The organism is Pseudoduganella sp. GCM10020061 (assembly GCF_042683405.1).
GTDB lineage: Bacteria > Pseudomonadota > Gammaproteobacteria > Burkholderiales > Burkholderiaceae_D > Telluria.
The window spans coordinates 55,663-285,754 of sequence record NZ_JBHUJS010000001.1 but is presented as its reverse complement, the minus strand read 5'-3'; the positions used below and the strand labels follow the sequence as shown (position 1 = coordinate 285,754).

Annotated in this window: 200 protein-coding genes and 3 tRNA genes (2 of these 203 running past the window's edge); 113 read left to right on the top strand and 90 right to left on the bottom strand. The window is 64.9% G+C overall.

Annotated elements, in window-relative coordinates:
* Positions 1-89 carry the beginning of an Ig-like domain-containing protein gene (locus tag ACFSQR_RS01275; RefSeq protein ID WP_377727203.1) on the bottom strand. The gene continues 5,353 nt to the left of window position 1, outside the view, so only the first 89 of its 5,442 coding nucleotides appear in the window; it begins with the start codon at positions 87-89; its stop codon lies beyond the left edge, outside the window.
* Between the two features lie 244 nt (positions 90-333).
* On the opposite strand from ACFSQR_RS01275, the gene ACFSQR_RS01270 reads away from it, so the two are divergent.
* The 6 genes from ACFSQR_RS01270 (at position 334) to pabB (ending at position 5,122) form a co-directional block, all read left to right on the top strand.
* Positions 334-804 carry a phage tail protein gene (locus ACFSQR_RS01270; protein ID WP_377727201.1) on the top strand — a complete coding sequence of 157 codons (471 nt, stop codon included), beginning with the start codon at positions 334-336 and terminating at the stop codon, positions 802-804.
* A gap of 12 nt (positions 805-816) precedes the next feature.
* Entirely contained in the window at positions 817-1,317 is a 501-nt protein-coding gene (locus tag ACFSQR_RS01265) for a phage tail protein (protein WP_377727198.1), read from the top strand.
* Between the two features lie 9 nt (positions 1,318-1,326).
* On the top strand, positions 1,327-1,866 hold the full coding sequence (locus tag ACFSQR_RS01260) for a phage tail protein (protein ID WP_377727196.1): 540 nt from the start codon (positions 1,327-1,329) through the stop codon (positions 1,864-1,866).
* 120 nt (positions 1,867-1,986) lie between these two features.
* Positions 1,987-2,715: an HAD-IA family hydrolase gene (locus ACFSQR_RS01255; protein ID WP_377727194.1), complete on the top strand. Its 729-nt coding sequence runs from the start codon at positions 1,987-1,989 to the stop codon at positions 2,713-2,715.
* A 27-nt stretch (positions 2,716-2,742) separates the two neighbouring features.
* A complete protein-coding gene (gene slmA, locus ACFSQR_RS01250) occupies positions 2,743-3,318 on the top strand; it encodes a nucleoid occlusion factor SlmA (RefSeq protein ID WP_377727192.1) in 576 nt (191 codons plus the stop codon).
* A gap of 10 nt (positions 3,319-3,328) precedes the next feature.
* Positions 3,329-5,122: an aminodeoxychorismate synthase component I gene (pabB, locus tag ACFSQR_RS01245; RefSeq protein WP_377727191.1), complete on the top strand. Its 1,794-nt coding sequence runs from the start codon at positions 3,329-3,331 to the stop codon at positions 5,120-5,122.
* A gap of 35 nt (positions 5,123-5,157) precedes the next feature.
* On the opposite strand, the gene sodC is transcribed toward pabB, so the two are convergent.
* Positions 5,158-5,679: a superoxide dismutase [Cu-Zn] SodC gene (gene sodC, locus ACFSQR_RS01240; RefSeq protein WP_377727189.1), complete on the bottom strand. Its 522-nt coding sequence runs from the start codon at positions 5,677-5,679 to the stop codon at positions 5,158-5,160.
* 49 nt (positions 5,680-5,728) lie between these two features.
* Positions 5,729-6,316, bottom strand: a complete 588-nt coding sequence (locus ACFSQR_RS01235) for a glutathione peroxidase (RefSeq protein ID WP_377727186.1) — start codon at positions 6,314-6,316, stop codon at positions 5,729-5,731.
* 36 nt (positions 6,317-6,352) lie between these two features.
* Here ACFSQR_RS01235 and ACFSQR_RS01230 point away from each other — a divergent pair, with 36 nt between their 5' ends.
* Entirely contained in the window at positions 6,353-7,378 is a 1,026-nt protein-coding gene (locus ACFSQR_RS01230) for a poly(3-hydroxybutyrate) depolymerase (RefSeq protein ID WP_377727184.1), read from the top strand.
* 3 nt (positions 7,379-7,381) lie between these two features.
* Here ACFSQR_RS01230 and ACFSQR_RS01225 read toward each other — a convergent pair whose 3' ends face one another.
* From ACFSQR_RS01225 to ACFSQR_RS01140, 18 genes are all read right to left on the bottom strand, one after another.
* Positions 7,382-7,804 carry a CoA-binding protein gene (locus ACFSQR_RS01225; RefSeq protein WP_377727181.1) on the bottom strand — a complete coding sequence of 141 codons (423 nt, stop codon included), beginning with the start codon at positions 7,802-7,804 and terminating at the stop codon, positions 7,382-7,384.
* 61 nt (positions 7,805-7,865) lie between these two features.
* Positions 7,866-8,282: a hypothetical protein gene (locus ACFSQR_RS01220; RefSeq protein WP_377727179.1), complete on the bottom strand. Its 417-nt coding sequence runs from the start codon at positions 8,280-8,282 to the stop codon at positions 7,866-7,868.
* Between the two features lie 27 nt (positions 8,283-8,309).
* Entirely contained in the window at positions 8,310-9,701 is a 1,392-nt protein-coding gene (locus ACFSQR_RS01215) for a serine hydrolase (protein ID WP_377727177.1), read from the bottom strand.
* Between the two features lie 236 nt (positions 9,702-9,937).
* Complete coding sequence (locus ACFSQR_RS01210; RefSeq protein WP_377727174.1) at positions 9,938-10,360, bottom strand: F0F1 ATP synthase subunit epsilon; 423 nt, start codon at positions 10,358-10,360, stop codon at positions 9,938-9,940.
* Between the two features lie 50 nt (positions 10,361-10,410).
* The gene (atpD, locus tag ACFSQR_RS01205) at positions 10,411-11,811 is read right to left on the bottom strand and encodes a F0F1 ATP synthase subunit beta (protein ID WP_377727171.1); all 1,401 of its coding nucleotides are present in this window, start codon (positions 11,809-11,811) and stop codon (positions 10,411-10,413) included.
* 33 nt (positions 11,812-11,844) lie between these two features.
* On the bottom strand, positions 11,845-12,720 hold the full coding sequence (atpG, locus tag ACFSQR_RS01200) for a F0F1 ATP synthase subunit gamma (protein WP_377727168.1): 876 nt from the start codon (positions 12,718-12,720) through the stop codon (positions 11,845-11,847).
* Between the two features lie 54 nt (positions 12,721-12,774).
* Positions 12,775-14,316, bottom strand: coding sequence for a F0F1 ATP synthase subunit alpha (atpA, locus tag ACFSQR_RS01195; RefSeq protein WP_377727165.1), 1,542 nt, complete (start codon positions 14,314-14,316; stop codon positions 12,775-12,777).
* Between the two features lie 82 nt (positions 14,317-14,398).
* On the bottom strand, positions 14,399-14,932 hold the full coding sequence (locus ACFSQR_RS01190; protein WP_377727162.1) for a F0F1 ATP synthase subunit delta: 534 nt from the start codon (positions 14,930-14,932) through the stop codon (positions 14,399-14,401).
* Positions 14,933-14,934: 2 nt separating this feature from the next.
* Positions 14,935-15,405: a F0F1 ATP synthase subunit B gene (locus tag ACFSQR_RS01185; protein ID WP_377727159.1), complete on the bottom strand. Its 471-nt coding sequence runs from the start codon at positions 15,403-15,405 to the stop codon at positions 14,935-14,937.
* A 78-nt stretch (positions 15,406-15,483) separates the two neighbouring features.
* Positions 15,484-15,738, bottom strand: a complete 255-nt coding sequence (gene atpE, locus ACFSQR_RS01180) for a F0F1 ATP synthase subunit C (protein WP_377727157.1) — start codon at positions 15,736-15,738, stop codon at positions 15,484-15,486.
* 82 nt (positions 15,739-15,820) lie between these two features.
* Positions 15,821-16,657 carry a F0F1 ATP synthase subunit A gene (gene atpB / locus ACFSQR_RS01175; RefSeq protein ID WP_377727154.1) on the bottom strand — a complete coding sequence of 279 codons (837 nt, stop codon included), beginning with the start codon at positions 16,655-16,657 and terminating at the stop codon, positions 15,821-15,823.
* A 4-nt stretch (positions 16,658-16,661) separates the two neighbouring features.
* Complete coding sequence (locus ACFSQR_RS01170; protein WP_377727152.1) at positions 16,662-17,000, bottom strand: ATP synthase subunit I; 339 nt, start codon at positions 16,998-17,000, stop codon at positions 16,662-16,664.
* 303 nt (positions 17,001-17,303) lie between these two features.
* A complete protein-coding gene (locus tag ACFSQR_RS01165) occupies positions 17,304-18,173 on the bottom strand; it encodes a ParB/RepB/Spo0J family partition protein (protein ID WP_377727149.1) in 870 nt (289 codons plus the stop codon).
* Positions 18,174-18,197: 24 nt separating this feature from the next.
* On the bottom strand, positions 18,198-18,965 hold the full coding sequence (locus ACFSQR_RS01160; protein WP_377727146.1) for a ParA family protein: 768 nt from the start codon (positions 18,963-18,965) through the stop codon (positions 18,198-18,200).
* A gap of 171 nt (positions 18,966-19,136) precedes the next feature.
* Positions 19,137-19,781, bottom strand: coding sequence for a 16S rRNA (guanine(527)-N(7))-methyltransferase RsmG (gene rsmG, locus ACFSQR_RS01155; protein ID WP_377727143.1), 645 nt, complete (start codon positions 19,779-19,781; stop codon positions 19,137-19,139).
* The gene (mnmG, locus tag ACFSQR_RS01150) at positions 19,781-21,712 is read right to left on the bottom strand and encodes a tRNA uridine-5-carboxymethylaminomethyl(34) synthesis enzyme MnmG (RefSeq protein ID WP_377727140.1); all 1,932 of its coding nucleotides are present in this window, start codon (positions 21,710-21,712) and stop codon (positions 19,781-19,783) included. Before mnmG ends, rsmG begins: the two co-directional genes overlap by 1 nt.
* A gap of 121 nt (positions 21,713-21,833) precedes the next feature.
* A complete protein-coding gene (locus tag ACFSQR_RS01145; RefSeq protein ID WP_377727137.1) occupies positions 21,834-22,610 on the bottom strand; it encodes a sulfite exporter TauE/SafE family protein in 777 nt (258 codons plus the stop codon).
* Positions 22,611-22,729: 119 nt separating this feature from the next.
* Positions 22,730-23,764 carry an NAD(P)H-dependent flavin oxidoreductase gene (locus ACFSQR_RS01140; RefSeq protein ID WP_377727135.1) on the bottom strand — a complete coding sequence of 345 codons (1,035 nt, stop codon included), beginning with the start codon at positions 23,762-23,764 and terminating at the stop codon, positions 22,730-22,732.
* 770 nt (positions 23,765-24,534) lie between these two features.
* Here ACFSQR_RS01140 and ACFSQR_RS01135 point away from each other — a divergent pair.
* Positions 24,535-25,284, top strand: coding sequence for a 5'-methylthioadenosine/adenosylhomocysteine nucleosidase (locus tag ACFSQR_RS01135; protein WP_377727132.1), 750 nt, complete (start codon positions 24,535-24,537; stop codon positions 25,282-25,284).
* On the opposite strand, the gene ald is transcribed toward ACFSQR_RS01135, so the two are convergent.
* Both ald and putA read right to left on the bottom strand, forming a co-directional pair.
* On the bottom strand, positions 25,271-26,386 hold the full coding sequence (gene ald, locus ACFSQR_RS01130) for an alanine dehydrogenase (protein WP_377727129.1): 1,116 nt from the start codon (positions 26,384-26,386) through the stop codon (positions 25,271-25,273). The genes ACFSQR_RS01135 and ald overlap by 14 nt on opposite strands.
* A gap of 103 nt (positions 26,387-26,489) precedes the next feature.
* Positions 26,490-30,131, bottom strand: a complete 3,642-nt coding sequence (gene putA / locus ACFSQR_RS01125; protein ID WP_377727126.1) for a trifunctional transcriptional regulator/proline dehydrogenase/L-glutamate gamma-semialdehyde dehydrogenase — start codon at positions 30,129-30,131, stop codon at positions 26,490-26,492.
* A 258-nt stretch (positions 30,132-30,389) separates the two neighbouring features.
* Between putA and ACFSQR_RS01120 the strand changes: the two genes are divergently transcribed.
* On the top strand, positions 30,390-30,845 hold the full coding sequence (locus tag ACFSQR_RS01120; RefSeq protein ID WP_377727124.1) for an Lrp/AsnC ligand binding domain-containing protein: 456 nt from the start codon (positions 30,390-30,392) through the stop codon (positions 30,843-30,845).
* Positions 30,846-30,881: 36 nt separating this feature from the next.
* On the opposite strand, the gene ACFSQR_RS01115 is transcribed toward ACFSQR_RS01120, so the two are convergent.
* The gene (locus ACFSQR_RS01115) at positions 30,882-31,835 is read right to left on the bottom strand and encodes a LysR family transcriptional regulator (RefSeq protein WP_377727122.1); all 954 of its coding nucleotides are present in this window, start codon (positions 31,833-31,835) and stop codon (positions 30,882-30,884) included.
* A 120-nt stretch (positions 31,836-31,955) separates the two neighbouring features.
* Between ACFSQR_RS01115 and ACFSQR_RS01110 the strand changes: the two genes are divergently transcribed.
* Entirely contained in the window at positions 31,956-32,123 is a 168-nt protein-coding gene (locus tag ACFSQR_RS01110) for a hypothetical protein (protein WP_377727119.1), read from the top strand.
* A 96-nt stretch (positions 32,124-32,219) separates the two neighbouring features.
* Here the strand turns inward: ACFSQR_RS01110 and ACFSQR_RS01105 are convergent, their stop codons facing one another.
* The 6 genes from ACFSQR_RS01105 to ACFSQR_RS01080 all read right to left on the bottom strand — a co-directional run bounded on the left by ACFSQR_RS01105 (position 32,220) and on the right by ACFSQR_RS01080 (position 35,993).
* Positions 32,220-32,804 carry a chalcone isomerase family protein gene (locus ACFSQR_RS01105; protein ID WP_377727117.1) on the bottom strand — a complete coding sequence of 195 codons (585 nt, stop codon included), beginning with the start codon at positions 32,802-32,804 and terminating at the stop codon, positions 32,220-32,222.
* Positions 32,805-32,952: 148 nt separating this feature from the next.
* Positions 32,953-33,483 carry a DUF1003 domain-containing protein gene (locus ACFSQR_RS01100; protein ID WP_377727116.1) on the bottom strand — a complete coding sequence of 177 codons (531 nt, stop codon included), beginning with the start codon at positions 33,481-33,483 and terminating at the stop codon, positions 32,953-32,955.
* 97 nt (positions 33,484-33,580) lie between these two features.
* Complete coding sequence (locus ACFSQR_RS01095) at positions 33,581-33,835, bottom strand: YfhL family 4Fe-4S dicluster ferredoxin (protein WP_377727113.1); 255 nt, start codon at positions 33,833-33,835, stop codon at positions 33,581-33,583.
* A gap of 12 nt (positions 33,836-33,847) precedes the next feature.
* On the bottom strand, positions 33,848-34,348 hold the full coding sequence (gene coaD, locus ACFSQR_RS01090) for a pantetheine-phosphate adenylyltransferase (protein ID WP_377727111.1): 501 nt from the start codon (positions 34,346-34,348) through the stop codon (positions 33,848-33,850).
* Between the two features lie 61 nt (positions 34,349-34,409).
* On the bottom strand, positions 34,410-35,060 hold the full coding sequence (gene rsmD, locus ACFSQR_RS01085) for a 16S rRNA (guanine(966)-N(2))-methyltransferase RsmD (protein ID WP_377727109.1): 651 nt from the start codon (positions 35,058-35,060) through the stop codon (positions 34,410-34,412).
* A 45-nt stretch (positions 35,061-35,105) separates the two neighbouring features.
* The gene (locus ACFSQR_RS01080) at positions 35,106-35,993 is read right to left on the bottom strand and encodes a DUF6279 family lipoprotein (RefSeq protein ID WP_377727106.1); all 888 of its coding nucleotides are present in this window, start codon (positions 35,991-35,993) and stop codon (positions 35,106-35,108) included.
* 26 nt (positions 35,994-36,019) lie between these two features.
* Between ACFSQR_RS01080 and glmU the strand changes: the two genes are divergently transcribed.
* Positions 36,020-37,396 (top strand): bifunctional UDP-N-acetylglucosamine diphosphorylase/glucosamine-1-phosphate N-acetyltransferase GlmU, encoded by a 1,377-nt coding sequence (gene glmU / locus ACFSQR_RS01075; RefSeq protein ID WP_377727103.1) that lies wholly within the window; start codon positions 36,020-36,022, stop codon positions 37,394-37,396.
* Between the two features lie 117 nt (positions 37,397-37,513).
* On the opposite strand, the gene ACFSQR_RS01070 is transcribed toward glmU, so the two are convergent.
* Positions 37,514-37,984, bottom strand: a complete 471-nt coding sequence (locus ACFSQR_RS01070) for an Lrp/AsnC family transcriptional regulator (RefSeq protein WP_377727101.1) — start codon at positions 37,982-37,984, stop codon at positions 37,514-37,516.
* Between the two features lie 311 nt (positions 37,985-38,295).
* On the opposite strand from ACFSQR_RS01070, the gene ACFSQR_RS01065 reads away from it, so the two are divergent.
* Positions 38,296-40,971, top strand: coding sequence for an ATP-binding protein (locus ACFSQR_RS01065; protein WP_377727098.1), 2,676 nt, complete (start codon positions 38,296-38,298; stop codon positions 40,969-40,971).
* Positions 40,972-41,036: 65 nt separating this feature from the next.
* Here the strand turns inward: ACFSQR_RS01065 and ACFSQR_RS01060 are convergent, their stop codons facing one another.
* Positions 41,037-42,278: a hypothetical protein gene (locus ACFSQR_RS01060; RefSeq protein ID WP_377727095.1), complete on the bottom strand. Its 1,242-nt coding sequence runs from the start codon at positions 42,276-42,278 to the stop codon at positions 41,037-41,039.
* A 208-nt stretch (positions 42,279-42,486) separates the two neighbouring features.
* On the opposite strand from ACFSQR_RS01060, the gene ACFSQR_RS01055 reads away from it, so the two are divergent.
* On the top strand, positions 42,487-44,715 hold the full coding sequence (locus ACFSQR_RS01055) for an NADP-dependent isocitrate dehydrogenase (RefSeq protein WP_377727092.1): 2,229 nt from the start codon (positions 42,487-42,489) through the stop codon (positions 44,713-44,715).
* Between the two features lie 359 nt (positions 44,716-45,074).
* Positions 45,075-46,904: a glutamine--fructose-6-phosphate transaminase (isomerizing) gene (gene glmS / locus ACFSQR_RS01050; protein ID WP_377727089.1), complete on the top strand. Its 1,830-nt coding sequence runs from the start codon at positions 45,075-45,077 to the stop codon at positions 46,902-46,904.
* A gap of 407 nt (positions 46,905-47,311) precedes the next feature.
* On the opposite strand, the gene ACFSQR_RS01045 is transcribed toward glmS, so the two are convergent.
* From ACFSQR_RS01045 to ACFSQR_RS01015, 7 genes are all read right to left on the bottom strand, one after another.
* A complete protein-coding gene (locus tag ACFSQR_RS01045) occupies positions 47,312-48,430 on the bottom strand; it encodes an SEC-C metal-binding domain-containing protein (RefSeq protein ID WP_377727086.1) in 1,119 nt (372 codons plus the stop codon).
* A gap of 174 nt (positions 48,431-48,604) precedes the next feature.
* Positions 48,605-50,206 carry a hypothetical protein gene (locus ACFSQR_RS01040; protein ID WP_377727084.1) on the bottom strand — a complete coding sequence of 534 codons (1,602 nt, stop codon included), beginning with the start codon at positions 50,204-50,206 and terminating at the stop codon, positions 48,605-48,607.
* A 194-nt stretch (positions 50,207-50,400) separates the two neighbouring features.
* Positions 50,401-51,135: a hypothetical protein gene (locus ACFSQR_RS01035; RefSeq protein ID WP_377727082.1), complete on the bottom strand. Its 735-nt coding sequence runs from the start codon at positions 51,133-51,135 to the stop codon at positions 50,401-50,403.
* Positions 51,136-51,469: 334 nt separating this feature from the next.
* Complete coding sequence (locus ACFSQR_RS01030) at positions 51,470-53,146, bottom strand: response regulator (protein WP_377727080.1); 1,677 nt, start codon at positions 53,144-53,146, stop codon at positions 51,470-51,472.
* Positions 53,136-54,578 carry an ATPase domain-containing protein gene (locus ACFSQR_RS01025; RefSeq protein WP_377727077.1) on the bottom strand — a complete coding sequence of 481 codons (1,443 nt, stop codon included), beginning with the start codon at positions 54,576-54,578 and terminating at the stop codon, positions 53,136-53,138. Before ACFSQR_RS01025 ends, ACFSQR_RS01030 begins: the two co-directional genes overlap by 11 nt.
* A gap of 141 nt (positions 54,579-54,719) precedes the next feature.
* A complete protein-coding gene (locus tag ACFSQR_RS01020; protein ID WP_377727075.1) occupies positions 54,720-56,288 on the bottom strand; it encodes an ATP-binding protein in 1,569 nt (522 codons plus the stop codon).
* Positions 56,289-56,447: 159 nt separating this feature from the next.
* The gene (locus tag ACFSQR_RS01015) at positions 56,448-56,942 is read right to left on the bottom strand and encodes a hypothetical protein (protein ID WP_377727072.1); all 495 of its coding nucleotides are present in this window, start codon (positions 56,940-56,942) and stop codon (positions 56,448-56,450) included.
* Positions 56,943-57,226: 284 nt separating this feature from the next.
* On the opposite strand from ACFSQR_RS01015, the gene ACFSQR_RS01010 reads away from it, so the two are divergent.
* The 8 genes from ACFSQR_RS01010 to ACFSQR_RS00975 all read left to right on the top strand — a co-directional run bounded on the left by ACFSQR_RS01010 (position 57,227) and on the right by ACFSQR_RS00975 (position 70,709).
* The gene (locus ACFSQR_RS01010; RefSeq protein WP_377727069.1) at positions 57,227-57,601 is read left to right on the top strand and encodes a nuclear transport factor 2 family protein; all 375 of its coding nucleotides are present in this window, start codon (positions 57,227-57,229) and stop codon (positions 57,599-57,601) included.
* 211 nt (positions 57,602-57,812) lie between these two features.
* Entirely contained in the window at positions 57,813-60,209 is a 2,397-nt protein-coding gene (locus tag ACFSQR_RS01005) for a DUF4214 domain-containing protein (RefSeq protein WP_377727066.1), read from the top strand.
* Between the two features lie 51 nt (positions 60,210-60,260).
* The gene (locus ACFSQR_RS01000) at positions 60,261-61,199 is read left to right on the top strand and encodes a pirin family protein (protein WP_377727063.1); all 939 of its coding nucleotides are present in this window, start codon (positions 60,261-60,263) and stop codon (positions 61,197-61,199) included.
* A 154-nt stretch (positions 61,200-61,353) separates the two neighbouring features.
* A complete protein-coding gene (locus tag ACFSQR_RS00995; protein WP_377727060.1) occupies positions 61,354-64,812 on the top strand; it encodes a DUF4214 domain-containing protein in 3,459 nt (1,152 codons plus the stop codon).
* Positions 64,813-65,754: 942 nt separating this feature from the next.
* Positions 65,755-68,163, top strand: coding sequence for a DUF4214 domain-containing protein (locus tag ACFSQR_RS00990; RefSeq protein ID WP_377727057.1), 2,409 nt, complete (start codon positions 65,755-65,757; stop codon positions 68,161-68,163).
* A gap of 102 nt (positions 68,164-68,265) precedes the next feature.
* On the top strand, positions 68,266-68,988 hold the full coding sequence (locus tag ACFSQR_RS00985; RefSeq protein WP_377727054.1) for a winged helix-turn-helix domain-containing protein: 723 nt from the start codon (positions 68,266-68,268) through the stop codon (positions 68,986-68,988).
* On the top strand, positions 68,981-70,243 hold the full coding sequence (locus tag ACFSQR_RS00980; protein WP_377727051.1) for a sensor histidine kinase: 1,263 nt from the start codon (positions 68,981-68,983) through the stop codon (positions 70,241-70,243). The genes ACFSQR_RS00985 and ACFSQR_RS00980 overlap by 8 nt, the downstream gene beginning before the upstream one ends.
* A 127-nt stretch (positions 70,244-70,370) precedes the next feature.
* Positions 70,371-70,709: a TfoX/Sxy family protein gene (locus tag ACFSQR_RS00975; RefSeq protein WP_377727048.1), complete on the top strand. Its 339-nt coding sequence runs from the start codon at positions 70,371-70,373 to the stop codon at positions 70,707-70,709.
* 6 nt (positions 70,710-70,715) lie between these two features.
* On the opposite strand, the gene ACFSQR_RS00970 is transcribed toward ACFSQR_RS00975, so the two are convergent.
* Complete coding sequence (locus ACFSQR_RS00970; RefSeq protein ID WP_377727046.1) at positions 70,716-71,639, bottom strand: DUF808 domain-containing protein; 924 nt, start codon at positions 71,637-71,639, stop codon at positions 70,716-70,718.
* 322 nt (positions 71,640-71,961) lie between these two features.
* Between ACFSQR_RS00970 and ACFSQR_RS00965 the strand changes: the two genes are divergently transcribed.
* From ACFSQR_RS00965 to lipA, 7 genes are all read left to right on the top strand, one after another.
* A complete protein-coding gene (locus ACFSQR_RS00965) occupies positions 71,962-72,177 on the top strand; it encodes a BrnA antitoxin family protein (RefSeq protein WP_377727043.1) in 216 nt (71 codons plus the stop codon).
* A 130-nt stretch (positions 72,178-72,307) separates the two neighbouring features.
* On the top strand, positions 72,308-72,634 hold the full coding sequence (locus ACFSQR_RS00960) for an HU family DNA-binding protein (RefSeq protein WP_377728288.1): 327 nt from the start codon (positions 72,308-72,310) through the stop codon (positions 72,632-72,634).
* A gap of 94 nt (positions 72,635-72,728) precedes the next feature.
* Positions 72,729-73,361: a LysE family transporter gene (locus tag ACFSQR_RS00955; RefSeq protein ID WP_377727040.1), complete on the top strand. Its 633-nt coding sequence runs from the start codon at positions 72,729-72,731 to the stop codon at positions 73,359-73,361.
* Between the two features lie 112 nt (positions 73,362-73,473).
* Complete coding sequence (locus ACFSQR_RS00950) at positions 73,474-75,372, top strand: DUF6600 domain-containing protein (RefSeq protein WP_377727037.1); 1,899 nt, start codon at positions 73,474-73,476, stop codon at positions 75,370-75,372.
* A 333-nt stretch (positions 75,373-75,705) separates the two neighbouring features.
* Entirely contained in the window at positions 75,706-75,975 is a 270-nt protein-coding gene (locus ACFSQR_RS00945; protein ID WP_377727035.1) for a DUF493 family protein, read from the top strand.
* 134 nt (positions 75,976-76,109) lie between these two features.
* Positions 76,110-76,787: a lipoyl(octanoyl) transferase LipB gene (gene lipB / locus ACFSQR_RS00940; protein WP_377727033.1), complete on the top strand. Its 678-nt coding sequence runs from the start codon at positions 76,110-76,112 to the stop codon at positions 76,785-76,787.
* A gap of 8 nt (positions 76,788-76,795) precedes the next feature.
* A complete protein-coding gene (gene lipA, locus ACFSQR_RS00935) occupies positions 76,796-77,782 on the top strand; it encodes a lipoyl synthase (RefSeq protein WP_377727031.1) in 987 nt (328 codons plus the stop codon).
* Between the two features lie 57 nt (positions 77,783-77,839).
* Here lipA and ACFSQR_RS00930 read toward each other — a convergent pair whose 3' ends face one another.
* Positions 77,840-78,742 (bottom strand): LysR family transcriptional regulator, encoded by a 903-nt coding sequence (locus tag ACFSQR_RS00930; RefSeq protein ID WP_377727029.1) that lies wholly within the window; start codon positions 78,740-78,742, stop codon positions 77,840-77,842.
* Positions 78,743-78,839: 97 nt separating this feature from the next.
* Between ACFSQR_RS00930 and ACFSQR_RS00925 the strand changes: the two genes are divergently transcribed.
* On the top strand, positions 78,840-79,961 hold the full coding sequence (locus tag ACFSQR_RS00925; RefSeq protein WP_377727026.1) for a zinc-binding alcohol dehydrogenase family protein: 1,122 nt from the start codon (positions 78,840-78,842) through the stop codon (positions 79,959-79,961).
* 45 nt (positions 79,962-80,006) lie between these two features.
* Complete coding sequence (locus ACFSQR_RS00920) at positions 80,007-80,858, top strand: hypothetical protein (protein ID WP_377727025.1); 852 nt, start codon at positions 80,007-80,009, stop codon at positions 80,856-80,858.
* Positions 80,859-80,870: 12 nt separating this feature from the next.
* Here the strand turns inward: ACFSQR_RS00920 and ACFSQR_RS00915 are convergent, their stop codons facing one another.
* Genes ACFSQR_RS00915 through ACFSQR_RS00905 form a run of 3 tightly spaced genes read right to left on the bottom strand, consistent with a single transcriptional unit; the run spans position 80,871 to position 82,632 of the window.
* A complete protein-coding gene (locus ACFSQR_RS00915; protein WP_377727023.1) occupies positions 80,871-81,389 on the bottom strand; it encodes a TlpA family protein disulfide reductase in 519 nt (172 codons plus the stop codon).
* A 15-nt stretch (positions 81,390-81,404) separates the two neighbouring features.
* Positions 81,405-82,043: a BON domain-containing protein gene (locus ACFSQR_RS00910; protein WP_377727020.1), complete on the bottom strand. Its 639-nt coding sequence runs from the start codon at positions 82,041-82,043 to the stop codon at positions 81,405-81,407.
* Complete coding sequence (locus tag ACFSQR_RS00905; protein WP_377727017.1) at positions 82,036-82,632, bottom strand: phosphoheptose isomerase; 597 nt, start codon at positions 82,630-82,632, stop codon at positions 82,036-82,038. The genes ACFSQR_RS00910 and ACFSQR_RS00905 overlap by 8 nt, the downstream gene beginning before the upstream one ends.
* Before the next feature lie 212 nt (positions 82,633-82,844).
* Here ACFSQR_RS00905 and ACFSQR_RS00900 point away from each other — a divergent pair, with 212 nt between their 5' ends.
* Positions 82,845-83,369, top strand: a complete 525-nt coding sequence (locus tag ACFSQR_RS00900) for a hypothetical protein (RefSeq protein WP_377727015.1) — start codon at positions 82,845-82,847, stop codon at positions 83,367-83,369.
* Positions 83,370-83,420: 51 nt separating this feature from the next.
* Here the strand turns inward: ACFSQR_RS00900 and ACFSQR_RS00895 are convergent, their stop codons facing one another.
* Positions 83,421-83,783, bottom strand: a complete 363-nt coding sequence (locus ACFSQR_RS00895) for a YraN family protein (protein WP_377727012.1) — start codon at positions 83,781-83,783, stop codon at positions 83,421-83,423.
* Between the two features lie 199 nt (positions 83,784-83,982).
* Between ACFSQR_RS00895 and rsmI the strand changes: the two genes are divergently transcribed.
* Complete coding sequence (rsmI, locus tag ACFSQR_RS00890) at positions 83,983-84,894, top strand: 16S rRNA (cytidine(1402)-2'-O)-methyltransferase (RefSeq protein WP_377727009.1); 912 nt, start codon at positions 83,983-83,985, stop codon at positions 84,892-84,894.
* Between the two features lie 102 nt (positions 84,895-84,996).
* Here the strand turns inward: rsmI and ACFSQR_RS00885 are convergent, their stop codons facing one another.
* Positions 84,997-85,623 (bottom strand): hypothetical protein, encoded by a 627-nt coding sequence (locus ACFSQR_RS00885; protein WP_377727007.1) that lies wholly within the window; start codon positions 85,621-85,623, stop codon positions 84,997-84,999.
* Between the two features lie 166 nt (positions 85,624-85,789).
* Between ACFSQR_RS00885 and ACFSQR_RS00880 the strand changes: the two genes are divergently transcribed.
* Positions 85,790-85,866, top strand: a tRNA-Pro gene (locus ACFSQR_RS00880).
* A 71-nt stretch (positions 85,867-85,937) separates the two neighbouring features.
* Here the strand turns inward: ACFSQR_RS00880 and ACFSQR_RS00875 are convergent.
* The 12 genes from ACFSQR_RS00875 to ACFSQR_RS00820 all read right to left on the bottom strand — a co-directional run bounded on the left by ACFSQR_RS00875 (position 85,938) and on the right by ACFSQR_RS00820 (position 99,855).
* Positions 85,938-86,849, bottom strand: a complete 912-nt coding sequence (locus ACFSQR_RS00875; protein ID WP_377727005.1) for a hydroxymethylglutaryl-CoA lyase — start codon at positions 86,847-86,849, stop codon at positions 85,938-85,940.
* 1 nt (position 86,850) lies between these two features.
* On the bottom strand, positions 86,851-87,780 hold the full coding sequence (locus ACFSQR_RS00870; RefSeq protein ID WP_377727002.1) for a 2-hydroxyacid dehydrogenase: 930 nt from the start codon (positions 87,778-87,780) through the stop codon (positions 86,851-86,853).
* A gap of 3 nt (positions 87,781-87,783) precedes the next feature.
* On the bottom strand, positions 87,784-89,808 hold the full coding sequence (locus tag ACFSQR_RS00865; protein WP_377726999.1) for an acetyl/propionyl/methylcrotonyl-CoA carboxylase subunit alpha: 2,025 nt from the start codon (positions 89,806-89,808) through the stop codon (positions 87,784-87,786).
* A gap of 52 nt (positions 89,809-89,860) precedes the next feature.
* Positions 89,861-90,889: a biotin synthase BioB gene (bioB, locus tag ACFSQR_RS00860; RefSeq protein ID WP_377726997.1), complete on the bottom strand. Its 1,029-nt coding sequence runs from the start codon at positions 90,887-90,889 to the stop codon at positions 89,861-89,863.
* Between the two features lie 17 nt (positions 90,890-90,906).
* A complete protein-coding gene (gene bioD / locus ACFSQR_RS00855) occupies positions 90,907-91,677 on the bottom strand; it encodes a dethiobiotin synthase (RefSeq protein WP_377726994.1) in 771 nt (256 codons plus the stop codon).
* Entirely contained in the window at positions 91,674-92,861 is a 1,188-nt protein-coding gene (gene bioF / locus ACFSQR_RS00850; RefSeq protein WP_377726991.1) for an 8-amino-7-oxononanoate synthase, read from the bottom strand. The genes bioD and bioF overlap by 4 nt, the downstream gene beginning before the upstream one ends.
* A 1-nt stretch (position 92,862) precedes the next feature.
* Entirely contained in the window at positions 92,863-94,206 is a 1,344-nt protein-coding gene (bioA, locus tag ACFSQR_RS00845) for an adenosylmethionine--8-amino-7-oxononanoate transaminase (RefSeq protein WP_377726988.1), read from the bottom strand.
* Positions 94,194-94,979 (bottom strand): enoyl-CoA hydratase/isomerase family protein, encoded by a 786-nt coding sequence (locus ACFSQR_RS00840; RefSeq protein WP_377726986.1) that lies wholly within the window; start codon positions 94,977-94,979, stop codon positions 94,194-94,196. The genes bioA and ACFSQR_RS00840 overlap by 13 nt, the downstream gene beginning before the upstream one ends.
* A 9-nt stretch (positions 94,980-94,988) precedes the next feature.
* Positions 94,989-96,596, bottom strand: a complete 1,608-nt coding sequence (locus ACFSQR_RS00835) for a carboxyl transferase domain-containing protein (protein WP_377726983.1) — start codon at positions 96,594-96,596, stop codon at positions 94,989-94,991.
* Positions 96,597-96,607: 11 nt separating this feature from the next.
* Positions 96,608-97,027, bottom strand: a complete 420-nt coding sequence (locus tag ACFSQR_RS00830) for a YchJ family protein (protein ID WP_377726980.1) — start codon at positions 97,025-97,027, stop codon at positions 96,608-96,610.
* A 112-nt stretch (positions 97,028-97,139) separates the two neighbouring features.
* Entirely contained in the window at positions 97,140-98,381 is a 1,242-nt protein-coding gene (locus ACFSQR_RS00825; protein WP_377726977.1) for a D-amino acid dehydrogenase, read from the bottom strand.
* A 115-nt stretch (positions 98,382-98,496) separates the two neighbouring features.
* On the bottom strand, positions 98,497-99,855 hold the full coding sequence (locus tag ACFSQR_RS00820; RefSeq protein ID WP_377726974.1) for a serine hydrolase domain-containing protein: 1,359 nt from the start codon (positions 99,853-99,855) through the stop codon (positions 98,497-98,499).
* Between the two features lie 222 nt (positions 99,856-100,077).
* Here ACFSQR_RS00820 and ACFSQR_RS00815 point away from each other — a divergent pair, with 222 nt between their 5' ends.
* From ACFSQR_RS00815 to ACFSQR_RS00775, 9 genes are all read left to right on the top strand, one after another.
* Positions 100,078-100,812 carry a GntR family transcriptional regulator gene (locus ACFSQR_RS00815; protein ID WP_377726970.1) on the top strand — a complete coding sequence of 245 codons (735 nt, stop codon included), beginning with the start codon at positions 100,078-100,080 and terminating at the stop codon, positions 100,810-100,812.
* A gap of 67 nt (positions 100,813-100,879) precedes the next feature.
* Positions 100,880-101,761, top strand: a complete 882-nt coding sequence (murQ, locus tag ACFSQR_RS00810) for an N-acetylmuramic acid 6-phosphate etherase (protein ID WP_377726967.1) — start codon at positions 100,880-100,882, stop codon at positions 101,759-101,761.
* Positions 101,762-101,802: 41 nt separating this feature from the next.
* Positions 101,803-103,068: an MFS transporter gene (locus tag ACFSQR_RS00805; protein ID WP_377726964.1), complete on the top strand. Its 1,266-nt coding sequence runs from the start codon at positions 101,803-101,805 to the stop codon at positions 103,066-103,068.
* Positions 103,068-104,204, top strand: a complete 1,137-nt coding sequence (locus ACFSQR_RS00800; RefSeq protein WP_377726961.1) for an acyltransferase family protein — start codon at positions 103,068-103,070, stop codon at positions 104,202-104,204. Before ACFSQR_RS00805 ends, ACFSQR_RS00800 begins: the two co-directional genes overlap by 1 nt.
* A 14-nt stretch (positions 104,205-104,218) precedes the next feature.
* On the top strand, positions 104,219-105,790 hold the full coding sequence (locus tag ACFSQR_RS00795) for a glycoside hydrolase family 10 protein (RefSeq protein ID WP_377726958.1): 1,572 nt from the start codon (positions 104,219-104,221) through the stop codon (positions 105,788-105,790).
* Between the two features lie 80 nt (positions 105,791-105,870).
* On the top strand, positions 105,871-106,779 hold the full coding sequence (locus ACFSQR_RS00790) for an N-acetylglucosamine kinase (protein WP_377726955.1): 909 nt from the start codon (positions 105,871-105,873) through the stop codon (positions 106,777-106,779).
* 31 nt (positions 106,780-106,810) lie between these two features.
* Entirely contained in the window at positions 106,811-107,851 is a 1,041-nt protein-coding gene (locus tag ACFSQR_RS00785; protein ID WP_377726953.1) for an N-acetylmuramoyl-L-alanine amidase, read from the top strand.
* An 86-nt stretch (positions 107,852-107,937) separates the two neighbouring features.
* Positions 107,938-108,843: a LysR family transcriptional regulator gene (locus ACFSQR_RS00780; protein ID WP_377726952.1), complete on the top strand. Its 906-nt coding sequence runs from the start codon at positions 107,938-107,940 to the stop codon at positions 108,841-108,843.
* The gene (locus ACFSQR_RS00775; RefSeq protein ID WP_377726950.1) at positions 108,840-109,451 is read left to right on the top strand and encodes a M15 family metallopeptidase; all 612 of its coding nucleotides are present in this window, start codon (positions 108,840-108,842) and stop codon (positions 109,449-109,451) included. The genes ACFSQR_RS00780 and ACFSQR_RS00775 overlap by 4 nt, the downstream gene beginning before the upstream one ends.
* Before the next feature lie 15 nt (positions 109,452-109,466).
* Here ACFSQR_RS00775 and dacB read toward each other — a convergent pair whose 3' ends face one another.
* On the bottom strand, positions 109,467-110,948 hold the full coding sequence (gene dacB / locus ACFSQR_RS00770; protein ID WP_377726947.1) for a D-alanyl-D-alanine carboxypeptidase/D-alanyl-D-alanine-endopeptidase: 1,482 nt from the start codon (positions 110,946-110,948) through the stop codon (positions 109,467-109,469).
* Between the two features lie 12 nt (positions 110,949-110,960).
* Positions 110,961-112,199, bottom strand: a complete 1,239-nt coding sequence (locus tag ACFSQR_RS00765) for a nucleoside recognition domain-containing protein (protein WP_377726945.1) — start codon at positions 112,197-112,199, stop codon at positions 110,961-110,963.
* A 180-nt stretch (positions 112,200-112,379) separates the two neighbouring features.
* Between ACFSQR_RS00765 and ACFSQR_RS00760 the strand changes: the two genes are divergently transcribed.
* From ACFSQR_RS00760 to ACFSQR_RS00735, 6 genes are all read left to right on the top strand, one after another.
* A complete protein-coding gene (locus tag ACFSQR_RS00760) occupies positions 112,380-114,161 on the top strand; it encodes an ABC transporter substrate-binding protein (RefSeq protein ID WP_377726942.1) in 1,782 nt (593 codons plus the stop codon).
* A gap of 173 nt (positions 114,162-114,334) precedes the next feature.
* The gene (locus ACFSQR_RS00755) at positions 114,335-117,184 is read left to right on the top strand and encodes a TonB-dependent receptor domain-containing protein (protein ID WP_377726939.1); all 2,850 of its coding nucleotides are present in this window, start codon (positions 114,335-114,337) and stop codon (positions 117,182-117,184) included.
* Positions 117,185-117,271: 87 nt separating this feature from the next.
* Positions 117,272-118,339, top strand: coding sequence for an LD-carboxypeptidase (locus ACFSQR_RS00750; protein ID WP_377726936.1), 1,068 nt, complete (start codon positions 117,272-117,274; stop codon positions 118,337-118,339).
* A gap of 8 nt (positions 118,340-118,347) precedes the next feature.
* Positions 118,348-118,737 (top strand): NUDIX domain-containing protein, encoded by a 390-nt coding sequence (locus ACFSQR_RS00745; protein WP_377726933.1) that lies wholly within the window; start codon positions 118,348-118,350, stop codon positions 118,735-118,737.
* A gap of 1 nt (position 118,738) precedes the next feature.
* Positions 118,739-119,179, top strand: coding sequence for a nuclear transport factor 2 family protein (locus tag ACFSQR_RS00740; RefSeq protein ID WP_377726931.1), 441 nt, complete (start codon positions 118,739-118,741; stop codon positions 119,177-119,179).
* A gap of 60 nt (positions 119,180-119,239) precedes the next feature.
* Positions 119,240-119,530, top strand: coding sequence for a hypothetical protein (locus tag ACFSQR_RS00735; RefSeq protein WP_377726929.1), 291 nt, complete (start codon positions 119,240-119,242; stop codon positions 119,528-119,530).
* Between the two features lie 34 nt (positions 119,531-119,564).
* Here the strand turns inward: ACFSQR_RS00735 and ACFSQR_RS00730 are convergent, their stop codons facing one another.
* The 9 genes from ACFSQR_RS00730 to ACFSQR_RS00690 form a co-directional block, all read right to left on the bottom strand.
* Positions 119,565-120,545, bottom strand: a complete 981-nt coding sequence (locus ACFSQR_RS00730) for an MORN repeat-containing protein (RefSeq protein ID WP_377726927.1) — start codon at positions 120,543-120,545, stop codon at positions 119,565-119,567.
* Positions 120,546-120,705: 160 nt separating this feature from the next.
* Positions 120,706-121,701 (bottom strand): hypothetical protein, encoded by a 996-nt coding sequence (locus tag ACFSQR_RS00725; RefSeq protein ID WP_377726924.1) that lies wholly within the window; start codon positions 121,699-121,701, stop codon positions 120,706-120,708.
* A gap of 115 nt (positions 121,702-121,816) precedes the next feature.
* Entirely contained in the window at positions 121,817-122,356 is a 540-nt protein-coding gene (locus ACFSQR_RS00720) for a GNAT family N-acetyltransferase (RefSeq protein ID WP_377726921.1), read from the bottom strand.
* The gene (locus tag ACFSQR_RS00715) at positions 122,353-123,480 is read right to left on the bottom strand and encodes an acyl-CoA dehydrogenase family protein (RefSeq protein ID WP_377726919.1); all 1,128 of its coding nucleotides are present in this window, start codon (positions 123,478-123,480) and stop codon (positions 122,353-122,355) included. Before ACFSQR_RS00715 ends, ACFSQR_RS00720 begins: the two co-directional genes overlap by 4 nt.
* A 36-nt stretch (positions 123,481-123,516) precedes the next feature.
* The gene (locus tag ACFSQR_RS00710) at positions 123,517-124,185 is read right to left on the bottom strand and encodes an SDR family oxidoreductase (protein ID WP_377726916.1); all 669 of its coding nucleotides are present in this window, start codon (positions 124,183-124,185) and stop codon (positions 123,517-123,519) included.
* Positions 124,186-124,301: 116 nt separating this feature from the next.
* On the bottom strand, positions 124,302-125,501 hold the full coding sequence (locus ACFSQR_RS00705; RefSeq protein ID WP_377726913.1) for an acetyl-CoA C-acyltransferase: 1,200 nt from the start codon (positions 125,499-125,501) through the stop codon (positions 124,302-124,304).
* Positions 125,494-127,335 carry a bifunctional isocitrate dehydrogenase kinase/phosphatase gene (gene aceK / locus ACFSQR_RS00700; protein WP_377726910.1) on the bottom strand — a complete coding sequence of 614 codons (1,842 nt, stop codon included), beginning with the start codon at positions 127,333-127,335 and terminating at the stop codon, positions 125,494-125,496. Before aceK ends, ACFSQR_RS00705 begins: the two co-directional genes overlap by 8 nt.
* Positions 127,336-127,376: 41 nt before the next feature.
* Entirely contained in the window at positions 127,377-128,561 is a 1,185-nt protein-coding gene (locus tag ACFSQR_RS00695; RefSeq protein WP_377726907.1) for an isovaleryl-CoA dehydrogenase, read from the bottom strand.
* A 69-nt stretch (positions 128,562-128,630) separates the two neighbouring features.
* A complete protein-coding gene (locus ACFSQR_RS00690) occupies positions 128,631-129,044 on the bottom strand; it encodes a MerR family DNA-binding transcriptional regulator (RefSeq protein WP_377726905.1) in 414 nt (137 codons plus the stop codon).
* A gap of 72 nt (positions 129,045-129,116) precedes the next feature.
* Between ACFSQR_RS00690 and ACFSQR_RS00685 the strand changes: the two genes are divergently transcribed.
* The 3 genes from ACFSQR_RS00685 (at position 129,117) to ACFSQR_RS00675 (ending at position 131,101) form a co-directional block, all read left to right on the top strand.
* On the top strand, positions 129,117-130,157 hold the full coding sequence (locus tag ACFSQR_RS00685) for an MBL fold metallo-hydrolase (RefSeq protein ID WP_377726903.1): 1,041 nt from the start codon (positions 129,117-129,119) through the stop codon (positions 130,155-130,157).
* 211 nt (positions 130,158-130,368) lie between these two features.
* The gene (locus ACFSQR_RS00680) at positions 130,369-130,773 is read left to right on the top strand and encodes a hypothetical protein (protein WP_377726901.1); all 405 of its coding nucleotides are present in this window, start codon (positions 130,369-130,371) and stop codon (positions 130,771-130,773) included.
* 157 nt (positions 130,774-130,930) lie between these two features.
* Positions 130,931-131,101 (top strand): hypothetical protein, encoded by a 171-nt coding sequence (locus tag ACFSQR_RS00675; RefSeq protein WP_377726899.1) that lies wholly within the window; start codon positions 130,931-130,933, stop codon positions 131,099-131,101.
* Between the two features lie 140 nt (positions 131,102-131,241).
* Here the strand turns inward: ACFSQR_RS00675 and ACFSQR_RS00670 are convergent, their stop codons facing one another.
* The 3 genes from ACFSQR_RS00670 to ACFSQR_RS00660 form a co-directional block, all read right to left on the bottom strand.
* Complete coding sequence (locus ACFSQR_RS00670; RefSeq protein ID WP_377726897.1) at positions 131,242-131,835, bottom strand: UbiX family flavin prenyltransferase; 594 nt, start codon at positions 131,833-131,835, stop codon at positions 131,242-131,244.
* On the bottom strand, positions 131,828-132,142 hold the full coding sequence (grxD, locus tag ACFSQR_RS00665; protein ID WP_377726895.1) for a Grx4 family monothiol glutaredoxin: 315 nt from the start codon (positions 132,140-132,142) through the stop codon (positions 131,828-131,830). Before grxD ends, ACFSQR_RS00670 begins: the two co-directional genes overlap by 8 nt.
* 143 nt (positions 132,143-132,285) lie before the next feature.
* Entirely contained in the window at positions 132,286-134,634 is a 2,349-nt protein-coding gene (locus tag ACFSQR_RS00660) for a Tex family protein (protein WP_377726893.1), read from the bottom strand.
* A 186-nt stretch (positions 134,635-134,820) separates the two neighbouring features.
* Between ACFSQR_RS00660 and ACFSQR_RS00655 the strand changes: the two genes are divergently transcribed.
* The 31 genes from ACFSQR_RS00655 to tatC all read left to right on the top strand — a co-directional run bounded on the left by ACFSQR_RS00655 (position 134,821) and on the right by tatC (position 164,306).
* Positions 134,821-137,937, top strand: coding sequence for a DEAD/DEAH box helicase (locus ACFSQR_RS00655; protein ID WP_377728287.1), 3,117 nt, complete (start codon positions 134,821-134,823; stop codon positions 137,935-137,937).
* Positions 137,938-137,941: 4 nt separating this feature from the next.
* Positions 137,942-139,015: an ATP-binding protein gene (locus ACFSQR_RS00650; protein WP_377726891.1), complete on the top strand. Its 1,074-nt coding sequence runs from the start codon at positions 137,942-137,944 to the stop codon at positions 139,013-139,015.
* Between the two features lie 92 nt (positions 139,016-139,107).
* Positions 139,108-139,791, top strand: a complete 684-nt coding sequence (locus tag ACFSQR_RS00645; protein WP_377726889.1) for a response regulator transcription factor — start codon at positions 139,108-139,110, stop codon at positions 139,789-139,791.
* Between the two features lie 131 nt (positions 139,792-139,922).
* The gene (locus tag ACFSQR_RS00640; RefSeq protein WP_377726887.1) at positions 139,923-140,624 is read left to right on the top strand and encodes a transposase; all 702 of its coding nucleotides are present in this window, start codon (positions 139,923-139,925) and stop codon (positions 140,622-140,624) included.
* A 182-nt stretch (positions 140,625-140,806) separates the two neighbouring features.
* A complete protein-coding gene (locus ACFSQR_RS00635; RefSeq protein ID WP_377726885.1) occupies positions 140,807-145,516 on the top strand; it encodes a glutamate synthase-related protein in 4,710 nt (1,569 codons plus the stop codon).
* Between the two features lie 25 nt (positions 145,517-145,541).
* Positions 145,542-147,005 carry a glutamate synthase subunit beta gene (locus tag ACFSQR_RS00630; RefSeq protein ID WP_377726883.1) on the top strand — a complete coding sequence of 488 codons (1,464 nt, stop codon included), beginning with the start codon at positions 145,542-145,544 and terminating at the stop codon, positions 147,003-147,005.
* A gap of 77 nt (positions 147,006-147,082) precedes the next feature.
* Complete coding sequence (locus tag ACFSQR_RS00625; protein WP_377726881.1) at positions 147,083-147,352, top strand: hypothetical protein; 270 nt, start codon at positions 147,083-147,085, stop codon at positions 147,350-147,352.
* Between the two features lie 255 nt (positions 147,353-147,607).
* A complete protein-coding gene (locus ACFSQR_RS00620) occupies positions 147,608-148,411 on the top strand; it encodes an ABC transporter ATP-binding protein (protein ID WP_377726879.1) in 804 nt (267 codons plus the stop codon).
* Positions 148,408-149,190, top strand: a complete 783-nt coding sequence (gene mlaE, locus ACFSQR_RS00615; RefSeq protein ID WP_377726877.1) for a lipid asymmetry maintenance ABC transporter permease subunit MlaE — start codon at positions 148,408-148,410, stop codon at positions 149,188-149,190. The genes ACFSQR_RS00620 and mlaE overlap by 4 nt, the downstream gene beginning before the upstream one ends.
* 16 nt (positions 149,191-149,206) lie before the next feature.
* Positions 149,207-149,683 carry an outer membrane lipid asymmetry maintenance protein MlaD gene (gene mlaD, locus ACFSQR_RS00610; protein ID WP_377726875.1) on the top strand — a complete coding sequence of 159 codons (477 nt, stop codon included), beginning with the start codon at positions 149,207-149,209 and terminating at the stop codon, positions 149,681-149,683.
* Entirely contained in the window at positions 149,680-150,567 is an 888-nt protein-coding gene (locus tag ACFSQR_RS00605; RefSeq protein ID WP_377726873.1) for a VacJ family lipoprotein, read from the top strand. The genes mlaD and ACFSQR_RS00605 overlap by 4 nt, the downstream gene beginning before the upstream one ends.
* The gene (locus ACFSQR_RS00600; RefSeq protein ID WP_377726870.1) at positions 150,564-151,196 is read left to right on the top strand and encodes a phospholipid-binding protein MlaC; all 633 of its coding nucleotides are present in this window, start codon (positions 150,564-150,566) and stop codon (positions 151,194-151,196) included. Before ACFSQR_RS00605 ends, ACFSQR_RS00600 begins: the two co-directional genes overlap by 4 nt.
* A gap of 1 nt (position 151,197) precedes the next feature.
* Positions 151,198-151,476 (top strand): lipid asymmetry maintenance protein MlaB, encoded by a 279-nt coding sequence (locus ACFSQR_RS00595; RefSeq protein ID WP_377726868.1) that lies wholly within the window; start codon positions 151,198-151,200, stop codon positions 151,474-151,476.
* A gap of 164 nt (positions 151,477-151,640) precedes the next feature.
* Positions 151,641-152,555 (top strand): ABC transporter ATP-binding protein, encoded by a 915-nt coding sequence (locus tag ACFSQR_RS00590; RefSeq protein WP_377726865.1) that lies wholly within the window; start codon positions 151,641-151,643, stop codon positions 152,553-152,555.
* Positions 152,552-153,319: an ABC transporter permease gene (locus tag ACFSQR_RS00585; RefSeq protein ID WP_377726862.1), complete on the top strand. Its 768-nt coding sequence runs from the start codon at positions 152,552-152,554 to the stop codon at positions 153,317-153,319. Before ACFSQR_RS00590 ends, ACFSQR_RS00585 begins: the two co-directional genes overlap by 4 nt.
* Before the next feature lie 16 nt (positions 153,320-153,335).
* The gene (locus ACFSQR_RS00580; protein WP_377726859.1) at positions 153,336-153,572 is read left to right on the top strand and encodes a BolA family protein; all 237 of its coding nucleotides are present in this window, start codon (positions 153,336-153,338) and stop codon (positions 153,570-153,572) included.
* Between the two features lie 11 nt (positions 153,573-153,583).
* Positions 153,584-154,837 (top strand): UDP-N-acetylglucosamine 1-carboxyvinyltransferase, encoded by a 1,254-nt coding sequence (murA, locus tag ACFSQR_RS00575; protein WP_377726856.1) that lies wholly within the window; start codon positions 153,584-153,586, stop codon positions 154,835-154,837.
* On the top strand, positions 154,834-155,484 hold the full coding sequence (gene hisG, locus ACFSQR_RS00570) for an ATP phosphoribosyltransferase (protein ID WP_377726853.1): 651 nt from the start codon (positions 154,834-154,836) through the stop codon (positions 155,482-155,484). Before murA ends, hisG begins: the two co-directional genes overlap by 4 nt.
* Before the next feature lie 7 nt (positions 155,485-155,491).
* The gene (gene hisD / locus ACFSQR_RS00565) at positions 155,492-156,808 is read left to right on the top strand and encodes a histidinol dehydrogenase (protein ID WP_377726850.1); all 1,317 of its coding nucleotides are present in this window, start codon (positions 155,492-155,494) and stop codon (positions 156,806-156,808) included.
* Positions 156,805-157,677, top strand: coding sequence for a DNA-methyltransferase (locus ACFSQR_RS00560; protein ID WP_377726848.1), 873 nt, complete (start codon positions 156,805-156,807; stop codon positions 157,675-157,677). Before hisD ends, ACFSQR_RS00560 begins: the two co-directional genes overlap by 4 nt.
* Positions 157,674-158,771, top strand: coding sequence for a histidinol-phosphate transaminase (gene hisC / locus ACFSQR_RS00555; RefSeq protein WP_377726845.1), 1,098 nt, complete (start codon positions 157,674-157,676; stop codon positions 158,769-158,771). The genes ACFSQR_RS00560 and hisC overlap by 4 nt, the downstream gene beginning before the upstream one ends.
* Positions 158,768-159,358, top strand: coding sequence for an imidazoleglycerol-phosphate dehydratase HisB (gene hisB / locus ACFSQR_RS00550; RefSeq protein ID WP_377726842.1), 591 nt, complete (start codon positions 158,768-158,770; stop codon positions 159,356-159,358). Before hisC ends, hisB begins: the two co-directional genes overlap by 4 nt.
* 13 nt (positions 159,359-159,371) lie before the next feature.
* Complete coding sequence (hisH, locus tag ACFSQR_RS00545) at positions 159,372-160,013, top strand: imidazole glycerol phosphate synthase subunit HisH (protein ID WP_377726839.1); 642 nt, start codon at positions 159,372-159,374, stop codon at positions 160,011-160,013.
* A gap of 25 nt (positions 160,014-160,038) precedes the next feature.
* Positions 160,039-160,815: a 1-(5-phosphoribosyl)-5-[(5-phosphoribosylamino)methylideneamino]imidazole-4-carboxamide isomerase gene (hisA, locus tag ACFSQR_RS00540; protein ID WP_377726837.1), complete on the top strand. Its 777-nt coding sequence runs from the start codon at positions 160,039-160,041 to the stop codon at positions 160,813-160,815.
* A 1-nt stretch (position 160,816) separates the two neighbouring features.
* Complete coding sequence (gene hisF / locus ACFSQR_RS00535) at positions 160,817-161,584, top strand: imidazole glycerol phosphate synthase subunit HisF (RefSeq protein ID WP_377726834.1); 768 nt, start codon at positions 160,817-160,819, stop codon at positions 161,582-161,584.
* A complete protein-coding gene (gene hisI / locus ACFSQR_RS00530) occupies positions 161,581-161,994 on the top strand; it encodes a phosphoribosyl-AMP cyclohydrolase (protein WP_377726831.1) in 414 nt (137 codons plus the stop codon). Before hisF ends, hisI begins: the two co-directional genes overlap by 4 nt.
* Positions 161,991-162,362, top strand: a complete 372-nt coding sequence (locus ACFSQR_RS00525) for a phosphoribosyl-ATP diphosphatase (RefSeq protein WP_377726829.1) — start codon at positions 161,991-161,993, stop codon at positions 162,360-162,362. The genes hisI and ACFSQR_RS00525 overlap by 4 nt, the downstream gene beginning before the upstream one ends.
* 13 nt (positions 162,363-162,375) lie before the next feature.
* Positions 162,376-162,747: a histidine triad nucleotide-binding protein gene (locus tag ACFSQR_RS00520; RefSeq protein WP_377726826.1), complete on the top strand. Its 372-nt coding sequence runs from the start codon at positions 162,376-162,378 to the stop codon at positions 162,745-162,747.
* Between the two features lie 60 nt (positions 162,748-162,807).
* A complete protein-coding gene (tatA, locus tag ACFSQR_RS00515; RefSeq protein WP_377728286.1) occupies positions 162,808-163,038 on the top strand; it encodes a Sec-independent protein translocase subunit TatA in 231 nt (76 codons plus the stop codon).
* A 33-nt stretch (positions 163,039-163,071) separates the two neighbouring features.
* On the top strand, positions 163,072-163,557 hold the full coding sequence (gene tatB, locus ACFSQR_RS00510; RefSeq protein WP_377726823.1) for a Sec-independent protein translocase protein TatB: 486 nt from the start codon (positions 163,072-163,074) through the stop codon (positions 163,555-163,557).
* Positions 163,557-164,306 (top strand): twin-arginine translocase subunit TatC, encoded by a 750-nt coding sequence (tatC, locus tag ACFSQR_RS00505; protein ID WP_377726821.1) that lies wholly within the window; start codon positions 163,557-163,559, stop codon positions 164,304-164,306. The genes tatB and tatC overlap by 1 nt, the downstream gene beginning before the upstream one ends.
* 239 nt (positions 164,307-164,545) lie before the next feature.
* On the opposite strand, the gene ACFSQR_RS00500 is transcribed toward tatC, so the two are convergent.
* The 3 genes from ACFSQR_RS00500 to ACFSQR_RS00490 form a co-directional block, all read right to left on the bottom strand.
* Positions 164,546-166,393 carry a DUF885 domain-containing protein gene (locus ACFSQR_RS00500; RefSeq protein ID WP_377726818.1) on the bottom strand — a complete coding sequence of 616 codons (1,848 nt, stop codon included), beginning with the start codon at positions 166,391-166,393 and terminating at the stop codon, positions 164,546-164,548.
* 137 nt (positions 166,394-166,530) lie between these two features.
* Positions 166,531-170,607, bottom strand: coding sequence for a DEAD/DEAH box helicase (locus ACFSQR_RS00495; protein WP_377726815.1), 4,077 nt, complete (start codon positions 170,605-170,607; stop codon positions 166,531-166,533).
* 2 nt (positions 170,608-170,609) lie between these two features.
* Positions 170,610-172,520 (bottom strand): prolyl oligopeptidase family serine peptidase, encoded by a 1,911-nt coding sequence (locus ACFSQR_RS00490; RefSeq protein ID WP_377726813.1) that lies wholly within the window; start codon positions 172,518-172,520, stop codon positions 170,610-170,612.
* 94 nt (positions 172,521-172,614) lie between these two features.
* Here ACFSQR_RS00490 and hemE point away from each other — a divergent pair, with 94 nt between their 5' ends.
* From hemE to ACFSQR_RS00475, 3 genes are all read left to right on the top strand, one after another.
* The gene (gene hemE / locus ACFSQR_RS00485; RefSeq protein ID WP_377726811.1) at positions 172,615-173,697 is read left to right on the top strand and encodes a uroporphyrinogen decarboxylase; all 1,083 of its coding nucleotides are present in this window, start codon (positions 172,615-172,617) and stop codon (positions 173,695-173,697) included.
* Between the two features lie 724 nt (positions 173,698-174,421).
* The gene (locus ACFSQR_RS00480; protein WP_377726809.1) at positions 174,422-176,431 is read left to right on the top strand and encodes a primosomal protein N'; all 2,010 of its coding nucleotides are present in this window, start codon (positions 174,422-174,424) and stop codon (positions 176,429-176,431) included.
* Between the two features lie 64 nt (positions 176,432-176,495).
* Positions 176,496-177,611 (top strand): 6-phosphofructokinase, encoded by a 1,116-nt coding sequence (locus tag ACFSQR_RS00475; protein WP_377726806.1) that lies wholly within the window; start codon positions 176,496-176,498, stop codon positions 177,609-177,611.
* A gap of 8 nt (positions 177,612-177,619) precedes the next feature.
* Here the strand turns inward: ACFSQR_RS00475 and ACFSQR_RS00470 are convergent, their stop codons facing one another.
* Complete coding sequence (locus tag ACFSQR_RS00470; RefSeq protein ID WP_377726804.1) at positions 177,620-178,036, bottom strand: TraR/DksA family transcriptional regulator; 417 nt, start codon at positions 178,034-178,036, stop codon at positions 177,620-177,622.
* A gap of 241 nt (positions 178,037-178,277) precedes the next feature.
* Here ACFSQR_RS00470 and ACFSQR_RS00465 point away from each other — a divergent pair, with 241 nt between their 5' ends.
* Both ACFSQR_RS00465 and ACFSQR_RS00460 read left to right on the top strand, forming a co-directional pair.
* Complete coding sequence (locus ACFSQR_RS00465) at positions 178,278-179,075, top strand: helix-turn-helix domain-containing protein (RefSeq protein ID WP_377726802.1); 798 nt, start codon at positions 178,278-178,280, stop codon at positions 179,073-179,075.
* A gap of 224 nt (positions 179,076-179,299) precedes the next feature.
* Positions 179,300-179,746, top strand: a complete 447-nt coding sequence (locus ACFSQR_RS00460) for an Hsp20/alpha crystallin family protein (RefSeq protein ID WP_377726800.1) — start codon at positions 179,300-179,302, stop codon at positions 179,744-179,746.
* Positions 179,747-179,833: 87 nt separating this feature from the next.
* Here the strand turns inward: ACFSQR_RS00460 and ACFSQR_RS00455 are convergent, their stop codons facing one another.
* Both ACFSQR_RS00455 and ACFSQR_RS00450 read right to left on the bottom strand, forming a co-directional pair.
* Positions 179,834-180,283 (bottom strand): universal stress protein, encoded by a 450-nt coding sequence (locus ACFSQR_RS00455; RefSeq protein ID WP_377726798.1) that lies wholly within the window; start codon positions 180,281-180,283, stop codon positions 179,834-179,836.
* A gap of 59 nt (positions 180,284-180,342) precedes the next feature.
* Positions 180,343-182,169, bottom strand: coding sequence for a PHA/PHB synthase family protein (locus ACFSQR_RS00450; RefSeq protein WP_377726796.1), 1,827 nt, complete (start codon positions 182,167-182,169; stop codon positions 180,343-180,345).
* Between the two features lie 206 nt (positions 182,170-182,375).
* Here ACFSQR_RS00450 and ACFSQR_RS00445 point away from each other — a divergent pair, with 206 nt between their 5' ends.
* Positions 182,376-183,818 carry a dihydrolipoyl dehydrogenase gene (locus ACFSQR_RS00445; RefSeq protein ID WP_377726792.1) on the top strand — a complete coding sequence of 481 codons (1,443 nt, stop codon included), beginning with the start codon at positions 182,376-182,378 and terminating at the stop codon, positions 183,816-183,818.
* Between the two features lie 48 nt (positions 183,819-183,866).
* On the opposite strand, the gene ACFSQR_RS00440 is transcribed toward ACFSQR_RS00445, so the two are convergent.
* The 3 genes from ACFSQR_RS00440 to modA form a co-directional block, all read right to left on the bottom strand.
* Complete coding sequence (locus ACFSQR_RS00440; RefSeq protein ID WP_377726789.1) at positions 183,867-184,352, bottom strand: SRPBCC family protein; 486 nt, start codon at positions 184,350-184,352, stop codon at positions 183,867-183,869.
* Between the two features lie 84 nt (positions 184,353-184,436).
* Positions 184,437-185,132, bottom strand: coding sequence for a molybdate ABC transporter permease subunit (gene modB, locus ACFSQR_RS00435; RefSeq protein ID WP_377726787.1), 696 nt, complete (start codon positions 185,130-185,132; stop codon positions 184,437-184,439).
* Positions 185,129-185,881 carry a molybdate ABC transporter substrate-binding protein gene (gene modA / locus ACFSQR_RS00430; RefSeq protein ID WP_377726784.1) on the bottom strand — a complete coding sequence of 251 codons (753 nt, stop codon included), beginning with the start codon at positions 185,879-185,881 and terminating at the stop codon, positions 185,129-185,131. Before modA ends, modB begins: the two co-directional genes overlap by 4 nt.
* Before the next feature lie 73 nt (positions 185,882-185,954).
* Here modA and ACFSQR_RS00425 point away from each other — a divergent pair, with 73 nt between their 5' ends.
* The 8 genes from ACFSQR_RS00425 (at position 185,955) to ACFSQR_RS00390 (ending at position 198,534) form a co-directional block, all read left to right on the top strand.
* Entirely contained in the window at positions 185,955-188,012 is a 2,058-nt protein-coding gene (locus ACFSQR_RS00425; protein WP_377726782.1) for a UvrD-helicase domain-containing protein, read from the top strand.
* A 7-nt stretch (positions 188,013-188,019) separates the two neighbouring features.
* Positions 188,020-190,155 (top strand): DUF4214 domain-containing protein, encoded by a 2,136-nt coding sequence (locus ACFSQR_RS00420; RefSeq protein WP_377726780.1) that lies wholly within the window; start codon positions 188,020-188,022, stop codon positions 190,153-190,155.
* 99 nt (positions 190,156-190,254) lie between these two features.
* Entirely contained in the window at positions 190,255-191,589 is a 1,335-nt protein-coding gene (locus ACFSQR_RS00415; protein WP_377726778.1) for a DUF4214 domain-containing protein, read from the top strand.
* 185 nt (positions 191,590-191,774) lie between these two features.
* A complete protein-coding gene (locus ACFSQR_RS00410) occupies positions 191,775-193,112 on the top strand; it encodes a DUF4214 domain-containing protein (RefSeq protein ID WP_377726776.1) in 1,338 nt (445 codons plus the stop codon).
* Between the two features lie 66 nt (positions 193,113-193,178).
* Complete coding sequence (locus ACFSQR_RS00405; protein WP_377726773.1) at positions 193,179-193,388, top strand: SlyX family protein; 210 nt, start codon at positions 193,179-193,181, stop codon at positions 193,386-193,388.
* A 173-nt stretch (positions 193,389-193,561) separates the two neighbouring features.
* Positions 193,562-195,697, top strand: a complete 2,136-nt coding sequence (locus ACFSQR_RS00400) for a M3 family metallopeptidase (protein WP_377726771.1) — start codon at positions 193,562-193,564, stop codon at positions 195,695-195,697.
* Between the two features lie 165 nt (positions 195,698-195,862).
* Positions 195,863-198,022 (top strand): M3 family metallopeptidase, encoded by a 2,160-nt coding sequence (locus ACFSQR_RS00395; RefSeq protein ID WP_377726770.1) that lies wholly within the window; start codon positions 195,863-195,865, stop codon positions 198,020-198,022.
* A 209-nt stretch (positions 198,023-198,231) separates the two neighbouring features.
* Positions 198,232-198,534 (top strand): DUF4404 family protein, encoded by a 303-nt coding sequence (locus tag ACFSQR_RS00390; protein ID WP_377726768.1) that lies wholly within the window; start codon positions 198,232-198,234, stop codon positions 198,532-198,534.
* Here ACFSQR_RS00390 and ACFSQR_RS00385 read toward each other — a convergent pair.
* Entirely contained in the window at positions 198,531-199,373 is an 843-nt protein-coding gene (locus ACFSQR_RS00385) for a hypothetical protein (protein ID WP_377726766.1), read from the bottom strand. The two genes, ACFSQR_RS00390 and ACFSQR_RS00385, sit on opposite strands and share 4 nt — an antisense overlap.
* A gap of 200 nt (positions 199,374-199,573) precedes the next feature.
* On the opposite strand from ACFSQR_RS00385, the gene ACFSQR_RS00380 reads away from it, so the two are divergent.
* From ACFSQR_RS00380 to ACFSQR_RS00370, 3 genes are all read left to right on the top strand, one after another.
* Positions 199,574-201,859 carry a YgiQ family radical SAM protein gene (locus ACFSQR_RS00380; RefSeq protein ID WP_377726764.1) on the top strand — a complete coding sequence of 762 codons (2,286 nt, stop codon included), beginning with the start codon at positions 199,574-199,576 and terminating at the stop codon, positions 201,857-201,859.
* Between the two features lie 135 nt (positions 201,860-201,994).
* Positions 201,995-204,778 carry an EAL domain-containing protein gene (locus ACFSQR_RS00375; RefSeq protein WP_377726761.1) on the top strand — a complete coding sequence of 928 codons (2,784 nt, stop codon included), beginning with the start codon at positions 201,995-201,997 and terminating at the stop codon, positions 204,776-204,778.
* 229 nt (positions 204,779-205,007) lie between these two features.
* A complete protein-coding gene (locus ACFSQR_RS00370) occupies positions 205,008-206,180 on the top strand; it encodes a GGDEF domain-containing protein (protein ID WP_377726758.1) in 1,173 nt (390 codons plus the stop codon).
* Between the two features lie 85 nt (positions 206,181-206,265).
* On the opposite strand, the gene ACFSQR_RS00365 is transcribed toward ACFSQR_RS00370, so the two are convergent.
* The 3 genes from ACFSQR_RS00365 to ACFSQR_RS00355 form a co-directional block, all read right to left on the bottom strand.
* Positions 206,266-207,024: an SDR family NAD(P)-dependent oxidoreductase gene (locus ACFSQR_RS00365; RefSeq protein ID WP_377726755.1), complete on the bottom strand. Its 759-nt coding sequence runs from the start codon at positions 207,022-207,024 to the stop codon at positions 206,266-206,268.
* Positions 207,025-207,197: 173 nt separating this feature from the next.
* A tRNA-Asp gene (locus tag ACFSQR_RS00360) sits at positions 207,198-207,274 on the bottom strand.
* A gap of 31 nt (positions 207,275-207,305) precedes the next feature.
* Positions 207,306-207,381: transfer RNA gene (locus ACFSQR_RS00355), tRNA-Val, on the bottom strand.
* Positions 207,382-207,566: 185 nt separating this feature from the next.
* On the opposite strand from ACFSQR_RS00355, the gene ACFSQR_RS00350 reads away from it, so the two are divergent.
* Genes ACFSQR_RS00350 through ACFSQR_RS00340 form a run of 3 tightly spaced genes read left to right on the top strand, consistent with a single transcriptional unit; the run spans position 207,567 to position 210,898 of the window.
* On the top strand, positions 207,567-208,832 hold the full coding sequence (locus ACFSQR_RS00350; protein WP_377728285.1) for a glycerate kinase: 1,266 nt from the start codon (positions 207,567-207,569) through the stop codon (positions 208,830-208,832).
* Entirely contained in the window at positions 208,832-209,962 is a 1,131-nt protein-coding gene (gene dinB, locus ACFSQR_RS00345; protein WP_377728284.1) for a DNA polymerase IV, read from the top strand. The genes ACFSQR_RS00350 and dinB overlap by 1 nt, the downstream gene beginning before the upstream one ends.
* A gap of 39 nt (positions 209,963-210,001) precedes the next feature.
* Positions 210,002-210,898, top strand: a complete 897-nt coding sequence (locus ACFSQR_RS00340; RefSeq protein WP_377726752.1) for a recombination-associated protein RdgC — start codon at positions 210,002-210,004, stop codon at positions 210,896-210,898.
* A 43-nt stretch (positions 210,899-210,941) separates the two neighbouring features.
* On the opposite strand, the gene ACFSQR_RS00335 is transcribed toward ACFSQR_RS00340, so the two are convergent.
* Positions 210,942-211,427: an asparaginase domain-containing protein gene (locus ACFSQR_RS00335; protein ID WP_377726750.1), complete on the bottom strand. Its 486-nt coding sequence runs from the start codon at positions 211,425-211,427 to the stop codon at positions 210,942-210,944.
* Between the two features lie 189 nt (positions 211,428-211,616).
* Here ACFSQR_RS00335 and ACFSQR_RS00330 point away from each other — a divergent pair, with 189 nt between their 5' ends.
* The 4 genes from ACFSQR_RS00330 to ACFSQR_RS00315 all read left to right on the top strand — a co-directional run bounded on the left by ACFSQR_RS00330 (position 211,617) and on the right by ACFSQR_RS00315 (position 216,968).
* Positions 211,617-212,393, top strand: coding sequence for an L-asparaginase (locus ACFSQR_RS00330; protein WP_377726748.1), 777 nt, complete (start codon positions 211,617-211,619; stop codon positions 212,391-212,393).
* 178 nt (positions 212,394-212,571) lie between these two features.
* Positions 212,572-213,810 (top strand): hypothetical protein, encoded by a 1,239-nt coding sequence (locus ACFSQR_RS00325; protein ID WP_377726745.1) that lies wholly within the window; start codon positions 212,572-212,574, stop codon positions 213,808-213,810.
* 7 nt (positions 213,811-213,817) lie between these two features.
* On the top strand, positions 213,818-214,243 hold the full coding sequence (locus tag ACFSQR_RS00320) for a phosphate ABC transporter substrate-binding protein (protein WP_377726743.1): 426 nt from the start codon (positions 213,818-213,820) through the stop codon (positions 214,241-214,243).
* Between the two features lie 28 nt (positions 214,244-214,271).
* Positions 214,272-216,968 (top strand): EAL domain-containing protein, encoded by a 2,697-nt coding sequence (locus ACFSQR_RS00315; protein WP_377726740.1) that lies wholly within the window; start codon positions 214,272-214,274, stop codon positions 216,966-216,968.
* Between the two features lie 9 nt (positions 216,969-216,977).
* Here ACFSQR_RS00315 and ACFSQR_RS00310 read toward each other — a convergent pair whose 3' ends face one another.
* Positions 216,978-217,964 (bottom strand): D-2-hydroxyacid dehydrogenase family protein, encoded by a 987-nt coding sequence (locus ACFSQR_RS00310; protein WP_377726737.1) that lies wholly within the window; start codon positions 217,962-217,964, stop codon positions 216,978-216,980.
* Positions 217,965-218,320: 356 nt separating this feature from the next.
* On the opposite strand from ACFSQR_RS00310, the gene ACFSQR_RS00305 reads away from it, so the two are divergent.
* Positions 218,321-220,171 carry a phosphoenolpyruvate carboxykinase (GTP) gene (locus ACFSQR_RS00305; RefSeq protein ID WP_377726735.1) on the top strand — a complete coding sequence of 617 codons (1,851 nt, stop codon included), beginning with the start codon at positions 218,321-218,323 and terminating at the stop codon, positions 220,169-220,171.
* Positions 220,172-220,446: 275 nt separating this feature from the next.
* On the top strand, positions 220,447-220,659 hold the full coding sequence (locus ACFSQR_RS00300) for a hypothetical protein (protein WP_377726733.1): 213 nt from the start codon (positions 220,447-220,449) through the stop codon (positions 220,657-220,659).
* Between the two features lie 186 nt (positions 220,660-220,845).
* Here ACFSQR_RS00300 and ACFSQR_RS00295 read toward each other — a convergent pair whose 3' ends face one another.
* Entirely contained in the window at positions 220,846-222,132 is a 1,287-nt protein-coding gene (locus ACFSQR_RS00295; RefSeq protein WP_377726730.1) for an amidohydrolase family protein, read from the bottom strand.
* Positions 222,133-222,235: 103 nt separating this feature from the next.
* Here ACFSQR_RS00295 and ACFSQR_RS00290 point away from each other — a divergent pair, with 103 nt between their 5' ends.
* Together ACFSQR_RS00290 and ACFSQR_RS00285 are read left to right on the top strand one after the other, a co-directional pair.
* Positions 222,236-222,853 (top strand): TetR/AcrR family transcriptional regulator, encoded by a 618-nt coding sequence (locus ACFSQR_RS00290; protein ID WP_377726728.1) that lies wholly within the window; start codon positions 222,236-222,238, stop codon positions 222,851-222,853.
* A 75-nt stretch (positions 222,854-222,928) separates the two neighbouring features.
* Positions 222,929-223,150 carry a hypothetical protein gene (locus ACFSQR_RS00285; RefSeq protein WP_377726726.1) on the top strand — a complete coding sequence of 74 codons (222 nt, stop codon included), beginning with the start codon at positions 222,929-222,931 and terminating at the stop codon, positions 223,148-223,150.
* On the opposite strand, the gene uvrA is transcribed toward ACFSQR_RS00285, so the two are convergent.
* A complete protein-coding gene (uvrA, locus tag ACFSQR_RS00280; RefSeq protein WP_377726724.1) occupies positions 223,143-225,989 on the bottom strand; it encodes an excinuclease ABC subunit UvrA in 2,847 nt (948 codons plus the stop codon). The two genes, ACFSQR_RS00285 and uvrA, sit on opposite strands and share 8 nt — an antisense overlap.
* 278 nt (positions 225,990-226,267) lie before the next feature.
* Here uvrA and ssb point away from each other — a divergent pair, with 278 nt between their 5' ends.
* Positions 226,268-226,759, top strand: coding sequence for a single-stranded DNA-binding protein (gene ssb / locus ACFSQR_RS00275; RefSeq protein ID WP_377726722.1), 492 nt, complete (start codon positions 226,268-226,270; stop codon positions 226,757-226,759).
* 120 nt (positions 226,760-226,879) lie between these two features.
* On the opposite strand, the gene ACFSQR_RS00270 is transcribed toward ssb, so the two are convergent.
* Positions 226,880-227,557, bottom strand: coding sequence for a hypothetical protein (locus tag ACFSQR_RS00270; protein WP_377726720.1), 678 nt, complete (start codon positions 227,555-227,557; stop codon positions 226,880-226,882).
* A gap of 138 nt (positions 227,558-227,695) precedes the next feature.
* Between ACFSQR_RS00270 and ACFSQR_RS00265 the strand changes: the two genes are divergently transcribed.
* Positions 227,696-230,092, top strand: partial view of a response regulator gene (locus ACFSQR_RS00265; RefSeq protein WP_377726718.1) — the 5' portion only. 696 nt of this gene lie beyond the right edge of the window; 2,397 of the gene's 3,093 nt are visible here — the first part of the coding sequence; its start codon is at positions 227,696-227,698; the stop codon falls past the right edge of the window.

Genomic DNA, 230,092 nt, shown 5'->3' with positions numbered 1-230,092 from the left:
AACGCCGCAACGAGCTCGGCGTAATTTTCGACATTATTGAAGACGAAAGCGACTTGCTGAGCGGGCTGCTGCGAGATCTGGATGTCCATAGGCGCCGTAGGAGAGGATGGAAGGGGAAAGTAAGAATGCACTGACAACCAACAGTCAGCTACGTTAGTCCTGTAGCAGTCGCAAATCAATACCAATAGGAAAAAATTCTTTGGATATAGTTACTTTTGGTGAATATCGGGCTGGGGATGTCTGAAATAATCGATCAGCTCGCCGACCGGCGCGCACCGTCCACGAAAGAGGAGGAACAAGCAAATGTCAGAAGCCTATCTCGGCGAAATTCGAATGTTCGCCGGAAATTTTGCGCCGCAGGGCTGGGCGCTGTGCAATGGCCAGGTACTCTCGATTGCCGATAACGACGCGTTGTTTTCCCTGATTGGCACCACCTATGGCGGGGACGGCATGTCCACGTTCGGCCTGCCCGACCTGCAGGGCCGCGCGCCCTTGCACATGTCGTCCGCGCACCCGATAGGAGAACAGGGTGGGACGGAAACGGTGACGCTGACGCCCAACCAGATGCCGGTCCACACGCACGGCGCGAACGCGAGCCCGAACACTGCGGAGTTCGCCAGCCCGGCCAACAATCTCTGGGCCAAGTCGGCGTACAGCTCCTATTCCAGCAGCGCGCCGGACGTGGCGATGAACACGAACTCGCTCCTGGCAGTCGGCGGAAACCAGCCGCACGAGAACATGATGCCTTCGTTGGCGATCACCTACATCATCTGCCTGAACGGGATCTACCCGTCCTTTAACTGAGGGGAGCGAAGCATGTCGGATCCATTTATCGGTGAAATCAAGATCTACCCGTTCAACAGGGTGCCGCGCGGCTGGGCTCCCTGCCAGGGCCAGCTGCTCCCGATCAACCAGAACCAGGCGCTGTACTCCCTGCTCGGCAACGTGTACGGGGGCGACGGCCGGACCACGTTTGCCCTGCCGGACCTGCGCGGCCGCGTGGCGATCCACGTCAGCAACACGATCCCGCTTGGCGCCATGCAGGGGGAAGAGACCCACACCCTGACCGTCAACGAGATGCCGCAGCACGCGCACCAGGTGTTCGCATCGGAGGCCACCGCTTCCAGCCCGGACACCGCGGGAGGCAGCTGGGCCAGCGCGGAAAGCATGTGCTACAACCCGCCAACCACGGTCGTGCCCATGAACCCGGCCGCGATCGCGACGGCCGGTGGCAGCCAGCCGCACCCGAACATGCAGCCCTACCTCGCGATGGCGTTCTGCATCGCCACCCAGGGCATTTACCCGCCACGGAACTAAGGAGAGAACATGTCTGACGCTTATATCGGCGAAATCCGGATTTTCGCCGGCAATTTCGCACCGAAGGGCTGGGCGTTGTGCGGCGGCCAGCTGATGGCCATCTCGCAAAACACGGCGCTGTTCTCGATCCTCGGCACGCAGTACGGGGGCGACGGCAAGACCAACTTTGCCTTGCCGAACCTGAACGGCCGGGTGCCGATCGGACAGGGCAACGGGGCCGGCCTGACTCCGCGTTCGGTCGGCGAGGATATCGGCAGCGCGACGGTCACGCTGCTGACCACGGAGACGCCGATGCACACCCACGTTCCGATGGGCTCCTCCCAGCTGGGCTCGACCAACGACCCGAACAATGCGGTGTGGGGCGAGTTCGCGGTGGGCGGTCGCGGCGGTTCCACGCCGGTAAACCTGTTCAATCCGACCCCGAATACGCCGATGTCACCGGTCGCCCTCAACGTGAGCGGCAACAGCCAGCCGCACAACAACATGCAGCCCTGTCTGGCGATGAACTACATCATCTGCCTGGATGGCGAGTTCCCTCCGCGCAGCTGATCGCGCGCGTCCCATGGCCTGGTGGCGCCGCGCGCCGCCAGGCCGGTCGGCTGGGGCCGGGCAGCGCACCACCCACGCTCTATAATGTGGTTCGCGCCGCTCCCCCACGTCCCGACCACTATGCTGAAGAAGACCACGAGTTCCCCGGTGTGGCTGTTCGACCTCGACAACACACTGCACGACGCCTCGCACGCGATCTTCCCCGCGATCAGCGCCAACATGAACATCTACATCGGACGGGTGCTGGGCAACGGAACCACGCCCGCCACGCAGGAGGCGATCGACGCCGCGCGCCTGGGCTACTGGAAACGCTACGGCGCCACCCTGCTCGGCATGATCCGCCACCATCAGGTCAAGGCCGCGGACTTCCTGCGCGAGACGCACGACATCGGTGAGCTGCGCGAACTGGTGCGCGCCGAGCGCGGCCTGGCCAAACTGCTGCGGCGCCTCCCCGGCGACAAGATCCTGCTCACCAACGGACCGTCGCGCTACTCCACCGAAGTGGTGCGCTACCTGCGCCTGCACCGCCACTTCACGCACCACATCGCGATCGAGGACATGCACGTGCACCGCCAGTTGCGGCCCAAACCATCGCGGCTGATGCTGCGGCGCCTGTTGCGCCGGCATGGCGTGTCGGCCGACCGCTGCATCCTGGTCGAGGACACGCTGGATAACCTGCGCAGTGCGCGCCAGCTTGGCATGCGCACCGTCTGGGTCACCCAATACCTGCGCATGAGCGACCCGATCGGACGCGCGCGGCTGCCAAAGACGCTAAAACGCCCCGGCTACGTCGATGTCAAAGTAAAATCCGTGCGGCAGCTGCCGGCGTGCCTGCACCGCCTGCGCTAACCTTCAACCATCCGACCACACGAACCCATGCCCAGCACGAAGCAAGGCCAGCGCAAGCTGCAAATCCTCCAGGCACTGGCCACGATGCTCGAGCAGCCGAAGGGCGAGAAGATCACCACGGCCGGACTCGCCGCGCGCCTGTCCGTGTCCGAGGCCGCGCTGTACCGCCACTTCGCCAGCAAGGCGCAGATGTACGAGGGCCTGATCGAATTCATCGAATCGAGCGTGTTCGGCCTGGTCAACCAGATCGCCGAGCGCGAGGAACGCGGGGTCGCGCAGGCGCACGCCATGCTGCAGATGCTGCTCGCCTTCGCGGCCAATAATCCCGGCATGACACGCGTGCTGATCGGCGACGCGCTGGTGGGCGAGGACGAACGCCTGCAGCTGCGCATGAACCAGTTCTACGACAAGGTGGAGCTGGCGTTCAAGCAGTCGCTGCGCACCGCCGCAACGCAAGGCCATGGCACCGAGGCGGAAGTCGCGCACCGCGCCAGCATGCTGGTCAGCTACGTGGTGGGACGCTGGCACCGCTTCGCCAAGAGCGGCTTCAGGCAGGACCCGACGGATGGCGCAGCGCTCCAGCTCACCCTCCTCCTTGCCTGAGCTTTTCTCGATGCACGCTGTCGAATGTTTTGCCCTGCTGGACGACGCCGGAAGCGTGGACGGCTCGCGCCTGTTCACCGGCCACGTGCGCACACTGCGTGCGGACACTGCCGGCGAATGGCCCCTGCTCCTGGCAGAACTGCAGCAGGCGCTCGAGAGCGGCCTGTATGGCGTACCGCTGCTGACCTATGAACTCGGCTGCGCGCTGCACGGTATTCCTGCCCACGCGGCGCAAGGCCCGCTGGCCCGCGTGCTGCTGTTCGAGCGCTGCGACCGGCTCGGCACGGACGAAGTGGGCGCATGGGTCCACGCACGGGCAGGCACGGCGCCGTCTGGTGTCGCGGCGGTGGCGGCCAGCGTCGACGAGGCGCAATTTACCGATGCCATCGAACGGATCCGCGACTACATCCGCGCCGGCGACACGTACCAGGTCAACTACACCTACCGGCTGCGCTTCGATGCCTACGGCAGCCTGTTCGCGCTGTACGCCCGCTTGCGCGAGCGCCAGCCGGTCCCGTATGGCGCCCTGATCGCGCTGCCCGATGGCAGCGGCGTGCTGTCGCTGTCGCCCGAGCTGTTCGTGCGCCACACGGCCGGAGAGCTGATGACGCGCCCGATGAAAGGCACGGCTCCCGCCAGCGGAGACGCCGCCGAGGACCAGCGGCGCGCGCAGGCACTGGCGCAGGATCCCAAGAACCGCGCCGAGAACCTGATGATCGTGGACCTGCTGCGCAACGACCTGGGGCGCGTGTGCGAGACGGGCAGCGTGCAGGTGCCGGCGCTGTTCGATGTGACGCGCTTCGGCAGCGTGCTTCAGATGACGTCCACCGTGCGCGGCAGGCTGCGCGCATCGGCCACGCTGGCCGACATCTTCGATGCGATCTATCCGTGCGGTTCGATCACCGGTGCGCCCAAGCGGCGCACCATGGAGATCATCACGGAAGTGGAAACAGCGCCGCGCGGCATCTACACCGGCGCGATCGGCTGGTTCGACCCGCCCGCAGCATCCGGAAAAACGGGCGACTTCTGCCTGTCCGTGCCGATCCGCACGCTGGCGCTCTCGCCGCCGGAACAAGGCGTGCGGCGCGGTGAGCTGGGTGTCGGCGCCGGCATCGTGTACGACAGCGAACCGGCCAGCGAATACGCGGAATGCCAGCTCAAGGCGCGCTTCCTCACCGGCATGCCGGCCGGATTCGGCCTGTTCGAGACCATGCAGGCGACTGGTGCCGGTTGCCGCAACGTTGAAGAACACCTCGCCCGCATGAGTGCGTCAGCGCGCTATTTCGCCATCCCGTTCGACCGCGATGCGGCGCGCCGCCTGCTCGACGACGCCTGCCAGGCACTAGGCGGCCCGGCGCGCATGAAACTGGCGCTCGCACCCGACGGCACGCTCGATGTACAGGTGGCCCCGCTGGCCCCGCTCGCGCAACCGGTGCGCATCCTGGTCGCGGAGCAGGCCGTTCGCTCGGACGACCTGTTCTTGCGCCACAAATCGACCGTGCGCGAACGCTATGACGCCGCATGGCGCGAAGCGGAGGCGCATGGCGCGTTCGACATGGTGTTCTTCAACGAAAAGGGCGAGCTGGCCGAGGGTGGACGCAGCAACGTGTTCGTCAAGGTCGGCGGGCGTTGGTGCACTCCGCCGCTGTCATGCGGGCTGCTGCCCGGCGTGATGCGTGCCGCGATCCTGCGGGATCCGGCCTTCGATGCGGTCGAACGGGTGATCACGCGGGCGGAGTTCGACGCCGCCACGGAGATCATGGTCTGCAACTCGCTGCGCGGCGCGCTGGCCGCACAGCGCTGAGGGACCGTCCCGCCAGGGGACAGCCCCGGCCTCCTTTAGCGGATGACGCCGCAGGCGATGCGTGCGCCACCCCCGCCCAGCGCTGCCGGGTGGTCTGAGTGGTTGTCGCCGCCGGCGTGAACCATCAGCGCGCGGCCCTTCAGGTCCGCCATCTTCAGGCGCGGCGCCAGCACCGGGTTGGTCGCGCTGCCGTCGGCCGCCACGTACAGGGCCGGCAAGTCGCCCAGGTGGCCATCGCCCCATGGCGTGCCGTGGCGCTTGGTGCCAGCCGGGTCATAGTGCGCGCCGGCCGCTTGCGCCGGCACCATCTTGCCATCCTTCTCCTGCGGATCGCAGCTCGCATTCTCGTGCACGTGGAAGCCATGAACGCCGGCAGGCAGGCCGGTCAGCTGTGGCGTGAACACGAGGCCATGTTTGGTCTCGGACACCGTCACGTGCCCCACGCTTGCGCCTGCGCCCTTCTCGGTCGCGATCTTCATGTCGACGCGGGTGTCGGCTGCGAAGGCGGTGCTGCAGGCCACTGCCAGCAGCGCTGGAACGATCGATTTCAGTTTCATAAGTGATCCTAACGAAGGTTGATGAAGGGCCGGAGACACCCGGCCAGCTTTACAGCGCCTGTTCGATCTTTGCCGCCAGCGCCTTGTCGCCCGGCTCGACCTTGCTCGGGAAGTGAGCGATTACCTTGCCCTCACGGTCGATCAGGTATTTGGTGAAATTCCATTTCGGCTCCTGGCCGGTCGCCTTCGCCAGCTCCGCGTGCAGCGGGTTGGCGGCACTGCCCTTGACCGGCGACTTGGCGAACATCGGGAACTTGACGCCGTAGGTGTTGTAGCAAAGTTCCGCGATCTCCTTGCTGCTGCCCGGCTCCTGCTTGCCGAAGTCGTTGGACGGGAAGCCCAGCACGACCAGTCCGCGCGCCGCGTACTTGGCGTGCAGTTCTTCCAGGCCCTTGTACTGGGGAGTGTAGCCGCAATAGCTGGCGGTGTTTACCACCAGGATGACCTTGCCCGCGTACTGGCACAGGTTCTGCGGCGCGTCGTCCTGCAGGCGGTTGAAGGTCTTGTTCAGGATGGCTGGACAGGCCGCCGGCTGGGCCGCTGCCTGCGCCGGCGCCGCCGCATGCGCACTTCCCTGCGGAGCCGCAAGCCCGGCCAGGGTCAAAACGGTAAAGATTGCTGCTGGGATCCGGATCATCGCGCACCTCTGGTTGCGTTTAAAGAACATGATTCTATGACAAAACGGCTGCTTGTCCACGCCGCGCCTGCCGCACTGGCGTTGTGCCTTGCCGCGCCCGCTGTGCGGGCTGCGGACGCCCTGCCTCGCCTGGGCGCGGACCTGGGCCAGACATCGGTGTCCGGCTTCTCGTCCGGCGCCTTCATGGCCGGCCAGTTCGGCGTGGCCTACTCGTCCATCGTGCGCGGGGTCGGGATGATCGCGGGCGGCCCGTACTACTGCACCGGCGAGCCGGCCAGCGATCCGCCGCTGCGCAACGCGCTGACGCGCTGCATGAACCCCCGGTTCGCCCGGACCGACCCGCCCGATGCGGTGTCCTTGTGGCGCAGCGCCCGCCGGTTCGCGCGCAGGGGACTGATCGACGACACCGCACACCTGGCGCGCCAGCGGGTCTACTTGTTCAACGGCGCGCAGGACCAGATCCTGACCTCCGCCGTGACCGACCAGACCCGCAGGTTCTACGACATGGCCGGCGCGCTGTCGATCACCTACGTGAACCATGAGCGCGCCGGACACGGCATGGTGACCGACCGGCCGGGCGACAACGATTGCGGCGCGTCCTACCAGCCCTTCTTCAACAACTGCGGGATACCGCTGGCGCGGCATATCCTGGCCGCGCTGTACGGCCCGATGCTTCCCGCATCCGCCCAGCCCGGCGGCAGGCTGCTGCACTTCAGCCAGCGCAACTACGCCAAACCCGCCTCGGGAATGGCGCCGACAGGCTACCTGTTCGTCCCCACGGCGTGCGAAGCAGGCGGCTGCCGTGTGCACGTGGCGTTCCACGGCTGCTGGCAGGGTGCGCAGGCGGTGGGCGACCACTTCTACCGGCACGCCGGTTACAACGGCACTGCCGACGCCAACCGCATTATCGTCCTGTATCCCCAGGTGGCGGCCAGCACGGCGCCGTTCAACCCGGCCGGGTGCTGGGATTACTGGGGCTACACCAATCCCGACTACTACACGCGGCGCGGCCTGCAGCTGTCGGCCGTGCGCGCGATGCTCAAACGCCTGAGCGAGCGCTGAGGATCAGGCGGCTGCCATCATCTTGTGGTCCACCTTCAGGCAGCTGTCCTGCACGACGTCGAGGCCGGCCGCCGCGGCCAGGTCCGCCGCCGCCTGGTTGGCGATCCCCAGCTGCATCCACAGGCACCCTGCCCGCACTGCGATCGCATCGCGGGCGATGGGCGGGATATCTTCCGCCTTGCGGAAGCAGTCGACGATATCGATGCGTTCACCCGGCGCCAGTGCGGCCGCCGCGTCCTGCAGGGTGGCATGCACCGTTTCGCCGTGGATCTCGGTGCCGGCATATTGCGGGTTCACCGGGAGGATGCGATAACCCTGCGATTGCAGGTACTGCGCCACTTCGAAGCTGGCGCGCTCGGGTTTCGGGGAAAGGCCGACGACGGCGATGGTTTTGCTTTGCTTGAGGATTTCCGGGACGGTGCGCATGGTGGGGCAATCAGGTTGAGTTGCCACAAGCGTATCAGATTTGCTGGCCGGTGGGACGTCGCTATGGCCGGGGCTGCTGTTGCTGATCATTGCGTTCGCGGGCCAGCTGTTCGATCTGCCCCGAGATTCGCCGGATTTCGGCGAGCTGCTCCTGCTGAGAAGCATGCAGACGCGCGAGTTCTGCCTGCTGAGCGGCCATCAGGTTGGAATGCAAGCCATAGAACGTTAAGAGACAAGTCACCAGCGTGCCCGTCAGCCAGAAGAGCAGGCGATTGCCCATTCTTTCGACATCGGCCTTGGTCGCCAGGTGCGGGAGCGTCGCATCGAGACGCGTGGCGACCTCTGCGAGTGCCTCGCGCGTCGCGAAGTGCTCGTATGGATCATGGTTCGCCGGTGAGCGGGATTGCATCGCAGTGGCCTCCGTTGAACCACCACGATACGCCACTTTTCCCGCCCCCGCTTGAAGCACGTCACGCATGCGGGCTCGCGCCCGCATGACTTCGCTTTACTTTGCGGCGATGCGCGGGCTGGTGTGCGATGAATCGAGCTGGTGGACAGTGACTCCGCTCACCTGGCCCTTGGCATCGCGATTGAACACCATATGGACCAGCGTGTTCGGCACGAAAAACCGGTCCGGGCCATGGGCCACGACCTCCGTCTTGTCGTCCGGCCGTTCTGCGCGCTGCATCATCAATTTGTCGCCTTCACGGGCAAAGGTCACGGTGGACTTCTCGTCCACCTGGTAGCTGCCGGCGACTTCGTTCAGCTTGCCGGCATCGAGGGCGACCGGCTTCAGTTCGGGAAACGGCTTGCCGATCGCGATCGCCGCCGCGCGCGCCGCAATGACCTGCGTGGACACCGGGAAGCGATCGTTGTTCACGAGGACGGCGACGTACACTTTCTCTTGCGGCAGGCGCATCGCATGTGCCGAGAAGCCCGGTATGCCGCCGCCGTGCGCAATGCGCTGCGTGCCCTGGAGCGTGCCCAGGTGCCAACCGTAGCCGTAGTCGGTCTTTTTCCCGGTCGTGAGCGTGTAGGGTGTGAACGCCCGCTGCCAGCTGGCCGCCTTCAGCAGCTTTCCCGACGAGACGGCGGCATCCCAGCGCGCCAGGTCATCCACCGTGGACACGATGGCGCCCGCGGCATACGGCTGCGTCATCGACACGCGCGTGCTCGGGGCGAAACCGGTCGGCCGGACCGTATGCCCTTCGGCGCGCAATGCCTTGCGCTTTTCGTGGCCCTCATGTGCCGTGTCGAGCATGCCCAGCGGCGTGAAGATGCGCTGCTCGACGAACTGCGCATAAGGCATGCCGCTGATCTTCTCGATGATGGCGCCCAGCAGGAAGTAGCCGGAATTGTTATAGCGGTACTCGGAGCCCGGCTCGAACGTCAGCGGGTCGTTCTTGAAGGTGTCGATCATCATCGCGGGCGTCATGTCCTTCTCGATCCCGGCGCGGAAGCTCGGCTTGCTGGTGTAGCTCATGATCCCCGAGGTGTGGGTCAGCAGGTGCTCGATGGTGATGTGCCTGCCGTTGGTCGGATAGTCCGGCAGGTATTTGGTGATGTCGTCGTCCAGCGACAGCTTGCCTTCTTCGGCAAGCATCAGGATCGCGGTGGAGGTGAACTGCTTGGTGACGGAGCCGATGCGGTGCTGCGCGCCTGCATCCATCGGGACGCCCTTCGCCAGGTCGGCCATGCCGTAGCCTTTGCGGAAGACGGTCTTGCCATCCTTGACCACGATGACCGATCCACCCGGCGCATCAGGCTTGAAATAGGGAGCGATGGCCGCGTCGATGCGGGCGGCCAGGTCACTTTCGGGCGCCGCCTTCTGCGCATGCGCGGCAGGAGATGGCAGGAGGATCAGGCTGGCGACGGTCAGGCAGGACAACTTCAACATGGCGTTCCCCTCAGCGTTGTTATTGAGGAGATCACGATAGCGCGCGCGCCGGCAGCCGGGAACTGCCAGCCGACGAATTGACGCTGCCGTAGCGCGAATGGGGCCAAAGCCGGGGCGAATGGCGGGTGGCGCGATCCTGCGGCCACACATGACAAAGGGCAGCCATAGGCTGCCCTTCTTTGATACTTGACGCTAAAAAGCTAGGGACGGTCCCTTTGGGGACGGTCACCAACCTATCAGCGTTTTTGACGCAGTTTCTGGATTGCGGCCAGCTGCGCGATTGCCGCGGCGAGTTCTGCCTGGGCTTTCGCGTAGTCGATCGTTGCTTCCTTGTTGTTCATCGCTTCTTCGGCCAGGCGCTTGGCTTCGGCCGCTTTCGCTTCATCCAGGTCGGCGCCGCGGATTGCGGTGTCGGCCAGGACGGTCACGCCGTTCGGCTGTACTTCCAGGATGCCACCGGCGACGAAAACGAATTCTTCGTCGGCACGGCCGGCCACCTTGATGCGTACCGCACCCGGCTTGATGCGCGTGATCAGCGGCGTGTGCTTCGGGTAGATACCCAGCTCGCCCGCTTCACCCGGCAACGCGACGAATTCGGCTTCGCCGGAGAAGATCTGCTCTTCCGCCGAAACCACGTCCACGTGAATAGTGTTTGCCATATGTGTCCTTCGGGTGAAGGGCCCCGCTTTTCAACAGGGCCCTTGCCTGGTTAGCCGAGCTTCTTGGCCTTTTCGATTGCTTCTTCGATCGTGCCGACCATGTAGAACGCCTGCTCCGGCAGGTGGTCCAGTTCGCCGGAAGCGATCATCTTGAAGCCCTTGATCGTGTCCTTCAGCGAAACGTACTTGCCTGGTGCGCCGGTGAAGACTTCAGCGACGTGGAACGGCTGCGACAGAAAACGCTGCATCTTACGAGCGCGTGCGACGACCAGCTTGTCTTCCGGCGCCAGTTCGTCCATGCCCAGAATCGCGATGATGTCACGCAGTTCCTTGTAGCGCTGCAGGGTGCCCTGTACGGCACGCGCGGTGTCGTAGTGGTCCTGGCCGACGACCAGCGGGTCCAGCTGGCGCGAGGTCGAGTCGAGCGGGTCAACTGCAGGGTAGATACCCAGTGCAGCGATGTCACGCGACAGAACGACGGTCGAGTCCAGGTGGCCGAAGGTGGTTGCCGGCGACGGGTCGGTCAAGTCATCCGCTGGAACGTAGACGGCCTGGATCGAGGTGATCGAGCCGGTCTTGGTCGAGGTGATGCGCTCCTGCAGGCGGCCCATTTCTTCGGCCAGGGTAGGCTGGTAGCCCACTGCGGAAGGCATACGGCCCAGCAGTGCGGACACTTCGGTACCTGCCAGCGTGAAGCGGTAGATGTTATCGACGAAGAACAGAACGTCACGGCCTTCGTCACGGAACGATTCAGCGATCGTCAGGCCGGTCAGCGCCACGCGCAGGCGGTTGCCTGGCGGTTCGTTCATCTGGCCGTAGACCATCGACACTTTCGAGTTGGCCAGGTTGTCCAGGTCGACGACCTTCGCATCTGCCATCTCGTGGTAGAAGTCGTTACCTTCACGGGTACGCTCACCGACGCCTGCGAACACGGACAGACCCGAGTGCGCTTTTGCGATGTTGTTGATCAGTTCCATCATGTTGACGGTCTTGCCCACACCTGCACCGCCGAACAAACCGACCTTACCGCCTTTTGCGAACGGGCAGACCAGGTCGATAACCTTGATGCCGGTTTCCAGCAGGTCGGTCGACGGCGACAGCTCGTCGTACGCAGGAGCGGTACGGTGGATCGACGCGGTCTGCTCTTGCGAGACAGGGCCACGCTCGTCGATCGGGTTGCCCAGCACGTCCATGATGCGGCCCAGGGTGGCTTTGCCAACTGGGACCATGATTGGTTTGCCGGTGTTCTGGATCGACATACCGCGACGCAGACCTTCGGAGGAGCCCAGAGCAATGGTACGGACGATGCCGTCGCCGAGCTGCTGTTGAACTTCCAGGGTCAGCTCGGAGCCTTCCATTTTCAGTGCGTCGAACACCTTAGGCATGGCGTTACGTGGAAACTCCACGTCAACCACTGCGCCGATACACTGAACGATTTTGCCATCAGCCATTTTCGTTCCTTCTATATATGTGAAATTCGTTTGTTAGACTGCTGCCGCGCCAGAGACGATCTCGGACAGTTCTTTAGTAATCGCAGCTTGACGAGTCTTGTTATACACAAGCTTCAGCTCACCGATCACGTTACCTGCGTTGTCGCTTGCCGCCTTCATTGCCACCATGCGAGCCGATTGCTCGGATGCGAGGTTTTCGGCGACTGCCTGGTAAATCAGTGCTTCCAGGTAGCGCACCAGCAGTTCGTCGATCACGACTTGCGCGTCCGGTTCGTACAGGTAGTCCCACGAGTGGGTGCCCTTGTCCGCTTCCAGCTTGCCGGCCGCCAGCGGGAGCAGCTGCTCCACTTGCGATTCCTGGCGCATCGTGTTGATGAACTTGGTGTAGCACAGGTAGACTGCGTCGAGTTTGCCTTCCTGGTACTCGTCGAGCATGACCTTGACCGGTCCGATCAACTTCTCCAGGTGCGGCGTGTCGCCGATCTGCGTGACGCTCGAAACTACCGGCACGCCTACGCGGTTCAGGAAACCCAGTCCTTTGTTGCCGATGGCAACTGCTTTAATCTTGTTACCCGCTTGCTCAAGCTCACGGGCCTTCTGCGTCACCATACGCAGCACGTTGGTGTTCATGCCGCCGCACAGACCCTTGTCGGTCGTGACGACGATGAAGCCAACTGCCTTCGCATCCTGGTCCTTGGCCTGGGCCATGAACGGGTGCGTGTATTCAGGATTCGCAGTCGCAAGATTGGCGGTGATATTACGAATCTTGTCACTGTAGGGACGGGCGGCGCGCATGCGATCCTGCGCTTTGCGCATTTTCGATGCGGCGACCATTTCCATCGCCTTGGTGATCTTCTTCGTATTCTCTACGCTCTTGATCTTGCCACGTATCTCTTTGCCTACTGCCATGAGTCCTTACTCCTTGTCGCATCGTAGCGCCCCGCGAGGAGCGCCACTACAGCATTAGAATGCGCCGGCTTTCTTGAAGTCGCCGATAGCAGCGGCCAGGGCAGCTTCGCCGTCCTTGTCCAGTGCCTTCGTCTCTTCGATCTTCGCCAGCAGCGCGCCGTGCGAGGTCTTCATGTGGGTGTGCAGTGCGGATTCGAATGCCAGCACTTTTTTCACTTCCACGTCGTCGAAGTAGCCTTTGTTGACAGCGAACAGCGACACGGCCATCAGGGAGATCGGCAGTGGCGAGTACTGAGGCTGCTTCAGCAGCTCGGTCACGCGCGCGCCGCGGTCCAGCTGCTTGCGGGTCGATTCGTCCAGGTCCGATGCGAACTGCGCGAACGCAGCCAGTTCACGGTACTGCGCCAGGTCGGTACGGATACCGCCGGACAGGCCCTTGATGACCTTGGTCTGTGCGGCGCCACCGACGCGCGACACCGAGATACCTGCGTTAATCGCAGGACGGATACCGGCGTTGAACAGCGAGGTCTCCAGGAAGATCTGGCCGTCGGTAATCGAAATCACGTTGGTCGGAACGAACGCCGAAACGTCGCCTGCCTGGGTTTCGATGATTGGCAGTGCGGTCAGCGAGCCGGTCTTGCCGGTGACGGCGCCGTTGGTGAACGCTGCCACGTAGTCAGGGTTCACGCGTGCTGCGCGCTCGAGCAGGCGGCTGTGCAGGTAGAACACGTCGCCCGGGTATGCTTCGCGGCCTGGTGGGCGGCGCAGCAGCAGCGAGATCTGGCGGTATGCAACTGCCTGCTTGGACAGGTCGTCATACACGATCAGCGCATCTTCGCCGCGGTCGCGGAAGTATTCGCCCATTGCGCAGCCGGAGTAGGCCGAGATGTACTGCATCGCTGCCGATTCGGAAGCCGATGCTGCGACAACGATCGTGTACTCCATCGCGCCGTGCTGTTCCAGCGAACGCACGATGTTCTTGATGGTCGATGCTTTCTGGCCGATCGCAACGTACACGCAGGTCATGTTCTGACCCTTCTGGTTGATGATCGCGTCGACTGCGACAGCCGATTTACCGGTCTGGCGGTCGCCGATGATCAGCTCACGCTGGCCACGGCCGATCGGCACCATCGCGTCGATCGACTTCAGGCCGGTCTGCATTGGCTGCGACACGGACTGGCGCGCGATCACGCCCGGAGCGATCTTTTCGATTGGCGAGGTCAGCTGGGTGGTGACAGGACCCTTGCCGTCGATCGGCTGGCCCAGCGCGTTGACGACGCGGCCACGCAGTTCCGGACCGACTGGCACTTCCAGGATGCGGCCGGTGGTCTTGACGGTGTCGCCTTCGGAGATGTGCTCGTATGCGCCCAGAATAACGGCGCCCACGGAGTCACGCTCCAGGTTCATTGCCAGGCCAAAGGTGTTGCCTGGGAATTCCAGCATTTCGCCCTGCATCACATCGGACAGGCCGTGGATGCGGCAGATGCCGTCGGCAACGGAGATGACCGTGCCCTGGTTCTTTACTTCAGCGCCGCTTTCGAGACCCTGGATCCGGCTCTTGATCAGTTCGCTGATTTCAGATGGGTTGAGTTGCATACTAACTCCTAATAGTTTCTTGGTGCGTAGGGCAAGTTCCGCCTTGGCGGCGTGTGGCCGGTGTGTGCTGTTCGGGTTTTCTTTACGCGGTCAGCGCGATCTGCATCTGCTGCAGCTTGGCCTTGACCGAGGTATCGAGCACTTCATCACCGACTTCAACGCGCACACCACCGATCAGCGAAGGATCCACTGTTACCGTTGGGTTGAGCTTGCGGCCAAATTTCTTTTCCAGCGTCTGTGCCAGTTCCGCGACTTGCGCAGGCGAGATCTCGAATGCGCTCACGATGGTGGCATCGGCTGCACCCTCGTTAGCGTTCTTCAGCTCGGCGAACTGGGCAGCGATTTCAGGCAGCAGCATGACGCGGTCATTACCGACCAGCATGTCGAGGAAGTTGCGGGCTTCCGGGGTGACTGGCGACTTGACCAGCGACGCAATCGCATCGACGGTCTGGCTGCCGGACACCTTCGGGTTGCGGGCGAAGGCCTGCAGGTCGGCGTTGGCGCCTACCTGGCCCAGTTCCGAGACCAGCTCGGACCAGGCTGCCAAGTTGCCTTGCTGGGCAACGCGGAACAGCGCTTCGGCGTACGGACGGGCGACGGTTGCGAGTTCTGCCATGATTACAGCTCGGTTGCGAGTTTGGACAGCAGGTCGGCGTGCACCTGTGCGTTGACTTCGCGCTTGAGGATCTGCTCGGCGCCCTGCACTGCCAGCGCTGCCACCTGGGCGCGCAGTTCTTCGCGTGCATGGGTCACTTGCTGCTGCGCGTCGGCGTGGGCAGCGGCGACGATGCGTGCGGCTTCGTCGGATGCGGTCTTCTTGGCTTCTTCAATGATCGCCGCGGCGCGCTTTTCGGCGTCGGCAATACGCTTGGTCACTTCGTCGCGCGCGGTCGCCAGCTGGGCTTGTGCGTGCTGTTCGGCCTTGGCCATCTCGGCCTTGCCACGGTCGGCAGCTGCCAGACCGGATGCGATCCTCTCGGCGCGCTCGTCGAGCGCTTTCATCAGTGGAGGCCACACGAACTTCATCGTGAAGCCAGCCAGGATGAGGAAGACCACGAGCTGTGCAAGCATTGTTGCGTTAAGGTTCACGGTATTTTCCTTCTCACAAAAACGGATGCCGAACCGTGACGGTTCGGCCCTTCAGTACCAGCGTGTCGCTAGGCTGGATTAGCCAGCTACAGGAGCGACGAACGGGTTCGTGAATGCGAACAGCATTGCGATACCAACGCCGATCAGGAATGCCGCGTCGATCAGGCCAGCCAGCAGGAACATCTTGGTCTGCAGGGTGTTCATCAGTTCAGGCTGACGAGCCGAGGCTTCCAGGTATTTACCGCCCATGATGGCGATACCGATGCAGGCGCCGATAGCACCCAGGCCAATGATCAGGCCGCAAGCCAGAGCTACGAAAGAGAGGTCAGTCATGAGAGTTCCTTCAAAAGTTAAAAATCAAAAGCTAAATTAAAAACACAACTTCTTTACTACCACTATCTTGCAGATCCCTCGATCAGTGGCCTTCATGCGCCTGACCGAGGTACACCAGCGTCAGCATCATGAAGATGAATGCCTGCAGGAACACGATCAGGATGTGGAAGATCGCCCAGATAGAGCCTGCCAGGACGTGGCCGACAAAGCCCAGGCCGGTAGCGCTGGCACCGAGCAAAGCGATCAATAGGAACAGCAGTTCGCCGGCAAACATGTTGCCGAACAGTCGCATACCGAGCGACACCATTTTTGCTGCGTATTCGATGATGTTCAGGAGCAGGTTGAACGGCGCCATCCAGATGCCGAACGGTGCTGCGAACAGTTCGTGGATCCAGCCGCCCAGGCCCTTGACCTTGATGCCGTAGTAGATCATCAGCAGTAGCACGCCGAACGAGATGCCGATGGTGCCGTTCAGGTCGGCGGTCGGGACCACGCGATGGTACGGGAACAGGTGGGTCAGGCCGAACACTTCGAACATGTACGAGAACATGTCGACTGGCAGGAAGTCCAGCGAGTTCATCAGGGCGACCCAGACGAACACGGTCAGTGCCAGCGGCGCGATGAAGCTGCGGTCGCCGTGCACGATGGCCTTCGACTGGTTCTCGACCATTTCGACCAGCATTTCGACGGCAGCCTGGAAGCGGCCCGGCACGCCGGAGGTGGCCTTGCGTGCAGCGCTCCACAGGATCAGGGAGCCGAGCAGGCCCATGGCGATCGACCAGAACAGGGTATCGAAGTTGACGACGGAGAAGTCGACAACGAAGTCCTGGTGCTTGTTGGACAGGTGCCCGAGGTGGTGCTTGATGTATTCCGAAGCAGTCGGCGCGTGCGTCGCTGCTCCCTCAACCGGTGAACTCATGGTATCAGTGCCTAAATAATAAGATTATGTAACTCTTCAGTGCCACGATGAACCCGCCTACGAAGGCCAGCCAGTTCACATCGGGGTACAGCCATGCGACCGCGCCGAACAGCGCGAACGTCAGTGCAATCTTTATAAATTCCCACACGAAAAACGTCGCGGGAGAAGCCCCGCCAGGCCGCTTGGTGCCGCTGAAGAGGCGCACGGCAAACAGGCCATTGGGTACGACACAACAGATTCCGCCGAGCACCGCCGACAACATCGCAACCTCGCCCCCCAGCATCGCGGCGAGTGCGCCAGCGACGGCTGTTGCTATCAATTGCAGGGAGACTACGCGCCACATTGTTATTGTTTTCGCGCTAGCCATGTTGGTGCCGTGTTACCGGAATCGGGATCGTGAATCGACGGGATTATACGGCCTCAACGCAATCACAGTCAAACGCGATACGCTCGCGAAATGATTGACCTGTGTTAATTTCGCACGGACTGCCCTTTACATTTCCGGTGGTGATAACCGGTATAGATTTGGCGGGGGTTGGGGCTGTCTCCGCGGGGATTGTCCCCTGATCTTTTGCGCGAGCTGAGGAAAGCCGGGCTAAAGATCGGGGGACGGTCCCCTTTGGGAAGAGTCCCCCAGCGAGGGTATTTACGCGCGCAGGCGGGTGAGCACGGAGTCGAGCACGTCGAGGTCGGCGAAGTCGATGATCATCTGGCCTTTGCCCTTGGCGCCCATCTTGAACAGGACCGGCGTGGCCAGCTTGTCCGACAGTTCTTCTTCCAGGCGGATGATGTCGCCCGACTTTTCCTTCTCGCGCTTGGCCGCCGGGTTGCGCGCTTCTTCCAGCGAGCGGGCGACCAGCTTTTCGGTCTCGCGCACCGACAGGCGCTTGGCGATCACCTGGTTGGCCAGCGTGATCTGCGTGGCCGCATCGACCGCCAGCAGCGCGCGCGCGTGGCCCATGTCGATATCGCCCGCCATCAGCATGGTCTGCACCGGTGCCGCCAGGTTAATCAGGCGCAGCAGGTTTGACACCGCGCTGCGCGAACGGCCGACGGAAGCCGCCGCCTGTTCGTGCGTGAAGTGGAAGTCGTTGATCAGGCGCGCGATGCCCTGCGCTTCTTCAAGCGGGTTCAGGTCCTCGCGCTGGATGTTCTCGATCAGCGCCATGGCCGCGGCGGCCTGGTCGTCCACGTCTCGCACCAGCACCGGGATCTCTTCCAGGCCCGCCAGCTGCGCCGCGCGGAAACGGCGCTCGCCCGCGATGATTTCGTAGCGCGCGTCGCCGATCGGGCGCACCAGCACCGGCGACATGATGCCCTGCGAACGGATCGAGGATGCCAGTTCCGCGAGCGCACCTTCGTCCATGCGGGTACGCGGCTGGTACTTGCCGGCCTGGAGCTGCGTCACCGGCAGCGTGGACGGCGTGCCAGGATCGGCCTTGGTAGTGATTTCGCCGTCGCCGCCGAGCAGTGCTTCGAGTCCGCGGCCGAGGCCCTTGAGTTTTTTGGTTGCCATGATGAAGTCGTTCTTTCGTACTGATTACATTGTCTTGATGCGTTCCACCATTTCGGCGCCGAAGGCGATGTACGCCTGCGCGCCCTTGGAGGACGGGTCGAAGGTCACGCCGGGCACGCCGTAGGACGGCGCTTCTGCCAGGCGCACGTTGCGCGGGATGATGGTCTTGAATACCTTGTCGCCGAAGTGCTGCTCCAGCTGCGCCGACACCTGCTGCGACAGCGTCATGCGCGGATCGAACATCACGCGCAGCAGGCCGATGATCTTCAGGTCGTGGTTCAGGTTGGCGTGCACCTTCTTGATCGTGTTGACCAGGTCGGACAGGCCTTCGAGCGCGTAGTACTCGCACTGCATCGGGATGATCACGCCGTGCGCGGAGCACAGGCCGTTCAGCGTAAGCATCGACAGCGCGGGAGGACAGTCGATCAGGACGAAGTCGTATTCCTTGTCGACGGCGTCGAGCGCATCCTTCAGGCGGCGCTCGCGGTTCTCCAGTTCGACCATCTCGACTTCGGCGCCGGCCAGCTCGCGGTTGGAAGGCAGCACGTCGAAGCCGGCCTCGGAACGCTGGCGCGCCGTGGCGACATCGGCCGAGCCGAGCAGCACCTCGTAGGTGGATGCGGTCAGGCCCGCCTTGTTGATGCCGGCGCCCATCGTCGCGTTGCCCTGCGGGTCAAGATCGACCAGCAGCACGCGCTGGCCCAGCTTGGCGAGGCCTGCCGACAGGTTAACGGTGGTGGTGGTCTTGCCTACTCCGCCCTTTTGGTTTGCAACGCAGAAAATTTTGGACATTGGATTTTCTTGTAATGGACGCTAACGACAAACGATGAAAACTATTTATACTGTTTATACGGTATATATTATTAATACCGGATAAATGGTTTGCAAATTTTATTCGGTAAAACTGGATAAACCGTTTATTTCATAAGGGGAAAGTCCCATCGGGATGATCCCCTTTCCCTGCTATGCCCGTTCGATGAAAACCAGGTGGCGCTCTGCATCCAGCCCTGGCACTTTCAGCGGCTGCAGCTGCGTCACTTTCCAGTCTGCCGGCACCCGCTCCTGCTCGTCTTTCGGCGCAGTCCCTTTCAAGGCAATGAACCTGCCGCCTTCCTGCAGGTGGTGCCCCGACCAGTTGACGAAGTCCGAGAGGTCCGCGAACGCCCGCGAGGTAATCACGTCGAATTTGCGTGGCGCCGGCATCTCCTGCACCTTGGCCGTGTACACGGTCACGTTGGAAAGGCCCAGTTGCGCCTTCACCTGCGTGAGGAACGCGGTTTTCTTGTGGACCGTGTCCACCATCGATACCGCCATGTCCGGCCGCGCGATCGCCAGCACGATACCCGGCAGGCCGCCGCCCGCGCCCACGTCCAGCACGTTCTGCGCACCGTCGAAGGCCGGCACCGCTGCCAGCGAATCGAGGATGTGCAGCGTGGCCATTTGCATGGGGTCGCGCACGGAGGTCAGGTTATAGACCGAGTTCCACTTGAACAGCAGCGAAAGGTAGTCGAGCAGCTGTTCGCGCTGCTTCTCGTTGAGGTCGAGTCCGAGCGCCTCGATCCCGCTGGCCAGCGTCGCGGCCAGTGCAGCCCTGTCGAAATGCTTCATCAGGCCGCCGTCTCGGTATTGAGGGTCACGAAGCCGCCGTAACCTTTCTTTTTCAAATGTACCAGCAAAAGCGAGATCGCAGCCGGTGTCACGCCGGAAATTCTTGACGCCTGGCCAAGCGTTTCGGGGCGCTGTTTATCCAGCTTCTGGCGAACCTCGATCGACAGCGCCTGGATGTCCAGGTAGTTCAGTCCTTCCGGCAGTTTGAGGTTCTCGTAGTGTTCGTGGCGCTCCACTTCGCGCGCCTGGCGCTCGATATAGCCCGAATACTTGAGCTGAATCTCCACCTGCTCCTGTACGGCAGGATCGGTCACGCCGGGACCGCCGATGACCTTGCCCTCGGTGTCCTGCATCGTCACCAGCGTGTTGTACTGCACGCCCGGACGGCGCAGCAGGTCCGCAAGGTTGTACTCGCGCTCGATGGCCTGGCCGACGACGCGCTCGGACTCGGCGGCTGCCAGTATCCGCGGGTTCACCCAGGTAGATTTCAGGCGCTCGAGCTCGCGCGCAACCGCCTCGCGCTTGGTTTCGAATGCGTCCCACTGGGCATCTCCCACCACGCCCAGCTTGCGGCCAATCTCGGTCAGGCGCATGTCGGCATTGTCCTCGCGCAGGCTCAGGCGGTATTCCGCACGGCTGGTGAACATGCGGTACGGCTCCATGACGCCCTGGGTGGTGAGGTCGTCGACCAGCACGCCGAGGTAGGCTTCCGCCCTGCCCGGCACCCATGCTTCCTGGCCCTTGGTCTGCAATGCCGCATTGATACCTGCGAGCATTCCCTGCGCCGCCGCTTCCTCGTAGCCGGTCGTGCCGTTGATCTGTCCTGCGAAGAACAGGCCCTGGATCGCCTTGGTTTCCAGCGATGCCTTCAGGCCGCGCGGATCGAAGTAATCGTACTCAATGGCATAGCCAGGACGCAGGATGAAGGCGTTTTCCATGCCTTTCATCGACCGTACCAGTTCGATCTGGACGTCGAATGGCAGACTGGTGGAGATGCCGTTCGGATAGAACTCGTTGGTGGTCAGCCCTTCCGGCTCCAGGAAAATCTGGTGCGATTCCTTGCTGGAGAAGCGGTGAATCTTGTCCTCGATGGACGGGCAATAGCGTGGGCCCACGCCCTCGATGACGCCCGTGTACATCGGGCTGCGGTCAAGGCCGGCCCGGATGATGTCATGGGTACGCTCGTTGGTATGCGTCACCCAGCATGGAACCTGGCGCGGATGCATGGCGGCGGTGCCCATGACCGAGAACACCGGCACCGGATCGAGGTCGCCCGGCTGTTCCGCCATCTGGGTGAAGTCAATGCTGCGGCCATCGATACGGGGTGGCGTACCAGTTTTCAGGCGCCCCTGCGGCAGCTTCAGCTCTTTCAGGCGGGCGGACAGCGACAACGCCGGCGGGTCGCCCGCACGGCCAGCGGAATAATTCTGGAGGCCAACGTGGATCTTTCCGTCGAGGAAAGTGCCGGCAGTCAAGACCACCGCCCTGGCCGTGAAGCGCAAACCGATCTGCGTGACAGCGCCCACCACCCGCTCGCCTTCCACGATCAGGTCGTCCACTGCCTGCTGGAACAGCCACAGGTTTTCCTGGTTCTCGAGGCGCGAACGGATCGCCTGCTTGTACAGGATGCGGTCAGCCTGGGCGCGAGTCGCGCGTACTGCTGGGCCTTTGGACGAATTGAGCGTACGGAACTGGATACCGGATTCATCGGTAGCGATCGCCATTGCCCCACCCATGGCATCGACCTCTTTCACCAGATGGCCTTTGCCAATCCCGCCGATGGACGGGTTGCAGGACATCTGCCCAAGGGTCTCGATGTTATGGGTAAGCAGCAGCGTCTTCTGGCCCATGCGGGCCGAAGCGAGCGCTGCCTCGGTGCCGGCATGGCCGCCGCCGACGACGATCACGTCGAATTCAGTAGGAAAAATCATGGTGGATATCTTGGAAGCGCGAAGCGTAAGGCGAAATTATAGAGCCTTTCCGCGACTGTTTCACGTGAAACAGTCGAGTTACCCGGGCTTTTTGTTCCACGTGAAACATTGAAGAGACGACTTAGAGGCTGATGCTACCTTTGGTAAAGGCATCGTACCCGGTCTTGAGGATGAGGACGGACACGACAACGAGGAACAGTTTGCGAACAAAGCCCGTGCCATGTTTCAGGGCCAGGCGCGTTCCGACCAGGGAACCTGCAATCTGGCACAAAGCCATCAGCAACCCAAGCTGAACCAGCAGCATGCCGCTGTAACCGAACCACATCAGAGCGGCGACGTTGCATGCCACATTGACGACCTTGGCTGCGGCCGACGCCGAAAGAAAGTCAAAGCCGAAGAAGCGGACAAACAAGAAGATCAGGAAGCTGCCGGTGCCTGGTCCGAAGAAGCCGTCGTAGAAGCCGATTGCGCCACCGATGCCGACCGCGAAATATTTCTCGGCCATGCCGCTATGCACGGGCGCATGCACGGATCCCAGGTCTTTTTTTCGGAAGGTGTAGACCGCGACGGCGAACAGCACGATCGGCAGCAGCACGCGGACGAAATCGGCCGACACTTTCGACACGGTGTAGGCGCCGGCGAAGGACAGCGCAAAAGCGGCGCCTGCTGCAGGAGCTACCGTACTCCAATGTACTTTGACGCGCTTGGCGTAATTCAAGGCGGCAGCGGTAGTGCCGAACACGCTGGCCAGCTTGTTGGTTCCCAACAGCGTCGCAGGAATCTCGCGCGGAAAGGCCGAGAATAATGCGGGGAGCTGGATGAGTCCGCCTCCGCCAACCACTGCATCCACCAGACCCGCGAGGAACGCGGCGGCACCAAGGAGAACGAAATCAATCATGGAAGCACGTACTGAAGACAATCCAACATTGTACGTGGGTAAGCTTTGGTTGGGCGGGCTATGGCGTTGGGAAGGTTAAGCCAACCCACGAACGATATTGCAATGCAACATACAATGCTTCAGTCGCGCATCTCGTTTATCAGGGTTTCCATCAGGCGCGCAGCCGGCATTGCCCTTGTTCGGGAAACGCCCGCGCCCGCCCAAAGCGACATCATCTCCGTATCGTTCACAGCAGCGGCCGCCGCACGGATGCTGGTCGTCAGCGCATTTTGTATCGGGTACGGCGGAACCTGCTTCTCGACAGGCGCCATCAGACGCATGAACTCGTTTTCGATTCCCCTTGCGTAACGGCCAGAGATTGCGCGGGTCAGCCGTGTTGGCTGTCCTTCCGCCAGTTTCAACCGCCCCTTGTACGCCGCGCTGATCCCGGACTCGTCGCAAGCAAGGAACGCCGTGCCCAACTGTGCTGCGGCAGCGCCCATCTCGAGGGCACGGCGGATATCCCGCCCATCCATGATGCCGCCCGCGGCGATCACCGGGATGCCGACGGCGCGGATTACTGCTGGCCACAATTCCGCACTCGTCATCACCGCCTCTTCCTGTGGTCCGATGAAAGTACCGCGGTGACCGCCCGCCTCCGTGCCCGAAGCAATCACCGCGTCCGCCCCGGCTTTCTCCCAGGCCAGCGCTTCTTCCACCGTCGTGCTCATGCCGATGACGCTAATCCCGGCCAGGTGGAGGCGTTGCACATCATCGGCACTGATGATGTCGAAAGTGAAGCTGGCTGCGGCAGGGCGCAAGGCGAACAGTAATTCGAACTGGGCAGCAAAATCCTCGCACCATTTGGCCGGCGTGGGCAGGGCGTCCAGGCCCATGCGTTGCCGGACTGGTTCCAGCAAAGCCTTACCGGCTTCGATCAGCTCTCCCGGCGGAGAGGGCATGGGCTGGACAAACAGATTGATCAGGAACGGCTTGTCCGTCAAAGAACGGATCTCCGCAACCTGGGCTGCAATCCCAGATGGAGAGAGCAAAGAGCCGGCAAAAGACCCTAGTCCACCCGCATTCGATACCGCGGCAACAAGCTGCGGGGTGTTAGATCCGCCAGCCATGGCCGCCTGGATGATCGGATAGCGAAAAAGCGATTGCAAGCTCATCGTTACTCCTGTCGGAACTGCACCTGTGGATAAGTCCTTGGATATCCACAGGAACGGAATGTGAACAACGACCGTCTTTCTCCACAGGCCAATTGTTGTCCAAAAGAAGTTCCTGACGGATACAAGGGTAAACAGCCTAGTTCTACAAGCGGCAAGCTTTTGATTCTGTGGAAAAATCCTGACTTATCCACAGTAAACTGCCCGCGTTAACAACTACTACTATCTTTGTATACATACCTTATTAAACTACAGAAGCTGTACGCGAATCGTGGAAAACCCTGAAAAGGCGAAATGATGGCTGTCCTTATTCATCGCAACACTGAAGACCGGCACCTAAGAAAATCGGTCAGCGCTCCTCCAGGACCGAAAACCGTGATCGCATCCAGCATGGATCCTGCTTTCGCAGGAAAGACGGTGGTGTTGCATGCTCTTCCATGCTGAACACGCGGTCTCTAATCTTCATTTTTTGAAGTCGTCTGTGGATAAACCGTTGAATATCCACAGGCAAGGAATGTGCACAAGCACCCTTCTTTTCCACATGACCGATCTTGTCCAGACTTAGTTCCAACGCCATACAGCGTTAAACCACCCGCTTATACTTCCTTCAAGTCCCTGATTCCAGTTGGAAATTTGCGTTTTTCCACAAAAAACTGCCGCGTTAACAACTACTACTATCTTTGTATACATACATTACTTAAATACAGAAAACGCTGGCACAACCGTTCAAACAGCTTGTACCCTCCTGCAATCCGTCTACAGCAGGCAAAAACATGAAGCTAGGAATCATCAGTGCCCTCCATGAAGAACAGGAAGGCCTCGTAGAAGCCATGCAAGGCCCCCAGAAGGCCATCCACGGCATGCGGGACTACTGGACTGGCAAACTGGGCGCTGTCGACGCTGTGTGCGTCCTGTCGCGAATTGGCAAGGTCGCCGCTGCGATGACAGCCACCAGTCTGGTAGAAAGGTTTGGCGTCACGCATATCCTGTTCACAGGTGTTGCCGGTTCTGGGGATAGCGGGGTGAAAGTCGGGGATATCGTGATTGCCGAGTCACTGGTCCAGCATGACATGAACGCTTCTCCCCTGTTTCCGCGCTTTGAAGTGCCCCTGACGGGCCAATCGCACTTCCTGACCGATGTCCAGATGAGCGCCAGGCTGGCGCATGCGGCAGCCGGCTTCCTCGAACATGACCTCGTCAATGCGATTGCCGTCGAAGAAAGAAAAGAATTCGGTTTACAAGCGCCAAGGCTGCACAGGGGGCTGATTGCGAGTGGCGACCAGTTCGTGCATCAGAAAAGCCAGCTGGGGGCCATCAGGGACGTCCTGCCGGGCTTGTTAGCGGTAGAGATGGAGGGAGCCGCGGTCGCGCAGGCGTGTTTCGAGCTGGGCGTGCCCTTCGCGGTCGTGCGCACGATTTCGGACAACGCAAATGAAGACGCGGCGACCGATTTCATGCGTTTCGTGAAATCGGTCGCCGCGCGCTATTCGTACTACATTGTCAGGCGCTTCAGCCAAGCATGACGTCGGCCGGCACGTACTCGTAGTTCAGGTCGCGTGCCACGGCTTCATAGGTCACTTTGCCCAGGCAGACGTTCAGGCCGTTGCGCAGGTGTGGATCCTCGCGCAGCGCCTTCTGCCAGCCTTTGTCCGCCAGCGCGACGGCGTGCCCGATGGTGGCGTTATTCAGCGCGAAGGTCGACGTGCGGGCCACGGCGCCCGGCATGTTGGCCACGCAGTAGTGCACCACGCCGTCCACCACGTAGGTCGGCTCCGCGTGGGTGGTCGCGTGCGAGGTTTCGAAGCAGCCGCCCTGGTCGATTGCTACGTCCACGACTACAGCCCCCTTCTTCATCCGCGAAATCATCGAACGGGTCACCAGCTTCGGAGCAGCCGCGCCGGGAACCAGCACGCCGCCGATCACCAGGTCGGCCGACAGCACCGATTCCTCGATCGAATGCACGTTCGAGTGCAGGGTGGTGATGCGGTTGCCGAACACGAGGTCGAGCTGGCGCAGGCGGTCGATGTTCTTGTCCAGCACCGTGACGCGTGCGCCCGTGCCGACTGCCATCTGCAGGGCGTTGGTGCCGACCACGCCGGCGCCGATGATCACGATGTGGCCGGGAGCCACGCCAGGCACGCCGCCCAGCAGCAGGCCCATGCCGCCCTTCGATTTCTCAAGGTGTGCGGCGCCTGCCTGGATCGACATGCGCCCTGCCACTTCGCTCATTGGCGCCAGCAGGGGCAGGCCGCCGCCGGCACCGGTGATCGTTTCATAGGCAATGCAAATCGCGCCCGACTTGACCAGCGCAGCAGTCTGCTCCGGGTCCGGGGCAAGGTGGAGATAGGTGTAGAGGATCTGGCCGGGGCGCAGCATCGCGCATTCGACCGGCTGCGGTTCCTTGACCTTGACGATCATGTCCGCGCGCCCGAAGATTTCCTGGGCGGTAGCGGCGATGGTGGCGCCAGCGGCCACGTACTGCTCGTCCGACAGGCCGATTTCGCCGCCGGCGTTGGCCTGCACCAGGACGGTGTGGCCGCGTGAAGTCAGCTCCAGGACGCTGGAGGGCGTCAGGCCGACGCGGTATTCGTGGTTCTTGATCTCTTTTGGAACGCCTACAATCATTTGATGCTCCTTGGGTGAGTGACCTGTCAATGCGCCACCGTCATCCCAGCCTTGGCCGGGACGACGTACCGCGTCTAGCGCGCTTTCTTACGTTTTACTCCATTTACAGTCCCAGCGTCATCAGGCTCGCGTTGCCGCCGGCAGCCGTCGTGTTGACGCACAGTGCGCGCTCAGCCACCAGGCGCCACAGCGGGATCGCTTCCGCATCCACCGTCTCGACCACACCGACGATCGAACCGTCGCGCGCAGCCAGTTCGCCGCGCAGGCGCGCCGCCAGCGACGGCTCGACCAGAGCGATCTGGAACTCGCCGTCGAACGACGCGATATCGGTCACGCGCTCGATGCGGCCCTGCACCTCACGCGGCAGGTCCGCCGGAACCACATCGGCAGCAAACTCCGGTACCACGGCGATATTGCCGGTCGCGAGGCTGGCTGCGATCTGGTTCAGCAGCACCGCGCGGCTGGCCGCCGCGCAGACCACCGCGCCGCGCGATGCGAACGACAGCGTATTGCGTTCGCCGGTCGGACCAGGCAAGCCGATCGACTCGCCCAGCAGCGTGTTGCGCGCATACTGCTCGGCCAGCGACGCGATGGCGTCATGGCCGTTGGCGCGGCACCAGCCGGCCAGCGCGTCCAGCCCTGGCGCCGCCTTCTTCTCATGTTCCATCGCCACCGGCGCCTTGCACTGCAGGCGCTTGATGTAGAGCGGACCGCCCGCCTTCGGACCGGTGCCGGACTTGCCTTCACCGCCGAACGGCTGCACGCCGACCACCGCACCAACGATATTGCGGTTGACGTAGATGTTGCCGACGTGGGCGCGCGATGCAACGAAGTCGATCGTCTCGTCGATGCGCGAATGCACGCCGAGCGTCAGGCCATAGCCGGTCTGGTTGATCGACTCGACCACCTTGGCCAGGTCGGCGCGCTTGTAGCGCACCACGTGCAGCACCGGGCCGAAGACTTCATACGTCAGTTCGGCCAGCGAACCGATCTCGATCACGGTCGGTGGCACGAAGGTGCCGTTCAGCGCCGGCAGGTCGAGCTGGTAGAAGGACTTGGCGCTGCCTTTCATGCGCTCGATGTGGCGCAGCAGGTTGGCCTGCGCTTCCGCATCGATGACAGGGCCGATATCGGTGGACAGGCGGTCCGGCACGCCGACGCGCAGTTCCTGCATCGCGCCTTTGAGCATCTTGAGCGTCTTTTCCGCGATGTCTTCCTGCAGGAACAGCACGCGCAGCGCGGAGCAGCGCTGGCCGGCGCTGTCGAATGCCGAGGTCATCACGTCCTGCACCACCTGTTCCGGCAGGGCGGACGAATCGACGATCAGCGCGTTCTGGCCGCCGGTTTCCGCGATCAGGGGAATGTCGCTGCCCTCCTCGACCGAACGCTTGGCCAGCGTGCGGTTGATCATCTGGGCCACTTCGGTCGACCCGGTGAAGATCACGCCGCGCACGCGGGCGTCGCCGGTGAGGGCGGCGCCAACGACTTCGCCGCGGCCGGGCAGGAACTGCAGCGCCGCAGCCGGAACGCCGGCTTCAATGAACATCTGCACCGCGCGGTAGGCGATCAGCGGGGTCTGTTCGGCAGGCTTGGCGAGGACCACGTTACCGGCGACCAGCGCGGCCGCAACCTGGCCGGTAAAGATCGCGAGCGGGAAGTTCCACGGGCTGATGCACACCACAGGACCGAGCGCCGGCGCTTGCGTTGAGTTGGTCGCTTGCACCGCGTAATAGCGCAGGAAGTCGATCGCCTCGCGAACTTCGGCGATGGCGTTCGGCAGCGACTTGCCGGCCTCGCGCACGGCCAGCGCCATCAGTTCCGCGCAGCGTTCTTCGAACAGGTCGCCGACCCGCGATACGATGGCGGCACGGCGGGCCGGTTCCATCGACGCCCACTCGGATGCGTGCGCCGCTGCCGCGGCCAGCGCCGTTTGCACGTCGGCAGCCTGCGCTTCGGTCACATGGCCGACGATGTCGCCATGCTCGGCCGGATTGATGACAGCCTGCGCCGGTACGCCCACGCTGACCGGGCCTGCCACCAGCGGCGCAGCCACATGCGCGCCCTGCCCGGCCAGCGCGGCCGACAGGTTGCCCAGCAGGTGCTCGTTGGTCAGGTCCAGGCCGGCGGAGTTCGCGCGCTCGGCGCCGAACAGGGCGCGCGGCAGCGCGATATGCGGATGCGGATCGCCGCCCAGTGTGCGCGCCGACTCGATCGGATTGGCGATCAGCGCTTCGATCGCGACATTCGCGTCCACGATCTGGTTGACGAACGAGGAGTTGGCGCCGTTTTCCAGCAGGCGTCGCACCAGGTAGGCCAGCAGCGTCTCGTGCGAACCGACCGGGGCGTAGATGCGGCAGGCCTTGCCCAGGTTTTCCGCGCCCACGACCTGGTCGTACAGCGTTTCGCCCATGCCGTGCAGGCACTGGAATTCGTAGTCGTCCACGCCGCGCTCCTGCGCCCAGGTGTAGATGACGGACAGCGAGTGCGCGTTATGTGTCGCGAACTGCGGATAGATCACGTCGGTCAGGCCGAGCAGCTTGCTGGCGCAGGTCAGGTAGGACAGGTCGGTGTACACCTTGCGGGTGTAGACCGGGTAGCCCGGCATGCCATCGACCTGCGCGCGCTTGATTTCCGAGTCCCAGTAGGCGCCCTTCACCAGGCGCACCATGAAGCGCTGGCCACTGCGGCGCGCCAGGTCGGCCAGGTAGTCGATCACGAACGGGCAGCGCTTCTGGTAGGCCTGCACCACGAAACCGATGCCCTGGAAACCCTTGAGCTCAGGGTCGAAGGCCAGCGCCTCCATCAGGTCCAGCGAGATCTCGAGGCGGTCGGCTTCCTCCGCGTCGATGTTCACGCCGATGTTGTACTGGTAGGCCAGCAGCACCAGGCTGCGCACGCGCGGCAGCAGTTCGCCCAGCACGCGGGCATGCTGCGCGCGGCTGTAGCGCGGATGCAGGGCGGACAGCTTGATGGAGATGCCCGGACCGTCCTTGATCCCGCGGCCGTTCGATGCCTTGCCGATCGCATGGATCGCGGTCTCGTAGGCGCCGTAGTAGTACTTGGCGTCCGCCTCGGTCAGCGCGGCTTCGCCCAGCATGTCGTAGGAATAGCGGTAGCCGCGCGCTTCGTTGTTGCGGCTGTTCTTGAGCGCCTCGTCGATGGTCTGGCCTGTGACGAACTGGTTGCCCAGCATGCGCATCGCCAGGTCCACGCCCTTGCGGATCAGCGGCTCGCCGCCCTTGCTGATCAGTTTCGTCAGCGCGGACGTAAGCGAGGTTTCGCTGCTGGTCGTGACCAGCTTGCCCGTGATGAGCAGGCCCCAGGTTGCGGCGTTGACGAACAGCGACGGCGATTCGCCGAGGTGGCGGCGCCAGTCGCCCTTGCTGATCTTGTCCGCGATGAGGCGGTCGGCGGTAGCGGCGTCCGGGATGCGCAGCAGCGCTTCGGCCAGGCACATCAGCGCCACGCCTTCTTCCGAGGACAGCGAGAACTGGTGCATCAGCGCGTCCACGCCGGACGAGCGGGTGCGCTTGGCGCGCACGTCGGCGACCAGGCGTGCGGCCAGCGTCTGCGCTTCCGGGCGCGCGACGGCGCCCTGCGCCAGCAGCCACTGCACGGCCTCGCGTTCGTCGCGGCGGTACGCCGAAGTGATGGCATCGCGCAGCGCGGTCTGGGAAGGGCGGGTCTCGTCGAGCAGGGCCTGGAACGGGGTGAACGCGGTGGCAGGGGAAGCGCCGATATGCATAAGAAACTCTTCAGTAAAATCAGAACAAAAGTACCGCGCACCCGAACCGGGACACCCCGAAATGGGGACAGACCCCATTTCCGAAATGGGGTCTGTCCCCATTTCGGGGGGCTGTCCGCTTGGCGGGGTTGCTGCGCGAAAAGATGATTCGATTGTAGTGGGATTTCTTACGGATTAATTCTGGTAATACCGCAGGCTGGCAATAGATAGTTTTTGGTGAGACAATTTCACCGAATAATATTAAACAGGGAGCGTGGGATGCTGGACAAAATCAGCAAGAAGATCCTGGCCGAGCTGCAAAACGATGGCCGCATCAGCAACGTCGAGCTCGCCGCGCGTGTGAACCTGTCCCCTGCCGCCTGCCTCGAACGCGTGCGCAAGCTGCACGAGGCGGGCTTCATCATGGGCTATACGGCACAGCTCAATCCGCAGCTGCTCGACGTGTCGCTGCTGGTGTTCATCGAGGTGGTGCTGGACCGCACCACGCCGGAGGTCTTCGATGCGTTCAAGGCCAGCGTGCAGGTCATTCCGGAGGTGCTGGAGTGCCACATGGTGGCCGGCGGCTTCGACTACCTGGTCAAGGCGCGGGTGAAGGATATGGCGGCCTACCGCGAGTTCCTCGGCAAGACGCTGCTGCAGAAGGGTGTGCGGGAGACGCACACCTACGCGGTGATGGAGGAAGTGAAGAACACTACCAAGCTGCCGATCAAGTAACGGTCAGGGACTGCCCCGCAGGGACAGTCCCCTTCGTCAGATCTGGCCCATGGCGGCCTGGCCGGGCTCGGACGCGCTCATGTTTTCAAGGTGCGCCCGCAGCCATTTGTGCGCGGGGCTGCGCGCGTCGCGCTCGTGCCACAGCATGTCGAGGTGCACCGCCGGCATCGGGAACGGCAGCTCGCGCGTGACCAGCTGCTCGGCCATGCCGGTGGACGAGATCAGGTGGTGCGGCAGCACGGTGATCAGGTCCGAGTTCGCCACGACACGGCCGGCCGTGAAGAACTGGTTGACGGTCAGGCGGATGCGGCGCTCGCGCCCCAGCTGCGCCAGCGCTTCGTCGACCAGCCCATGCGCGCGCCCCGAGAAGCTCACCAGCAGGTGGTTGGCCGCGCAGTACGCGTCGAGCGTCAGTTCCGCCTGTGCCAGCGGATGGTCCTTGCGCATGACTCCCACGTACTGCCCCGAATACAGCCGCTCGTGGCGGATCGGCGAGCTGACGTCGCCCGCCAGCTGGGCCGCGACGCCCGGGAAGAAGCCGACCGCAAGGTCGATGTCGCCGCGCAGCAGCATCGGGCGCGGCTCGCGCGTGGTCAGCGGCACCATCCGCACGTTGACGTTCGGCGCTTCGTTTTCGATCGAGCGCATCAGCGAGGGCAGCCAGAAGGCGGCGGTCGCGTCGGCCATCGCCATCCTGAAGGTGGCGTGCGCCTTGGCGACATCGAAGGTTTCTGGCGAAACCGCAGCTTCCAGGCTGGCCAGCGCTTGCCGCACGGCGGGCCACAGCGCTTCGGCGCGCGGCGTCGGCTTGACGCCGTACGCGGTGCGGATCAGCAATTCGTCGCCCAGGCTCTCGCGCAGGCGCTTGATGGCGTTGGACACCGCCGGCTGCGTCATCGCGAGGTGGCCGGCGGCACGGGTCAGGTTCTGTTCTGTCATCACTGCGTCGAAAACGCGCAGCAGATTCAGGTCAAGCGTGAGGAAACTCATGTGCTACCCAGGTGATCGTATTCACGAATCATATAACAAACATCGGAAAACGGAATTAGATTTATATGTTGCGCTGCGGTAGGATGCAATGCTTTCCGCAGATTCCTTCGAAAGTTCAAAGTGAGTACGACGTACATTCTAAGCATCTTTGCGATCGCCACCGTGATCGTGTTCCGTCCGCTTCTGGTCGGCGTGGCCAAGGCCCTGGTGCTTGTCGTTAAGCCGCGCCTGACGCTCGAGCAGCGCAAGGCGCGCGCGGCAATGCGCCAGCGCGCAGTCGTCCGCTAACGGACGTCGTCCATTGCCGTCGTCCCAGACGGTGTGAGATTAAAAAAACGCGGCTACCGGTCTGACCGGCGCCGCGTTTTTTGTTGGTCCAGCGAATTACCTGGCGCCCAGCAGGCCCGGCTTCAGGTTCGGATCCGCTGGCTTGTCGCCGATCCAGATGCGCAGCAGCGCGTTATAGAAGGCCACGTCCTGAATCGTGTCGCCAATCTTGCGGCCATTCAGCGAGGTCACGGTGCCGGTGCCCGGAATCCAGTCGAGGAACAGCACGTCGCCCTTCTTCAGGCCTGGCACCATCGCGAACACTTTACCCATCTGCATGGTCTGGTTCATCAGTGCCGAACGTTCCTGCTCGGTGGAGTTGGCGTTCAGGCCGTCCATGAAGGCCTTACCGAAGTCGTCCGAGGACAGTTCGCGCATCATGACCAGCTGCACGCGGCGCGGGCCTTCCATCTTCTGGATCGCGGCCGGGCTGGTGCTCTTTTCCGGCAGGTACAGGCCGGCTGCGTACACCTTGATGAAGAACTTGGTGCGCATGCCCAGGCCGTTCAGCTTGAGTTCCTTGCCGGCCACCGTGGCCGTGTCGGTGAAGCGCACGCCGCTGATTTCGGCAGCGCTGGCGCCGCCGACCGCCATGGCCATGCACAAGCCCGCGAACAGGCTCTTGAAGCTGAATGAAGTCATATTGTCTCCGTTGTCATTGAGGATTCTGGGGCGGTCCGCCCGGTGCGTTGTCTTCCCTGACACGCAAAAATGCGGAAATGGACGACAAACCTTACGTCGCTGAAATATACCACTAAGAAAAAACGCGGGTCAGCTTTTTGCTGGGTTTTCAGGGCCGTTCTTCGTCGATGGCCGACAAGACCGCGCGGGCGTTGGCAGGACGTTGCAGTTCCTCGGCTTCGGCATCGCGGTCGTGGTGCGCGGTCGGCGTTTCCTGGCGTAGCTGTTCCAGCAACTCGATGATCTTGCTGGTTTTCTTTTCGGTCAGCAGGCTGACCTGGAGGTCGAGGTTGGTGTGGTGCTCCGCCAGCTTGGCCGCATGGTTTTGACGGATCAGCACGGTGGTGGAGATGACAAACGCGTTGACCGCGATGATTCCCTGCAGCCAGAAGAACGGCGGTTCGTCGATGACGGAGGCGCCGATTTCCCCGGCCAGCACGTTGTAGGCAACCCACGCCACAATGAAGGCGACGCTGGCCAGGATGTAGCCCGGGCTGCCGACGAGGTAGCTGAAGCGTTCGATCATCGTCTGCGGCGCCGATTTGCGCATCTCGTGGAGCGCACAGAATTCAGCGATGGTTTCGATGTTTTCGCTGACCGCCCGGGGGAGCGGTTCGTCATTGTCTCTGATGGGTGGCATGGGGCTCTCCGTGAGCCGCAGGATACCAGCTGGTATTGACAACGATGCGCGCGTTAGGGATGCCGCGGTCCAGCGGCATTCAGGGACAGTCCCCTGCTTACGCCTTGGCGGCGACGAGGCGCAGGTACTTGGACATCAGCATGTCCTTGTCTTCCGGATGCGCGGGATCTTGCGGAATGCAGGAGACCGGGCACAGGGTCGCGCACTGCGGCTCGTCGAAGTGGCCGACGCACTCGGTGCACTTGGACGGATCGATGACGTAGATTTCCGGACCCATCGAGATCGCGTCGTTCGGGCACTCGGGCTCGCACACGTCGCAGTTGATGCAGTCGTCGGTGATGATTAAGGCCATGGTGCTGCCAGTTTACTCCGGGTTGGCGGCGCGGTTGGCCGCAATCTTCTTTTGCAGCCAGCGGTCGACCGACGGGAACACGAACTTGGAGACGTCGCCGCCCAGCATGGCGATCTCGCGCACGATGGTGCCGGAGATGAACTGGTACTGGTCGGACGGGGTCAGGAACAGGGTCTCGACATCCGGCAGCAGGTAGCGGTTCATGCCCGCCATCTGGAATTCGTATTCGAAGTCGGACACGGCGCGCAGGCCGCGTACGATGACGCGGGCGTCATGCTGGCGCACGAAGTCCTTGAGCAGGCCGGAAAAACTTTCCACTTTCACGTTGGGGTAATGGCCAAGCACTTCGTTGGCGATTTCCAGGCGCTCGTCGAGCGTGAAGAAAGGGCGCTTGTTCTTGCTGTCCGCGACACCGACCACGAGCGTGTCGAACAGGCCCGATGCGCGTCGCACCAGGTCTTCATGACCACGGGTCAGGGGATCGAAAGTTCCCGGATAAACAGCTGTAACCATCGCGGCTCCTAGTGACGCACTATTTCTGAACGCGCATTATGCCTGAAATTTGTGCGGTGCATTATATTGGTGCAACGCCCGTTAGTTTTTTTGCAAGCAGGTGGAAGTACACCATGCCGGCCTTGTCCGAACGGATTTGTTCGAAGCCGGCCAGCCATTCTTGCGCCGGATCGTCGAACGGCAGTGCCGCGCCCGATTCGGCATACACCAGGCCGCCCTCTTTCAGCAGCGCGGCGCACAAGGGCAAGGTCTTCTCCAGCAGCGACTGCTGGTAGGGCGGGTCAAGGAAGATGGCGTCGAAGCGCTGGCCGCGGCCGGCCATCGAGGCAGCTGCGGAAACGGCATCGGCGCGCAGCACCTGGATGTTCTGCGCCTTGAGCTTGTCGCGGTTTTCTTCCAGCTGGCGCACCGCAGGCGCATGGTTGTCGACCAGCGTGACGGCGCGTGCGCCGCGGCTTGCCGCTTCGAAGCCGAGCGCGCCGCTGCCGGCGAACAGGTCGAGGCAGTCCTTGTCGGCCCAATAGCCGTCGAACTGGTGGTTGATCCAGTTGAAGACCGTTTCACGGACACGGTCCGGCGTTGGGCGCAGGCCGAGCGCGTCGAGCACGGGCAGCAGCGAGCGTTTCCACTGGCCGCCGATGATGCGCACCTGGCGCGGCGCAAGCCGTGGCTTGTGTCCGGTAAGGGTGCGTTGAGGCGATTTCTTTTGCATGGCCGCGACTATAGCAGAGCGACACTGGGGTCAGGCCCCTGCGGCTCAGGTCTGTTTCTCGCGCGCGAGCGTATCGAGTTCATCGATCCAGCCCTGCATGCGCTTCTGCGCGTGCGCCCTCTGTTCAGGCGTCGTGAGGCGGATCACCTCTGCATAAAACCTGGTCTGCGCTTCGTACGCCGCGCGCCGGGCCGGCGCGTCCATCTGCGCGAAGCTGGTGTGGATCGCTGTTTCGATGGCTGCGGCGGTCGCCGCCTTGTCCAGTTTTTGCGACTGCACCCGGCGTACCAGCTCGACGATGGTGCGCTGCCGGCGCATGCGCTCCTGTAGCCACGCTTCGTGGTCGAGCGGACGCGCGTCCGACAGCCGCTTGATCGCGTCTTCCTGCTCGTTGCTGAAGCGGCCGAACCACAGGTTCAGCTGTTCCATGGTCTTGCGGTAGCGGATTTTCTTGCGCTTCTCGGTATCGCCGCTCATGAACTTGCGGCGGTAGTCGCGGTTGTTCTTGGCAAACTTCTCCTCGAGGTTGCCGATCTGTTCCGGCTTGAGCGAGCGGGCCAGGTCGGTCAGCTGCGGCACCGCGTGCAGCGCCAGCTTTTCGCCGCGCACGCGCACCTCCCGCACGAAACCGTCCAGCGCCTGCGCCGTGACCGGTCCCGCGATCTGCTGTTTGGCGCGCTGCAGCAGCGCCGCGTAGTCGCGCAGCTGGGTCTGCCGGTGCCAGCTGAACACCTCGTCGATGTCTTCCTTGACGAAGTCGGTCTGGCTCGAATCGAAGTCCACGTAGGCGTTGATCCACCAGTACAGCAGGGTGTCGCCGTTGTTGTACGTGAGCCGGATCGTGCTGCAGGCTGCCACGCAGAGCACAAGCACGAGCGCGAACAGGGTGCGAAGGCGGTGGACGGGAGCCAGCTGCGTGTTAGACTTTGTCATCTTCTCAACTTAATGTCGTCGGTCTTATGAATGTTGTGATTCTCGCTGCCGGAATGGGCAAGCGCATGCAGTCTGCCCTGCCCAAAGTGTTGCATCCGCTAGCGGGAAAACCGCTGTTGCTGCATGTGATTGATACGGCGCGTGAGCTTGCGCCCAGCAAATTATGCGTGATTTATGGGCACGGGGGCGCAGCGGTGCCTGATGTGGTGGCCCGCCAGAACACCGGCGCCTATGCCGAGATCACGACCGCGCTGCAGGAGCCGCAGCTGGGCACCGGGCACGCTGTCATGCAGGGGCTGCCGCACCTGGACGACGACGCGCCGACCCTGGTGCTGTACGGCGACGTGCCGCTCACCAGCGCAGCATCGCTCAAGCGCCTGGCCGAAGTGGCCGGCAAGGACAAGCTCGGCATCCTGACCGTGGAGCAGGACAACCCGCACGGGCTCGGACGCATCGTGCGCCATGGCGGGCACATCGTCCGCATCGTGGAGGAAAAGGATGCCAGCGACGACGAGCGCCGCATCCGCGAAATCAACAGCGGCATCATGATGATCCCGACCCGCCACCTCAAGCAGTGGCTGGGTTCCCTGTCGAACGAGAACGCGCAGGGCGAGTACTACCTGACCGACATCGTGGCGCAGGCCGTGGCCGACGGCGTGCCGGTGGTATCGGCCAGCCCGTCCGCGCAGTGGGAAGTGGCGGGCGTGAACAGCAAGGTGCAGCTGGCCGAGCTGGAGCGCCGCCACCAGCTCAACATCGCCAACGCGCTGCTGGAGCGCGGCGTGACGCTGCTCGATCCGGCGCGCATCGACGTGCGCGGCGAGCTGATTTGCGGGCGCGATGTCGTGATCGACGTGGGTTGCGTGTTCGAAGGCCGGGTCGACCTGGCGGACGGCGTGCACATCGGCGCGAACAGCGTGATCATCAACTCCGCGATCGCGGCCGGCGCGCAGGTCAAGCCGTTCAGCCACATCGAAGAAGCGGTGGTGGGCGCCAAGTCCATCATCGGTCCGTTCGCGCGCCTGCGCCCGGGGACGACGCTGGCGGAGGACGTCCACGTCGGCAACTTTGTCGAAATCAAGAACAGCCAGATCGCCGCGCATTCGAAAGCCAACCACCTTGCCTATGTCGGCGACGCGACGGTGGGTTCGCGCGTGAACATCGGCGCGGGCACCATCACCTGCAACTACGACGGCGCCAACAAATTCCGCACCGTGATCGAGGACGACGCCTTCATCGGCAGCGATTCGCAGCTGGTGGCGCCTGTCACCGTCGGCAAAGGCGCGACGCTGGGCGCCGGCACCACCCTGACCAAAGACGCGCCTGCAGGCAAGCTGACCATCTCCCGTCCCAAGCAGCTCACCATCGAAAGCTGGAAGCGCCCCGTCAAAACCAAGCACTAACCCGAAAATGGGGACAGACCCCATTTCCACGCTACGGGACAGCCCCCAAAAATGGGGACAGACCCCATTTCCACACTGCGGAAATGGGGTCTGTCCCCATTTTTTGGGGCGGTGCGATTAGACTGCGATGCGGGTTTCGAACTTGCTGCGGAAGGTGGAGAAGTACGCTTTCACGTTGCGCACGTTCTTGTGGGTGGCGAACAGGCGGTGCGCCAGCGCGTGGTAGGCCGGCATGTCCGCCACCTGTACGATCAGCACGAAGTCCGGACCGGGCGATACGCGGTAGCACTGCATCACGGCGCCTTCCGCCGCCACGTGGCGCTCGAATTCCTCCATCCGTTCCGCCGCCTGCACGTCCAGTGTGATCTCCACGATCGCCGTCAGGCGCGCGCCGACCTTTTCCGGCGACACCAGCGCGACCTGGCGCTCGATGATGCCTTCTTCCGTCAGTTGTTTCATGCGGCGCAGGCAGGTCGGCGGCGAGACGTGGACAAGCTCCGCCAGCTCCGCGTTGGTGTGCGAGGCGTCGGCCTGCACGACTTCCAGGATGCGGCGGTCAAGGTCGTCGAGCTGTTTTGTGTCGTTCATGGGGCGGAATATGATGAAATAATATTTCAATTGTAGAGCATTTGTGGAAGCATATTTCATCCGCCGCAGGAGTCGAACGGGGGCGGGCGCCATCTGTTCCAGCCTTCGCTGGAACGACGGGCAATCGGACCGGGCGCCGGCGCATGGTCTGCTATGCTCGTCCAACCCTACCTCGACGTTCCGCACTGCGTATGAACCCTCCCACGCCCCGCCTGGAGTCGGCAGACGAACGAAGTAGCGATGAGGCGGTGGCTGGAAGCGCGCAATCGAAGATATTGTTGGAGTATCCAGCCAGCCCAGCCTCCCGACGGTTGGCCCTGCTCCTCATCGCCGCATCGCTCGGAATGTTCCTGGCGCTCATTCCGTTTGCCGATCATGACGTTGGCGTCGCCGACTGGTTCATTCCGCTGTACCAGCCCATCGTTGTCGTCAACGACCTGATCACCGCTGCGCTGCTGTTCGGCTACCTGCGCCTGTACCGCCAATATTCGATCCTGATCCTGGCCTGCGGCTACCTGTACTCGGCCGTGATGGCGATTGTCCACCTGCTGACCTTTCCCGGTGCACTCGCGCCGGCCGGCCTGCTTGGCGGCGGCGCGCAGACCACCGGCTACCTGCACGTGTTCTGGCACATCGGCTTTCCGGTCGCCGTGATCGGCTATTCTTTGTTCAAGGAGCGCGACCGAACCTACAGCCACGCGCGCACCGAAGCGCAGGCCATCCTCATCACCTTCGCCTGCGCGATGGCCCTGAGTGCGCTGGCCGTGCTCGGCAACGACATCCTGCCGCCGATGCTCGATGGCGACCGCTACTCCGCGTGGTTCAACCTGGGACGGTACAGCCCGTGGGTCCTGAGCGCGGTCGCGCTGGTGGTCATGTACCGGCGCCGTTCCCCTTCGGCGCTGGACCTGTGGCTCATGGTGGTGCTGTCGGCGTGGTTCTTCGAGGTGGGCCTGGTCAGCATCTTCAACGCGGGCAGGTGGGATGTCGGGTTCTACGCCGGCCGGGTGTACGCGGTGTTCGCGTCCGTCTTCGTCCTGCTGATGCTGCTGACGGAACACGTCAGCATGTACCGCGACCTGAGCAAAGCCGAAAAGACCGCGCACTCGGCCGCACGGCTGCGCGAACGCCAGGAAACCTTGCGCCTGGCCCTGCAGGCCGGGAGGATGGGTGTATTCAGCCGCGACGTGAAGAGCGCACTCACGTGGTGGAGCCCCGAGGTGGAGCATATGCTGGGACTGGCCCCGCGCAGCCTGCGCCCTGACGCAGAGGCGTTCATGCAATACGTCGATCCAGAGGACCGTGACCCGTTGCGCCGGGCGATCACGGAATGCATTAGGAACAACACGGATTGCGAGATGGAGTTCCGCGTGCGGAATGCCCGCGGCGAGTTGCTATGGGCCCAGCTGCGCGGCAAGGCCGAGTACGACGAGGACGACGGGACGCCGCTGTCGGTGTTCGGCGTCATTGCCGACATTACCGACCGCAAGCGGCGCCAGGAGGCGGATGAAGAGCACGCGGCGCATTTCCGCACGCTCGCCAACGAGCTGCCGCAGCTCGCGTGGATGTCCGAACCGGACGGCTACGTGTCGTGGCTGAACCGCCGCTGGTACGAGTACACCGGGCTGGACGCCGAAGGGTCGGAAGGATGGCGCTGGCAGCAGAGCTGCGCCCCGCAGGACCTGACCGAGTCGCTGGAGCGCTGGCGCCGTTCGAGCAGCACCGGCGAGCCGTACGAAATGGTGACGCACCTGCGTGGCGCGGACGGCGCCTACCGCCCTTTCCTCACCCGTATCGTGCCGCTGAAGGACCGCGAAGGGCGGGTGCTGCAATGGTTCGGCACTCACACCGACATCGCGGCGCAAACGCAGGCGCAGGACGCGCTGCGCCTGGCGGACCAGCGCAAGGACGAGTTCCTGGCCACGCTGGCGCACGAGCTGCGCAACCCCCTTGCGCCGATCCGCAACGCCATCACGCTCATCAACATGATCGGGCAAACGCCACCCCATGTGCAAAGCGCGCTCACGGTCATCGACCGCCAGTCGCGCCATTTATCGCGGCTGGTGGACGACCTGCTGGAAGTCGCGCGCATCACCCAGCGCAAGGTCACGCTGCAGAAGAAGACGGTTTCACTGGTCGACTGCATGGCGGACGCGCTGCATGCGGTGGACGAATCGTTCAAGGCCGCCGGCCACGAAGTGTCCCTGCACCTGCCCGACGACCCGCTGTACGCGGACGCCGATGCCACCCGCATCGTCCAGTGCTTCGTGAACCTGCTGACCAACGCCATCAAGTTCACGCCGCGCGGAGGAAGGATCCGGATCGACGCGGAGCGCGAGGCAGACGAGGTGCGCATCGCGGTGTCGGATACCGGCATCGGCGTGGCGCCGGAAAACCTGGAGCCGATATTCGGCCTGTTCTCCCAGCTCGCGCCATCGCTGGAGCGCAGCCAGGGCGGCCTTGGGATCGGCCTGTCGCTGGTCAAAGGCTTTGTCGAGCTGCACGGCGGCACCGTGGTGGCGAGCAGCGAAGGGCTGGGGCACGGAACCACGTTCACGGTGCGGCTGCCGCTACTGCGACTGGCGCCCCAGGCGGCGCCGGAACAACCCCGCGCCAGCCACGAGGCGCGCACGCGTCCGCGCCGCATCCTGGTGGTGGACGACAACCTTGACGCCGCATCCAGCATGGTCGCGCTGCTGCAGGTGTCCGGCCACCAGGTGCGGGAAGCGCACGATGGACCCGCCGCGCTGGAGATGGCCGCGCAGTTCGCGCCGGACGTGGTGCTGCTCGATATCGGCATGCCCGGCATGAGCGGCCTTGAGGTCGCGCGCGAGCTGCGCAACCGCGAGCACGACCAGCGCTCGCTGATCATCGCGGTGACGGGCTGGGGACAGGAGCGCGACCGCATGCTCACGCGCGAGGCCGGCTTCGACTTCCACCTGACCAAGCCCGTCAACCACACGGAACTCGACGTGCTGCTGGCGTAGCCAGACCCGCGCGATCCGCCGATTAAAAAGCTATAAAGCTGCGCGGGCGATCACCAGTCCGCGGGTCAGAGCGTCAGCATGACGCTGCGCGGGCAATGGTCGCTGGTGTCGATGCGCTGACCCGGCGCCTGGACGACTGCCGTCTTGTATGAGACCAGGTTGGCCGGCTGGCGCGCCGCCAACGGGCCGCTGAGCACAATGTGATCGAGGCCGGAGAAACCCTTGCAGCCCTCTGCGGACGCCAGTGGCACCTGGCGCAGCGGCATGCCGCCGTCGTTCAGCTCCTGCCAGAGGTAGCGCGTAGAGACGCGGCCGTCCGCACCCGGCACCGGCACGCCGGACGGATCGCTGCCGTCCGCGCGCACCTGCGCCGGACCGATGTTGGCGGCCGCCTCTTCGTCGATGCGGCGGTTGAAGTCTCCCAGCAGCACAAAGTCGGGGCTCTGCTTGGCCACGTTGTCGATCCAGCGCTCGAGCGGCGCGACCTGGCGATTCAGTACAGTGCACGCCGCTGCAGGGTCGTCCAGCAGGCGCGCCTGATAAATCGGATGCGGCACGATGTTGGCGCAGCCGGACTTCAGGTGCACATTCAGGAAGCTGATGCGGCGATCGCCCACCTGCACGTCGAGCGCCAGGCCGGGACGGACCCTGCGCGCTTCGGGATCGTTCGGATTATCGACCACCGCCAGGCTGGTCTCCACACTGCACAGCCCATTCTGCGCAACGCTGCGGTCCCACGCGAACGCCACGGTCTGGAAGCCCTCGTGCGGCGCGTGGCACACGCTGAAGCGATCGACATGGCGTCCCAGCACCTCCCTGATGACTTCGCTGGAGCGCACTTCCTGGAACGCGATCACGCGCACGCCCTGGCGCTCGATCAGGTTGTCGACGGTCGCACGCAGGCCCGCCAGTTTGGCGGCATAGTCGGCGCTGGTCAGCTCCACCGGCGTGCCACGGGGCTGGTAGGCGTTGCACGGCGCTATCAGGGCCGCTTGCGCGGGGCCGCCGGCCAGGCGTTCGGTATCGGCGACGCACTGGCGCGCAACCTGCACGGCGGCGTCCGTGGCGAACGATTGTCCCCGCTCGCGGCGTGGGCGTGTGTCGCACCACGACACGGTCTTGCAGACGGCGTTCTGGCGGTTGAAGTCTTCCTGCGACCCGGCCCAGGCCATGTTGAAGGATGCAACACCGATCTGCGCCGGCGCCGGTGGCGAGGCCAATTCGGTGGCGTGGGCGAACGGCGCCGCCAGCACGGCGGCCAGGAGCGCGACGTGTGCAGGGCCGGAGGGGGACATCAGTTTTTTCATGGTTTGCAGGTCCCGCGTGGTGAAAGGAATTGAAAGGAATGCAAGAGCGCCGATTATCGCGAAGTTCCCGGTCCGCAGCAACATAGCTTCTGGCAGTGGCCGCTTCGCCAAAGGTGGTGCATAATATCGGGTTACCGCATGTCCTATGTCTTATATAAGACCTGCGAGCACACCATCCCGCCACTTTCGCGAAGAACAGGAATAGCGTATGAGCAGTGATCAAACCATCATCTACACCCTGACCGACGAGGCGCCGCTGCTGGCGACCCACGCCTTCCTGCCAGTCGTCAGCACCTTCACCAAGCCGGCCGGCATCAACGTCGAGGCAAGCGATATCTCCGTTGCGGCCCGCATCCTGGCCAACTTCAACGACTACCTGACCCCGGAGCAGCGCGTTCCGGACGCCCTCGCGGAACTGGGCAAGAAGACCCTGCAGCCGGACGCGAACATCATCAAGCTGCCGAACATCAGCGCCTCGATGCCGCAGCTGCTGGCAGCGATCAAGGAACTGCAGGGCAAGGGCTACGCACTGCCCGACTACCCTGCCGATCCAAAGACCGACGCAGAAAAGGAAATCAAGGCGCGCTATAACAAGTGCACCGGTTCCGCCGTCAACCCGGTCCTGCGCGAAGGTAACTCGGACCGTCGCGCACCGCGCGCCGTGAAAGAGTACGCACGCAAGAACCCGCACTCGATGGGCGAATGGTCGCCGGCATCGCGCACCCACGTCTCGCACATGACCAAGGGCGACTTCTACGCCGGCGAAAAGTCGATGACGCTGGACCGCGCGCGCAACGTCAAGATGGAACTGATCACCAACAGCTGCAAGACCCTGGTGCTCAAGCCGAAGGTCGCGCTGCAGGATGGCGAGATCATCGACTCCATGTTCATGAGCCGCAAGGCCCTGATCGAGTTCTACGAAAAGCAGATCGAAGACGCGCACAAGACCGGCATGATGTTCTCGCTGCACGTGAAAGCGACCATGATGAAGGTGTCGCACCCGATCGTGTTCGGCCACTGCGTGCGCGTGTTCTACAAGGACGCGTTCGCGAAGCACGGCGCGCTGTTCGACAGCCTGGGCGTGAACGTCAACAACGGCATGGTCGACCTGTACAACAAGATCGCCGACCTGCCTGAGTCGCAGCGCGAAGAAATCATCCGCGACATCCACGCCTGCCAGGAAAGCCGTCCGGAACTGGCCATGGTCGATTCGGCCAAGGGCATCACCAACTTCCATTCGCCGAGCGACGTGATCGTCGACGCGTCGATGCCGGCCATGATCCGCGCCGGCGGCAAGATGTACGGCGCCGATGGCCGCCTGAAGGAAGTCAAGGCAGTGCTGCCGGAATCGACCTTCGCCCGCATCTACCAGGAGATCATCAACTTCTGCAAATGGCACGGCGCATTCGACCCGCGCACCATGGGCACGGTGCCGAACGTCGGCCTGATGGCGCAGCAGGCCGAGGAATACGGCTCGCACGACAAGACATTCGAGATCCCGGAAGACGGCGTGGCCAACATCACCGACCTCGATAGCGGCGAAGTGCTGATGTCGCAGAACGTCGAGACCGGCGACATCTGGCGCATGTGCCAGGTGAAGGACGCTCCGATCCGCGACTGGGTCAAGCTGGCCGTCACCCGCGCGCGCAACTCGGGCATGCCAGCTGTGTTCTGGCTCGACCCGTACCGTCCGCACGAGAATGAGCTGATCAAGAAGGTCACCACCTACCTGAAGGACCACGACACCAATGGCCTGGACATCCAGATCATGTCGCAGGTACGTGCGATGCGCTACACGCTCGAGCGCGTGAAGCGCGGCCTGGACACCATCTCCGTCACCGGCAACATCCTGCGCGACTACCTGACCGACCTGTTCCCGATCCTGGAACTGGGCACCAGCGCCAAGATGCTGTCGATCGTTCCGCTGATGGCGGGCGGCGGCATGTACGAGACCGGCGCCGGCGGCTCCGCGCCGAAGCACGTGCAGCAGCTGGTCGAAGAGAACCACCTGCGCTGGGATTCGCTGGGCGAATTCCTCGCGCTGGCGGTCAGCCTCGAAGACCTCGGCATCAAGACCGGCAACAACAAGGCCAAGATCCTCGCGCGCACGCTGGACGCCGCGACCGGCCGCCTGCTGGACAACCGCAAGTCGCCATCGCCAAAGACCGGTGAGCTCGACAACCGCGGCAGCCAGTTCTACCTGTCGATGTACTGGGCAGAAGAACTCGCGCACCAGACCGAAGACGCCGAGCTGGCAGCAGCCTTCGCTCCGCTGGCCAAGAACCTGGCCGACAACGAGCAAAAGATCGTCGCCGAACTGCTCGAAGTGCAGGGCAAGCCGGTCGACATCGGCGGCTACTACAAGCTGGACGAAGCCAAGGTATCGGCTGTGATGCGTCCGAGCGCGACCTTCAACGCCGCACTCGCCGCAATCTGATGTAGACAGGGGGCGGGTCCGCGCCAGGCATCTGGACGGACCCATTCCCGTATCGTCGTAAAGATCAGGGGACGGTCCCTTGCAGGGGCAGTCCCCTTCCTCCTTTGAAGTAGTTCCTCCAGCAAAGCGCGCCTCTGCGCCACATCAATTGTTCCTGGTTAAAGAGTGAGACGATTCTCGCCTGGCGCCTCGGATATTACCTCTGGAATAAAATTTCATATTTCGCTGAGATGTGAAATCTTTATTCACATGCTCCAGACGATGAAATAATATTTCATCAGATAGTGAATTCTGTACGCATATTTCACGATTACTCCACTAGTATCTCCTCATCAATAATCTATTTGTCGAGGTTCCCTATGTGCGGCATCGTCGGAGCAGTAGCCCAACGCAACATCACCCCCATCCTGATCGAGGGCCTCAAGCGTCTTGAATACCGTGGCTACGACTCTTGCGGCGTCGCGCTGCATGTCGAGGGCAGCCTGCAACGTTCGCGCAGCACCTCGCGCGTCGCCGAACTGGAAGCGCAGGTCGACAACGCCCGCCTGCAAGGCTTTACCGGCATCGCCCACACCCGCTGGGCCACGCACGGCGCCCCTGCCGCCCACAATGCGCACCCGCACTTCTCCCCGAGCGACGAAACCGCCCGCATCGCGCTGGTCCACAACGGCATCATCGAAAACCACGATGAACTGCGCGCCGAACTGATCGCCCTCGGCTACGAATTCCAGAGCCAGACCGACACCGAAGTTATCGCCCACCTGGTCGACCACATGTACAACGGCGACCTGTTCGACACCGTCCAGCAGGCCGTCAAGCGCCTGCACGGCGCCTACGCGATCGCCGTCTTCTGCCGCGAAGAGCCGCACCGCGTGGTCGCTGCGCGCCAGGGTTCCCCGCTGATCGTCGGCCTCGGCAAAGGGGAAAACTTCGTCGCCTCCGACGCGATGGCGCTGGCTGGCACCACCGACCAGATCATCTACCTGGAAGAAGGCGACGTGGTCGATCTGCAGCTCTCGCGCATCTGGGTCGTCGATGCCGAAGGCCGTCCGGTCGAGCGCGAAGTCAAGACCGTGCACGCCCACACCGGCGCCGCGGAACTGGGCCCGTACCGCCACTACATGCAGAAGGAGATCTTCGAGCAGCCACGCGTCATCGGCGACACGCTGGAAGGCGTGACCGGCATCATGCCGGAGCTGTTTGGCGACGGCGCCTACAAGGTGTTCAAGGAAATCGACCGCGTGCTGATCCTCGCCTGCGGCACCAGCTACTACGCGGGCCTGACCGCCAAGTACTGGATCGAATCCGTGGCCAAGGTCCCGGTCAGCGTCGAGATCGCGAGCGAATACCGCTACCGCGACAGCGTGCCGCATCCGTCCACGCTGGTGGTCACCATCTCGCAGTCCGGCGAGACCGCCGACACGCTGGCCGCGCTCAAGCACGCGCGCTCGCTCGGCATGGACAAGACCCTCACCATCTGCAACGTCTCGACCAGCGCGATGGTGCGCGAGTGCATGCTGTCATACATCACGCGCGCCGGCGTCGAAGTGGGCGTCGCGTCCACCAAGGCCTTCACCACGCAGCTGACCGCCCTGTTCCTGCTCACGCTCACGCTGGCGCAAGTGAACGGCCGCCTGACCGACGACGAGGAAGCGGAATACCTCAAGCGCATGCGCCACCTGCCGGTCGCCATTGCCTCCGTGCTCGCGCTGGAGCCGCAGATCATCGCCTGGGCCGAAGAATTCGCGCGCAAGGAAAACGCCCTCTTCCTCGGCCGCGGCATCCACTACCCGATCGCCCTGGAAGGCGCGCTCAAGCTCAAGGAAATCTCGTACATCCACGCCGAAGCGTATCCGGCCGGTGAACTGAAGCACGGCCCGCTCGCGCTGGTGACCAACGAGATGCCGGTTGTGACGATCGCCCCGAACGACCAGCTGCTGGAAAAGCTCAAGTCCAACATGCAGGAAGTGCGCGCACGCGGCGGCGAGCTGTTCGTGTTTGCGGATGTCGACTCGCGCATCAGCTCCGGCGACGGCGTGCACGTCATCCGCCTGCCCGAGCACTACGGCCTGCTGTCGCCGATCCTGCACGTGGCCGCGCTGCAGCTGCTCGCGTACCACACCGCACTGGCTCGCGGCACCGACGTCGACAAGCCGCGCAACTTGGCCAAGTCCGTTACGGTGGAATAGTGAGGTCGGGTTGGCTCAAACTGACGTGGCGCCACAAAAAGGTTGTGACAACACAAAAAGTTTGTGTCAAGCCAAAAAAAATTCGTGACATATGGCGGCGCGGCCAAATAAATGTTATCTAATATTGTTTGATCGCAGACGCCTGCCGAAGGGGCGCGGTGGGTAGGCTCGCAAATAGAGATTGTTAAACCCCGTTATTTACTTGGTATTGGTACGGCAGTTTGGCAGCGAGGAAAGCGAAATCGCGATGACGAACGCGTAACTAAGCCATTTCTTGTCGTGAGCGACCAGTCCAATCGCTCGAGAAGCGACTTCTGAACAATTGGGACGCGTGGACTCGTGCAAGCTCGTTCGTTGGCATGTCTATGACCGACCTCCGCAATTGGGCACGGCTGAGAAAAATCGTACTAGAAGGCAGTGATGCTAGTCACGTTAATCCCAGGGAATAATGTCGTATCGGCGATTGCGGTCGGAGGAGAAATGTCACCCCAAAACGTCCCAGAGAAGCTATTCGCTTCGCACCAGTCTTTCCCTGCGTCTGGAAGGGCATCGTACCAGTCGGGGGAAAAGTGACAGTTTTCCGTAACCTGCAAGATTAGGGCCCCAATAACCGCTGGCAAAACACTCTTCTCGACCAGATGGAACGGGGCGACGAAACGTGAGCCGGAATGATGACTATCTTGCAGCCAACAAATTAGGAAATACGACTTACCGTCTGCGGCGAACGATGACAGATTGATTGTGTCGGGAGTCGCGGTCCTCCAATCAAGGCGTTGAATCGGCAGACCATTTATATCTTTCTCTGGAAAGAGCCCACCCGTGCATTGGATTGGGAAGATCCCGTCGAACTCAATAAGAATTCCGTGAACCTTGCTCCAGTCCTTATCGAGCAGCACTTTGTCATAACGATTTTTATGCCGCTCGAGATCGCGGATAGCCAACGCGACGCCCTTATTAAAAGCCGCGACGGCCGCGTTTTTTTGGCTGGCCGGTCCTGCATAAGCCACGCGTAAATCGTTTTGTTTAGCCGAGTTATTCTTAGCGTGAATCTCTTTAGCGAGGGATCGATAAGCAATCAGAAAGCACTGCTCCTTCGACCCTACGAACGGAGTATCTTCAAGAGCCTCAAACACGCGCTTGTCGTGGTACCCACAAAAACCGGGAAACGTCGAGGCTGTCCTCCAACCGGTTTCAACGGGACGTAGTCGACCACGAGATTTTTGCAGCGCGAGCATGTTTAAATTATAGGAATACACATGACCGCTGCGCTGGATGGCGCCTAGACTGCCTGAGCGGGATACCGTGTGGGCATTGATAATGCCTTTCGAACATTCGTTACGAATGCCTTCCGGGACGTGGCAGGCACTCTTTCGCGTCGTTTCTCGCACCGTTGCCGCAATTTTATAAATGTTGGGATCAGGCGGGCTTGTGTGATGGCCGTGGCAGTTCTTGAATTTTTTCATTGAACCGCAAGGGCAGAGGGTGTTCCTACCGATTTTGTTCCGAAATTCTGGGATTGGTTGCATGAGATCCATCACATTGTCTAGCCACCGCATTGAACTTGAAAAGGCCACTACGTAGCAGTGTTGGCCGCCTATTTTTCGAATGTAAATATGCCCTCAACCTTGCCCCGACGTTCTCGAAATCCCTTGGCAAAGACAGGTTTGCTCTTGAGCGGCGCGGAGATGTTTTAGTCACAGCTATCGACCCGCGGTGTTCCCGCGGGACGGGTGAGGAGGAGCGATGCCATACCAGCGCGACCGCCATCTTCCGCACTTAATTGGAACCTCTTGTATGGCGTAGTCACGCCCGTTAACGGGCAGGTACTCTCGCAACTTAAGCCACCGAACAGCCATTGCCAATGAACCGGTCTCCTTAATTTTCGACACGACGTGCCAGAGCTTTGTAATCGGAATATCTGGAGTCTGGATTCCTGGGCGACCGATAAAGTTAACTGAACCTACCATTGCTTGAAACTCGTAGCCGCCGTCTATACCGAGTAGCGCGAGCAAACGCCCATCACTTTTCGCAAAAAGCGAATTCAGGAGCTTTGCTTGCGCGACGCCTTTTTGCAATTCCTCTGAGCGCATCATCACCTCACGAATTTCGGCTGGTTCGATGAACCACTTGAGCTCGATGCACAGACAAACTTTCGACGCATGATCTATTATTGCGAGATCGACGTCGGTTGAACCGATCTCCCCGTGCTTGAAGTGAAGTCCGAGTAGCTGTAGTGACTGGATTGTTTCAGCACGAATATGCTGCTCTTTTTGGTCCACAAGAGCGGAGTATAACGTCCGGTCTTGAGGAACCTGATTCAACAGGACGCAGAGATTGCGCTCCGCATCAATATTTGTAACAAGAAATGGTGAGATACCGAAATGGCCATTGCCCAGGTCCACAAGCGGTTGAATGGCAGCGTCAGGATTGCGGACCCCAACCTCACCGAAGGTAAGGTAACGAATGATATCTCGGACGGTGCCCAAGGTTAAGCCGGTCTGGCGGGACAGTTGCTTGAACAGCGCTTCTCGTCGCGGCGTCCAGACGGCGCTCTCATACGCGAGGCCAAGCACGCTAGGAGCCACGATCTGGCGTGCCACAAACCAGGCTTGTGCCGAAATTTGCAAGCAAGTAAAGACGGCGCGGTATTGCGCTAGCGAGAAATGACTAAACTGCCAGTCCGCGGGCAAAATGTGACGCGTTTCGAATGCCGGGGCTAAGTGGCGCTCCAATGCATCCCAGAGCCGACGGGTGAATTCAATTGAATACCGTCCCCCGCTAGAACGGATGCATGTTCTGAGCGTAGAGCAAATAGGCCCGGCATCCAACTGATGCTCGCGTTCAGGCTCTCGCTTTGCTACGAAGCGGTCATACGCCTCGTAAGACAAGTCAGTCTTAGACCAATCAGTCGGTTTAAGACTATCTCCGTTTATCGTGAGTTCAATCTCTTTCGCATAGTACAGGGGAAAAATGCTGCAGAAGTGCGAATAGTCTTCCGCAGCGTCGAGCCACTCCTGAGCAAGCGCATAGTGTTCCTCGATATAGCGATGGTCAAGCGTAGCAACCATCCGCGGTGCTCGCCGGTGCAAGGCCCGCAATGGATATGTTAAGGCGTTAACTAGTCCATCCACGTAGATCGCGGCTTCCCGTTTAGGAAGCGGGTGCACGACAGCGATATTGAAATGATGGTCTTCGACAACCGAGAGTAGCGTCCACGCGCTCTGCGTCCATGGAACGTTCGTCAACGCATTACTGTCGAAGGCAGAGTCGATCTCTTGCTCTACAGAATTGATGTCAATCATTGATCGGGTATTAGCAACTCTTATGTATCAAGTACGTGCATTCGCATCCATCGGTAGCGCGAGCGAGTGGATACTCCCGGCCTATTGTCGACCTCGCGACGCGCCCGCGACTCTAGGCGAAATTGATCGAGCTCTATTGGCCAATCTCGACCATTGGCCAAGTCTCGTACGTTTTCTCGAAGCCCCGGAGATCCCTATTGAAGAATCCGCAAAATTTCGGCAAGCAAGACATCTAGGGCAGCTTTAAAGTCGACTTGGGCGGCTGATGGAAGCACTTCAGATTTCCTAACTTGTTGGTGTAGGTGCATATCGGCCACCTTGCGCATTGAGCCATCCAAGTGCTTCATCTGGTCGCTAAAGGATCGCGGCGCTGTATAGTTATTTGCTACCTCAGAAAAAACTCGGCAACCCAATATGGGGGAGACGTGATCGGTTACTGCCCGGACCAACATCGCAGTGGCCATATGCATCTCGTTGACGTGGGCAAGGTTAATTTCATGCAAAAGTCGCACTAGTTTCCTGAGATCCCACTCCGGCGTCTTCAACGCTTGCAGCTGTAGGATTCGTTGAGCGTCCACGTAAACTTGGAGCGTAGATTCGCTAGGTGCTTTTTCTAGCTGAACTCTTTTACGTCGCACTTGGTTGAGCCCGCCCTCTACGAGGGCAACCGCCTCCAGGAGTTCGTCTGGTGTCGGTGGGTTCCACGCGCCGAAACCCCTCAGGTTTTGCAACTGCAGCAACGGGACCGAAAAATCATTTGTCGTCCCCAAACCACCGTCTATTAAACATTTTGATTCAATGACTAAGCGTTTGAATTTAGCGCGGTCCGCTCCGTCAAGGCTAGGAATTGAGGAGTCCGATATCTTACTGAAGCGGTTTTGAAGGGCACGTAACTCCTCTAGAACGTGTTCTATTTGTGACTCGTGCATAAAACTCAAGATCCCCCGTTCTTGGTTGCTTCGAAGCGTCCGCCCTTGGCCGAACCCGTTAGCCAGTATAGCTCAGTGTAGGGTATTGTTACCTCTTACTGCGACGGAGCGCTGAATGCGGATTACGTGGTCGGTTGGGGTGAAACCCCGATTTCCTCGGTATGCCCAACTGACGGCGCGGATTATCAAGAGTCTGGTGTAGCGCAAAGCTATCGTGTTCGATATCACTCGGCAACGGTTTTAAGTGGAAAGTCGCATGTCCAGTCCGCACATCACGATTCCCACATCACAAGAACCGAACCTCAGCGGCCGCGTACTCTCCAACATTTGCTATTTAAGGACTGAATGCGACCGCTCGCCCGATACTGGCGATCAGGTCGGCAATTCGGTAGGGCTTGCGCACGAATTCAGCCTTGAGCGACTGCAGCCGATGCGGGTCTAGCATATATCCGCTGCACAATACCACCGGCAGGGACGGGTGAAATTCGGACAGCCAGCGGGTGAATTCGATCCCGTCCATGCTGCCTGGCATCATGACGTCAGACAGCACCACGTCGAACTGGGACAGGTCCAGTTTCATGGCCGCATCCGCACTGTCCGCGACGACCACGCTGGCTCCGAGGCTGCGCAGCAACTCACCCGTGGTGCTGGCAACAGCGGGGTCGTCCTCCACGCATAACATGCGGATATCCTCGAGGCCTGCAGAAGCCGACGGAACCACGGGCGCGGGTGCAACGGCCACAACGGCAGCGCTCCTGGGCAGCAGCAGCCCGATCGTAGTACCGATCGCTTCGCGCCGGATGAAAGCCAGTCCCCCGCTTTGGATGGCAAAGCCGTACACCTGCGACAGGCCCAATCCGGTTCCCCTGCCCGCTGACTTGGTGGTGAAGAAGGGCTCGAACGCATGGTCGGCAACCTGTTCGGACATGCCTTCTCCACTGTCGCTCATCATCAGGCACACGTAGTCGCCTTTCAGTTGCCTCGCTTCCGGAAGCTCCGGCGCAGGCAGGTTGACGTTGTGTGCCGCCATCGTGAGCGTGCCCCCTTCCGGCATGGCATCGCAAGCGTTGCCAACGATGTTCAGGATGGCGGCATCGAGCTGGGCGGGGTCGGCATCCACAGCCCACAGGTCAGGGGGCAGGCGGAGCTGGAAGTCGATCCGGCACTCCAGGGTCCGCAACAGCAGGTCGGCAGTGGCAGCAAGATGGGAGCTCAGGTCGAGCGTCACGGCCGACAAGGGCTGGCGCCGCGCGTACGCCAACAGCCTTTGCGTGAGTGATGCCCCGTGGTCTGCAGCACGGCGAATACTGTCGAGTGCGCGCTCCATCTGCGGCGCAAGCCGGCCCCCCTGCAGCAGCCGGATCAGGGTCTCGCCCCCGGTGATCACTTGCAGGAGGTTGTTAAAGTCATGCGCGACACCTCCGGTCAGGCGCCCCAGCGATTCCAGGCGCCGCGCCTCATCCAGTTCGGCCTGGATGCGGCTGCGTTCCTGCACTTCGTGCTCGAGCTCCAGCGTGCGTTCCTGCACGGCAGCTTCCAGGCGTCCTGCATGCGATTCCAGTTCATGCCAGTGGTCACGCACTGCATACTGCAGGCGGCGAGCGCGGATTGCCGCCCGCACCGACATCAGGAGGACCTGGCGCGAGGTGGGCGTTTCCAGCAACATGAAGTTGCCAATACTGGCCAGCCGGTCGAAACGACCACTGTCGACCCGCCCTCCTTCACTGTCGACCAACGCGAGCAAGGGCATATCGGACCACTGCGGCTGGCTGCGCAGCACATTTTCCAGTTCCTCTGCACGGCAACTGACGAGGGCCTGTTCGGTGACCACGGCTAGCAGCACATCCTCGCCGATCCGGTCGTAGAATTGCTGCGGGCTGGAGCAGATGACGATCTCCAGCCCTAACTCCGCCAGCAACCTGTCCAGTGCGTGCAAGTCGCCCTGCACGGGTGCAAAAAGCAGCACCAAGCCCGCATTTGACAGGTCCGATTGAATGGACTCAGCATTCAAGTGGCATTTCTCCGGCAAGAGCGTGCGGCACGACCGGCGGGCCAATTTGCACCCCGTCCTCGGTGAGGCTGAGATGCCTGATCTCGAGCGAATGTGGTCCTTGCCGCTTTTTCAGGACGCATATGGCCTTGTGCACCATGCTGCCGCTTTCGAAATAGCGGAGCGAAATGATGTTATCGGTAATGATGCTCAACGCATCGGGTTCCTTGGAAGTGTCCAGGCTGGCCGAGTGAGCGCCGATGATGATGGACATGACGTTCATGTTGGCGAGGTACGAGAACAGCTCGTTCATCTGGAGCAGCAGCGATTTCTCTTCGCGGATCACATCGATATACGAGTTGATGCTGTCGATGATGATCATCCGCGCATTCTGGTCCTCGACGAGGCGGCGGACCTTCCAGATGAACTCCCCCGGCGATATGCGCGACGGATTGATCCGGTTGAGGTGGAAATTGCGCGGCTGCCGGGTCTGTTCATCCAGGCCCATGTGCATCACCAGGCGGGAGCGCAGCGTGCTTTCGTCTTCGTCGAAGGTGAAGTAGCCGACGTGGTGGCCAGCCTGCACCATCGACAGCGCATATTGCAGTGCCAGTGTCGACTTGCCCACGCCGGACGGCCCGATCAGCATGGTGGAGCATCCGGTGCTCATGGGGCCGCCGAACATTTCATCGAGTCCTTCGACATGGCTGAGCGCATGGATTTCCGGCTCATCCCGGTGGTGCTCCTGCGCGATCAGGCTTGGGAAGACGAGCACCTCGCCGGTGAGGATGGCGTAATCGTGCCAGCCACTCTGGAAGTCGCCGCCACGCATTTTCACCACGCGCAGGCGTCGCCGCGCTGCCCCGAAACTGCGTTCGATCTGTTCCAGGGTCAGCACGCCGTGTACCGCGCTCTGGAGTTCAAACTCGCGGGTATCGGAAGTCAGGTCATCGAGCATCAGAACTGTTGCGCCAGTTGCGGACAGGCGTTGGCGTAAATCGATGATCTGGCGGCGGTAGTGGGCGCTATCGCGCGCCAGCAGGCGGATCTCCACCATCGAATCGATCACCACGCGGTCGGCGCCGGCGGAGCTCACCAGATTGGCGATGCGGTCGACCAGCGTCGACAGTTCGGAATCGGTAGGCAGCAGGATGGTCTGCTCGGGATGGCCTTCGGGGGGAAGGGGCATCAGCTCCTCGATCTGTATGCCGTCCAGCGACCACTTGTGGTTGGCTGCGGTGCCTTCCAGCTCGCGGACGGTTTCCGACAAGGTCACATAGAGACATTTCTCACCGCATTTCACCCCATGCATCAGGTAGCGCAAACCGAGTGTCGTTTTTCCGGTGCCAGGACGGCCCTCAATCAGGTGAATGCGTTGGCGCATGACACCTCCCCTCAGGACCGCGTCCAGTTCGGGAATACCTGTAGCTAGGCGTGTGACTTCTGTAGACATACTTTCTCTTTAAAAGGATCCGGGGTTGTGCTCCTTGTCGTACAAAGCATGACTTATTTTATCGAGGGCGCCGCGAGCGGGCGGTTCGATTGGAACGCGACAATACAGCGAGCTGCTCCGCAGGCAGCCACCTGGGACCTGTCAGGGGGTCACCTGGCCCAAAAGACGGCACAGCACGTCCGCATTGACTGGCTTGACCAGGTGATGATCGAACCCGGCAGCTTTGGTCTGATCGCGATCCGCACCCAGGCCATAGCCTGTCAGGGCGATCAACACTGCATCATGGGTTTCCGGCTGGCCGCGCAACTTCCGGGCCAGTTCGTTGCCATCCATGTCGGGCAGGCCGATATCGAGGATGAAGACGTCCGGTGCCGCCTCCCTGCTTCGCTCCAGTGCTTCGCAGCCCCGAATAGCGGTGACCACCTCGTGGCCTGCCGCTTGCAGCAAGGTTGCCAGCATCTCGACAGCATCGACGTTGTCATCCACCACCATGATCCTCAACGCCCGGGCAGGCGACAGGTTCATGCGTGGTGTCCTGCGGCGTTCGACTTGGCTCTCGTCCACCGGCTGCTTGGGGAGCCAGACTGTGAACCTGCTGCCTTTGCCCAAACCAGGACTGGAGCAGAGTACTCTTCCGCCGTGCAGGTCCACCAGGCTTTTTACGAGCGCCAGGCCGAGGCCCAATCCACCGGAAGCCCGGTCCGGCGTACATTCGGCCTGGGCGAACAGATCGAACACATGCGGCACGAAATCGGGCGCCATGCCGACACCGTCGTCTTCGACGGCGATTGCCACCTGGTCCTCGCAATGCTCCAGGCTCAATTCGATGTGACCGTGCTCCGGCGTGTACTTGGCCGAATTCGTCAGCAGGTTCGTAATGATCTGGACCAGGCGTTTCTTGTCTCCCAGCAGGCTGATCGCTTCCGGGAACTCCGCAACAGCCAGCGCATGGTGCCTGGCCTCGATCTGCGGCGTGACTTGCTCGACAGCGTCAGCGATGACCTGGCGAAGGTCCAGCGGCTCCACCTTTAGCTCGATCGCGCCGCGCGTAACGCGCGATACGTCGAGCAAGTCCTCCACCAGCGTGGCCATATGGGTCACCTGCCGGGCGATGATGTTGCTGGCATTGGTGACGACCGTATCGTTGCTTTTGGCCATCTTCAACAATGTCGCTGCGGCGCTGATGGGGGAGAGCGGGTTGCGCAGTTCATGGGCCAGCATGGCCAGGAACTGATCCTTGCGGTTCTTTTCCGCTTCGCCGGCTTCCCGGGTCGCCTTCGCGAAACTGAAGACCGAAGCAGCCAGCAATTGATCGACCGATTCGTTAAAGCGGATGATGTCGCCCATGTCCGTCGCGCTGGGGATTCCTTTTGCTTCGTTCCAAAGGCGGAGCACGCTCGATCGCAGGGCACGGTATTCAGAGGCTAGTTGCTCGATCGTGAACCTGGATTCGAGCCGGGCGAGCCCGTGTTGTTCCCCGGCCTCCGTTTGCGTTGTCCAGGGCCCAAGGCCGTGGGATTTGGCGATCTCCTCCGAAAGTGACTGGGTGGTGCGAAGGTCGTGCGCAATGCTCTTGAGCATTTGCGACGCGTGATTCCTGAGAGCTTTTGTCGTCATGGAAGCAGCGGCCGGCTGCATGGTGCGAGCGAACTCCTCCCACTCTTCCAGGATGGATTCCGTCTGCGAGAGAATGAAATCAGCCAGGCGCATGGAACCTTCCGCTAAGCCGAGACAGCACAGCTCGCTCGAAAGGGTACGATAACAAAAATTCGAATTGGGAGGCATTACTTTCAGTCTCCCAAGTTGGCTCCGAAATGAAAAAGCCCACGGCGGTATGACTACCGCCGTGGGCCTTTCGTTCGTGCAGGATTACTCGTCCGAGCTCATGTCGTCATTGCGGCCCTGACGTCCACTCTGGGATGAGCCGCCCAGGCCGCCCGACTGCTGCGAACCGCTGCGCTGGCCCGATTGCTGCGACCCTTGTTGCTGGCCGGACTGCTGCGAACCGCTCTGCGAGCCGCTGCGCTGGCCGGATTGCTGGGAGCCCGGTTGCTGGCCCGACTGCTGCGAGCCCTGCTGGACGCCCGACTGCTGCGAACCGCTACGCTGGCCGGATTGCTGCGAACCCTGTTGGCCCGATTGCTGCGAGCCCCACTCCTGGCCGGACTGCTGGGAGCCCTGGTTCTTGCCGCCCTGCTGTCCCGGCTGCTGGTTCACGCGGTTTGCCTGGTCGCCCAGACCGCCGCCCGAACGCTGCACATCCGACTGCTGCGAACCCTGGTCCGATGGATTGCCACGCTTGTTTGGGGTGTCCATGTTTTGTTTGTCGTTACCGATATTGCCGCGATTTTCTTTCGAATTCATGATGTTTCCTTTCCGAATTGGATCCCTCGGTCGAGGAATGTGTATAACCATGATGCATGGTTGAGCGACAAGCCAACATCGGCGATGGGGCTACAGTCCGGTAGGACTCGTCCTAGTTTTCCAGAACTAAACTTACAGGCGGCCTGACCAAGGATATCCCTGCGGCCGGCTCATCGCCTACGTTTGAAGGACAGGGGCGGTCGCCGCAGGAGCTCGGCTTTTCATTAAAATGGCGGAATTCGCCTTTTTATGACCGAATCCGCCATCCCTGAAAGCAGCCCGACATGAGCGTTTCTCCCCTCGCACCCGTACAAGCCCAACTCGACGCATTCAACGCCAGGGACGTGGACGCCCTGCTCGCCGCCTATGCCCCCGACGCCGAACAGTTCGCCCTGCATGGGGCCCGCATGGCGAAGGGGCACGACGAGATGCGCGCGCGCTACCTGGTCCGCTTTGCGGAGCCTGACCTGCACGCGCGGCTGCTCTCGCGCACCGTGGTGGGCAACATCGTGACCGACACCGAAATCATCACGCGCAATTTTCCCGAAGGCCTGGGCACGATCGAGATGCTGTGCGTCTACGAAGTCATCGACGGCCGCATCCAGCGCGCGTCGTTTGCAACCGGCGAACAGCGCATGCACGCGGGCAAATCCGCGTAGTGTATTCGCCTTACCACAGGTCATAGTTTTCCCGACAACGGATTCGTTGTTTTCCAACGGCTGGTATTAGCGTTCGGGTAACAACGGGGTAAAAATTTGTTTCGGGAAATTTTTTCGCGGCGATTTTGGCCTAGTATGGAACTCATCGTTCATACCGAAGCCATGCGCAGCGCTCCACGCGGAGAGCGGTGGCGCGGCATCCCCGACCACCATGATTCTTAATGGAACCGAAGGCCCCGACCAGCTCGCGGGCGACACCTCCAATGACACCATCTACGGCGCCGGCGGCAACGACTCGCTCGACGGCCTGTCCGGCGACGACCGCATCGACGGCGGCTTTGGCGCGGACACCCTGACCGGCGGCTTCGGCAACGACTGGCTGGACGGCTCCGACGGCGACGACGAACTGAGCGACCAGTACGGGGACAATACGCTGCTCGGCGGCGAGGGCGACGACCTGCTCGACAGCCTCGGGGTGGGCCGCAACCGGCTCGACGCGGGCCAGGGCAACGACACCCTGCGCGGCGGCGCGGGCAACGACACGCTGCTGGGCGGTATCGGAAACGACCGCATCATCATCACTGGCGACTACCAGTACACCAATCCCGTCACCACCGTGGTTGCCCAGGGCGGCGACGGCGACGATCTGTTCGAACTGTTCCACAAGGGTTCGGGCAACGTGGTCACGGCCACGGGCGGCGAGGGCCGCGACACCTACCAGTTCGACGCAGCCTTCCGTGCCCGCCTGGACATCACCGACTTCCGCACCGGCCCCGGCGGCGACATGCTGAACGTGGTGGGTTTGTCGTGGAGCTGGGCGGCGCAAGGGATCAACCCGTTCGGTGCAAGCGGGTACCTGCGCGCGGTACAGCAGGGCGCCGATACTGTCGTGGAATTCGATGCGGACGGCGCCGCAGGCAGCGCATCCTTCCGTCCCCTCGTCGTGCTGCGCGGCGTGCAGAAGTCCTGGCTGACCGCCGACAACTTCGTCAGCGGCATGACCGTGGGCGGCACCCAGACCGGCATCATCGCCAGCGGCACTGCGCAGGACGACATGCTGGCCGGGTACTTTCTCAATGACCAGCTAAGCGGGCTCGACGGTGCGGACATCCTTGCCGGCGGAAACGGCGACGACCGGCTCGACGGCGGCAGCGGCAACGATTTCCTGCAGGGCGAAGACGGCAACGACACCCTGCTCGGCGGTACCGATGACGACACGCTCGACGGCGGCGCCGGAGGCGACTACCTGGCCGGAGCGGATGGCAACGATATCCTGTACGACGAGGGCGGCAACAACCGTCTGGAAGGCGGCGCGGGGAACGACTCGCTCAGCACCTCCAACTTCGGCGCCAACATCCTCGATGGCGGCAGCGGTGACGATTACCTGACCGCAGGCTTCGGCAGCGACACGCTGATCGGCGGCGCTGGGAACGACCGGATCACCATCATCGCCACCAGCCAGTACGCAGGTGCGCCCGGGGGCGAGGTGCGCGCCCTGGGCGGCGACGGCAACGACGAATTCACCACCTTCCTCACGCCCGGCCGCGACGCGACGGTACAGGCAACGGGCGGCGCGGGCCGCGACGTGTTCCGCCCCGCCGTGGTGGGCACCGACCTGTTCCCGCTGATCGTGACGGACTTTGCCACCGGGGCGCGCGGCGACCTGATCGACCTTTCCCTCACCGGCCCGGACGCGCTCACGACGGGCTTTGCCCGCATCATCCAGCGCGGCGCAGATGCCGTCCTGCAGTTCGACGTCGATGGCGCCGAGGGGCCGGCCGACTTTGCCGACCTGATGGTGATGTTGAATGTCACGGCTTCGCAGATCGGCTCGGCCAATTTCGGCGGTGCGGCGCCTCCGCCCGATCCGGATGAAGGCACCACCCGGACGGGCACGGCATCGCGCGAAGAACTGGGCGGCACCGATTTCGACGACCACCTGATCGGCATCGGCGGCAACGATACCCTCGATGGCGGCGCAGGCCGCGACACACTCGATGGCGGCACCGGCAACGACCAGCTGCGCGGGGGCGACGGCGACGACGAACTGATCGGCGGCGCCGGCACCGACTTCGCCTTCTTCGACGGCCCGCGCAGCGCCTTTGCCATCACCGGCAATGGCGAGAGCGCCACCGTGCGCGGCATCGGCAACGCGGCCGGCACCGACACCCTCAGCTCCGTCGAACGGCTGGTGTTTTCGGATATCGGCATTGCCTACGACGTCGACGGCACCGGCGGGCAGGTGTACCGCCTGTACCAGGCCGCCTTCAACCGCACCCCGGACGCCGGCGGCGTCGGTTTCTGGATGGCGCAGGCCGAAGCCGGCGTCACGCTCGACACCATGGCAGCCGAATTCATGAAGTCGCCCGAGTTCGCATCCCTGTACGGCGCCGCGCCCACCAACGAAGCGCTGGTCACGCTGTTCTACGTGAACGCCCTGCACCGCGAGCCGGACGCGCCGGGCCTGGCCTACTGGACCCGCGTGCTCGACAACGGCTGGGCCGGCGCCGCCGAGGTCCTGGTCGACATGAGCGAGAGTCCGGAAAACATGGGCGCGGTCAACCCGACCATCGTGGGCGGATTTACGTTTCAGCCGTTCTTCTTCTGACGCTGCGGGCGAGTGCGGCTAGAATGGGTCATCCCGTTCAAGGAAGCCGCGATGGACCAGCCGACGACCCACCACGAGTTACCGCCTGACAGCCTGCTCGAGACTATCGTCGTGCCCCGCACGCATGACCTCGGCGAAAACTTCAACGTGCGGCGCGCGCTGCCATCCAAACAGCGGCGCATGGTCGGGCCCTTCGTCTTCCTCGACCAGATGGGGCCGCACGTATTCCACGCGGGCCGTGGCCTGGACGTGCGCCCTCACCCGCACATCGGCCTGGCCACCGTCACCTACCTCTACACCGGCGAGATCATGCACCGCGACAGCCTTGGCGTCGTGCAGGCGATCCGTCCGGGCGAAGTGAACTGGATGACGGCCGGCAGGGGCATCGTCCATTCCGAACGCACCTCGGCCGACATGCGCCAGCAGGCCTCGCCGCTGTTCGGCCTGCAGTGCTGGGTCGCGCTGCCGAAGGCACACGAGGAATGCGATCCAGGCTTCCAGCACATCGGCCGCGATGAGCTGCCGCTGGAAAAGGCCGAAGGGATCACTGCGCGGATCGTCGCCGGCAGCCTGTTCGGGATGCGTTCACCGGCACCGACCCTGTCGGACATGTTCTATGTCGACCTGCACCTGCAGCCGCACGCGCGCGCGCAGGTGCCGGCCGAGTACAGCGAGCGCGCCATCTACATCACCGAAGGGATGCTCGACCTTGGCAGCGACGGCGTATTCCAGGCAGGCCAGCTGCTGGTGCTGAAGCCGGGCCAGCCTGTCACGATCAAGGCCGGCCAGCTGGGCGCGCGCATGATGCTGCTCGGTGGGGAGCCGATGGAGGGGCCGCGCTACCTCACCTGGAACTTCGTCTCCAGTTCCGCGGACCGCATCGAGCAAGCCAAGCAGGACTGGCGCCAGCAGCGCTTCGCGCCCGTGCCTGGCGAGACGGAGTTCATTCCGCTCCCGGACCTGCCGGGCAAGCCTGTCTCCTACCCCTGAAATCCCGTTCTGTTAGCACGCCAGTACCGCACCGGACGTGTTGCGGCATGCATGCGGCCGTTTCCGGCTTCGCAAACGCTACTGATGTATGTTCAAATGCAACCTGTAGTCAACTATGGCGGCGTACGTACAGGCGTCCCTTCAGAAAGCATTTATGGAAATCGTAGGTACGCCGCAGGGCGAAATGTTGCTCGGGACGATGGAAGCGGACACGATCCGCGCAGGCGATGGCGATGACAAACTGATCGCATGGGGTGGAGACGATTTCCTCTACGGCGAAGGCGGCAATGACGAGATTTCCGGCGGCGGCGGCAATGATTACATCGAAGGCGGAGACGGAAGCGACTCACTGAGCGGCAGTGACGCTTCTACGCTCCTTGGTGGCGAAGGGAACGATTATCTCGACACGTTTCTGGGCGCACCGTTACTCGACGGCGGCAATGGGGACGACTCGCTGCAAGTCTATGGAGGAAACGCCACCTTGTATGGCGGCGCCGGCGCTGACTCTATCAATGCAGTCGGGCAGTACCATACTGCGACCACGCACGTCATCTCGGGTGGGGACGGGGATGACGACATCCGGCTGACCGGCGACGTATCCTCGTACGACGCCACCGTCAGCGGCGGAGCCGGCATCGACAAGTACTGGTTCTCCCGCGTGCCGGATAACACCAGGATCACGATCACCGACTTCTCGGTCGCTGACGAGATGCTCTATCTGCTGGCCGATCCGCTGGCGAATCTCACGGAAGGTAATCCGTTTGGATCGTCCGGCTATCTCCGCCTGGTGCAGGACGGCGCGCATACCAGGATCATGATCGACATCGATGGCGCATCCGGAAGCGCACATGATTTCCAGGTGCTGCTCACTTTGGAAAACGTGCTGGCGTCAACTCTGACAGCTGCAAACTTTTACAACGATTTCGATCCTACCGGCACCTCGACGGGCGACAGCGTCACCGGTACCGATGCGGGCGACAGCATCGAGGGCACGCAACGTAACGACACGCTTTCGGGCGGCGGTGGCGTCGACACAATCAATGGTGGGACCGGAGACGACATCATCGATGGCGGGGCCGATACCGACTATGTGAACGGCGGCTACGGCCGTGACGAGATTCGCGGCGGTGCCGGTGAAGACTTCCTCCACGGCGGAGAAGGCAGCGACGTCCTGTATGGCGACGATGGCAGGGACTTTATCGACGGCGATGGCGGCGACGACACCCTCTATGGAGGCATGGGGAACGACAGCCTGTCCGGCTACGGAGGGCGCGACGTCCTGTTCGGTGAAGACGGCGACGACCGGCTGGGCAGCACGAACGGCGCCAACCTGCTCGACGGGGGCGCGGGCAACGACACGCTGACAACGGTCAACGGCAGTGACACATTGCTGGGCGGAGCCGGCAACGACACCCTGGTCAGCAATTCCTGGGCTGCAGGCTACACCGCCCATCTCGATGGCGGCGCGGACGATGATTTGTTCAAGGTGAGCGGCAACAGCGGCACCATTTACGCCACGGGCGGGGAAGGCGTCGACACATACTTCATCGAGCAGTTCCGGGGCGGACTGGTGATCACCGACTTCGCGACCGGCGCTGGCGGCGATGTGCTTGACGTGTACAGCTTTGGCGCGTCGAGCTGGAGCCAGATCAATCCGTTCACATTGGGTTACCTGCGCCTCATCCAGGACGGCGCCAACGTCCTTTTGCAATACGACCCCGACGGCTCGGCCAAGTCGGCCGGGCAATTTTCGACGATGGCGACCCTGGTCGGGATCCGGCTCACCGATCTGGTCGCGCCCAACTTCACCCGCGGGGCAATCCAGACTGGCGCCATCCCGAGCACCCACATCGGCACCGACGCAGCCGACGTCATCAACGGCGACCCATTCCCGGACACGGTCAGCGGCCTGGGCGGCGACGATGTGATCAATACGTTCGGTGGCAGCGACACCATTGATGGCGGAGCCGGCAATGACCGCATCAACGCCGGCACCGATGACGATACGGTCATCGGCGGCCTCGGCAACGACACCATCGATGGTGGCACAGGTGCCGACCTGCTCGAAGGTGGCGAGGGTAACGACGTGATCGTCAACACCGGTTCGGGAGCGAGCATCCTGCGCGGTGGGCGGGATGATGACGTGCTCTCCATCGGCGACAGTAACTCGACGCTATCGGGCGGGACCGGAAACGATATCCTGCGCTATACCAGTGGTGCGCCTACGGGATCCGGCTACACCGTGCACCTGAATGGCGAGAACGACGCCGACCGGTTTGTCGTCAACCTGGCAGCTGGCAGCCTCACGAACGTGCTGGCGACTGGCGGGTTCGGCGCGGATACGTTCCAGGTCAGCGCGGTACCGGTCTCCTATACCGTCACCGATTTTGCAACCGGCGACCGGATCGATGTCAACAGCCTTCTGCGTGCATCGGATGGCTCGAATCCATTTGCAGGAGAGGCGCAACTACGCCTGATCCAACGTGGTACCGATGCGATCCTGCAGTTCAATACCGCCGCTGCCGGTGCGGCCAGTGCATTCGTCGATGTCCTGGTGCTCAAGAACGTCCAGGCAGCCACCCTGACCGCTGCCCATTTCGTCGGCGGCATCTCCCCGACCGGTTCGCCGGAGGGTGTGGTGCAGCATGGAACGGAGGCGGCCGAGACGATTGAAGGCGGGATTCTTCCCGACACCCTTGCAGGTGGCGCGGGTGACGACAAACTGACGGGTTTGAACGGCAACGACCTCCTCGACGGCGGCCTCGGCGACGACGGCCTTGACGGAGGCAGCGGCAACGATCTCCTGCAGGGCGGTCTCGGACACGACCAGCTCGACGGAGGAGCCGGGAACGACACGCTCAAAGGCGGCGACGGTGACGACCTGCTTGTCGACAGCGAAGGAAGTAACGTATTCGATGGTGGGGCAGGCAACGACACCTTGTTCGCGTATCCCGGCAGCGCCGCGCAGGTCATGTCTGGTGGTGAGGGTAACGACAGTATCGAAGGCGGAAGCGGTAACGACAGCCTCACCGGCGGGCTCGGAAATGACGTGATATCGGGTGGGGACGCCGGACGCGACTATGCGTACTTCGAGGGCGCGATTGCCGGCTACACCGTGTCCCGGGAGGCCAACGGTGCCACGACTGTCGCAGCCAAAGCCGGTAACGATTCGGACTCGCTGACCGGGGTGGAACGCATGGTATTCACAGATGCAGCCATCGCGCTCGATATCGCCGGTGTAGCCGGGCAGGTGTACCGGCTTTACCAGGCAGCGTTCAACCGCACGCCCGACCAGGGCGGCGTGGGGTTCTGGATCGGCATCGGAGACCGGGGCATGCCCCTGACCACCATCGCGTCCTCGTTCATGACATCGCCGGAATTTGAATCACTGTATGGCGCTGCGCCCACCAACGAGGCATTGGTTCGCCTGTTCTACGTTAACGCATTGCACCGCGCACCGGATGAAGCGGGCGTTGCCTTCTGGACGGCGGTACTCGATAGCGGACGCGCGACAGCCGCAGACGTGCTCGCCGGCTTCAGCGAAAGTGCCGAGAACGTGGAGGCGCTAGCGGCGGTCATCGGCAACGGCTTTGAATACCAGCCGTATCCATAGCTAGTAGTTAGTGCGGTTTGACTGGGAACGAGAAGCGGGCGCGAGGGGGGCAGTTACTAGCTGACCTTCATTTCTTTATCAAACCCCAAGGGCACTAACGGTCGTGGGCCTGACAACCCAGTTGGCGCGCGTGTGCGCTCTCTCCGCGCTACAGGCGAGCACAGGGGTAGAAGCTCGATTTTGTCGCTTTGCCGGAACTGACCCGGCCCCGTATTGGAGAATGCGAAATGAGGGTGGACGGCGGGATTGAGCAAGTAACGAGGGCTCGCGGTGAAGCGGTCGACGTTCGCTTTTATCAATGACCAACGGCAGGAGACAGATGTGAAGTGCGTCAGATGCGGCGAGATACTGCCCCAATACCGTCTCTTCAGGATATCGTGTAAAACTTGTGGCTTAAGGTATAAGGCGTACCGTACTTTTCACCCCGTTGCGAGCGGCTTCCTTGGTTTTATCTTTTCCTTATCTATCACTTGGGGACTTTTCCTCCCTATCCCTTTCTGGATCCGCGTAGCGATTCCGGCAGGTTTATTTGCGTTTTCATTTTGGTACGCGTTACACACACAACGTTGGACGCCCACGAAAAACTACGTGCGAAAGGCTTCTCAGAAGACAGATGTTTGACATGCCTGCTGTGAAAAAGCATACGGGACGGGGGCAGTTCCGGCATATGGCGACGGGGATCGGTTCCGGCAAAGCTACACTGTGGAACTATCAAGTGCGCTAGTGACCGCGCCATGGAATCGTCGCTGGCCTATGCGCTCGCTCAGCGTTAAAAGGTTCGCTCAAGGCTAGAGCGGAACGGGGCTGGGCGGCAGGGGATGGCGAGTCCCGGTCCATTACAGCCGAGTCTGCCGTGCGTCCCAGATGTGCCTTCTGTGTTGAAATGATAAATATTGTTCAAACGACAAAAATTTATTTCAATTCAGACGATTAAGGCGGACGATGCAGATCGATGGCACAGCAGCAGCGGAACAGCTCTTCGGCACACAGGAACCGGACACCATCCACGGCATGGGTGGAAATGACACCATCACTGGCCTGGAAGGTAATGACCGGCTGTTCGGCGGCGATGGCAACGACGATCTGAGCGGACAGGGAGGTGACGACTACCTCGATGGCGGAGCAGGCAACGACCGCCTGGTGGACGGCATCGGCGAAGACACCCTGCTGGGCGGCGCCGGCGACGATTACCTCGAAACGACAGGCTCGACCAGCCTGCTCGACGGCGGCGACGGAGACGACGCGCTGACCAGCTATTGGGGACCCGCGACGCTGATTGGCGGTATCGGTAACGATGTGATCAGCGTGCATGGCAGCGACCACTTGCGTTCCGCATTCACGATCGACGGCGGGGCCGGTGCGGACCAGCTCTACATCAGCGCCCAGGGCGGCGGCCTCAACGCCAACGTCCGTGGCGGCGCAGGCGTGGATACATTTACCGTCAGCGCGCTTCCCGGCGCCGACAACGCGATCACGATCACCGATTTTTCCCTGACCGAAGGTGAGACGATCGCCATCCACGGCTGGGGCATGGAGGCGACGCTGGGCAATCCGTTCGGCCGCGCCGGCTACCTGCGCGCCGTGCAGTCGGGCGCCAACGTGCAGATCCTTTATGACGCCGATGGCGCGGCAGGGAATGCGCATACGTTCCGTCCCCTGCTCACGCTGACCAACGTGAACCTGGCCGACCTCGGCGCGCAGCACATCAGCGGCGGCTACGATCCGCATGGTTCCATGACCGGCGCGAACCTGACCGGCACCGAGCTCGGCGATGGCATCACGGGCGGAAACAACGACGACACCATCAGGGGCCTCGGCGGCGACGACGTGCTGGTCGGCGGCACCGGCAACGACAGCATGGACGGCGGCGCGGGCTGGGACTACCTGTCCGGCGAATTCGGCGACGATACCCTGTTCGGCGCGGAGGGGGACGATACGCTCGTCGGTGGGGACGGCTATGACAAATTGTACGGTGGCGCCGGCAACGACAGCCTGCAGGGCGGCCTGGGCAACGATACGCTGGACGGTGGAGACGGCAACGACACGCTGACCGATACGGGCGGCGCCAGTGTGCTGCTCGGCGGCCTGGGCAACGACCGCCTGCTATCCGGACTCGGCAGCAAGAGCAGGCTCGAGGGCGGCGACGGGAACGACACGCTGACGTCCGGCAACAGTGCGGATACGATCTTCGGCGGCGCGGGCGACGACACCATCGACCTTTCCACCGGCAGCGGCAGCTACACCCTCACAGCCGACGGCGGCATCGGCAACGACCGCTTCAGCCTGTTTGGTACCGGCAAGACGGTCATCCGCGCGACCGGTGGAGAGGGGCAGGACACCTATTACTTCCTCCAGTTCAGCGGCGGCCTGGTGATCACGGACTTTGCAGCGGGCGCCGGAGGCGACATCCTGGATGTGTTCGGCCTGAACTTTGGCGCCAGCGGCACGAATCCGTTCGGCGCGCCGGGCTATCTGCGGATCGTCCAGCAGGGCGCGGACACGCTGCTGCAGTACGACGCCGATGGCGCCGCCGGTACTGCCCAGCAGTTCAAGACCATTGCCACGCTGGCCGGTGTGACGGCGACCAACCTGGTTCCGGCCAACTTCACCCAGGGCGCCTATCCGGCCGGCTACCAGCCAGCCAATGTCTGGTACGGGACGGACTCCGCCGAGGCCATTAGCGTGACGGATGCGCCCTATTACATCCGCGGACTGGGCGGCAACGACACCCTGACTGGCGGCAGCGGCAACGACACCATCGATGGCGGCGCCGGTTCGGACAAACTCATCGGTGGACTGGGACACGACATCGCGCGCTTCGATGGCGCCATTGCTGCCTACGCCATCACGCATGCCGGCAGCGGCGCGGACACCGTCTCGACGGTCGCTGCGCTGACTGGCGGAGACACCGACACGCTGCAGGGCATCGAGCGCCTGGTGTTCTCCGATCATGCAATCGCACTCGACATGGCTGGCGTCGGCGGCCAGGTCTACCGCCTGTACCAGGCCGCCTTCAACCGCACGCCTGATCTGGTGGGCGTCGGTTTCTGGATCGAGATGGGCGATCGCGGGATCAGCCTGGAAACGATGGCGAACTCCTTCATGACCTCGCCCGAGTTCAAGTCGCTGTACGGCGGCGCCCCGACAAACGAAGCCCTCGTTCGGCTGTTCTACGTCAACGCGCTGCACCGGCAGCCGGACGAAGCCGGCGTGGCATTCTGGACCGCGGCGCTGGACGAGGGACGCACTACGGCGGCATCAGTACTGGCAGGCTTTAGCGAAAGCGCCGAGAACATCGGCGCGGTGGCGGCCGTCATCGGCAGCGGCTTCGAGTACGACCCGTATTCCTGATCCGCTGATGTCGAAAGCCGGATTACAAAACTTTACGAACTGGCTACAGGACGTTAATGCTGGGCTGGTAGCATGGAGGGGTGACTAACGGTAGGGACCACCATGACCCAGCGCATCCTGATGATCGAAGACGACCAGCGCCTCGGCGGAATGGTCGCGTCTTATCTGGGCCAGAATGGGTACGAGGTGGAGCAGGCCCTGACGGCGGCATCCGGCCTGTCCCGGCTGAACGACTCGCAGCCCGGCCACTACGCGCTGGTGCTGCTGGACCTGATGCTCCCCGACGGCAGCGGCCTGGAAGTGTGCAGCCGCATCCGCGCCATCGATTCGCCGCTCTCGTCGGTCCCGATCGTGATGCTGACGGCAAAAGGCGATCCGTTCGACCGCATCGTCGGCCTCGAGATGGGCGCCGACGACTACCTGCCCAAGCCATTCGAACCCCGCGAACTGCTGGCGCGCCTGCGCGCCGTGCTGCGGCGCCCTGCCTTGCCTGAGCCGCTGTCGTCCGACGTGCCCAGGCTTCGCTTCGGCCGGCTGGAGATCGACCCTGCGGCGCGGCTGGTGCGCGTGGACGGGCAGGAGCGCCCGCTTACCGCCTACCAGTTCGACCTGCTGATGGCGATGGCGGAGCGCGCCGGCCGCGTGCTCTCGCGCGAGCAGCTGATGGACGCGGTGCGCGGCGAGGCGGGCGACCCGCTCGACCGCTCGATCGACGTCCACGTGGGCCGGTTGCGCGCCGCCATCGAAGACGACCCCAAACAGCCGCAACGCATCGTGACCGTGCGCGGCGCCGGCTACATGTTCGCAAAGGTACAGGATGCGTAAAGGCCCGCCGCGCCTGTACCTGCGCATCTTCCTCACCCTGCTCGCGTCGCTGCTGGCCGCTGCCGCGGTGTTCACCGGCGTGCAGATGTGGATCAGTCCCGGCGAGCGCCAGGCTGCGGACGCGATGGCGCAAGTGGCGGAACAGGCGCTGCCGCCGCCCGATGCGGCCGTGGCCGACCAGCGCGCCGCGCTGCTGCGCTGGCGCGAGCGCCGGCGTGGGCCGCTGGCGCTGTACAGCGCGGACCGCGAGCTGATCGCATCGGTCGGCCGCGAGCTCCCTGCCCTCCATCCGCGCCAGGAGGAGACCGGGCCGATGAAGGGCAGCCGCAACGTCTACGCGCTCAAGCTCGATGACGGCCGCTGGCTGCTGATCCGCCGGCCGCAGGCACGCCGGATGCCGCACGCCCTGCTGCCGGTCCTGCTGCTGACCGCGGTGATCGTGGCGTTCGCGGCCTACCCGATGGTGCGCCGGATTACGCGCCGCCTCGAACGCCTGCAGGGCAGCGTGCAGTCGTGGGGACAGGGCGACCTGTCCGTACGCGTGCCGGTCGAAGGGCACGACGAGGTGGCGAGCCTCGCGACGAGCTTCAACGAAGCGGCGGACCATATCGAATCGCTGGTCGGTTCGCAGAAGACTCTGCTCGCCAATGCGTCGCACGAGTTGCGCTCGCCGCTGGCGCGCATCCGCATGGCGGTGGAGCTGATGCAGGGCGAAGCATCGCCGGCACTGCGCGAGGAACTGGTGCGCAACATCGGAGAGCTCGACCAGCTGATCGACGAAGTGCTGCTGGCGAGCCGCCTCGATGCGCCGGCCGGGGAAGCGCTGCGCACGGAAAAGCTCGACCTGTCTGCCATTGTGTCGGACGAATGCGAGCGTGCCGGCGCGGCGCTGGAGGCCGTGCCCGCGCTGGTGGATGGCGATGCGCGCCTGCTGCGCCGCATGGTGCGCAACCTGCTGGAGAACGCGAAGCGCTATGGCGGAGGGGCGCCCGTCACGGTGACGCTGGGCGCCGATGCGGGCCGCGTGCAGCTCGATGTGTGCGACCGTGGGCCCGGCGTGCCGGTGGAGGAGCGCGAACGCATCTTCACAGCCTTCTATCGCCTGCCGGGTGCCTCCGAGCGCGAAGGCGGGGTCGGGCTGGGGCTGGCGCTGGTGCGCCAGATCGCGCAGCGGCATGGCGGCGAGGCGCAGTGCCTGCCGCGTGACGGCGGCGGGTCGTGCTTCCGCGTCACCCTCCCGCTTGCCAGGGCCTAGGGGGCACGCTCCCTGGCTGATCACTGTCCCCGGGCTCTCCCTGCAAAGCGATGCAAGGGCCGGCGGCCCGTCCCCATGCGGTATGCTGGCGCTCGCGGCACGTGCCGCAGCCACCGGGGAACTCACAATGGGATCGAGCCAATCCACGGCCGACTTCATGCTGGACCAGCTCTCGCAAGCCGGCCCTGTCACCGCGCGCAAGATGTTTGGCGAATATGGCCTGTATTTCGAAGGGAAGATGGTCGCCGTCGTGTGCGACGACCAGCTGTTCATCAAGCCCACGCCGGGCGGGCGGACCTACATCGGCACGCCGGTCGAAGTCCAGCCCTTTCCGCAGGCGAAGACCTGGTTCCTGATGGATGGGGAGCAGCTGGAAGACCGAGCGTGGCTGGCGCAGCTGGTGCGGATCACGGCGCGCGAGCTGCCGCAGCCCGCGCCCAAAAAACCGAAAAAACCGTCGAAATAGTCGGAGCTAGTGCGCGGCGGCGTCCTTGCGGCCGAACATGCGCTTGCCGATGGTGACGGCGGCCACCACCAGCGCGCCCACGATGATGCCCACGATGGCATCGGCCAGCGTCGTCGCCAGGAACCCCGTCACCGGGCCCGTGCGCTCGCCGATCCAGTCGGTGACCACATGCCCCGCCGGCAGCCCGTGCAGCACGATATTCCCGCCCACCATGAACATCGCCGCCGTGCCCACCACGGTCAGCAGCTTCATCAGCTTCGGTGCGGCGACCAGCAGGCCCCGCCCGACCGCCTGCGCGCCGCTGCCGGCCTTCCTGCTCAGGTAGAGCCCCAGGTCGTCCAGCTTGACGATGCCGGCCACGAAGCCGTACACACCCACCGTCATCAGCAGCGAGATCGCGATCAGCACGCCGAGCTGCTTCATGAACGGCTCGCCCGTCACCGTGCCCAGCGAGATCACGATGATCTCCGCCGACAGGATGAAGTCGGTGCGGATCGCCCCTTTGACCTTTTCCTTTTCCAGCGCGACGATGTCGTGCTCCGTGTCGCGGTTGGCTTCGAGCAGTTCGCGGTGGTGCCGTTCCTCTTCCTCTTTCGAGTGCAGGAATTTGTGCGCGACCTTGTGGAAGCCCTCGTAGCACAGGAAGGAGCCGCCGACCATCAGGAGCGGCGTCACCGCCCATGGCGCGAAGGAACTGATCGCCAGCGCGGCCGGCACCAGGATCGCCTTGTTCAGCAGGGACCCAAGCGCCACCGCCCACACGACCGGCAGTTCGCGGTCGGCCGACACGCCGGACACCTGCTGGGCGTTGAGCGCGAGGTCGTCGCCCAGCACGCCGGCGGTCTTCTTGGCCGCCACCTTGCTCATGACAGCTACGTCGTCAAGGATGGTCGCGATATCGTCGAGTAGTGCCAGCAAGCTGCCTGCCATGTTTTCCGCTCCAAATGATCAAAGTATCCCTGCCGGCCTTCGATGGGACGGCGCGGCAGGGCACGAAAGTATGGCCATCTTAACAAAACCGGTCCCAGCGGTCGGGACTGCTGACCAGGCGCCTTTTTTGCAGTTCAGTCACCGAAATCTGCATCTCGTCGCTTTGCTGCCGTCGAAACGAAAACTTATACGTATAGTCCACCATGTCGTTTCGCTGCCGCCACGGGCGCTTGCGGAACCCTGCAGTGGCGCCGGTGTCCAACCGGTCATGGCCAGTCCCGGCCCGCTCGGCAGACCATCGACGTAGCATGGAGGAAGACTCATGAATACCGAACAAACTTTCGTTGCCGCACCGGTGCGTCCATCGCGTCCGCCCAAGCGCAAGACCCGCATCACCATCTACCTGGACGACGAGGTGCTGGCGCAATTCCGTACCGAGTCCGAGCAAAGCGGCACCGGCTACCAGACCCTGATTAACGCCGCGCTGCGCCATCGCATTGCCATGCAGCGCGCCGAAGCGGTAGCCGGCGCGGATTGATTCCAGCGCCGCCAGCTGGTGCATCGCCTGAAACCGCGGTGTAAATAAACTGATGGAAACCGCGTGACGCCAGTCACAGCGGGGGCTACTTTCGCGGCCACCCCCCACAGAAATTATTACACTCGGCAATATTTATGCTAATCTTCCCGCTCTTTTAACCCCGGAGGAAAGTATGAAAAAAGGCGAACTGGTTGCAGAATTTGCGAAGCGCACCGAAATGTCGGGCGCAGCCGCTAACGGCGCAGTGAACACCCTGATCGACATCATCACCGAGCGCCTGAAGAAGGGCGACACGGTGGGCATCACCGGTTTCGGTACGTTCTCCGTCGCTAAGCGCGCAGCACGCAAGGGCCGCAACCCATCGACCGGCGAAGCGATCAAGATCGCCGCATCGAAGACCCCTAAGTTCTCGGCAGGCGCAACGCTGAAGACCGCGGTCAACCCAAAGAAGAAGTAAGCCTTCCTCCACGCGCGCCGCGCCAGCATTGGCGCGCGGCGCGGGTGGCGTGTCGTTTCCCGCAGTCCCCGCAGTACCTTCCGCATCCCCCCACATGCCTTTCACCACCTGGATCCAGTACACGATCGCCGCGATCGTGATCGCCCTGTCGCCCGGCTCCGGCGCCGTGCTGTCGATGTCGCATGGCCTCGCCTATGGCGTGCGCAAGGCGTCCGGCACCGTGCTGGGCCTGCAGATCGGCCTGGTCCTGGTGCTGCTGGTGGCTGGCGCCGGCGTCGGCTCCCTGCTGGTCGCCTCCGAAACCGCCTTCATGGCCGTCAAGACCATCGGCGCGCTGTACCTGATCTACCTGGGCCTGTCGCAGTGGCGCGCCCGTGTCAGCGCCGGCCCGGTGATGGACGGCGCGGTCCACGCGCAAGTGCCGCCGCTGCGCAAGCGCGTGCTGGCCGGCTTCCTGACCAACGCCACCAACCCCAAGGGCATCCTGTTCATGGTGGCCGTGCTGCCCCAGTTCATCGACAACAGCCGGCCGCTGATGCCGCAACTGGCCATCCTCGGCGTCACCATGGTCGTCATCGACGTCACCGTCATGCACGGCTACGCCTATCTCGCCCAATCGATGCAGCGCTTCTTCCGCGACGCCCGCGCGATGAAGGCGCAGAACCGCTTCTTCGGCGGCATGCTGATGCTGATGGGCGGCGCCCTCTTCTTCGTCAAACGCACGTAAGGGACAGTCCCCTTTCGTGTAGCCGGCGGTTCATATGTGCAACCGTTTGTAATCCCATTTGTCGCCGGCTCGCCCTCGCGCTGTAATCACTCACAACCAACTGGAGGTTTAAATGCGCGCTCCCTTTATGAAGTCCGCTGCGGTCGCTGTCGTACTGGCCCTGTCCACCCTCGCGCAGGCCGCCGAGATCGATGCGCCCGGCATTGCCGGCCGCGTCTCGCTGGCGCAGGGCGATGTCACGCTGGAGTCGGCGGAAGGCGGCCGTGGGGCCGCTACGCTGAACTGGCCGGTCACCGGCGGCGACGTGCTGCGCACCGCGCCTGGCGCGCGCACCGAAATCCGGGTCGGCTCCACCGCGGTGCGCCTGGACGGCGACTCGTCGATGGAAGTCGTGCGGCTGGACGACGAGACCGTGCGACTGCGCCTGTTCTACGGCAGCGTCAACGTGCGCGTGATGAACCGCGAGCTGCTGGACGGCTTCGAGCTGTTCACGCCGCACGGCAGCGTGCGCATGCAGCAGCCGGGCCGCATCCGCGTCGATGCCGAGCGCGCGCCCCAGACTACCGCCGTCCATGTCTTCGAGGGTGTCGCCATGCTGTCGGTGCCCGGATCTTCGCTGACCGTGCGTGAAGGCCGCAGCGCCCAGTCGCAGGCGGATGACGTGTTCACCGGTCCGGCAGTGCGCGAAGGGTTCGACGACTGGGCCTACCTGCGCGACCAGCGCGACGACCGCTCCCAGGCGGCGCGCTACGTGCCGCGCGAGATGACCGGCTACGAAGAGCTGGACCAGTACGGCAGCTGGCGCGAGAGCGCAGAGTACGGGCCGCTGTGGATTCCGCGCGCCGTGCCGGTCGGCTGGGTGCCTTACCGCGACGGCCGCTGGACCTGGGTGTCGCCGTGGGGCTGGACCTGGGTCGACAATGCGCCATGGGGCTACGCCCCCTCGCACTACGGCCGCTGGGTGATGGTGGGCAGCCGCTGGTGCTGGGCGCCTGGCCGCGCCATTGCGCGCCCCGTCTGGGCGCCTGCGCTGGTGGGTTGGGTCGGCGGCTCCAACTGGTCGCTCACCTTCGGCAGCGCAGGCCACCGCCACATGCCCGCCCAGGGCTGGTATCCGCTCTCCCCGCACGACGCGTTCGTGCCGCACTATCGCGCCCGCCGCGATCACGTCAACCGCATCAACTTCGACGTGCGGCCGCCGCGCGTGCGGCGCGAGGGGCGCCATCCGCATGGCCTGACCGTGGTCCCGCAGGAGCACTTCGGCATCCGCAACGTGATCGAAGTGAGCAAGATGCCGAAGGCGTCGGTGCCTGTCGCCGCGCTGCCCTCGGCGCGCGTCGCGCCTCCGCCGACGCCGCGCCACATGCCGGGCCGCGAAGGCGTGGAGCGCAACTACGAGGACGGCCGCCCCGGACGCTACGCACAGGGACCGGGTCCGGTGCTGCAGAACCCGCAGCCGCAGCATGGTGGACGTGACGGGCGCCGCGGCGACGATGATGCGCGCATCCCGCAGGCCGTGCGCATGCCGCCGCCTGTGATGGAGCAGCGTCCGGTGGCCGCGCCCCTGGTACAGCATCCTGCGCCGTCGGTGCAGGCGGGCGAGCCTGAGCGCCGCTTCGGCCGCCGCTTCGAGGACGACAACCGCTTCGGCGGCCGCGACGACAACCGTTTCGACCGCGACCAGCGCCGCGAACGCGATGACCGCGATGGTCCTCGCCGCGGACGTGAGGTGGCAGCGCCACAGGCGGCGGCACCGCAGGCCCCGCCGGCGCAGCCGGTCGTGCGCCAGCGCGAGCAGCCGATGCCGCCGCCGGTGATGCATACGCCTGCGCCGGTCGCAGTCGCCGCGCCTGCGCCGGCCGTGTATCGCCCGCAGCCAGCGCCGCCGGTCGTGCACCAGGCGCCGCCGCCCGCGCCGCCAGCAGCCGCGCCAGTGCGCAGCGAGCCGGCGACGGTGCAGGGACGGCGCGGACCGGGCAAGGCCGACGGCGACGAGCGCGCGGAGCGATAAGTCGTCTGTCGCAGCAAATTGCGTCCTGTCCTGCAAATCCGGCAATTCGTCTCACATCGATGGCAGCGGGGATGTCATTTGCATACAGTGTCAACGTCGCATGAATGAATTTGCGTTGATGCGGCGGGTTTCCTTACCCCTGCTATCTTTCTCCCCAATCGGATAGCTTCAGGCCAGCCTTCGTCGCTGGCCTTTTTTTTTCGGCAGCGGAAAAGCCACCGCCCTCGTCCCGGCCAGCGAGCCGCTGCCGTGATGGCAGGGCCTTGTCCTGTCCGATTTCCCGCAATTGGCTACAATGTGGGCTTGCCGCACTTCTCAGGATTGGAACCCAGCATGCACTCGCCAGCAGACTCCCTCATCGAATACCCGAGCGACTTCCCGATCAAGGTGATGGGCGCCACGCATGAAGATTTCGCGGCGACCATCGTGGACGTCGTGCTCGAACACGATCCCACCTTCCACATCGGCCGCATGGAAGTGCGCCCCTCGTCCAAGGGCAACTTCACCGGCCTGACCGTCACCGTGACCGCCACCAGCCGCGCCCAGCTCGACGACCTGTACCGCGCCCTGTCCGGCCACCCCATGGTCAAGATCGTCATCTAAAAATGGGGACAGACCCCGAAATGGGGACAGACCCCATTTTCGAAATGGGGTCTGTCCCCATTTCGGTTCCCCATTTCGAGCCGGCCGCATAGGGCTGGCTTATAATGGCGGGGCTCGAATTACCGCCACCACCCATGCAAACCCGCCACGGCCCCGCGATCATCCGCGACCTGGGCTTCGCCGACTACGACAGCACCTTCGCCGCGATGCGCGCCTTTACCGACGCGCGCGGCGCCGACACGCCGGACGAACTGTGGATCGTCGAGCATCCGCCGGTCTATACGCTCGGCCTGGGGGCCGACCGCGCGCATGTGTTGGCGCCGCACGACATCCCGGTGGTGCAGACCGACCGCGGCGGCGAGGTGACCTATCACGGCCCCGGCCAGGTGGTGATCTACTGCCTGATGGACCTGCGCCGCTCGCGCCCGGCCGGGAAGTTGTTCGCCCGACAATTCGTCCACAAGATCGAGCAGGCCATCATCAACGTGCTGGCGGCGTATAATCTCGCAGGTGAGCGCATCGACGGCGCGCCCGGCATCTACATCGCGGGCGGACCGAAAAAAGGCGCCAAGATCGCCGCGCTGGGCCTCAAGGTGCGCGGCAACGGCTGTACCTATCACGGCGTATCGCTGAACGTGGCCATGGACCTGGCGCCGTTCACCTGGATCAATCCCTGCGGTTACGAAGGCCTCGAGACCGTCGACATGCGCACCATGGGCGTCGAGGCCGCGCTGCCGGACGTGCAGCGCAAGCTGGCCGGCGAGCTGCAGGACCTGCTCGCGGTGGCCGAACCGAATACCGTATTAACCTGAAACCGAAGATGACTTCCGAGACCACGCCAGCAGCCGCACCAGCATACGACGCCACCGCCAAGCAGAAGGGTGCCGACAAGACCTCGCGCATCCCGATCAAGATCGTGCCGATCGAGCAGGTCGAGCGCCTGAAGAAGCCGGACTGGATCCGCGTGAAGGCCGCCACGGCATCGTCGCGCTTCTATGAAATCAAGGACATCCTGCGCGCCAACAAGCTGGTGACCGTGTGCGAGGAAGCCAGCTGCCCGAACATCGGCGAATGCTTCGGCAAGGGCACCGCGACCTTCATGATCATGGGCGACAAGTGCACCCGCCGCTGCCCGTTCTGCGACGTCGGCCACGGCCGCCCGGACCCGCTGGACGTGAACGAGCCGCACAACCTGGCCAAGACCATCGCCGACCTGCGCCTGTCCTATGTGGTGATCACCTCGGTGGACCGCGACGACCTGCGCGACGGCGGCGCCGGCCACTTCGTCGAGTGCATCCAGAAGACCCGCGCCATGTCCCCGAATACCAAGATCGAAGTGCTGGTGCCGGACTTCCGCGGCCGCCTGGAAAAGGCGCTGAACATCTTCGCCGACGGCCTGCCGGACGTGATGAACCACAACCTCGAAACCGTGCCGCGCCTGTACAAGGAAGCGCGCCCGGGCGCCGACTACATGCACTCGCTGCAGCTGCTGCGCGACTTCAAGGCCAAGTACCCGAACGCGGTGACCAAGTCCGGCATCATGGTCGGCCTGGGCGAGACCGACGAAGAGATCCTGCAGGTGATGCGCGACATGCGTGAGCATAACGTCGAGATGCTGACCATCGGCCAGTACCTGGCGCCGTCCAACTCGCACCTGCCGGTGCGCCGCTACGTGCACCCGGACGTGTTCCGCATGTTCGAGGACGAGGCGTACAAGATGGGCTTCGTGCACGCCGCTGTTGGCGCGATGGTGCGCAGCTCGTACCACGCCGACCAGCAAGCCCACAACGCCGGCATCCCGGCGTAAGCGTCAGGGGGCAGGACTGCCCGCCCAGCGGGCAGGGGCCGTCCCCCCGGGCACACCCTACACCCGCTGCGCCATCGCCGCGATGCGCGGCGCCACGAACGCCAGCAGCGCCCGCGCCGCCGGCGCAATACTCGACCGGTGCGGATACGCCGCATGCAGTGGCCAATCCTCGCCGGTCAGTTCGCCGAACAGTACCACCAGCCTGCCCGCCTCCACATCTGCCCTCGCATCCAGCCATGACTTGTACGCGATGCCGTGGCCTGCGACCGCCCACTCCCGTACCAGACCGCCGTCATCGGCGACACGGTCGCCATGCACCCTCACCTCGACCGGCGTGCGCCCTTTCATGAATCGCCAGGTATTCGAGGTCGACTGGCTCAGCGAATGCACCAGGCAGTTATGGCGCTGCAGGTCCTGCGGCGCCGCTGGCGTGCCGCGCGCGGTCAGGTAGCTGGGCGCGGCAACGACAACGCGCCTGTTGCGCGCCAGTTCCTTTGACACGTATGAGGCATCGTCCAGCCGCCCGTAGCGAAACGCCAGGTCGACAGGATCACGGAACAAGTCCGCAGAGCGGTCCGCGCATTGCAGGATGAGCGTGACGCCGGGATGCAGCGCCATGAACTCCGCCACGAGCGGCGACAGCACGTTGCGGCCGAAGTCCGCAGGTGCGGTCAGGCGCAGCTTGCCCTGCACGCGATCGCGCGCGTGGCCCAGCACCGCCTCGCCCTGCTCCAGCAGCACCAGCGCGTCGCGGCAGTAGTCGAGGAACAACTGTCCCTGCGTGGTGATGCGCATGCTGCGCGTGGTGCGTTCGAACAGCCGCGTGTCCAGCCGTTCTTCCAGCCGCTTGAGGGCCGCGCTCGCGGTGGCGGGCTGCAGGCCCAGTTCGCGCGCGGCCTGCGACAGGTTGCCGGTGTCGGCGACCAGGACAAACAGGCTGAGGTCCGAAATCGAATGCATTATCAAAAATAGATTGAAAGTGATTCGATTATTGCCGTATTTATCAATTGACACAACAGGGTGATGATGTGAGCTTTCCCAACCACCGAGGATTGCCATGAAAGCCGTTGCCCTGACCCGCTATGCCGATATCGACCACCCTGAGTCCATCTTCGATACCGAGCTGCCTTCGCCGGCCGCCCCGGCGGGCCGCGACATGCTCGTCAGCGTGCAGGCAGTCTCCGTGAACCAGCTGGATAACCGCGTGCGCCGTCCCAAGGACAAGGTCGAGGCCACGCCGCGCGTGATCGGGTTCGATGCGGCCGGTGTCGTTGTGGCGGTCGGGCCGGATGTCACGCTGTTCCGTCCCGGCGACAAGGTCTACTACTCGGGCGACCCGGCGCGGCCAGGTTCGCACGCGGAATTCCAGCTGGTCGACGAACGCATCGCCGGGCATATCCCGTCCACACTGGGCTTTGCGCAGGCGGCGGCCTACCCGATGGCGGCGCTTACCGCGTGGGAGCTGTTATTCGATCGCATGCGCATCGGCGATGCGGCGCGCGGCAAGACCATCCTCATCATCGGCGCCGCGGGCGGCGTGGGTTCGATGGCCGTGCAGCTTGCCTCGAGGGTCGCAGGCCTGAACGTCATCGCCACCGCATCGCGGCCGGAATCGCAGGAATGGGTTCGCCGGATGGGCGCACACCACACGGTCGACCACTTCGGGGATATCGCGGCGCAGATGGCGGCGCTCGGGCATCCCGCTGCCGACTACGTCGCGATTTTGTCGGACACGAACCGCTATTATCCGGTGGCTGCCCAGGTGGTCGCGCCGCAGGGGACGATCGGGCTGGCGGTGGAGGCGAGCGGACCGGTCGACATCAACCTCCTTTGGGACAAGAGCGTCACGCTGGTCTGGGAGATGATCTACACGCGCATCGACTACCGCACCGCCGATCTCGCGCGCCAGCATCACATTCTCAGTGAAGTGGCACGGCATCTCGACGCGGGCCTGCTCATGGACACGGTGACCACGGAGCTCGCGCCGATCAACGCTGCCAACCTGCGCATCGCGCACAAGATGATGGCGACCGGCCGCGTCATCGGGAAGATTGTGCTGAGTGGCTTTGACGCGCCGGCGCGCGCCTGCTGTTCCTCGGCCCGGAAGCAGGCCGAAGTCGCACCGGTTGCCGACATGATGCCCCACGAGCTTTGCGGTATCGCAACTCCCCAGCTCTGAGTTTCTGCAGGGAACGTGCTACGCTCCTGACCGAGGAGGGAACACATGTCCGAGGTCGCATTCATCGTCGTGCATGGGATGGGGGAGACTCCGCCCAGCTACGCAGACAAGATTTTCGCGGAAGTGGAGCGCCGGGTCCCGCGCAGCAAAGCGCACATCGCCATGGGCAGCGTCTACTACCAGAAGATCCTGCAGGATAACGAGACCGAGGTATGGAACCGCGTCAGCCGGCACGCGCCCGTGAACTACGACCACCTGCGGCGCTTCCTCCTGTACGGCTTTGGCGATGCCGCGGGACTGGAAAACGGCAAGGAGTTCGATCATTCGCCGTACGAGATGGCGCAGCTGGACATCGCGCGCACGCTGCTCGGCGCGCGCGAGCACTTCGCCACCAATCCGCGGCTGGTGCTGCTGACGCACTCGCTCGGCTGCCAGGTGATGTCGAACTATATCTACGACGCGCAGAAGTCCGAGCACTCGCGCGTCAACCTCGGGATCTGGAAGGACATCCAGCGCTTTGCGTTCGCGATCAGCGGGCGGCCGGAGCTGACCCGGGACGAGATCGCGTTCCTGCGGGCCGATACCTGCACCGGGTGGATTTCAACAGGCTGCAATATCCCGATATTCGTGGCCGCGCACAAGAACATGCTGGTCATCCCGATCCGGCGGCCGAACGACGCCTTCCGCTGGCTGAACATCTACGATCCGGACGATGTACTGGGATGGCCGCTGCAGCCGCTGTCGCCGGGCTATCGCGACCTGGTCGAGGACCGCGTGATCAATGCCGGCGCGGGCATGATCGACTGGGTCCTGAAGAGCTGGAATCCGCTGTCGCACCAGGCCTACTGGGGCAGCGACGAGGTGCTCGATCCGCTCGAAGCCATGCTGCGCGTATAGCGCGGGACGACGTTACGTGGAGAGGGCGCGCTGGATCAGCTTGTCGAGCTCCGCGAAATCGGGCTCGCCAACGTAGCGCTTGAGGATCTTGCCATCGCGCCCGATCACGAACGTAGTGGGCGTCAGCTGAACGTCGCCGAAGGCTTTCGCCGCCGAGCCGTCCACATCGAGCGCCACCTTGAACGGCAGCTTGCGCGTCTCGGTAAAGTTGACCACATAGTTCGGCGGGTCGTAGCTCATCGCCACGGCGATGAACTCGAGCCCCTGCCCTTTGAACTTTTCGTACGTACGCACCATGTCCGGCATCTCCTTGACGCAGGTGACGCAGGACGTGGCCCAGAAGTTGACCATGACGACCTTGCCCTTCAGCGCCGCCGGCGTGATCTGCTCGCCCTTGATGCTCAGGTAGGTGACTTCCGGCGCCGGCTTCGACCCCGTGAATGCGGCAAAGCCGATGCCGCCCAGTGCAAGTACCACGGCCGCGATGGCGGCCGGCTTGCTCCACTTCGATTTGCTTGGCGTGTCAGCCATGATGATCCAGATTCCTTACGACTGGGCCTGCAAGTCCGGCGAACGCGCAGGCTGCATGGCCTTGAGCTGGTCTTCGGTGATGTACTCGAACAGTTTGACGACCTTCTTCACGCCCGACACGCCACGCGCCACGTCGGCTGCGACCTGGCCTTCTCGTTCGGTCACGCGGCCCATCAGGTACACGGTGCCGCGTTCGGTCACCACCTTGAAGGAGTTCGCGGAGATGGTCTTCATGTCGACCAGGCTGGCCTTGACCTTGGTGGTCACCAGCGCATCCGCAGAACGCGAGGTGTAGGTCGACAGCGGTGCGACTTCCAGTTCGTTGATCACGTTCTGCACGCCGTCCACGGCGCGCACGTGGTTTTCGACGGCGGTTTTCATCGCCTCGTCCTTCACTTCGCCGGTCAGCAGCACCTTGCGGTTGTAGCTGTTGACGTTGACGTGGCCTTCATCCTTGGTCACGGACGGCATGCGCATCTCGGCCTTGAGGGCGATCGCCTTGTCGTCGGTCTGCGCGCCCAGGGTGCGGCGGTCCGATGCGCTGACCACGCCCATCACGGCGGTGCCCAGCACCATCTCGACGCAACCCGTCAGCGACAGCGCCAGCGCAGCGGCCAGTACGGTCTTACCAGCCAGCAGTGCAGGCTTATTCATTCTCGTCTCCTCCGAACAGCGCGACGTCGATGCCGTCGCAAATGCAGTGAATCGTGACCAGGTGGACTTCCTGGATGCGCGCGGTGCGCGAATGCGGCACGTTGATGTGGACGTCAAGGTCGGTCAGCATGCGCGCCAGCGCGCCGCCATCCTTGCCGGTCATGGCCACCACGCGCATTTCGCGTTCCAGCGCGGCTTCGGCCGCTGCCAGCACGTTGGCCGAATTGCCGGAGGTGGAAATCGCCAGCAGCACGTCGCCCGGCTGGCCGAATGCCTGCACCTGCTTGGAGAAGATGTCGCGGTAGCTGTAGTCGTTGCCCACCGCCGTCATGATCGAGGTGTCGGTGGTCAGGGCCAGCGCCGGCAGCGGATTGCGCTCGCGTTCGAAGCGGCCGACCAGTTCGGCGGCAAAGTGCTGGCAGTCGGCAGCGGAGCCGCCGTTGCCGCAGGCGAGGATCTTGTTCCCGTTCGCGAGAGCGGAAAACATGATATCGACGGCTTGCGAGATCGGTTGGGTGAGCGCGTTGGCGGACGAAAGCTTGAGTTCGGCACTTTCCTGGAAGTGCGCTAGGATGCGGTCGGAGTTCATAGTTGCCGATTATAGTGCAGCGGCAACGCTAAGGGCTCAAGAGCAGTAAAAATTGCTTACACCTTAGAGCGGCTTAAGTCTAAGACCAGTTGTAGCAGAGCTCCCTATTGTGAATTCCCGGTCCCCTCAGATTGAACCTGGCGGTTGTTCGGCTGTCAAACCGGAATCTGCCTCACGGCGGCCCATATTCATCTTTCCGAAGGGGTACGGCTATGCATACTAAACTCACCCTGCTCACCACCGCCAGTGTTCTCGCAAGCGCGTGCAGCGGCCTCCAACCGGTCGGCACAAGTGAACCGGAAATCCCGATAACAACCTATGCGAGCCCCGGCAAAGTCACCGAAGGAGGCGCTATCTATTTGTGGCCGCCGTACTCGAGCGCTGCCGTGGTCGACGGAAAAGGCAACCGTTGCGTATTGACTGCGAGCGGTGCAAAAACGACAAAGTCGAAAGCCGACGACGCTTTGAAGATCGGTGACTTGATGGGAAAGCTGCAGGGTTTGGATGTCACTCATCGCAAGGAATTCGAAGAGCTGTTCGTGAAATTGACCAGCGCCGATTCCAAAGCCGCCTTTGTCGATGTCGCTCTCTTCCACCTGTGTATATTTGATCAGAATGGGACTTTCAAGGAACACAAGAAGGACGATGATGGCGTAATGAGAGATCACACATTCAAAGCCAAGCTGGTTCAGGAGGCGTACCTGGCGACGATCAAGGCAGCAGCAGGCACGCCCTGACAATCATCGGTTGCTGTTGACCGGATGATTGGCTGGCACAGCTCCGGGGAATCACGTCAACCAGAGTGCGTTCCGGATCCAGTCGATCTGGTCGCCGTCGACGGCCAGCACGTCGAAGCGGCAGGGCGGCAGCCGCGTGTAGCGCAGCAGGTAGGTCTGGGCGGCGCGCACCAGGCGGCGGACCTTGGCGGGCGAGATGCTGGCCAACGCCCCTCCGTAGCGGCAGTCCTCGCGCTGGCGCACCTCCACGAAGACGATCGTGTCGCGGTCGCGCATGACCAGGTCGATCTCGCCGCCGCGGCAGGCGTAGTTGGCCTCGACCAGCGTGAGGCCCCGCATGCCGAGGTAAGTGAGCGCTCGCTGCTCCCATAGCTGGCCCTGCTTCTGCCTGGCTGACAAATGCTCGTGCCACACGATGGGCCTCCCGTTTCGACGTTCGCTCAGCTATAGACCGTGCATTCACTCCAAAGTTCGCATCGAAGGGGACTGTGCCCGTCTTGGCGGAATCGGTCATGACATGGCGGATTCCGCCAAATGCGAGGCGTGCGCGCTTGTCAACGCGTTGGCGGGAGCGCACAATCGCCCCCGCCAACGCAGCCCACCGAAAGTGCCGATGACCCAGCCAGCCCGCCCCCTGTCCCAGCTCCCCGTGATGGGCGAACCCGCCCTCCAGTCGTACCCCGCCGGGACGCTGTACGTGGTCGCCACGCCGATCGGCAACGTGGCCGACATCACGCTGCGCGCGCTGCACCTGCTGGAACTGGCCGACGCGGTCGCCTGCGAGGATACCCGCAACACCAGTGCGCTGTTCGCCCGCTTCGGGCTGGACAAGCAGATGATCGCGGCGCACCAGCATAACGAGCGCGAAGTGGCCGAGAAGATCGTCGCGCGCCTGCACGCCGGCGAGCGCATCGCCCTGGTGTCGGACGCCGGCACTCCGGCGGTCTCCGATCCGGGTGCGCGCATCGTGGACGCGGTGCGCAACGCCGGCTTGCGCGTCATCCCGCTGCCCGGCGCCTCCGCCGCCATCGCTGCGCTCTCGGCCAGTGGCTTGGTCAACGACCAGTTCCACTTCGTCGGCTTCCTGCCGGCCAAGCCCAAGCAGCGCGAGTCGGCGCTGGCGGAACTGGCCAGGATGCCCGCCACGCTCGTAATCTATGAGGCGCCGCACCGCATCGTCGATTGCGTCGAGTCGCTGGCGGCAACCTTCCCTCCCGGGCGCCAGGTAGTGTTCGCGCGGGAACTGACCAAGATGTTCGAGGAGATCCACCGCTGCCCGGTCTCCGAGGCGCTCACGTGGGTCAAGGGTGACCAGCACCGCCAGCGCGGCGAGTTCGTGGTGCTGGTGGAAGGCGCGCCGGCCGAAACCGACGCGGCGGAGGCCGAAGCGGAGCGCGTCCTGCGCATCCTGCTGGAAGAGTTGCCCGTCAAGCAGGCCGCGGCGCTGGCAGCGCAAATCAGCGGGGGCAAAAAGAACGCGCTGTACGAGAAGGCGCTCCAGATCAAAAGTGCGCGCGATATTTAGCGCAACTTAGCGGAACCGGCCCTGTCCAACTCTACGTGACGCGGGCTGGTGTCCGTGCAGCGCGATAGGTTCGGGGGCGTGCCGTACGTCCGCCGGTCCGTGTCACCACTTGCATCCGTGGTCTTTCTTATCCATTAGTAGGTTCAGAGGTGACAGCAGCCCGCCGAGCGGTCCGGGGATTCCATCCTTGCAGTCCGGCCGCTCGGCGCTGGCTATTGCCCTCGCCTCCTTGCTTGGCTGCGGCTTGACGCGGTTGCGCTCCTTGTCGAACTGGCCGACCGGCAGGTCCGCCCGCGCCGGATCGGCGCTGGTCGCTACCCGGCGTGCTGCGGCGCGCGCGGCTGCCATGTCGAAGGTCTTCTCCTGCGGCGCCGGCTGCACATAAAAAGGGTCGGGCACGGTGCTGCGGTCGACGGCGATGAGGGGCTGCGGGACGCTGGCGTCTTCGCTGTCCTGGTCCGTCGCCGGACTGGTGTCCTGGGCGGTTCTTTTGCTTGCCGCGGGTTTCGCACGCGACGGGGTGTCGGACGGGCGGCGCTCGACGATGCGTTCCGGCTCGGGAAGCGGTGGCTTCGGCTTGATCCACACCAGCATGGCCTTTGCCTGTGTGGACGGCTCCGTGACCAGCTCGCGCAGCGAATCGGCGCGAAAGGCCAGCAGCAGCAGGATATGCGCGGCCAGCGATGCGGCGATACCGACGCCCAGGCGGCGATTCGGCTGCGGTCGCATGAAATCCGGATTGCTGTACAAAAGTCGTCCCCCTGAGAGAACGGTATGCTCTCATAAATTAGGAATCTGATAAGAGGCGTTACATTTAGTTTCCTGCCGCCTGGCATACAAATTCCGCTGGACACCCTTGACCGATGAGTTGAACGACTGTATGATCTTGCTTCTTCGGAGTGTGGCGCAGCCCGGTAGCGCATCTGGTTTGGGACCAGAGGGTCCAAGGTTCGAATCCTTGTACTCCGACCAAGATTCAAGAAAAAGGCTGAACTTCGGTTCAGCCTTTTTTCGTTCGGGGCCGGGGGGCGCCGCCCCCTTCCTTATCCGGCGCGTTTGGCGGCGATGGCGTTGCCGGCGCGGCTGACGCCCTTGCGGCCCAGGTGGCCGGTGATGAACAGGCCCGCGTCCACCACCTTGTCGAGGTCGATCCCGGTCTCGATCCCCAGCCCGTTCAGCATGTAGATCACGTCTTCGGTCGCGACATTGCCGGTCGCGCCCTTGGCGTACGGGCAACCGCCCAGGCCCGAGACGGACGAGTGGAAGATCGATACGCCGATCTCCAGGCTGGCGTAGATGTTCGCCAGCGCCTGCCCGTAGGTGTCGTGGAAGTGGCCGGCGATGCGGTCCAGGTGGAATTCCCGCGCCGCGGTTTCCATGACGGCCTGCGTTTTGCGCGGGGTGGACACGCCAATGGTGTCGGCAATGTCGATTTCGTCGCAGCCCAGGTCGCGCATGCGGCGCACCACGTCCGCCACCGATTCCAGCGGCACCTCGCCCTGGTAAGGGCAGCCGAAGGCCGTGCTGATGGATGCGCGCAGGCGCAAACCATTGTCCTTCGCCGCCTTTGCCACCGGCTCGAAGCGCGCGATCGATTCCGCGATCGAGCAATTGATGTTCTTCTGCGAGAACGCCTCGGACGCCGCGCCAAAGATCACCACCTCGTCGGCCTTCGCCGCCAGCGCCGCTTCAAAGCCCTGCATGTTCGGCGTCAGCGCGGAATAGATGGCGCCGGGACGACGCGCGATTCGCGCCATGACTTCGGCGCTGGTCGCCATTTGCGGCACCCACTTGGGCGACACGAACGATGCCGCTTCGATGTTAGGGAAGCCCGCTGCGGACAGCATATCCACCAGCTGGACCTTCACGTCGGCCGGAACCGACTCCTTCTCGTTCTGCAGCCCGTCGCGTGGACCGACTTCGACGATCTTGACCTTGCGTGGCAGTGCGTTCATTTCAGTATCCTCGTTGGCGGTCCACCACATCGGCGACCGGTTCGTTGCGCGCCAGCGCGCGCATTTTGCCTGCGATCTGCTGCACGCTCTCGGTGCGCAGCGTCAGCGCGGAGACATGCGGCGTGATGGTGATGCGCGGCTCGCTCCAGAACGGGTGCGCAGCCGGCAATGGCTCGTTTGCGAACACGTCCAGCGTGGCGCCCGCAATATGGCCGGACTTCACCAGCTCCAGCAGATCATTTTCCACAATATGCGCGCCGCGCGCCACATTCACAAGGTACGCGCCCTTGGGCAGGCGCGACAGGCGCGCATGGTTTAGCAATTCGTTCGTCTCAGGGGTCAACGGCAGCATATTGACCAGCACGCGCGAACCGGCCAGGAAACCGTCGAGCGATTCCATCCCGGCGAAGGATGCGACACCTTCGATCGACTTGGCCGAACGGCTCCAGCCGCGCACAGGAAAGCCGAAATGGCGCAGCGCCTCGACCACGCGCATGCCCAGCACGCCCGTACCGAGCACGCCCACCGTGAAGTCTTCCTTGCGGTGCTGCGGCAGCTGCTTCCATTCGCCGCGGCGCGCCTGCGCCTCGTACTCCGGCATGCGGCGGTAGTAACCCAGCACGGCGTGCAGGACGTATTCCGCCATCTGCACGGCCATGCCGGCGTCGCCGAGGCGGATGATCGGCACGTCCGGCAGCTGGTCGTTGAATTTCATGATGGCGTCGACGCCCGCACCGGTCAGGAAGATCGCCTTCACGTGCTGCAGCTCGGGGACCAGTGCCGCCGGCGGGGACCACAGTACCGCGTAATCGCAAGGCGCGACCGCTTCGCCCTCCTTCCAGGCCACGACTTCGGCTTCGGGCAGCGCCTGCGCGAAGTCCGCTACCCAGGGCGCGGTGTTACCGTCGGCACGGTGGAGCAGGATGCGCATGGCTTACGCTGCCTTGAACTCGATCAGCGGAGCACCGTCCGCGACCTGGTCGCCGACGTTGTACAGCACATCTTCCACCAGCCCGTCGCCAGGCGCCGAAATGGTGTGCTCCATCTTCATCGCTTCCATGATGATCAACGGGTCGCCCTTTTTGACTTCCTTGCCCTTGGCGGCGATCACGGCGACGACCTTGCCCGGCATCGGCGCGGTCAGGCGGCCGCCATGCGCTTCGGTCTCGCCCACGTGCGCCATCGGGTCGTCGTAGGCCAGCTGGAAGTGGCGCCCGCCGGTGAACACGTGGAACAGGTCGCCGTCGCGGCGCACGGTCGCGTGCATCGAGGTTTCGCCCAGCTTGATCGAGAACTCGGGTCCGCTGCGCGAGGCCAGCGACATCGGCACTTCGATCCCGCCGTAGGACAGGGTCCAGCCGTGCGATTCGTACTTGACGGTCACGTCGTAGCGCTTGTTCTCGTCCGCAAACGCGAGCTGGCGCTGGTAGGCCGCGTTCAGGCGCCAGCCGCGCGCATTGCCCCACGGGTCGGCCGGGTTGGCGGCGACGCTGGCGGAGGTGTCCTTTTCGCCTTCGATCAGCGCGACCGCGGCCAGCGCGAGTGCGCCCAGCGGCACGGAACGCGGCGGCGGGAACAGCGCATCGCCATTGCGGTCGATGAGGCCCGTGTCCAGGTCGGCCGTGGCGAAGGCGTCGCCTTCCACCAGGCGCTTCAGGAATGCGATATTGGTGGCCAGGCCCACGATCTGGAACTCCGACAGGGCCTGCGACATGCGCGCCAGCGCCTGCGTGCGGTCCGCACCCCAGACGATCAGCTTGGCGATCATCGGATCGTAGAACGGCGAGATGGCGTCGCCTTCGCGCACGCCCGAATCGATACGCACCGGCGCCGGAGCGACGCCCGGGGTGCCGCCCAGTTCGAACGACACGCCGTCCGGCGTTCCCATGTGGCGCAGCGTGCCGATCGACGGCAGGAAGCCCTTCTCCGGATTCTCCGCATACACGCGCGCTTCGATCGAATGGCCGTGGATGAACAGTTGTTCCTGCTTCTTCGGCAGCGGCTGGCCGGCGGCCACGCGCAGCTGCCATTCCACCAGGTCGGTCCCGGTGATCATTTCGGTGACCGGGTGCTCCACCTGCAGGCGGGTGTTCATCTCCATGAAGTAGAAGGAGCCGTCCTGGTTGGCGATGAACTCCACCGTGCCCGCGCCGACATAGCCGACCGCCTTGGCCGCGTTGACGGCCGCCTCGCCCATCGCCGCGCGGCGTTCAGGCGTCATGCCCGGCGCCGGCGCTTCTTCCAGCACCTTCTGGTGGCGGCGCTGCACCGAGCAGTCGCGCTCGTGCAGGTAGACGCAGTTGCCGTGCTTGTCCGCGAACACCTGGATCTCGATGTGGCGCGGACGGATCAGGTACTTCTCGGCCAGCACCTTGTCGTCGCCGAAGGAGCTGATCGCCTCGCGCTTGCAGGACGCCAGCGCAGCCTTGAAGTCTTCGGCCTTCTCGACCACGCGCATGCCCTTGCCGCCGCCGCCCGCGCTGGCCTTGAGCAGCACCGGGTAGCCGATGCGGTCGACCTGCTGCTGCAGGAAGTCCGGGTCCTGGTTGTCGCCATGGTAGCCAGGCACCAGCGGCACGCTGGCCGTCTCCATCAGCGACTTGGCGGCGGACTTGGAGCCCATCGCGCGCATCGACGATGCGGGCGGGCCGATGAAGACCAGGCCGGCCTGCTCGCACGCTTCCGCGAATTCCGCGTTCTCGGACAGGAAGCCGTAGCCCGGGTGGATCGCTTCCGCCCCTGTCGCCAGCGCCACCGCAATGATCCTGTCGCCAACCAGGTAGCTTTCCTTGGCCGGCGCAGGTCCGATCAGGACCGCCTCATCGCATACCGCCACGTGCTTCGAGTTGGCGTCCGCCTCCGAATACACGGCCACGGTGCGGATACCCATGCGGCGCGCGGTGGCGGCGACACGGCAGGCGATTTCGCCACGGTTTGCGATGAGGATTTTCTTGAACATGCTGGTGTCTTTCGTTTTTATGATGTCGAAGGTCTGGCCGCGGGCAGCGTGATCAGCAGCCGCACTTTTCCTTTGGCGCCGAGTCGAGCGTCGCGGCGCGGGTGGACAGGCCCAGGCGCGCCAGCAGCGCGCGGTCGTCTTCCGCTTCCGGGTTCTCGGTGGTCAGCAGCTTGTCGCCGTAGAAGATCGAGTTGGCGCCCGCCATGAAGCACATCGCCTGCACCGCTTCGCCCATCTGGCGGCGCCCTGCGGAAAGGCGCACGCGCGCCTGCGGCATGGTGATGCGCGCCACCGCGATGGTGCGCACGAATTCGATCGGGTCGAGCGGATCGATGCCGTGCAGCGGCGTGCCCTCGACCTGCACCAGGTGGTTGACCGGCACTGATTCCGGATACGGGTTCATGTTCGCCAGCTGCGCGATCAGGCCGGCGCGCTGTTCGCGCGATTCGCCCATGCCGACGATGCCGCCGCAGCAGACCTTCAGGCCGGCCTGGCGCACGCGGCCCAGCGTATCCAGGCGGTCCTGGTATTCGCGGGTCGAGATCACGTTGTCGTAGAAGTCAGGCGAGGTGTCGATGTTGTGGTTGTAGTAGTCCAGGCCCGCGTTCTTCAGGCGGTCCGCCTGGCCTTCCTCCAGCATGCCGAGGGTGGCGCAGGTTTCCAGGCCCAGCGCCTTCACTTCGCGCACCATCGCCTCGACCTTTTCCATGTCGCGTTCCTTCGGGCTGCGCCATGCGGCGCCCATGCAGAAGCGCGTCGCGCCGTGCGATTTCGCTTCGCGCGCGGCATCGAGCACGGTGTCCAGGTCGAGCAGCTTCTTCGCCTCGACGCCGGTGTCGTAGCGGGCGGCCTGCGGGCAGTAGTTGCAGTCTTCTTCGCAGCCGCCGGTCTTGATCGACAGCAGGGTAGCCAGTTCGACGTCGCCGTTCGGCCAGTGGGCGCGGTGCACTTCCTGCGCGCGGAACATCAGCTCGTTGAACGGCAGTTCGAACAGCGCCAGCACGTCGGCGAGCGGCCATGCCGCGGCTTCTGGCAGCTTGACCGGGCGGACGGCAGGGTGGAAGGTGACGGCTTCAGTCATGTTGATTCCTTTGTGATTCAATCTTTACGGGACGGCCAGCCGGGCAGGCCGGCGAGGTCCAGGTGCGCGGCAGCGTTGGCTGCCGTCGGATGTTTGAGGTGCGGCACCCGTCCGAGGAAGGGCGCCGGGATGCGCTGCGTGAGCGCTTCGATATTCTCGTCGGCGAAATTCATCGGACCGATTTCATTGGCGACCCAGCCGGCGATCACCAGCCCGCGCGAGGCGATCGCTTCGGCGGTCAGCAGCGCGTGGCTGATGCAGCCCAGGCGCATGCCGACCACCAGGATCACCGGCAGGTCGAGCGCCACGGCCAGGTCGGCGGTATCGGTGGTGTCGTTGAGGGGCACGCGGAAGCCGCCCACGCCTTCCACCACCATCGCATCGGACGCGGCCGAGATCTCGGCATACGCGGCGATGATCGGCACCAGGTCGATCTCGACGCCTTCCAGCGCGGCAGCGATGTGCGGCGCGGCCGGTTCGCTCAGCAGGTAGGGCGTGGTGATGTGCTGCGGCAGCGACACGTTGCCGGCGGCGCGCAGCATGGCCGCGTCGTCGTTGTGCATCTGGCCATCGCGCAGCTCCGCGCCAGCCGCGACTGGCTTCATGCCGCACGCGCGAACGCCGGTCTTCACCAGCGCGTGCAGGATCGCGGCCGACACCAGCGTTTTGCCGATCTCGGTGTCGGTGCCGGTGACGAAGCACGCGAAGCGCGACGGCACGCCGTCCAGCACGGGCGCCGGCGCCGGCTCTGCGATTTCCGATGGCACGACGGTTTCTTCGAGGCTCATGTCATGCTCCGTTCCAGTTGGTTGACCGCGTCGCACAGCTGCGCGACTTCCCCCGCGGTATGCGCCGCGGACAGTGTGATGCGCAGGCGCGCGGTATCCGCCGGCACGGTCGGCGGGCGGATGGACGCCACCCACATGCCCTGTTCGTACAGCGCGGCGCCGGCCTGCATGACGGCGGCGTTGCTGCCGATGACCACCGGCTGGATCGCCGTTGGCGATTCGATGTGCTGCCAGGTGCGCAGCGTGAGGCTGTTGCGCGCCTGCCGGATCAGCGCCTGCAATTGCGCGCGGCGCTCGCGGCCTTCGCTGCCGCCGATGATTTCGACGCTGGCCAGCAGCGCATGCGCCAGCGCCGGCGCCGGCGCGGTCGTGTAGATGTATGGCCGCGCGCGCTGCACCAGCAGTTCAATCACGCTGCCATGCGCCGCGACGAACGCGCCGCCGACGCCGGCCGCCTTGCCCAGCGTGCCGACGTAGACGATGTTCTGCGAACGCAGGCCGAAGTGCTCCAACGCGCCGCGGCCGTTTTCGCCGAGCACGCCGAAGCCGTGCGCGTCGTCCACCACCAGCCATGCGCCGTGCTGTTCGCACAGCGCCAGCAACTGCGGCAGGGGAGCGATGTCGCCGTCCATCGAGAACACGCTGTCGGTCACGACAATCTTCGTTGCTGCGCTGCTGGCCTGCAGCTGCGCCGCCAGCGCCTCCAGGTCCGCGTGCGGGTACACGCTGACCTGCGCACGCGCCAGCCGCGCCCCGTCGATCAGCGATGCGTGGTTGAGCGACTCGGAGAAGATGTGCGCGTCCGCCGCTGCGCCGAGCGCGGTCAGCACTGCCAGGTTGGCCATGTAGCCGGTGCAGAAGTACAGCGCGCGCGCCGACTCCATGTGGGGCGAAACGAAGCCGGCCAGGCATTCCTCGACCAGCTCGTGGGCCCTGCTATGGCCGCTGATCAGGTGCGATGCGCCGCTTCCCGCGCCATACAGCGACGCCCCTTCGCGCAGCGCCTCCACCACCAGCGGGTGCGACGCCAGGCCCAGGTAGTCGTTGCTGCAGAAGGCGACGATGTCGCGGCCATCGACCGTCATGCGCGGTGCGCAAGGCGTTTCCACCGTGCGGCGCACGCGCGTGAGTCCGCGCGCGGCATGTTCGCCCAGCTGCTTGTCGATGGCGTCGATCAGGTTCATGTCAGCCGGTCACCGCGTCGAAGGTGGCGAGCGTGCGCTGGGCCAGCAGCGCGGTTTCCTCGTCGTTCAGCACATAGGGCGGCATCAGGTATACCGTGCGGCCGATCGGCCGCAGCAGCAGTTCGTTCTCGACCGCCTTGGCAAAGAAGCGGCGCGAGAAGGTCGCCGCCTTCCCTGCATCGTCCTCCACCGCATCGAAAGCCCAGATCATGCCGCGCTGGCGGAAGTTGCGCACGCGCTCGTGCGCGGCCAGCGGCGCCAGCGCAGCCGTCAGCCTGGCGGCGCGGACCCGGTTGCGCGCGATGACATCGTCCTCGCGGAAGATCGCCAGCGTGGCCAGCGCAGCGCGGCAGGCCAGCGGATTGCCGGTGTACGAATGCGAATGCAGGAAGCCGCGCGTGACGTCGCAGCTGTAGAACGCCTGGTAGATCTCGTCGCGCGTCAGCACCAGCGACAGCGGCAGGTAGCCGCCGCTGATCCCTTTGGACAGGCACATGAAATCGGGCCAGATGCCGGCCTGCTCGCTGGCGAAGAAGCTGCCGGTACGGCCGCAGCCCACGGCGATTTCGTCGCAGATGAGATGCACCTCGTAGCGGTCGCACAGCGCGCGTACCAGTTCCAGGTAGAGCGGGTCGTGCATCGCCATGCCGGTTGCGCACTGCACCAGCGGCTCGACGATGAGGGCGGCAATCTTGTCCGCGCGCTCTGCGAACAGGCGCTCGACATCCTGCGCCGCCCGGCGTGCCACGTCCTGCGCGGTTTCGCCTTCGCGGGCGTTGCGCGCATCCGGCGACGCCACCGTGCGCGAGGCGCGCAGCAGCGGGCCGTACGCATCCTTGAACAGCGCCACGTCCGTGACCGCCAGCGCGCCGACGGTCTCGCCGTGGTAGCTGCCTTCCAGGCAGACGAATTCCTGCTTCCCGCTCCTGCCGCTGTTGCGCCAGTAGTGGAAGCTCATCTTGAGCGCGATCTCGACCGCCGATGCGCCGTCCGACGCGTAGAAGGCGTGTCCCAGCACATTGCCGGTCAGGTCGGACAGCTGTTCGGAGAGCTTTACCACCGGCTCGTGCGTGAAGCCGGCGAGCATCGCGTGTTCCAGCGTCTCCAGTTGTTCGCGCAGCTCCGCGTTGATGCGGCGGTTGGCGTGCCCGAACAGGTTGACCCACCACGAGCTGATCGCGTCCAGGTAGCGCTTGCCCTGGTGGTCGTACAGCCACACCCCGCGGCCGTGGCTGACCGGGATCAGCGGCACGGTTTCGTGGTGCTGCATCTGCGTGCAGGGGTGCCACACGCTCTTCAGGCTGCGTGCGACCCAGTCCTGCGATGCGTCTTTCAGTTCAACCATGAGGGCTTGCGCTTCTCCAGGAACGAGGCCACGCCTTCGCGGCCTTCGGCGGACGCGCGGATGTTGGCGATGCGATCGGCGGTGTCGGCCAGCAGTTCGGTGGTCACGGGCTTGCCCGGGATATCGCGCACCAGCTCCTTGGCCAGCCTGACCGCGTCCGGGCTGTTGTTCACCAGCGCCTTGACGATGCCGCCCACGACCTCGTCGAGCGTATCGACCGTCGCCACTTCATGCACGAAGCCGATGCGGTGCGCTTCCTGCGCGCTGAAGCGCTCGGCGGTCAGGAAGTAGCGGCGCGCCGCGTTCTCGCCCATCGCCTTGATCACGTACGGCGAGATGGTCGCGGGGATCAGGCCCAGCTTGACCTCGGACAGGCAGAAGTTCGCCTCCTGCACCGCGACCGCGATATCGCAGGCAGCGGCCAGGCCCATGCCGCCCGCGTAGCAGTCGCCCTGGATACGGGCCACGACCGGCTTCGGGCACAGGTAGATCGTGCGCAGCATGTCCGCGAGGGCCAGCGCATCGGCGCGGTTCTCGTCGTGCGAGTAGCCGGCCATCTTCTTCATCCAGTTCAGGTCCGCGCCGGCGCAGAAGGCCTGGCCTTCCGCGGCCAGCACGATCGCGCGCACGAACTCGTTGCGGCCCAGTTCATCGAAGGCCAGCGCCAGCTCGGCAATGGTCTTCTCGTTGAAGGCATTGCGCACGTCCGGACGCGTGAGCGTAACGGTGGCGACCTTGCCGGCGATGGAAACGGAGAGGGTGGTGTAGTCCATGTCGGGTCCTTACATGCGGAACACGCCGAACTTGGTGTTCGGGATTTCGGCGTTCAGCGCGGCGGACAGGCCCAGGCCCAGCACCATGCGCGTGTCGGCCGGATCGATCACGCCGTCGTCCCACAGGCGCGCGGTGGCGTAGTACGGGTGGCCCTGGTGTTCGTACTGTTCCTTGATCGGCTGCTTGAACGCGGCTTCCTCGTCCGCCGACCACTGGCCGCCCTTCGCTTCGATGCCGTCGCGCTTGACGGTGGCCAGCACGGATGCCGCCTGGTCGCCGCCCATCACCGAGATGCGCGCATTCGGCCACATCCACATGAAGCGCGGCGAGAACGCGCGGCCGCACATGCCGTAGTTGCCTGCGCCGAAGCTGCCGCCGATGATGACGGTGAACTTCGGCACCGCAGCCGTGGCGACGGCCGTCACCATCTTGGCGCCGTTGCGCGCGATGCCTTCGTTCTCGTACTTGCGGCCGACCATGAAGCCGGTGATATTTTGCAGGAACACCAGCGGGATCTTGCGCTGCGCGCACAGCTCGATGAAGTGCGTGCCCTTGAGCGCGGACTCCGAGAACAGGATGCCGTTGTTGGCGATGATGCCGACCTTGACGCCGTAGATGTGCGCAAAGCCGCAAATCAGCGTGGTGCCGTAGCGCGCCTTGAATTCGTCGAACTCGCTGCCGTCCACGATGCGGGCGATCACCTCGCGCACGTCGAAGGGCTTGCGGGTATCGACCGGGATCACGCCGTACAGTTCTTCCGGCGCGTATTTCGGCTCCACCGATTCGCGCAGCGCCATCTGCTGCGGCTTGGTGCGGTTCAGGTTCGACACGATGGTGCGCGCCATCGACAGCGCGTGCAGGTCGTTCTGCGCCAGGTGGTCGACCACGCCGGACAGGCGCGTGTGCACGTCGCCGCCGCCCAGGTCTTCCGCCGACACCACCTCGCCGGTCGCCGCCTTCACCAGCGGCGGGCCGCCCAGGAAGATGGTGCCCTGCTCCTTGACGATGATCGACTCGTCGCTCATCGCCGGCACGTAGGCGCCGCCCGCGGTGCACGAACCCATCACGACGGCGATCTGCGGGATGCCCTTGGCCGACAGGTTGGCCTGGTTGTAGAAGATGCGGCCGAAGTGGTCGCGGTCCGGGAACACGTCGTCCTGGTTCGGCAGGTTGGCGCCGCCCGAGTCGACCAGGTAGATGCACGGCAGGTTGTTCTGGTCCGCGATCTCCTGCGCGCGCAGGTGCTTCTTGACCGTCATCGGGTAGTAGGTGCCGCCCTTGACGGTGGCGTCGTTACAGACGATCACGCACTCCTGGCCGGACACGCGGCCGATGCCGGTGATGATGCCGGCCGACGGCGCCGCGCCATCGTACATCTCGTAGGCAGCCAGCTGGGACAGTTCGAGGAAAGGCGTGCCCGGGTCGAGCAGCATCTGGACGCGGTCGCGCGGCAGCAGCTTGCCGCGCGCGACATGCTTGGCGCTGGCAGCTTCGCCGCCGCCCTCGGCCACCTTGGCGACCTTCGCGCGCAGGTCGTCGACCAGCGCCTGCATGGCCGCCGCATTGGCCTTGAAATCGTCACCGCGGGGATTGAGTTTGCTCTCGATGTGGGGCATGGCTGTCCTTTTTATTCTGGGAAGGTCCCGTCGACGTAGAACCAGCGCAGCGTCCCGTCCACGTCTTCGCGCCTGAAGCGGCTGATCTCGTGGAGGCGGTGGGCGCGCCCGTTGATGCGGTAGCGGGCGACGAATTCCACGAAGTCCTCGTCCGGCGCCGCCTCTGCTTTACGTTGACGTAAACGTAAAGCAGATTTTACCTCAAGTCCGAGCCATTGCAATTTCTCGGCGGGGTCGATGACCTGCTCCTGCGGCCGGGTGGACGGATGCCAGGTCGCCAGCAGGTAGGGCTCGTTTTTCAGGGTGTAGGCGCTGTAGCGCGAGCGCATCAGCCGCTCGGCGGTGTCGGGCACCGCCGCCCCTTCTATATAGGGGCCGCAGCAAGTGTCGAAGGAGGGGCCGCCGCAGGGGCAAGGCTGTCGTGTGGCCATTGCTGGATCGGTCAAAGTAAAACAGCCATTATCTGTCATCCCGGCGGACGCGGGGAGGACGGCCGTTTTTGGCGGAATCGGCTAATTCATGGCCGATTCCGCCAAAAGCGGATCAGCGCAGGGTCAGCCCGTCGAGCGAGAACGGGGTCGGTTTGCCCATCATGAGCTGCGACAGCAGGTTGGCCGTGCCGCAGGCGAAGGTGAAGCCGAGCGGCCCGTGGCCGACGTTCAGCCAGAGGTTCGACAGCGGGCTGGCGCCGATGATCGGCGCGCTGTCCGGCGTAGCCGGGCGCAGGCCCGCCCACTTGGAGATGCGGCTGTAGTCGGCCGCGTTGGGCATGGTGGCGCGCGCCAGGCGGATCAGCCCATCGATGCGCGCCGGGTCGATGCGGGTGTCCTCGCCGACGATGTCGGCCATGGCCGCCACGCGCAGGCTGTCGCCGATGCGCGCATACAGCGTCTTGCGCTCGAAGTCGGTCACGCTGATCTCCGGCGCGACATGGCCGGCGCCGATCGGCGCGGTCAGGCTGTAGCCCTTGAGCGGGTACAGCGGCAGGTAGATGCCGGCGCTGTGCGCCAGCGTGCGGCTCTGGATGCCCGCCGCCAGCACGTAGCTGTCGGCCTGCAGCATGCCGTTCGAGGTATCGATCCCGGTGACGCGGCCCGCTTGCGTCACGAAGCTGTACGCCTCGGCGCGCACGATGCCGTCAAAGCGCGGGTGCGCCAGCAGGCGCCGCTCCAGCGATTTGCAGAAGGCGTAGCAGTCGGCGACCGCTTCGCCGCGGGTCAGGATGCCGCCTGCGAGGATGCCTTGCGCCTCGCGCAGCGCCGGTTCATGCTCCGCGCATTCGGCGGCGGACAGCACCTGGCGCACGTCCTCCGACTCCGGGCGCGACACGGCGGCATCGAAGGCGGACTTCGACCGGTACACGACCAGCTTGCCCGCGTCGCGCCAGCCGAATTCGGACAGGGGAATGGTGGGTTCGAGCTGCGCCATCGACTGGCGGCTCAGCTCACCGAGCTGCAGCAGCCTGGCGGTGGTCTTGTGGTTGGCCGCGCTGTTGCAGTTGGCGAGGAACTTGAGGAGCCAGCGCCACTGGCGCGGATCGGCCTCGAGGCGGAACTTCATCGGGCCGTCCTTCTGGAACAGCCACTGCAGCGCCTTGAGCGGCACGCCCGCGTCGGCCAGCGGAGCGACATAGCGGTAGCTGAGCTGTCCGCCATTGCGGAAGCTCGCTGCCGTGCCCACCTGCTCTTCGCGTTCGAGCAGGGTGACGCGGTAGCCGGATTCGAGGAGCCACCAGGCCGATGTCAGGCCGACTACTCCGCCTCCGATAACTATTACATGCTGCATGCTTTGTCGCTATTCTTGTCGATGTCTGGGCGAGCTTAGGGGGTGACCGGGCGCGCGGCTAATGAATGTGCTTGGAGCGGCCATAACCGCCACTTATTGATGGCCGGAGGTCCTGTCAGGCGGCGATCGCGTGGCGGTAGAGGGCCGTCAGGATGCGCTCCTGCATGCGCGGCATCGAGGAGTAGCGGCCCGGCTGGAGCTCCGGTTCGGTGCTGCTGCCGCCCACCAGCATGATCATGCCGTTGCCGCTGGCCGGGTCCATCACGAAGGCCGAACGCAGCCCGTAGGCGTAGCCGAAGTGGCCGATGCCCGAGAAACCGCCGCCCTCCACCACCTGGTGGCCGGTCAGCGGCTGGTCGGTGTAATGCTGGTTGCCCAGGCCCCAGGCGTAGAAGAGATTGCGGTTGCTGTCGCCGTTCTCGCCGCGACCGTCGAAGGTCCACTGGCGCGTCAGCATCGACAGCACCGTCTCCGGCTTGAGGAACTGGCGGCCCTCATGGCGCCCGCGGTTCATCAGCATCAGCATGACGGTGGACAGGCCGGCCGCCGAGATGCGCAGGCCGCCCGTGGGGCTGAACGGCGTGGCGTTGGTGCCGACGGCGTAGTTCCCGATGCCGGGCGGCGGCGCCGGCGCCTTCTTGCCGAAGTCGTCCACCTGCGCAATCCAGGGCCCGTTCGGGTCCCACACCTCGGTATCGGTGGTGCGCTTGCGGTACAGGGTGGCGATGTTCGCAACGTCCTCCGCGCCCATCTCGGACGGGTTGTAGCCGCCGCGCAGGCCGAGCGGGTCGAGCAGCAGGCGCTTCATCAGCCTGTCGAAACGCTCGCCGGTAACGCGCTCCATCAGCGTGCCGATCACGGCCCAGTTGAGGTTACAGTAGGTGAAATAGGCGCCCGCCGGGGCGCGCGGGGACCACATCTTGCCGTCGCCATAGTGCGGGGCTCCCGGCACCAGGATGTCTTTCAGCGCGCGGTCGGCCGGCCAGGCGTAGCCTGCGTCGTCGCGCAGCGAGGCGTTGTGCGTGAGGAGGTGGCGCAGCGTGATCGGCTGGTCCGGGAAGTGCGGATTGCGCAGGCTGAAGCCGAGCCAGGTGCTGACGTCGGCATCGAGCGTCACGCGCCCTTCTTCCACCAGCCGCATCAGGCCCAGCGTGGTCATGAATTTCGAGATGGAGGCAATGCGGAACATCGTGCGCGCGGTCACCGGCTGGCTGGCGTCGCCGTCGATGACGCGGTGCCCGAGCTGGCGCTGGTAGACCGGCTTGCCGTGCCGGACCGCGATCACCGACATGCTGGCGAGCTGGCATGCGGGATCGGAGAAGATCGCGGCCAGCTCCGCATCGAGCCTGCCATGGTCGGGATCGCGCAGCGCCGACAGCGCGCCGCCGCTCTGCGGCATCGCATGCGCGCTCATGACGCGGCTCACTCCTCCCAGCAAGGCCAGGCCCAGCAAAGCGCGGCGTCCCTGTTGCATGCGATCCCCCAGAATAAATACGTTTCGGGGCAAGGTTAGGCCGGTGCAAACACCGTCGCCAATGAATTCCATTCAGCAACACATAACCGGCGGATATGCGGCGCAGCCATGTCGTCCATATAACTTCCGTGAATGTGCATGCAGCGTTAATTCATGCTGTTGAGAAACATTGGAGATACATAAGACCAGTACACTGCCAATTAACCCACATCTCACAAGTCCATGATTACCGCCAATTACCCACGCCAGTTCCGCGATACGACGCCGCTCTACATGCAGGTTGCGCGCAAGCTGATGCAGGACCTGCGCGACGGCCGCTACCAGGCCGACCAGGCGCTGCCGGCCGAGCGGCTGCTGTCGGAGCAGCTCGACATCTCGCGCGTCACCGCGCGCAAGGCGATCGACCAGCTGGTCGAGCAGGGCCTGGTGGTGCGCAAGCGCGGCTCGGGCAACTACGTGGCGCCGCGCATCGAGCAGCCACTGGCGCAGCTGTCCGGCTTTTCCGAGCAGCTGCAGCAGAGCGGCTACCGGGCCGGCTCGACCTGGCTGCGGCGTGCGATGTCCAGCGCCAGCGGCGACGAACAGCAGGCGCTTGGGCTGGCGCCGGGCGCCAGGGTGGCGCGGCTCGAGCGCCTGCGCCTGGCGGACGACGTGGTGATGGCCTACGAGGTTACCGCCCTGCCGTCCACCGTGCTGTCCCGTCCCGATGCGGTCGGCGGCTCGCTCTACGAATACCTGTCGCGCAAGGGCCGCCAGCCGGTGCGCGCGCTGCAGAAAATCCGCGCCATGAACGCCTGCGCCGACATCGCCGCGCGCCTTGAGGTGCCGGTCGGGCGCGCTGTCCTGTTCGTCACCCGCACCGGCTTTGACGCCGCTGGCGTGGCGGTCGAGCTCACCCATTCCTGGTGCCGCAGCGACCACTACGACCTGGTCGCGGAAATGCACCGCGCTGCATAACATTTCGGCATGGCGCTATCCGATCCTTTCATGTGAACTGCGCCATCTTTGGTATTACACTGGTCCCATGCTAAAAACCGAGACACCCAACACCGAACACGCCCACCTGGACCAGTATCCAACCGGCCAGCTGGTCGAGACGCTGGTAAACGACCAGCTCACCGCCATCGAAGCGGTGCGCGCCGCCGCGCCCCAGATCGCGGCCGCGGTCGATGCCGCCGTGCCGCGCATGCAGGCCGGCGGACGCCTGCTGTATGTGGGCGCAGGCACGTCGGGCCGCCTGGGCGTGCTCGATAGCGTGGAGCTGTATCCGACCTTCTCGTGGCCGAAGGAGCGCGCGGTCGCCCTGCTGGCCGGCGGCGTCGACGCGATGTTCGTCGCGGTCGAAGGCGCGGAAGACGACCTGGAGCAAGGCAGCGCCGACCTGCGCGCGCTGTCGCCGACCGCCAACGATGTGGTGCTGCTGCTGGCCGCCTCCGGCCGCACCCCCTACGTGCTGGGCGCGCTGCGCACCGCGCGCGAACTGGGCGCGCTCACGATCGGCTTCGCCAACAATACCGGTTCGCCGGTGGCGGGCGAGGCCGACATCGGCGTCACGCTCGATACCGGGACCGAGATCATCTCGGGCAGCACGCGCCTGAAAGCCGGCACCTCGCAAAAGATCGCGCTGAACACATTTTCCAGCAGCCTGATGGTCCGCCTGCACAAGGTTTATGGCAACCTGATGGTAGACTTGAAGCCGACCAATGCAAAGCTCGTGGTCCGTGCGGTACGCCTGACGATGATCGCCACCGGCGCATCGGAAGAACAGGCCCGCGCGGTGCTCGAAGAATGCGGTTTCCATGTCAAGGTCGCGGTGGTGGCCTTGAAACGACAAACCAGTGTCGGGCAAGCGCGCGCTTTGCTGGATGCGGCGCACGGCAGCGTGCGACAGGCGCTCGCCGCCTGACCGCGCGGCATGCCGCCATAGCCCGGCTGACGAAAAGAGTTATGCAAACCTCGCAATCGAAAAGCCCGTGGCTGTGGGTGCCACCCCTGTATTTCGTCCAGGCCGTTCCGTATGCCGTCGTGATGTCCCTCTCGGTCATCATGTACAAGGACCTGGGCATCTCCAATAGCGACATCGCGTTCTATACCAGCCTGCTGTACCTGCCCTGGGTGATCAAGCCACTGTGGTCGCCGCTGGTGGACATGTTCGGCACCAAGCGCCGCTGGACGGTGCTGATGCAGATGATCTGCGCGGCCGCACTCGGCTCGCTGGCGGGGGTGCTGCACATGCCCGCCTTCTTCACGATCAGCCTGGCGATCCTGTGGGTGATGGCGATCAGTTCGGCCACCCACGACATCGCCGCCGACGGCTTCTACATGCTGGGCCTGCGCCAGAAGGACCAGGCGGCCTACGTGGGCGTGCGCAGCACCTTCTACCGCCTGGGCAACCTGGCGGTGCAGGGGCCGCTGGTGTACCTGGCCGGCGAGATGACCAAGGCCAGCGGCGATCCGGCCCAGGCCTGGTCGGTCACCTTCGTCGTGCTGGCGATCGCCTTCGCGCTGCTGGTCGGCTGGCACCAGTTCATCCTGCCGCGCCCTGACACCGACCATGCAGTGGCCAAGAGCGCCAATCCGCTCAAGGATTTCGTCGACACCTTCGTCGCCTTCTTCCGCAAGCGCGACTTCTGGCTGATCGTCGGCTTCATCCTCACCTTCCGCCTCGGCGAATCGCAGATGCTCAAGCTGGTGGTGCCATTCCTGCGCGACCCCGTCGCGGCCGGCGGCCTTGGCATGAGCACGTCGGAAGTCGGCGTCGCCTACGGCACGGTCGGCGTGACCGCGCTGGTGCTGGGCGGCCTGCTGGGCGGCTTCCTGATTTCGCGCTGGGGCCTCAAGCGCTGCCTGTGGATCATGGTGTTCGCGGTGCACCTGCCCGACCTGGTGTTCGTCTACCTGTCGCAAACGCAGCCCCAGGACTTCTACCTGATCTCCGGCTTCATCGCGGTCGAGCAGTTCGGCTACGGCTTCGGTTTCACCGCCATGATGATGTACATGATCATGGTTGCGGAGGGCGAGCACAAGACCGCGCACTACGCGCTGTGCACCGGCCTGATGGCGCTCGGGATGATGGTGCCCGGCATGTGGAGCGGCAGGCTGCAGGAATACCTCGGCTACCAGAGCTTCTTCATCTGGACCTGCCTGGCCACGGTACCGGCCTTCATCATGGCGGCACTGGTGAAGATCGATCCGGAGTTCGGCAAAAAGTAATGCTGCACGGCCGGCTGATCTCTCTCGATGCGTTCCGCGGTTTCACGATCGCGGCCATGGTCCTGGTGAACAACCCGGGCGACTGGAACCATTTGTACGGCCCGCTGGCGCACGCACCCTGGAACGGGTGGACCTTCACCGACCTGATCTTCCCGTTCTTCCTGTTCATCGCGGGGGTGTCGATGGCGCTCTCGCTGGGGCGCCAGCTGGACGCAGGCGCGCCCAAGGGTGCGCTGGTGGCAAAGCTGGCGCAGCGCGCGCTGCTCATCTTCCTGATCGGGCTTGCGCTCAACTTCATCCCGGCGTTCAACCTCGACACGCTGCGCATTCCCGGCGTCCTGCAGCGCATCGCACTGTGCACGCTGCTTGCGGCGCCCATCGCGGTGTACCTGGGCTGGCGCGGCCAGCTCGCCACCGTCGCCGCGCTGCTGGCGGCGTACACCGGCCTCGTGCTGCTGTTCCCGGTGCCGGGCATCGGCGCGGGCGTGCTCGAGCCGGGCATGGACTTTGGCGCCTGGATCGACCGCATGGTGCTGGACGGGCATATGTGGGCCAGGTCGAAGACCTGGGACCCCGAGGGCCTGGTGTCCACGCTGCCCGCTGTGTGCAGCATGCTGGCGGGCGTATTGACGGGACGCTGGCTCGCCACCGGCAAGCCGCGCCAGGTGCAGACGCTGTGGATGCTGGCTGCCGGCGCCGTGTTCATCATCGCGGGCATGTTCCTCGATACCGCGCTCATGCCGGTCAACAAGAGCTTGTGGAGCACTTCCTACGTGGTGCTCACGACGGGCTACGCCCTGCTGGCCTTCGGGGGCGCGTACTGGCTGCTCGATGCGCAGCCGTCGCTGATGCTGCGCGAACGCACCCGCCTGCTGGCACGTCCATTCCTGATCTACGGGATGAACGCACTATTCATTTTCGCGTTTTCCGGCCTGGCCGCTAAAATGCTCGGCTTTATCAAGCTGCAGCAGGACGACGGCAGCGAGCTGGCGCTGGGACGCGTGCTGTACGCACCGCTGCGCGACCTGCCGGTGGGCGCCGTCAACAGCTCGCTGCTGTATGCCATCCTGTTCAATGCCGTGATGTTCGCGGTCGCGTGGGCGATGTGGCGCAAGAAGTGGTTCGTAAAAGTATGAACAAAAGGATGAGCATGAAACGACGCACCTTTGGGCTCGCAACGATCGCCGCCGCGGTGGCGCTGGTCAGCAGCTGCACCACCACGACGACGGTCGCGCCCGATGTCTCGGCCCTGCCGGCGCCGCTGGTCGTGGCCGAGAATCCGCCGCCGGCGCCGCGCGAGTTCCGCGCCGCCTGGGTCTCGACCGTGGCCAACATCGACTGGCCGAGCAAGACCGGCCTGAGCGCCGCGCAGCAGCAGGCCGAGGCGATCGCGATCCTGGAACGCGCCCGGGCGATGAACCTCAACGCCATCGTGCTGCAGGTGCGCCCGTCCGCCGATGCGATCTATGCGTCGAAGATCGAACCGTGGTCGGAGTACCTGAGCGGCGCGCAGGGCCAGGCCCCGCAGCCGTGGTACGACCCGCTCAAGTTCTGGGTCACCGAGGCGCATGCGCGCGGCATCGAACTGCACGCCTGGTTCAACCCTTATCGCGCACGCCACTCGGGCGCCAAATCGGTCCCGTCGCGCGACCACATCTCCAACACCAATCCGGGCGCGGTCAAGCAGTACGGCAAGTTCCTGTGGATGGACCCGGGCGAGGAAAGCGCATCGCGCCAGACGCTCGATGTGGTGCTGGACGTGGTGCGCCGCTACGACATCGACGGGGTGCACCTGGACGACTACTTCTACCCGTATCCCGAGACCGGCAACAACGGCCTGGACGCCGGCGCCGCCACGACCGAGATCGATTTCCCCGACAAGCCGGCATGGGACCGCTACCGCGCCGGAGGCGGCACGCTGGACCGCGCGTCCTGGCGCCGCGATAACGTCAACCGCCTGATCGAGCGCCTGTACCAGGGCATCCATGCCGAGAAGCGCTGGGTGAAGTTCGGCATCAGCCCGTTCGGCATCGGCCGCCCGGACCGCCGCCCGCCGTCGATCCAGGGCTTCAGCCAGTACGACAAGCTGTACGCCGACGCGGAACTGTGGCTGCAGCAGGGCTGGCTGGACTACTTCACGCCCCAGCTGTACTGGCCGCGCTCGCAGACGCCGCAGGCCTACGACACGCTGCTCGACTACTGGATCGGCCAGAACACGATGGGCCGCCACATGTGGCCGGGCCTGTTCACCAGCCGCATCGGTGCGCCGTCCAGGGACTATGAGCCGCAGGAGGTGCTGGAACAGATCGCGGTGGCGCGTTCGCGTCCCGGTGCAACCGGCCACGTCCACTTCAGCATGGTCGCGCTGACCGAGAACCGCAAAGGCATCAGCGACCAGCTGCGCGCGGTGCACTACACGGCGCCGGCGCTGGTGCCCGCGACACCGTGGCTGGCGGGCGCCGCGCCTTCGGCGCCGCGCGTCACGGCAGTGCGCTCGCCGGGCGGGGTCGAGCTGAAGCTCGCATCCGGACCGTCCATTGCGGCCTACGCCGTGTGGGCGCGCTACGGCCGCCAGTGGCGCTTCGACGTGGTGCCTGCCGCGCGTGCCGGCGCGGTGGTGGCCGACGACGCGGCGTTGGGGCGGGTGGACGCGATTGTCGTCAGCGCCGTGGACCGCGTCGGTGTCGAAAGCCAGCGCGTGACGGTGGACCTGAACAAATAGCGGTCGAACATAACCTTTTGTCATGCGCAGGCGCGAAGCTTTCATGCGCAGGCAAAAGGGCTTAGTCGTACACTCGAAGCATGCACTCTACACATGATGGCCTGGGCCTCGGGCTCGATGCGGGCGGCACGCAGACGCGCTGGGCGCTCGCGCGTCCCGACGGCAGCATCGTCGCGGAAGGCCGCGTCGCCGGCCTGTCCGCGCTCCAGATGGGCAGCTCGGACGGCCGCGCCGCCATCCGCGCCACGCTGGCGGAACTGGCCGCTGCGGTCGCGCAGCACGGCCAGCCGGTGCGCCTGCATGCGGGGCTGACCGGCTTCGGCTTCGAATCGGGCCAGCTGGTGCAATGGCTGGCAGAGCTGCTGGCGATCCCTGAAGCCGCGATCACGCTGTGCAGCGACATCGAGATTGCCTACCTCGCCCATTTCGCGCGCGGCCAGGGCTATCTGGTGTACGCTGGTACCGGCTCGATCGGCGCCTACATCGACGACGCGGGGGAATTCCACCGCGCGGGCGGGCGCGGCGTGGTGCTGGACGACGGCGGCGGCGGGTTCTGGATCGCGCGCGAGGCGCTGCGCCAGGTCTGGCGCACCGAGGATGAACGCCCCGGCGCCTGGCAGGCCTCCCCGATGGCGCGTGCCATCTTCGATTACATTGGCGGTTCGGACTGGACGCAATCGCGGCAGTTCATCTATGGGCAGGAGCGCGGCGCGGTGGGCAAGCTGGCGCTGGCCGTCGCGTCCAGCGCGCAGGACGACCCGGCCGCAGCCGCCATCCTGCGCGAGGCGGGAGCCGAGCTGGCACGGCTGGCGCGTGCGCTGGTGGCGCGCTTCGGACCGCGCCCGGTGGTACTGTCGGGGCGCGCGTCGGAGCTGCACCCGCTGGTATTCGAATCGATGCGCGCGGCGCTGCCACCCGCGATCGCGCTGAGCCAGTCCGCTGCGGGCGCGCACCTGGCCGCCGCGCGGATCGCCGCCCTGCCACAATAAACACAACGACAACGAGACAATGGTACCCAAGATGAAAAAGCTGTTTGCCGCCACGCTGACGACCGCCCTGCTTGCAGGCTGTACCGCGCCGGGGCCCCGCATCGACACCACCTACACGGCCAAGAGCCAGAGCAGCCGCGTCAAGTTCGTGATCGTGCACTACACGGTCAGCAACCTGCCGCAGTCGATCAATATCCTGACCAACCAGGTCGTCAGCAGCCACTACCTGCTGACCGACGAGGCCAAGCCGACGCTGTACCGCCTGGTGGACGAGAGCCGCACCTCGAACCACGCCGGCGTGTCGAACTGGAAGAACTATTCGCTGCTCAACCCGAGCTCGATCGGCATCGAGATCGTCAACCCGGGCTTCACCATGAACCCGGACGGCACCCGCCAGTGGTATCCGTTCCCGCAGGCGCAGATGGATATCCTGATCCCGCTGCTCAAGGACATCGTCAAGCGCCACAATATCGAGCCGAACCACATCCTCGGCCACGCCGACATCGCGCCGCAGCGCAAGCAGGATCCGGGACCGATGTTCCCGTGGAAGCAGCTGGCCGACGCGGGGCTGATCCCGTGGCCGGACGACGCCAAAGTGCGCGAGCTGACCGCCGCTTACACGCCGCAGGTGCCGGAAGTCCTGTGGTTCCAGAAGAAGCTGAAAGCCTACGGCTACACCGTGCCGCTGACCGGTGAGCTGGACCAGGCCACGCGCAATGTCATTACGACCTTCCAGATGAAGTACCGTCCGGTGAACATCGACGGCATGCCGGATGCGCACACCGCCGCGATCCTGGACGTGATGACGCCGGGCGATCCGACCCGGCCGGCGCCGGTTCCGCCGCCGGTGCAGACCACCCCTGTGGAGCAGCCGCCGGCAGGAGAGATCCCGGCAGCGCAGGTGCCTGCGGTGCCGGTCCCGCCTGCGCAGCCTGTGCCGCCAGCGCCGGTGCCGCCGGCGCAGCCAATTCCGCCAGCGGCTCCGGTACCGGCAACCCCGCCGGTACAGGAAACGCCGCCCGCACCTGCAACCCCGCCCGCCGTCCAGGCGCCGGCAGTGCCAACGAAATAACAGACGGGCCGTAAACCGGCCCTGCTGTCGCGGCGCGGCGCATTTTCCGATATGCTGCGAGCCTCGGACAGTAAAGGATTCCCGCCATGCGCCTTCGTCATATCGAAGTCTTCCACGCCATCATGCAGGTCGGCACCATCAGTGGCGCCGCCCAGGTGCTGCATATTTCGCAACCTGCGGTGACCAAGGTCCTGCAGCACTGCGAACTGCAGCTCGGGATGCCGCTGTTCGAGCGAGTGCGCGGCAAGCTGTACCCGAAGCCGGAAGCGCACCGCCTGTTCGCGGAAACCGAAAAGCTCAACCGCGACCTGCAGGGTATCCGCCGCCTGGCGGCAAGCCTGAAGGGCCGCGCGATCGAGACCATCCGCCTGGTATCCACCCCGACCGTGGCGATCGCCGTGCTGCCGGACGCGATGACGCACTGGCGCCGCGAGTTCTCGACCACCCGCTGCGAGCTGGCCACCCACCACACCAACGAAATCGTCAACGCGCTGCGCCTGGGCGAAGCGGACCTGGCGCTGTCGCTGCAGGACCCGCGCCATCCCGGCATCGTGGCCGAGCCGCTGGCGCAGGGCGTGATGACCGTGATCGCGCCGGCCGGCACCTGGACGGAAGAAGAATGCACACAGCCGCTGTCGGCGGAAGGCCTGACCGGCGAGCTGATCGGCCTGGCCGACAACGACCCGCTGGGCGAAATGATCGTCGCCGCGTGCGAAGCGCAGGGCGTGCATCCGGTATTCCACACCGTCGTGCAGACCTACCAGATCGCCCGCTCGCTGGTGGAAGCGGGCGCCGGCACCGCCGTGGTCGACCCGTTTACCGCAGCTTCGTCGGTTGCATCGCGGGTACAGAAACGCGCGTGGGATCCGGCGATCCCGGTGCAGCTGTTCCTGCTGACCGCCAGCCACGCGCCGCTCTCGCACGGTGCGCGCGAACTGGCCAACAGCATCGGCGCGGCCGCGCGCGCCTGTCTTGAAAAAGGATGTCAATGACGCAGCACCTCGCCATCGAACAGCTCGATGGCCACCCGGAATTCCGTCACCTGTCCACCATCGAAGGCATCGGCGTCGACCTGCGCTACGCCACCCCGGACAACTTTGTTGGACGCGACCTGTACTCCCCGTATGACTGCGCCTGGCTGCACACGCAGGCCGCCGAGGCGCTCGAGCGCGCCGTCGCATGGCTGGCGCAGCGCAAGCCCGGCCATACCCTGCTGGTGCTGGACGCCCTGCGTCCCCAGCGCGTGCAGGAACAGCTGTGGGCCGCGCTGGACGGCACCGACCTGCGCATGTACCTGGCCGATCCGGCGCGCGGCTCGATCCACTCGTTCGGCATGGCGCTGGACATCACCATCGTCGACGAGCATGGCCAGGAGCTGGACATGGGCAGCGGATTCGACGAGCTGAGCGAGCGTTCGCATCCGATCCTGGAGCCGCGCATGCTGGAGGCGGGCGAGATCCAGCCGCACCACATCGCCAACCGCGAACTGCTGCGCGGCGCGATGTTCCATGCGGGCTTCGTCGGCATCAACAGCGAGTGGTGGCACTTCGACTGCGGCAACCGCGACCAGGTGCGCGCCACCTTCCGCCGCGTGCTGTAAGGCGGGACTGTCCCCTTAGAAGACCGGAGACGGGCCTGAGGGAACGGTTCCCTGGCGCGCGACCCACTCCACCAGCGCATCGGTAATCGCGCGCCCATTCCCGTTACCGACCCGCTCGTCGTTGACCATCACGACCACGATATGCGTGCGGCCAGCAGCGTCCGGCACATAGCCGGCCAGCGCCACCACATCCTTTAGCGTCCCGGTCTTGAGCCGCGCGCGCTGCGCCGCCGGCGTGCCCTTCAGGCGCCGGCGCAGCGTGCCGTCCACGCCGGCGATCGGCATGCTGGCCTGCAGCTCCGGCAGCCAGTTGCCATTGCTGGCCGCGCGCAGCACGCCCGCCATCTGGATCGGGGTGATGCGCTCCAGACGCGACAGCCCCGAACCGTTCTCGATCACCAGCCCATCGTCGCCGATGCCGTTCGAACGCATCCACGCGCGCACGCTGGCGTCGGCGCGCACCAGGGTGCTCTGCGTTTCGGCCCCCGCGATCGGCCTGCTGCCGCGCACCGGATCGGACTCCAGGCTGCCCAGCGCCAGGTACAGCGTGCGCGCGAACAGGTTGTCCGAGGTCTTGTTGGTGTCGCGCACCAGTTCCGGCAGCATGCGCGAGGTGTGCTCGGCCAGCACGCGTGCGGTTTCCGGCGTCTTTCCTTCCACGACCTCGCCCTTGAACACGCCGCCGACGCGCTTCCACGCGCTCTGCATGGCGCGCCCCGTGTACTCCTGGCGGTCGATCACATTCACCTGGTAGGCACTGTCGCAGTACTTCGGGAAGGTGCCGCGCAGGACGACCTTCAGCTTGCCGCCCGCTTCGCTGCGCACTTCCGGCGTCTTCCAGCCGTCTTCCCATTTGGCGCAGGGCGCGTCGATCAGTTCCATCTCGGAGGCGATGCTGACGCCTTCCAGTGCCGGCCACATCGCCAGCTTCATCGCGGCGCCGGTGGAGCGCATGTCCACTTCGATCAGGTTGCCGTTGACGATGACGGCGTCCGGGATCACGTTGTAGTACGCGTCCGGATACTCGTCGAAAGGCGGGACGCCGGCATCCAGCCGGGCCGGGTTGAACAGCGAACGGTCCACGATCATCTTGCCGGCGATGCGGCGGATGCCCTGGTTGCGCAGCGAAAGCATCATCTTTTCCAGCGCCGCCGGGGACAGGTCCAGGTCGGCGCCGCCGCGCAGCACCAGGTCGCCTTCCAGCACGCCGGCCTTCACGTCCCCGACCGCCAGCAGTTCGGTGCGCGCCCGGAACACGGGACCGAGCAGGTCCAGCGCGGCCGCCGTGGTCACCATTTTCATCGTCGACGCCGGCGCCCGCGCGCGGTCCGCCAGGTGGTCCAGCACGATCGTGTCGTCGCGGATCACGAATGCGCTCACGGATTCTTCCGGGATGCCCCGGGACGAGAGCACCTCGGCCACGGGCGCAGGCAGCCCGGCATGGGCGGCCGGCAGCCACGCGAACAGTACGGCGGCAACGATACGGCGGATCGGCATGGCGGGCTTCCTTTAACCGAAGAAGAGGTAGGCGACAAAGATGGCGGCGATCACGCCGGCCAGGTCGGCGACCAGGCCCGCGCCGATGGCGTAGCGGGTCTTGCGGATGCCCACCGAGCCGAAGTACAGCGCCACGATGTAGAAGGTGGTGTCGGCAGCGCCCTGCAGGATGCTCGACAGGCGGCCCACGAACGAGTCCACGCCGTAGGTCTGCATCGCGTCGATCATCATGGCGCGCGAGCCGCTGCCCGACAGCGGCTTCATCAGCGCGGTCGGCAGCGCTCCCACGAAGTCGGTGTTGAGGCCCATGCCGGCGAAGACCCAGGTGAAGAACTGGACGATCATGCCGAAGATGCCCGAGTTGCGCAGCACGCTGATCGCGACCAGCATGCCGACCAGGTAAGGGATGATCGTGATCGAAGTCTGGATGCCGCCCTTGGCGCCTTCGATGAATGCCTCGTACACGTTCACGCGGCGGCGCAGCGCCATCACGATGAAGCCGACGATGATCGACAGCAGCAGCACGTTGCTGACCACCTGCGACACGACTTCGATCTCGGCCTTGGTCAGGTAGTTGTGGAAGTAGTACACCATGCTCCCGATGGCCGCGGTGATCCCGCCCAGCCAGCCGATCACGCTGCGGTGGAGCAGGTTGATGCGCTGGCGGAAGCCGACGTAGATGATCGCCGTCAGCGTCGAGCAGAACGTCGCGATCAGCGTCGGGATGAAGATGTCGGATGGGTCTTTCGCGCCCAGGATCGCGCGCTGCGCCATGATCGACAGCGGAATGATGGTCAGGCCCGAAGTCTGGATCACCAGGAACATGATCTGCGCGTCGCTCGGCTCGTCCGGCTTCTTGTTCAGCGACTGCAGGCTCTCCATGGCCTTGAGGCCGAACGGCGTGGCGGCGTTGTCGAGTCCCAGCATATTGGCCGAGAAGTTCATCACCATGTGGCCGTTGGCCGGGTGGTCGCGCGGCACGCCGGGGAAGATGCGCGAGAAGAACGGGGCGATGATGCGTGCCAGCCAGTCCACCACGCCGCCCTTTTCGCCCACGCTCATGAGGCCCAGCCACAGCGTCATGACGCCAGCCAGCGGCAGCGCGATGTCCATGACGGCCGCTTTCGCGGACGTGAAGGTGCCCTCGACAACGCGTTTGAAGATCTCGGTATCGCCCGTGAGCAGCCATTGCAGGATGGCTGCGATGAAGCCGACGATGAAGAAGCCGGACCAGATGTAATTCAGTGCCATGAGAAGGATTTCCAGTCGAGTTGCACGATTGTGCAGCGAGAGTATAGGGGGAACTCCTGCCCAATTGATGAAAGAATGCGCATCGCGCATACAAAAAAGTTATCCGCCGTGGCGGCCTTTTCATCGCCAGCCCGCCAGCCCGGCGCTATGATACGGATCGCTCCAACAGCCGCGCCCCCCATGATCCTGATCCGCATTGCCGCCGCCGTCCTGATTGCCTGTACCGCCCAGGTGGCCGGCGCGCGCGCTCCCGCGCCGCAGAAAGTGGTCCACGCCTACCTGTCCACCAGCGAGACCGGCATGGACCCGGCGGTCGCCTCAGACCTGGCCACGCTGGCGCTGCTGGAGAACGTCTTCGACCCGCTGCTGCGCTACGACTACCTGGCGCGCCCGGTCAAACTGCGCCAGAACACCGCCGCGGCCATGCCGGAGGTGTCTGCCGACGGCCTGTCCTATACCTTCCGCATCCGCCCCGGCATCTACTTCACCCCCGATCCCGCCTTCAAGGGCCGGCGCCGCGAACTGACCGCGCAGGACTACGTGTACAGCATCAAGCGCCACTACGATCCGCGCATCCGCTCGCCGTGGCTGTACCTGTTCGAGGGGAAGCTGGCCGGCGACCAGGCCCTCTCGAAGGACTTCAGCTACGACACCGCCATCGCCGGCCTGCAGGCGCTGGACAAATACACCCTGCGCATCCGCCTCAACGCGCCGGAGCAGAACTTCCTGTTCTACCTGGCCATGCCGGCATCGGCCAGCGTGGCGCGCGAGGTGATCGAGGCCTACCCGGGACAGGCGGGCAACCATCCGGTCGGCACCGGGCCGTTCATGGTCGCCGAATGGAAGCGCAGCGACCGCATCGTGCTGGCCAGGAATCCCGACTCCACCGCCGTCTTCGACTCGGCCGGCGGCCCCGACCCGGCCGACCAGGCGCTGCTGGCCAACCTGAAAGGCAAGCGCCTGCCGCTGGTCGACCGCATCGAAGTGCGCATCGCGGAAGAGTTCCAGGGCCGCATGCTGGGCTTTTTGAATGGGGAATACGACTACGTTGAGCAGGTTCCCGAGTCGATGCGCGACATGGTGATTGCCGGCGACGCGCTCAAGCCGGAGCTGGCCGCGCGCGGCATCCGCCTGTACCGTTTCGTGCCGCCGCAGACCTATTACATGTGGATGAACATGGAAAATCCGGTCATCGGCGGCTACAGCCCCGCCAAGGTGGCGCTGCGCCGCGCCATCGCGCTGTCGTACAACGGCGCCGAGGACGTGCGCCTGCTAAAGAAGAACATGGCGCTGCGCGCGCAGTCGCCGCTGCCGCCCAGCGTAATCGGCCACGATCCGGCCTACCGCAGCCCGGTACAGTACGACCCGCAGCTGGCGCGCGCGCTGCTGGACCGGTTCGGCTACAAGCAGAAGGACCCGGACGGCTTCCGCCGCGACCCGCAGGGCCGCCCGCTGACCCTGGTGATGCACAGCGAAGCCACGGTGGGCGGGCGCCTGCGTGACGAACTATGGCGCAAGAGCCTCAATTCGATCGGCCTGCGGGTGGAATTCAGGAGCGACAAGAAGACCGAGATCATCAAGGCCTCGCGCCTGGGCAAGGTCCAGATGTTCGAAAGTAACTGGTACGCCGACTTCCCGGACGGCGAGAACTTCTACCAGCTCCTGTACGGCGGCAACCGCGGGCGCGCGAATTACGCCCGCTTCAACCTGCCGGCCTATAACCAGTTGTACGAAAAATCACGCGTGCTGCCCGACTCGCCGGAGCGCCGCCGCATGTATTTCGAGATGAACCAGCTGATCCACGCCTACAACCCGTGGGTACCACTGACCCATCCGATCTCCGCCGACCTCACCCAACCGTGGCTAAAAAACTACAAGCGCCACCCTGTGGAGCTGACCCAGTGGCGCTACCTGGACATCGAGCCGGCGCTGCAGAAACAGGCCCCCGGCCAGTCGAAGTGACAAGGCTCCAGCCGGCATTCCCTAAAGTTATGCATTGCACAGGTTATTTCATTAGCTCAATATATAGGGCTGAGCGTAGCCTCGTTACACATCAATAAAGTGTCGGTACTACCGGCGCTCACAACATACGCCGCCCCACGCACGGAGGCAGCGAGAACCCAAGGAGAGACCCTGTGAAAGTTAAGAAGTTAGCGCACCTGATCGCACTGATTTGCGTCGCTGCCCCGGCGGCCGCGCAAACCGCTGCGCCACAACAGCCGATGCAGCGCGTCGAAATCACGGGTAGTAGCATCAAGCGCATCGCCAAGGAAGGCGCACTGCCGCTGGAGATCATCAGCCGCGAACAGATCGAAGCCCAGGGCATCGTCAACGCCGAGCAGCTGATCGCCACGCTGAACGTCAACGGCACCGGTTCCGACAACCTGGCCTCTAACGCCGACGTCACCTCCGGCGCAGCGCGCGGCAACAACGGCGCATCGTCCGCCAACCTGCGTGGCCAGGGCGCCGACAGCACCCTGGTGCTGCTGAACGGCCGCCGCATCGCCACCCACGGCATGAAGGGCTCCGCGGTCGACCTGAACTCGATCCCGATGGCGGCAGTCGAGCGCGTCGAAGTGCTGAAGGACGGCGCCTCCGCGATCTACGGCACCGACGCGATCGGCGGCGTGATCAACTTCATCCTGAAAAAGAACTACCAGGGCCTGGAAGCCCAGTTCTTCAACGATTCCACCGAAGCGGGCGGTTCGAACATCCAGCGCCTGCGCGTGACCGGCGGCTTCGGCGACCTCGAAACCCGTGGCTTCAACGTGCTGGTGGCAGGCTCGATCGGCAAGAACAAGGAACTGCGCGGCGACCAGCGCGACTTCGTCAACACCTTCCAGCCTGACCGTGGCGTGTCCGTCGACACCCGCGGCGCTCCGCACGCGAACATCTTCGCAGTGACCAACTCGCTGGGTCCAACCCTGCTGTCCCCGACTTCCGCCGGCGCGACCATCCCGGGCAGCACCCAGGGCTACAGCGGCGTCAGCATCCTCGACCTGCCGGGCGGCCCAGGCTGTAACTCGATCGACGGCATGGACGTCTACGACGAGAAGCTGTGGGACACCCCGAGCGCCGCCTACGGCTGCGCATGGGACACCGGCCGCGCAGCAGTGCTGCAGCAGCCAGTCGAGTCGGCCAACTTCGTCTCGCGCGCCACCTTCGCGCTCGGTGAGCACCAGGTGTTCGCCGAAGTCGTCGGCTCCAAGACCGAAGTGTCCAAGCGCTTCTCGCCGAACCAGATTTCGCCGGGCGCCACCACCTTCCCGCGCTCGTCGTTCTACCCGTCGACCGGCCCGGCCTACGACATGGTGTACAACAAGCTGGTCGCCGTGTTCCCTGGCGTGGCTGCGAACTACGGCCAGCCGATCGCCTACCGCTGGCGCTGCATGGAGTGCGGCAACCGCGAGATCGTGACCGACACCGAAGCAGCACGCTTCCAGATCGGCGCGGACGGCCCGCTGGCGATCCCTGGCTTCGGCACCTGGGACTACAAGGTTGGCCTGTCGCGCGCGCTGTCGCAGTCGGAATCGACCCTGGGCACCGGCTACAACTACACCGCAGCGCTGGCGGCCGCACTGGGCACCGGCAAGATCAACCCGTTCCTGATGCCGGGCGAGCAGCAGACGCCTGAAGCGATCGCCCTGATCCAGAGCACCTCCGCTGCAGGCGTCGTCCTGTACGGCGGCCGCAGCATCCTGTCGCAGTTCGACGCGTCGATTTCCGGCGAGCTGTTCCAGCTGCCGGCCGGCGCCGTGATGGCCGCAGTCGGCACCGACCTGCGCAAGGAAGAGTACCGCTTCAATGGCGACAAGCGCGCCGCTGGCCAGCGTCCGGTCATCCTGAACGCGCCGTTCGACGACCAGAACGCGCTGGACAAAGTGTCGCGCAACATCAAGGCGGTCTACGCCGAGCTGCTGGTCCCTGTCACCAAGGACCTCGAACTCAGCCTGGCCGGCCGCCTGGACGACTATGACGGCTTTGGCAGCACCTTCAACCCGAAGGTCTCGTTCCGCTACACCCCGATCCCGCAACTGCTGTTCCGCGGTTCGTACAACGAGGGCTTCCGCGCCCCGGCGTTCAACCAGCTGTTCAACGGCGTGACCGAAACCAACTATGCCGGCAAGGACCTGGCTGACCCGGCGACCTGCCCGACCGGCAAGGTCGACGCGTCGGTGCCTGGCTGCGAATCGATCACCCCTGTGATCCTCACCGGCGGCAAGCGCACCCTGGGTCCTGAGACCGCCAAGCAGGGTTCGATCGGCTTCGTGGTCGAACCGATCGCGGGCTACTCGTTCAACGCCGACCTGTGGGAGATCCGTCGCTTCAATCAGATCCGCTCGATCGGCCTGACCACCATGCTGGCCAACTACAACCTGTTCCAGGACAGCTTCCTGCGTGACGGCACCGGCGAACTGCTGGCGATCGACCAGCGCTGGCTGAACGCCGGTTCCTCGATCACCCGTGGCCTGGAAGTGGGCGCGCGCGCAAGCGGCAAGGTATGGGAAGGCACCTGGGGCGTGGGCATCGACGGCAGCCGCCTGCTGGAGAAGAAGTCCAAGCCGCTGGCATCCGCCCAGTTCGTGGATGAAATCGGCAAGTTCCTGTACTACGGCGACCTGGGCCTGAAGTGGAAGCACACCGCGTATGTGAGCTTCAAGAAGGGCGACTGGAGCGGCATGCTGCAGAACATCTACCGCGGCAGCTACGCGAACCAGACCCTGCCAGGCGTCGCCAACGGCAAGGTCAACCCGCCGAACTTCAACCCGAAAGTCGATCCGTACTCGATCTTCAACCTGTCGGCGACCTACACCGGCTTCAAGGACCTGACCCTGACCGCGGGTGTCAAGAACATCTTCGACGAAGATCCACCGTTCGCGATCACCTACGACAGCGCCAGCGGTGCGGGCAGCAGCTGGGAGCCGCGCGTCGCGGATCCACGCGGCCGCGCCTACACGCTGACCGTGAACTACAAGTTCTTCTGATTTAGCTTGTGTAGTTCGGCCCGTTGCATGAGGCGTCCCCCCCGCCTCCTGTAACGGGCCTTTTTCATTCCGGAAGACCGAACAACGATGCACAGCAGCGACAAGATGAGCCGGCGCGGTTTCGGCACGCTGGTGGCTGCGGCGGCGCTGGCGCTGCCTGGAGTTGCCCATGCGGCCAAGCGGCCGCGCAAACGCATGACACACACACTGATCAAACCACCGCGCCTGAACCAGGGCGACACCATTGCCATCCTCGCGCCGGGTGGGCGCACCAACGAGGAAGCCATCGGGCGCGCCGCTGCGCGCATCGAATCGCTCGGCTTCAGTGTGCGGCTGGGCGCAAACCTGCGCGAAGTGCACGGCAACTACGCCGGCACCGTGCAGCAGCGCCTGGACGACCTGCACCGCGCCTTCGCCGACCCTGAGGTCAAGGGCATCTGGTGCATCCGCGGGGGCTCCGGCTGCATCTCGCTGCTGGCGCACATCGACTATGAACTGATCCGGCGCCACCCGAAAGTCCTGATCGGGTATTCGGACATCACCGCGCTGCACCTGGCGCTGTACCGCAAGATCGGCCTGGTGACCTTCCACGGACCGGTGGCCTCGTCGGGCATCGCCGACTACACGCACCGGCAGCTGCTGGCCGTCGTGGCCGACCCGCAGCCCGAGTACATCATCGGGCAGTCGATGGAAAACCGCGTGCGCGCCCTGACCGAGCCGCATTACGGCATCCGCACGGTGCGCGAAGGCGTGGCGACAGGACGCCTGATCGGCGGGAACCTGTCGCTGGTCAGCGCGCTCGCCGGGACGCCCTATGCCGCCGACCTGGCCGGCGCGCTGGTGTACCTCGAGGAAGTCAACGAGGAGCCGTACCGGCTGGACCGCTGGATGACGCAACTGGATTTGGCCAGCCCGTTCGCAAAGGCCGCCGGCATGATGATCGGCATCTGCGACAACTGCGGGCCGGTCGAGGGCGAGACCGCGCTCACGCTCGACGAAACGCTCGACATCCACCTGCAGCCGCTGCAGGTCCCGGCCGTGACGGGCTACTCGTTCGGCCATATCCGCAACCAGTTCACGCTGCCGGTCGGCGTCAACGCGCGGCTCGACACCGCTGCCGAGACGCTGACGCTGCTCGAGCCGGCAGTTCTGTAGGAGCGAACATGTATCCGATCTCGGTCAAAGGCGTGCTCGAAACGGGCGATGGCGAAGTGGTGCTGCTGCATAACGAGCGCAACGAATGGGAGCTGCCGGGCGGGCGCATCGAGGACGGCGAGACGCCGCAGGAGTGCCTGGCGCGCGAAATCATGGAGGAGCTCGGGCTCAGCGTGCGCGTCGGCCCCCTGCTCGATTCCTACGTGCTCGAAGTCGTTCCCGGCAAGCGGGTGTTCATCGTGACCTATGGCTGCACGCTGGAAGGGCCGTTCGCGCCGGTCATCAGCGACGAGCACACGCAGTTCGGCGCGTTCCCGCCCGATTCGCTGCCGCATCCGCTGCCGTCCGGCTACCGCGCCTCCATCGACAACTGGATCTCACTCAACCAAGGAGCCTGACATGCCGTCCCCGAAGACCCTGCTGGTGCTGCTGGCGCTGGCCGCCGCGCCATTCGCATCCGCCTTTGCCGCCGATCCGTTCGAGAAGATCGATGGCGAGTGGAACGCGCTGCGCCAGCGCGCCGACGTGGACGGGCTGGAAAAGCTGATGGACGAGCGCTTCGTGCTGGTGCACTCGGACGGGCAGGTGCAGCACAAGGCCGACTACATCGCCGAGCTGCGCAACCGCACGCGTGTGAACGGGCCGATCCTCAATGAAGACGTGACGGTGCGCGCGTTCGGCGATACCGTCATCGTGAATGGCGTAAGCGTGCAGTCGGCCGTGTCGAACGGCCAGCCCTGGAATGGCCGCTTCCGTTTCACGCGCGTCTGGCGCCAGCAGGGTGGCGCCTGGAAAATCGTCTCGTCGCACTCCTCGCGCATCGCCGAAAAAGCGCGCTAACGGCAGAACTCACGCAGCGTCCGAGGGTCTAAAATAGAAATACGACCCGGAGGACATGCGATGGCAAATATCGAGGGCGCGCAAGACGAAGACCTGCGCACGGAAGTGCGGACCTTGTCGCACCAGATGGGAATGGTCGAGCACCGCCTCAATGGCGTGGAGCACCGCCTCGACGGCGTGGAGCACCGCCTGGGTGCGGTCGAGCAGCGCATCGCATCGGTCGAGGCAACGCTCCAGCATGTTGCCACCAAGGCTGACCTGCACCAGGCGCTCAATGCGCAGACGTGGAAGATGGCCGGCTTCGGTGCGACCATGCTTGCCGCGACGTTTGCGCTGGCGCGCTACCTGTAGCCTGCGCCAGGCTGGCGCAGGCCCCGTTTCGAATCTAGCGTATATCGTCGGTGGAGCCGGCATGCGCGCCGACGTTGACCGATAGCGGGAACTTCATCGCGCACGGCTTGCCGGCGCACTTGCCCGGTTTGTACTTCTGCTCCCTGGCGATGTAGCTGATGATGGTAGCGAGGTCCGGGTCCGGCGTCGCGTGGACGGTGACCCCGGTCGCGTCGCCGCTCTCGTTGACGTCGACAACGAGGTGCAAGTTGCCCCGTACCGGCGTCAGGAATGTCACGTCCAGGATGGTCTTGTACATCTGGGCGGTGCCATGGATCGGGTAAGGCGGCTCGTCATTGTCATCGAGCAGTGGATACCACGACCGGACCGTGGCACGCTCCGCGTCGCTCATTTCAGCGTAGGAGTGCCAGAACGGCACCACACCGTTGCGGATCGCGAGGGGTCGAATGTGCGTCCCCGTGATCGAATCCGACCGCAGCGTGTGCCGGGCGTCGGACGCAGGGACAGGTGGCATGCCGGTCCGCACACCGTCGACGAATTGCGCCGTGACTTTGCGTCCGCTGATGTACTGCGCGCTGCCAAGGCCGTGGAAGCGGTTGTTCTTCCATTCGCCTTCATACTGGCCGCCCAGTTCGAAGACCATTTTGCCTTTTCCCTCGCGCCGGCCGGACCTCCATTCGCCTTCGTAGCGGCCCGACCTGCTGGTCGCGACGCCGTACCCGTGGGGATTGTCATTCTCGAACGCGCCCTCGTATTCCTCGTTGTCCTTGCGCCGCATGAATCCCTTGCCGTGCAATTGGCCTTCCCTGATCTCGCCCTTGTAATGCAGCACGACCGTCTTGCCCAGCCTGATGTCGAGTACGCCGTGCCCGTCGGCGAGACCGTTCCGGCATGCGCCCGTCCATTCGACGGTCGAGCCGAGCGGCGGTTCGATGTATGCCAGCTTGCACTCGGCAGCGACTGTGGTGCTCGAAAGCGACAGGAGTGCAGCAATGAGCAAGGCTTTGTTATGCATGACAGGCTTTCAATACAGGTAGCGCGCAGATGGCGGGAACGAGAGAGCCTCCCACGAAGAAAGTTAGTTGTAAAGCAATTTTATGGCGCGAAGTCCCGGTGCTGGCAACGACTGTAGCGGGTCGAGCGGGGCCGCCAGCGTTGGCGCCTTTCAGGTGCGGTCAGTCCTGGTACGAAAACATGATCGAGAACGGATACTTCGAGGCGCACGGCTTGCCTGCGCAGATCGCCGGCTTGAACTTGTGCTTGAGGACCACCATCATCGCGAAGTTGGCGATATCCTTGTTGGGTGTAGCAAACACCGACGCCTTGGTCGGATTGCCTTCCGCATCGATGTCCACGTACATCGTCAGCATGCCTTCCGAATCTTCCTCGATGACGCTCAATCCTTCTGCGAACAGCGTGTAGATCGGCTTGGTGCCTTTCAGTGGATACGCAGGCTCGTCGCCATCGTCGATCAGCGGGAACCACGAGCGCACTTCCTTTTGTTCGGACTCACTCATGTCGGCATACGTTTTCGCGAACGGCACGGTGCCGCCGCTCGCAATATTCCAGCGCATCCGGGAGCCGTGCAGCGGCTTGTCCGACCGGATCTTGTGCGTGGGGTCCAGTTCGGGGAGGGCGGCAAGGTCTGCACGCATACCCTTGACCCACTCGGCCGTCACGGTTCGGCCGCTCGGATACAGCGCGGTTCCCGTGCCATGGAATTCGCCGTCCAGCCACTGGCCTTCGTAGCGGCCGCCCATCGCGAACACCATCTTGCCCTTGCCGGTGCGCGAGCCAGCGACGAAGTCGCCGTCGTAGCGGCCATGCATGCTGAGCAGGGTGCCCTTGCCGTGGTAGCGACCTTCGGCGAAGCCGCCTTCGTACTGGGAGCCGTCGCTGAGGCGCAGGTAGCCGTCGCCGTGCATCAGGCCCGCCTTGATGCCGCCTTCGTACTGCGCCACCAGCTTCTTCCTGCGGTCGTGCCACGTGAGTGTGCCTCGTCCTTCCGCATAGCCATCGCGGCAGCCGCCCGTCCATGTGGCCCTGGCGCCAGCGTGACCGGTGCTGTTGACGACGCGGCAGCCGTCGGCGCCGGACAGTTCCGGTGTATCAGCGGCATACGACATGGCGGGGAACAGGAAAAACAGTGCGAGGAGAGCGCGTCGGTACATGGCAGGTTCCAGCTTTGGTAACGCTGCCATGGTAACGGCGAATCGGTCGCTATCGGCGCTTCTTTGCCAGGAAAATAACGGGCAGCCGTGGCGTTCGTGGTCAATGCGAGACAGGCTAAAGTGCGCGGGTCATCAGGGTGCTGGCGTGGCTTTCTCCATCGATGCGGTACATGTCCACGATTTCACCGGCCACGCCGAATTGCGCCCGGTGGTAGAGGGCGATTGCCGGCGTGTTCCCCGAAAGGACTTCGAGGTCGATCCATGCGAACCCGGCCTCGCGTGCCCAGGCGGCCGCAGTGTCGATCAGGCGCAGGCCAAGGCCCAGCCTGCGGTAATCGCGCTGCACGGCCATGCCCAGCATCGTGCGGTGCGCGCAGCCTTGTTCCGGGCGGGCGCGCAGGTCGATGTGGCCGGCGATGGCGCCATCGCCGGCGATGGCCAGCCATGCACGGCGCCAGCCCGCCTCGCCTACCGGCGTGGCCAGTCCGTTGGTGAAGCGGCTGCGGATCGGGAGCGGGACCACCGGGTCGGCCGTGCGCGGGACCGGCTGGAACAAGGGGCTGCCGCCGCTGCCGTTTTCCATCAGCTGTTCGCCCAGGTAGGCGAACAGCGCGGGAAGATCCGCGGGCGTGGCGGCGCGGATCTCGCAGATCACAATGCGCGAGCGATCAGGATCTTCTGGATGTCGCTGGTGCCTTCGTAGATCTGGCACACGCGCACATCGCGGTAGATGCGCTCGACCGGGAAGTCGCTCACATAGCCGTAACCGCCGTGGATCTGGATCGCGTCCGAGCACACGCGCTCGGCCATCTCGGAGGCGAACAGCTTGGCCATCGCCGCCTCCTTCAGGCACGGCACGCCGGCGTCCTTGAGCGAGGCGGCGTGCAGGATCAGCTGGCGCGCAGCCTCGATCTGGGTCGCCATCTCGGACAGCTTGAACTGGATCGACTGGTGCTCGAAGATCTGCTTGCCGAACGACTCGCGGTCGCGCGCGTACGACAGCGCGGCTTCGAACGCGGCGCGCGCCATGCCGACCGACTGCGAGGCGATGCCGATGCGGCCGCCCTCGAGGCCGGACAGCGCGATCTTGTAGCCCTGGCCTTCCTCGCCGATCAGGTTTTCGGCCGGGATGCGGCAGTTCTCCAGCAGGATCTGCGCGGTGTCGGACGAGTGCTGGCCCATCTTGTGTTCCAGGCCGGCGACGATGTAGCCGGGCGTATTGGTCGGCACCCAGAACGCGCTGATGCCGCGCTTGCCGGCCGCCTTGTCGGTCACCGCCATCACGATTGCGACGTCGCCGTGCTTGCCGCTGGTGATGAACTGCTTGGTGCCGTTCAGGACGTATTCGTTGCCGTCACGGGTGGCGGTGGTGCGCAGCGCGGAGGCGTCGCTGCCGGTGTGCGGCTCGGTCAGCGCGAAGGCGCCCAGCATCTCGCCTTGCGCCAGCGGGCGCAGCCATTTCTGCTTTTGCGCGTCGTTCGCGTACATCATCGCGATGCTGCACACGGGGCAGTTGTTGACCGAGATGATGGTGGAGGTGCCGCCGTCGCCAGCCGCGATCTCTTCCAGCACCAGCGCCAGCGACACGTAGTCCATGCCCGCGCCGCCCAGTTCTTCCGGCACCGCGACGCCAAACGCGCCCAGCGCCGCCAGCTCCTTCAGTTCTTCCTTCGGGAAGTGGCCTTCCTTGTCCCAGCGCGCGGCGTTGGGGGCAAGGCGCTCCTGCGAAAAAGTGCGCAGGGCGTCACGGATCATCTGGTGCTCTTCGGAGAGGATCATGCGGTGTCTCTTGGGTGGTGTGTTGTCGATCGCGGCTTACCAGGGAATCGGCGTGCCGTCGTAGTTGAGGAATCTGCCGTTGTCGGCGGGAGTCAGCCTGGCCAGCGTCGCGCGCAGGCCGGCCACGCTTTCCTGGGGCGAGAGCGAGGCGGACTGGCCGCCCATGTCGGTCTTCACCCAGCCAGGGTGGAACGCGACGCAGGTGGCGCCCTGGCTGCCGAAGTTGATGCTGGTGTCGACCAGCACCGAGTTCAGCGCGGCCTTGCTGGCGCGGTACAGCGTGCCCATGGTGCTGTGGCGCGCGCCGATCGAGCCCATTTTCGACGAGATCACGGCGAGCTTGCCGTTGGCGGCAGCCACCATCGGCGCGACGATCGGCAGCAGGCGCATCGCGGACAGCACGTTGGTGTGCATCACGCTGTCGAAATCGGCCTCGGTCGGGAAGCCGTCGTGGCGCGGGCCATACACGCCTGCCACCAGCCAGGCAGCGTCGACGTGTTCGCCGTCCAGCGTCCAGCCGAGGGCGGCCAAGCCTTCGACGCTGGTGACGTCGAGCTTGTGCCCTTCGGCGCCGAGCGCCTTCAGGCGCGCCAGGTCTTCCGGCTTGCGGCAGGTGCCGATCACGCGCCAGCCGTCCGCGCGGTACTGGCGCACCAGTTCGAGGCCGATGCCGCGCGATGCGCCAAGGATGAGGGCTGTTGGCATCAGTTAGGCTGCGTTAGGCAAAAAAGGGCAAAAATAGGCAAAGATAGGCTCAGTTAGCGCAGGAAGGGGACTGTGCCTGCGCGCCAGGGCGGCAGGACAGTCCCCCGCTCCTGTTCTTACATCATCTCGATGGCGATGGCGGTGGCTTCGCCGCCGCCGATGCACAGCGAGGCCACGCCGCGCTTGCCGCCGGTGCGCTTCAGCGCGCCCAGCAGGGTCACCATGATGCGCGCGCCCGATGCGCCGATCGGGTGGCCCAGTGCGCAGGCGCCGCCGTGGATGTTGACCTTGTCGTGCGGGATGCCGAGGTCCTTCATCGCTGCCATCGGCACCGCGGCGAACGCTTCGTTGATCTCGAACAGGTCGACGTCGGCAGGCGTCCAGCCGGTCTTGGCGAACAGCTTTTCCATCGAGCCGATCGGCGCGGTGGTGAACAGGTTCGGCTCGCGTGCATGGGTCGCGTGCGCGATGATCTTCGCGATCGGGGCCAGGCCCAGCTTCTTCGCGGTCGATTCGCGCATCATGACCAGCGCCGCTGCGCCGTCGTTGATCGACGAGGACGATGCGGCCGTGATGGTGCCGTCCTTCTTGAACGCGGCCTTGAGGGCCGGAATCTTGTCCAGCTTGGCCTTCAGCGGGCCTTCATCCTTGTCGATGACGGTGTCGCCGGCGCGGCCGGACACGGTGACGGGCGCGATCTCCCACTTGAAGTAGCCTTCCGACGTGGCTTCCTGCGCACGCTTGACGGATGCGATCGCGAACGCGTCCTGCTCTTCGCGGGTGAACTGGTACTGGGCCACGCACTCTTCCGCGAAGGTGCCCATCGAACGGCCACCGCCGGTCTTTTCGTCGCGCGAGTACGCGTCTTCCAGGCCGTCGTACATCATGTGGTCGTACATCATGCCGTGGCCGATGCGGTAGCCGCCGCGCGCCTTCGGAATCAGGTATGGCGCGTTGGTCATGGATTCCATGCCGCCCGCGACGATCACATCGGCGCTGCCGGCAACCAGCGAGTCATGCGCGTGGATCGCGGCCTGCATCGCGGAGCCGCACATCTTCGACAGCGTGACCGCGCCGGTGGACAGCGGCAGGCCGGCCTTGATCAGCGCCTGGCGCGCCGGCGCCTGGCCCTGGCCCGCCATCAGGCAGTTGCCGAAGTAGACGTGTTCGACCAGCTTCGGATCGACGCCCGCGCGCTCGACTGCCGCCTGGATCGCGACCGCGCCGAGGTCGTTCGCGGACTTGCTGGAAAAATCGCCCTGGAAGGCGCCCATCGGGGTGCGCGCCGCGCCGACGATAACGACTGGATCATTCATTGTGATTACTCTCCAAAAAGGCCGGGGCCAGCGGCTCCGGCAGGTGGTTTGCGTTGGTGTTGTTGGTACTGCCGCCATTCCTGAAGCGGACCTGCTGCGGGTAGGGGAACACGTCCTCGATCGCCCCTCCCGCTATGCGTTCTTTGTGCGACTGCCACCAGCTGGCCGTCAGCAAGTCCGCGTTGTGCTTCATGAAGTACGCGCGGATCTTGGGATTCCCGAGCAGGAAAGTGCCGAACTGCGCGGGGAATACATCGTGCCGGCCGACCGGATACCACGGCTCGGCCGACATTTCGTCCTCTTCGTTGCGCGCCTGCGGAATCTCGCGGAACACGCAATCGGTGAGGTACTCGATCTCGTCATAATCGTAAAACACCACGCGGCCATGGCGCGTGACGCCGAAATTCTTGTACAGCATATCGCCCGGGAAGATATTGGCCGCGACCAGGTCCCGGATCGCATTCCCGTATTCTACGATGCCATGCTCGATCAGGCTGTCGTCGCCATTTTTCTCCGCATTGGCGAGGAAGATGTTGAGCGGGACCATGCGCCGCTCGATGTACAGGTGGCGCACGATGATCTGGCCGCCCTCGATCTCCACCTGCGACGGCGCGTGCTTCTGCAGCTCGTCCACCAGCTCCTCGCTGAAGCGGTCGAGCGGGAACGCGACATTCGAATACTCGAGCGTGTCGGCCATGCGGCCTACGCGGTCGTGGTGCTTGACCAGCAGGTACTTCTCCTTGACCTGCGCGCGGCTGGTGTCCTTCGGCGCCGGGAAGAAGTCCTTGATCACCTTGAACACGTAGGGGAAGGAGGGCAGCGTGAACACCAGCATGACCAGGCCCTTGATGCCCGGCGCAATCTGGAAGCGGTCGGCGCTGTGCTTCAGGTGCTGCAGGTAGTCGCGGTAGAACAGCGTCTTGCCCTGCTTTTGCAGGCCGAGGATGGTGTAGATCTCGCTCTTGGGCTTGCGCGGCAGGAGGCTGCGCAGGAACTGCACGTAGGCCGACGGCACCTCCATGTCGACCATGAAATAGGCGCGCGTGAACGAGAACAGGATCACGATCTGCTCGTGCTCCAGCAGCACCGTGTCGAGGAACAGCTCGCCCTTGCGGTTGTGCAGGATCGGCACCACGAATGGATACTGGCGGCCGCCGTTGATCAGTTTGCCGACGATGTACGCGCCCTTGTTGCGGTAGAAGAGATTCGACAGCACATGGATCTGGTGGTCCGGCTCGATCTCGGCGCCGGCGCCGGTCATCTGCCCGATGCGCTGCCCGACAAACCCGATGTCGCGGTCCAGGTCCGCGAAGCGCGCGTTGAGCTGGAAGTTGGTGACGATGCGCTTGAGCGTGAAGTGCAGTCCATCCACCAGCGGGTAGTACACGCGGTAGGTCGGCAGCAGTTCCTCCGGCTCGATGTACTCGGTCGACACGGCCGGGCGCACGAAGATGAAATCGTTGTTGTAGTAGGTGCGGTGCAGGATGCTGCAGCAGACCGAATTGAAGAAGGTCTCGGCCAGCTCGGGCCGTTTGTGGCCGGTCAGGAGGCCGATGTAATGCAGCTTGGTTTCGCGCCAGACTTCCCCGGCCAGCTCGGACGGCTCGTACTCGTCTTCCAGCACGTGCACGCATTCCTGCACGCGCTGGTCGTAGAAATCGATGCGCTCGCGCTGCTCCTTCTGCGCCACCGCCCAGTCGCCCTGCTCGAAGTGCAGGCGGGCGGCCTGGCTGGCCTGGCGGAACAGGCGGTAGTGCTTGTCGAAGCCGTCCAGGATCGTGCGCGCGATGTCGAACGCGATCTGGGACGACAGCAGCTTGGGGAACGTGTTCATCGGGGTTGGGGACTGTCCCTGCGGGACTGTCCCCTAAACCTTTACTTGGTTTCGGCAAACAGCTCGCGGCCGATCAGCATGCGGCGGATCTCGCTGGTGCCCGCGCCGATCTCGTACAGCTTGGCGTCGCGCCACAGGCGGCCGACCGGGTACTCGTTGATATAGCCGTTGCCGCCCAGGGTCTGGATCGCTTCGCCCGCCATCCAGGTGGCCTTCTCGGCCGAGTACAGGATCGCGCCTGCCGCATCCTTGCGCAGGTTGCGCACCTGCTCCGGCGTCACCGCGCGGTCGCAGGCCTGGCCGACCGCGTACACGTAGGCGCGGCACGCCATCATGGTCGAATACATGTCCGCCAGCTTGCCCTGCATGAGCTGGAACTCGCCGATCGGCTGGCCGAACTGCTTGCGGTCGTGGACGTAAGGGATCACCGCGTCCATGCACGCCGACATGATGCCCAGCGGGCCGCCGGACAGCACGGTGCGCTCGAAGTCGAGGCCCGACATCAGCACGTTCACGCCCTTGCCTTCGCCGCCGAGGATGTTCTCGGCCGGGACTTCGCAGTCCTCGAACACCAGCTCGCCGGTGTGCGAGCCGCGCATGCCCAGCTTGTCGAGCTTCTGCGCGATCGAGAAGCCCTTGAAACCCTTCTCGATCAGGAAGGCGGTCATGCCGCGCGGGCCCGCTTCCAGGTCCGTCTTCGCGTACACCACCAGGGTGTCGGCGTCCGGGCCGTTGGTGATCCACATCTTGGTGCCGTTCAGGACGTAGCGGTCGCCCTTGAATTCGGCCTTGAGCTTCATGCTCACCACGTCGGAGCCGGCGTTCGGCTCGGACATCGCCAGCGCGCCCACGTGCTCGCCCGAGATCAGCTTCGGCAGGTACTTGCGCTTCTGTTCTTCGGTGCCGTTGCGCTTGATCTGGTTGACGCACAGGTTCGAGTGCGCGCCGTAGGACAGGCCGACCGACGCCGATGCGCGCGAGATCTCTTCCATCGCCACGATGTGCGCCAGGTAGCCCATGTTGGCGCCGCCGTATTCCTCGCCCACGGTGATGCCGAGCAGGCCCAGTTCGCCCATCTTCTTCCACAGGTCCATCGGGAACTGGTCGGTGCGGTCGATCTCGGCGGCGCGCGGCGCGATCTCGGCGGCGGCGAATTGTTGGACTGCTTCGCGCAGCGCGGCGATGTCTTCGCCATGGTCAAAGGTCAGGCCTGGGAGATGCAGCATGGGATCCTCGTGGATGGAAGGGTGGATGATTGATCAGGATGATACGCCGTGTTGACGTTAACGTAAACGTCAAGCAGCGTCGTCTTGCGGCTGAGGCTGGCGCGCGGCGCCTGCCAGCAGGCTGCGGCATTCTTCTTCGTGCGCGGCGATCTCGGCCAGCGTGACCTCGATGTCCTCGCGCTGCTGCTCCAGCACCTCGCGCTGGTGCGCCAGCACGCCGAGGAAGCGGTTGATCTGGGCCGCAGTGTCCTTGGGCGACTCGTACATGTCGACGATGCTCTTGATCTCGGACAGGGTCAGGCCGAGACGCTTGCCGCGCAGGGTCAGCTTGAGGTGGGTGCGGTCGCGCGCCGTGTACACGCGGTTGCGCCCGCCGACGCCTTCGCGGCTCGGCTTGAGCAAGCCCTGGTCTTCATAGAAGCGGATCGCGCGCGCGGTGATATCGAATTCGCGCGCCAGTTCGGCGATGGTATAGGTTCGCATGGTGTAGGGCGTGAAGGTGGCTTAGAATAGCTTTCCGTTTACGTCAACGTCAACCGCATTGTAGCGCACCCCATGAACGCCCTCGAATCCCAGCTGCAGTATCCATTTGGCGACGCCGTCCCGGCCGTCGGCACCGCCCTCGAGATCGCGCCCGGGGTGCAGTGGGCGCGCATGCCGCTGCCGTTCGCGCTCGACCATATCAATATCTGGCTGCTGCGCGACGGGGCCGGCTGGACGGTGGTGGACACCGGCGTGGACCGCCCGGAGACGCGCGCCGGCTGGGAGCAAGTGTTCACTAACGTGGTCGGGGGCGAACCCCTGTCGCGCGTGCTGGCCACGCATTGCCATCCCGACCACGTGGGCCTCACCGGCTGGCTGTGCGAGCGCTTCGACGCGCCGCTGTGGATGACGGCCGGCGAATTCGGCTTCGCGCGCATGATGGCGGCGGCGCTGCCGGGTGTGGACGGCCCCGCCGCCGTGCCGCACTTCGAGCGCCACGGCCTGCGCGACGAAGCGATGCTCGAGCAGATGCGTTCGCGCCGCAATTACTATCCGTCCCTGGTCCCGGCCGTGCCGCATGCCTACACGCGCATGCAGGATGGCGAGCATGTGAAGATTGGTGGTCATGGCTGGCGCGTGATTACCGGTTTCGGCCACTCGCCGGAGCACGCCGCGTTGTACTGCGCGGACCTGAACCTGCTGATCTCGGGCGACATGGTCCTGCCGCGCATCTCGACCAACGTATCGGTGTTTGCCGTCGAGCCGGACGCCAATCCGGTGCAGCTCTACCTCGACTCGCTTAGCAAGTTCGAAGCGCTGCCCGCGGACGTCCTCGTGCTGCCGTCGCATGGCAAGCCGTTCCGCGGCCTGCACACCCGCATTGCCCAGCTGCGCGCGCACCACGAGGCGCGGCTGGCGGAAGTACTGGACGCCTGCCGCGAGCCGCGCAGCGCCGTCGACATTGTCCCCATCATGTTCCGGCGCCCGCTGGACGCCCACCAGCTGAGCTTTGCCCTGGGCGAAGCGCTGGCCCACCTGAACAAGCTCTGGCTGGACGGCGCGCTGCGGCGCGAACGCGGCGCCGACGGGGTCTACCGCTTCACCGCCGACTGAGCGGCCCCGCCCGCTCCCAATGCCAAACTAACAACGGTTTGGGGCATTGCGCGCCCGCGCCACTCAAATAGTTACAAAATATGAGTGAATCCGGTATGGACGGATGCGCGTATTCGTGTGAATATTCACAAATCTGTAAAATACTGTCACCAATTGTCGCGACGACCGACGCGGTAACCGGTTTTCTCCAGCAACATTTAGAGTGCATCACATGAATTCTTCGAACGAACGGGAAAGCTTCAGCGAGCGGCTGCAGCTTGCCCTGCGCAACGCCCACTACTCCCCGGACAGCCCGACACGGCTGGCCCGGGAATTCAACATCCGCTTTGAGGGACGTCCAATCACCGTGCACGCCGCGCGCAAGTGGCTGGTGGGCGAGGCGATTCCGACCCAGGAAAAGCTGCGCATGATCGCGCAATGGCTGGGCGTGCCGGCCGAGTGGCTGCGTTTCGGCGGGCCGGAACAGGCGCCGGAAGGTGGCGAAGGCAGCGCGAACGCGCGCTTCGAATCGGCCGACGTCAAGCTGATCGCGGACCTGCAGCGCCTCGACGAACATCATCGCCAGCTGGCGCGTGAATTCATCCGCATGCTGGTGCGGATGAACCACCAGAAGTAGCGACCACAATGTGTCACATCAACGCGGCCCGGGGGCCGCGTTTTTTTTGTCCACAGCGCTCAGCGATTGACCTTGCAATGAAGGAAAAATAAGGCAAGAATAGGGTTGCCGTTACCGACGGCAAGGTCGACATCACAAGCCAGGGAAACAACGCCTTATGAAGAGCAACTACAGCAACGCAGCACAGCTGAAGGATTTGATGACCGCCCCACCCATGTCCGCCGCCCAACACGCGCAAGTGATGCGCAAGCGGATCGAACAACGCCGCATGGTGGAAGAAGCCCGTGAATTAAAGAAAGCGCTCGGCTGGGGCATCGACCGCCGCTGACGCCCCACCCCCGTTTGCGCTATATCAAACCCGGGGTCAGGCCTGGCCTTCCCCTGGTGCCTGACCCCGCGTTTGCGTTTTCTCAAGCCCGGGGTCAGGCACCAGGGGGAAGCGAGGCCTGACCCCCGGTTTGCGCTAAATCAAACAGCTCGGTCAGTCATGCCCTGCCAGCGCGGGGCAATGGCGTTGTCGATGCCGAACAGGTCGATGACGCGGGCCACAGTGTGGTCCACCATCTCGTCGATGCTGGCAGGCTTGTGGTAGAAGCTCGGCAGCGGGGGGAAGACGATGCCGCCCATTTCGGTCACGGCAGTCATGTTGCGCAGGTGCGCAAGGTTGAATGGCGTTTCGCGCACCATCAGGACGAGCTTGCGACGCTCCTTCAGGACGACATCGGCAGCGCGCGCGATCAGGTTGTCGGAGAGGCCATGGGCGACGGAGGCCAGTGTCTTCATCGAGCACGGCGCGATGACCATGCCGTCGGACTTGAAGGAGCCCGATGCGATCGAGGCGCCGACGTCGCGGTAGCGGTGCACCACGTCGGCCAGCGCTTCAACTTCCTTGCGCTGCAGCCCGGTTTCCTGGTGCAGGGTGAGGGCGGCGGAATCGGACACCACCACGTGGGTCTCGATGCCGCCTAGCGCGCGCAGGTGTTCCAGCAGCCGGACGCCATAGATGGCGCCGGTGGCGCCAGTGATGGCGACGACCAGCCTGCGCGCCGGTATATCAGCCATGAATCAGCTTTTGCAGCTCGCCCGATTCGTACATCTCGCTCATGATGTCGGAACCGCCGATGAATTCGCCCTTGACGTACAGCTGCGGAATGGTCGGCCAGTTCGAGTATTCCTTGATCGCCTGGCGCACTTCGGCGTCGTCCAGCACGTTCACGGTGGCGATGTTCTCCACGCCCAGGCCCTTCAGGATCTGGATGGCGCGGCCCGAGAAGCCGCACTGCGGGAACTGGGCGGTGCCCTTCATGAACAGCACTACCTGGTTCTTGGTGACGGTTTCGCGGATCCAGTCTTGCACTTCGCTGCTCATAATTGCCTCAATAAGGTAAAAAGGGTGAAGCCGTCATTTTATAAGAAAACGCGGCCCGTCGTACCCGCTCGGGCGGGTACCCACACGGAGCTTAAGGATTAGATAAGGTGCGGGGCTTCGGACGCCCCGGCATGCCTCGGTGATCAGCCGCGCAGCTTGGCGAAGGCGGCAGCCATCGAGCTTTCGGCCGCAGGCGCGCGCTCCTGCCGGTTCTGCTGCTGCGCCATGCGCGTGCGATCGTTGCGATCGCCCCGCTGCTCCGGCTTCGCTCCGGCCTGCGGTGCGCTATCCGACAGCCGCATGGTCAGCGCGATGCGCTTGCGCTTGACGTCCACTTCCAGCACCTTGACCTTGACCACCTGCCCCGCCTTGACCACCGTGTGCGGGTCCTTGACGAAGGTGTTCGACAGCGCCGAGATGTGGACCAGGCCATCCTGGTGCACGCCGATGTCCACGAAGGCGCCAAACGCTGCCACGTTCGTCACCACGCCCTCCAGGATCATCTCCGGACGCAGGTCGCCGATCTCCTCCACGCCTTCCTTGAAGGTGGCGGTGGTGAACTCCGGCCGCGGGTCGCGGCCCGGCTTTTCCAGTTCCTTCAGGATGTCGGTCACGGTCGGCACGCCGAAGCGCTCGTCCGCATACCTGGCCGGGTTGAGCGACTTGACCAGCCGGGCGTCGCCGATGACGGACTTCATGTCGCGCTGGATGTCGGCCAGGATCTTTTCCACCACCGGATACGATTCCGGGTGCACCGCGGACGCGTCGAGCGGGTTCTCGCCGTTCATCACGCGCAGGAAGCCGGCCGCCTGCTCGAAGGTCTTGTCGCCCAGGCGCGGCACGGCCTTGAGCGCGGCGCGCGAGGCGAACGCGCCCTTTATGTCGCGGTAGGTGACGATGGCTTGCGCCACGCTGGCCGACAGGCCCGAGACGCGCGCCAGCAGCGGCGCCGACGCGGTGTTGACGTCCACGCCCACTGCGTTCACGCAGTCCTCGACCACGGCGTCCAGCGAGCGCGCCAACTGGGTCTGGCTGACGTCGTGCTGGTACTGGCCGACGCCGATCGATTTCGGGTCGATCTTCACCAGTTCGGCCAGCGGGTCCTGCAGGCGGCGCGCGATGGAGACGGCGCCGCGCAGCGATACGTCCATGTCGGGCAGTTCGCGCGAGGCGAATTCGGATGCCGAGTACACCGAGGCGCCCGCCTCCGACACCACGATCTTGGTCAGTTTGAGTTCCGGGCGCTGCTTGATCAGGTCCTGCGCCAGCTTGTCGGTTTCGCGCGATCCGGTGCCGTTGCCGATCGAGATCAGCGAGACCTGGTGCTTCGCGGCCAGCTGGCCCAGCGTGTGCAGCGATCCGTGCCAGTCGTTGCGCGGCTGGTGCGGGTAGATCACGGCGGTATCGACCACCTTGCCGGTGGCGTCCACCACCGCCACCTTGACGCCGGTGCGCAGGCCGGGGTCGAGGCCCATGGTGGCGCGCGGGCCGGCAGGCGCGGCCAGCAGCAGGTCCTTGAGGTTGCGGGCGAAGACGTTGATCGCCTCGTGCTCGGACCGTTCGCGCAGCTGGCCCATCAGGTCGCTCTCCAGGTGCATGAAGCTCTTCACGCGCCAGGTCCAGCGCACGGTGTCGAGCAGCCACTTGTCGGCCGGGCGGCCCTCGTTGCGGATGCCGAAGCGCGCGGCGATGCGGCCTTCGCATGGATTGTGCGGCGCGTCCCACTTCGGCTTCTCGGCCTCGGTATCGAGGCGCAGGATCACGTCCAGCACCTGCTCGCGCCGGCCGCGCAGCAGCGCCAGTGCACGGTGCGAGGGCACGCTGCCGAGCGGCTCGGAATAGTCGAAGTAGTCGGCGAACTTTTCGCCCTCGTCCTCCTTGCCGGCGATGACCTTCGATTCGACCACGCCGTGTTCGAGCACGTACTCGCGCAGCGACTGCAGCAGGGTCGCGTCCTCGGCAAAGCGCTCCATCAGCACCTGGCGCGCGCCGTCCAGCGCCGCCTTGGTGTCGGCCACGCCCGGGTTGGCGCCGTCCGCGCTGGTGAAGGGCTCGCGCAGGTATTTCGCGGCTTCCGCTTCGGGGTTCAGGGTCGGGTCGGCCAGCAGGGCGTCTGCCAGCGGGGCCAGGCCGGCCTCGATCGCGATCTGCGCCTTGGTGCGGCGCTTCTGCTTATAGGGGAGATAGAGGTCTTCAAGCCGCGTTTTGTCTTCTGCATGCACCACTGCGTCAAGCAGTTCGGGCGTCATCTTGTTTTGTTCGGTGATCGACGCGATGATCGAAGACCTGCGCTCCTCCAGTTCGCGCAGGTAGCGCAGGCGCTCTTCCAGCAGGCGAAGCTGGGTGTCATCCAGGCCGCCGGTGGCTTCCTTGCGGTAGCGCGCGATGAACGGGACGGTCGCGCCTTCGTCCAGCAGGGCGATGGCGGCAGCCACCTGGGCAGGTTTGGCGGAGAGTTCGAGGGCGAGGCGTTGTTCGATCGGGGGCAGCATGGGCGAGGGGTAGTCCAATTCAGTCAAGGGGCGAATGATAACCAATCGGGCCCGCGCCGCGCAGTCTTGACATCGGAAATTACGAAAGGAATCACCGCTAAGTGCGCTTGCGAACAAAACACGATCTTGCGATGTCGGATAATATTGTCTGTCGTACCAAAAAAAATGTACTCCAACATGCCTACGATGGATCTTATGCGCGACGACGCTAGCGACACTAAAACCGCACCTGCCCCGGCCCCTGCCGTGGCGCGCACGCCGTCCGGCCTCCCAGCGCCGGTGGCGGGTTGGCTGCAGCGCGTGGAAGCAGCCGCCCACCCCCAGCCCGCGCTGGCGGAGGAGCCGAAGGACCCGAAAGCAGTCCAGTTCAAATTCGTCTACGTGCTCGCGCCGACGTCCGGCGGACGGCATGTGGCCATGTGCCTGTGCAAGGCACGCCTGCGCCCGAACGGCGATGTCGCCGCGGCCAGCCCCGTTTCCGAAGTATTTTCCCTGCTGTCCGCGCCGCCCGCCTACCTGGAAGGCGACGACGAGGACCTGGTGCGCTTTTTTATCGCGATGCGCAGCGGCGCGGCGCAGTCCTCCAGCGCCACCGAACCGCGCGGCAAGGTGGGCGCAATCCTGCTGCGCATGCTGATCGAGCAGGAAAAGCTCCTGTGGGCGAACTCGTGGCAGGACATGGCCAATGGCCTGGTCTATCCGCTGCAGGCGGGACCGGTCCGCCCGGCCAACCTGGTGTGGCGCGACGAGGGCCGCACCTCGCGCCTGGGCTGGCGCGTGGAGCCGGCCGGCGGCGCGACCCATCCGGGCGCCGACATGGTCGACTACATGCTGCCGACCGATCCGCCGTGGTACATCGATAACCTGTCCACCGGACCGCTGGAACTGAACCGCGGCGGGGTGGACATCTCGCTGGCCGACCTGCAGGCCCTGGTGGCGCAGGCGCCGGCACTGTCGGGCAACGACCGCAAGCGCGTCTCGCAGCTGCTGCTGGCGCATGGCCTGCAACAGCTGATGCCGCTGCCGCAGCCGCTGCAGCAGCGCATCCGGGAGGACGTCAAGCCCAAGCCCTACCTGCTTCTGGACAGCGTGGCGCTGGCCGACGGCATCTCGTCGCGCTGGCACGACTATGCGGTGCTGTCCTACGACTACGACGGCGAGCGCGTGTCGTTCGACCCGGGCCAACGCGTGGTGCGCCAGGCTGGCGACGTCACCGAAATCATTGAACGCGACAGCGAGGCCGAGGCCAATGCGCTGGCGCTGCTGACCCAGATGGGTTTCCGCAAGCCTGGCACGCCGCCGCTGAATGCGCTGTCCGGCGCCCTGCAGCTGGAGAGCCAGGCGCACTGGCTGCGCTTTGTCGCAGGTGACCTGGACAGCCTGGAAGCTGCAGGCTGGCAGGTGCACAAGGCCGCCAAGTACCGCTACGACCTGGTGGAGGTGGAGGACTGGTACGCGCAGATCGAGGAACCGCCTGAAGCAGGCAATGCCTGGTTCGAGCTGGAGCTGGGCATCGTGGTGGGCGGCAAGCGGGTGCCGCTGCTGCCGGTGCTGGTGCAGATGATCCGCAGCGCGCCGGCCGACTTCGACCCCGACGTGCTGGCCGCGCATGCGGATGCGGACCAGGTGCTGGCGACGCTGCCGGACGGCGTGCGCGTGGCGCTGCCGTGGGGCCGCGTCAAGCCGATCCTCAATACGCTGGGCGAGCTGTATTTCAACGACCGCATCAAGAACAAGGTGCGCCTGTCCACGCTGGACGCCGCGCGCCTGGAGGACCTGGCGCGGGTCGAGGACCTGCGCTGGTTCGGCGGCGAGAAGCTGCGCGAGACCGGCCGCAAGCTGGCGCAGTTCGGCGCGGTGCAGCGCGTGGCGCCGCCGGCCGGCCTGCAGGCGACCCTGCGCGATTACCAGGCCGACGGCCTGGCGTGGATGCAGTTCCTGCGCGAGTACGACCTGGCCGGCATCCTGGCCGACGATATGGGCCTGGGCAAGACGGTGCAGACGCTGGCCCACATCCTGCTCGAAAAAGAGGCAGGCCGCCTGACCCGTCCGGCACTGGTGATCGCCCCGACCAGCCTGATGGCGAACTGGCAGGACGAGGCGGCGCGCTTTGCGCCCGGCCTCAAGACCCTGCTCCTGCAGGGCAAGGAGCGCCTGGAGCTGTTCGACCAGGTGCCGCAGGCCGACCTGGTGCTGACCACTTATGCGCTGCTGCCGCGCGACGAGGAAAAGCTGCGCGAGCACCAGTACCACCTGGTCATCCTCGACGAATCGCACTACATCAAGAACACCCGCTCGAAGGCGGCGCAAAGCGCCGGTGCGCTCGATGCGCGCCACCGCCTGTGCCTGTCCGGCACGCCGCTGGAAAACCACCTGGGCGAGCTGTGGTCGCAGTTCCACTTCCTGCTGCCGGGCCTCCTGGGCGACGAGAAGACCTTCAACACCCAGTTCCGCAATCCGATCGAGAAGCAGGACGATCCGGTGCGCCGCGCGCTGCTGAACCGCCGCATCAAGCCGTTCCTGCTTCGCCGTACCAAGGATAACGTGGCCAAGGAGCTGCCGCCCAAGACCGAGATGGTGCGCAAGGTGGAGCTGTCCGGCGCCCAGCGCGACCTGTACGAGACGGTGCGCCTGGCCATGGACAAGAAGGTGCGCGACGAGATCGACAAGAAGGGCGTGGCACGCAGCCAGATCGTGATCCTGGAAGCGCTGCTCAAGCTGCGCCAGGTGTGCTGCGATCCGCGCCTGGTCAAGGCGCTGCCGGCCAAGAAGCAGGCCGGCGCCAGCGCCAAGCTGGTCGACCTGATGCAGATGCTCGACGACCTGCTCGACGAGGGCCGCAAGATCCTCGTGTTCTCGCAGTTCACCAGCATGCTCGAACTGATCGAGGAGGAGCTGGACGCGCGCCGCATTCCGTATGCGCTGCTGACCGGGGACACCAAGGACCGTTCGGCGCAGGTAGCCGCCTTCCAGCAGGGCGCGGTGCCGATCTTCCTGATCAGCCTCAAGGCGGGCGGCGTGGGACTGAACCTCACCGCGGCCGATACCGTGATCCACTACGACCCGTGGTGGAATCCCGCCGCCGAGAACCAGGCCACCGACCGCGCCTGGCGCATCGGGCAGGACAAGCCCGTGTTCGTCTACAAGCTGATCGCAAAAGGCACGCTGGAAGAAAAGATCCAGCTGCTGCAGCAAAAGAAGAGCGAGCTGGCACAGTCGGTGCTGGCCGAGGGAGAGCAGCAGAAGCTGGTGCTGACGCAGGAAGACCTGCAGGCGATCTTCGCGCCGCTCGACGAGCAGTAGGCGCATGGACCGGATCTTTTCGGGCAGCGCCAGCCAGTTCCGCGCGATCGCGGAAATGCAGGGCGGGGTCGCCTTCATCATCGATGCCGCGAGCGGCACCCTGGTCTACGCGAGTCCGCATGTCGAACGCATGTGCGGCTACACGGTGGCCGACATCGCCGCGCACCTGGACGGCAGCGCGGTCGAGGTGGCGCTGCATCCGCTGTGCAGCGACATGCAGGAGCGCATCGCGCGCTACCGCAACGGCGATGCCAGCCGCGAACGCGTGGTGCGCCACGTCGACCTGCGCTGCAAAGACAGCAGCACGATCGCGATCGAAGTCATCTCGGAGCTGATGGAAGGGGCGCTGGTCGGCGTGGTCCGCGATATCAGCGAGCAGCGCGCGCGGCAGGCGGAGCAGAAGCGCTTCACCAGCATGCTCAATCACGAGTTCCGCACCCCCCTGTCCACCATCGACGGCGCGATCCAGCGGCTGGAGTCGACCTCCGCCCTCGATCCCGCGGTGGATGAAGCCACCCGCGCCCGCTATCGCAAGATCCAGGGCGCGGTGGACCGGCTGATCGGGATGCTGGACGAGTACCTCTCGCCGGACCGGGTGTCCGGCGCCGATACCCGCCACGACGCGCACTGCGAGCCGCTGGAACTGATCCGCTCGGTCGCAGCGCAGGCGCGCGCGCTGGGCCGTACGGTGGACATCGACGCCGCCAGCCTGCCGACCCTGGTTCGCTGCGAGCCGGGCGCACTGAAGCTGGCGCTGCAGGTCATGATCGACAATGCGGTGCGTTATTCGCCAGCGGCCACCCCGATTGCCATCCTGGGCCGCAACACGCACTCGGGCGTGGAGATCGAAGTGGCCGACGAAGGCCCGGGACTCGATCCCGACGAGATCGGGCGGCTGTTCGATAAATCGTTCCGGGGCCGCAATGCGGCAGGCATCGCCGGTTCGGGCATGGGCCTGTATATGGCCCGGACTGTTGTAGAAGCGCACGGCGGAACGCTTTCCGCTGGCAATCGTGCGCACTGTGGGGCAACATTCAAAATCTCTCTGCCAACACGTCGCGACTTGCATACCAGTTGACGTTTTGTAATAATCTTTGAGTTTTGAGCAAGTCGCATTCCGCCTCCGGCGGGCTAGAGGCTCCCCCCGCAACAACGTGACGATGGCGCCCGATGACGCAAATTTTGATTGTTGAAGATAATGGCGAATACGCTGCCGACATGGCCGACTTCCTCAAGGAACTCGATCACGAGGTGACGATCGCCACCAGTGCCAGCGAAATGTGGGCCGCGCTGACCAAGCATCCGACTTCGATCGTGATCCTCGACCTCGGCTTGCCCGACGAGGACGGCTTCAACGTCATTCCGCGCATGCGCCAGCTGTATCCGGGCATCGGGCTGCTGGTGCTGACCGGGCGCGTCGCGTTCGATAACCGCATCCTCGGGCTGCGCCTGGGTGCAGACCACTATCTCACCAAGCCGATCAAATTCCCCGAGCTGGCCGCGCATATCGAGGCGCTCGACCGCCGCGTGCGGGCGCCGGAACCGTCGACCCCGCAGCCGGGCAAATGGACGCTCAAGGTCAGCGCCCGGCAGCTGGAACTGTCCGGCGCCGTGATCGACCTGACTGAAAAGGAATGCAATTTCCTGCACCTGCTGACCATCAACACGCGGCCGGTGCCGCGGCAGGTGATCGTGGCGGGCATGGGCGGCGAGGATCCGGATGCCAGTCGACGGGTCGACATGCTCGTGTACCGCCTGCGCAAGAAGGCGCGCTCCGGCCTGGGGCAGGACCTGCCGCTGCGCAGCGCCTATGGCGAGGGGTACAGCCTCTCCGCCGGGTTTAACATCCAGTAGCGCCCGAGGGAACTGTCCGAGGCTAAATAGGGACAGAGTCGCATCCGGTCGCAGTGGGGCGAAAAATAATCGGGGACAGAGTGGTTTGGCTTGGTCTAGAATGATCCCGGACCCACTCTTTCCGAGCAGCCATGGCGCGCCTCCCCCGTCTTGTCGTCCCCGGCCAACCCCACCACATCATCCAGCGTGGCAATAACCGGCAGCCCGTCTTCATCGACGACGAGGACTACCTGCGCTTCCTGGCCTGGCTGCGCGAAGCTGGGCGCACCTACAAGGTCTCCGTGCATGCCTATGTGCTGATGCCTAACCACATGCACCTGCTTGCCACGCCGGCGGAGGAGTCCAGCCTGGCGCAGATGATGCAATGGATCGGCCGCAAGTACGTCCCCTATTTCAACCAAAAATACAACCGCGTCGGTACCCTGTGGCAGGGCCGCTTCAAGACGTCGGTGATCGACTCGGAAAACTACTTCCTCGTCTGCAGCCGCTATATAGAGAACAACCCGGTGCGCGCGCAACTGGCGGCTACGCCCCAGGACTACCGCTGGAGCAGCTATGCGCATCACGCGGGGCTGCGGCAGGATCCGGCGGTAGTGGACCATGCGCTGTACTGGGCGCTGGGGAACACGCCGTTCCAGCGCGAGGCTGCCTATACGTCCTTGTTCCAGGCGCCGTTGTCGCACGCCGAGCTGCTCAACATCCGCACCTCCGTCGGCAAGGGATGGCCCCTCGGGTCGGACGCATACAAGACGAAGTTGGAGCAGCGGGCCAAGCGGCAGGTGCTGCCGGCGCGCCGTGGCCGTCCGCCCGCGCGCAAGCAAGACTCCGCCTGATCAATTTGTTGCGTGGCAGGAACCGTGGCCCGCACGCAGTCCCGCTCGACTGTGTCCCTATTTAAGTGTGACACGAAAGAGTCGCCATTTAATGCGACTCTGACCCCGATTGTTTTCGTTGAGTTTTATTGTGCATTGCACTATCGTAGTTTTTCGAACCCACGAAAACTGCGGAGACCAGCATGGACGCGCAAGGCTTGTACGACCCATCCAACGAACACGATGCGTGCGGGGTCGGCTTCATCGCCCACATCAAAGGCGTGCGAACCCATTCGATCGTCGAGCAGGGCCTGCAGATCCTGAAGAACCTGGATCACCGCGGTGCGGTCGGGGCGGATAAGCTGATGGGCGATGGGGCCGGGATCCTGCTCCAGATCCCGGACCAGTACTTCCGCGACGAGATGGCGCGCCAGGGTGTGGAGCTGCCGCCGCCCGGGGAGTACGGCGTGGGCATGGTGTTCCTGCCGAAGGAGCATGCGTCGCGCATCGCCTGCGAGCAGGAGATCGAGCGCGCGGTGCGCATCGAGGGCCAGGTGGTGCTGGGCTGGCGCAATGTGCCGGTGGACGAGTCGATGCCGATGTCGCCGGCCGTGCGCGCGAAGGAGCCGGTGATCCGACAGATCTTCATCGGGCGGGGGCCGGACATCATGGTGACCGATGCGCTGGAGCGCAAGCTGTACGTGATCCGCAAGTCGTCCGGGCACGCGATCCAGGCGCTCAAGCTCCTGCACGGGAAGGAGTTTTTCGTGCCGTCGATGTCGGCGCGGACCATCGTGTACAAGGGACTGCTGCTGGCGGACCAGGTCGGGGTGTACTACAAGGACCTGCAGGATCCGCGCTGCATTTCGGCGCTGGCGCTGGTGCACCAGCGCTTTTCGACCAATACCTTCCCGGAGTGGCCGCTGGCGCACCCGTACCGGCTGATCGCGCATAACGGCGAGATCAATACGGTGAAGGGCAACTTCAACTGGACCCGCGCGCGCGAGGGCGTGATGAAGTCGGCCGTGCTGGGCGAGGACCTGCAGAAGCTGTTCCCGCTGATTTACGAGGGCCAGTCCGATACGGCCTGCTTCGACAACGCGCTGGAGCTGCTCGTGATGAGCGGCTATCCGGTCGCGCAGGCGATGATGATGATGATCCCGGAGGCGTGGGAAAACCATACGTTGATGGACGAGAACCGCAAGGCGTTCTACGAGTACTACGCGTCGATGATGGAGCCGTGGGACGGGCCGGCGGCGATGGCGTTCACGGACGGACGCCATATCGGCGGGACGCTGGACCGCAACGGCCTGCGCCCCGCGCGCTACATCGTCACGGACGACGACCTGGTCGTGATGGCGTCCGAAGCGGGCGTGCTGCCGATCCCCGAGTCGAAGATCATCCAGAAGTGGCGTCTCCAGCCCGGCAAGATGTTCCTGATCGACCTGGAAGCCGGGCGCATCATCGATGACAAGGAGCTCAAGGACACGTACGCGAACGCGAAGCCGTACAAGGCGTGGATCAAGTCGGTGCGCATCAAGCTGGGCGAGATCCGGCTGACGGAGAGCCAGCTGGCGATGCACCGCCACAAGGGCGCACCCGGCGAGAAGCAGCCGCCGTCGCTGCTCGACCGCCAGCAGGCGTTCGGCTACACGCAGGAGGACCTGAAGTTCCTGATGGCGCCGATGGCAGTGATCGCGGAGGAAGCGACCGGCTCGATGGGCAACGATTCGCCGCTGGCGGTGATGTCGAACAAGCTCAAGCCGCTGTACAACTACTTCAAGCAGCTGTTCGCGCAGGTCACCAATCCGCCGATCGATCCGATCCGCGAGAGCATGGTCATGTCGCTGGTGTCCTTCATCGGTCCCAAGCCGAACCTGCTCGATACGAACAATGTGAATCCGCCGATGCGCCTGGAAGTGGCGCAGCCGGTTCTCGGCTTCGACGACATGACGCGTCTGCGGGGCATTTCGGCGCATACGGGCGGCAAGTTCAAGTCGTATGAGCTGAACATCTGCTATCCGGTCGCGTGGGGCAAGGAAGGAATCGAGGCGTCGCTGGCGTCGCTGTGCGCGGAGGCGGTCGATGCGGTCAAGTCGGGACACAATATCCTGATCGTGTCGGACCGCTCGATGGATGCGGCGCAGGTGGCGATTCCTGCGTTGCTCGCGACCTCGGCGATCCACCAGCACCTGGTGGCGCGCGGCCTGCGCGCATCCACCGGCCTGGTGGTCGAGACGGGGTCGGCGCGCGAGACGCATCACTTCGCGCTCCTCGCCGGCTATGGCGCGGAAGCAGTGCACCCCTACCTTGCGCTCGAGACGCTGGCGGAACTGGCGCAGTCGCTCCCGGGCGAACTGTCAGCCGACACGGCTGCCTATAACTACACCAAGGCGATCGGCAAGGGACTGCTGAAGGTAATGTCCAAGATGGGCATTTCGACCTATATGTCCTACTGCGGCGCGCAGATCTTCGAGGCGGTTGGCCTGTCGAAGGCGATGGTGGACAAGTACTTCCGCGGCACGGCGTCGAACGTGGAGGGCATCGGGGTGTTCGAGGTGGCCGAGGAGGCGATCCGCCTGCACACGCTGGCATTCGGCGCCGACCCGCTGCTGGCCGATTCGCTCGATACGGGCGGCGAATACGCGTACCGCGTGCGCGGCGAGGACCACCTGTGGACGCCCGATACGGTCGCGAAGCTGCAGCATGCGGCACGCTCGAACAGCTACGCGACCTACAAGGAATATGCGCAGTTGATCAACGACCAGAGCGCGCGCCACCTCACGCTGCGCGGGCTGTTCGAGTTCAGGATCGATCCTGCCAAAGCGATTCCGCTGGACGAGGTGGAGCCGGCCAAGGAGATCGTCAAGCGTTTCGCCACCGGAGCCATGTCGCTCGGTTCGATCAGCACCGAGGCCCACGCGACGCTGGCGATCGCGATGAACCGTATCGGCGGCAAGTCCAATACGGGCGAAGGGGGCGAGGATCCGGTGCGCTATGCGCAGGAACTCAAGGGCATCCCGATCAGGCAGGGCGATACGATGGCGTCGGTGCTGGGCGAGTCGCGCGTGGTGGCCGATATCCCGCTGCAGGACGGCGATTCCTTGCGCTCGAAGATCAAGCAGGTCGCCTCCGGCCGCTTCGGCGTCACCGCGGAATACCTCAATTCTGCCGACCAGATCCAGATCAAGATGGCGCAGGGCGCCAAGCCGGGCGAGGGCGGCCAGCTGCCGGGCCACAAGGTATCGGAGTACATCGCGAGCCTGCGCTTTTCCGTGCCGGGCGTCGGCCTGATTTCGCCGCCGCCGCACCACGACATCTATTCGATCGAGGACCTGGCGCAGCTGATCCACGACCTCAAGAACGTCAATCCGCGCGCGGCCATCTCGGTCAAGCTGGTGTCCGAAGTCGGCGTGGGCACCATCGCCGCCGGCGTGTCGAAAGCCAAGGCGGACCATATCGTGATTGCCGGCCACGATGGCGGCACCGGCGCGTCGCCGCTGTCGTCGATCAAGCACGCCGGTACGCCGTGGGAGCTGGGCCTGGCGGAGACGCAGCAGACGCTGGTGCTCAACGGCCTGCGCGGGCGCATCCGCGTGCAGGCCGACGGCCAGATGCGCACCGGGCGCGATGTGGTGATCGCGGCGCTGCTGGGCGCGGACGAGGTGGGATTTGCCACTGCGCCGCTGGTGGTGGAGGGCTGCATCATGATGCGCAAGTGCCACCTGAACACCTGCCCGGTCGGGGTCGCGACGCAGGATCCGGTGCTGCGCGCCAAATTCACGGGCAAGCCGGAGCATGTGGTCAATTACTTCTTCTTCGTGGCGGAAGAAGCGCGCCAGCTGATGGCGCAGCTGGGCATCCGCACCTTCGATGCACTGATCGGGCGCGCGGACCTGCTCGACAAGTCGAAGGCGGTCGCCCACTGGAAGGCGAAGGGGCTGGACTTCTCCGCGATCTTCCACCAGCCCACGGTCGATCCGCTGGTGGCGGCCTACCACTGCGAGTTCCAGGACCACAGCCTGCACCTGGCGCTGGACCACAAGCTGATCGCACAGGCCAAGCCGGCACTGGAGAAAGGCGAGCGCGTCTCCTTCATCTCACCGGTCCGGAACCGCAACCGCACGGTCGGCACCATGCTGTCGGGCGAAGTCGCGCAGCGCTACGGCCATGCGGGCCTGCCTGACGACACCATCCACATCCAGCTGCAAGGTACGGCGGGCCAGTCGGCAGCGGCGTTCCTCGCGGCCGGGATCACGCTGGACCTGGTCGGCGAAGGCAACGATTACGTCGGCAAGGGCCTGTCGGGCGGGCGCGTCATCGTGCGGCCGAATACGGAGTTCCGCGGCCGCGCAGTGGACAACATCATCGTCGGGAATACGGTGCTGTATGGCGCGATCAGTGGCGAGGCCTTCTTCAATGGCGTGGCGGGCGAACGCTTCGCGGTCCGCAATTCCGGCGCCACGGCCGTTGTCGAAGGATGCGGGGACCACGGTTGCGAGTACATGACCGGCGGGACCGTCGTGGTACTGGGACGGACAGGACGCAACTTCGCTGCGGGCATGTCGGGCGGCGTGGCCTATGTATACGACCCGGACGGCGACTTCCGCAACCTGTGCAATACGGCGATGGTGGACCTGCATGGCGTAAGCACGGCCGCGGAGCAGCACGACCGCAGTACCATGCACGCCGAGTCGCGCGGCGGCGAGCCGGAGGCCGATGAGACCATCCTGCGCCGCCTGGTGGAGCGCCACTTCAAGTACACCGGCAGTACGCGCGCGCGCAACCTGCTGGACGACTGGTCCAGCAGCCGCAAGCTGTTCGTCAAGGTGTTCCCGACCGAGTACAAGCGCGCGCTGGAGGAGATGCACAACTCCAGCATGGAAGAAGCGGCCGAGCAGATCGCGGCCTGAGCGGACCAGAGACAAGGAAAATCACGTGGGCAAAATCACAGGCTTCATGGAATTCGAGCGCCAGGAGGAGGGTCACCTCGCGCCGGAAGAGCGGGTCCGCCACTACAAGGAATTCGTGCTGCACCTGACCGACGAGCAGGCCAGGATACAGGGCGCGCGCTGCATGGATTGCGGCATTCCGTTCTGCAGCAGCGGCTGCCCGGTGAACAACATCATCCCGGACTGGAACGACCTGGTGTACCGCGGCCAGTACCGAGTGGCGCTGGACAATCTCCACTCGACCAACAACTTCCCCGAGTTCACGGGGCGTGTCTGCCCGGCTCCATGCGAGGCGGCGTGCACGCTCAACATCAATGAAGAGCCGGTCGGCATCAAGTCGATCGAGCACAAGATCATTGACACCGGCTGGGAGCATGGCTGGGTGACGCCGCAGCCGCCGCTGCAAAAGACGGGCAGGAAGGTGGCGGTAGTCGGTTCCGGACCGGCCGGCCTGGCGGCCGCGCAGCAGCTGGCGCGCGCGGGCCACGCCGTCACCGTGTTCGAAAAAGCGGACCGCGTCGGCGGCCTGCTGCGCTACGGGATCCCGGACTTCAAGCTGGAGAAGCACCTCATCGACCGCCGGGTCGAACAGATGCAGGCCGAGGGTGTGACCTTCCGCACCGGTGTCCTGATCGGGAAGGACTTCCCGGCCACCGTCAACAACTGGGCGCGCGACACGATCTTCCCGGAGGACCTGGCGCTGGAGTTCGACGCGGTAGTGCTGGCCGGCGGCGCGGAGCAGCCGCGCGACCTGCCCGTGCCGGGGCGCGAACTGAAGGGCGTGCACTTCGCGATGGACTTCCTGCCGCAGCAGAACAAGGTCAACGCCGGCGACAAGGTGAAGGAGCAGATCAAGGCGACCGGCAAGCACGTGGTCGTGATCGGCGGCGGCGACACCGGCTCGGACTGCGTCGGCACCTCGAACCGGCAAGGCGCGGCGTCCGTCACCCAGTTCGAACTCATGCCGATGCCACCCGAGCAGGAGAACAAGGCGCTGGTGTGGCCGTACTGGCCCACCAAACTGCGCACCTCGTCCTCGCACGAGGAAGGTGTCGAACGCAACTGGGCGGTTGCCACCAAGCGCCTGGAAGGGAAGAACGGCAAGGTCGAGAAGCTGATCGCCTGCCGCGTCGAGTGGCAGAACGGGAAAATGACCGAGGTGCCCGACACCGATTTCGAGGTGAAGGCGGATCTGGTGCTGCTGGCGATGGGTTTTGTCTCGCCGGTGCAGCAGGTGCTGGACGCGTTCGGCGTAGAGAAAGACATGCGCGGCAACGCGCGCGCAGCCGTGGACGGCCTGCAGGCCTACCAGACCTCGGTGCCCAAGGTGTTCGCCGCCGGCGACATACGCCGGGGCCAGTCGCTCGTGGTCTGGGCCATCCGGGAAGGCCGCCAGTGCGCGCGCGCCGTCGATGAGTTCCTGATGGGCTCCACCCTGCTTCCGAACTGAGCGTGTCGGGCTGAATCAGTTTGCGTCGCTTGACCTCCAGGTCGGGCGGCGTAGACTGATTGGCCAGGGAGCTCTCCATGGACAGTACCGATTTCCCTCATCCAGCCGAAGTCACGTGCGAGCACATCCTGGAAGAGCTGCGCGAACTGCGGGCCGATATGCGCGAGTTGCGCAATGAAATGCGCGAGCTGCGTAATGAAATGCATGCCGAATTGCGCGCAATGCGCAGTGACATGCTTGATATGCGCCGCGCGTCGACGACCGATTTTCGAATCCTGTTCGGCGCATTGATTGCTGTTGCGGTCGGTCTGGCCGGGACAATGGCGCGCGCTTTCGGCTGGATCTAGCAGCTATCCCTTCTTCTGAGCAGCATCAATGCTGCACCTGCACATTTTCGTTAGCTTTGCGCAAACATTGCTGCGCGCGGGCGCGGTCATGTATGTATATCCCTGAAAAAACAATTACTTACAAAATATATATATCTGACCGGAAATTCAGTAGTGTTGTATTATCGCCCCCGGCGAGGCCGGTTTTTGGCCCGCCGCAGCAGAGATTATCTTTTCTGCACTACAATATCGGCTTCCCCCATTTTGAGTCTGCCTGTGCCCAACCTTGTCGAGATACGTGACTTGCACTTCGCCTATGGACCCCGTCCGATCCTGTCGGACCTCCAGATGGACTTCCCACGCGGGAAAGTTGTGGCAGTCATGGGCGGTTCGGGCTGCGGCAAGACGACCGTTTTGCGCCTGATCGGCGGCCAGATCCGTCCCCAGCGCGGCACGGTGAGCGTCAACGGCGAAGTCATCAACAAGCTCAATACGGAAGGCGTCTACCGCCTGCGCCGCAAGATGGGCATGCTGTTCCAGTTCGGCGCGCTGTTCACCGACCTGACCGTGTTCGACAACGTCGCGTTTCCGCTGCGTGAGCACACCGACCTGCCGCCCGAGCTGATCCGCGACCTGGTGCTGATGAAGCTGAACGCGGTCGGCCTGCGCAACGCGGCCAAGCTCAAGCCTTCCGAAATCTCGGGCGGCATGGCGCGCCGCGTGGCGGTAGCGCGCGCGATCGCGCTCGACCCGGAACTGATCATGTATGACGAGCCGTTCGCCGGCCTCGACCCGATCTCGATGGGCGTGACCGCCAACCTGATTCGCCGCCTGAACGATGCGCTCGGCTCCACCTCGATCGTGGTGTCGCACGACGTGCACGAGTGCTTCGAGATCGCGGACTATGTGTACTTCATGTCGTCCGGGAAGGTGGTCGCGCACGGCACCCCGGCCGCGCTGCGCGAGTCGCAGGACCCGTACGTGCGCCAGTTCGTCGATGCGGCGCCGGACGGCCCGGTGCCGTTCCATTATCCCGGACGCTCGCTGGCCGACGACCTCGGCCTGGGAGCGCAGGCATGATCGGCCGCGCCCTCGCCTGGATCGGCAAACAGGTCCGTGAGACGGTAGAACATATCGGCTTTGCCACGCGTTCGCTGTTCGTGCTGATTGGCCACTCGTTCGGCGCGCTGCGCCGCCCGGGCCTGATCACCGAGCAGGTGCATTTCATCGGTAACTACTCGATGGTCATCATCGTCGTGTCCGGCCTGTTCGTCGGCATGGTGCTGGGCCTGCAGGGCTACCTGACGCTGAACCAGTACGGCGCGGAAGAGCAGCTGGGCAAGGTGGTGGCGCTGTCGCTGCTGCGCGAGCTGGGCCCGGTCGTCACCGCGCTGCTGTTCGCGGGCCGCGCAGGCACCTCGCTGACCGCGCAGATCGGCCTGATGAAGGCCGGCGAGCAGCTGTCCGCAATGGAGATGATGGCGATTAACCCGGTGCAGCGCGTGCTCGCCCCGCGCTTCATCGCCGGCATGATCGCGATGCCGATCCTGGCCACGATCTTCAGCGCCGTCGGCATCATCGGCGGCTACCTGATCGGCGTGCAGCTGATCGGCGTGGACGAGGGCGCGTTCTGGTCGCAGATGCAGGCCGGCGTCGACATCTTCAACGAGATTGGCAATGGCCTGCTCAAGAGCTTCATCTTTGGCGTTGCCGTGACTTTTACCGCCCTGTTCCAGGGCTACCAGGCGCAGCCGACGCCGGAAGACGTCTCGCGCGCGACCACGCGCACAGTCGTCATCGCGTCGCTGCTGGTGTGGGGACTTGATTTCGTCCTCACCGCGCTCATGTTCAACAAATAATTGGAAGAATAAGAATATGTACCGTAAATCGATGGATATCTGGGTCGGCCTGTTCGTCCTGCTGGGCGCGGTCGCGTTGATGTTCCTGGCCCTCAAGGCCGGCAACATGAGCACGATCAAGTCCTTCCGCCAGACCTACACGGTGACCGCGAAGTTCGACAATATCGGTGGTCTCAAGCCGCAAGGCGCGGTCAAAAGCGCCGGCGTCGTGATCGGCCGAGTTGACGCAATTCAATTTGACGACAAGAGTTATCAGGCCTTGGTAACCTTGACCCTGGACGCGGGCTACAAGTTCCCGAAGGACAGCTCGGCCAAGATTCTGACCGCAGGCCTGCTTGGTGAACAATACATCGGCCTGGAACCCGGCGGCGATACCGTCAACCTGTCGAACGGTGACCGCATCGCCCGTACACAATCCGCGGCCGTGCTCGAAGACCTGATCAACCAGTTCATCTACAGCAAGGCCGCCGAAGGAAAGGATGGCGGAGAATGACCCAACCCCGGCACAACGCCGCGCGCCGTGCGGCGCTGGTCGCCGGCCTGGCAGCATGCGTGACCCTGAGCGGTTGCGCGTCGGGCCCGGCAGCAAACCCGAAGGACCCGTTCGAGCCGTATAACCGGGCCATGTTCACCTTCAACGACAAGGTCGACCAGGTGGCGCTCAAGCCCGCCGCGACCGCGTACAAGAAGGTGCTGCCGGAATTCGTGCAGACCGGCGTGAACAATTTCTTCAGCAACCTGGGCGATCTCTGGACCGGGGTGAACAATTTGCTGCAGGGCAAGCCGAAGGATGGCCTGTCCGACTTTGGCCGCTTTGGTCTGAACTCGACAGTGGGCATGCTGGGCCTGCTGGACCCGGCCACCAGCGCCGGCCTGGTCAAGCATCGCGAGGATTTCGGCCAGACGCTGGGCGTGTGGGGATTTCCATCCGGCCCCTACTTGATGTTGCCGCTGTTGGGCCCATCTACGGTACGTGATACTGCCGCGTTACCGGCCGACTGGCAGGGCGATTTGTGGACGTACAAGGAGCCGGTGCACTGGCGTACCGCGGGCACGATAGTACGCGTGATCGACCAGCGCGCGGTGCTGCTGGACGCTTCCAACCTGCTCGAGGAAGCAGCGCTGGACCGCTATGAATTCATTCGCGACGGCTTCTTCCAGCGCCGCGAAGGGCAGGTCAGGGATGGCGAGAGCGCCCCGGCAGCCGCGCAGGAAACGCAGGACGATAACGAGCAGGCGCCGACCGATGCGCCTGCCGCGACGGGAGAAAAACCGGTGGAAACCGATGGGGAAGCCAAACCGGCCGACAGCACGCCAGCCGTGCAGGCCAAGCCGGCAACCGACAACCAACCCGAGAAAAGAATCGAGAGCCTATGAAACTGATGAAAAAATTGCTGGCGGTCGCGACGATCGCTTTCGCTGCGAGCGGCCCTGCCCTCGCCCAGGAAAAACCGGACCTGCTGGTCAAGCGCATCAGCGAGGATGTGATCAACACCGCCAAGGCGGACAAGGATATCCAGGCAGGCGACCGCCGCAAGGTGATCGGCCTGGTGGAAGCCAAGATCCTGCCGCATGTGGACTTCCAGCGCACCACCGCGCAGGCGGCCGGCCGCTTCTGGCGCACCGCCACCCCTGAGCAGCAGCAGAAGCTGTCGCAGGAATTCAAGACCCTGCTGGTCCACACCTATTCGGGCGCGATCTCCCAGATCAAGAACGAGACCGTGGAATTCAAGCCGATGCGCGCCCAGGACTCGGACACCGATGTCGAAGTGCGCTCGCAGGTCAACCTGACCCGCGGCGAGCCGCTGACCCTGAACTACCGCCTGTACAAGGCGCCAACCGGCTGGAAGATCTACGACATCAACGTGATGGGCGCCTGGCTGGTCGAGACCTACAAGGGCACCTTTGCTTCCGAGATCAACAAGTCGGGCATCGACGGCCTGATCGCCAAGCTGGCCGAGCGCAACAAGCAGCTGGCTTCCAAGCCGCTGAAGGCTGCCAAGTAAGATGCTGACTTTCGACACCCTCACGTTCCAGAACGCCCGCGCGGTGCTGGAGCAGGGTTGCGCCGCGATCCGCGGCGGCGAGACCGAGATCGACCTGTCGAACGTGCAGGCGGCCGATTCCTCGGCCGTCGCCGTCCTGCTTGCGTGGCAGCGCATCGCCCGCAAACAGGGCAGCACGCTCACCTACCGCAACATCCCCGCCGGGCTGCAGAGCCTGGCCGACGTCTACGGCGTCGACTCCCTCCTCGGCTGCTCCCCCGCCGATCTCGCGCACCATTGAATGGGGACTGTCCCTTTGGGACTGTCCCCGGATCTCCGCCGCACTGCCCGGTTCCCGCTAAAAAGCGGGGGACGGTCCCCTCCGGGGACAGTCCCCAACGTACCGGCAGTTGTAAGTTCCCCTATAATTGACCGTTTCCCCCGGTATACAAGGCTGTACCCTACATGTCAGCAGCAATCCAGATCGACAAGGTCGAAAAGAGCTACAAATCGCTCAAGGCGCTGGGCGGCGTTTCCCTCACGATCGAGGAGGGTGAATTCTTCGGCCTGCTCGGCCCGAACGGCGCCGGCAAGACCACCCTGATTTCCACCATCGCCGGCCTGATCCGCCCGGATGCAGGCAGCGTGCGCATCCACGGACACGACGTCACGCGCGACTTCCGCAAGGCGCGCATGAGCCTGGGCGTGGTGCCGCAGGAGCTGGTGTTCGATCCCTTCTTCACGGTGCGCGAGACGCTGCGCCTGCAGTCCGGCTACTTCGGGCTGAAGAACAACGACAAGTGGATCGACGAGGTGATGGACAACCTCGACCTGACCAACAAGGCCGATGTCAACATGCGCGCCCTGTCCGGCGGCATGAAGCGCCGCGTGCTGGTGGCGCAGGCGCTGGTGCACAAGCCGCCCGTGATCGTGCTCGACGAGCCGACCGCCGGCGTCGACGTGGAGCTGCGCCAGACGCTGTGGAAGTTCATCTCGCGCCTGAACAAGGAAGGCCACACGGTCGTGCTGACCACCCACTACCTGGAAGAGGCGCAGGCCATGTGCCAGCGCGTGGCGATGCTCAAGCTGGGCCAGGTGGTGGCACAGGATTCGATGTCGCGCCTGCTGCGCCGCGTGTCCGGCTCGCAGCTGGTGGTGCACCTGAAATCGGGCGCGCTGCCGGAAGGCTTGCGCCACCTGATCGCGCACGACGAACCCGAAAACCCCAACAGATTCAGCCTGCGCGTGAACGGCTACGACGAGGTCGAGCCGATCCTGGCATGCCTGCGCGAAGCGGGCGCCGAAATCGACGAGATGCAGCTGCAGCAGGCCGACCTCGAGGACATCTTCATCCAGATCATGGAAGGACGCACGCTGTGAGCCTCTTTACCGTCGGGTTCCAGACCCTGCTCTACAAGGAAACCCTGCGTTTCTGGAAGGTCGCCACGCAGACCATTGCGGCGCCGATCCTGACCGCCATGCTGTACCTGCTGATCTTCGGCCACGTGCTCGAAGGGCGGGTGGAAGTCTATCCGGGCGTGAGCTACACCTCGTTCCTGATTCCCGGCCTGGTGATGATGAGTGTGCTGCAGAACGCCTTCGCCAACGCCTCGTCCTCGCTGATTCAGTCCAAGATCACCGGCAACCTGGTGTTCATCCTGCTGCCGCCGCTGTCGCACTGGGAGATCATTTCCGCCTATGTGCTCGCATCGGTGGTGCGCGGCGTGGTGGTGGGCGCGGGCGTCTTTATCATCACGGCCTGGTTCGCGGACCTGTCGTTCGTGGCGCCGCTGTGGATCGTGGTGTTCGCGGTGCTGGGCGCCGCCATCCTCGGCACCATGGGCGTGATCGCCGGCATGTGGGCTGAAAAGTTCGACCAGCTGGCCGCATTCCAGAATTTCCTGATCGTCCCGGCCACCTTCCTGGCAGGCGTGTTCTATTCGATCAAGTCGCTGCCGCCGTTCTGGCAGGCGGTATCGCATTTCAACCCGTTCTTCTACATGATCGACGGGTTCCGCCACGGCTTCTTCGGCCAGTCGGACGTGAACCCGTGGACCAGCCTGGCCATCGTCGCCGCGTTCTTCGCGGTGCTGGCGGCCACCGCAATCAATCTGCTCAGGAGCGGCTACAAGCTGCGCCACTAATATCGACGGAGACACCATGGCAACGACCCCAGAACTCATCCACGGCTACATCGCCGCCGGCCTCGATTGCACCCACCTCGAGGTGGAAGGCGACGGCCAGCATTTCAGCGCAGTGATCGTGTCCCCGGCATTCGCCGGAAAACGCCCGATCCAGCGCCACCAGATGGTGTACGCTGTGCTTGGCGATCGCATGCGCGAGGAAATCCATGCGCTGTCGATGAAGACCCTCACCCCGGAAGAATTCCAAGGCTAAAAGGCACGAACATGGACAAGCTGAAAATCATCGGCGGCAACCGCCTCAATGGAGAAATCCGCATCAGCGGCGCGAAGAACGCGGCCCTGCCGATCCTGTGCGCGGGCTTGCTGACCGCCGGCGACGTGGAACTGTCGAACGTGCCGCGCCTGCACGACGTGCGCACGATGCTCAAGCTGCTGGCCGCAACGGGCCTGAAGGTCACGCAGGACGACGAGAAGGTCACCCTGAACGGCGCCGGCATCGACAAGCTGGAGGCGCCCTATGAAATGGTCAAGACCATGCGCGCCTCGATCCTGGTGCTGGGCCCCCTGCTGGCGCGCTTCGGCGAAGCCAAGGTCTCGCTGCCGGGCGGCTGCGCGATCGGCTCGCGTCCGGTGGACCAGCACATCAAGGGCCTGCAGGCGCTGGGCGCCGAGATTCATATCGAAGGTGGCTACATCTACGCCAAGTGCAAGAAGCTCAAGGGCACCCGCATCGTCACGGACATGATCACCGTGACCGGCACCGAGAACCTGCTGATGGCCGCCACGCTGGCCGAAGGCACCACGGTGCTGGAGAACGCGGCGCGCGAGCCGGAAGTGACCGACCTGGCGCACCTGCTGGTGGCGATGGGCGCAAAGATCGAAGGCATCGGCACCGACCGCCTGGTGATCCACGGCGTCGAAGAACTGCACGGCGCGAAGCACGAAGTGATTTCGGACCGCATCGAAGCGGGCACCTTCCTGTGCGCAGTCGCGGCCACCGGCGGCGACATCACGCTGACCAACACCCGCACCGACATCTTCGACGCGGCGCTCGACAAGCTGGCCGAGATGGGCCTGACCATCATGCTGAACGGGTCGACCATCCGCGCGGTGATGACGGGCCGTCCGAAGCCGGTCAGCTTCCGCACCACGGAATACCCGGGCTTCCCGACCGACATGCAGGCGCAGTTCATGGCGGTCGACGCGATCGCGCACGGCACCAGCAGCATCACCGAGACGATCTTCGAGAACCGTTTCATGCACGTGCAGGAACTGAACCGCCTCGGCGCGCACATCAACATCGACGGCAAGACCGCCTTCATCCGCGGCGCCGACCGCCTGGTGGGGGCGCCCGTGATGGCGACCGACCTGCGCGCATCGGCTTCGCTGGTCATTGCCGGCATGGCCGCGCAGGGCGAGACCATCGTGGACCGCATCTATCACCTGGACCGCGGCTACGACCGCATGGAAGTGAAGCTGTCGCAGGTGGGCGCGAACATCGAGCGGATTCGCGAATGAGTTCACCGCAGTTGATCCTGGCGCTCTCCAAGGGGCGCATCTTCGAGGACACGCTGCCGCTCCTGGAAGCGGCAGGCATCCGCGTGCTGGAAAACCCGGAGACCTCGCGCAAGCTGATCCTGCCGACCAACGACCCGGCCGTGCGCGTCATCATCGTGCGGGCGACCGACGTGCCGACCTACGTGCAGCACGGTGCGGCCGACTTCGGCGTGGCGGGCAAGGACGTGCTGCTGGAGCATGGCGGCGAAGGGCTGTACCAGCCGATCGACCTGAACATCGCGCAGTGCCGCATGTCGGTGGCGGTCAAGGCGGGTTTCGACTACCAGGCGGCAGTGCGCCCGGGCGGGCGCCTGCGCGTGGCGACCAAGTTCGTGCAGACTGCGCGCCAGCACTTCGCGGGCAAGGGCGTGCACGTGGACCTGATCAAGCTGTACGGCTCGATGGAGCTGGCGCCGCTGGTTGGCCTGTCCGACGCCATCGTCGACCTGGTCTCGACCGGCAGCACGCTGCGCGCCAACAACCTGGTCGAGGTCGAGCAGATCATGGATATTTCTTCGCGCCTGGTGGTGAACCAGGCAGCCCTCAAACTCAAGCGCGAACGGCTGCAGCCGATCATCGAAGCGTTCGCCAAAGCCTCAGCAAAGTAACAGCACCATGTCGAAGCGCATCGCCAAACTCGATTCCACCCATCCGCAATTCACGGCCGACCTGCATCGCCTGCTCGCATTCGAGTCGGCGACGGACGAGGCCATCGAGCATGCGGTGGCGGGCATCCTCGCCGACGTGAAAGCGCGCGGCGATGCGGCGGTGCTGGAATACACCAACCGCTTCGACCGCGTGAACGCGCAGTCGGTGGCGCAGTTCGACCTGCCGCAGGCCGAGCTGGACGCGGCGCTCGCCGGCCTCCCGGCCGCACAGCGCGATGCGCTGCAGTTCGCCGCCGACCGCATTCGCGCCTTCCACGAACGCCAGAAGCAGGAGCTGAACGGATTCACCTACACCGAACCGGACGGCACGGTGCTGGGCCAGCGCGTGACGCCGCTGGACCGCGTGGGCATCTATGTCCCGGGCGGCAAGGCGGCGTACCCGTCGTCGGTGCTGATGAACGCCATTCCCGCGCAGGTGGCGGGCGTGCGCGATATCGTGATGGTGGTGCCAACTCCGGACGGCGTGAAGAACCAGATGGTGCTGGCCGCCGCCGCCATCGCCGGCGTGACCCGCGTGATCACGATCGGAGGCGCGCAGGCAGTGGCGGCGCTGGCGTATGGCACTGCGAGCATTCCTCCGGTCGACAAGATCGTCGGCCCCGGCAATGCCTACGTGGCTGCCGCCAAGCGCCGCGTGTTCGGCACGGTCGGCATCGACATGATTGCAGGACCCTCCGAGATCCTGGTCCTGTGCGACGGCACCACCGATCCGGACTGGGTGGCGATGGACCTGTTCTCGCAGGCCGAGCACGACGAGCTGGCGCAGGCCATCCTGCTGTGCCCGGACGCGGCCTACATCGCGCAGGTGGAAGCGAGCATCGAAAAGCTGCTGCCCACGATGCCGCGTGCGGAGACGATCGCGGCATCGCTGTCCGGCCGCGGTGCGCTGGTCAAGGTACGCGACATGGAAGAAGCCTGCGCGATCGCCAACGACATCGCGGCGGAACACCTGGAGATCTCCGCCGAGAACCCGCAGCAGTGGGCGGACAGGATCCGCCATGCGGGCGCCATGTTCCTCGGGCGCTTTTCGTCCGAAGCGCTGGGCGACTACTGCTGCGGCCCGAACCACGTGCTGCCCACCTCGCGCACCGCGCGCTTCTCGTCGCCGCTGGGCGTGTACGACTTCCAGAAGCGCTCCTCGGTGCTGTTCGTGTCCGAAGAAGGCGCACAGGTGCTGGGCGCGGCTGCCGCGCAGCTGGCGTATGGCGAAGGCCTTCCCGCCCACGCGCGCAGCGCCGAACTGAGGATCAGGTCCCGATCATGAACGAGTGGCTCAACCGCGTGTTCTGCGAGGACGCGCTGACCGGACTTGCGCGGATCCCGGACGGCTCGGTGGACCTGATCCTGACCGACCCGCCCTACAATCTCGGCAAGGACTACGGCAACGCGTCCGACCAGCAGAGCGTGGAAGACTACCTCGCGTGGACCGAACAGTGGATCGACGCGGCCCTGCCCAAGCTCAAGGACAACGGCAGCCTGTACATCTTCCTGACCTGGCGCTTTTCGCCGGAGATCTTCGTGATGCTGAAAAAGCGCATGACGATGATGAACGAGATCATTTGGGACCGCCGGGTGCCGTCCATGGGCGGCAGCACGCGCAGCTTCAGCTCCGTGCACGACACCATCGGTTTCTTCGTCAAGCGCAAGGACTACCACTTCGACCTCGATGCGGTACGCATTCCCTACGACGCCGAAACCAAGAAGGCGCGCTCGCGCTCGATCTTCGTCGGCGCCAAATGGCTGGAAGTGGGTTACAACCCGAAGGACCTGTGGAGCGTGTCGCGCCTGCACCGCGAGCACCCGGAGCGCGCTGACCACCCGACCCAGAAGCCGCTCGAGATCATCGAGCGCATGGTCAAGGCCAGCTGCCCGGAAGGCGGGGTGGTGCTCGACCCGTTCATGGGCAGCGGCACCACGGCGGTAGCGGCGCAGCGCTGCGGCCGCAACTTCGCCGGCTTCGAACTCAATCCGGCCTACTGTGAGATTATCGAAAGCCGCCTGGCGGCGCCCGAGGTGCCGCTGGCCAAGCCGGCGCGACGCCGCGCGCAGGCCGGCAATGCCACGGCGCTGGCGGAAGACGAGGGGACGGTCCCCTCCGGGGTTGGTCCCCGACGGCTCAGGAGCATCAAATGACGTCCATCGACAAACTGATCGAGAACACCATCCGCCCGGACGTGCGCGCGCTCGCCAGCTACCACGTGCCCGACGCCACCGGCTACATCAAGCTGGACGCGATGGAGAACCCGTACGAGCTGCCCGAAGCGCTGCGCAGCGAGCTGGCCGGACGGTTGTCCGCCGCGGTGCTGAACCGCTATCCCGTGCCGTCCTACAGCACCCTCAAGCAGCGCCTGTGCGAGCGCCTGGGCGTCCCGGCCGGCCATGACGTCATCCTCGGCAACGGCTCGGATGAGCTGATCCAGATCATGGCCACCGCTGTCGCCCAGCCGGGCAAGCGCACCGTGATCATGGCCCCGGTGCCGGCCTTCGTCATGTTCGCCCGCTCGGCCCAGTACGCAGGCGCCGAGTTCGTCGGCGTGCCGCTGCGGCCCGATTTCACGCTGGACAAGCCGGCCATGCTCGCCGCGATCGCCGAACACCGCCCGGCCCTGCTGTTCCTCGCCTATCCGAACAACCCGACCGGCAACCTGTTCGACCCCGCCGACATGGCCGAGATCATCGCCGCGCTGGGCGAGACCGGCATCGCGGTGGTGGACGAGGCCTACGAGCCCTTCGCCCAATCGAGCTTCATGGCCCGGCTGCCGGAATTCCCGAACCTGGTCGTGATGCGCACCCTCTCCAAGCTGGGCCTGGCGGGCATCCGCCTCGGCTACATGTCGGCCGCGCCCGCCCTGCTGGCCCAGTTCGACAAGGTGCGTCCTCCCTACAACGTCAACGTCCTGTCGCAGATCGCCGCCGAGTTCGCGCTCGACCACCTGGAAGTGCTCGACGAACAGGCTGCCCGCATCCGCGCCGCCCGCGCCGAGTTCGCACGGGAGCTGGCGCGCCTGCCGGGCGTCGAAGTGTTCCCGTCGGCCGCCAACTTCCTGCTGGTCCGGGTTCCGGATTCCGACCACGCCTGCGCACGACTGGCCGCAAACCGGGTGCTGGCGAAAAATATGAGTAAAATGCATCCACTGCTGGCCAATTGCATCCGAGTCACGGTCAGCACACCGGATGAGAATGCGGCATTCCTGAACGCCCTCGCAACATCCCTGACTACGCCATGAACCGCACCGCAGAAATCACGCGCAACACCAACGAGACGCAGGTCCGCGTCGCCATCAACCTGGACGGCACGGGCGAGCAGAAGCTCGACACCGGCGTCCCGTTCCTCGACCACATGCTCGACCAGATCGCGCGCCACGGCCTGATCGACCTGGAAATCGAGGCGAAAGGCGACCTGCATATCGACGCCCACCATACGGTGGAAGACGTCGGCATCACGCTCGGCATGGCGGTCGCCAAGGCGATCGGCGATAAAAAGGGCATCCGCCGCTACGGCCACGCCTACGTGCCGCTGGACGAGGCGCTCTCGCGCGTGGTGCTGGACTTTTCCGGCCGCCCGGGCATCGAATACCACATCCCGTTCAAGCGCTCGATGATCGGCTCGTTCGACGTCGACCTGACCCACGAGTTCTTCCAGGGCTTCGTCAACCACGCCCTGGTGACGCTCCACATCGACAACCTGCGCGGCGAGAATGCGCACCACCAGTGCGAAACCGTGTTCAAGGCCTTCGGCCGCGCGCTGCGCATGGCCTCCGAGCTCGACCCGCGCTCCGCCGGCGTCATCCCTTCGACCAAAGGCAGCCTGTAAGCCGACCACGCCGATGACAAACAAGATCGTAGTGGTCGATTACGGCATGGGCAACCTGCGCTCCGTCGCGCAGGCCCTGACCGCGGTCGCGCCGGAAGCAGACATCGTCATTTCGGGCGACGCGGCCGTGGTGGATGCGGCCGACCGCATCGTGCTGCCGGGCCAGGGCGCCATGCGCGACTGCATGGCCAGCCTGCGCGCGTCCGGCGTCGAGGAAGCGCTGCTGCGTGCCGCGAAGACCCGCCCGATGATGGGCGTCTGCGTGGGCGAGCAGATGCTGTTCGACAGCAGCGAGGAAGGCGACACGCCGGGCCTGGGCCTGCTGCCGGGCCGCGTGGTGCGCTTCCGCCTGGATGGCATGGTGCAGCCGGACGGCTCGCGCTTCAAGGTGCCGCAGATGGGCTGGAACCGCGTGCGCCAGGTGCGCGCGCACCCGCTCTGGAACGGCATCGAGGACGACAGTTACTTCTATTTCGTGCACAGCTACTACGCGCTGCCCGAAAACGCTCAGGACACGATCGGCGAGACCGACTACGGCGCGCCGTTCTGCTGCGCGGTAGCACGCGACAATATCGTCGCCACCCAGTTCCACCCCGAGAAAAGCGCTCGTGCAGGCCTGGCCCTGTACAAGAATTTCGTTCACTGGAATCCCTGACCCTCCTCCACTACACCACACGACCATGCTGCTCATTCCTGCCATCGACCTCAAAGACGGTCACTGCGTTCGCCTGAAACAGGGCGATATGGAACTTGCGACCGTATTCTCAGAAGACCCCGCCGAAATGGCGCTGCACTGGCTCAAGCAGGGCGCGCGCCGGCTGCACCTGGTCGACCTGAACGGCGCATTCGCCGGCAAGCCGAAGAACGAAGCGGCAGTGAAATCGATCCTGCGCGTCGTGCAGGACTTCGCCGAAGAGAACGATGTCGGCGAGATCCCGGTCCAGCTGGGCGGCGGCATCCGCGACCTCGACACCATCGAGCGCTACCTGGACGACGGCATCACCTACATCATCATCGGCACCGCGGCCGTGAAGAGCCCCGGCTTCCTGCATGACGCCTGCGGCGCCTTCCCGGGCCACGTGATCGTCGGCCTGGACGCCAAGGACGGCAAGGTCGCGACCGACGGCTGGAGCAAGATGTCCGGCCACGAAGTCATCGACCTGGCCAAGAAGTTCGAACAGTACGGCGTCGAGTCGATCGTCTACACCGACATCGGCCGCGACGGCATGATGGCCGGCGTGAACATCGACGCCACCGTCAAGCTGGCGCAGGCGGTGCGCGTGCCGATCATCGCCTCCGGCGGCGTGCACACGATCGCCGACGTGGAAGCGCTGTGCGAGGTGGAAGGCGAAGGCATCGAAGGCGTGATCGTCGGCCGTTCGATCTACGAAGGCACGCTCGACCTCGCGCAGGCGCAGGAGCGCGCCGACGAGCTGTCCGACGAAGTCACGGAGTAGCATGCTCGCCAAACGCATCATTCCGTGCCTGGACGTGACCGAAGGCCGCGTCGTCAAGGGCGTCAATTTTACCGAGCTGCGCGACGCCGGCGACCCGGTCGAAATCGCGAGCCGCTATGACGACCAGGGCGCGGACGAGATCACCTTCCTCGACATCACCGCATCGTCGGGCGGGCGCGACCTGATCCTGCACATCATCGAGGCGGTGGCGTCGAAGGTGTTCATTCCGCTGACCGTGGGCGGCGGGGTGCGCAAGGTGGAGGACGTGCGCCGCCTGCTGAACGCCGGCGCCGACAAGGTCAGCATGAATACCTCGGCAGTCAGCAACCCCCAGCTGGTGTACGAGGCTTCGCAAAAGCACGGCTCGCAATGCATCGTGGTGGCGATCGACGCCAAGGCGACGGCGCCCGGCAAGTGGGAAGTGTTCACGCACGGCGGACGCCATGCCACGGGCCTGGACGCGGTGGAGTGGGCGCGCCAACTGGAGCAGCTGGGCGCAGGCGAAATCCTCCTGACCAGCATGGACCGCGACGGCACCCGCTCCGGCTTCGACCTGGGCCTGACGCGCGCGGTGTCCGATGCGATCGGCATCCCGGTGATCGCGTCCGGCGGCGTGGGCGGATTGCAGGACCTGGCCGACGGCGTGCTGCAGGGCCGCGCCGACGCTGTGCTGGCCGCCAGCATCTTCCACTACGGGCAGCATACGGTGCAGGAAGCCAAGCGCTTCATGGCCGCGCAGGGCATCCCGGTGCGCATGGATCAGCCATGAACGGACCGAACGCCAAGTGGCTGAACAAGGTACGCTGGGATGAACACGGCCTGGTGCCGGTGATCGCGCAGGAAGCGTCGACCGGCGACGTGCTGATGTTCGCCTGGATGAACCGCGACGCGCTGGAGCGCACGGCGCAACTGGGCGAGGCGGTGTACTGGAGCCGCTCGCGCAAGAAGCTGTGGCACAAGGGCGAGGAGTCCGGCCACGTGCAGAAGGTGCTGGAGATGCGCCTGGACTGCGACGAGGACGTGATCCTGCTGAAGATCGAGCAGGCCGGCGGCATCGCCTGCCACACCGGCCGCCACTCCTGCTTCTTCCAGAAATTCGACGGCGCGCAGTGGACTGCGGCCGACCCGGTGCTGCGCGATCCGCAGCAGATCTATTCGACACCGAAGACACCAGAATGAGCGACACCCTCAGCCGCCTCGCGGCGATCATCGAAAGCCGCAAGCTCGAAAACGGCGGCGATCCCGATACCTCCTACGTGTCGCGCCTGTTCATGAAGGGCGACGATGCGATCCTCAAGAAGATCGGCGAGGAAGCCACCGAGACGGTGATGGCCGCCAAGGACGCGCGCGTATCCGGCGACGCCTCCAAGGTGCTGTACGAGACCGCCGACCTGTGGTTCCATTCGCTGGTCATGCTGGCGCAGTTCGGCCTCACGCCGCAGCAGGTGCTGGCGGAGCTGGACCGCCGCGCCGGCACCTCGGGCATCGAGGAAAAGGCCGCACGCAAGGACGTGCAGCGCGACGCGCACGAATCGAACAAACACTAATACGGAGCGAACCGTGGACAATTGCCTCTTCTGCAAGATTGCTGCACGCCAGATCCCGTCGTCGATCGTCTATGAAGATGACGAGCTGGTGGCGTTCAAGGACATCAACCCGGCGGCGCCGGTGCACCTGCTGGTGATCCCCAAGCTGCACGTCTCCACCCTGTCCGACACGGACGAGGGCCACGCGGCGCTGCTGGGCCGCATGCTGGCGCTGGCGCCCAAGCTGGCGCGCGACAACGGCTGCGACGTGAAGTACGACGCAAACGGCAATCCGAGCGGCGGTTTCAAGACCCTGATCAACAGCGGTCCGGACGGCGGCCAGGAGGTCTACCATTTGCACCTGCACATGTATGGCGGCCCCCGCCCATGGCGCGGACAGCGCTGATCCGGAGTAGAATAGCGCTCTTGGTTTCTGTGGCGCACTCGCGCTGGCAAGGAGAAAATGATGGGTTCGATGAGTATTTGGCACTGGCTGATCGTGCTGGTGGTTGTCATGCTGGTATTTGGCACCAAAAAGATTGGCAACATCGGTTCAGACCTGGGCAAGGCCGTCAAGGGTTTCAAGGACGGCGTGAAGGGCGAGGATGAGAAGCAGCCCGGGCAAGCCGCGCCGGTGCAGCAGGTTGCCGACAAGTCCACGATCGACGTGGACACCAAAGAAAAGACCCGGTCCTGACACCGCGGTGCGCGCCGTGCTGTTTGAGTTTGCATGATTGACCTGGCTTTATCGAAGATTGCCATCATCGGCGTCGTGGCGCTGGTCGTCATCGGTCCGGAGCGCCTGCCCAAGGTGGCGCGCATGGCCGGGACGCTGTACGGCCGCGCCCAGCGCTACCTGCATGATGTGAAATCCGAGGTCAGCCGCGAGATCGAGCTGGAGGAACTGCGCAACCTGCAGAAGGACGTGCAGGAAAGCGCCACCAGGTTCAAGGCTGACATCGAAAGCACGGTGGCCGAGAACCTGAACGAGGTGCAGTCGGCATGGAGTAGCACCCCGGCCTGGACGCCGCCCGCCGCCACCATGTCCGACCTCGAGCGCAAGGCGCGCGAATTCCGGCGCAAGAAGCTGGTCCGCAACTCCGCGGTGCCCGGCTGGTACAAGAAACAGCATGGGGGCAAGACCCATGTCATCTCCGGCGCAGCGCGCGTGAAGAAATTCCGCCCCCGCGCCGCCAACAAGGCCTCCTTCTTCTGATGAGCGAAACCAAAGGCGAAGAGACCTTCATCTCCCACCTGATCGAACTGCGCACGCGCGTGGTGCGCGCGACCTTCGGCATCCTGGTGGTGGCGGCAGTGCTGTTCATGTGGCCGGGCCCGGCCCAGATCTACGACATCATCGCGCAGCCGATGATGGCCTCGCTCCCGCAGGGATCGAAGATGATCGCCACCGGCGTCATCGCGCCCTTCCTGGTGCCGATGAAGGTCACCCTGATGATCGCGTTCATCCTGGCGCTGCCGTGGGTGTTCTACCAGCTGTGGGCGTTCGTCGCGCCCGGCCTGTACGCGCACGAGAAGCGCCTGGTGCTGCCGCTGGTGGTGTCGTCGTCCTTCCTGTTCATTGCGGGCGTCGCGTTCTGCTACTTCTTCGTGTTCGGCCGCGTGTTCCACTTCATCAGCGATTTCGCGCCGGAGTCGATCGCCGTCACGCCGGATATCGAAAACTACCTCGACTTCGTCATGTCGATGTCGCTGGCCTTCGGCGCCACCTTCGAAGTGCCGGTGGTCGTCGTGATCCTGGTCCGCATGGGCATCGTCAGCGTGGAAAAGCTGAAGGAAATCCGCCCCTACGCGATCGTCGGCGCGTTCGTGATCGCCGCCATCGTGACCCCGCCGGACGTGGTCAGCCAGCTGGCGCTTGCCATTCCCATGTGCCTGCTGTTCGAACTGGGCATCTGGGTAGCGCCCATGTTCGAGCGCATCACGCGCGCACCGGACGAAGCATAGCCCAGACGTGACAAGGGGCGCACGAAGCGCCCCTTGAGAGCCGGTCGAAACCAAGTTGCTGATTTGGTTCGAGAGGCGATGCCTTCAGTATTAAGTGAAGGACTTGGTTCCCTTGCGGGATGTCTCCAGTGTAGTCCACGATTCGTCGATGTCAAGGGACTGCCGGCTGCCTCCTGCCCGTGGCGGAATCGCCTGTTTCATGACCGATTCCGCCAATCCGACAGTCGCACTTCCCGACCCTATTGCATCAGCTCGGCGACCATCTTCACGGGGGCGCTGCCGTAACTGAGCAGCTGCTCGTGGAATTCCTTCAGGTTGAAGCGGTCGCCCAGCGCCCGCTTGCGCTGCTCGCGCAGTTCCATGATCTCGCTGTAGCCGCTGAAGTAGCTGGTCAGCTGCACGGAGCTCACCTGCACCCGGTGCCACTTCTCAGTGGCCTGGCTGCGGGTCTGGAAGGCCTGGCGCTGCAGCAGGTCCATCGCCTGCGGCTCGGTCATGCCAAGCACGTGCACGCTGTAGTCGAGGATGGTGTTGGTGACGGTGCGCAGGATCCACTTCGAATACATCAGCCACATCTCCGGCGTCGCGTCGCCGTAACCCGCTTCCATCATCATGCGCTCGCCGTACACGGCCCAGCCTTCCACCATCGCGCCGTTCCCGAACAGCGACTTGACGATCGACGGGGAGCGGTTCGCATACATCAGCTGCGCGTAGTGGCCGGGGATCGCCTCGTGGATGTTCAGCACCTGCAGCATCCAGTGGTTGTACTCGCGCAGCGTGCTTTCGGCCTGCTCCGGCGTCAGGTCGTCCAGCGGCGTGACGTTGTAGAAGGTGCGGTCCTGCGGACGGTAGGGGCCGGGCGCGTCGATGCTGGCGCCGGCCACGCCGCGCTGGTACATCGGCGTCTCGCGCACTTCCAGCGGTTTGGACGGATCGAGCGTGAGCAGGTTGCGCGAATTGACGAACTCCTGCAGCTGCGGGATCTGGCGCCGGATCTCGGCGATGAAGTCCTCGCGCCGCACATGGTTGGACGACAGCCGGTCGATCACCATGCCGATCTTCTGGTAGCGGTCCGCCGGTTTCTTTGCGCCCTGCATGACCTTTGGCCACAGCTCTTCGGACAGGCTGTCCATGCGCGTGAGGATCTCGTCGCGCGCGGCGAGCGCCTTGTGATAGGTCTGCTCGGCGCTGCTGGCCGACTGGATGTCGAGGGCGAACTTCTGCTCGTACAGCGCCTTGCCGATCCGGAACGGGCGCGCGCTGCCGGCCGCGAGCTGGCGCTGGTCCAGCGCCTCCAGGAAGGCCACGTACTCGCGCACCGCGGCGCGCGCGGCGTCCAGGCGCTGCTTGAAGAGCCTTTTCTCGGTTTCCGACAGCACCGACTCCTGCATGGCCTTCTCGACTTCGTCCAGCACCGCCAGGTTGCCCGGCGCCTGGCGGATCGCGAGGCGGGTGTGCTCGTGGGTCGGGTTGGTGATGTTCTCCTGCGCCGCCTTGTAGTAGGCCGGCACATTGGCGATCCGGCGCAGCAGCGTGCGCAGGCGCTGCGGCTTGGCTGCGTATTCGGTATTCAGGATGTAGTCGATCGGGCCGGCCACGCTGTACATGGCCGGATTCCACTGCCAGGGCTTGAATGTTTGCAGGTACCAGCGGTCCGATTCGAGCTTGTTCACCAGCAGCGCGTGGTCGGTGCGCTGGCGCGTCGACATCTCCTGCGGCTTCATTTTGCCGAATCGTTCCAGCCATTCGGCGATGAACTCGAGGCGCGCGACGCGGCTAGCCTCGTTCGGCACCTGCAGGGTCGCGGCGGTATCGTATTTACCGGCCGCGATCGCGCTGGCCGGTTCGATGCGCCACAGCGCGTTGAGGAACTGGATGGTGGCCGCGTCGAATGCGCGGTCGGCGCGCGGTATCTGCGGCACGGCCGCCGCGACGGGAGCGACAATTTTCTTCGGTGCCTTCTTGGCCTGCACGGTGCGGGCCGGCTTGGCGCTGCGTCCCTTTTTCTTCTTTTTCTGCGCGGCGTCCGCCGGCGTCAGCGCGAACGCTGCCAGCATCAGTGCCAGCGCGATCTTCGTCTTCATCATGCTGTTGTCCTTCGTTTCGGGCAAGCACCAAGATTAGCATCAATTGCCCGCGCCGGAAAACGGGACAGAAAATGGGGACAGACCCCATTTTTCACAAAAAATGGGGTCTGTCCCCATTTTCTGTTCCCATTTTCGGATTAGGGGCGGGGGTGGCGGTCGCCGAGGCCTTCCTGCAGCATGTCGAGCATGTCGCGCGGGGACATGCGGGCGGCGGCGTCGGTGCCGGCCAGCAGGCTGTCGGCCAGGTCGCGCTTGTGCTTGTGCAGGTCGACGATGCCTTCCTCGATGGTGCCGCGCGCGACCAGGCGGTAGATCGTCACCGGACGCTGCTGGCCCATGCGGTGCGCGCGGTCGGAGGCCTGGTCTTCCACCGCCGGATTCCACCACGGGTCCATGTGCACCACGTAGTCGGCCGCCGTCAGGTTGATGCCGACCCCGCCCGCCTTCAGGCTGATCAGGAAGACATCGCCCTCGCCTGCCTGGAACGCGTCGACGCGGCCCTTGCGCTGCTGCTGCGGGGTCGAGCCGTCCAGGTACTGGTAAGCGATGCCCATCTTGTCGAGGTGCTTGCGGATCAGGGTCAGGTGGTCGACGAACTGGCTGAACACCAGCACCTTGTGGCGGTTTTCCAGCAGTTCTTCGAGCAATCGCGCGAACACGATCAGTTTGCTGCTCGGGATGCCGGCGCCGGGAGCGACCAGCTCCGGGTTGCAGCAGGCGCGCCGCAGCCGCATCATCTCGGCCAGGATCTGGATCGACTTCTGGCTGTCGGGTGCATCGACCGACGCGATCCGTTCGAGCGCTTCACGGCGCAGCGATTCGTACAGCGCCTTCTCGTCCTGGGTCAGCTCGACCGGCAGCACGATCTCGGTGCGGGCCGGCAGCTCCGACAGCACCTGTGCCTTGGTCCGGCGCAGGATGAACGGGCCGACCAGACGGCGCAGCCGTGCGCGGGCGCCTGCCGCGGCGCGCTTGTCCTGCGCCTTTTCGATCGGACCGGCAAAGCGCATCTGGAACTGGTCGGCCGTGCCGAGCAGGCCGGGATTGATGAAGTTGAACAGGTTCCACAGCTCACCGAGGTGGTTCTCCAGCGGCGTGCCGGTCGCCACCATGCGGAAGTCGGCCTGCAGCGCCATCACGGCTTGCGAGCGCTTGGTCTGGCTGTTCTTGATGGCCTGGGCTTCGTCCAGCACCACCGTGGTCCAGCGCCTGCCGGCAAACTTGTCTGCTTCCAGCTGGAGCAGGCCGTAGCTCGCGATCACCAGGTCGAAGGGCTGCGCGTCCTTCAGCTGCGCGGCGCGGTCGCCTTCTCCGAACAGCTTCACGTTCAGCGTCGGCGCAAAGCGCGCCGCTTCGGCGGCCCAGTTCATCGCGACCGAGGTGGGCGCCACCACGAGCGTCGGGCCGGCCGGCGCGCGCTGCAGGATCAGCGCCAGTGCCTGCACGGTTTTTCCCAGGCCCATGTCGTCGGCCAGGCAGGCGCCCACGCCCCAGTGCGCGAGCCGCGACAGCCATTCGAAGCCCTCGCGCTGGTAGTCGCGCAGCTCGGCCTGCAGCGTGGAGGGCACCTCCGGCACGTACTGGTCGACCGCGCGCATGCGCGCCAGGTGCTCTTTCCAGTGCTTGTCCGTCCTGACGCTGGCGCTGTCGCCCAGGCCGTCCAGCGCGAAGGCGGCCAGCGGATGGATGCGCACGCCCTTGCCGTGTTCCTGGCCAAAGTCGGCCAGTTCCATCAGGCGGCGGTGCAGCTCGCTCGACAGCGCGGCGAACTCGTTCTCGCCGAGCTGGATGAAGCGGCCCTTGCCGGCGCGGATCGCGTCGAGCAGGGCGCGCAGGTCGAGCACCCGGCCTTCGTCCACTTCGACCTCGCCCTCGACCGCGAACCAGTCCTTGTCGCGCTTGACGGAAATGCGTGCGGTCGACTTGCTCGCATGGCGCGACACGCGGAACCGCTCGCCCTCCGGCCAGGCGGTCACCACCTTCGCCGGATCGAGCTGCTGCAGCTGGTCCACCAGTTCCAGGCAGGCGAGCGGTTGGCCAAGCAGCCATTCCCCGTGGTCGAATTCGCCCGCTTCCAGTGCGCTGCAGGCGGCCACCAGCTGGCGTTCGTTTTCCTTTTCCGCGTTCAGGTCGCGCCGCGCCTGGGTGCGCACGCCGCTGACGTCGGCCAGCACCACCTCGGCGCCGCTGCCAGGCGCGTAGTAGGAGGCACCCGGCAGCGGGCGCACCAGCACCTGCATGCGCAAGCCCTGCTGGTAGGGCACCAGGTGCACGTGCATGCGCGGATCCGCCTCGATGGTGTCGATGTCCTGCGCACTGCTGCCGATGTCCGACTGCACGGTGACGATTGAGGAGATCGCGCCGATCGCGCGCAGCACCTGCTGCTCGGCGTGGCGCGGCACTTCCAGCCCGTTGCCAATGATGGCGCCGATGCGGCGGTGCTCGTCGCCGATCGTCACGACGCGCAGCCGGGACGGCGTTTCGCGCGTGACCACCACGGCGCCGGTCTTGTCGCTGACGGGCGGGGACAGCGTGATCACCACGCCGTTTCCGGACGACCGGACCATGACTTCCGGCGCGCCCGCCACGACGTCCACCCGCGTGCCCTGCTCGCCGGCCCAGAACACGAAGGGATGCCCGACGAGCGAGGCCATGGCCCTGCCGGCCGCCGCACTGAAGCCGTCGTAGTACGGGGAGGACGACAGGATCGATGCTGCGGCCCGGTCCTGCGCGGTCATGCAATCGAGGCCCTGCAGCAGGCGCGCCATGGACGGTTCGCGGCCGCGGCTCCAGCCGCCCTTGGCATCGCGCTTCTGTTCGCGCGCCTCCAGCGCGACGCCGTAGTTGACGTCGTAGCGCACCAGCCAGACCAGCCGCGATTCACGCCCGGCGGCCGGCGCAGGCTCGGCCTGCAGTTGCATCAGCGCGTTGAGCTGGCGCTGCCAGGCTTCCTCGCGCTCGATCCAGGTCGCCATGTCGCCGAAGCGGTGCTGCTGGCGCAGCGCCACCGCCAGCCGTTCCGCGTCCAGGTCGCCCAGGCGTCCCAGCACGGAGGCCAGCTGCGCGGTGATGAGGTCGAAGCCCGCCTGCTGCGACAGGGCGAGCATCTTGCCGATCTCGTTGCGTTTCGCTTGCAGGTCGGGGGTGCCGATCCAGTGCTGCACCAGGGTGCGCACGAAGAACGGCTGCAGCGGGGAGGGCCAGTGGCTCGACGCGAATGCCTCGGCGCTGGTGGTGCCGGCCTTGACGCCGTGCAGGTAGCGCAGCTGTTCGAAGGACGAGGCGTCGCGCGTCTTCTTCGCGCCGGCTGCGATGTCGATGTACGCGCCGGCCGCCTTGGCGTCTTCCGGCCGCCCTGTCCTGAGCAGCGCCATCACATACAGGATGCCGGGCAGGCCGGGGAAGATGGCCTTGCGCTTGCCGGTCTCGCGGCGCAATGCTTTCAGGTGGTCGGCGAACATGGCCAGCGCCGCCTCGTCGTCGCCGCGCAGCAGGGTCACGGCGTTGCGGTAGGCCGCGGCTTCGGCATCGCCGTTGTCGGCGACCAGCGCGAGCGCGTCTTCCAGGCGGCCGCACAGCAGCATGTGTTCGGCCATGACCAGGCGGAGGTGCGCCGGTGCATTGCCGCGCTCGATGAGGTGTTCGGCGAAGCTGCGCACGTCGGCGACGATCGCGGGCGTGTGCAGCGCGTCGTCCAGGATGCTGGTCAGGACCAGGTCGTGGAACTGCGGATGGATGCGGGCGAACACGTCGGCGCGGAACGGACGGCCGAGCGCTTCGACGAACGGATGCACATAGTTCGCTTCGTGGCAGTCGAGGCAGGCGGCCAGCGTGGCCATGACCTGTTCGGTATCGTCGTGCACCAGCAGGGCGATGCGCAACAGGGCGATTCCCTGGCGGTAGCTGCGCAGCGCAAGGCGCCCGTCCCAGGTCGAGCGCAGGGATGCGAGCTGCAGGTAGGCGGCGCCCAGCCTGGGCAGCGAGCCCTCGCGGGTGCAATGCGCCACCGCGTCCCACCCTGCATCGGGGCTGGCCGACCAGCCGCGCCCGGCAACTTCCCTGATCGCGCCGGATGCGACCATCGCTTCCAGCTCGGCTTCGATGTCGGCATCTTCCGCCGTAAGCCCGGCGCGGGCCAGGTGCTCGCGGATGCGCGGGCGGCCCATGGCCTCGCCCGCCAGCGTCAGCAGCGCAAGGATGTGATGCTCAGCCATGCCTATTCCAGGTTGTCGATGCGGTACGGCGGCGGGCCGCTGGCAAGGCCGAAGATGCGCAGGTAGAAATCAAGCTCCGCTTCCAGGGTGGCGACAATGCTGTCGGCCTTGCGGAAGCCATGCCCTTCGCCTTCCAGCGTGAGGTAGGCGACCGGCACACTGTTGGCGCGCAGCGCAGCGACCATCGTTTCGGACTGCTGCGGCGGCACGACCTTGTCGTCCAGGCCCTGGAAGAAGATGGTCGGGCTGCTGATGCGGGCGGTGTGGTGGATCGGCGAGCGCTCGCGGTACAGCTCCTGCGCGCGCGGCTGGGGCGCGATCAGGTATTCGTTGTAGCGCGATTCGAACTTGTGCGAGTCGGCATCCAGTCCGGCCAGGTCGGATACGCCGTAGTACACGGCGCCGGCCTTGAATACGTCATGGAAGGCGAGCGCGCTCAGGACGGTATAGCCGCCGGCGCTCGAGCCGCGAATGATCAGGCGGTCCGGGTCGACGCGCCCTTGCTGCGCCAGGTAGCGCGCGCCCGCCACGCAATCCTCCACGTCCACCACGCCCCACTGGCCCTTGAGGGCGTCGCGGTAGGCGCGCCCGAAACCGGTGCTGCCGCGGTAGTTCACGTCGAGCACCGCAAAGCCGCGGCTGGTCCAGAACTGCGTCGCCAGCTTCAGCGTGCTGGACGCCATGCCGGTCGGGCCGCCGTGGCCGATGACGATCAGCGGCGGCTTGTCCAGCGGCTCGGTGTCGCCGCTGCGGGGAGGGTAATAGAAGGCATGCGCGCTGGCGCCGCCAGCGGTCGGGAAGGTGATGCTCTCGGGGACCGACAGCCACTCCTCGCCGGGCAGGTCCTCGATCGAGCGGGCCAGTACGCTGCGCGCGCCGGTGTCGAGGTCGATGTGCGCGACTTCAAGCGCAATGGTCGGCGCCCCGCCGAGCAGGACCACGCCCTCCCCGCACACGCGCAGTTCGCGGATTTCCTCGTACGGGGTGGCGACCGGCGCCAGCGTGCCCGGGAAGGGCAGCCGCGCCAGCCGGCTCACGCCGCCCTCGATGTATGTGCAAATGATTTCGCCGCTGGCGAGGAAGCCGTACATCGACGCGCCGAAGACCCAGTGCGGTCCGGCGAATTCGGCCTCGCGCGTGCAGAGCGGCTGCACCTCGTCGTCGATCAGCCGGTACAGGTTCCACCAGCCGCTGCGGTCCGAGACGAAGTGCAGCACGCCTTGCGGCGACCACTCCGGCTGGCACACCGATTCGTTCGCGGAGCCTGCGATCCTGCGCGGGCTGCCGAGCGCGCCGTCGTCCTGCACTTCGGCCAGCCACAGCTCGGTGCCTTCCCATGGCATGCGCGGCAGCTCCCACGTCAGCCAGGCGACCCAGCGGCCGTCCGCCGAGATGCGCGGCGAGGAATAGAAGTCGCTTCCTTCCGCCAGCGTGTGCACGCTGCCGTCGCGCGCGATCGATACCAGCGTATTGACCGGATAACCGCTGCCGCCGTGGTCTTCGCACACGGCCAGCAGGCGCTCGTGCCGCGCGTCATAGGCGAAATCGGCAAAGCGCCGGGTGCCGGGCCGGGTGAGGGCGACCGGCGCGTCGGCGCCGCGCTTCACGTAGACACGGTTGTCGGCGAAATTGGTGAACCAGGCCACACCGTCGGCGACCACGTAGGAGCCGCCGCCGTATTCGTGCACCCGGCTGCGCGCATTGAACGGCGCCGGGGTCAGTTCAGTCAGCGCGGCCCCGTGGCGACGCACCAGCGTCGTGCGCCCGCCTTCGCTGGCCCGGCCGGCCAGCCAGAACACGTCCGCGCCGTCGCAGGCCAGTTGCGACAGGGGCACGCTGCCCTGCGCCACGACGGTTGCGCTGATCGGGGATGGCCAGGTGCCGCAAGGGGCTTTCTGCTTGGGAGCGTTCATGGAAGCAGGGTGCATGTGGAAGGTACGGCATCATAGAACATTCGGGCGGGGGGTGCGATAATACGGCCTTTCCGCCAGCTCTTCATTGTTATCCATGCCACAATTCGCCCCGCTCAAGAACGATACCTTCCTGCGCGCGCTGATGCGCCAGCCGACCGAGTACACGCCGGTGTGGCTGATGCGCCAGGCCGGCCGCTACCTGCCGGAGTACCGCGCCACCCGCGCGCGCGCCGGCTCGTTCCTGGGACTGGCGAAGAATCCGGACTTTGCGACCGAGGTGACGCTGCAGCCGATCGACCGCTACCCGCTGGACGCGTCGATCCTGTTTTCCGACATCCTGACCGTGCCCGATGCGATGGGCCTGGGACTGTACTTTGCCGATGGCGAGGGCCCGAAATTCGAGCGTCCACTGCGCACCGAAGCCGAAGTGATGGCGCTGCGTTCCCCCGACATGGAATCGCTCGACTACGTGTTCAAGGCCGTCACCCAGATCCGTACCGCGCTCGACGGCCGCGTGCCGCTGATCGGCTTCTCCGGCAGCCCGTGGACGCTGGCCTGCTACATGGTGGAAGGCGGCGGCTCGCGCGAATTCCACACGATCAAGAAGATGCTGTACAACCGCCCGGACCTGATGCACCACATCCTGTCCACCAACGCGCAGGCGGTGGCGCAGTACCTCAACGCGCAGATCGACGCGGGCGCGCAGGCGGTGATGATCTTCGATTCCTGGGGCGGCGCGCTGGCCGACGGGGCCTACCAGCAGTTCTCGCTGGAGTACATGCGCCAGGTGGTCAGCCAGCTGCAGCGCGAGAAGGACGGCGTGCGCATCCCGGCCATCGTGTTCACCAAGGGTGGCGGCCTGTGGCTGGAAGAAGCGGCCGGCATCGGCGCGGACGCGCTGGGCCTCGACTGGACCGTCAACCTGGGCCGTGCGCGCGCCCTGGTGGGCGACAAGGTCGCGTTGCAGGGCAACCTGGACCCGGCCATCCTGTTCGCCAACCCCGACCAGATCCGTGCCGAGGTGGAGCGCTCGCTCGGCGCGTATGGAAAGCCGTCCGCGAACCATGGCCATGTGTTCAATCTGGGACATGGCATTTCCCAGTTCACGCCGCCCGAGTCGGTGACCGCAATGGTCGAGGCGGTGCACAGCTTCAGCCGGGCGCAACGCGCCGAATGATGTAGTTTCGCTACAACCGCTTCGCCCAGTGGGCGAAGCGGAGCAGTCCTCCCGCACGACAATTCCCACACTTATTCACATTTCGGCGCGAGCGATCGTCTGCGCTGAGGTATTGGCCATGGGAAAATGGCACTTCAAATAAGTGTTTGATTTTAAAGGGCCCGCTCCCGTCCGCGGGAGGCCGGCCGTACCTTGTGGGAAAATTCCTACAGAGTGAAAATGGCTACTTTCACCGCTTTTCCACAAAGTTATCCACAGAAAATGTGGACAATGGGGAAAAGTGCTTTTCCGCCCGTGACTTAGCCGAATTGCTGAGGTTTTACATTAAGTCCGTGCTGCGGCGCGGGATATTTTCGGGGCATGCATATGTCACCGCGGCCTGCGCTGCGGCGAATAACTGCCGGCGGCAGCCCGGCTCAGTCCAAGGCATCGTCCGGTACAGATTTCGACTACAAACACTTCATCAGGGCGCCTACTTATGCACATTCCGTGCGGCCAGCAGCGCCTCCGGGTGGCCTCTGGGGTATGCGCGCTAAGCCGTTGAAGTTGCAGGGTTTTTTCTAACCGCCTTTTTCTGTCGGCAATAAGCTGTTGACGAACCGCAAATCCTTTGCTACGGGCGGCACGCCTTTTCCACAAAGTTGTCCACAAGGCGCAATCCCCTGTTGAAAGCCTGCGGTAAACCGCCATAATGGCGCCTCCAGTTTCCACCTGCTCCACCAGAATGGCGTTTTGCATCCTTCATGTCGCACTCGATACGCCGCTCAACAGCTGCTTCGACTACCGCTGGCCGTGCCAGCCGGGGGAGGAGCCGCGTCCCGGACAGCTGGTTCTTGTCCCTTTTGCACGGCGAGAAGTAGTCGGGCTCATTGTGGAGGTCCGCAGCCACACCGATGTGCCGGCGGAAAAGCTGAAGGATGCGCTGGCCGTGCGTTCGCAACTGGCCCCGCTGTCGGACCGCTGGATCGCCCTGGCCGGGTTCGCGGCCGACTACTACCAGCGCCCGCTCGGCGAGGTCGCGCTGCCCGGCCTGCCGAAGAACCTGCGCCTGGCCTCCACCGTGGCGCTGGACCGCGCCATCAAGAAGCTGGCGAAACTGGACGCGCTGCGCGACAACGCCGCCGTCGGCATGCCCGCGCTGAATCCCGCGCAGCAGGCCGCCGCCGATGCGATCGGCACGGCGGCGGGATTCTCGCCCATGCTGCTGTACGGCGTGACCGGCAGCGGCAAGACCGAGGTGTACCTGCAGGCCTGCGCGCAGGTGCTGGCGCGCGACCCGGACGCCCAGATCCTGGTCCTGGTCCCTGAAATCAACCTCACGCCGCAGCTGGAATCGAACATCCGCGCGCGTTTCCCCGGCATGCTGGTCGCCACCTTGCACAGCAGCCTGGCCGAGGGCGAGCGCATGCTGCACTGGCTGGCCGCGCATGAAGGGCGCGCCAGCATCGTGCTGGGCACGCGCCTGGCCATCCTCGCCTCGCTGCCGAAGCTGGCGCTGATCGTCATCGACGAGGAGCACGACCCCTCGTACAAACAGCAGGAAGGCCTGCGCTATTCGGCGCGCGACCTCGCGGTATGGCGCGCGCACCAGCTGGGCATTCCGATCGTGCTCGGCTCGGCCACGCCCTCGCTGGAGAGCTGGCAGCACGCGCTGACGGGACGCTACCGCAAGCTGGAGCTGCGCGAGCGCGCCGTGCGCGACGCCGTGCTGCCGCGCGTGCGCCTGCTGGACATGGAGCGCGACCGCCCCAAGGACGGGCTGACCTCCGGGCTCATCGCCGCCCTGCGCACGCGCCTCGAGCGCGGCGAACAGTCGCTCCTGTTCCTGAACCGGCGCGGCTACGCCCCGGTGATCTCGTGCGATGCGTGCGGCTGGGTGAGCGACTGCAAGCGCTGCACCGCCTTCATGGTGCTGCACAAGCCCGAGCACCGCCTGCGCTGCCACCACTGCAGCCTGGAGATGCGCATTCCGCGCTCCTGCCCGACCTGCGGCAACGTCGACCTGCAGCCGCTCGGCCGCGGCACCCAGCGCGTGGAAGAGGGCCTGCAGCAGATGTTCCCGGAGGCGCGCATCCTGCGCATCGACGCCGACTCGACCCGCCGCAAGGGCGCCGCGCAGGAAGCGTTCGACACCGTGCACCGCGGCGAAGTGGACATCCTGGTCGGCACGCAGATGGTCGCCAAGGGCCACGACTTCAAGCGCCTGACGCTGGTGGGAATCCTGAACCCGGACACCGCGCTGTTCTCGCAGGACTACCGTGCCAGCGAGCGCCTGTTCGCGCAGCTCATGCAGGTGGCGGGCCGCGCCGGGCGTGCCGGCGGCAACCACAGCGAGGTGCTGGTGCAGACGCGCTATGCGCAGCATCCCCTGTACTCGGCGGTGATGAAGCACGATTACGACAGCTATGCCACAGGCCTGCTCACCGAGCGGCGCCAGGCCATGCTGCCGCCCTTCATGTACCAGGCCCTGCTCCGGGCCGAGGGACGCGAACTGGCGATCGCGCTCGAGTTCCTCGCGGCCGCGCGCGACTGCCTGGAGCACGAGGGCATCACCATCAACGAGCCGATTCCGATGACCATGACGCGCGTGCACAACGTCGAGCGCGCGCAGTTGCTGGTCGAGTCGTCGTCCCGCCCGGCGCTGCAGGCCTTCCTGCGCGCGTGGATGGAACAACTGCGCGCAATGAAGACGCGCGCCAAATGGTCGCTCGAGGTCGACCCGGTCGACATCTGACGGACTGTGCCCTGTCCGGCGCCGCGGAACTGATAGCATAGAGTCCTTCTTGACGGAGGGCGCGATGGCACGGCAAATCAGGCGGATTGCGATATCGACCGGCGGCGGGGATGCGCCCGGACTGAACGCGGTGATCCGCGCGGTGGTGCTGTCCGCTGCGCGCCGGGGCTGGGAGTGCTACGGCATCCGCGACGGCATGAACGGCCTGATCGCGCCGGAGAGCTGTGTCGGCGAAGGCGTGCAACTGCTCACGCCCGACAACGTGCACGGCATCGCGCACCTGGGCGGCACCATCCTTGGCAGCAGCAACCGCGGCAACCCCTTCCACTTCCCCATGCCCGACAAATCCGGCGGCTGGACCGAGCAGGACCGCTCGGGCGACGTGGTGGACGAATGTCGCGCGCGCGGCTTCGACGCGCTGGTGATGGTGGGCGGCGACGGCACCATGGGCATCGCCGACGGGCTGCAGCGCAAGGGCCTGACCGTGGTGGGAGTGCCCAAGACGATCGACAATGACCTCGACCGCACCTACCTCACCTTCGGCTTCGATACCGCATCGGGCTTCGCGACCGAATGCATCGACCGCCTGCACAGCACCGCGCAAAGCCACCAGCGCGTGATGGTGGTGGAGGTGATGGGACGCTACGCCGGCTGGATCGCGCTGCATGCCGGGATGGCGGGCGGCGCGCACGCGATCCTGATTCCCGAGATCCCGTTCGACATCGACGTGGTGGCGCAGGCGATCCTGGCGCGCGACGCGGACCGGCGCAAGCATTCGATCGTGGTCGTGGCGGAAGGGGCGGCGCCGGCGGGCGGTCAGCGCGAGCTGGCCAGCCGCGCGGCGGGCGGGCATGCGGAGCGGCTGGGCGGCATCGGCATGCGCGTGTCGCACTGGCTGGAGGACCGCACCGGCAAGGAATGCCGCCCCGTGGTGCTGGGCCACCTGCTGCGCGGCGGCAGCCCGTCGGCCTTCGACCGCGTCTCCGCGCTGCGTTTCGGCGCCGCGGCGGTGCGCGCGCTGGACGAAGGCCGCAGCGGCGTGATGGTCGCGCTGACCGGGCCGGGGATCGATTACGTGCCGCTGGCCGAGGTGGCCGGGCATACCAAGCGCGTGCCGGTCGGCAGCGACATCATGGAGACTGCGCGCGAACTGGGCATCTGCCTCGGCGAACGCGTGTAGGGCCGCGGCTAGAGGCGCATGCGCGAGCTGCCTTCGGCGAAGGTGCCGGGCCGGCGCTCCGCTTCGGTCTGGCAGGTGATGCACAGCGCGGCAGTCGGCTGGGCGCGCATGCGGTCCGCCCCGATGACGCTGCTGCAGTTGGCGCAAATGCCGTAGCTGCCTTGTGCGATGCGTTCCAGCGCCGACTCCACCGCGCGCAGTTCGCGCAGGTCCAGCCCCAGCTCCGAAATCTCCTCGTCGTTCAGCATATTGGCGGTGGAGCGGTCGTCCACCGCGCCTTCCAGCATGTTATTGCCGAGGCTCATCTCTTCCGGGTTGTCGCCCTGGTGCAGGCGGTCGCTCAGCGCGGACACCAGCAGTTTGCGCTCCTCAATCAGGCTCGCTTCGAGTTGCCTGATATCTTCCTGCGTCAGCGGTTCCGCCATGGCGTTCTCCTTGCACGTCCGGGTCGGACGAGTGATTCAATGTAGCCCTGATGCGGGCGGGCAGATAGCCTTTGCTTTGACGATAGTCAAATGCGCGCCCAATATTCGCATCAAGTAGCTGACGCGCACGCTTGCAACAACGGACGCTGGATACCTGCGCATTTCAGTCGTATATTGTTGGTAGCGCGTGCTTTAAGCGCAGCGCGACAGCGAGGCCACATTAACTGGAAGAGGTAACATTGTGTGCAAGCAGCATGGCGCGGGCCAGGCGCCTGTCCCGCCGAACAGGTGTGCCGAATGCCGCTTCGCCGGCATGTGCCTGCTGCGCGGCCTGGAACCTGTTGAAGTCGCACTCTTCGACGGCATCGTGCGCCGCCACCGCATCGGGCGCGACATGTACCTGTACCGCATCGGCCAGCCGTTCACCAGCCTCTACGCCATCCACTTCGGGCACTTCAAGACCGCGCAGGTCGACCGGCGCGGCGCGCAGCAGGTTACCGGCTTTGCGATGTCGGGCGAGCTCTTGGGACTCGACGCGATCGCGGGCGGACGCCATGCCTGCGACGCGGTGGCGCTGGAGGATTCGGAAGTGTGCGAAATCCCGTTCGCGCGCCTGCAGGAGCTGTTCGGCAAGATCCCGCACCTGCTGCAGCAGTTCCACTGCATGATGAGCCAGGAAATCCAGCGCGAACAGGCGCTCATGCTGGTGCTGGGCAATATGCGGGCCGAACAGCGCTTTGCCTGCTTCCTGCTCAACCTGTCCGAGCGCTACGCGCAGCGCGGCTATTCCCCGGTCTCTTTCCAGCTGCGCATGTCGCGCGACGACATCGGCGGCTATCTTGGGCTCACCATCGAGAGTGTCAGCCGCCTGGTGGCCAAGTTCCGCAACAACGGCTGGATCCGGCTCGACAACCGCAAGCTCGAGATCGTCGACCGCGCTTCGCTGGAGGCGCTGGCCGGCGGCATGCGCTCCGCGCCGGGCGCCGGGTTGCAGCCGCCGCCGCCATCGCGCACCATTCCCCTGCGGGTCGCCGCCTGACCCGTGCCGCTTGCGAACCGCGCAAAACGGGTTATAAAGAATAAGTGGGAGTTCGCTGCAGATGGGTACCGATGAGCGGCGTTCGCTTGGGATTGGCACCATTCGCCGCAGATCGGCCCGGCTGGCACCGGATCTCTCCAGTTAGGCAAACTTGACGACAGATCGCCGCGATTGTGCGCAGTTGGCACCGTGCGGCGGCGTTATCGACTTGAGGAGACACGATCATGGCGAACAATATGACACCGTTCGACCCGTTCCGAGACCTGATGCGGGTCAGCCCCCTGCATCGCATGGAAGAGTTCCTGCGCGACATGCGGCCGCTTTCGATGCGCGACATGCCGGACATGCCTGCGGTGCGCTGCGACGTCAACGAGACCGACCAGGCCTATACCATCCGCGCCGAGATACCGGGGGTGCGCAAGGAGGACATCAAGGTCGACGTGAACGCCAACCGCGTGACCATCTCCGCCGAGAGCCAGCAGCGGCAGGAACAGAAAGAGGGCGAAAAGGTGGTGCGCTGCGAGATCTACCGCGGCGAGATGTACCGCAGCTTCACGCTGGAGCACGAGGTGGACGAGTCGAAGGCCGAGGCCAAGTACCAGGACGGCATCCTGGAACTGACCTTGCCCAAGCGCGAACAGCGCACCGGGCAGAAGCTCGAGATCCACTGACAGGCGTGCATGGGCGGGCCCTTAGGGCGCGCCTGCCCCGGGCCCGGCCGCATGGACGCGGGCCCGCCTCGTCACGCCCTGGCGGCACTATTCCGCGAACGGACGCAGCACCAGCACCGGAATCATGCTGTGCACGAGCACCTTGTGCGTTTCGCTGCCTAGCACCATGGCCTTGATCCCGCGGTAGCCGTGCGAGGCCATCGCGATCAGGTCGCAGCCCTGGTCGCGTGCCACCTCGAGGATCTCCGTGTACGGATTGTCAGCGCGGCGCAATACCGTCTGGCAGTCGACGCCCGCCTCGCGCGCGGCCTGCTCGACTGCGAGCAGCACCTGCCGTCCGCGCTGCTCGGTATCGATCAGGTACTGCTCGCGGGTATCCTCGATCATCTCGGTATTCACCGTCAGCATGTGAAATTCCGGCATCACATGCAGCGCGGTGACCCTGGCGCGCACCGATTTGGCGAATTCCATGCATGTCAGCATGGCCGCATCGGACAGCGGCGACCCATCGGTCGGAAACAGGATGTGTGCAAACATACGACCTCCCTTCATGCCCGCCCACGCGGGACCCCAAACGTCGCGCCAGCAGAAGCCCGTCAGGGCTGCCTGACGTACTCACCCGGCGCATCCTCCAGATCATCTTCGGGCGCCGGCGGCGCCACCAGCGGCCCGGCCCGGCGCGCCAGCCAGTGCTCCCACTCCGGCCACCATGAGCCCGGCCTGTGCTCCATCGCCTCCTGCCACCGCCCCGGATCGATGAAGGGCGCATCGGCCGCGCGCGTCGCCACCTGGAAGCTGCGCCCGGCCTTGCCCGGCGGCGAGATAATGCCCGCGTTATGCCCGCCGGAAGTCAGCAGGAAGGTCAGCTCCGCATCGAGCAGCAGCGTCAGCTTGTACACGGAACGCCACGGCGCGACGTGGTCGGTGACGGTGCCGACCGCGAACACCGGCACGTCGATGTCCGACAGCGCCACGGGCCGGGCGTCGACCAGGTAGCGCCCGGCCGCCAGGTCGTTGTTCAGGAACAGCCGCCGCAGGTACTCGGCATGCATGCGGAACGGCATGCGGGTGGCGTCCTGGTTCCAGCTGGTGAGCGCGGTTTCCTGATCCGGCTTGTTGAGCAGGTAATGGTTCAACTGGCGCGACCAGATCAGGTCGTTCGAGCGGATCAGCTGGAAGGCGCCCGCCATCTGGCTCGTGTCGAGGTAGCCCTGCTGCCACATGGTCGCCTCCAGGAAGCTGACCTCGCTCTCGTCGATGAACAGCGACAGCTCGCCCGGCTCGGTAAAGTCCACCTGCGCCGCCAGCAGCGTGATGCTGCCCAGCCGCTCGTCGCCCTCGCGCGCCATGGCCGCGGCCGCGATCGACAGCAGGGTGCCGCCCAGGCAGTAGCCGGCCGCGTTGACCGTGCCCGCCCCGGTGCGCCGGCATACCTCGTCGATGGCCGCCATGACGCCGTGCACGCGGTAGTCGTCCATGCCCAGGTCGCGCTCCTTCTGTCCCGGGTTCTTCCACGACACCATGAACACCGTGTGTCCCTGCGCCACCAGGTAGCGCACCAGCGAGTCGGTCTCGGTCAGGTCGAGGATGTAGTACTTCATGATCCAGGCCGGGACGAACAGGACCGGCACCGCATGCACGCGCGGCGTGGACGGCGTGTACTGGATCAGTTCCATGATGTGGTTCCTGAGCACCACCTTGCCAGGCGTGGCTGCCACGTTCTGGCCCACCACGTAGCGCGACTCGCGCCGCGCGGCCCCGCCGGCGGCGCGCAGCAGGTCGGACCAGGCCCGCAACGCTCCCGCGGCCAGGTTCACCCCGCCGGTGGCGATGGTGGTGTCGAGCACCTGCGGGTTGGTAGCGGGAAAATTGGACGGCGCCACCCAGTCCAGCAACTGGCGGGTGATGAAGGTCACCACGTCCTGGTGGTGGCGCGAGACGCCGCGCACGCCCGTGGTGGCGCGGTGCCACCATTGCTGCTGCAGCAGGAAGGCCTGGTAGCCGATATTGAAGGGATAGCGCTTCCATTGGGGCGCGTCGAAGCGCCGGTCCTGCGGCAGCGGCTCGATGCAGGTGTAGCAATCGTCGCCGTGCGCGCTCTTGAGCGCCACCTGCGCCAGCTTCATCATGTTGTCGATGCCCTGCAGGGCCAGCTGCTCGTGCTTGGAGGGCGCCAGCGCAAGGTGGGTCATCCAGTCGAAAAACGCGTTGCCCAGCGCAGCCGGCGACACCGAATGGGTAAAGCGGCCCAGCCAGGCGTTGAGCAGCAGGTCGGCGGTCGCGTGCTCGACCGTGGTCTCGGGATAGCGGTGCACGGGCGTGCCTTGCCAGCCGCTGGCCTTGCGCTCCTGCGTCTGCGCGGCGCCCTTGGCGGCGCCATCGCCGCCGCTGTCCAGCGGCGCGGCTCGGACGAATGCTGACATACGCGTCTCCTCACTTTCTCAAGCGAGTGTGGGCGGCCCGACGCCGGCCATCCATGATGCAGATCAAATGTGCACCCCGGGGCCGGCCGCCGCGTGCTGCAGGCGTGCCTTCGCGTGCGCGCCGCCTGCACGCGCCATCCCTTAATCTAGCAGGGGCAATGTGCGCTGCGCCCCGATTTCAATGCTGCGAAGAACAGGAGACCTGCATGGATGAACTTCACGTCGACGTTGCCGTCATCGGCACCGGCACGGCCGGCATGACCGCGTACCGCGCCGCCCGGGCCCAGGGCGCACGCGTGGTCGCGATCGAGGCGGGCCCCTACGGCACCACCTGCGCGCGCGTCGGCTGCATGCCGAGCAAGCTGCTGATCGCGGCGGCCGATGCGGCCCACGCCGCGCGCCACGCGCATGGCTTCGGCGTCCATGCGGGACTGGTGACGGTCGACGGCGAACAGGTGATGGCGCGCGTGCGCAGCGAACGCGACCGCTTTGTCGGCTTCGTGCTGGAGAGCGTGGACTCGTTCGCGCCGGAAGACAAGCTGCGCGGCCATGCACGCTTTACCGGTCCGTCCACCTTGCAGGTGGGCGAGGACAAGCTGGTGCACGCGAAGGCCGTGGTGATCGCGACCGGCTCGCGCCCGGTCATTCCCGGGCCGCTGCGCGACGTCGGCAACCGCGTGGTGGTCAACGACGATGTGTTCGACTGGACCACGCTGCCCGGTTCGGTCGCCGTGGTGGGCACCGGCGTGATCGGCCTCGAAATCGGGCAGTCCCTGCACCGCCTCGGCGTGCGCACCACGGTGTTCGGCCGCTCGGCCGGCATCGCCCACATGTCCGATCCCGAAGTGCAGCAGTCGGCCGTGAGCATCTTCGGCTCGGAGCTCGACCTGCGCCTGGAATCGGAGGTGGTGCGGGCGCGCCAGGACGGCGGGCAGGTCGAACTGACTGTGCGCGACGGCCACGGGGCCGAGCACAGCCATCGCTACGACTACGTGCTGGTGGCTGCGGGACGCATGCCGAACGTGGACGGGATCGGCCTCGAACACGCCGGCCTTGCGCTGGACCCGCACGGCGTGCCGCTGTTCGATGCGCGCACCCTGCAGTGCGGGACCAGCCCGGTGTTCATCGCGGGCGACGCCAACAGCGTGCGCCCGCTCCTGTCCGAAGCGGCGGACGACGGCGTCATCGCCGGCGACAATGCGGCCCGCTACCCTGGCGTGCAGCCGGGGCTGCGGCGCGCGCCGCTGGCGATCGCGTTTACCGACCCGAACCTGGCGACCGTGGGGCGCGGCTACCGCGAGCTGATGGCGGCGGGCGGCGCGCGCTTCGCGACCGGACAGGTGTCGTTCCACAACCAGGGGCGCAGCCGGGTCATGCTGGCCAACCGCGGCATCCTGCGGGTGTATGGCGAATACGTGAGCGGGAATTTCCTGGGTGCGGAGATGATCGCGCCGCGCGGCGAGCACCTGGCGCACCTGCTGGCGTGGGCGTACCAGATGCGCCTGACCGTCAGGCAGATGCTGGAGATGCCGTTCTACCACCCGGTGATCGAGGAAGGCGTGCGCACGGCCTTGCGCGAGCTGCAGAAGAATATCGAGAAGGGCGCGCCGCAGGAGCCGCTGGGGGCGGACAGCACGCCAGGAATCTGACGGGACCCCCTCCGGCACCTTGAAGATCCGGGAACGGTCCCCTGAAGCTTAATGCAGCGGGCTGGGATCGAGCTTGCCGGCCGCGGCCAGCTCGCGCACGATGCGCACCGTGTCGATGTCGGCCTCCTTGTAGGCCGAGCGCTTGAAATCGTCGTACATCTGGCTGGCCGCATCCTGCGAGTCCGGATGGCCGTCGTCGTAGCGGAAGCGCACCAGCAGGTTGTGCTGGTCGGGCGCCTCGATCCGCATCACCAGCAGCGACGCCGGGATCTCGCCCTGCGCCGGCACCTCGTAGCGCACCTCGTTCATCGGATCGAACACCACCCGGTCGGCCACGGTCAGGTCGCCGTAGCGCAGGCGGCGCTGGAAGCTGCCAGCATCGCGCTCGCCGATGGTGCATTCGTCGAGGTGCGGGATGAACAGGGTCGGCTGTTCCGCGCGCAGGACCAGGCCGCGCCACAGCTGTTCGCGGGTAATGGTGTCCATCAGCGGGTTGAGCGGGTCGTTAATCTGGATCAGGTGTTCAAATTTCATGTCGGTTCGGGGAAAGCGGGGCGTGGCCCTAAAGCCGCATGTTACACCCCATCGGATGGCGGCGGCAGCACGGCGCGGCCGCGCCTAGTTGGAGAGCAGGATGGCGTTCTGCCGCCGCTGCAGGAATGCGATTCCGACCAGGATCGCGAACGAAATCGCCAGCAGCACCATGGCGTAGGCATTGGCCGCGTCGTAGTTGAGCTTTTGCGCCTCGTCGTACAGCGCGATCGAGGCCACCCGCGTGGTGCCCGGGATGTTCCCGCCCAACATGAGCACGACCCCAAACTCGCCCATGGTGTGGGCAAAGCTGAGCGACATGCCGGTCAGGATGCCGTGCTTCGACAGCGGCAGCACCACCGACCAGAACACCTGGCGGCGCGTCAGCCCCAGCGCCAGGCCGGACTGGATCATGTCCCGGCCCACCGAGCGGAACGCCGCCTGGAACGGTTGCACCGCGAACGGCAGGCTGTACACCACCGAACCCGCCACCAGCCCCGCGAACGAAAACGGCAGCGGCGTGCCGAACACCGACAGCCACGCAGAGCCCACCGCATGCTGCGGCGACATCAGCATCAGCAGGTAGAAGCCGATCACGGTCGGCGGCAGCACGATCGGCAGGCTGACCAGGGTCTCGACCAGGATCACGCCGCGCATGCGGCTGCTGTTCAGCCAGTTGGCCAGCGGGATGCCGAGCACCAGCAGCACCAGCGAGGACACGAGCGCGAGCCGCAGCGTCAGCCACATCGCATCCCACAGCTCGGCCGACATCAGCTGGGTCATCGGGCCGGCGCCGGCGGCGCGAAGCCGTGGCGCGCCAGGATCGCGCGCGCCGTGTCCGTGCCCAGGTAGGCCATCCAGCGCGCCGCTAGCGGATTGTTCTTGCCGCGGCTGGTGATGATGGCGCCCTGCCGCACTGCCACCCCTTCCAGCACCGAAAAGCGGCCCACCCTGCGCAGGTGCGGCGAGCGCACCGCCGACAGCGACAACAGCGCGGCCTGGGCATTGCCGGAGTGTGCGAACTGGGCCGCCTGCGCCACGTTCTCGCCCAGTACCAGGCGCGGCTGCAACTCCTCCCACAGCCCCGCCGCGATCAGCACCTCGCGCGCCGCCTTGCCGTAGGGCGCCACGTCCGGGTTGGCGATCGCGATCCGGCGCACGCGCGGGTCGAGCAGCGTGGCCAGGCCGCGCGCCGGGAGCACGCCGGGCGCGCTGGTCCAGTAAACCAGCTGTCCGGACGCGTACTGCATCAGGCTCTTGCCATCGGCCGCGCCTTCGCGCGCCAGCCGCGCCGGATACTCCATGTCCGCCGACATGAACACGTCGAACGGAGCGCCATTCTTCACCTGCGCGAACAGCGAACCGGACGCCCCGGTCGAGATCTTCACCATTGCCTTCGGCTCCAGCCGGCGGAAGCCCTTGGCCAGGTCGTCCATGCCGTAGGCCAGGTCGGAGGCGGCGGCGACCGTCAGCTGGCCCGCCATTGCCGAACCGGCAAGGAGCGTCAACAGAAGTGTTATCAAGGTTTTCATTGAGGCCATTTTACGACGGGAACTCAACGATTGCACTGTACAATGGCCGGCTGTTCGTCCCGCCGGTTTCCCTATGTCCCACGTCCCCATGTTCGGCCTTAACGTCCCGCAAAGCGAGGCGGTGTGCTACCTGGACGGTCCCTGCCTGGTGCTGGCCGGCGCGGGCTCGGGCAAGACGCGCGTGATCACGCAGAAGATCGCCTACATGATCGAGGACCGCGGCTACGATCCGCGCACCATCGCCGCGCTCACCTTCACCAACAAGGCCGCGCTGGAAATGCAGGAGCGGATCGGCAAACTGCTCAAGCAGCCCAAGCAGGCCAAGCTGCTCACGGTATCGACCTTCCACTCGCTGGGCGTGAAGATCCTGCGCCAGGAAGCGCACGGCGTGGGCCTCAAGGACCGCTTCTCGATCATGGATGCGGACGACTGCTTCTCGCTGGTGCAGGACCTGGCGCTGACGACGGACAAGAAGATCATCCGCGACATCCAGACCGCCATCTCGCTGTGGAAGAACGGCCTGGTCGACCCGGAAGACGCGATCAAGGGCGCCAGGGACGAGGACGAGGCCCAGGCCGGGCGCATCTACCGCAGCTACGTGGCCACGCTGCAGGCCTACCAGGCGGTGGACTTCGACGACCTGATCCGCCTGCCGGTGGAACTGTTCCGCAACAACGAGCCGATCCGCGACAAGTGGCAGCGCCGCCTGCGCTACCTCCTGATGGACGAGTACCAGGACACCAATACCTGCCAGTACGAGCTGGTCAAGCTGCTGGTCACCGGCATCGGCAAGAAGCCGATGTTCACCGCCGTGGGCGACGACGACCAGGCCATCTACGCATGGCGCGGCGCCTCGGTGGAGAACCTGCGCACGCTGCAGACCGACTTCCCGGACCTGAAGGTGATCAAGCTGGAGCAGAACTACCGCTCCACCACGCGCATCCTGCAGGCCGCCAACGCCGTGATCGGCAACAACCCCAAGCTGTTCGACAAGAAGCTGTGGTCCGAACACGGCCTGGGCGAGCCGATCAAGGTGCTCGGCATGCCCAACGACGAGCAGGAAGCGCAGCAGGTCGCGATCATGATTTCGGCCGACCACTTCCAGCGCAAGAACAAGTGGTCCGACTACGCGATCCTGTACCGCGGCAACCACCAGGCGCGCGTGATCGAGCAGGCACTGCGCCAGGAGCGCATCCCGTACACGATTTCCGGCGGCCAGAGCTTCTTCGACAAGGCCGAGATCAAGGACATCATTGCCTACCTGCGCCTGATCGCCAACGAGGACGACGACCCGGCCTTCATCCGTGCCGTGACCACGCCGCGGCGCGGCGTCGGCCAGTCCACGCTGGAAGTGCTGGGCGCGTTCTCCGGCCAGTGGCAGTGCTCGCTGTTCGCGGCCGTGTTCAAGGGCGGCATCGAGGCGCTGCTGACCGACCGCCAGCTGCGCCCGCTGCGCGACTTCTGCAACTTCATCAACGACCTGGAATCGCGCGCCTCGCGTCCGGGCCCGTCGGGCAGCGGCGAGAACGCCGCCGCGGTGCTGGACGACATGATGAAAGAAATCAACTACGAGAACTACCTGTACGACGCCTTCGAGGAGCGCGCCGCGCAATCGAAGTGGCAGAACGTGCTCGAGTTCACCAACTGGCTCAAGGAGCGCGGCTGCGGCGGCAAGGACAAGCAGGGCGAGGAAAAGAACCTGCTCGAGCTGACCCAGATGGTGGCGCTGATGTCGATGCTGGAAGGCAAGGACGAGGAACCGGACGCGATCCGCATGTCCACCCTGCACGCCTCGAAAGGACTGGAGTATCCGCACGTGTTCCTGGTCGGCTGCGAGGAAGGCATCCTGCCGCACAAGGGCGACCCCGACGCCCCGGTCGAGCAGGTGGCCCAGCGCGTCGAGGAAGAGCGGCGCCTGATGTACGTCGGCATCACGCGCGCCAAGCGCACGCTGCAGATCACCTGGTGCAAGAAGCGCAAGCGCGCCGGCGAGCAGGTGCACTGCGACCCGTCGCGCTTCATCAAGGAGATGGCGCTGGACGAAGGCGACGCGCCGCCGATGGAATCCGAAATCATTTCACCCAAGGACCGCCTGGCCAGCCTGAAGGCCCTGCTGTCCACGCCACGCTGAGCCCGCCATGTCCCAGATCACCGTTCCGCTCCCGACCCTGTACCACGTCAGCCCGCTGATCGGCGCAGGGCCGCACTGGAACCTGCTGCCGTCCCACGGCAACACGATCCGCTACACCTTCACGGTGGCCGGCGGCCATGCCAACGACGTGGCGGGCATCCAGGCATTCACGCCCACACAGCAGGCCAATGCGCGCAGTGCGTTCGAATACATCAGCGCGCTGACCGGCATCCGCTTCGTCGAAACGGCCGACGCGCTCGCCGCGCACGTGCGTCTGGCCTGCGCCGACATCATGGAAGCCGATGTGGCGGGCCTGTGCATCTCCAGCTATTCGTACACCGACGAGGTCAACTACAGCGACTACCAGGCCACCTCCACGGTCTACATCGACAACCGGGAATGGCTGGGCTATGCGGGCCAGCTGGTACCGGGGACGGAAGGCTACGAGCTGCTGCTGCACGAACTGGGCCACATGCTCGGCCTGAAGCACCCGTTCGAGAAGGCTGGGACCAACGGCAACACGCTGGCGGAATATGACGACCACACGGCCAACACGCTGATGTCCTACACCAGCAAGGGCGGCCCGTATTCGGTTTACAGCCAGTACGACGTCGCGGCGCTGATGTGGCTGTACGGCGGCGACGGCCTGGATGGCAAGCTGGGCGTGGGCGGCGCCGGCGACTACTGGATGGGCACCAGCGCCAACGACTACATGGAGGCCTACGGCACCGACGATGTGTTGCAGGGCGGCGGCGGGGACGACGTCATCAGCGGCGGCTGGGGCGGCACCGACACCGCCGTGTTCTCCGGTACGCGCGATTCCTACGAGATCGTGCGCGTGGACGTCACCGAGGTCACGGTCAGGGACCTGACCGGCGCGGACGGCACCGACCGGGTGCGCTTTGTCGAGCTGTTCCAGTTCTCCGACGGCATCTTCACCTTCGCCCAGGTCACCAACGCCGACGTCACGCCGCCGCCGGCGCCGGTGCTGAGCCTCGACGAGGCCAACGGCAAGATCACCATCCGCGGCACGGCCGAGCCGGGCGCGCGCGTGGAGGTGTTCTATTCGCTGCCGCAGGGGAACCATATCAACTTCGGCCAGGCGGTGGCCGATGCCAGCGGCGCCTGGTCGGTGCCGCCGCGCTTCGTCGACAACAATTCGTACGTGTTCTACGCCAGCGCCACCGATGCGTCCGGCAATACATCCGTGTTCAGCGCCGAACAGCCGGTGCAGGTCGTGGCCGCCATCCCGGCCACGCCGACCCTGCTGGTCGAGCAGGACGCCACCTTCCTGATCGGCGGCAACCGCCCAGTGCTGTACGGCACCGCGCATCCCGGCTCGAAGGTCGAGGTGTACATCGACAATGCGGTGGCTGCCACGGCGCTCGCCGACGCGCAAGGCAACTGGGAGGCGCTCGGCAACGAAGTCGGCCCCGGCACGCGCATGGCGTGGGTGGTGGCGACCACGCCGGACGGCCGCGTGGTGCAGAACTGGGACCTGGCGCACATCCGGGTCGATGCGGCGGCAGGCTTCGGCGGCACCGGCGCGTCGGACACCTTCAGCGCGGGCCCCGGCAACAACACCTACTCCGGCGGCGCCGGCGCCGACAGCGTTGCCTACGGCGGCCCGCGCGCCGCCTACACAGTGCAGGTCGGCGAACGCGGCGTGACGGTGACGGACACGCAGGGCAGCGGCGGCACCGACACCCTGTTCTCGATCGAGCGCCTGCACTTCGGCGACGCGCACCTTGCGCTCGACATTGGCGGCAACGGCGGCCAGGCCTACCGCATCTACCAGGCGGTGTTCGACCGCGCCCCGGACATGGCGGGCGTGGGCTACTGGATGGCGCGCATGGATGCCGGCGTCGCGCTGGAGACGGTGGCGCTGGGCTTCATGCAGAGCCAGGAGTTCACCGCGCTGTACGGGGCCGATCCCTCCAATGCCGACTTTGTCGCCAGGCTCTACCAGAACGTGCTGGACCGCGCGGGCGAGCAGGCCGGCGTCGACTTCTGGGTGGCCGCGCTGGACGAGGGCCGCACCAGCCGCACCAGCGTGCTCGCGCATTTCAGCGAAAGCGCCGAGAACATTGACAACCTGGCAGCAGTGATCGGCAATGGCTTCCCGTACACGCCATTCGGCTGAGCGATTGCGCGTTTTTGTTGCGGATCGTCACATACTGATGGTTGACACAGCAGCGTCGGCACGAAATACTCCGTGTTCAACTTCATCTTTCTGCCCGCCATGCCAAAGCTTATTGAACTGACCACGACGCCGAAATCGGGCTACTACCACATCGACGCGCTGCTCAACAGCAGCCCCGACTGGAACTATTACCAGCCCACCGTCGCCAACACCTTGTTCTATACCTTTGTCGTGCACTCGGACAGCGAGATCAGCGACGTCAGCAACCTGACCGCGTTCACGCCGACCCAGCAGGCGGCGGCCAACCTGGCGATCGCCGAACTGGCCAAGTACACCGGCATCAATTTCGTCCAGACCACCGACACCAACCTGGCCAACATTGCCCTCGTCAACGGCAACATCCTGAAAGACAACACGATGGGCCTGGCGGCATGGTCGTACGGCTACGACGAGCTACCGAACGGCGAGTTCACCAACTATATCGCGGGTGGCACGCTGTACATGGACAGCGTCGAATTCGGCCAGCAGAACGCCAACCTGTCGCCGGGCACGCGCGGCTACGAAACGCTGCTGCACGAACTGGGCCACCTGATGGGCCTGAAGCATCCGTTCGACGCCAAGCCGGACAACACGACCACGCTCCCGGCCGGCCAGGACGGCGCGTTCTACACAGTCATGTCCTACAGCACCTTCAGCGCGCCGGGACAGACCTACGCGCAGTACGACATCGCCGCGCTGCGCTGGCTGTACGGCGGCGACGGCCTGGGCGGCGCGCGCGGCGCCAGCGAAGGCAGCGGCAAGTACCTGGTGGGTACGCCATTCGTCGACAACCTCCTCGGCAGCGCCTTGAGCGACATGTTCGAAGGCGGCTATGGCAACGACAACATCGACGGCGGCGCCGGCACCGACTTCGTCAAGATCGACGTGGCCAGGCACCTGATGACGCTGACCAAGACGGCAACCGGCTGGTCGCTCGACGACGGCGTCTCGGTCGACCAGCTGGTCAACGTCGAGCGCGTGCTGTACGACGGCGGCGCGATCGCGCTGGACGTCAACGGCACCGCCGGCCAGGCATACCGCGTCTACAACGCCGCCTTCGACCGGGCGCCGGATGCGGCCGGTGTCGGCTTCTGGATTGCCCAGATGGACAAGGGCGTGCCGCTGCACGACATCGCGCACGGCTTCATGCAGAGCAACGAATTCGTGACCATGTACGGCGCCAACCCGACCAACGAAGCCTTCGTCGCCAAGCTGTACCAGAACGTGCTGGACCGCGCGGGCGAACAGGCCGGCGTCGACTTCTGGGTGGCCGCCCTGAACGAAGGGCGCACCGACCACGCGAGCGTGCTGGCGCACTTCAGCGAAAGCGCCGAGAACGTCGCGAACATCGCCACGGTGATTGGCAACAGCTTCCCGTACATCCCGTACGGCTGAGCCTTGTCCAGGCGGCAAGCGTCCACGCACGGAGGCTCGCCGCAACCCGCCAGGCGTGGCATTAACGTTCAATTATCTTGAATGTTGAAAGTTACGCTTGCTCACAAAAAGCGCGTTGACACGTGCCCGTCAGGAACAAATACTGACGGGCACGTTCTTTCTCAGCCTGCCTTTTGTGGAGCACCATGGCCCGCGTTTCAGACCTCAACACCGTTCCTGTTTCCGGCTACCTGCACATCGACGCGCTGCTCGATCAAGGTCCCGACTGGAACTTCATCACCCCGTATTCGAACACCATCCTGTACACCTTCTCGGTGGCGGCCGGCAACGAGCCGAACCGTTACGGCCAGGCGGCGTTCTCGCCGGCCCAGCAGCAGAACACCATGGCCGCGATGAAGTACGTCGGCCAGCTTACCGGCATCAACTTCGTTCAGACCAGCGACGGCAATGCCGCCCAGGTGCACTTCGCGAACATCGACATCACCCACAGCGACCAGACCAGCGGCCTGTCCAGCTGGCGCAGCTCCTACAGTTACGACCGCAGCGGCAACCTCACTTCGTACAGCGTCGACTCGTACATCTACCTGGACAACGTGCAGTTCGCCAGTACCAACGCGGACCTGACCCCGGGGCGCGAAGGCTACGAGACGCTGCTGCACGAGATCGGCCACATGCTCGGGCTGAAGCACCCGTTCGAAGCCACGACCGGCAATACGGTCACCCTGCCGGACAGCCTGGACCGGTCCTCCAACACGCTCATGTCCTATGACTGGAGCGGCGGCGCATACGCCCAGTTCAGCCAGTACGACGTCGCAGCGCTGATGTGGCTGTACGGCGCCGACGGCCTGGGCGGCAAGCTGGGCGCGGACGCGGGCGCGCGTTACCTGGTCGGCACCAACGGCGCGGACCAGCTGAGCGGCACGGCCGGCAACGATGTGCTGCGCGGCGACGGCGGCAGCGACCTGCTGAACGGACAGGGCGGCATCGACACCGCGGCCTTCGGCGCAGCTCGTGCCAACTTCACGGTCGCGCGCTCCGGCACCACCGTCACAGTAACCGACCGCGCGGGCGCCGGGGGCACGGACACCCTGAGCAATGTCGAGCGCATCAAATTCGGCGACGTCTCGGTGGCCGTCGATATCGATGGCAACGGCGGCGAGGCCTACCGCATCTACCAGGCCGCGTTCGACCGTGCGCCGGACATGTCGGGCGTCGGCTTCTGGATCTCCCAGCTCGACCGCGGCATGTCGCTCGAATCGGTGGCGGCGGGCTTCATGGCCAGCACCGAGTTCACCGCCATGTACGGCGCCAACCCGACCAACCGGCAGTTCGTCGACAAGCTGTACCAGAACGTGCTCGACCGCGCGGGCGAAGCGGCCGGCGTCAACTTCTGGGTCGGCGCCCTGGACGGCAACAATGCCAGCCGCGCCGACGTGCTCGCGCACTTCAGCGAGAGCGCCGAGAACCAGGCCAACGTCGCCGAGATCATCGGCAACGGCTTCGCCTACGTCCCCTACGCATAAACCCAGGTTGCGCCGGGGGGACGGTCCTGCGGCGGTTATACTCCGTCACTTACCGCAAAGGAAGCCATGGAACACATCGACAACCGCTTGGTGGACATCGAAATCAAGCTGGCGCAGCAGGAAGACCTGGTCGACACGCTCAACAAGACCGTGTACGAGCAGAGCCGCCGCATCGACACGCTTGAAGCGATGATCGCCAAGCTGGCCGAGCACGTGCGCAACAACATGCACAGCGGCCCCAACACCATCCTCAACGAAAAGCCCCCGCACTACTAAGAATGGGGACAGACCCCATTTTGTTGTTAAATCCTGGCGTAGGCGCGTCACACCGAAATGGGGACAGACCCCATTTTGTTGTTAAATCCGGGCGCAGGCGCGTCACACGGAAATGGGGTCTGTCCCCATTTTTCTTGTTATGCTGTACGGCACCTCAACCGCAAGAGAGACCCATGAACCGTCCACACATGCTCGTGATCGCCGCCAGCCTGGCGATTGCCGGAACCGCCTTCGCCGCTCCCGTTGCGCCAGCCGCGCTCGAAGCCGCAAACCCGTTCGCTAAGCCAAGCACGCTGCCGTTCCAGTACCCGGCTTTCGATAAGATCAAGGATGAGCACTACACGCCGGCGTTCAACGCGGGCATGGCCGCGCAGCTGAAGGAGATCCGCGCGATCGCGGATAATCCGAAGGCGCCGACCTTCGAGAATACGATCGTAGCGATGGAGAAGTCCGGCCAGCTGCTGAACCGCGTGACCGCCGTGTTCTCCAACCTGCAAGGCGCGAATACGAATGACCGCCTGGATGCGATCGACACCGAGATGTCGCCCAAGCGCGCCGCCCACGCGGATGCGATCTTCATGGATCCGAAGCTGTACGCGCGCGTCAAGTCGCTGTACGACAAGCGCGCGTCCCTCAAGCTGGGCGCGGAGGAAAAGCACCTGCTGGAGCGCTACCACACGGACTTCGTGCGCGCAGGCGCGCAGCTGTCCGATGCCGACAAGGCCAAGCTGAAGGCGCTGAACGCCGAGATCGCGTCGCTGCAAAGCCAGTTCACCCAGAACGTGCTGAAGGAAACCAATGCCTCGGCGCTGGTGGTCGATACGCGCGAGGAGCTGGCCGGCATGAGCGAGGCCGCGATCGCCGCCGCTGCCGACGCCGCTGCCAAGAACGGCAAGCCGGGCAAGTACGAAGTGGCGCTGATGAACACGACCGGCCAGCCGCCACTGGCAGTGCTGACCAACCGCGCCGTGCGCGAACGCCTGATGGCGCTGTCGATGCAGCGCGGCAGCCGTGGCGGCGAGTTCGATAACCGTGAGCTGGTGAAGAAGCTGGTCCGCCTGCGCGCCGAGAAGGCGGTGCTGCTGGGCTACGAGAACTACGCCGCCTACTCGCTGGAAGACCAGACCGCGAAGACCACCACTGCCGTCAACGGCCTGCTGGCCGAACTGGCCAAGCCCGCCGTCACCAATGCGCGCCGCGAAGCGGCCGACCTGCAGAAGCTGGTCGATGCGGAGCAGGGCGGCTTCCAGCTCGGCGCGGCCGACTGGTACCACTACACCGACAAGCTGCGCGCCCAGCGCTATTCGTTCGACGAGAACCAGCTCAAGCCGTACTTTGAGCTGGATAACGTGCTGGTGAAGGGCGTGTTCTTCGCGGCGAACAAGCTGTACGGCCTGTCGTTCAAGGAACGCCGCGACCTGCCGGTGTACGATCCGGACGTGCGCGTGTTCGATGTGTTCGACGCCAACGGCAAGCCGCTCGCGATCTTCATCGCCGACATGTACGCGCGCTCGAACAAGCGCGGCGGCGCCTGGATGAACGAGTACGTGTCGCAGAACACGCTGCTGGGCACCCGCCCGGTGGTGGGTAACCACCTGAACATCCCCAAGCCGCCGAAGGGCGAGCCGACCCTGCTCACCTTCGACGAGGTGCGCACCACGTTCCACGAATTCGGCCACGCGCTGCACGGCATGCTGTCCAGCGTGAAGTACCCGCGCTTCTCCGGCACCAACGTGCCGCGCGACTTCGTCGAGTATCCGTCCCAGGTCAACGAGATGTGGGCGGTGTGGCCGGAAGTGCTGGCCAACTACGCGAAGCACTACAAGACCGGCGCCGCGATGCCAAAGGAACTGCTGGACAAGGTGATCGCGGCGAAGAAGTTCAACCAGGGCTTCATGACCACCGAGTACCTGTCGGCCTCGCTGCTGGACCAGCGCTGGCACCAGATCAAGCCGTCCGAGGTGCCGGCCGACGTGCTGGCGTTCGAGGCGGCGGCGCTGAAAGGCGCCGGCGTGGACTTCGCGCCGGTGCCGCCGCGCTACCGCACCACCTACTTCTCGCACGCGTTCTCGGGTGGGTACGAGGCAGGCTACTACTCCTACCTGTGGAGCGAGAAGCTGGATGCGGACACGGTGGAATGGTTCAAGGAGAACGGCGGCCTGCTGCGCAAGAACGGCGACCACTTCCGCAAGACGCTGCTGTCGCGCGGCGGCACGGCGGACGCGATGGACCTGTTCCGCAACTTCCGCGGACGCGACGCGAAGATCGAAGCGCTGCTCGAACGCCGCGGCCTGACCGGCGACAAGTAAGACAAGGGAGGCGGCGCCCGCCGCCTCCGGTTGCATGGCTCCCCGCCTTCCGCGGGGACGCCGCATTGTTTGTTACAAGATGCATACATTCCCGGCAGTGACTCCGCCGCCGCTCCCTGCTACCATCGAAATCTCATCTGTCCTGTCCTGAAGGAAGAACCACCAATGAACCGTCCACAACTGCTCATCCTCGCCGCCAGCCTGGCATTCGGCGGCGTCGCGCACGCTGCCGCTCCCGCCACCCACGCGCACGCCAAGCAGGCTGTTGCCATCGATGCATCGAATCCGTTCGCCAAGCCAAGCACCCTGCCGTTCCAGTACCCGGCATTCGACAAGGTGAAGGATGCGCATTTCGTGCCGGCCTTCAACGCAGGCATGGCCGAGCACCTGGCCGAGATCGAGGCGATCGCCAACAATCCGAAGGCGCCGACTTTCGAGAACACCATCGTCGCGATGGAAAAGTCGGGCAAGCTGCTGGGCCGCGTGTCGACCTACTTCTTCGGCGTCAAGGGCGCCAACACCAATCCCGAAATGGACAAGATCGCTACCGAGATGTCGCCCAAGCTGGCTGCGCACTCGGACGCGATCTTCCTGAACGCCAAGCTGTATGAGCGCATCAAGGCCCTGTACGACAAGCGCGATGCGCTCAAGCTGGGCAAGGAAGAAAAGTACCTGCTCGAGCGTTACAACACCGACTTCGTGCGCTCCGGCGTCAAGCTGTCGGCTGCCGACAAGGAAAAGCTCAAGGCCATCAACGGCGAGACCGCCAAGCTGCAGAACAAGTTCACCCAGAACGTGCTCAAGGAGATCAACACCTCGGTGCTGATCGTCGACACCCGCGAAGAACTGGCCGGCATGTCGGAAGCGCAGATCAACGCTGCTGCTGCCGCCGCCAAGAGCCGCGGCCACGAGGGCAAGTACGCGATCGTGATGGTCAACACGACCGGCCAGCCATCGCTGTCCGTGCTGACCAACCGCTCGGTGCGCGAGCGCCTGTCGAAGCTGGCGCTGGAGCGCGGCAGCAACGGCGGCGAGTACGACAACCGCGAACTGGTGCGCCAGCTGGCTAAGCTGCGCGCCGAAAAGGCTGTGCTGCTGGGCTACGAGAACTTCGCCGCCTACCAGCTGGAAGACCGCACCGCCAAGACCACCACCGCCGTGAACGGCCTGCTGGCCGAACTGGCCAAGCCTGCCGTCACCAACGCACGCCGCGAAGCTGCCGACATCCAGAAGATGATCGACGCCGAAAAGGGCAACTTCCAGGTGTCCGCGGCCGACTGGGACCACTACACCGACAAGGTGCGCGCCGAGCGCTATGCGTTCGACCAGAACCAGCTCAAGCCGTACTTTGAACTGGACAACGTGCTGACCAAGGGCGTGTTCTTCGCCGCCAACAAGCTGTACGGGCTGTCGTTCAAGGAGCGCCGCGACCTGCCGGTCTATCACGAGGACGTGCGCGTGTTCGACGTGTTCGATGCGAACGGCAAGCAGCTGGCGATCTTTATTGCCGACATGTACGCGCGCCCGAGCAAGCGTGGCGGCGCATGGGCCAATGCCTATGTCGCGCAGTCGAAGCTGATGGGCACGCGTCCGGTCATCTCGAACAACCTGAACATCCCGAAGCCGCCGAAGGGCGAGCCGACCCTGCTGACCTACGATGAAGTGCGTACCGCCTTCCACGAGTTCGGCCATGCGCTGCACGGCATGTTCTCGGACGTGACCTATCCGCGCTTCTCGGGCACCAGCGTGCCGCGCGACTTCGTCGAGTATCCGTCGCAGGTCAACGAGATGTGGATGGATCATCCGCTCGTGCTGGCCAACTACGCACGGCACTACCAGACCGGCGCCGCGATGCCGAAGGAGCTGCTGGACAAGGTAATCGCCGCCGACAAGTTCAACCAGGGCATGAAGACCACCGAGAACGTGGCCGCATCGCTGCTGGACCAGCGCTGGCACCAGCTCAAGCCGTCGGAGATTCCAGCCGACGTGCTGGCGTTCGAAGCGGCCGCGCTGAAGGAAGCGGGCGTTGACTTCGCACCGGTGCCGCCGCGCTACCGCACCACCTACTTCTCGCACGTGTTCTCCGGCGGCTACTCGGCCGGCTATTACTCCTACCTGTGGAGCGAGAAGCTGGATGCGGACACGGTGGAATGGTTCAAGGAGAACGGCGGCCTGCTGCGCAAGAACGGCGATCACTTCCGCAAGACCCTGCTGTCGCGCGGCGGCAGCCAGGACGCGATGGAAATGTTCCGCAACTTCCGCGGCCGTGATCCGAAAATCGAGCCGCTGCTGGAGCGCCGCGGCCTGGTCGGCGTCAGCAACTAAGGGCGAGAGGCTGCGCCCGCGCAGCCCTCATCACGCCATCCCCGGCCGACATCGGCCGGGGATTTTTTTTGCGCGATCGACAACATGACCGGACGAATTCGCCGTCCAGCTGTCGGTGTGTACGCTGCGCCTGAAGCGTGACACCGCACAGTCCCTCCGGGCAAATAGGTGTATAAATAGTTCCAGGACAGCTAATCTTGAGGAATGCCATGCAGCCCGACAGCGCGACGGACCTGAAATCCCATCTGAAGAACTTGCACGACGACCTGTCCCGCACGCCGGAGGTGGATGCGGAACTGCGGGGTCTGCTAACCCAGCTGGATGGCGACATCCACGCCTTGCTGCGCCAGCGCGAGGCGAGCGAGGCGCTGCACCTGCAACCGGTGGAGATGGAGGAAGATGGCCTGGCCGAGCGGGCACGGGAAATTTCGGCACGCTTCGCCGCCCGTCACCCGAAACTCGAGCCCGCGCTGCGCGAGCTGAGCAACATGCTCGCCAGCATGGGGATCTAAGGCGCCAGCGTCAGCTTCAGCAGCACACCACCGACCAGTGCGGTGTGCAGCAGCCCGAAAGCCAGCAGCCAGGTGATCCACTCGCCCTTCAGCTTGGCGACTGCGCTGTCGATCCTGGCATCGGTTTGATCGAACCTTGCCAGCATCTGAGCGGTCATCGCGGCGAGCTGTCCATCGGTAGTGTCGATCCTGGCCGTCAAATGGCCGGTCGTTGCAACAAGCTGGGCTGTCATCCGGTCGCCCATCGCGGCGAACTGAGCATTGGTGCTATCCATCCGGGCCGTCAACTGAGCGGTCGTTATCGCAAGCTCTGCAGTCGTCTTGTCGCTCATTGCGGCGAACTGTGCATTGGTAGTGTCCATCCGGGCCGTCATCTGTCCGGTCGCCGCGGCGAGCTGTGCGTTGGTGGCGTCCATCCGGGCGGTCAACTGAGCGGTCGTTATAGCAAGCTGGGCAGTCATCTGGTCGCTCATTGCGGCGAGCTGTGCGTTGGTGGTGTCAATCCTGGATGTCATTTGAGCGGTCGTTGCAGTGAGCTGTGCGTTGGTCGTGTCGATTCTGGCCGTCAGCTGAGCGGTCGTCGCAGCGAGCTGTGCGTTGGTCGTGTCGATCCTTGCATCGAGCCGGGCGGCGGTAGTCGCCATCGTCGCAGTGAGGTCCCTGATCGACTGGTGCACCGGCTCGAGGGCTGCGCTCAGGTCGTCCTTCGAGCAGGTACGCGCGAGCTGCTCTTCCAGGGAGTCGGAAAGTACCTGCGTATGGGCCTTGGCATGCTCCGGCGGCACGCCGGCCTGGGTCAGCTTTTCCATGATGAGGCGAGTGTCGATCGGGTGCGACATGTGGATGCTCCTTCAGTATAGGCCTGCCCCGCGTGGACGCCAGTGCGATCGGATTTCGTCGTCACTGTGCCTGTTTGACCTCCGAGGGTCCTCGAGGTTCCCCGGACTGAACCTGCAACAGATTGATTTTTAAGCAGTTTTTGTTCAGGGAAAAAGCCGGGCCGCTTCGGCGCCGGGCCGAATTCCGGTACAATGTCGCGATGAATTCCCCTGCAAACCTGTTTGCGGCCGCTCCCAAGCGGTCGAGCCGCGCCATTGCCGCGCCTTTCCTGCCCATGTCCCGCGCGGAGATGGACAAGCTTGGCTGGGACGAGTGCGATGTCATCCTCGTCACCGGCGACGCCTACATCGACCATCCGAGTTTCGGCATGGCGCTGATCGGCCGCGTGCTGGAAGCACAGGGCTTCCGCGTCGGTATCATCAGCCAGCCGGATTGGCACTCGGCCGACCCGTTCCGGGTGCTGGGCAAGCCGCGCCTGTTCTGGGGCATCACGGCGGGCAATATGGATTCGATGATCAACCGCTACACTGCGGACCGCAAGATCCGCTCCGACGACGCCTACACGCCCAACGCGGAGCCGAACAAGCGCCCCGACCGCGCCGTCACCGTGTACGCGCAGCGCGCGCGCGAAGCCTACCCCGACGTGCCGGTGGTGATCGGTTCGATCGAAGCGTCGCTGCGCCGCATCGCCCACTTCGACTACTGGTCCGACAAGGTGCGCCGCTCGGTGCTGCCGGACTCGAAAGCCGACCTGCTGGTCTTCGGCAACGCCGAGCGTGCGGTGGTGGACCTGGCGCACCGCCTGAACGCAGGCGAGAACATCCGCGACATCCGCGACCTGCGCGGCACCGCCTTCATGGTGCCGTCCGGCTGGCTGCCGGCCGAGGACTGGACGGTGCACAACTCGACCCGCGTGGACGTGCCGGGCAAGGTGGACGTGATCCACAGCCCCTACCAGGAGCTGCCGCAGGATAAGACCGTGTGCGCGACCGAGAACGCTGGCAAGGAAGCGGAAGTCGTCAAGCCGATCCGCATCATGACGCGCGAGGAGCGCCAGGCCGCGGCCAGGGAAAAGCACAACAAGACCGTGGTGCGCCTGCCAGCGTACGACGTGGTCAAGGACGACCCGGTGATGTACGCGCACGCCTCGCGCGTGTTCCACCTTGAGTCGAATCCGGGCAATGCGCGCGCGATGGTGCAGGCGCACGGCGAACGCGATGTGTGGCTCAACCCGCCGCCGCTGCCGCTTGCCATGGACGAGATGGACGGCGTGTTCGACCTGTCCTACGCGCGCAGTCCGCACCCGAGCTACGGCAAGGCGCACATCCCGGCGTGGGAAATGATCCGCTTCTCGATCAACATCATGCGCGGCTGCTTCGGCGGCTGCACCTTCTGTTCGATCACCGAGCACGAAGGCCGCATCATCCAGAGCCGCTCGGAGCCGTCGATCCTGCGCGAGATCGAGCACGTGCGCGACAAGACCAAGGGCTTCACCGGCACCATCTCGGACCTGGGCGGCCCGACTGCCAACATGTACCGGCTGCAGTGCAAGGACAAGAAGATCGAGGAAACCTGCCGCCGCCTGTCGTGCGTGTACCCGAGCATCTGCGTCAACCTGAACACCGACCACAGCAAGCTGGTGTCGCTGTACCGCAAGGCGCGCGCGATCCCCGGCATCAAGAAGGTGCTGATCTCGTCCGGCCTGCGCTACGACCTGGCGGTGCGCTCGCCCGAATACGTCAAGGAACTGGTCACCCACCACGTGGGCGGCCTGCTGAAGATCGCGCCCGAGCACACCGAAGAGAACACGCTGTCGAAGATGATGAAGCCGGGCATCGGCGCCTACGACGAGTTCAAGAAGATGTTCGAGAAGTACTCGCTGGAGGCCGGCAAGAAGCAGTACCTGATCCCGTACTTCATCGCGGCTCACCCGGGCACGACGGACGAGGACATGCTGAACCTGGCGCTGTGGCTGAAGAAGAACAACTTCCAGCTCGACCAGGTGCAGACCTTCACGCCGACCCCGATGGCGATGGCGACCACCATGTACCACACCCGCAAGAACCCGCTGCACAAGGTCACGGAAGATTCGGAAGTGGTGGAGACGGCGCGTAGCGGCAAGATCCGCCGCGTGCACAAGGCCTTCCTGCGCTACCAGGACCCGGAAAACTGGCCGATCCTGCGCGAGGCGCTGGCCCGCATGGGACGCACCGACCTGATCGGCACGGGCGAGCGCCACCTGATCCCGCCACCGGGTGCGACGATGGACGAGCCGGGCCACGCGGCGCCGCAGGGACGCCGTGGCGAAGCGCCGCGCGGCCGCGAGCATACCGCGCCGAAAGGCGCGCGTCCCGCGGTGCAGGTAGCGGCCAAAGGCATCAAGCCGGGGCGGCAGGCCGCCGCGCCGGACAGCCGCACGCGGCCGTCGATCCTGGACACCATCAAGGCCAAGCCGAAAGCGGGCGCGCGAACGGCCCGCAAGTAAGGTGCAGGGTTATCATTAGCATGTCGGCCTGCTGCACGCAACTGCCCTGTGCGGGTTGTTGCCTGCAGTGGTCACTATGTCACAATTTCCTCCGAGCACGTTACAATCGCTTTCCGCTTCCCTGATGGGTACTGCATGCAGCTGGTTGTATTCCGTTCCTCCTGTGTCGCACGGGCGCTCACCGCGGCCGTGGCAGTGTGCTTGCTGGCGCTGCCCCAGCCCGCCCGGGCGCTCGAACGGGTAACCCTCCAGCTCAAGCACGCGCACCAGTTCCAGTTCGCCGGCTACTACGCGGCGAAGGAAAAAGGCTTCTACCGCGATGCCGGGCTCGACGTCGCGATCAAGGAAAGCGGCGACGGCAACCAGCCCGAACGCGAAGTGATCTCGGGCCGCGCCCAGTACGGCGTCGGCTCCAGCAGCCTGCTGCTGGCCCACGCGGCAGGCAAGCCGGTGGTGGTGCTGGGCGTGATCTTCCAGCATTCCCCGTATGTCCTGATCATGCCGCGCCAGGGCGGCCTGTCGATCGGCGACCTGCGCGGCAAGCGCGTGATGATCGGCTCGCTCACCGACGAGCTGACCCAGGCCGACGAGGTGGTTGCCTACCTCAAGAAGGAAGGCATTTCCATGACCGACGTGATCCGCGTCGAGCACAGCTTCAATCCGCAGGACCTGGTCAGCGGCAAGGTGGACGCCATGTCCGCGTACACCACCAATGAGCCGGACATCCTGGACCGGCTCGGCTTCCAGTACGACATCTACAGCCCGCGCCTGGCGGGCATCGACTTCTACGGCGACAACCTGTTTACCAGCAAGAGCGAGCTGGCCCGGCATCCGGAGCGCGTGCGCGCCTTCCGCGAAGCGAGCATGCGCGGCTGGCAGTACGCGATGGCCCATCCGGAGGAGATCGCCGACCTGATCCTGGCCAAGTACAGCCGCCGCCACGACCGCGCGCACCTGCTGTTCGAGGCGCGCCAGATGGAGCCGCTGGTGCAGCCGGTGCTGGTCGAGACGGGCTACATGAATCCGGGGCGCTGGCGCCACATCGCCGACGTGTATGCCGACCTCGGCATGATGGCGCCGGGCGCGCGCTTCGACGGTTTCCTGTATTCCGATGACGCCCAGGACCTGACCTGGCTGTACCGCAGCATGGCGGTGGCCGGCGCGCTCCTGCTGGCCGGCGCGGCCATCCATGTCACGCAACTGGCGCGCGTGCGCAAGCGCGCCAGCGATGCGATCCGCAAGGGACAGCAGCGTTTCCGCATCATGTTCGAGGAGGCGCCGCTCGGGATCGCGCTGGTCGATCCGGTCAGCGGCACCTTCAGGGATGTCAATTCGCGCTATGCCGAGATTGCGGGCCGCACGGCCGACGAGATTCGCGGCAGCGTCTGGTCCGACGTGGTGCACAGCGAGGACCTCGAGCACGCCGGCACGTACATGCAGCGCATGGCGACGGGCGAGGCGGACGGCTTCAAGACCTCGATGCGGCTGGTGCGGCCGGACGGCTCGCTGGTCTGGATCGATGCCTCGGTCGCGCCGATGGAAGACGAAGGCAACGGCCCCCTGCACTATCTGTGCATGGTGGAAGACGTCACCGAGAAGCGCAAGTCGGAAGCGCTGATCTGGCAGCAGGCGAACTTCGACTCGCTGACCCAGCTGCCGAACCGGCGCATGTTCCTCGACCGCCTCGGCAACGACATCCTGAAGTGCCGGCGCGAGGGCCGCCGCATCGCGATCCTGTTCATCGACCTGGACCACTTCAAGGAAGTCAATGACACGCTCGGCCACCAGCAGGGCGACGTGCTGCTGGCCGAAGCGGCGCGCCGCATCCGCAGCTGCGTGCGCGAATCGGACACGGTCGCGCGCCTGGGCGGCGACGAGTTCACCGTGATCCTGACCGACATGGAGGCGATCGCGCGGCTGGAGGCGATCGCGCAAAGCATGCTCGATGTGCTGCAGGCGCCGTTCCAGCTCGGCCACGAGCAGGCCTATGTCTCGGCCAGCATCGGCATCACACTGTACCCGGACGACGCGCAGGAGATCGACGACCTGCTCAAGCATGCGGACCAGGCCATGTACGCAGCCAAGGGCGCGGGCCGCAACCGCTTCAGCTACTTCACGCAGGCGCTGCAGACGGCGGCGATCTCGCGCATGCGCCTGACCAACGACCTGCGCGCGGCGCTGCGCGGCGAGCAGTTCCGCCTGTACTTCCAGCCGATCGTGCACCTGGAAACGGGCCGCATCCACAAGGCCGAGGCGCTGATCCGCTGGGTGCATCCGCAGCGCGGCATGGTCGGGCCGCTCGAATTCATTCCGCTGGCCGAAGCGTCGGGACTGATCCTGGAGATCGGCGACTGGGTGTTCCGCGAATCGGCCGCGTGGACGCGCCGCTGGCGCACCGAGGTCGATCCCGAGTTCCAGGTGTCGATCAACCAGTCGCCGGTCGAGTTCCAGCGCGAGGGGCGCGGCTACCAGCACTGGTTCGCGCACCTCGAGCAGGTCGGCCTGGCCGGCAACGCGCTGGTGGTGGAGATTACCGAAGGCCTGCTGCTGGACGCATCGGCAGGCGTGACCGACAAGCTGCTGCAGCTGCGCGACGTCGGCATGCAGGTCGCGCTGGACGACTTCGGCACCGGTTATTCATCGCTCGCCTACCTCAAAAAATTCGACATCGACTACCTCAAGATCGACCGCACCTTCACCCGCAACCTGGCGCCCGAGTCGAGCGACATGGCGCTGTCCGAAGCGATCATCGTGATGGCCCACAAGCTGGGCCTGAAGGTGATTGCGGAAGGCGTGGAGACGCCCGAGCAGCGCGACCTGCTGCGCCAGGCAGGCTGCGATTACGCGCAAGGCTACCTGTTCGCCCAGCCGATTCCGGCCGACGAGTTCGACGCGATGCTGCGCGCCAGCCGCCGTTAGTCCCCCACAACACTTCCCTTGTCATATCTTTACGGAATGCCCCGATCGCAGGGGCTTATGCGTTCTTTCGCTTAAAATTTCTGTCGGGCATCCCCAAAGCCGTGTAAGATCAGTGCCTCAAAGAAACATGTGTGCTCAAAAACGCAACGCATGGGGCCGGGAAATCCCGGGATAACAATAAAAGAGCGGGTGCCGCAGGCAGCCTGCCATACCCCGTTAGGAAACCGTCGTGATCGACATTCGTACTTTCCTGCTGGTGCTCGCCATCGGCAACATCGGCTTCGCGATGATGATCGCCGGCTATTCCCGTACCGGGTCCAGGCACCCCGGCATGGATGTGTGGAAGTGGGCGCGCCTGGTCCAGGGCATCGCGCATGCCTTCGGCTACATGCGCCTCGCATACTGGTCGAACGGTCTCGAGGCACTCACCAATACGCTCCTGATCACCGGCATCGCGCTCGAAGTAGGTGCCTACGCGGTGTTCCTCGGCATTCCCAAATATAAGCGGGTGCTGGTTCCGGTGACGCTGATCGCGGCGCTGGGCTTCCAGTTCTGGCGCCTGAATACCAGCAGCCACGGCGAGATCATGGCGCTGATGTCGCTGATCATTGCGATGTTCACGGCAATGATGGCCTACCTGCTGCTGCGCGACTGGCGCACCTGCTCGCCGCTGCAACGGCTGATCGGCCTGAACGACGTGCTGTTCTTCTTCGTGATGGTGGTGCGGGCCTACGCTTCGGTCTCCGACCCGGACAGCACCCTGTTCCGGCCGGGCGTCGTGCACTCCGCCGCCTTCATTACCGGCTACTGCCTGCTGATCGTGAACGGATTCGGTTTCCTGCTGCTGTGCAAGTACAAGGACGACCGCACGATGGAGGAGCTGGCCACCATCGACAGCCTGACCGGGCTGCTCAACCGGCGCGCCTTCTTCGAACGCACCGACGCGGCGCGCGCGCTCTCGCTCCGGCTGCAAAAACCGTTTGCGCTGATGATGCTCGACATCGACCACTTCAAGCGCCTGAACGACCGCTTCGGCCATGCCACCGGCGACGAGGCGCTGAGCGTATTTGCCCGCACCGTGCGGGGCGAACTGCGCGAGCACGACATCATGGGGCGCCTGGGCGGCGAGGAATTCGCGCTGGCCATGCCGGGCACCGACCTGGCCGGCGCGCTGCAGGCGGCGGAGCGGCTGCGCGTGGCGGTATCGGAAGCGCCGGTGCTCACCGACGGCAATTTCTACCGCATGACGGTCAGCGTGGGCGTGGTCGTGGTCGACCCGAACGAGCACATCAACTCCGCGCTGGCGCGCGCCGACCACGCCCTGTACGCCGCCAAGAGCGGCGGCCGCGACCGCGTCGAATCGGGCGAAGCCATCCACCCGGTGATCCGCTCGCGCGCCTGAAAAAATGGGGACAGACCCCATTTATTACGGCGGCAATGAGGGAAGAAAATGGGGTCTGTCCCCATTTTTGTCATCCGCTCGCGGCTCAGATGAAGATGCCGCCGGAAACCTCGATGCGCTGGGCGTTGATCCAGCCGCTGTTATCGCTCAGAAGGCTGGCGATCGCCCCGCCGATATCGTCCGGCAGGCCGGCCCGACCCAGGGCGGTCTGCGATGCGATGAACGCGTTCATTTCGGCATTGTCGCGCACGACGCCGCCGCCAAAGTCGGTCTCGATCGCCCCCGGGGCGAGCACGTTGACGGCGATGCGGCGCGGCGCCAGTTCCTTTGCCATGTAACGGCTCATGACTTCGACGGCGCCCTTCATGGCAGCGTAGGCGGCATAGCCTGGCACGGCGAAGCGGGTCAGGCCGGTGGAGACGTTGACGATCCGGCCCCCGTCGGCGATCAGCGGCAGCAACTGCTGGGTAAGGAAGAACACGCCCTTGACGTGGATGTTGTAGAGGGTGTCGAACTGCGCTTCGGTGGTGGTGTCGATGGACGCGTGGATGCCAACGCCAGCATTGTTGACCAGGAAGTCCACGTTTGCGCGCTGCCATTTTTCCGCAAGCACGCTTTTCAGCTGTTGCGTGAAGCCGGCAAGCGCCGCGATGTTTCCGGTGTCGAGCTGGAGTGCCGCCGCACGCCTGCCCATCGCTTCGATCTCATCCGTCACCGCCTGCGCCGCGGCCGCATTGCTGTGATAAGTGAGGATCACATCGACGCCCTCGCGGGCGAGTTTTAATGCCGCGCTTTTACCGAGTCCCCGGCTGCCGCCGGTAATGATGGCCAGCTTGCTTCCCATATCGCCCCCGTGAATTGAATGCGTGGGTCAAGTGTATTGGCAGCGGCTGACTAAAGAAAGCGAAACACACAAAATGGGGACAGACCCCATTTAGAAGAAAAAATGGGGTCTGTCCCCATTTCTTTGAGGCGCAAAGAAAAAGGGCCCGATCTTCGATCGGGCCCTTCTTGTTCTGGCGGAGCGGACGGGACTCGAACCCGCGACCCCCGGCGTGACAGGCCGGTATTCTAACCAACTGAACTACCGCTCCAGCTACTGCAACTTGTCCTTCGTTCCATCGATGGTGGGTGCTGAGAGGGTCGAACTCCCGACCTACGCCTTGTAAGGGCGCCGCTCTACCAACTGAGCTAAGCACCCATCTGGAACTTCTTTCCGACGTTTGTCACCACGTCTGAAGGAGGCCGAATTATAGACCCCTCAAAAATTTTCTGCAAGGGTTCGCCAAATCTTTTTGATGAGCACCATCGCGCCGGCGATGCCGGCGCCGCTTTGTGTCACCATCGATCTACCTGCTTTTTTCACTCCAATCCGATATGCCAGCCATGCCAGAGCAGTCGCCGCGCGAGTTCCTGACCGGACTGTTCGACAGTGCGGTCGCCGCCGTCGATCCGGCTCGCTGCATCGCGCGCTACCTGCCGCCGGTTCCGTCCGGCCGCATCGTGGTCGTGGGCGCAGGCAAGGCAGCCGCGCGCATGGCCGAGGGCGTCGAACGACTCTACGGCGACAGGGTCGAAGGCATGGTGGTCACGCGCTATGGCCACGGCGCCCCGACGCGGCGCATCGAAGTGGTCGAGGCCGGCCATCCGCTGCCCGACGATGCGGGGGCGCACGCTGCCGCGCGCATGCTGTCGCTGGTCGGTGGGCTTGAGGCGGACGACCTGGTCCTGTGCCTCATGTCGGGCGGCGGCTCCGCCTTGCTGGCGCTGCCTGCGCCCGGCATCACGATGGACGACAAGCGCGCGCTGACGCAGGCACTGCTGAAGAGCGGGGCGCCGATCGCGGACATGAACCGCGTGCGGCGCCACCTGTCCGCGCTCAAGGGCGGGCGGCTGGCGCTGGCCTGCCATCCGGCGCGCGTGGTCACGCTGGTGGTCTCGGACGTGCCGGGCGACGATCCGGCAGTGGTCGCGTCCGGCCCCACGGTCCCGGACGGCAGCAGCGGCGCCGATGCCCTGGCCGTCCTCGGCCGCTACGGGATCGAGGTCCCGGCGCATGTGCGTGCGGTGCTGGCAGACCCGGCGCGCAGTGCGCCCATGCCGGACGATCCGCGCCTGGGCCGCAACGAGATCCACGTCATCGCCAGCGCGCGGCAGGCGCTCGATGCCGCCGCCGTGGCGGCCAGGGCGAAGGGCTGCACGCCGCTGCTCCTGTCCGACCGGCTGGAAGGCGAGGCGCGCGCCGTGGCGGCCGAGCACGCGGAGCTGGTGCGGCAGATCCTGGCGCAAGGCGTTCCTGTGGCCCCGCCTTGCGTGATCCTGTCCGGCGGCGAAACCACCGTGACCGTGCGCGGCAATGGCCGGGGCGGGCGCAACGCGGAATTCCTGCTGGCGCTGGCGCTCGCGCTGGACGGGCAGCCCGGCGTGCACGCGCTGGCCTGCGATACCGACGGCATCGACGGCACCGAAGACAATGCGGGTGCGCTGATCGATCCCGGGACACTGGCGCGCTGCCCGCTCGATGGCCGCGCCCTGCTGGAGCGGAACGACGCCTACCGCTACTTCGAGGCGGCCGGCGGACTGCTCGTCACCGGTCCCACGCGCACCAACGTGAACGACTTCCGCGCCATCCTGGTCTTGCCAACCGCGTAATTTCCAGCAATACTGTATGGATTCACAGTATTCCCAGCCCGCCGGTGAACGCGCCCCAACGAAAAATCATCCATTGCGACTGCGACTGCTTCTACGCTTCGGTCGAAATGCGCGACGATCCTTCGCTGCGCGGCAAGCCGCTGATGGTGGGCGGGCGGGCCGACCAGCGCGGCGTGGTGGCAACCTGCAACTACGAGGCGCGCAAGTTCGGCATCCGTTCGGCCATGGCGACGGCGCAGGCGGTCAAGCTGTGCCCGCAGCTGGTGATTCTGCCGCCGGCGATGGAGAAGTACCGCACCGCGTCGCGCCAGATCATGGAGATCTACCGCAGCTACACCGACCTGGTCGAGCCGCTCTCGCTGGATGAAGCCTACCTGGACGTGACCAGTTCGCCGCACTGCAAGGGCAGCGCGACCCTGATCGCGCAGGAGATCCGCCAGCGCATCTTCGACACGGTCGGGATCACCGCGTCGGCCGGCGTGGCGCCCAACAAGTTCGTGGCCAAGATCGCGAGCGACTGGAACAAGCCGGACGGACTGTTCCTGGTGCGGCCGGAAGAGGTGGACGAGTTTGTCGCAGCGCTGCCGGTCAAGAAGCTGTACGGCGTCGGCAAGGTCACCGCGGCCAGGCTGAACAAGCTGGGCGCCGAGACCTGCGCCGACCTGCGCAACTGGACCATGCACGACCTGCAGCACCACTTCGGCAGCTTCGGCGCGCGCCTGCACGACCTGTGCCGCGGCATCGACGAGCGCCCGGTGTCCAATTCGCACGAGCGCAAGTCGGTCAGCGTCGAGGAGACCTACACGCCGGACGTGCCGGACCTGCCCGCCTGCCTGGACCTGGTGCCGGAACTGTTCGACAGCCTGCTGGCGCGGCTCAAGCGCGCCGGCGCGGCCGACCAGGTGGGCAAGCTGTTCGTGAAGCTGAAATTTTCCGACTTCCAGCAGACCACGGTCGAATGCGCGGGCACGGCGCCGGCCATCGCCCTGTACCGCCGCCTGATGGAAGTCGGGTACCAGCGCGGCAGGCAGCCGGTGCGCCTGCTGGGCCTGGGCGTGCGCCTCGACGCCAGCCGGGGCGAGGCCAGCAGGCTCGAACAACTGAGCCTGTTCAGCGATGAGCCCGTGTAGAATACCGTTCCGTTTTACCGTACCGAATCGAAAGCAATCATGTGGTTTAAGAATCTCCAGATCTACCGTCTCCCTGCCCCCTGGGCGTACACCCCCGAACAACTGGAAGAAGCGCTCAAGCCGCTCAGTTTCACGCCTGCCAACAGCAACGAGCTGCTGCGCCAGGGCTTCGACTCGCCGCGCGGTAACGGCAACCTGGTCCACACCGTGAACAAGCAGATGCTGGTCATGCTGGGCACCGAGAAAAAGCTGCTGCCGGGTTCGGTCATCAACCAGGTGGCCAAGGCCAAGGCCGCCGAGCTGGAAGAACAGCAGGGCTTCCCGCCAGGTAAGAAGGCGATGAAGGAGCTGAAGGAGCGCGTGGCCGACGAGCTGTTGCCGCGCGCATTCTCGATCCGCAGCAACACCTTCTGCTGGATCGACCCGGTCAACGGCTGGCTGGTGGTCGATGCGGCCAGCCCGTCCAAGGCGGACGACGTGATCAAGCACCTGCTCAAGGCCGTGGACAAGATGCCGCTGCAGAGCCTGCGCGTGCAGCGCTCGCCGGTGGCGGTGATGACGGCATGGCTGGAGATGGACGAGGCGCCGCACGGCTTCACCGTCGACCAGGATACCGAACTGCGCGCAACCGGCGAGAGCCGCGCCGCGGTGCGCTACGTGAAGCACACGCTGGAGCCGGACGACATCCGCCGCCACATCGCCTCGGGCAAGCAGTGCACGCGCCTGGCGATGACCTGGACCGACAAGATTTCGTTCGTGCTGACCGAATCGCTGGCCGTGAAAGGCATCAAGCCGCTGGACGTGCTGAAGGAATCGGACTCCGTGTCGCGCGACGACAACGAGCGCTTCGACAACGACATGCTGCTGATGACCGGCGAGCTGTCGGCCATGCTGGCCGACATCGTCACGTCGCTGGGCGGCGAAGCCGAGCACTGATACTCGGGGACTGTCCTCTGCGGGGGCAGTCCCTTTCCCGTGCTTACAGTGTCTGGAACACGCCGGCCGTCTTGTTCTTCTGCACGTTATCCCACGGGAACACCTGGCCGTTCATGGCCACGTACACCCCGGCCGGCAGCACTTGCGCCACACCCACTGCGACGCCAAGGTTGAACAGCGCGTCCGAATTGGCAATCTCATAAGGAATCATGGCGCCGGTCAGGACGATGGTCTTGCCCAGGTTCGCCGCGCCCAGCACGGCCGCGGTCTCGCGCATGGTGTCGGTGCCATGGATGATCACGATCGCGTTTTCCTGCGCGCGCTGGCAGGCGGCCAGCACCCGTGCGCGGTCGGCGTCCTGCATGTCGAGCGAATCGAGCAGCGGCAGCACGTCCAGCTCCACCGGCACCGTCATGCGCGTGCGTGCGATCACGGCGGGCAGGTGGCTGTCCGAGAAGCCGAGCACGCCGGTCAGTTCGTTGTAGTGCTTGTCGAAGGTGCCGCCGGTGGCGACGATGCGCAGGGTCATGGTGTAATCTGTTCTGGTTGAAAGGGCGTGCCATCTTACCAAACCTGTTTCCGGGTGTGTCCGGGCTGGCTTGCGGGGCGCACCTCGACTATATTGGTTTTTTTCAAAATGGGGACAGACCCCATTTCAAAATGGGGACAGACCCCATTTTGCCTAACGGATAAATGGGGTCTGTCCCCATTTTGGTTTATGAAAGCACTGGCACCCGGCACTGTGATCTTCCATCGCCACCGCGGCTATGGCGTGATTACGGCCGTCAATTTGCTGACCGGATGGATCTCGGCGCGCTTCGGCACCGAGTCGCGCGCGCTCGACCTGAACCTGTCGTCCGACGAGGTGCAGTTCGGCGACGGCGAGCCGATCCTGTTCCGGCGCGCGCCGCCCGACCGCATGCCGCACGCGCGCCTCATGGAGATGGTGCGCAAGCTGCACGAGGCGGGCTACCAGCGCCTGTACCTGTACTCCTGGCCCAAGCCTTCCGGCCTGCACTGGCGCTGGCACCTGTTTACCGGGCAGCGCGACTGGATGCAGCGCGCCTGGCGCGAGGGCTGGTACGGATCTGGCGCCGACTACAACTTCAATCCCGTGATGGGCTGGGGCGATTCGCCGGGCGCGAGCGCGGACGAACTGGTGCATGCGCTGGCGAAGTTCGACCCGCAGGGCCTGGCGCAGGCGCTGGGCCGCGACGAGGACCACGCGGCCTGGTTCGCGCAGGTGTGCGATGCGCTGCTGCCGGGCGGTTACATGTACAGCCTCGACATGCAGCGCGGAGACGACGGCGAAGTCCCGCCGGTGCCCGTGGTGCCGGTGCGCGCCGGCCTGCCGCCCTACCGCGGCCCCGTGATCGACTGGCCTCCGGGCTGGAAGGGCCTGTGGACGCGCCGCCATGCGCTGCCCGCACGCCGGCCCGACTTTACCGGCACGCAGGAAATCCAGCTGGCGGCGAAAAGTTGTCCGGACGAGTAGTCAAGCTGGCTACTGTGTTGCGCCAGAGCATCATTTAATTAGTAGCCCATCTACATCGCGCGCGATTTATTCGACAGCGCGCAGACCCAGCCAGTAAAGTGACTGCCGGCGTCGCCCCCGACGCCAGCAACCATCTTGAACGCCGGCTCTGCGCGTGCTTCGTCGAGGATATCCACCCATGCAGTTCCCCCCACGCCGCCAGCGCGCCCTGCTGGCAGGTATCGGCTTGTTCGCCGCCGCAGGCGCGGTGCAGGCCGACGAGAAGGTCCAATGGACGGTCAGCGGTTTCGGCACCGCCGGCGCCGTGCACTCGAGCAGCCGCGACGCCGACTTCGTCGCCAGCATCCTGAAGGAAAACGGCGTGGGCGCGACCCGCCGCACCGGCGCGGATGTCGATTCGCGCCTGGGCGTGCAGCTCGGCGTGGAGCAGGGCAAGTGGTCCGCCGTCCTCCAGCTGATCAGCGAACAGCACACGATCGACAGCTACCAGCCGATCGTCGAGTGGGGCAACGTCAAGTACCAGGCCACGCCGGACCTGGCAGTGCGCGCGGGGCGCATTGCGCTGCCGATGTTCCTGGCGGCCGAGTACCGCAAGGTCGGCTATGCCTTTCCGTGGGCGCGCACCCCGGTCGAAATGTACGGCACCATCCCGCTCACCAACAGCGACGGCGTCGATGCCACCTACCGCTGGAGCGAAGGTGGCCGCAGCCACGTGACCCAGGCCTTCTATGGCCGCACCGATGCGCAGTACGACGCCACCTACACCGCACAGGCGCGCAACCTGGGCGGCTTTGCGCACACCGTCACCAGTGGCGCGCTGACCGCGCGCGTCTCCGCGATGCGCGCCGATGTCACGCTCGCGCTGGGCCAGCCGCTCTACGATGCCTTCCGCCAGTTCGGGCCCCAGGGCGCTGCGATCGCCGACCGCTACGAAGCCCGGGACAAGCGCGCCTGCGCCGTCAGCGTGGGCTTGAACTATGACCCGGGCCAGTGGTTCGCGACCGGCGAGGCGGGCCGGCTCAACACGCACTCGTACATCGGCGACAAGACCGCGTTTTACGTGAGCGCCGGCTACCGCGCCGGCAGCCTCACCGCCTATACCTCGTTCGCGCGCGTATCGCCGAACTCGCCGACGCAGGTCGCCGGCCTGGCGCTCGACGGCATGCCCGCGCAGCAGGCGGCGCTCGGCGCCATGCTGAACTACCACCTGAACGACATGCTGCGCTACGTCGCTTCGCAGCGCACGGCCAGTGTCGGCCTGCGCTGGGATGCGGCCGACAATGTCGCGGTCAAGCTGCAGCATGACCGCCTGACCACGCGCGACGGCTCGTACGGCACGCTGATCCGGATCCAGCCTGGCTACCAGGCGGGCAAGCCGGTCGGCCTGACCAGCGTGATGGTCGATTTCGTTTTCTGAGGCCGCCATGCGCAAGCTGATCCGACTTTTCTGTACCGCGCTGCTGGCGCTGCAGTGCAGCGCCGCGGCCGCCGAGGTCATCGTGGTGGTCTCCGCGCACAGCCCGCTCGCGTCGCTGCGCGCCGAGCAGGTTGCCGACATCTTCCTCGGCAGGAGCGGGCGCTTCCCGGACGGGAGCCGCGCGATCCCGCTGGACCAGGCACTGGGCTCGCCGCTGCGCCACGAGTTCTACCTGCGCGCCGCCGCGATGTCGCCGCCGCTGGTCAAGGCGCACTGGACCAAGATGATCTTCACGGGACGCGGCCGTCCGCCAAAAGAGGTGCAAAACAGCGCTGCCGTGCGCAAGCTGGTGGCCGAGAATCCGGCCTACGTCGGCTATATCGACAGGGCCGCGCTGGACGCCAGCGTCAAGCCGGTCCTGCTGCTGAACTGACCGCGCCCCGATGCAGCTGCAAACACACATGACCGCCGCCGCCCCCGCCGTTCCCGCCGAGGGCGGCTGGCGCGCGCGCGCACAGCGCTGGCTGCGCCAGGGGCGCGAGACGCATATCTCGCTGCCCCTGTTCGCGCTGGTCCTGCTGTGCGTGATGTGGGCCGGCACCTTCCGGATGATCGACGGCGAACGCGCCGCGGCGGTGGCGGCGGCGCGCGACTCCGCGCGCGAGCTGATCGACACCTACGAGGCGCAGGTCGGGCGCAACCTGAACGGCATCGACCAGACCCTCAGGGTGCTGCGCTATGCCGTGGAGCTGGAAGGCGCACAGAACGCCATCCCGATGCTGGAACAGCGCGGCATGCTGCCGCCCTCGCTGGTGTTCCAGGTCAAGGTCATCGACCGCCATGGCGTGACCGTGGCCAGCAACTTCAAGGCGCCGGCGAGCGACATGGCCGAGCGCCGCTGCTTCAATTACCATCGCGACCACCCGGCCGACGAAGTCCACGTGAGCCACGCGGCCAGCGAGGCGGAGAATCCCGAGCCGCACCTGCACTTCACGCGCCGCATCGACGATGCACAGGGCCGCTTCGCCGGCATCGTGGTGCTGGAGGTCGACCCGGCCTACTTCACCAGCGGCTACGAACGGTCGCGCCAGGGCGAGCAGGGGCTGCTCGGGCTGGTGGGCGAGGATGCCGTGTTCCGCGTGCGCCGCTCGGGCGACTCGGTCACCTGGGGCCAGCGGGTGCCGCGGCTCACGCCGGGCGAATCGCTCGCGCGCGGCACGCACGATGGCGTGCTGCGCTTCCTGAACGCGCGCAAGATGCACGGCTTCCCGCTGTATGCGGCGGCGGGCCTGGGCTACGACGAGCAGCTCGCGGCGTTCGAGCAGGCGCGCAGCAAGTACCTGCTGGCCGCCGGCGGCGCCAGCGTCGCGCTGGCGATGCTGGTGTCGGTGGTCTGCGTGTGGTCGTGGCAGGCCGGACGCACGCGGCGGCGCATCCGGCGCGCCCAGGAGCGCTACGCGGCCGCCTCCGAAGCGAGCCTGGATGCGTTCTTCGTGCTGCGCACCGTGAAGGACGCGGGCGGCAAGATCGTCGACTTCATGGTTGATGCGACCAATTCGCGCGCCGAGGCCATGACCGGCTTCGGCAAGAATGAGCTGATCGGCAAGACCCTGCTGACCCTCCTGCCCGACGCGCGCGGCGGCGAGCTGTTCGACGACCTGGTGCATGCGGCCACGGTGGGCGGCGTGCACGAGGCGGAGCGCAAGATCAGCTTCCCGCTGTTCCGGCCATCGTGGGTGCACCGCCAGGTGGTGGGCGTGGAAGGCGGCATCGTCTGCATCGTGCGCGACATCACGGAACGCAAGCGCAGCGAAGCGCGCATCCTGCAGATGGCGCACTACGACGAGCTGACCGGCCTGCCGAACCGGAACATGGTCGGACAGCGGCTGGAACAGGAAATCGCGCGGGCGCAGCGCGAAGGCGCCGCGATGGCGGTGGCGTTCATCGACCTGGACGGCTTCAAGCTGGTCAACGACGGGCTGGGGCACAAGGCGGGCGACGAGCTGCTGTGCATCGTGGGCACGCGCATGCAGCAATGCCTGGGCGGGGAGGCGATGCTGGGCCGTTTCGGCGGCGACGAATTCGTGCTGGTGCTGCCGGGCGTGCCCGATACCATGGCGGCCGCGCCGGTGCTCGAATCGCTGCGCCAGGCGGTGGCCCAGCCGGTCATGCTGGGCGAACATCCGGTGCGCGTGAGCGCCAGCATTGGCGCGGTGATGTATCCGCACGACGGCCTCGACCCGACCACCCTGATGATGAACGCGGACGCGGCGATGTACCGCGCCAAGGAGCTGGGCTCGAACAATATCCAGTTCTACACGCGCGAAATGAATTCCAGCCTGGAGCAGAAGCTGCTGCTGCTCGACGGCCTGCGCGGCGCGCTGGAGGCGGGCCAGTTCTCGGTGCTGTACCAGCCCAAGGTAGACCTGCGCACCGGCCGCATCTTCGGCGTGGAAGCGCTGGTGCGCTGGCACCATCCGGAGCACGGCCACGTGTCGCCGGCGCAGTTCATCCCGCTGGCCGAGGAGAGCGGCCTGATCGTGCAGCTGGGCGAGTGGGTGCTGCAGACCGCCTGCGCGCAAAGCAAGGCCTGGCGCGATGCCGGGCTGCCGCCGGTCACGATGTCGGTCAACGTCTCGGCACGCCAGTTCGCCGAAGACCGCCTGGTCGAGCGCGTGGCGGAAGCGCTCAGGGTCAGCGGGCTGCCTGCCGACGGCCTGGAAATCGAAGTGACCGAGAGCCTGATCATGCGCGACATGCAGCAGTCGATCGAGCGCATGCGCGAGCTGAAGGCGATGGGCGTGTCGCTGTCGGTGGACGATTTCGGCACCGGCTATTCGAGCCTGTCGGCGCTCAAGTCCTTCCCGATCTCCACGCTCAAGATCGACAAGTCCTTCGTCAGCGACCTGGCCACCAGCACGGACGACCAGGCCATCGCGATGGCGGTGATCTCGCTGGGCCACAAGCTCAACCTGCGCGTGATCGCGGAAGGGGTGGAGACGGAGCAGCAGTACCGCTTCCTGCTGGAAAACGACTGCGACGAGATGCAGGGCTACCTGTTCAGCCGCCCGGTGCGGCCGGCCGAGCTGGCGGTCATGCTGTCGCGCTCCGCGCGCATGGCCAGCGAAGGCAAGGGCTGGTCGCCGTCCAGCCGCTAGTCCCTGGCCTCAGGCCAGCACTTCGGGATTCAGGATGTTGGCCGGCGCGCCGCCGGCAAATGCCAGCACGTTGCGGAACGCGGCGTCGAAGTACAGCTCGTAGCTGTCCTTCTCGACGTAGCCCAGGTGGGGCGTCGCCAGCACGGTCGGGATGCGCAGCAGCGGCGAGTCGGCCGCCAGCGGTTCGCTCTCGAACACGTCCAGCGCGGCGCGGCCCGGCCGGCCATGGCGCAACGCCGCTTCCAGCGCGCCCGGCTCGACCAGCTGCGCGCGGCTGGTATTCACGAACAGGCTGTCCGGCTTCATGCGCGCCAGGTCGGCCGCGGTCACGATGCCGCGCGTGGCCTCGGCCAGGCGCAAGTGCAGGGTGAGCACGTCCGCCTCGGCGAAGAAGGCTTCGCGCGAGGGCGCCGCCTCGAAGCCGTCGGCCACTGCGCTCGCCCGCCCCGCTTCGCTGCCCCACACCAGCACGCGCATGCCGAACGCCTTGCCGTAGCCCGCCACCAGCCTGCCCACCTTGCCGTAACCCCAGATCGCCAGCGTGCGCCCGTGGTTGGCCAGTCCCAGGCCGTTCAGCTCCGGGTTGACCGAGGCGGTCTGCCACAGCCCGTCGCGCAGGTTGTTGGCGTAGCTGACGATGCGCCGCTGCGCCGCCATCACGAGCGCCCAGGTCAGTTCCGCCGGCGCGATGGGCGAGCCGACGCCCTCCGCAATGGCGATCCCCCGTTCCGTGCAGGCGGCCACGTCGATGTGGCTGCCCGCCCGTCCGGTCTGCGCAATCAGCTTCAGCTTGGGCAGGCGGTCGAGCAGGGCGCGCGTGATCGCGGTGCGCTCGCGGATCAGGACCAGCGCCTCGAACGGGGCCAGCCGGATCGCCAGCTGTCCGACCCCCTTGGCGGAGTTCGTGAATATTCGGCACGGATGCGCACTGATGAGCCGAAATGCGTCCAGATGGCGCACCTTGTCCTGGTAATCGTCCAGTATCGCGATATTCATCGAAATTAGCATCAGTTGAGCGAAGTTCGCATTGTATGCGTAAGGAAATAACAGGATTCGACGGAACCGGAATAGCCTACTACTTTACTCGACTATTTCTCCTACATTTTTGTAGTGCGCGCATATAAAAGCGACATGCAGGGGGTTATAATCGCCCCTTTCCGGGTGCGGACCGCGCGCCCGGCGCAGGATTTTTGCGGTACTGAGCAGTACCGCATGTCCGGGCAACCGGTACGACCGCCGTTGTCGCCGAACCCGTCCACGGACTGGCTCCTGAGCGAAGAGCGCCCCCCGCCGACGTCGATCCTGCCCTTGCCCCCGGACCACTGGTTTCTTTTTAGGCTTTGGAGGCTTTTATGAACCAACCCGTGATGGGAGGCGTTGCCGCACTGAACGTCCCCGCATACGTCAAACACCAGAAGCTGATCAGCTGGGTGGCGGAGATTGCAGCACTGACCAAACCGGACCGCGTGGTCTGGGCCGATGGCTCGCAGGAAGAGTCCGACCGCCTGTGCGCCGAGATGGTTGCCGCCGGCACCATGCGCAAGCTGAACCCGGCCAAGCGTCCGAACTCCTACCTGGCCTGGTCGGACCCGACCGACGTGGCGCGCGTGGAAGACCGCACGTTCATCTGCTCGCAGACCCGCGAGCAGGCCGGCCCGACCAACAACTGGATGGCCCCGGACGAGATGCGCGGCACCCTCAACGGCCTGTTCGACGGCTGCATGCGCGGCCGCACCATGTACGTGATCCCGTTCTCGATGGGCCCGCTGGGCTCGCCGATCGCGCACATTGGCGTCGAGCTGTCCGATTCCCCGTACGTGGTGGTCAACATGCGCATCATGACGCGCATGGGCCGCGCCGTGTACGACGTGCTGGGCGCGGACGGCCAGTTCGTCCCGTGCGTGCACTCGGTCGGCGCGCCGCTGCAGCCTGGCCAGAAGGACGTCGCCTGGCCGTGCAACCCGACCAAGTACATCGTCCACTACCCCGAGACCCGCGAAATCTGGTCGTTCGGCTCCGGCTACGGCGGCAACGCGCTGCTGGGCAAGAAGTGCTTCGCGCTGCGCATCGCGTCCAACATGGGCCACCAGGAAGCGCAGCAGGGCGGCACCGGCTGGCTGGCCGAGCACATGCTGATCCTGGGCGTGCAGTCGCCGGAAGGCCAGAAGCACTACGTCGCGGCGGCCTTCCCGTCGGCCTGCGGCAAGACCAACTTCGCCATGCTGATCCCGCCCAAGACCTTCGACGGCTGGAAGATCACCACCATCGGCGACGACATCGCCTGGATCAAGCCGGGCCAGGACGGCAAGCTGTACGCCATCAATCCTGAGGCGGGCTACTTCGGCGTGGCGCCGGGCACCAACGAGCAGACCAACTACAACTGCATGGCCTCGCTGCGCGAGAACGTCATCTTCACCAACGTCGCGCTGACCGACGACGGCGACGTGTGGTGGGAAGGCATGACCAAGGAGCCGCCTGCGCACCTGATCGACTGGCAGGGCAAGGACTGGACCCCGGCGTCCGGCACCAAGGCCGCGCACCCGAACGCGCGCTTCACCGTGGCCGCCACCCAGAACCCGGTGATCGACGAGAAGTGGGACGATCCGGCCGGCGTGCCGATCTCCGCCTTCATCTTCGGCGGCCGCCGCTCGACCACCGTGCCGCTGGTGACCGAAGCGCGCAGCTGGACCGAGGGCGTGTACATGGCCGCGACCATGGGTTCCGAGACCACCGCTGCCGCCGCCGGCCAGATGGGCATCGTGCGCCGCGACCCGTTCGCGATGCTGCCGTTCATCGGCTACAACATGAGCGAGTACTTCCAGCACTGGCTCAACATGGGCACCAAGGTCGAGCAGCAGCCGAACATCTACTGCGTCAACTGGTTCCGCACGGACGCCCAGGGCAAGTTCGTGTGGCCGGGCTTCGGCGACAACATGCGCGTGCTGAAGTGGATGCTCGAGCGCATCGAAGGCACGGCGGGCGGCACCGAGCACGTGTTCGGCACCTCGCCGGACTACGCCGACCTGAACTGGGAAGGCCTGGACTTCTCCGCCGGCCAGTACGAGATGATCACCTCGATCGACACCGCGTCGTGGCAGGAAGAGCTCAAGCTGCACGACGAGCTGTTCGACAAGCTTGCGCACAAGCTGCCGCAGGAGCTGGTCGCGACCAAGGCGGACATCGCCAAGCGCCTGGGCGCATAAGCCCCTAAGGGGGCTGTCCCTACGGGACTGTCCCCGGACTTTCGTCGCGTCGCCATGAAAGCATAGAAAGGGAGCGTTCCTGCGCGCCAGGCGGCAGTACCGGCCCCAGCCCTGTAGTCCTCCAGAAGAAGGCGCGTCCTATGACGCGCCTTTTTTACACTCAAGCACAGGCAAAGAACAACTGGCTACATCTAGTGGCCCGGATTGATATGTAGCTACCGATAGCTATACTAGTTTTTGTAGTATGTCCGTAAGGCCCGTAATCAGGAGGAGTCATGGCGATCACGAAGGTGACGGTCAATTTGCCAGCAGAGCAAGTCGCGTTCCTGGAGCGCATTGCAAGCGAAGAGAACCTGACGTTCACGGACATCCTCAAGCGATCGATCAGTTCTGAGCGCTTTTTCGTCGACCAGGAAAAAGCAAACCGCAAGGTGCTTGTCGAAGAGCCTCTGACGCAACGCATGTACGAGGTCCGACGCAGCAAATAACCTGAGTGAATGAGAAATGGGCCGGCCGACGGTGCCGGGGTCAGGCCCGGCCTTCATAGTGGGAGCCTGACCCCGGCTTTGAGCTTCCGCAAACGCGGGGTCAGGCCTGGAGGGGAATCGAGGTCTGACCCCCACCAGTGGACCCCCGCCAGCGGCTGTAAGTGGGGGGCTACACCATGTGGGTGCTTATGGCTTCTTGTAGACGATGCCGTCCTTCATCACGAACTTGATCTTCTGGAGTTCGGTGATATCGGCAAGCGGGTCGCCGCTGACGGCAACGATGTCGGCCAGATAGCCCGGCTCCACCGAACCGAGGCGCGTCTCCTGGCCCAGCAGCGTGGCGGCGCTGAGCGTCGCGCTGCGGATCGCTTCCAGCGCGGGCATCCCGCCTTCCACCATGTAGGCGAACTCCTTGGCGTTGTCGCCGTGCGGGTAGACCGCCGCATCGCTGCCGAAGGCGATCTTGACGCCGGCCTTGTAGGCGCGTCCGAACGCGGCCTGGCTCACCGAGCCGATCTCCAGCGCCTTCTGGCGCACCACCGGCGTGTACTGGTCGGAGTTCTTCGCCATCTCCGCCGCGTAGCGCCCGGCCGTGATGGTCGGCACCAGCCACGCGCCGGTCTTCTTGATCAGCGCGATGCCTTCCTCGTCCATCAGGGTGCCGTGCTCGATCGAGTCGACCCCGGCGCGCAGTGCGCGCTTGATGCCTTCCGCCCCGTGCGCGTGCGCGGCGACCTTGAAGCCGTAATCCCTGGCGGTGGCGATGACGGCGCGCAGTTCGTCGTCCGTGAACTGGGCGTTCTGGCCATTGTTGTTCTGGCTGAGCACGCCGCCGGTCGCCGTAATCTTGATCAGGTTCGCGCCTTCCTTGAAGCGCGCACGCACCGCGGCACGCGCCTCGTCGGGGCCGTTGATCACGCCTTCCATCGGGCCGGGCAGTCCGCCGTCGGCACGGGCGAAGCGCTGGTTCAGGCCATTGCTGCGGTCCCCGTGGCCGCCGGTGGTGGAGATGGTGGTGCCGGCGGTGAAGATGCGCGGGCCGACGATGTAGCGCTGTGCGATCGCGTCGCGCAGGGCCACGTTCAGGCCGCCGGCAGCGCCGAGGTCACGCACGGTCGTGAAGCCGGCCATGAGCGTGCGCTCGGCATTGCGCACCGAGCGGTAGGCATAATCGGCAGGATTGGAGCTGAGCGTGTGGCGCATCGCATCGGCCGCCTTCTCGGTTTCGAACACCATGTGCACGTGCGAGTCGATAAAGCCGGGCATGCAGGACTGGGCGGACAGGTCGATGTGGCCGGGCGCCTGCACCATCGGGCCGACCGACTTGATCACGCCGTTTTCGATCTCGATGCTGACGCGTTCGCGCCATTTGCCGGCCTTGACGTCGAGCAGGCGGCCGCAGTCGACGGTGGTGGTGGCGGCGCTGGCATGGGCCGCGCCGAGGCAGAGGGCGATCGCGGAAAGCTTGTGCATGAGAGTCTCCTGGGATGTCGTTATGAGTTGCTAGGAGGAATGTATCACGCGGCCGTGTCAAAATGATTAGCCAATTTCGCACACCTGTGCTAAATTGGCGATCATGGATACCCTGACCGCCAAGAGCGAAGCCACCTATGCCCTGATCCTCGCTGCCGCCTTCGAGATGGCCGCCGTCGAAGGCATCGGCCGGATTTCGCTCGGCGAACTGGCCAAGCGCACCGGCATCAGCAAGAGCGGGATCTTCTCGCGCGTGGGGTCGCTCGAGTCGCTGCAGGTCGCGGTGCTGGACGAGTACGACCGCCGCTTCCAGGCCGACGTCCTGCTGCCGACGCTGGGCCTGCCGCGCGGCCTGCCGCGCCTGACGGCGCAGATGGACCACTGGATGCGCAAGTGCTGCGACGAAGCGGTGCGCGGCGCCTGCCTGTACACGGCGGGTGCGTTCGAGTTCGACGACCTGGACGTGCCGCTGCGCGACCGCATCCAGCAGGGCATCATGCTTTGGCGGGCGTCGCTGCGCAAGACGGTGCTGCAGGCGATGGAGCAGGGGCACCTGCGGCCGGACACCGACCCTGAGCAGCTGGTGTACGAGATGTACAGCATGATCGTCGGGCTGCTGCACGACATGCGCTTCCTGCGCGACGGCAGTGCGCCGGTGCGGACACGGCGCGCGTTCCAGCGGCTGATTTCGACCTACAAGAGCTTGAACGAACCGGAGTAAGCAGCGGCAGCCGCCGTAAGTGGGCTGCCATTTTTTTCATCATATTTCGCACAGGTGTGCGAAAAGGAGGCTGTCATGATCATCGCATTGATCGCTATCACGGGACTGACGGGGTATGTCGTCTTTCACACCAATATCGTGGCGCTGGTGCTGTCGCTGCCGGACAGTAACGAGGACTTCGTGTTCACCGGGGATGCGCAGGAAGGGAAAGTGGCGGAATCGGCCCATTCATGGCCGATTCCGCCAAAAGAACAGCGGACGGTCCCCGCAGGGGACAGTCCCCGCCCTGTTACTTGAGCAGCGGGACAAGGTACTTGCCGGTGACGCTGTCGGGGTTGGCGGCGACGTCTTCCGGGGTGCCGCTGGCGACAATGCGTCCGCCGCCGGCGCCACCTTCGGGCCCGAGGTCGACGATCCAGTCGGCGGTCTTGATCACGTCGAGGTTGTGCTCGATGATCACCAGCGTGTTGCCCTGGTCGCGCAGGCGGTGGATCACCTTCAGCAGCAGGTCGATGTCATGGAAGTGCAGGCCGGTGGTCGGCTCGTCCAGGATGTACAGCGTGCGCCCGGTGTCGCGCTTGGACAGTTCCAGCGACAGCTTGACGCGCTGCGCCTCGCCGCCCGACAGCGTGGTCGCGCTCTGGCCCAGCTTGATGTAGCCCAGGCCCACGTCCAGCAGCGTCTGCAGCTTGCGCGCGATGACCGGCACCGGCTTGAAGAACTCGTGCGCGTCCTCCACCGTCATGTCCAGCACTTCGGTGATGGTCTTGCCCTTGTACTGCACGTCCAGCGTCTCGCGGTTGTAGCGCTTGCCGTGGCAGACGTCGCACGGCACGTACACGTCCGGCAGGAAGTGCATCTCGACCTTCAGCACGCCGTCGCCCTGGCAGGCCTCGCAGCGCCCGCCCTTGACGTTGAACGAGAAGCGTCCGGCGCTGTAGCCGCGCTCCTTCGCCACCGGCACGGTGGAGAACAGGTCGCGGATCGGCGTGAACACGCCGGTGTAGGTGGCCGGGTTCGATCGCGGGGTGCGGCCGATCGGCGCCTGGTCCACCGAGATCACCTTGTCGAAGTGTTCCAGGCCGCTGATCGCATCGTGCGGCGCCGGTTCGGTCTGCGAGCCGTACAGGTGGCGCGACAGCGCCGGGTACAGCGTGTCGTTGACCAGCGTCGACTTGCCCGAGCCTGACACGCCGGTCACGCAGGTGAGCAGGCCCACCGGCAGCTTGAGGCTGACGTTCTTCAGGTTGTTGCCGGTGGCGCCGGTGATGACCAGCTGCCTGTGCGGGTCGGCCACGTGGCGCTGCTTCGGCACCTCGATCTTGCGCGTGCCGTTGAGGTACTGCGCGGTCAGCGACTTCTTGTTCTTCAGGATTTCCTTGAGCGAGCCCTGGGCGATCACGTCGCCGCCATGCACGCCCGCGCCCATGCCCATGTCGACGATGAAGTCGGCGGTGCGGATCGCGTCCTCGTCGTGCTCCACCACCAGCACGCTGTTGCCGATATCGCGCAGGTGCTTGAGGGTGTCGATCAGGCGGTCGTTGTCGCGCTGGTGCAGGCCGATCGACGGCTCGTCCAGCACGTACATCACGCCGGTCAGGCCGGAGCCAATCTGTGAGGCCAGGCGGATGCGCTGCGACTCGCCGCCGGACAGCGTGTCCGCGCTGCGGTCGAGCGACAGGTAGTCCAGGCCCACGTTGTTCAGGAAGGTCAGGCGCGACACGATCTCCTTGATCACGCGGTCGGCGATCTCCTTCTTGGCGCCCTTGAGCTTGAGCTGTTCGAAGAACGACAGGCACTCGCGCAGCGGCTTGCGTGCCACTTCGTAGATCGCCTTCTGCTGCTTGCCGGTGCCGATCTTGACGTAGCGCGCTTCCGTGCGCAGGCGCGCGCCCGAGCAGGACGGGCATTCCTTCTCGTTGATGAACTTGGCCAGCTCCTCCTTGACCGCCATCGAGTCGGTCTCGCGGTAGCGGCGCTGCAGGTTGGTGACCACGCCTTCGAAGGTGTGCTCGCGCACCACGGTGCGGCCACGCTCGTTCACGTAGCTGAACGGGATCGCGGTCTTGCCGGAGCCGAACAGCACCGCATCCTGCGCGGTCTTCGGCAGCGATTCGAACGGCTTGTCGATGTCGAAGCCGTAGTAGTTCGCCAGGCTGGTGAGCATCTGGAAGTAGAACTGGTTGCGGCGGTCCCAGCCCTTCACCGCGCCGGAGGCGAGCGACAGGTTGGGGAAGGCGACGATGCGCTTGGGGTCGAAGAACTCGATGTGACCGAGGCCGTCGCACTCCTGGCACGCTCCCATCGGATTATTGAACGAGAACAGGCGCGGCTCGAGTTCCTGCAGCGAGTAGCCGCAGGCGGTGCAGGCGAACTTGTTGGAGTACACGTGCTCGACGCCGCTGTCCATCTCCAGCGCGATGGCGCGGCCGTCCGCGAGACGCAATGCGGTCTCGAAGCTTTCGGCCAGGCGCTGCTTGATCTCCGGGTTCACCTTGACGCGGTCGATCACCACGTCGATCGTGTGCTTTTCGGTTTTCTTCAGCTTGGGCAGGTCATCGATCTCATAGATTTTCGCGTCGCCGGTGCCGCTCTGCACGCGGAAGCGCACGAAGCCCTGCGCCTGCATGCCTTCGAACAGGTCGGAGTGCTCGCCCTTGCGGTTGGCCACGACGGGAGCCATGATCATCAGCTTGGTGCCTTCTTCCATCGCCAGCACGGCATCGACCATCTGCGACACAGACTGCGCGGCCAGCGCGTTTTCCGGATGGTTGATGCAGTACGGGGTGCCCACGCGTGCGTACAGCAGGCGCAGGTAGTCGTGGATCTCGGTCACGGTGCCGACGGTCGAACGCGGATTGTGCGAGGTCGCCTTCTGCTCGATCGAGATCGCCGGCGACAGGCCTTCGATCAGGTCCACGTCCGGTTTTTCCATCAGCTGCAGGAACTGGCGCGCGTACGCGGACAGCGACTCGACGTAGCGGCGCTGGCCTTCGGCATACAGGGTGTCGAACGCGAGCGACGACTTGCCCGAGCCGGACAGGCCGGTAATGACGATCAGCTTGTTACGGGGAAGATCAAGGTTGATGTTCTTCAGATTGTGCGTACGTGCACCGCGGATGCGGATTTCTTCCATAAGTGGGAAACCTAGCCTTGCAGTTCGTGGGGAATACTGTACATAATACCAGTGTTCAACTATGGCTGCTGACTGTTCCGTATAAGTTAGCAGCGTGCTACTGTCGTGACGGGCGTTGACCGGAACGGCTTCCAGCGGATGGCTGGCATCCATGCCGGGTAAGCGGCGCCGGCGCGCGAATATTGATCGGGATCGGTTGCCGTAACCAGTCGATAACACTCATAATAGTAAGTTCTGTGGCGGCCGACGGCCGCACGCCAAAATAAGGGGAGCAATACATGGCATCTGTTAACAAAGTCATCATCGTCGGCAACCTGGGCCGCGACCCGGAAATCCGCTACATGCCGAGCGGTGACGCGATCGCCAACATTGCCGTGGCCACGTCGTACAAGTCGAAGGACCGCAACTCCGGCGAGCAGAAAGAGCTGACCGAGTGGCACCGCATCTCGTTCTTCGGCCGCCTGGCCGAGATCGTGGGCCAGTACCTCAAGAAGGGTTCGTCCGTGTACGTGGAAGGCCGCCTGCAGACCCGCAAGTACACCGACAAGGACGGCATCGAGCGCTACGCAACCGAGATCATCGCCGAGAACATGCAGATGCTGGGCGGACGCCAGGGCATGGGCGGCGGCGACAGCATGGACGACGGCGGCAGCTACGAGGCGCCACAGCGTCCGGCAGCGCGCCCGGCAGCACCTGCCGCACCGGCAGCGCGTCCTGCACCACGCCCTGCGCCGAACTTCTCGGACATGGACGACGATATCCCGTTCTAAGCCGCACGGCGGATACCAACAAAAAGCGAAGCCACCTGGCTTCGCTTTTTTTTGCCATGACTGCCCGGTGACCGGTGTTAGCGGGTCAGGGCGTGGGCCTGGCGCCGAGCGAGGTGTAGATCACCTGCAGCAGCTCGTGCGGCTGGAATGGCGCAGGGAGGTAGGCGACGGCGCCGCTGTCGATGCGTTTTGCTGGATGTCGCGCATTTGCGCATCGATGCTTTCGTCAGCAACCGTAATCATGCGGGAGCGCGGTCCCAGGTTGCGGCTCGCGATGACGATATAGCCATGGCTGGCCAGGTATTCGCCGAGGTCGGCCGGTTCGTAGCCCACCCCGCCGCCGCCCGGTGCATAAATCACCACCGGATATTTCCCCGGCAGGGCTGCGGCATCGCGCACGGCCCACATGGGTTGGCCGAACACCGCTTTGGCCTGGGCTGCGCCGATCCGCGTTCCAGCATCTTTCAGGCGCGACGCGAGGAACGCATCGAGCTCGCCCCTGGTGCGTCCGAAATCGTCCTCGCTCAGTTCGGTGCGGACGTAATCGCCGTAAGCCACGGGGCTGCCGCCCTTGAGGGCCGGATACCAGATGTGGGTCTGGATCGGCCGCGCGCGTTCGCCTTGCGTGGCACGGCCGCTGACCAGGTCGATCTTGTCCTTATAGATGCGGGTGTCGTCGTACTGCTGGACCATTTTCCAGCCCACCGCCAGCGGGCCGGGTTGCAGGTTCGCGAAGCCCGGTCTGCCATGCGCGCTGAACGACCAAAGGAGCAATACGGAATACAGGAAGTAGCGCATTGGAGGTGAGGAATAGTGGTTTCCCCGAGGATATCATGGCGTGCGCGAAAATATTTCCATATTTGTTATAGTGGCCGGTTTGCACTAGCTTTTCGACATGCCGGCCGTGTAAATACCCGATTCACGACTTTCCATCCTATGGCCCCGACCCAAAACACAAACCGCATCGTCCACGCCTGCGTCGCCGGCGTCACCCTGCTCGTCTTCCTGCTCGACGCGTTCACGCCGCTCGGCTACGCGGAATGGGTCTTCTACATCGTCCCGGTGGCGCTGTGCACCCTGCAGAACAACCGCAACTTCGCGCTGGCAGTCGTGGCGGTGCTGATGCCAATGATGCTGGGCGGTTACTACCTGTCTCCGCCCGGTGCCGACCCGTTCGTGGCCATCTTCAACCGTTGCATGGCATTCGTGGTGGTGGCGGGCGTGGCTTATCTCTCCCGGACCGTGATCACCGAACGCGTGCGCGCCCAGCACCTGATGTGGCTGGAGCGCGGGCGCGCTGAAGTATCGCGCAACATGCTCGGGGAACTGACGGTGCAGCAGGTATCCGGCCAGATCCTGCAGGCGGTGGCGCGCTACGTCGACGCGCAAGTCGCGGTGCTGTACCGCGTGGTCGATGGCAAGCTCGAATGCGCGGCCTCATTCGGCCTCGATGAACCGTGCAGCGACCGTGAACTGGCGGCGGGCGCGGGCCTGGCGGGCGAGGTGGCAAAGAGCGGCCAGCCGCTCGTCGTGCGCGACCTGCCGCAGGGCTACCTGCGGATCGGTTCCGCGACCGCGGGCGGCGCGCCGGGGCAGGTGGTGATCGTTCCAGTGAGCAGCGGTGGCCATGTCTACGGGGTGATGGAGTTCGGCTTCCTGCGCCGCAGCGCGATGGACGAGGAAACCGAGCTGCTCGGCCTGATCTCATCCGCCGTCGCCAGCGCGCTGAAATCGGCGCAATACCGTGAAGACCTGCGCGCGCTGCTGGAACAGACCCAGCGCCAGGCCGAGGAACTGCAGACGCAGCAGGAAGAGCTGCGCGTCACCAACGAGGAACTCGAAGAGCAGAGCCGCGCGCTGATGGAGTCGCAGGCGATGCTGGAGAACCAGCAGGCGGAACTGGAGCAGACCAACCTGCAGCTGACCGCGCAGGCCGACCAGCTGGAGGCGCAGACGCGCGAGCTGCTGGGCGCCAAGGAGACGCTGGAGCACAGCGCGGCGGAGCTGGGCCGCGCGAACCAGTACAAGTCCGAGTTCCTCGCGAATATGTCGCATGAGCTGCGCACGCCGCTCAACAGCTCGCTGATCCTGTCGAAGATCCTGATGGATAACAAGAAGGGCACGCTGGACGAGGAGCAGGTACGCTACGCGCGCACGATCTACTCGTCCAACAACGAGCTGCTGGCGCTGATCAACGATATCCTGGACCTGTCCAAGATAGAGGCCGGCCACGCGGACGTGCAGCCGGAACCGGTCGCGATCTCGTCGGTGGTGGCCTCCCTGCGCGACATGTTCGAGCAGGTGGCCAAGGAGAAGTCGCTGGACTTCCGCATCGCCGTCAGCCCCGGCACGCCGGCCAGTATCGTCACCGACCGCCAGCGCCTGCAGCAGGTGCTCAAGAACCTGTTGTCGAACGCTTTCAAGTTCACCAGCGCCGGCGAAGTCACGCTGCAAATCTCGCGCGGCCAGGGCGACCGCCTGAAGTTCGCCGTGCGCGACACCGGCATCGGCATCGCGGAGCACCAGCAGGAGGTGATCTTCGAGGCATTCCGCCAGGCCGACGGCACCACCAGCCGCAAGTTCGGCGGCACCGGCCTGGGCCTGTCGATCTCGCGCGAGCTGGCCCGCCTGCTGGGCGGCGAGCTGCACGTCCAAAGCGCGCCCGGCGTGGGCAGCACCTTCACGCTCGAGATCGGGCTGGAGCTGTCGGCGCCGGAAGGCGCGGACGCGCATGCCGCAGCGCCGCTGCCGGTGTACGCCGCCGCGCCGCCGCAGGCCCGGACCGCCGTGAAGGACGAAGGGGCTGCCCCGCAGGCGCCCGCCGTGCCCGACGATCGCGACAACCGCTCGCGCGAGCGCCTGATCCTGGTGATCGAAGACGACCTCCACTTCTCGACGATCCTGTACGACCTGGCGCATGAACTGAACTTCGACTGCCTGGTCGCGAACAGTGGCGCCGAGGCAGTGCGCCTGGCGCGCGAGTACGCGCCGAGCGGCATCCTGCTCGACGTCGGCCTGCCGGACCAGTCCGGCCTGACCGTGCTGGAAGAGCTCAAGCGCGATTCGCGCACCCGCCATATCCCGATCCACATGATCTCGGTCGAGGACCACGTGCAGAAGGCGCTCGAGATGGGCGCGGTCGGCTACGCGTTCAAGCCGGTCGCGCGCGAAGAGCTGGTGGATGCGGTGTCGCGCCTTGAGCAGCGCTTGCAGCACCGGGCCCGCAAGGTGCTCGTGGTGGAGGACGACAGCACCCTGCGCGAGAACCTGGTGCTGCTGCTGGCAGCCGACGACATCGAGATCACGACTGCCGGCACCGCCGCGGAAGCGCTG

Bases quoted from the DNA above. Each gene is read 5' to 3' on its own strand.
- ACFSQR_RS00915 (WP_377727023.1), bottom strand. From the start codon at position 81,389: ATGGCTGACACGCCAAGCAAATCGAAGTGGAGCAAGCCGGCCGCCATC.
- rsmG (WP_377727143.1), bottom strand. From the start codon at position 19,781: ATGAAGCATTTCGACAGGGCTGCACTGGCCGCGACGCTGGCCAGCGGG.
- ACFSQR_RS00500 (WP_377726818.1), bottom strand. From the start codon at position 166,393: ATGATGAAGACGAAGATCGCGCTGGCACTGATGCTGGCAGCGTTCGCG.
- ACFSQR_RS01230 (WP_377727184.1), top strand. From the start codon at position 6,353: ATGACAAAACGGCTGCTTGTCCACGCCGCGCCTGCCGCACTGGCGTTG.
- coaD (WP_377727111.1), bottom strand. From the start codon at position 34,348: ATGGTTACAGCTGTTTATCCGGGAACTTTCGATCCCCTGACCCGTGGT.
- ACFSQR_RS00670 (WP_377726897.1), bottom strand. From the start codon at position 131,835: ATGGCTGATATACCGGCGCGCAGGCTGGTCGTCGCCATCACTGGCGCC.
- ACFSQR_RS00450 (WP_377726796.1), bottom strand. From the start codon at position 182,169: ATGTCAGCATTCGTCCGAGCCGCGCCGCTGGACAGCGGCGGCGATGGC.
- ACFSQR_RS00400 (WP_377726771.1), top strand. From the start codon at position 193,562: ATGAACCGTCCACACATGCTCGTGATCGCCGCCAGCCTGGCGATTGCC.
- ACFSQR_RS00945 (WP_377727035.1), top strand. From the start codon at position 75,706: ATGCACTCGCCAGCAGACTCCCTCATCGAATACCCGAGCGACTTCCCG.
- mnmG (WP_377727140.1), bottom strand. From the start codon at position 21,712: ATGATTTTTCCTACTGAATTCGACGTGATCGTCGTCGGCGGCGGCCAT.
- ACFSQR_RS00405 (WP_377726773.1), top strand. From the start codon at position 193,179: ATGGAACACATCGACAACCGCTTGGTGGACATCGAAATCAAGCTGGCG.
- ACFSQR_RS00930 (WP_377727029.1), bottom strand. From the start codon at position 78,742: ATGCATTCGATTTCGGACCTCAGCCTGTTTGTCCTGGTCGCCGACACC.
- ACFSQR_RS01070 (WP_377727101.1), bottom strand. From the start codon at position 37,984: ATGAACGACACAAAACAGCTCGACGACCTTGACCGCCGCATCCTGGAA.
- ACFSQR_RS00680 (WP_377726901.1), top strand. From the start codon at position 130,369: ATGAATTCTTCGAACGAACGGGAAAGCTTCAGCGAGCGGCTGCAGCTT.
- ACFSQR_RS01015 (WP_377727072.1), bottom strand. From the start codon at position 56,942: ATGAATTCGAAAGAAAATCGCGGCAATATCGGTAACGACAAACAAAAC.
- ACFSQR_RS00885 (WP_377727007.1), bottom strand. From the start codon at position 85,623: ATGCGACCGCAGCCGAATCGCCGCCTGGGCGTCGGTATCGCCGCATCG.
- ACFSQR_RS00285 (WP_377726726.1), top strand. From the start codon at position 222,929: ATGATCATCGCATTGATCGCTATCACGGGACTGACGGGGTATGTCGTC.
- ACFSQR_RS00605 (WP_377726873.1), top strand. From the start codon at position 149,680: ATGACCCAACCCCGGCACAACGCCGCGCGCCGTGCGGCGCTGGTCGCC.
- ACFSQR_RS00650 (WP_377726891.1), top strand. From the start codon at position 137,942: ATGGACCGGATCTTTTCGGGCAGCGCCAGCCAGTTCCGCGCGATCGCG.
- ACFSQR_RS00725 (WP_377726924.1), bottom strand. From the start codon at position 121,701: ATGTACCGACGCGCTCTCCTCGCACTGTTTTTCCTGTTCCCCGCCATG.
- ACFSQR_RS00340 (WP_377726752.1), top strand. From the start codon at position 210,002: ATGTGGTTTAAGAATCTCCAGATCTACCGTCTCCCTGCCCCCTGGGCG.
- ACFSQR_RS01225 (WP_377727181.1), bottom strand. From the start codon at position 7,804: ATGCGCACCGTCCCGGAAATCCTCAAGCAAAGCAAAACCATCGCCGTC.
- ACFSQR_RS00625 (WP_377726881.1), top strand. From the start codon at position 147,083: ATGGACAGTACCGATTTCCCTCATCCAGCCGAAGTCACGTGCGAGCAC.
- ACFSQR_RS00995 (WP_377727060.1), top strand. From the start codon at position 61,354: ATGGAAATCGTAGGTACGCCGCAGGGCGAAATGTTGCTCGGGACGATG.
- ACFSQR_RS00970 (WP_377727046.1), bottom strand. From the start codon at position 71,639: ATGGCAGGCAGCTTGCTGGCACTACTCGACGATATCGCGACCATCCTT.
- ACFSQR_RS00495 (WP_377726815.1), bottom strand. From the start codon at position 170,607: ATGGCTGAGCATCACATCCTTGCGCTGCTGACGCTGGCGGGCGAGGCC.
- ACFSQR_RS00325 (WP_377726745.1), top strand. From the start codon at position 212,572: ATGCAGTTCCCCCCACGCCGCCAGCGCGCCCTGCTGGCAGGTATCGGC.
- ACFSQR_RS00330 (WP_377726748.1), top strand. From the start codon at position 211,617: ATGAAAGCACTGGCACCCGGCACTGTGATCTTCCATCGCCACCGCGGC.
- ACFSQR_RS01055 (WP_377727092.1), top strand. From the start codon at position 42,487: ATGAGCAGTGATCAAACCATCATCTACACCCTGACCGACGAGGCGCCG.
- ACFSQR_RS00525 (WP_377726829.1), top strand. From the start codon at position 161,991: ATGAGCGACACCCTCAGCCGCCTCGCGGCGATCATCGAAAGCCGCAAG.
- ACFSQR_RS00455 (WP_377726798.1), bottom strand. From the start codon at position 180,283: ATGTTTGCACACATCCTGTTTCCGACCGATGGGTCGCCGCTGTCCGAT.
- ACFSQR_RS00635 (WP_377726885.1), top strand. From the start codon at position 140,807: ATGGACGCGCAAGGCTTGTACGACCCATCCAACGAACACGATGCGTGC.
- murA (WP_377726856.1), top strand. From the start codon at position 153,584: ATGGACAAGCTGAAAATCATCGGCGGCAACCGCCTCAATGGAGAAATC.
- ACFSQR_RS00775 (WP_377726950.1), top strand. From the start codon at position 108,840: ATGACGCAGCACCTCGCCATCGAACAGCTCGATGGCCACCCGGAATTC.
- atpG (WP_377727168.1), bottom strand. From the start codon at position 12,720: ATGGCAGTAGGCAAAGAGATACGTGGCAAGATCAAGAGCGTAGAGAAT.
- ACFSQR_RS01255 (WP_377727194.1), top strand. From the start codon at position 1,987: ATGCTGAAGAAGACCACGAGTTCCCCGGTGTGGCTGTTCGACCTCGAC.
- ACFSQR_RS00420 (WP_377726780.1), top strand. From the start codon at position 188,020: ATGTCCCAGATCACCGTTCCGCTCCCGACCCTGTACCACGTCAGCCCG.
- hisG (WP_377726853.1), top strand. From the start codon at position 154,834: ATGAGTTCACCGCAGTTGATCCTGGCGCTCTCCAAGGGGCGCATCTTC.
- ACFSQR_RS01105 (WP_377727117.1), bottom strand. From the start codon at position 32,804: ATGACTTCATTCAGCTTCAAGAGCCTGTTCGCGGGCTTGTGCATGGCC.
- grxD (WP_377726895.1), bottom strand. From the start codon at position 132,142: ATGAGCAGCGAAGTGCAAGACTGGATCCGCGAAACCGTCACCAAGAAC.
- ACFSQR_RS00365 (WP_377726755.1), bottom strand. From the start codon at position 207,024: ATGGGAAGCAAGCTGGCCATCATTACCGGCGGCAGCCGGGGACTCGGT.
- hisA (WP_377726837.1), top strand. From the start codon at position 160,039: ATGCTGCTCATTCCTGCCATCGACCTCAAAGACGGTCACTGCGTTCGC.
- ACFSQR_RS01215 (WP_377727177.1), bottom strand. From the start codon at position 9,701: ATGTTGAAGTTGTCCTGCCTGACCGTCGCCAGCCTGATCCTCCTGCCA.
- sodC (WP_377727189.1), bottom strand. From the start codon at position 5,679: ATGAAACTGAAATCGATCGTTCCAGCGCTGCTGGCAGTGGCCTGCAGC.
- ACFSQR_RS00295 (WP_377726730.1), bottom strand. From the start codon at position 222,132: ATGCACAAGCTTTCCGCGATCGCCCTCTGCCTCGGCGCGGCCCATGCC.
- ACFSQR_RS01115 (WP_377727122.1), bottom strand. From the start codon at position 31,835: ATGAGTTTCCTCACGCTTGACCTGAATCTGCTGCGCGTTTTCGACGCA.
- ACFSQR_RS00310 (WP_377726737.1), bottom strand. From the start codon at position 217,964: ATGAATATCGCGATACTGGACGATTACCAGGACAAGGTGCGCCATCTG.
- ACFSQR_RS01010 (WP_377727069.1), top strand. From the start codon at position 57,227: ATGAGCGTTTCTCCCCTCGCACCCGTACAAGCCCAACTCGACGCATTC.
- ACFSQR_RS00805 (WP_377726964.1), top strand. From the start codon at position 101,803: ATGCAAACCTCGCAATCGAAAAGCCCGTGGCTGTGGGTGCCACCCCTG.
- ACFSQR_RS00480 (WP_377726809.1), top strand. From the start codon at position 174,422: ATGGCGTTTTGCATCCTTCATGTCGCACTCGATACGCCGCTCAACAGC.
- ACFSQR_RS00865 (WP_377726999.1), bottom strand. From the start codon at position 89,808: ATGTTCAAGAAAATCCTCATCGCAAACCGTGGCGAAATCGCCTGCCGT.
- ACFSQR_RS00335 (WP_377726750.1), bottom strand. From the start codon at position 211,427: ATGACCCTGCGCATCGTCGCCACCGGCGGCACCTTCGACAAGCACTAC.
- ACFSQR_RS01095 (WP_377727113.1), bottom strand. From the start codon at position 33,835: ATGGCCTTAATCATCACCGACGACTGCATCAACTGCGACGTGTGCGAG.
- ACFSQR_RS00350 (WP_377728285.1), top strand. From the start codon at position 207,567: ATGCCAGAGCAGTCGCCGCGCGAGTTCCTGACCGGACTGTTCGACAGT.
- ACFSQR_RS00780 (WP_377726952.1), top strand. From the start codon at position 107,938: ATGCGCCTTCGTCATATCGAAGTCTTCCACGCCATCATGCAGGTCGGC.
- ACFSQR_RS00410 (WP_377726776.1), top strand. From the start codon at position 191,775: ATGGCCCGCGTTTCAGACCTCAACACCGTTCCTGTTTCCGGCTACCTG.
- ACFSQR_RS00965 (WP_377727043.1), top strand. From the start codon at position 71,962: ATGAATACCGAACAAACTTTCGTTGCCGCACCGGTGCGTCCATCGCGT.
- ACFSQR_RS01165 (WP_377727149.1), bottom strand. From the start codon at position 18,173: ATGGCAACCAAAAAACTCAAGGGCCTCGGCCGCGGACTCGAAGCACTG.
- ACFSQR_RS01265 (WP_377727198.1), top strand. From the start codon at position 817: ATGTCGGATCCATTTATCGGTGAAATCAAGATCTACCCGTTCAACAGG.
- ACFSQR_RS00580 (WP_377726859.1), top strand. From the start codon at position 153,336: ATGGCAACGACCCCAGAACTCATCCACGGCTACATCGCCGCCGGCCTC.
- ACFSQR_RS01080 (WP_377727106.1), bottom strand. From the start codon at position 35,993: ATGACAAAGTCTAACACGCAGCTGGCTCCCGTCCACCGCCTTCGCACC.
- ACFSQR_RS00975 (WP_377727048.1), top strand. From the start codon at position 70,371: ATGGGATCGAGCCAATCCACGGCCGACTTCATGCTGGACCAGCTCTCG.
- hisH (WP_377726839.1), top strand. From the start codon at position 159,372: ATGACAAACAAGATCGTAGTGGTCGATTACGGCATGGGCAACCTGCGC.
- ACFSQR_RS00715 (WP_377726919.1), bottom strand. From the start codon at position 123,480: ATGATCCTCTCCGAAGAGCACCAGATGATCCGTGACGCCCTGCGCACT.
- ACFSQR_RS00290 (WP_377726728.1), top strand. From the start codon at position 222,236: ATGGATACCCTGACCGCCAAGAGCGAAGCCACCTATGCCCTGATCCTC.
- glmS (WP_377727089.1), top strand. From the start codon at position 45,075: ATGTGCGGCATCGTCGGAGCAGTAGCCCAACGCAACATCACCCCCATC.
- ACFSQR_RS00560 (WP_377726848.1), top strand. From the start codon at position 156,805: ATGAACGAGTGGCTCAACCGCGTGTTCTGCGAGGACGCGCTGACCGGA.
- ACFSQR_RS01120 (WP_377727124.1), top strand. From the start codon at position 30,390: ATGCTGGACAAAATCAGCAAGAAGATCCTGGCCGAGCTGCAAAACGAT.
- ACFSQR_RS01260 (WP_377727196.1), top strand. From the start codon at position 1,327: ATGTCTGACGCTTATATCGGCGAAATCCGGATTTTCGCCGGCAATTTC.
- ACFSQR_RS00300 (WP_377726733.1), top strand. From the start codon at position 220,447: ATGGCGATCACGAAGGTGACGGTCAATTTGCCAGCAGAGCAAGTCGCG.
- ACFSQR_RS00425 (WP_377726782.1), top strand. From the start codon at position 185,955: ATGTCCCACGTCCCCATGTTCGGCCTTAACGTCCCGCAAAGCGAGGCG.
- ACFSQR_RS00905 (WP_377727017.1), bottom strand. From the start codon at position 82,632: ATGAACTCCGACCGCATCCTAGCGCACTTCCAGGAAAGTGCCGAACTC.
- modA (WP_377726784.1), bottom strand. From the start codon at position 185,881: ATGAAAACCTTGATAACACTTCTGTTGACGCTCCTTGCCGGTTCGGCA.
- ACFSQR_RS00695 (WP_377726907.1), bottom strand. From the start codon at position 128,561: ATGCTGCATCTCCCAGGCCTGACCTTTGACCATGGCGAAGACATCGCC.
- ACFSQR_RS00815 (WP_377726970.1), top strand. From the start codon at position 100,078: ATGATTACCGCCAATTACCCACGCCAGTTCCGCGATACGACGCCGCTC.
- ACFSQR_RS00390 (WP_377726768.1), top strand. From the start codon at position 198,232: ATGCAGCCCGACAGCGCGACGGACCTGAAATCCCATCTGAAGAACTTG.
- ACFSQR_RS01025 (WP_377727077.1), bottom strand. From the start codon at position 54,578: ATGTCTACAGAAGTCACACGCCTAGCTACAGGTATTCCCGAACTGGAC.
- ACFSQR_RS00690 (WP_377726905.1), bottom strand. From the start codon at position 129,044: ATGCGAACCTATACCATCGCCGAACTGGCGCGCGAATTCGATATCACC.
- ACFSQR_RS00840 (WP_377726986.1), bottom strand. From the start codon at position 94,979: ATGGACTACACCACCCTCTCCGTTTCCATCGCCGGCAAGGTCGCCACC.
- ACFSQR_RS00825 (WP_377726977.1), bottom strand. From the start codon at position 98,381: ATGCAGCATGTAATAGTTATCGGAGGCGGAGTAGTCGGCCTGACATCG.
- ACFSQR_RS01060 (WP_377727095.1), bottom strand. From the start codon at position 42,278: ATGAAAAAACTGATGTCCCCCTCCGGCCCTGCACACGTCGCGCTCCTG.
- ACFSQR_RS01140 (WP_377727135.1), bottom strand. From the start codon at position 23,764: ATGAGCTTGCAATCGCTTTTTCGCTATCCGATCATCCAGGCGGCCATG.
- rsmD (WP_377727109.1), bottom strand. From the start codon at position 35,060: ATGCAAAAGAAATCGCCTCAACGCACCCTTACCGGACACAAGCCACGG.
- hisI (WP_377726831.1), top strand. From the start codon at position 161,581: ATGAACGGACCGAACGCCAAGTGGCTGAACAAGGTACGCTGGGATGAA.
- lipB (WP_377727033.1), top strand. From the start codon at position 76,110: ATGCAAACCCGCCACGGCCCCGCGATCATCCGCGACCTGGGCTTCGCC.
- atpA (WP_377727165.1), bottom strand. From the start codon at position 14,316: ATGCAACTCAACCCATCTGAAATCAGCGAACTGATCAAGAGCCGGATC.
- ACFSQR_RS01235 (WP_377727186.1), bottom strand. From the start codon at position 6,316: ATGATCCGGATCCCAGCAGCAATCTTTACCGTTTTGACCCTGGCCGGG.
- tatB (WP_377726823.1), top strand. From the start codon at position 163,072: ATGATTGACCTGGCTTTATCGAAGATTGCCATCATCGGCGTCGTGGCG.
- ACFSQR_RS01100 (WP_377727116.1), bottom strand. From the start codon at position 33,483: ATGCCACCCATCAGAGACAATGACGAACCGCTCCCCCGGGCGGTCAGC.
- ACFSQR_RS00870 (WP_377727002.1), bottom strand. From the start codon at position 87,780: ATGCGCATCCTGCTCCACCGTGCCGACGGTAACACCGCGCCCTGGGTA.
- ACFSQR_RS00735 (WP_377726929.1), top strand. From the start codon at position 119,240: ATGGCAAATATCGAGGGCGCGCAAGACGAAGACCTGCGCACGGAAGTG.
- ACFSQR_RS00315 (WP_377726740.1), top strand. From the start codon at position 214,272: ATGACCGCCGCCGCCCCCGCCGTTCCCGCCGAGGGCGGCTGGCGCGCG.
- bioB (WP_377726997.1), bottom strand. From the start codon at position 90,889: ATGACTGAAGCCGTCACCTTCCACCCTGCCGTCCGCCCGGTCAAGCTG.
- uvrA (WP_377726724.1), bottom strand. From the start codon at position 225,989: ATGGAAGAAATCCGCATCCGCGGTGCACGTACGCACAATCTGAAGAAC.
- ACFSQR_RS00415 (WP_377726778.1), top strand. From the start codon at position 190,255: ATGCCAAAGCTTATTGAACTGACCACGACGCCGAAATCGGGCTACTAC.
- ACFSQR_RS00460 (WP_377726800.1), top strand. From the start codon at position 179,300: ATGGCGAACAATATGACACCGTTCGACCCGTTCCGAGACCTGATGCGG.
- ACFSQR_RS00830 (WP_377726980.1), bottom strand. From the start codon at position 97,027: ATGGCCACACGACAGCCTTGCCCCTGCGGCGGCCCCTCCTTCGACACT.
- ACFSQR_RS00760 (WP_377726942.1), top strand. From the start codon at position 112,380: ATGATCCTGATCCGCATTGCCGCCGCCGTCCTGATTGCCTGTACCGCC.
- ACFSQR_RS00305 (WP_377726735.1), top strand. From the start codon at position 218,321: ATGAACCAACCCGTGATGGGAGGCGTTGCCGCACTGAACGTCCCCGCA.
- ACFSQR_RS00475 (WP_377726806.1), top strand. From the start codon at position 176,496: ATGGCACGGCAAATCAGGCGGATTGCGATATCGACCGGCGGCGGGGAT.
- ACFSQR_RS01160 (WP_377727146.1), bottom strand. From the start codon at position 18,965: ATGTCCAAAATTTTCTGCGTTGCAAACCAAAAGGGCGGAGTAGGCAAG.
- ACFSQR_RS01035 (WP_377727082.1), bottom strand. From the start codon at position 51,135: ATGCACGAGTCACAAATAGAACACGTTCTAGAGGAGTTACGTGCCCTT.
- aceK (WP_377726910.1), bottom strand. From the start codon at position 127,335: ATGAACACGTTCCCCAAGCTGCTGTCGTCCCAGATCGCGTTCGACATC.
- ACFSQR_RS00705 (WP_377726913.1), bottom strand. From the start codon at position 125,501: ATGAATGATCCAGTCGTTATCGTCGGCGCGGCGCGCACCCCGATGGGC.
- mlaD (WP_377726875.1), top strand. From the start codon at position 149,207: ATGTACCGTAAATCGATGGATATCTGGGTCGGCCTGTTCGTCCTGCTG.
- rsmI (WP_377727009.1), top strand. From the start codon at position 83,983: ATGACCCAGCCAGCCCGCCCCCTGTCCCAGCTCCCCGTGATGGGCGAA.
- ACFSQR_RS00925 (WP_377727026.1), top strand. From the start codon at position 78,840: ATGAAAGCCGTTGCCCTGACCCGCTATGCCGATATCGACCACCCTGAG.
- ACFSQR_RS00470 (WP_377726804.1), bottom strand. From the start codon at position 178,036: ATGGCGGAACCGCTGACGCAGGAAGATATCAGGCAACTCGAAGCGAGC.
- ACFSQR_RS00270 (WP_377726720.1), bottom strand. From the start codon at position 227,557: ATGCGCTACTTCCTGTATTCCGTATTGCTCCTTTGGTCGTTCAGCGCG.
- ACFSQR_RS00750 (WP_377726936.1), top strand. From the start codon at position 117,272: ATGCACAGCAGCGACAAGATGAGCCGGCGCGGTTTCGGCACGCTGGTG.
- ACFSQR_RS00385 (WP_377726766.1), bottom strand. From the start codon at position 199,373: ATGTCGCACCCGATCGACACTCGCCTCATCATGGAAAAGCTGACCCAG.
- ACFSQR_RS01005 (WP_377727066.1), top strand. From the start codon at position 57,813: ATGATTCTTAATGGAACCGAAGGCCCCGACCAGCTCGCGGGCGACACC.
- ACFSQR_RS00990 (WP_377727057.1), top strand. From the start codon at position 65,755: ATGCAGATCGATGGCACAGCAGCAGCGGAACAGCTCTTCGGCACACAG.
- ACFSQR_RS01220 (WP_377727179.1), bottom strand. From the start codon at position 8,282: ATGCGTGACGTGCTTCAAGCGGGGGCGGGAAAAGTGGCGTATCGTGGT.
- ACFSQR_RS00490 (WP_377726813.1), bottom strand. From the start codon at position 172,520: ATGAACGCTCCCAAGCAGAAAGCCCCTTGCGGCACCTGGCCATCCCCG.
- ssb (WP_377726722.1), top strand. From the start codon at position 226,268: ATGGCATCTGTTAACAAAGTCATCATCGTCGGCAACCTGGGCCGCGAC.
- ACFSQR_RS01145 (WP_377727137.1), bottom strand. From the start codon at position 22,610: ATGATTGATTTCGTTCTCCTTGGTGCCGCCGCGTTCCTCGCGGGTCTG.
- bioA (WP_377726988.1), bottom strand. From the start codon at position 94,206: ATGGTTGAACTGAAAGACGCATCGCAGGACTGGGTCGCACGCAGCCTG.
- ACFSQR_RS01000 (WP_377727063.1), top strand. From the start codon at position 60,261: ATGGACCAGCCGACGACCCACCACGAGTTACCGCCTGACAGCCTGCTC.
- ACFSQR_RS00955 (WP_377727040.1), top strand. From the start codon at position 72,729: ATGCCTTTCACCACCTGGATCCAGTACACGATCGCCGCGATCGTGATC.
- ACFSQR_RS00600 (WP_377726870.1), top strand. From the start codon at position 150,564: ATGAAACTGATGAAAAAATTGCTGGCGGTCGCGACGATCGCTTTCGCT.
- lipA (WP_377727031.1), top strand. From the start codon at position 76,796: ATGACTTCCGAGACCACGCCAGCAGCCGCACCAGCATACGACGCCACC.
- ACFSQR_RS00660 (WP_377726893.1), bottom strand. From the start codon at position 134,634: ATGCTGCCCCCGATCGAACAACGCCTCGCCCTCGAACTCTCCGCCAAA.
- ACFSQR_RS00910 (WP_377727020.1), bottom strand. From the start codon at position 82,043: ATGAATAAGCCTGCACTGCTGGCTGGTAAGACCGTACTGGCCGCTGCG.
- ACFSQR_RS00685 (WP_377726903.1), top strand. From the start codon at position 129,117: ATGAACGCCCTCGAATCCCAGCTGCAGTATCCATTTGGCGACGCCGTC.
- ACFSQR_RS01040 (WP_377727084.1), bottom strand. From the start codon at position 50,206: ATGATTGACATCAATTCTGTAGAGCAAGAGATCGACTCTGCCTTCGAC.
- ACFSQR_RS00980 (WP_377727051.1), top strand. From the start codon at position 68,981: ATGCGTAAAGGCCCGCCGCGCCTGTACCTGCGCATCTTCCTCACCCTG.
- ACFSQR_RS01170 (WP_377727152.1), bottom strand. From the start codon at position 17,000: ATGTGGCGCGTAGTCTCCCTGCAATTGATAGCAACAGCCGTCGCTGGC.
- tatA (WP_377728286.1), top strand. From the start codon at position 162,808: ATGGGTTCGATGAGTATTTGGCACTGGCTGATCGTGCTGGTGGTTGTC.
- ACFSQR_RS00920 (WP_377727025.1), top strand. From the start codon at position 80,007: ATGTCCGAGGTCGCATTCATCGTCGTGCATGGGATGGGGGAGACTCCG.
- slmA (WP_377727192.1), top strand. From the start codon at position 2,743: ATGCCCAGCACGAAGCAAGGCCAGCGCAAGCTGCAAATCCTCCAGGCA.
- ACFSQR_RS00645 (WP_377726889.1), top strand. From the start codon at position 139,108: ATGACGCAAATTTTGATTGTTGAAGATAATGGCGAATACGCTGCCGAC.
- ACFSQR_RS00595 (WP_377726868.1), top strand. From the start codon at position 151,198: ATGCTGACTTTCGACACCCTCACGTTCCAGAACGCCCGCGCGGTGCTG.
- ACFSQR_RS00375 (WP_377726761.1), top strand. From the start codon at position 201,995: ATGCAGCTGGTTGTATTCCGTTCCTCCTGTGTCGCACGGGCGCTCACC.
- ACFSQR_RS00320 (WP_377726743.1), top strand. From the start codon at position 213,818: ATGCGCAAGCTGATCCGACTTTTCTGTACCGCGCTGCTGGCGCTGCAG.
- atpE (WP_377727157.1), bottom strand. From the start codon at position 15,738: ATGACTGACCTCTCTTTCGTAGCTCTGGCTTGCGGCCTGATCATTGGC.
- ACFSQR_RS00765 (WP_377726945.1), bottom strand. From the start codon at position 112,199: ATGGCACTGAATTACATCTGGTCCGGCTTCTTCATCGTCGGCTTCATC.
- putA (WP_377727126.1), bottom strand. From the start codon at position 30,131: ATGCATATCGGCGCTTCCCCTGCCACCGCGTTCACCCCGTTCCAGGCC.
- hisD (WP_377726850.1), top strand. From the start codon at position 155,492: ATGTCGAAGCGCATCGCCAAACTCGATTCCACCCATCCGCAATTCACG.
- ACFSQR_RS00900 (WP_377727015.1), top strand. From the start codon at position 82,845: ATGCATACTAAACTCACCCTGCTCACCACCGCCAGTGTTCTCGCAAGC.
- hisF (WP_377726834.1), top strand. From the start codon at position 160,817: ATGCTCGCCAAACGCATCATTCCGTGCCTGGACGTGACCGAAGGCCGC.
- ACFSQR_RS00820 (WP_377726974.1), bottom strand. From the start codon at position 99,855: ATGCAACAGGGACGCCGCGCTTTGCTGGGCCTGGCCTTGCTGGGAGGA.
- ACFSQR_RS01020 (WP_377727075.1), bottom strand. From the start codon at position 56,288: ATGCGCCTGGCTGATTTCATTCTCTCGCAGACGGAATCCATCCTGGAA.
- ACFSQR_RS00730 (WP_377726927.1), bottom strand. From the start codon at position 120,545: ATGCATAACAAAGCCTTGCTCATTGCTGCACTCCTGTCGCTTTCGAGC.
- ACFSQR_RS00950 (WP_377727037.1), top strand. From the start codon at position 73,474: ATGCGCGCTCCCTTTATGAAGTCCGCTGCGGTCGCTGTCGTACTGGCC.
- ald (WP_377727129.1), bottom strand. From the start codon at position 26,386: ATGATTGTAGGCGTTCCAAAAGAGATCAAGAACCACGAATACCGCGTC.
- ACFSQR_RS00800 (WP_377726961.1), top strand. From the start codon at position 103,068: ATGCTGCACGGCCGGCTGATCTCTCTCGATGCGTTCCGCGGTTTCACG.
- ACFSQR_RS00395 (WP_377726770.1), top strand. From the start codon at position 195,863: ATGAACCGTCCACAACTGCTCATCCTCGCCGCCAGCCTGGCATTCGGC.
- ACFSQR_RS00675 (WP_377726899.1), top strand. From the start codon at position 130,931: ATGAAGAGCAACTACAGCAACGCAGCACAGCTGAAGGATTTGATGACC.
- modB (WP_377726787.1), bottom strand. From the start codon at position 185,132: ATGACCCAGCTGATGTCGGCCGAGCTGTGGGATGCGATGTGGCTGACG.
- ACFSQR_RS00790 (WP_377726955.1), top strand. From the start codon at position 105,871: ATGCACTCTACACATGATGGCCTGGGCCTCGGGCTCGATGCGGGCGGC.
- ACFSQR_RS00380 (WP_377726764.1), top strand. From the start codon at position 199,574: ATGAATTCCCCTGCAAACCTGTTTGCGGCCGCTCCCAAGCGGTCGAGC.
- pabB (WP_377727191.1), top strand. From the start codon at position 3,329: ATGCACGCTGTCGAATGTTTTGCCCTGCTGGACGACGCCGGAAGCGTG.
- hisB (WP_377726842.1), top strand. From the start codon at position 158,768: ATGAACCGCACCGCAGAAATCACGCGCAACACCAACGAGACGCAGGTC.
- ACFSQR_RS00655 (WP_377728287.1), top strand. From the start codon at position 134,821: ATGGATCTTATGCGCGACGACGCTAGCGACACTAAAACCGCACCTGCC.
- ACFSQR_RS00710 (WP_377726916.1), bottom strand. From the start codon at position 124,185: ATGCCAACAGCCCTCATCCTTGGCGCATCGCGCGGCATCGGCCTCGAA.
- ACFSQR_RS00985 (WP_377727054.1), top strand. From the start codon at position 68,266: ATGACCCAGCGCATCCTGATGATCGAAGACGACCAGCGCCTCGGCGGA.
- mlaE (WP_377726877.1), top strand. From the start codon at position 148,408: ATGATCGGCCGCGCCCTCGCCTGGATCGGCAAACAGGTCCGTGAGACG.
- ACFSQR_RS00745 (WP_377726933.1), top strand. From the start codon at position 118,348: ATGTATCCGATCTCGGTCAAAGGCGTGCTCGAAACGGGCGATGGCGAA.
- ACFSQR_RS00785 (WP_377726953.1), top strand. From the start codon at position 106,811: ATGAAAAAGCTGTTTGCCGCCACGCTGACGACCGCCCTGCTTGCAGGC.
- bioD (WP_377726994.1), bottom strand. From the start codon at position 91,677: ATGAGCCTCGAAGAAACCGTCGTGCCATCGGAAATCGCAGAGCCGGCG.
- tatC (WP_377726821.1), top strand. From the start codon at position 163,557: ATGAGCGAAACCAAAGGCGAAGAGACCTTCATCTCCCACCTGATCGAA.
- ACFSQR_RS01135 (WP_377727132.1), top strand. From the start codon at position 24,535: ATGAAGCTAGGAATCATCAGTGCCCTCCATGAAGAACAGGAAGGCCTC.
- ACFSQR_RS00835 (WP_377726983.1), bottom strand. From the start codon at position 96,596: ATGCCCCACATCGAGAGCAAACTCAATCCCCGCGGTGACGATTTCAAG.
- ACFSQR_RS01045 (WP_377727086.1), bottom strand. From the start codon at position 48,430: ATGCAACCAATCCCAGAATTTCGGAACAAAATCGGTAGGAACACCCTC.
- ACFSQR_RS01270 (WP_377727201.1), top strand. From the start codon at position 334: ATGTTCGCCGGAAATTTTGCGCCGCAGGGCTGGGCGCTGTGCAATGGC.
- ACFSQR_RS00440 (WP_377726789.1), bottom strand. From the start codon at position 184,352: ATGAAATTTGAACACCTGATCCAGATTAACGACCCGCTCAACCCGCTG.
- ACFSQR_RS00795 (WP_377726958.1), top strand. From the start codon at position 104,219: ATGAAACGACGCACCTTTGGGCTCGCAACGATCGCCGCCGCGGTGGCG.
- ACFSQR_RS00875 (WP_377727005.1), bottom strand. From the start codon at position 86,849: ATGAACGCACTGCCACGCAAGGTCAAGATCGTCGAAGTCGGTCCACGC.
- ACFSQR_RS00640 (WP_377726887.1), top strand. From the start codon at position 139,923: ATGGCGCGCCTCCCCCGTCTTGTCGTCCCCGGCCAACCCCACCACATC.
- hisC (WP_377726845.1), top strand. From the start codon at position 157,674: ATGACGTCCATCGACAAACTGATCGAGAACACCATCCGCCCGGACGTG.
- ACFSQR_RS00445 (WP_377726792.1), top strand. From the start codon at position 182,376: ATGGATGAACTTCACGTCGACGTTGCCGTCATCGGCACCGGCACGGCC.
- ACFSQR_RS00590 (WP_377726865.1), top strand. From the start codon at position 151,641: ATGTCAGCAGCAATCCAGATCGACAAGGTCGAAAAGAGCTACAAATCG.
- dacB (WP_377726947.1), bottom strand. From the start codon at position 110,948: ATGCCGATCCGCCGTATCGTTGCCGCCGTACTGTTCGCGTGGCTGCCG.
- atpD (WP_377727171.1), bottom strand. From the start codon at position 11,811: ATGGCTGATGGCAAAATCGTTCAGTGTATCGGCGCAGTGGTTGACGTG.
- murQ (WP_377726967.1), top strand. From the start codon at position 100,880: ATGCTAAAAACCGAGACACCCAACACCGAACACGCCCACCTGGACCAG.
- bioF (WP_377726991.1), bottom strand. From the start codon at position 92,861: ATGAACCTGATCGACGCCATCGACAAGCAGCTGGGCGAACATGCCGCG.
- ACFSQR_RS01190 (WP_377727162.1), bottom strand. From the start codon at position 14,932: ATGGCAGAACTCGCAACCGTCGCCCGTCCGTACGCCGAAGCGCTGTTC.
- atpB (WP_377727154.1), bottom strand. From the start codon at position 16,657: ATGAGTTCACCGGTTGAGGGAGCAGCGACGCACGCGCCGACTGCTTCG.
- ACFSQR_RS01210 (WP_377727174.1), bottom strand. From the start codon at position 10,360: ATGGCAAACACTATTCACGTGGACGTGGTTTCGGCGGAAGAGCAGATC.
- glmU (WP_377727103.1), top strand. From the start codon at position 36,020: ATGAATGTTGTGATTCTCGCTGCCGGAATGGGCAAGCGCATGCAGTCT.
- ACFSQR_RS00740 (WP_377726931.1), top strand. From the start codon at position 118,739: ATGCCGTCCCCGAAGACCCTGCTGGTGCTGCTGGCGCTGGCCGCCGCG.
- hemE (WP_377726811.1), top strand. From the start codon at position 172,615: ATGCCACAATTCGCCCCGCTCAAGAACGATACCTTCCTGCGCGCGCTG.